Source organism: Enterococcus caccae ATCC BAA-1240 (assembly GCF_000407145.1).
GTDB classification, from domain to species: domain Bacteria; phylum Bacillota; class Bacilli; order Lactobacillales; family Enterococcaceae; genus Enterococcus_L; species Enterococcus_L caccae.
Genome location: NZ_KE136472.1, coordinates 634,383 through 865,068 on the forward strand (window position 1 = coordinate 634,383; position 230,686 = coordinate 865,068).

The 230,686-nt window shown below is 35.6% G+C and carries 205 protein-coding genes, 1 other RNA gene, 4 pseudogenes, 2 riboswitches and 2 other annotated features (1 of these 214 running past the window's edge); of the genes and pseudogenes, 170 read left to right on the forward strand and 40 right to left on the reverse strand.

Annotated elements, in window-relative coordinates; all coding sequences use genetic code 11:
* Nucleotides 1-526 precede the first annotated feature (526 nt).
* Entirely contained in the window at nucleotides 527-925 is a 399-nt protein-coding gene (locus tag I580_RS02845; RefSeq protein ID WP_010772819.1) for a VOC family protein, read from the reverse strand.
* Between the two features lie 205 nt (nucleotides 926-1,130).
* Between I580_RS02845 and I580_RS02850 the strand changes: the two genes are divergently transcribed.
* The gene (locus tag I580_RS02850; protein ID WP_010772818.1) at nucleotides 1,131-2,309 is read left to right on the forward strand and encodes a glycoside hydrolase family 3 protein; all 1,179 of its coding nucleotides are present in this window, start codon (nucleotides 1,131-1,133) and stop codon (nucleotides 2,307-2,309) included.
* Nucleotides 2,310-2,398: 89 nt separating this feature from the next.
* On the opposite strand, the gene I580_RS02855 is transcribed toward I580_RS02850, so the two are convergent.
* The 3 genes from I580_RS02855 to I580_RS02865 form a co-directional block, all read right to left on the reverse strand.
* Nucleotides 2,399-3,250, reverse strand: a complete 852-nt coding sequence (locus I580_RS02855; RefSeq protein ID WP_010772817.1) for a MurR/RpiR family transcriptional regulator — start codon at nucleotides 3,248-3,250, stop codon at nucleotides 2,399-2,401.
* A 274-nt stretch (nucleotides 3,251-3,524) separates the two neighbouring features.
* Complete coding sequence (locus I580_RS02860) at nucleotides 3,525-4,364, reverse strand: Cof-type HAD-IIB family hydrolase (RefSeq protein ID WP_010772816.1); 840 nt, start codon at nucleotides 4,362-4,364, stop codon at nucleotides 3,525-3,527.
* A gap of 27 nt (nucleotides 4,365-4,391) precedes the next feature.
* Nucleotides 4,392-4,775 carry a VOC family protein gene (locus I580_RS02865; RefSeq protein ID WP_010772815.1) on the reverse strand — a complete coding sequence of 128 codons (384 nt, stop codon included), beginning with the start codon at nucleotides 4,773-4,775 and terminating at the stop codon, nucleotides 4,392-4,394.
* A gap of 468 nt (nucleotides 4,776-5,243) precedes the next feature.
* Between I580_RS02865 and I580_RS02870 the strand changes: the two genes are divergently transcribed.
* The 15 genes from I580_RS02870 (at nucleotide 5,244) to I580_RS02940 (ending at nucleotide 22,111) form a co-directional block, all read left to right on the forward strand.
* Nucleotides 5,244-6,740, forward strand: a complete 1,497-nt coding sequence (locus I580_RS02870; RefSeq protein WP_010772814.1) for an Lsa family ABC-F type ribosomal protection protein — start codon at nucleotides 5,244-5,246, stop codon at nucleotides 6,738-6,740.
* A 525-nt stretch (nucleotides 6,741-7,265) separates the two neighbouring features.
* Nucleotides 7,266-7,967 carry a DUF969 domain-containing protein gene (locus I580_RS02875; RefSeq protein ID WP_010772813.1) on the forward strand — a complete coding sequence of 234 codons (702 nt, stop codon included), beginning with the start codon at nucleotides 7,266-7,268 and terminating at the stop codon, nucleotides 7,965-7,967.
* A complete protein-coding gene (locus tag I580_RS02880; protein WP_010772812.1) occupies nucleotides 7,964-8,908 on the forward strand; it encodes a DUF979 domain-containing protein in 945 nt (314 codons plus the stop codon). The genes I580_RS02875 and I580_RS02880 overlap by 4 nt, the downstream gene beginning before the upstream one ends.
* A 132-nt stretch (nucleotides 8,909-9,040) precedes the next feature.
* Entirely contained in the window at nucleotides 9,041-9,685 is a 645-nt protein-coding gene (pcp, locus tag I580_RS02885) for a pyroglutamyl-peptidase I (RefSeq protein ID WP_010772811.1), read from the forward strand.
* A 290-nt stretch (nucleotides 9,686-9,975) separates the two neighbouring features.
* On the forward strand, nucleotides 9,976-11,148 hold the full coding sequence (locus I580_RS02890) for a hypothetical protein (RefSeq protein WP_010772810.1): 1,173 nt from the start codon (nucleotides 9,976-9,978) through the stop codon (nucleotides 11,146-11,148).
* Nucleotides 11,145-11,762, forward strand: a complete 618-nt coding sequence (locus I580_RS02895; protein ID WP_010772809.1) for an MptD family putative ECF transporter S component — start codon at nucleotides 11,145-11,147, stop codon at nucleotides 11,760-11,762. The genes I580_RS02890 and I580_RS02895 overlap by 4 nt, the downstream gene beginning before the upstream one ends.
* Nucleotides 11,737-12,432: an energy-coupling factor transporter transmembrane component T gene (locus I580_RS02900; protein ID WP_010772808.1), complete on the forward strand. Its 696-nt coding sequence runs from the start codon at nucleotides 11,737-11,739 to the stop codon at nucleotides 12,430-12,432. The genes I580_RS02895 and I580_RS02900 overlap by 26 nt, the downstream gene beginning before the upstream one ends.
* Entirely contained in the window at nucleotides 12,432-13,862 is a 1,431-nt protein-coding gene (locus I580_RS02905; RefSeq protein ID WP_010772807.1) for an ABC transporter ATP-binding protein, read from the forward strand. Before I580_RS02900 ends, I580_RS02905 begins: the two co-directional genes overlap by 1 nt.
* 2 nt (nucleotides 13,863-13,864) lie before the next feature.
* The gene (locus I580_RS02910) at nucleotides 13,865-14,200 is read left to right on the forward strand and encodes an antibiotic biosynthesis monooxygenase (protein WP_010772806.1); all 336 of its coding nucleotides are present in this window, start codon (nucleotides 13,865-13,867) and stop codon (nucleotides 14,198-14,200) included.
* Nucleotides 14,201-14,449: 249 nt separating this feature from the next.
* Nucleotides 14,450-17,077: a glycoside hydrolase family 38 N-terminal domain-containing protein gene (locus I580_RS02915; RefSeq protein ID WP_010772805.1), complete on the forward strand. Its 2,628-nt coding sequence runs from the start codon at nucleotides 14,450-14,452 to the stop codon at nucleotides 17,075-17,077.
* Between the two features lie 21 nt (nucleotides 17,078-17,098).
* On the forward strand, nucleotides 17,099-18,421 hold the full coding sequence (locus tag I580_RS02920) for a PTS sugar transporter subunit IIC (protein WP_010772804.1): 1,323 nt from the start codon (nucleotides 17,099-17,101) through the stop codon (nucleotides 18,419-18,421).
* Between the two features lie 89 nt (nucleotides 18,422-18,510).
* A complete protein-coding gene (locus tag I580_RS02925; RefSeq protein ID WP_010772803.1) occupies nucleotides 18,511-19,308 on the forward strand; it encodes a MurR/RpiR family transcriptional regulator in 798 nt (265 codons plus the stop codon).
* 13 nt (nucleotides 19,309-19,321) lie between these two features.
* Nucleotides 19,322-20,608 (forward strand): glycoside hydrolase family 125 protein, encoded by a 1,287-nt coding sequence (locus I580_RS02930; protein ID WP_010772802.1) that lies wholly within the window; start codon nucleotides 19,322-19,324, stop codon nucleotides 20,606-20,608.
* A gap of 225 nt (nucleotides 20,609-20,833) precedes the next feature.
* A complete protein-coding gene (locus I580_RS02935; RefSeq protein WP_010772801.1) occupies nucleotides 20,834-21,196 on the forward strand; it encodes a hypothetical protein in 363 nt (120 codons plus the stop codon).
* Nucleotides 21,197-21,352: 156 nt separating this feature from the next.
* A complete protein-coding gene (locus I580_RS02940) occupies nucleotides 21,353-22,111 on the forward strand; it encodes a class I SAM-dependent methyltransferase (protein ID WP_010772800.1) in 759 nt (252 codons plus the stop codon).
* A 174-nt stretch (nucleotides 22,112-22,285) separates the two neighbouring features.
* Here I580_RS02940 and I580_RS02945 read toward each other — a convergent pair whose 3' ends face one another.
* The 3 genes from I580_RS02945 to I580_RS02955 all read right to left on the reverse strand — a co-directional run bounded on the left by I580_RS02945 (nucleotide 22,286) and on the right by I580_RS02955 (nucleotide 25,217).
* Nucleotides 22,286-22,720 carry a universal stress protein gene (locus I580_RS02945; protein ID WP_010772799.1) on the reverse strand — a complete coding sequence of 145 codons (435 nt, stop codon included), beginning with the start codon at nucleotides 22,718-22,720 and terminating at the stop codon, nucleotides 22,286-22,288.
* Between the two features lie 130 nt (nucleotides 22,721-22,850).
* On the reverse strand, nucleotides 22,851-24,197 hold the full coding sequence (locus I580_RS02950) for a murein hydrolase activator EnvC family protein (protein ID WP_248632328.1): 1,347 nt from the start codon (nucleotides 24,195-24,197) through the stop codon (nucleotides 22,851-22,853).
* Between the two features lie 201 nt (nucleotides 24,198-24,398).
* Nucleotides 24,399-25,217, reverse strand: a complete 819-nt coding sequence (locus tag I580_RS02955) for a helix-turn-helix domain-containing protein (protein ID WP_010772797.1) — start codon at nucleotides 25,215-25,217, stop codon at nucleotides 24,399-24,401.
* A 361-nt stretch (nucleotides 25,218-25,578) separates the two neighbouring features.
* On the opposite strand from I580_RS02955, the gene I580_RS02960 reads away from it, so the two are divergent.
* The 16 genes from I580_RS02960 (at nucleotide 25,579) to I580_RS03035 (ending at nucleotide 45,685) form a co-directional block, all read left to right on the forward strand.
* Nucleotides 25,579-26,142, forward strand: coding sequence for a hypothetical protein (locus I580_RS02960; RefSeq protein WP_010772796.1), 564 nt, complete (start codon nucleotides 25,579-25,581; stop codon nucleotides 26,140-26,142).
* A 210-nt stretch (nucleotides 26,143-26,352) separates the two neighbouring features.
* A complete protein-coding gene (locus I580_RS02965) occupies nucleotides 26,353-28,350 on the forward strand; it encodes a heavy metal translocating P-type ATPase (protein WP_245558670.1) in 1,998 nt (665 codons plus the stop codon).
* Nucleotides 28,351-28,423: 73 nt separating this feature from the next.
* Nucleotides 28,424-29,938: a helix-turn-helix domain-containing protein gene (locus tag I580_RS02970; protein ID WP_010772794.1), complete on the forward strand. Its 1,515-nt coding sequence runs from the start codon at nucleotides 28,424-28,426 to the stop codon at nucleotides 29,936-29,938.
* A 23-nt stretch (nucleotides 29,939-29,961) separates the two neighbouring features.
* Nucleotides 29,962-30,873 carry an aldo/keto reductase gene (locus tag I580_RS02975; RefSeq protein ID WP_010772793.1) on the forward strand — a complete coding sequence of 304 codons (912 nt, stop codon included), beginning with the start codon at nucleotides 29,962-29,964 and terminating at the stop codon, nucleotides 30,871-30,873.
* A gap of 318 nt (nucleotides 30,874-31,191) precedes the next feature.
* A complete protein-coding gene (gene polA / locus I580_RS02980) occupies nucleotides 31,192-33,837 on the forward strand; it encodes a DNA polymerase I (RefSeq protein ID WP_010772792.1) in 2,646 nt (881 codons plus the stop codon).
* Nucleotides 33,838-33,934: 97 nt separating this feature from the next.
* Nucleotides 33,935-34,771 (forward strand): DNA-formamidopyrimidine glycosylase, encoded by an 837-nt coding sequence (gene mutM / locus I580_RS02985; RefSeq protein WP_010772791.1) that lies wholly within the window; start codon nucleotides 33,935-33,937, stop codon nucleotides 34,769-34,771.
* Between the two features lie 3 nt (nucleotides 34,772-34,774).
* Nucleotides 34,775-35,371, forward strand: a complete 597-nt coding sequence (gene coaE / locus I580_RS02990; RefSeq protein ID WP_010772790.1) for a dephospho-CoA kinase — start codon at nucleotides 34,775-34,777, stop codon at nucleotides 35,369-35,371.
* A gap of 362 nt (nucleotides 35,372-35,733) precedes the next feature.
* Complete coding sequence (nrdR, locus tag I580_RS02995) at nucleotides 35,734-36,219, forward strand: transcriptional regulator NrdR (RefSeq protein ID WP_010761066.1); 486 nt, start codon at nucleotides 35,734-35,736, stop codon at nucleotides 36,217-36,219.
* 12 nt (nucleotides 36,220-36,231) lie between these two features.
* Complete coding sequence (locus I580_RS03000; protein ID WP_010772789.1) at nucleotides 36,232-37,638, forward strand: replication initiation and membrane attachment family protein; 1,407 nt, start codon at nucleotides 36,232-36,234, stop codon at nucleotides 37,636-37,638.
* Nucleotides 37,638-38,567 (forward strand): primosomal protein DnaI, encoded by a 930-nt coding sequence (gene dnaI / locus I580_RS03005; protein ID WP_010772788.1) that lies wholly within the window; start codon nucleotides 37,638-37,640, stop codon nucleotides 38,565-38,567. The genes I580_RS03000 and dnaI overlap by 1 nt, the downstream gene beginning before the upstream one ends.
* 101 nt (nucleotides 38,568-38,668) lie before the next feature.
* Nucleotides 38,669-39,139, forward strand: coding sequence for a hypothetical protein (locus I580_RS16405; protein ID WP_010772787.1), 471 nt, complete (start codon nucleotides 38,669-38,671; stop codon nucleotides 39,137-39,139).
* Nucleotides 39,140-39,315: 176 nt separating this feature from the next.
* Nucleotides 39,316-39,486, forward strand: a riboswitch (M-box (ykoK) riboswitch).
* A gap of 329 nt (nucleotides 39,487-39,815) precedes the next feature.
* A complete protein-coding gene (locus I580_RS03015; protein WP_282705421.1) occupies nucleotides 39,816-40,463 on the forward strand; it encodes an MgtC/SapB family protein in 648 nt (215 codons plus the stop codon).
* Nucleotides 40,464-40,498: 35 nt separating this feature from the next.
* Nucleotides 40,499-40,993 (forward strand): GNAT family N-acetyltransferase, encoded by a 495-nt coding sequence (locus tag I580_RS03020; RefSeq protein ID WP_143141696.1) that lies wholly within the window; start codon nucleotides 40,499-40,501, stop codon nucleotides 40,991-40,993.
* A gap of 860 nt (nucleotides 40,994-41,853) precedes the next feature.
* Complete coding sequence (clpB, locus tag I580_RS03025; protein ID WP_010772783.1) at nucleotides 41,854-44,457, forward strand: ATP-dependent chaperone ClpB; 2,604 nt, start codon at nucleotides 41,854-41,856, stop codon at nucleotides 44,455-44,457.
* Nucleotides 44,458-44,664: 207 nt separating this feature from the next.
* Nucleotides 44,665-45,105 carry a MarR family winged helix-turn-helix transcriptional regulator gene (locus I580_RS03030; protein WP_010772782.1) on the forward strand — a complete coding sequence of 147 codons (441 nt, stop codon included), beginning with the start codon at nucleotides 44,665-44,667 and terminating at the stop codon, nucleotides 45,103-45,105.
* Nucleotides 45,106-45,280: 175 nt separating this feature from the next.
* Nucleotides 45,281-45,685, forward strand: coding sequence for an organic hydroperoxide resistance protein (locus tag I580_RS03035; protein ID WP_010772781.1), 405 nt, complete (start codon nucleotides 45,281-45,283; stop codon nucleotides 45,683-45,685).
* A 42-nt stretch (nucleotides 45,686-45,727) separates the two neighbouring features.
* On the opposite strand, the gene I580_RS03040 is transcribed toward I580_RS03035, so the two are convergent.
* Genes I580_RS03040 through I580_RS03055 form a run of 4 tightly spaced genes read right to left on the reverse strand, consistent with a single transcriptional unit; the run spans nucleotide 45,728 to nucleotide 48,451 of the window.
* Nucleotides 45,728-46,405 (reverse strand): DUF2238 domain-containing protein, encoded by a 678-nt coding sequence (locus I580_RS03040; protein WP_010772780.1) that lies wholly within the window; start codon nucleotides 46,403-46,405, stop codon nucleotides 45,728-45,730.
* 42 nt (nucleotides 46,406-46,447) lie between these two features.
* Entirely contained in the window at nucleotides 46,448-46,927 is a 480-nt protein-coding gene (locus I580_RS03045; protein ID WP_010772779.1) for a nucleoside 2-deoxyribosyltransferase, read from the reverse strand.
* 10 nt (nucleotides 46,928-46,937) lie between these two features.
* Nucleotides 46,938-47,192 carry a DUF7662 domain-containing protein gene (locus I580_RS03050; RefSeq protein ID WP_010772778.1) on the reverse strand — a complete coding sequence of 85 codons (255 nt, stop codon included), beginning with the start codon at nucleotides 47,190-47,192 and terminating at the stop codon, nucleotides 46,938-46,940.
* Nucleotides 47,193-47,230: 38 nt separating this feature from the next.
* Nucleotides 47,231-48,451 carry a GNAT family N-acetyltransferase gene (locus I580_RS03055; protein ID WP_010772777.1) on the reverse strand — a complete coding sequence of 407 codons (1,221 nt, stop codon included), beginning with the start codon at nucleotides 48,449-48,451 and terminating at the stop codon, nucleotides 47,231-47,233.
* 469 nt (nucleotides 48,452-48,920) lie between these two features.
* Here I580_RS03055 and lepA point away from each other — a divergent pair, with 469 nt between their 5' ends.
* Both lepA and I580_RS03065 read left to right on the forward strand, forming a co-directional pair.
* Entirely contained in the window at nucleotides 48,921-50,756 is a 1,836-nt protein-coding gene (gene lepA, locus I580_RS03060) for a translation elongation factor 4 (protein WP_010772776.1), read from the forward strand.
* Between the two features lie 883 nt (nucleotides 50,757-51,639).
* Nucleotides 51,640-51,840 (forward strand): cold-shock protein, encoded by a 201-nt coding sequence (locus I580_RS03065; RefSeq protein WP_010772775.1) that lies wholly within the window; start codon nucleotides 51,640-51,642, stop codon nucleotides 51,838-51,840.
* Nucleotides 51,841-52,524: 684 nt separating this feature from the next.
* Here the strand turns inward: I580_RS03065 and I580_RS03070 are convergent.
* On the reverse strand, nucleotides 52,525-53,889 hold the full coding sequence (locus I580_RS03070) for a TrkH family potassium uptake protein (protein WP_010772774.1): 1,365 nt from the start codon (nucleotides 53,887-53,889) through the stop codon (nucleotides 52,525-52,527).
* 240 nt (nucleotides 53,890-54,129) lie between these two features.
* Here I580_RS03070 and treP point away from each other — a divergent pair, with 240 nt between their 5' ends.
* Both treP and I580_RS03080 read left to right on the forward strand, forming a co-directional pair.
* Nucleotides 54,130-55,596, forward strand: coding sequence for a PTS system trehalose-specific EIIBC component (gene treP / locus I580_RS03075; RefSeq protein ID WP_010772773.1), 1,467 nt, complete (start codon nucleotides 54,130-54,132; stop codon nucleotides 55,594-55,596).
* A 247-nt stretch (nucleotides 55,597-55,843) separates the two neighbouring features.
* Nucleotides 55,844-56,848, forward strand: a complete 1,005-nt coding sequence (locus tag I580_RS03080; RefSeq protein ID WP_010772772.1) for a nucleoid-associated protein — start codon at nucleotides 55,844-55,846, stop codon at nucleotides 56,846-56,848.
* A gap of 43 nt (nucleotides 56,849-56,891) precedes the next feature.
* Here the strand turns inward: I580_RS03080 and I580_RS03085 are convergent, their stop codons facing one another.
* Nucleotides 56,892-57,254, reverse strand: coding sequence for a YxeA family protein (locus I580_RS03085; RefSeq protein WP_010772771.1), 363 nt, complete (start codon nucleotides 57,252-57,254; stop codon nucleotides 56,892-56,894).
* A 181-nt stretch (nucleotides 57,255-57,435) separates the two neighbouring features.
* Here I580_RS03085 and I580_RS03090 point away from each other — a divergent pair, with 181 nt between their 5' ends.
* Both I580_RS03090 and I580_RS03095 read left to right on the forward strand, forming a co-directional pair.
* Nucleotides 57,436-58,140: a zinc metallopeptidase gene (locus I580_RS03090; protein WP_010772770.1), complete on the forward strand. Its 705-nt coding sequence runs from the start codon at nucleotides 57,436-57,438 to the stop codon at nucleotides 58,138-58,140.
* 73 nt (nucleotides 58,141-58,213) lie between these two features.
* The gene (locus I580_RS03095; RefSeq protein ID WP_010772769.1) at nucleotides 58,214-58,549 is read left to right on the forward strand and encodes a hypothetical protein; all 336 of its coding nucleotides are present in this window, start codon (nucleotides 58,214-58,216) and stop codon (nucleotides 58,547-58,549) included.
* A 91-nt stretch (nucleotides 58,550-58,640) separates the two neighbouring features.
* Here the strand turns inward: I580_RS03095 and I580_RS03100 are convergent, their stop codons facing one another.
* The gene (locus I580_RS03100) at nucleotides 58,641-59,504 is read right to left on the reverse strand and encodes a helix-turn-helix domain-containing protein (RefSeq protein WP_010772768.1); all 864 of its coding nucleotides are present in this window, start codon (nucleotides 59,502-59,504) and stop codon (nucleotides 58,641-58,643) included.
* 61 nt (nucleotides 59,505-59,565) lie between these two features.
* On the opposite strand from I580_RS03100, the gene tadA reads away from it, so the two are divergent.
* Entirely contained in the window at nucleotides 59,566-60,096 is a 531-nt protein-coding gene (gene tadA / locus I580_RS03105) for a tRNA adenosine(34) deaminase TadA (protein ID WP_034860366.1), read from the forward strand.
* Between the two features lie 40 nt (nucleotides 60,097-60,136).
* Nucleotides 60,137-60,221: signal recognition particle sRNA small type (gene ffs, locus I580_RS16655), an RNA gene on the forward strand.
* Between the two features lie 81 nt (nucleotides 60,222-60,302).
* Here ffs and I580_RS17220 read toward each other — a convergent pair.
* Nucleotides 60,303-60,689 (reverse strand): tyrosine-type recombinase/integrase, encoded by a 387-nt coding sequence (locus I580_RS17220; RefSeq protein ID WP_010772766.1) that lies wholly within the window; start codon nucleotides 60,687-60,689, stop codon nucleotides 60,303-60,305.
* A 151-nt stretch (nucleotides 60,690-60,840) separates the two neighbouring features.
* Nucleotides 60,841-61,044, reverse strand: a complete 204-nt coding sequence (locus I580_RS17225; protein ID WP_245558658.1) for a hypothetical protein — start codon at nucleotides 61,042-61,044, stop codon at nucleotides 60,841-60,843.
* A 1,733-nt stretch (nucleotides 61,045-62,777) separates the two neighbouring features.
* On the opposite strand from I580_RS17225, the gene I580_RS16410 reads away from it, so the two are divergent.
* Entirely contained in the window at nucleotides 62,778-63,227 is a 450-nt protein-coding gene (locus I580_RS16410; protein WP_010772765.1) for a hypothetical protein, read from the forward strand.
* 31 nt (nucleotides 63,228-63,258) lie between these two features.
* Here I580_RS16410 and I580_RS03125 read toward each other — a convergent pair whose 3' ends face one another.
* Nucleotides 63,259-63,756: a hypothetical protein gene (locus I580_RS03125; RefSeq protein WP_010772764.1), complete on the reverse strand. Its 498-nt coding sequence runs from the start codon at nucleotides 63,754-63,756 to the stop codon at nucleotides 63,259-63,261.
* A 202-nt stretch (nucleotides 63,757-63,958) separates the two neighbouring features.
* Between I580_RS03125 and I580_RS17420 the strand changes: the two genes are divergently transcribed.
* The 9 genes and pseudogenes from I580_RS17420 (at nucleotide 63,959) to I580_RS16420 (ending at nucleotide 68,865) form a co-directional block, all read left to right on the forward strand.
* Nucleotides 63,959-64,168: a RinA family phage transcriptional regulator gene (locus tag I580_RS17420; protein ID WP_010772763.1), complete on the forward strand. Its 210-nt coding sequence runs from the start codon at nucleotides 63,959-63,961 to the stop codon at nucleotides 64,166-64,168.
* Between the two features lie 692 nt (nucleotides 64,169-64,860).
* A complete protein-coding gene (locus I580_RS03135; protein ID WP_010772762.1) occupies nucleotides 64,861-65,970 on the forward strand; it encodes a lysozyme in 1,110 nt (369 codons plus the stop codon).
* Between the two features lie 136 nt (nucleotides 65,971-66,106).
* The gene (locus tag I580_RS17385; protein WP_010772761.1) at nucleotides 66,107-66,277 is read left to right on the forward strand and encodes a terminase small subunit; all 171 of its coding nucleotides are present in this window, start codon (nucleotides 66,107-66,109) and stop codon (nucleotides 66,275-66,277) included.
* A gap of 66 nt (nucleotides 66,278-66,343) precedes the next feature.
* A complete protein-coding gene (locus I580_RS17390; RefSeq protein WP_010772760.1) occupies nucleotides 66,344-66,547 on the forward strand; it encodes a terminase small subunit in 204 nt (67 codons plus the stop codon).
* Nucleotides 66,548-66,731: 184 nt separating this feature from the next.
* A pseudogene (locus tag I580_RS17425) lies at nucleotides 66,732-66,892 on the forward strand (phage head-tail connector protein); the annotation flags it as partial.
* Nucleotides 66,889-67,194: pseudogene (locus tag I580_RS17430) on the forward strand (hypothetical protein). The pseudogenes I580_RS17425 and I580_RS17430, both read left to right, overlap by 4 nt.
* Nucleotides 67,195-67,299: 105 nt before the next feature.
* A complete protein-coding gene (locus I580_RS17230; protein WP_245558669.1) occupies nucleotides 67,300-67,401 on the forward strand; it encodes a hypothetical protein in 102 nt (33 codons plus the stop codon).
* The gene (locus I580_RS17235) at nucleotides 67,398-67,544 is read left to right on the forward strand and encodes a hypothetical protein (protein ID WP_010772759.1); all 147 of its coding nucleotides are present in this window, start codon (nucleotides 67,398-67,400) and stop codon (nucleotides 67,542-67,544) included. Before I580_RS17230 ends, I580_RS17235 begins: the two co-directional genes overlap by 4 nt.
* A 286-nt stretch (nucleotides 67,545-67,830) precedes the next feature.
* Nucleotides 67,831-68,865, forward strand: a complete 1,035-nt coding sequence (locus I580_RS16420; RefSeq protein ID WP_010772758.1) for an acyltransferase family protein — start codon at nucleotides 67,831-67,833, stop codon at nucleotides 68,863-68,865.
* 345 nt (nucleotides 68,866-69,210) lie between these two features.
* Here I580_RS16420 and I580_RS03160 read toward each other — a convergent pair whose 3' ends face one another.
* Together I580_RS03160 and I580_RS03170 are read right to left on the reverse strand one after the other, a co-directional pair.
* Nucleotides 69,211-69,447 (reverse strand): hypothetical protein, encoded by a 237-nt coding sequence (locus I580_RS03160; RefSeq protein ID WP_010772757.1) that lies wholly within the window; start codon nucleotides 69,445-69,447, stop codon nucleotides 69,211-69,213.
* A gap of 771 nt (nucleotides 69,448-70,218) precedes the next feature.
* Nucleotides 70,219-70,764, reverse strand: a complete 546-nt coding sequence (locus tag I580_RS03170; protein ID WP_010772756.1) for a DUF5067 domain-containing protein — start codon at nucleotides 70,762-70,764, stop codon at nucleotides 70,219-70,221.
* Nucleotides 70,765-70,908: 144 nt separating this feature from the next.
* Here I580_RS03170 and I580_RS03175 point away from each other — a divergent pair, with 144 nt between their 5' ends.
* Entirely contained in the window at nucleotides 70,909-71,163 is a 255-nt protein-coding gene (locus I580_RS03175) for a DUF6506 family protein (RefSeq protein WP_010772755.1), read from the forward strand.
* A 93-nt stretch (nucleotides 71,164-71,256) separates the two neighbouring features.
* Here the strand turns inward: I580_RS03175 and I580_RS03180 are convergent, their stop codons facing one another.
* From I580_RS03180 to I580_RS03190, 3 genes are all read right to left on the reverse strand, one after another.
* Nucleotides 71,257-72,060: a TPM domain-containing protein gene (locus I580_RS03180; RefSeq protein WP_010772754.1), complete on the reverse strand. Its 804-nt coding sequence runs from the start codon at nucleotides 72,058-72,060 to the stop codon at nucleotides 71,257-71,259.
* Nucleotides 72,057-73,229 carry a TFIIB-type zinc ribbon-containing protein gene (locus I580_RS03185; protein ID WP_010772753.1) on the reverse strand — a complete coding sequence of 391 codons (1,173 nt, stop codon included), beginning with the start codon at nucleotides 73,227-73,229 and terminating at the stop codon, nucleotides 72,057-72,059. The genes I580_RS03180 and I580_RS03185 overlap by 4 nt, the downstream gene beginning before the upstream one ends.
* Nucleotides 73,230-73,336: 107 nt before the next feature.
* Nucleotides 73,337-74,569, reverse strand: coding sequence for an SPFH domain-containing protein (locus tag I580_RS03190; RefSeq protein WP_010772752.1), 1,233 nt, complete (start codon nucleotides 74,567-74,569; stop codon nucleotides 73,337-73,339).
* A 275-nt stretch (nucleotides 74,570-74,844) separates the two neighbouring features.
* Here I580_RS03190 and pbp4 point away from each other — a divergent pair, with 275 nt between their 5' ends.
* The 6 genes from pbp4 to argS all read left to right on the forward strand — a co-directional run bounded on the left by pbp4 (nucleotide 74,845) and on the right by argS (nucleotide 82,178).
* Nucleotides 74,845-76,881 (forward strand): penicillin-binding protein PBP4(5), encoded by a 2,037-nt coding sequence (gene pbp4, locus I580_RS03195; protein WP_010772751.1) that lies wholly within the window; start codon nucleotides 74,845-74,847, stop codon nucleotides 76,879-76,881.
* A 127-nt stretch (nucleotides 76,882-77,008) separates the two neighbouring features.
* Complete coding sequence (tsaB, locus tag I580_RS03200) at nucleotides 77,009-77,728, forward strand: tRNA (adenosine(37)-N6)-threonylcarbamoyltransferase complex dimerization subunit type 1 TsaB (RefSeq protein ID WP_010772750.1); 720 nt, start codon at nucleotides 77,009-77,011, stop codon at nucleotides 77,726-77,728.
* A complete protein-coding gene (gene rimI, locus I580_RS03205) occupies nucleotides 77,712-78,260 on the forward strand; it encodes a ribosomal protein S18-alanine N-acetyltransferase (protein WP_010772749.1) in 549 nt (182 codons plus the stop codon). Before tsaB ends, rimI (I580_RS03205) begins: the two co-directional genes overlap by 17 nt.
* A 4-nt stretch (nucleotides 78,261-78,264) precedes the next feature.
* Nucleotides 78,265-78,726, forward strand: coding sequence for a ribosomal protein S18-alanine N-acetyltransferase (rimI, locus tag I580_RS03210; protein WP_010772748.1), 462 nt, complete (start codon nucleotides 78,265-78,267; stop codon nucleotides 78,724-78,726).
* Entirely contained in the window at nucleotides 78,723-79,757 is a 1,035-nt protein-coding gene (tsaD, locus tag I580_RS03215; protein ID WP_010772747.1) for a tRNA (adenosine(37)-N6)-threonylcarbamoyltransferase complex transferase subunit TsaD, read from the forward strand. The genes rimI (I580_RS03210) and tsaD overlap by 4 nt, the downstream gene beginning before the upstream one ends.
* Before the next feature lie 66 nt (nucleotides 79,758-79,823).
* Nucleotides 79,824-80,030, forward strand: a binding site (T-box leader).
* Between the two features lie 456 nt (nucleotides 80,031-80,486).
* Entirely contained in the window at nucleotides 80,487-82,178 is a 1,692-nt protein-coding gene (gene argS, locus I580_RS03220; protein WP_010772746.1) for an arginine--tRNA ligase, read from the forward strand.
* Between the two features lie 186 nt (nucleotides 82,179-82,364).
* Here the strand turns inward: argS and I580_RS03225 are convergent, their stop codons facing one another.
* Nucleotides 82,365-83,318 carry a Gfo/Idh/MocA family protein gene (locus tag I580_RS03225; RefSeq protein WP_010772745.1) on the reverse strand — a complete coding sequence of 318 codons (954 nt, stop codon included), beginning with the start codon at nucleotides 83,316-83,318 and terminating at the stop codon, nucleotides 82,365-82,367.
* Nucleotides 83,319-83,637: 319 nt separating this feature from the next.
* Between I580_RS03225 and I580_RS03230 the strand changes: the two genes are divergently transcribed.
* From I580_RS03230 to purB, 9 genes are all read left to right on the forward strand, one after another.
* On the forward strand, nucleotides 83,638-84,159 hold the full coding sequence (locus I580_RS03230) for a hypothetical protein (RefSeq protein WP_010772744.1): 522 nt from the start codon (nucleotides 83,638-83,640) through the stop codon (nucleotides 84,157-84,159).
* 20 nt (nucleotides 84,160-84,179) lie between these two features.
* Complete coding sequence (locus I580_RS03235) at nucleotides 84,180-84,380, forward strand: hypothetical protein (RefSeq protein WP_010772743.1); 201 nt, start codon at nucleotides 84,180-84,182, stop codon at nucleotides 84,378-84,380.
* A 93-nt stretch (nucleotides 84,381-84,473) separates the two neighbouring features.
* On the forward strand, nucleotides 84,474-85,097 hold the full coding sequence (locus I580_RS03240) for a glycoside hydrolase family 73 protein (RefSeq protein WP_010772742.1): 624 nt from the start codon (nucleotides 84,474-84,476) through the stop codon (nucleotides 85,095-85,097).
* A gap of 28 nt (nucleotides 85,098-85,125) precedes the next feature.
* Nucleotides 85,126-85,833 carry a beta/alpha barrel domain-containing protein gene (locus I580_RS03245; RefSeq protein WP_010772741.1) on the forward strand — a complete coding sequence of 236 codons (708 nt, stop codon included), beginning with the start codon at nucleotides 85,126-85,128 and terminating at the stop codon, nucleotides 85,831-85,833.
* Between the two features lie 84 nt (nucleotides 85,834-85,917).
* A riboswitch (purine riboswitch) is annotated at nucleotides 85,918-86,015 on the forward strand.
* 83 nt (nucleotides 86,016-86,098) lie between these two features.
* Complete coding sequence (locus tag I580_RS03250; protein ID WP_010772740.1) at nucleotides 86,099-86,680, forward strand: xanthine phosphoribosyltransferase; 582 nt, start codon at nucleotides 86,099-86,101, stop codon at nucleotides 86,678-86,680.
* A gap of 2 nt (nucleotides 86,681-86,682) precedes the next feature.
* Nucleotides 86,683-88,011 carry a nucleobase:cation symporter-2 family protein gene (locus I580_RS03255; protein WP_010772739.1) on the forward strand — a complete coding sequence of 443 codons (1,329 nt, stop codon included), beginning with the start codon at nucleotides 86,683-86,685 and terminating at the stop codon, nucleotides 88,009-88,011.
* 154 nt (nucleotides 88,012-88,165) lie between these two features.
* Nucleotides 88,166-88,654 carry a 5-(carboxyamino)imidazole ribonucleotide mutase gene (gene purE / locus I580_RS03260; protein ID WP_010772738.1) on the forward strand — a complete coding sequence of 163 codons (489 nt, stop codon included), beginning with the start codon at nucleotides 88,166-88,168 and terminating at the stop codon, nucleotides 88,652-88,654.
* On the forward strand, nucleotides 88,647-89,768 hold the full coding sequence (gene purK, locus I580_RS03265) for a 5-(carboxyamino)imidazole ribonucleotide synthase (protein ID WP_174277948.1): 1,122 nt from the start codon (nucleotides 88,647-88,649) through the stop codon (nucleotides 89,766-89,768). Before purE ends, purK begins: the two co-directional genes overlap by 8 nt.
* An 18-nt stretch (nucleotides 89,769-89,786) precedes the next feature.
* Entirely contained in the window at nucleotides 89,787-91,082 is a 1,296-nt protein-coding gene (gene purB, locus I580_RS03270; RefSeq protein WP_010772736.1) for an adenylosuccinate lyase, read from the forward strand.
* A gap of 400 nt (nucleotides 91,083-91,482) precedes the next feature.
* Here the strand turns inward: purB and I580_RS03275 are convergent, their stop codons facing one another.
* Nucleotides 91,483-91,869: a hypothetical protein gene (locus tag I580_RS03275; RefSeq protein WP_010772735.1), complete on the reverse strand. Its 387-nt coding sequence runs from the start codon at nucleotides 91,867-91,869 to the stop codon at nucleotides 91,483-91,485.
* 303 nt (nucleotides 91,870-92,172) lie between these two features.
* Between I580_RS03275 and purC the strand changes: the two genes are divergently transcribed.
* The 10 genes from purC (at nucleotide 92,173) to I580_RS03325 (ending at nucleotide 102,626) form a co-directional block, all read left to right on the forward strand.
* Nucleotides 92,173-92,874, forward strand: a complete 702-nt coding sequence (purC, locus tag I580_RS03280; RefSeq protein ID WP_010772734.1) for a phosphoribosylaminoimidazolesuccinocarboxamide synthase — start codon at nucleotides 92,173-92,175, stop codon at nucleotides 92,872-92,874.
* A 22-nt stretch (nucleotides 92,875-92,896) separates the two neighbouring features.
* Nucleotides 92,897-93,145, forward strand: coding sequence for a phosphoribosylformylglycinamidine synthase subunit PurS (purS, locus tag I580_RS03285; protein ID WP_010772733.1), 249 nt, complete (start codon nucleotides 92,897-92,899; stop codon nucleotides 93,143-93,145).
* Between the two features lies 1 nt (nucleotide 93,146).
* Nucleotides 93,147-93,830: a phosphoribosylformylglycinamidine synthase subunit PurQ gene (purQ, locus tag I580_RS03290; RefSeq protein ID WP_010772732.1), complete on the forward strand. Its 684-nt coding sequence runs from the start codon at nucleotides 93,147-93,149 to the stop codon at nucleotides 93,828-93,830.
* The gene (gene purL, locus I580_RS03295; RefSeq protein WP_010772731.1) at nucleotides 93,827-96,049 is read left to right on the forward strand and encodes a phosphoribosylformylglycinamidine synthase subunit PurL; all 2,223 of its coding nucleotides are present in this window, start codon (nucleotides 93,827-93,829) and stop codon (nucleotides 96,047-96,049) included. Before purQ ends, purL begins: the two co-directional genes overlap by 4 nt.
* A complete protein-coding gene (gene purF, locus I580_RS03300) occupies nucleotides 96,034-97,482 on the forward strand; it encodes an amidophosphoribosyltransferase (protein WP_010772730.1) in 1,449 nt (482 codons plus the stop codon). The genes purL and purF overlap by 16 nt, the downstream gene beginning before the upstream one ends.
* A gap of 48 nt (nucleotides 97,483-97,530) precedes the next feature.
* Entirely contained in the window at nucleotides 97,531-98,571 is a 1,041-nt protein-coding gene (gene purM / locus I580_RS03305; RefSeq protein ID WP_010772729.1) for a phosphoribosylformylglycinamidine cyclo-ligase, read from the forward strand.
* 2 nt (nucleotides 98,572-98,573) lie between these two features.
* Nucleotides 98,574-99,158 carry a phosphoribosylglycinamide formyltransferase gene (purN, locus tag I580_RS03310; protein ID WP_010772728.1) on the forward strand — a complete coding sequence of 195 codons (585 nt, stop codon included), beginning with the start codon at nucleotides 98,574-98,576 and terminating at the stop codon, nucleotides 99,156-99,158.
* Nucleotides 99,155-100,696, forward strand: coding sequence for a bifunctional phosphoribosylaminoimidazolecarboxamide formyltransferase/IMP cyclohydrolase (purH, locus tag I580_RS03315; RefSeq protein WP_010772727.1), 1,542 nt, complete (start codon nucleotides 99,155-99,157; stop codon nucleotides 100,694-100,696). Before purN ends, purH begins: the two co-directional genes overlap by 4 nt.
* Nucleotides 100,697-100,708: 12 nt before the next feature.
* Complete coding sequence (gene purD, locus I580_RS03320) at nucleotides 100,709-101,983, forward strand: phosphoribosylamine--glycine ligase (RefSeq protein ID WP_010772726.1); 1,275 nt, start codon at nucleotides 100,709-100,711, stop codon at nucleotides 101,981-101,983.
* Between the two features lie 148 nt (nucleotides 101,984-102,131).
* Nucleotides 102,132-102,626: a hypothetical protein gene (locus I580_RS03325; RefSeq protein ID WP_010772725.1), complete on the forward strand. Its 495-nt coding sequence runs from the start codon at nucleotides 102,132-102,134 to the stop codon at nucleotides 102,624-102,626.
* Nucleotides 102,627-103,090: 464 nt separating this feature from the next.
* On the opposite strand, the gene I580_RS03330 is transcribed toward I580_RS03325, so the two are convergent.
* The gene (locus tag I580_RS03330) at nucleotides 103,091-103,903 is read right to left on the reverse strand and encodes a Cof-type HAD-IIB family hydrolase (RefSeq protein ID WP_010772724.1); all 813 of its coding nucleotides are present in this window, start codon (nucleotides 103,901-103,903) and stop codon (nucleotides 103,091-103,093) included.
* Between the two features lie 185 nt (nucleotides 103,904-104,088).
* On the opposite strand from I580_RS03330, the gene I580_RS03335 reads away from it, so the two are divergent.
* The 4 genes from I580_RS03335 (at nucleotide 104,089) to I580_RS03350 (ending at nucleotide 110,061) form a co-directional block, all read left to right on the forward strand.
* Entirely contained in the window at nucleotides 104,089-104,679 is a 591-nt protein-coding gene (locus I580_RS03335; RefSeq protein WP_034860435.1) for a DUF1361 domain-containing protein, read from the forward strand.
* Between the two features lie 83 nt (nucleotides 104,680-104,762).
* Nucleotides 104,763-107,039 carry a 5'-nucleotidase C-terminal domain-containing protein gene (locus I580_RS03340; RefSeq protein WP_010772722.1) on the forward strand — a complete coding sequence of 759 codons (2,277 nt, stop codon included), beginning with the start codon at nucleotides 104,763-104,765 and terminating at the stop codon, nucleotides 107,037-107,039.
* Nucleotides 107,040-107,321: 282 nt separating this feature from the next.
* Nucleotides 107,322-108,728: an NCS2 family permease gene (locus I580_RS03345; RefSeq protein WP_010772721.1), complete on the forward strand. Its 1,407-nt coding sequence runs from the start codon at nucleotides 107,322-107,324 to the stop codon at nucleotides 108,726-108,728.
* Between the two features lie 136 nt (nucleotides 108,729-108,864).
* Nucleotides 108,865-110,061 (forward strand): multidrug efflux MFS transporter, encoded by a 1,197-nt coding sequence (locus tag I580_RS03350; protein ID WP_010772720.1) that lies wholly within the window; start codon nucleotides 108,865-108,867, stop codon nucleotides 110,059-110,061.
* A gap of 110 nt (nucleotides 110,062-110,171) precedes the next feature.
* On the opposite strand, the gene I580_RS03355 is transcribed toward I580_RS03350, so the two are convergent.
* Nucleotides 110,172-110,363: a YjzD family protein gene (locus I580_RS03355; RefSeq protein WP_010772719.1), complete on the reverse strand. Its 192-nt coding sequence runs from the start codon at nucleotides 110,361-110,363 to the stop codon at nucleotides 110,172-110,174.
* A gap of 173 nt (nucleotides 110,364-110,536) precedes the next feature.
* Between I580_RS03355 and dnaE the strand changes: the two genes are divergently transcribed.
* From dnaE to I580_RS03425, 14 genes and pseudogenes are all read left to right on the forward strand, one after another.
* Complete coding sequence (dnaE, locus tag I580_RS03360) at nucleotides 110,537-113,869, forward strand: DNA polymerase III subunit alpha (protein ID WP_010772718.1); 3,333 nt, start codon at nucleotides 110,537-110,539, stop codon at nucleotides 113,867-113,869.
* Nucleotides 113,870-114,040: 171 nt separating this feature from the next.
* The gene (gene pfkA, locus I580_RS03365) at nucleotides 114,041-115,003 is read left to right on the forward strand and encodes a 6-phosphofructokinase (protein ID WP_010772717.1); all 963 of its coding nucleotides are present in this window, start codon (nucleotides 114,041-114,043) and stop codon (nucleotides 115,001-115,003) included.
* 96 nt (nucleotides 115,004-115,099) lie between these two features.
* Nucleotides 115,100-116,857 (forward strand): pyruvate kinase, encoded by a 1,758-nt coding sequence (gene pyk, locus I580_RS03370; protein WP_010772716.1) that lies wholly within the window; start codon nucleotides 115,100-115,102, stop codon nucleotides 116,855-116,857.
* A gap of 190 nt (nucleotides 116,858-117,047) precedes the next feature.
* The gene (adhP, locus tag I580_RS03375; protein WP_010772715.1) at nucleotides 117,048-118,067 is read left to right on the forward strand and encodes an alcohol dehydrogenase AdhP; all 1,020 of its coding nucleotides are present in this window, start codon (nucleotides 117,048-117,050) and stop codon (nucleotides 118,065-118,067) included.
* Between the two features lie 411 nt (nucleotides 118,068-118,478).
* Complete coding sequence (locus tag I580_RS17045) at nucleotides 118,479-118,634, forward strand: hypothetical protein (RefSeq protein WP_167324180.1); 156 nt, start codon at nucleotides 118,479-118,481, stop codon at nucleotides 118,632-118,634.
* Nucleotides 118,635-118,902: 268 nt separating this feature from the next.
* The gene (locus I580_RS03385; protein WP_010772713.1) at nucleotides 118,903-119,205 is read left to right on the forward strand and encodes an Fpa/YlaN family protein; all 303 of its coding nucleotides are present in this window, start codon (nucleotides 118,903-118,905) and stop codon (nucleotides 119,203-119,205) included.
* Between the two features lie 3 nt (nucleotides 119,206-119,208).
* On the forward strand, nucleotides 119,209-120,402 hold the full coding sequence (locus I580_RS03390; protein WP_010772712.1) for an FtsW/RodA/SpoVE family cell cycle protein: 1,194 nt from the start codon (nucleotides 119,209-119,211) through the stop codon (nucleotides 120,400-120,402).
* A 98-nt stretch (nucleotides 120,403-120,500) separates the two neighbouring features.
* On the forward strand, nucleotides 120,501-123,929 hold the full coding sequence (locus I580_RS03395; protein WP_010772711.1) for a pyruvate carboxylase: 3,429 nt from the start codon (nucleotides 120,501-120,503) through the stop codon (nucleotides 123,927-123,929).
* 17 nt (nucleotides 123,930-123,946) lie between these two features.
* On the forward strand, nucleotides 123,947-125,068 hold the full coding sequence (locus I580_RS03400; protein ID WP_010772710.1) for a CAP-associated domain-containing protein: 1,122 nt from the start codon (nucleotides 123,947-123,949) through the stop codon (nucleotides 125,066-125,068).
* Nucleotides 125,069-125,070: 2 nt separating this feature from the next.
* Entirely contained in the window at nucleotides 125,071-125,502 is a 432-nt protein-coding gene (locus tag I580_RS03405; RefSeq protein ID WP_010772709.1) for a YlbF/YmcA family competence regulator, read from the forward strand.
* Nucleotides 125,492-125,842 carry a YlbG family protein gene (locus I580_RS03410; RefSeq protein WP_010772708.1) on the forward strand — a complete coding sequence of 117 codons (351 nt, stop codon included), beginning with the start codon at nucleotides 125,492-125,494 and terminating at the stop codon, nucleotides 125,840-125,842. The genes I580_RS03405 and I580_RS03410 overlap by 11 nt, the downstream gene beginning before the upstream one ends.
* A gap of 105 nt (nucleotides 125,843-125,947) precedes the next feature.
* Nucleotides 125,948-126,514: pseudogene (rsmD, locus tag I580_RS03415) on the forward strand (16S rRNA (guanine(966)-N(2))-methyltransferase RsmD); the annotation flags it as partial.
* Nucleotides 126,507-127,007: a pantetheine-phosphate adenylyltransferase gene (gene coaD / locus I580_RS03420; RefSeq protein WP_010772706.1), complete on the forward strand. Its 501-nt coding sequence runs from the start codon at nucleotides 126,507-126,509 to the stop codon at nucleotides 127,005-127,007. The pseudogene rsmD and the gene coaD, both read left to right, overlap by 8 nt.
* Nucleotides 127,000-128,061 carry a SepM family pheromone-processing serine protease gene (locus I580_RS03425; protein ID WP_010772705.1) on the forward strand — a complete coding sequence of 354 codons (1,062 nt, stop codon included), beginning with the start codon at nucleotides 127,000-127,002 and terminating at the stop codon, nucleotides 128,059-128,061. Before coaD ends, I580_RS03425 begins: the two co-directional genes overlap by 8 nt.
* Nucleotides 128,062-128,145: 84 nt before the next feature.
* Here the strand turns inward: I580_RS03425 and I580_RS03430 are convergent, their stop codons facing one another.
* The gene (locus tag I580_RS03430; RefSeq protein ID WP_010772704.1) at nucleotides 128,146-128,967 is read right to left on the reverse strand and encodes a PH domain-containing protein; all 822 of its coding nucleotides are present in this window, start codon (nucleotides 128,965-128,967) and stop codon (nucleotides 128,146-128,148) included.
* A gap of 37 nt (nucleotides 128,968-129,004) precedes the next feature.
* Complete coding sequence (locus I580_RS03435) at nucleotides 129,005-129,529, reverse strand: sigma-70 family RNA polymerase sigma factor (protein WP_010772703.1); 525 nt, start codon at nucleotides 129,527-129,529, stop codon at nucleotides 129,005-129,007.
* Between the two features lie 99 nt (nucleotides 129,530-129,628).
* Here I580_RS03435 and I580_RS03440 point away from each other — a divergent pair, with 99 nt between their 5' ends.
* The 4 genes from I580_RS03440 (at nucleotide 129,629) to holA (ending at nucleotide 134,309) form a co-directional block, all read left to right on the forward strand.
* Entirely contained in the window at nucleotides 129,629-130,255 is a 627-nt protein-coding gene (locus I580_RS03440) for a helix-hairpin-helix domain-containing protein (RefSeq protein ID WP_010772702.1), read from the forward strand.
* 158 nt (nucleotides 130,256-130,413) lie between these two features.
* A complete protein-coding gene (locus I580_RS03445; protein WP_010772701.1) occupies nucleotides 130,414-130,923 on the forward strand; it encodes a ComE operon protein 2 in 510 nt (169 codons plus the stop codon).
* 25 nt (nucleotides 130,924-130,948) lie between these two features.
* Nucleotides 130,949-133,228, forward strand: a complete 2,280-nt coding sequence (locus I580_RS03450; RefSeq protein WP_051091069.1) for a DNA internalization-related competence protein ComEC/Rec2 — start codon at nucleotides 130,949-130,951, stop codon at nucleotides 133,226-133,228.
* Between the two features lie 49 nt (nucleotides 133,229-133,277).
* Nucleotides 133,278-134,309, forward strand: a complete 1,032-nt coding sequence (gene holA / locus I580_RS03455; protein ID WP_010772699.1) for a DNA polymerase III subunit delta — start codon at nucleotides 133,278-133,280, stop codon at nucleotides 134,307-134,309.
* Nucleotides 134,310-134,729: 420 nt separating this feature from the next.
* Here the strand turns inward: holA and rpsT are convergent, their stop codons facing one another.
* Complete coding sequence (gene rpsT / locus I580_RS03460) at nucleotides 134,730-134,984, reverse strand: 30S ribosomal protein S20 (RefSeq protein ID WP_010772698.1); 255 nt, start codon at nucleotides 134,982-134,984, stop codon at nucleotides 134,730-134,732.
* Between the two features lie 279 nt (nucleotides 134,985-135,263).
* Between rpsT and I580_RS03465 the strand changes: the two genes are divergently transcribed.
* The 3 genes from I580_RS03465 (at nucleotide 135,264) to I580_RS03475 (ending at nucleotide 137,627) form a co-directional block, all read left to right on the forward strand.
* Nucleotides 135,264-136,241, forward strand: coding sequence for an inorganic phosphate transporter (locus I580_RS03465; protein ID WP_143141704.1), 978 nt, complete (start codon nucleotides 135,264-135,266; stop codon nucleotides 136,239-136,241).
* 12 nt (nucleotides 136,242-136,253) lie between these two features.
* Complete coding sequence (locus I580_RS03470; RefSeq protein ID WP_010772696.1) at nucleotides 136,254-136,877, forward strand: DUF47 domain-containing protein; 624 nt, start codon at nucleotides 136,254-136,256, stop codon at nucleotides 136,875-136,877.
* Nucleotides 136,878-136,988: 111 nt separating this feature from the next.
* On the forward strand, nucleotides 136,989-137,627 hold the full coding sequence (locus I580_RS03475; RefSeq protein ID WP_010772695.1) for an HD domain-containing protein: 639 nt from the start codon (nucleotides 136,989-136,991) through the stop codon (nucleotides 137,625-137,627).
* A gap of 143 nt (nucleotides 137,628-137,770) precedes the next feature.
* Here the strand turns inward: I580_RS03475 and I580_RS03480 are convergent, their stop codons facing one another.
* Both I580_RS03480 and I580_RS03485 read right to left on the reverse strand, forming a co-directional pair.
* Nucleotides 137,771-139,741: a heavy metal translocating P-type ATPase gene (locus I580_RS03480; protein ID WP_010772694.1), complete on the reverse strand. Its 1,971-nt coding sequence runs from the start codon at nucleotides 139,739-139,741 to the stop codon at nucleotides 137,771-137,773.
* Between the two features lie 251 nt (nucleotides 139,742-139,992).
* Nucleotides 139,993-140,823, reverse strand: a complete 831-nt coding sequence (locus I580_RS03485; protein WP_010772693.1) for an undecaprenyl-diphosphate phosphatase — start codon at nucleotides 140,821-140,823, stop codon at nucleotides 139,993-139,995.
* Nucleotides 140,824-141,001: 178 nt separating this feature from the next.
* Between I580_RS03485 and I580_RS03490 the strand changes: the two genes are divergently transcribed.
* From I580_RS03490 to I580_RS03510, 5 genes are all read left to right on the forward strand, one after another.
* The gene (locus I580_RS03490; RefSeq protein WP_010772692.1) at nucleotides 141,002-141,493 is read left to right on the forward strand and encodes a PTS sugar transporter subunit IIA; all 492 of its coding nucleotides are present in this window, start codon (nucleotides 141,002-141,004) and stop codon (nucleotides 141,491-141,493) included.
* 268 nt (nucleotides 141,494-141,761) lie between these two features.
* Nucleotides 141,762-142,826: a DUF871 domain-containing protein gene (locus tag I580_RS03495; RefSeq protein ID WP_010772691.1), complete on the forward strand. Its 1,065-nt coding sequence runs from the start codon at nucleotides 141,762-141,764 to the stop codon at nucleotides 142,824-142,826.
* 1 nt (nucleotide 142,827) lies between these two features.
* Nucleotides 142,828-143,715 carry an N-acetylmuramic acid 6-phosphate etherase gene (gene murQ, locus I580_RS03500; RefSeq protein ID WP_010772690.1) on the forward strand — a complete coding sequence of 296 codons (888 nt, stop codon included), beginning with the start codon at nucleotides 142,828-142,830 and terminating at the stop codon, nucleotides 143,713-143,715.
* A gap of 20 nt (nucleotides 143,716-143,735) precedes the next feature.
* Nucleotides 143,736-145,172: a PTS transporter subunit EIIC gene (locus I580_RS03505; RefSeq protein ID WP_010772689.1), complete on the forward strand. Its 1,437-nt coding sequence runs from the start codon at nucleotides 143,736-143,738 to the stop codon at nucleotides 145,170-145,172.
* Between the two features lie 228 nt (nucleotides 145,173-145,400).
* Nucleotides 145,401-146,258, forward strand: a complete 858-nt coding sequence (locus I580_RS03510; RefSeq protein WP_010772688.1) for a MurR/RpiR family transcriptional regulator — start codon at nucleotides 145,401-145,403, stop codon at nucleotides 146,256-146,258.
* A gap of 92 nt (nucleotides 146,259-146,350) precedes the next feature.
* On the opposite strand, the gene I580_RS03515 is transcribed toward I580_RS03510, so the two are convergent.
* Together I580_RS03515 and I580_RS03520 are read right to left on the reverse strand one after the other, a co-directional pair.
* Nucleotides 146,351-147,052 (reverse strand): histidine phosphatase family protein, encoded by a 702-nt coding sequence (locus I580_RS03515; RefSeq protein ID WP_010772687.1) that lies wholly within the window; start codon nucleotides 147,050-147,052, stop codon nucleotides 146,351-146,353.
* 100 nt (nucleotides 147,053-147,152) lie between these two features.
* On the reverse strand, nucleotides 147,153-147,779 hold the full coding sequence (locus tag I580_RS03520; protein ID WP_010772686.1) for an MBL fold metallo-hydrolase: 627 nt from the start codon (nucleotides 147,777-147,779) through the stop codon (nucleotides 147,153-147,155).
* A 465-nt stretch (nucleotides 147,780-148,244) separates the two neighbouring features.
* Between I580_RS03520 and guaC the strand changes: the two genes are divergently transcribed.
* From guaC to I580_RS03540, 4 genes are all read left to right on the forward strand, one after another.
* Nucleotides 148,245-149,222 carry a GMP reductase gene (gene guaC / locus I580_RS03525; protein ID WP_010772685.1) on the forward strand — a complete coding sequence of 326 codons (978 nt, stop codon included), beginning with the start codon at nucleotides 148,245-148,247 and terminating at the stop codon, nucleotides 149,220-149,222.
* A 216-nt stretch (nucleotides 149,223-149,438) separates the two neighbouring features.
* Nucleotides 149,439-150,299, forward strand: a complete 861-nt coding sequence (locus tag I580_RS03530; protein WP_010772684.1) for a PhzF family phenazine biosynthesis protein — start codon at nucleotides 149,439-149,441, stop codon at nucleotides 150,297-150,299.
* Between the two features lie 258 nt (nucleotides 150,300-150,557).
* Nucleotides 150,558-150,887, forward strand: a complete 330-nt coding sequence (locus tag I580_RS03535) for a PadR family transcriptional regulator (RefSeq protein WP_010772683.1) — start codon at nucleotides 150,558-150,560, stop codon at nucleotides 150,885-150,887.
* Nucleotides 150,887-151,861, forward strand: coding sequence for a permease prefix domain 1-containing protein (locus tag I580_RS03540; RefSeq protein ID WP_010772682.1), 975 nt, complete (start codon nucleotides 150,887-150,889; stop codon nucleotides 151,859-151,861). Before I580_RS03535 ends, I580_RS03540 begins: the two co-directional genes overlap by 1 nt.
* Before the next feature lie 56 nt (nucleotides 151,862-151,917).
* Here I580_RS03540 and I580_RS03545 read toward each other — a convergent pair whose 3' ends face one another.
* Together I580_RS03545 and thiD are read right to left on the reverse strand one after the other, a co-directional pair.
* Nucleotides 151,918-152,466, reverse strand: coding sequence for an ECF transporter S component (locus tag I580_RS03545; RefSeq protein WP_010772681.1), 549 nt, complete (start codon nucleotides 152,464-152,466; stop codon nucleotides 151,918-151,920).
* A gap of 4 nt (nucleotides 152,467-152,470) precedes the next feature.
* Entirely contained in the window at nucleotides 152,471-153,301 is an 831-nt protein-coding gene (thiD, locus tag I580_RS03550; protein ID WP_010772680.1) for a bifunctional hydroxymethylpyrimidine kinase/phosphomethylpyrimidine kinase, read from the reverse strand.
* A gap of 311 nt (nucleotides 153,302-153,612) precedes the next feature.
* Between thiD and I580_RS03555 the strand changes: the two genes are divergently transcribed.
* From I580_RS03555 to thrB, 8 genes are all read left to right on the forward strand, one after another.
* Nucleotides 153,613-155,055, forward strand: coding sequence for an aminotransferase-like domain-containing protein (locus I580_RS03555; RefSeq protein ID WP_010772679.1), 1,443 nt, complete (start codon nucleotides 153,613-153,615; stop codon nucleotides 155,053-155,055).
* A gap of 28 nt (nucleotides 155,056-155,083) precedes the next feature.
* The gene (locus tag I580_RS03560) at nucleotides 155,084-155,809 is read left to right on the forward strand and encodes a nitroreductase family protein (protein WP_010772678.1); all 726 of its coding nucleotides are present in this window, start codon (nucleotides 155,084-155,086) and stop codon (nucleotides 155,807-155,809) included.
* A 112-nt stretch (nucleotides 155,810-155,921) separates the two neighbouring features.
* Nucleotides 155,922-157,646: a phospho-sugar mutase gene (locus I580_RS03565; protein ID WP_010772677.1), complete on the forward strand. Its 1,725-nt coding sequence runs from the start codon at nucleotides 155,922-155,924 to the stop codon at nucleotides 157,644-157,646.
* Nucleotides 157,647-157,724: 78 nt separating this feature from the next.
* On the forward strand, nucleotides 157,725-158,501 hold the full coding sequence (gene proC / locus I580_RS03570; RefSeq protein ID WP_010772676.1) for a pyrroline-5-carboxylate reductase: 777 nt from the start codon (nucleotides 157,725-157,727) through the stop codon (nucleotides 158,499-158,501).
* 140 nt (nucleotides 158,502-158,641) lie between these two features.
* Nucleotides 158,642-158,929, forward strand: coding sequence for an ArsR/SmtB family transcription factor (locus I580_RS03575; RefSeq protein WP_034860432.1), 288 nt, complete (start codon nucleotides 158,642-158,644; stop codon nucleotides 158,927-158,929).
* Nucleotides 158,930-159,062: 133 nt separating this feature from the next.
* The gene (locus I580_RS03580; RefSeq protein ID WP_010772674.1) at nucleotides 159,063-160,352 is read left to right on the forward strand and encodes a homoserine dehydrogenase; all 1,290 of its coding nucleotides are present in this window, start codon (nucleotides 159,063-159,065) and stop codon (nucleotides 160,350-160,352) included.
* Nucleotides 160,353-160,355: 3 nt separating this feature from the next.
* Nucleotides 160,356-161,414, forward strand: coding sequence for a threonine synthase (gene thrC / locus I580_RS03585; RefSeq protein WP_010772673.1), 1,059 nt, complete (start codon nucleotides 160,356-160,358; stop codon nucleotides 161,412-161,414).
* Nucleotides 161,411-162,274, forward strand: a complete 864-nt coding sequence (gene thrB / locus I580_RS03590) for a homoserine kinase (protein ID WP_010772672.1) — start codon at nucleotides 161,411-161,413, stop codon at nucleotides 162,272-162,274. Before thrC ends, thrB begins: the two co-directional genes overlap by 4 nt.
* A gap of 53 nt (nucleotides 162,275-162,327) precedes the next feature.
* On the opposite strand, the gene I580_RS03595 is transcribed toward thrB, so the two are convergent.
* A complete protein-coding gene (locus tag I580_RS03595; protein ID WP_010772671.1) occupies nucleotides 162,328-163,185 on the reverse strand; it encodes a pyruvate, water dikinase regulatory protein in 858 nt (285 codons plus the stop codon).
* Nucleotides 163,186-163,283: 98 nt separating this feature from the next.
* On the opposite strand from I580_RS03595, the gene I580_RS03600 reads away from it, so the two are divergent.
* The 17 genes from I580_RS03600 (at nucleotide 163,284) to I580_RS03680 (ending at nucleotide 181,819) form a co-directional block, all read left to right on the forward strand.
* Nucleotides 163,284-163,712: a Fur family transcriptional regulator gene (locus I580_RS03600; RefSeq protein ID WP_010772670.1), complete on the forward strand. Its 429-nt coding sequence runs from the start codon at nucleotides 163,284-163,286 to the stop codon at nucleotides 163,710-163,712.
* 207 nt (nucleotides 163,713-163,919) lie between these two features.
* Nucleotides 163,920-164,096 (forward strand): 30S ribosomal protein S21, encoded by a 177-nt coding sequence (gene rpsU, locus I580_RS03605; protein ID WP_002356740.1) that lies wholly within the window; start codon nucleotides 163,920-163,922, stop codon nucleotides 164,094-164,096.
* A gap of 25 nt (nucleotides 164,097-164,121) precedes the next feature.
* On the forward strand, nucleotides 164,122-164,574 hold the full coding sequence (locus tag I580_RS03610) for a GatB/YqeY domain-containing protein (RefSeq protein WP_010772669.1): 453 nt from the start codon (nucleotides 164,122-164,124) through the stop codon (nucleotides 164,572-164,574).
* A 168-nt stretch (nucleotides 164,575-164,742) separates the two neighbouring features.
* Complete coding sequence (locus tag I580_RS03615) at nucleotides 164,743-167,235, forward strand: hypothetical protein (RefSeq protein WP_010772668.1); 2,493 nt, start codon at nucleotides 164,743-164,745, stop codon at nucleotides 167,233-167,235.
* Nucleotides 167,236-167,598: 363 nt separating this feature from the next.
* Nucleotides 167,599-168,567 (forward strand): PhoH family protein, encoded by a 969-nt coding sequence (locus I580_RS03620; RefSeq protein ID WP_010772667.1) that lies wholly within the window; start codon nucleotides 167,599-167,601, stop codon nucleotides 168,565-168,567.
* 32 nt (nucleotides 168,568-168,599) lie between these two features.
* The gene (locus I580_RS03625; protein WP_010772666.1) at nucleotides 168,600-170,798 is read left to right on the forward strand and encodes an HD family phosphohydrolase; all 2,199 of its coding nucleotides are present in this window, start codon (nucleotides 168,600-168,602) and stop codon (nucleotides 170,796-170,798) included.
* Nucleotides 170,798-171,274 (forward strand): rRNA maturation RNase YbeY, encoded by a 477-nt coding sequence (gene ybeY / locus I580_RS03630; protein WP_010772665.1) that lies wholly within the window; start codon nucleotides 170,798-170,800, stop codon nucleotides 171,272-171,274. Before I580_RS03625 ends, ybeY begins: the two co-directional genes overlap by 1 nt.
* Entirely contained in the window at nucleotides 171,252-171,659 is a 408-nt protein-coding gene (locus tag I580_RS03635; protein ID WP_010772664.1) for a diacylglycerol kinase family protein, read from the forward strand. The genes ybeY and I580_RS03635 overlap by 23 nt, the downstream gene beginning before the upstream one ends.
* Before the next feature lie 12 nt (nucleotides 171,660-171,671).
* Nucleotides 171,672-172,574: a GTPase Era gene (gene era, locus I580_RS03640; RefSeq protein ID WP_010772663.1), complete on the forward strand. Its 903-nt coding sequence runs from the start codon at nucleotides 171,672-171,674 to the stop codon at nucleotides 172,572-172,574.
* A 93-nt stretch (nucleotides 172,575-172,667) separates the two neighbouring features.
* Nucleotides 172,668-173,489 carry a DNA repair protein RecO gene (gene recO / locus I580_RS03645; RefSeq protein WP_010772662.1) on the forward strand — a complete coding sequence of 274 codons (822 nt, stop codon included), beginning with the start codon at nucleotides 172,668-172,670 and terminating at the stop codon, nucleotides 173,487-173,489.
* Between the two features lie 227 nt (nucleotides 173,490-173,716).
* Nucleotides 173,717-173,884 (forward strand) — a binding site (T-box leader).
* Between the two features lie 88 nt (nucleotides 173,885-173,972).
* Nucleotides 173,973-174,881, forward strand: a complete 909-nt coding sequence (glyQ, locus tag I580_RS03650; RefSeq protein WP_010772661.1) for a glycine--tRNA ligase subunit alpha — start codon at nucleotides 173,973-173,975, stop codon at nucleotides 174,879-174,881.
* A gap of 1 nt (nucleotide 174,882) precedes the next feature.
* A complete protein-coding gene (gene glyS / locus I580_RS03655) occupies nucleotides 174,883-176,964 on the forward strand; it encodes a glycine--tRNA ligase subunit beta (RefSeq protein WP_010772660.1) in 2,082 nt (693 codons plus the stop codon).
* A gap of 405 nt (nucleotides 176,965-177,369) precedes the next feature.
* On the forward strand, nucleotides 177,370-177,774 hold the full coding sequence (locus tag I580_RS03660; RefSeq protein WP_010772659.1) for a DUF2177 family protein: 405 nt from the start codon (nucleotides 177,370-177,372) through the stop codon (nucleotides 177,772-177,774).
* Nucleotides 177,775-177,781: 7 nt separating this feature from the next.
* Nucleotides 177,782-179,590: a DegV family protein gene (locus I580_RS03665; protein WP_010772658.1), complete on the forward strand. Its 1,809-nt coding sequence runs from the start codon at nucleotides 177,782-177,784 to the stop codon at nucleotides 179,588-179,590.
* A 1-nt stretch (nucleotide 179,591) separates the two neighbouring features.
* The gene (locus I580_RS03670) at nucleotides 179,592-180,365 is read left to right on the forward strand and encodes a DUF1295 domain-containing protein (RefSeq protein ID WP_010772657.1); all 774 of its coding nucleotides are present in this window, start codon (nucleotides 179,592-179,594) and stop codon (nucleotides 180,363-180,365) included.
* A gap of 12 nt (nucleotides 180,366-180,377) precedes the next feature.
* A complete protein-coding gene (locus I580_RS03675; protein WP_010772656.1) occupies nucleotides 180,378-181,184 on the forward strand; it encodes a tryptophan-rich sensory protein in 807 nt (268 codons plus the stop codon).
* A gap of 62 nt (nucleotides 181,185-181,246) precedes the next feature.
* Nucleotides 181,247-181,819 carry a TetR/AcrR family transcriptional regulator gene (locus tag I580_RS03680; RefSeq protein ID WP_010772655.1) on the forward strand — a complete coding sequence of 191 codons (573 nt, stop codon included), beginning with the start codon at nucleotides 181,247-181,249 and terminating at the stop codon, nucleotides 181,817-181,819.
* A 41-nt stretch (nucleotides 181,820-181,860) separates the two neighbouring features.
* Here I580_RS03680 and yidC read toward each other — a convergent pair whose 3' ends face one another.
* Together yidC and I580_RS03690 are read right to left on the reverse strand one after the other, a co-directional pair.
* Nucleotides 181,861-182,790: a membrane protein insertase YidC gene (gene yidC / locus I580_RS03685; protein ID WP_010772654.1), complete on the reverse strand. Its 930-nt coding sequence runs from the start codon at nucleotides 182,788-182,790 to the stop codon at nucleotides 181,861-181,863.
* A 119-nt stretch (nucleotides 182,791-182,909) separates the two neighbouring features.
* Nucleotides 182,910-183,185, reverse strand: coding sequence for an acylphosphatase (locus tag I580_RS03690; RefSeq protein WP_010772653.1), 276 nt, complete (start codon nucleotides 183,183-183,185; stop codon nucleotides 182,910-182,912).
* A gap of 119 nt (nucleotides 183,186-183,304) precedes the next feature.
* Here I580_RS03690 and I580_RS03695 point away from each other — a divergent pair, with 119 nt between their 5' ends.
* From I580_RS03695 to I580_RS03810, 24 genes and pseudogenes are all read left to right on the forward strand, one after another.
* Nucleotides 183,305-184,072 carry a TrmH family RNA methyltransferase gene (locus tag I580_RS03695; RefSeq protein ID WP_010772652.1) on the forward strand — a complete coding sequence of 256 codons (768 nt, stop codon included), beginning with the start codon at nucleotides 183,305-183,307 and terminating at the stop codon, nucleotides 184,070-184,072.
* Between the two features lie 339 nt (nucleotides 184,073-184,411).
* A complete protein-coding gene (gene rpsB, locus I580_RS03700) occupies nucleotides 184,412-185,200 on the forward strand; it encodes a 30S ribosomal protein S2 (protein ID WP_010772651.1) in 789 nt (262 codons plus the stop codon).
* Nucleotides 185,201-185,551: 351 nt separating this feature from the next.
* Complete coding sequence (tsf, locus tag I580_RS03705) at nucleotides 185,552-186,433, forward strand: translation elongation factor Ts (protein ID WP_010772650.1); 882 nt, start codon at nucleotides 185,552-185,554, stop codon at nucleotides 186,431-186,433.
* 136 nt (nucleotides 186,434-186,569) lie between these two features.
* Nucleotides 186,570-187,292 (forward strand): UMP kinase, encoded by a 723-nt coding sequence (gene pyrH, locus I580_RS03710; RefSeq protein WP_010772649.1) that lies wholly within the window; start codon nucleotides 186,570-186,572, stop codon nucleotides 187,290-187,292.
* 3 nt (nucleotides 187,293-187,295) lie between these two features.
* Nucleotides 187,296-187,853: a ribosome recycling factor gene (gene frr / locus I580_RS03715; RefSeq protein ID WP_010772648.1), complete on the forward strand. Its 558-nt coding sequence runs from the start codon at nucleotides 187,296-187,298 to the stop codon at nucleotides 187,851-187,853.
* A 229-nt stretch (nucleotides 187,854-188,082) separates the two neighbouring features.
* Complete coding sequence (locus I580_RS03720) at nucleotides 188,083-189,549, forward strand: ABC transporter permease (RefSeq protein WP_010772647.1); 1,467 nt, start codon at nucleotides 188,083-188,085, stop codon at nucleotides 189,547-189,549.
* Nucleotides 189,550-189,561: 12 nt separating this feature from the next.
* Complete coding sequence (locus I580_RS03725) at nucleotides 189,562-190,236, forward strand: ABC transporter ATP-binding protein (RefSeq protein WP_010772646.1); 675 nt, start codon at nucleotides 189,562-189,564, stop codon at nucleotides 190,234-190,236.
* Nucleotides 190,229-191,791, forward strand: a complete 1,563-nt coding sequence (locus tag I580_RS03730) for a PASTA domain-containing protein (protein ID WP_010772645.1) — start codon at nucleotides 190,229-190,231, stop codon at nucleotides 191,789-191,791. The genes I580_RS03725 and I580_RS03730 overlap by 8 nt, the downstream gene beginning before the upstream one ends.
* 223 nt (nucleotides 191,792-192,014) lie before the next feature.
* Entirely contained in the window at nucleotides 192,015-192,818 is an 804-nt protein-coding gene (gene uppS / locus I580_RS03735; RefSeq protein WP_010772644.1) for an undecaprenyl pyrophosphate synthase, read from the forward strand.
* Nucleotides 192,815-193,615, forward strand: coding sequence for a phosphatidate cytidylyltransferase (locus I580_RS03740; protein ID WP_010772643.1), 801 nt, complete (start codon nucleotides 192,815-192,817; stop codon nucleotides 193,613-193,615). Before uppS ends, I580_RS03740 begins: the two co-directional genes overlap by 4 nt.
* A 58-nt stretch (nucleotides 193,616-193,673) precedes the next feature.
* On the forward strand, nucleotides 193,674-194,834 hold the full coding sequence (locus I580_RS03745; RefSeq protein WP_034860431.1) for a 1-deoxy-D-xylulose-5-phosphate reductoisomerase: 1,161 nt from the start codon (nucleotides 193,674-193,676) through the stop codon (nucleotides 194,832-194,834).
* Nucleotides 194,831-196,099, forward strand: a complete 1,269-nt coding sequence (rseP, locus tag I580_RS03750) for an RIP metalloprotease RseP (RefSeq protein ID WP_010772641.1) — start codon at nucleotides 194,831-194,833, stop codon at nucleotides 196,097-196,099. The genes I580_RS03745 and rseP overlap by 4 nt, the downstream gene beginning before the upstream one ends.
* Before the next feature lie 68 nt (nucleotides 196,100-196,167).
* Nucleotides 196,168-197,880 (forward strand): proline--tRNA ligase, encoded by a 1,713-nt coding sequence (locus I580_RS03755; RefSeq protein ID WP_010772640.1) that lies wholly within the window; start codon nucleotides 196,168-196,170, stop codon nucleotides 197,878-197,880.
* A 375-nt stretch (nucleotides 197,881-198,255) separates the two neighbouring features.
* Nucleotides 198,256-202,608, forward strand: a complete 4,353-nt coding sequence (locus I580_RS03760; protein WP_010772639.1) for a PolC-type DNA polymerase III — start codon at nucleotides 198,256-198,258, stop codon at nucleotides 202,606-202,608.
* 267 nt (nucleotides 202,609-202,875) lie between these two features.
* Nucleotides 202,876-205,890 (forward strand): hypothetical protein, encoded by a 3,015-nt coding sequence (locus tag I580_RS03765; protein WP_010772638.1) that lies wholly within the window; start codon nucleotides 202,876-202,878, stop codon nucleotides 205,888-205,890.
* Nucleotides 205,891-206,224: 334 nt separating this feature from the next.
* Nucleotides 206,225-206,668 carry a cell division protein ZapA gene (gene zapA / locus I580_RS03770; protein ID WP_010772637.1) on the forward strand — a complete coding sequence of 148 codons (444 nt, stop codon included), beginning with the start codon at nucleotides 206,225-206,227 and terminating at the stop codon, nucleotides 206,666-206,668.
* A gap of 17 nt (nucleotides 206,669-206,685) precedes the next feature.
* Nucleotides 206,686-207,234 carry a CvpA family protein gene (locus tag I580_RS03775; protein ID WP_010772636.1) on the forward strand — a complete coding sequence of 183 codons (549 nt, stop codon included), beginning with the start codon at nucleotides 206,686-206,688 and terminating at the stop codon, nucleotides 207,232-207,234.
* Between the two features lie 73 nt (nucleotides 207,235-207,307).
* Nucleotides 207,308-209,674, forward strand: coding sequence for an endonuclease MutS2 (locus I580_RS03780; RefSeq protein WP_010772635.1), 2,367 nt, complete (start codon nucleotides 207,308-207,310; stop codon nucleotides 209,672-209,674).
* Between the two features lie 90 nt (nucleotides 209,675-209,764).
* Nucleotides 209,765-210,079, forward strand: a complete 315-nt coding sequence (gene trxA, locus I580_RS03785; RefSeq protein ID WP_010772634.1) for a thioredoxin — start codon at nucleotides 209,765-209,767, stop codon at nucleotides 210,077-210,079.
* 181 nt (nucleotides 210,080-210,260) lie between these two features.
* Nucleotides 210,261-212,063 (forward strand): excinuclease ABC subunit UvrC, encoded by a 1,803-nt coding sequence (gene uvrC / locus I580_RS03790; protein WP_010772633.1) that lies wholly within the window; start codon nucleotides 210,261-210,263, stop codon nucleotides 212,061-212,063.
* Nucleotides 212,064-212,233: 170 nt separating this feature from the next.
* Nucleotides 212,234-212,470, forward strand: coding sequence for a helix-turn-helix domain-containing protein (locus I580_RS03795; protein WP_010772632.1), 237 nt, complete (start codon nucleotides 212,234-212,236; stop codon nucleotides 212,468-212,470).
* A 234-nt stretch (nucleotides 212,471-212,704) separates the two neighbouring features.
* A pseudogene (locus I580_RS17435) lies at nucleotides 212,705-213,109 on the forward strand (hypothetical protein); the annotation flags it as partial.
* A 216-nt stretch (nucleotides 213,110-213,325) separates the two neighbouring features.
* Nucleotides 213,326-214,225: an ABC transporter ATP-binding protein gene (locus I580_RS03805; RefSeq protein WP_010772630.1), complete on the forward strand. Its 900-nt coding sequence runs from the start codon at nucleotides 213,326-213,328 to the stop codon at nucleotides 214,223-214,225.
* Nucleotides 214,218-215,480, forward strand: a complete 1,263-nt coding sequence (locus I580_RS03810) for an ABC transporter permease (protein ID WP_010772629.1) — start codon at nucleotides 214,218-214,220, stop codon at nucleotides 215,478-215,480. The genes I580_RS03805 and I580_RS03810 overlap by 8 nt, the downstream gene beginning before the upstream one ends.
* Before the next feature lie 33 nt (nucleotides 215,481-215,513).
* On the opposite strand, the gene I580_RS03815 is transcribed toward I580_RS03810, so the two are convergent.
* The gene (locus tag I580_RS03815) at nucleotides 215,514-216,509 is read right to left on the reverse strand and encodes a LacI family DNA-binding transcriptional regulator (RefSeq protein WP_010772628.1); all 996 of its coding nucleotides are present in this window, start codon (nucleotides 216,507-216,509) and stop codon (nucleotides 215,514-215,516) included.
* A gap of 177 nt (nucleotides 216,510-216,686) precedes the next feature.
* Here I580_RS03815 and I580_RS03820 point away from each other — a divergent pair, with 177 nt between their 5' ends.
* A complete protein-coding gene (locus I580_RS03820; protein ID WP_010772627.1) occupies nucleotides 216,687-218,081 on the forward strand; it encodes a 6-phospho-beta-glucosidase in 1,395 nt (464 codons plus the stop codon).
* A gap of 57 nt (nucleotides 218,082-218,138) precedes the next feature.
* On the opposite strand, the gene I580_RS03825 is transcribed toward I580_RS03820, so the two are convergent.
* Nucleotides 218,139-219,611, reverse strand: coding sequence for a helix-turn-helix domain-containing protein (locus I580_RS03825; protein ID WP_010772626.1), 1,473 nt, complete (start codon nucleotides 219,609-219,611; stop codon nucleotides 218,139-218,141).
* 369 nt (nucleotides 219,612-219,980) lie between these two features.
* Between I580_RS03825 and I580_RS16425 the strand changes: the two genes are divergently transcribed.
* The 10 genes from I580_RS16425 to I580_RS03875 form a co-directional block, all read left to right on the forward strand.
* Nucleotides 219,981-220,211 (forward strand): hypothetical protein, encoded by a 231-nt coding sequence (locus tag I580_RS16425; RefSeq protein ID WP_010772625.1) that lies wholly within the window; start codon nucleotides 219,981-219,983, stop codon nucleotides 220,209-220,211.
* Nucleotides 220,212-220,621: 410 nt separating this feature from the next.
* Nucleotides 220,622-222,979, forward strand: a complete 2,358-nt coding sequence (locus I580_RS03835; protein ID WP_016249789.1) for a toxin Cry1Ac domain D-VI-related protein — start codon at nucleotides 220,622-220,624, stop codon at nucleotides 222,977-222,979.
* Between the two features lie 17 nt (nucleotides 222,980-222,996).
* Complete coding sequence (locus I580_RS03840; protein WP_016249790.1) at nucleotides 222,997-223,731, forward strand: WxL domain-containing protein; 735 nt, start codon at nucleotides 222,997-222,999, stop codon at nucleotides 223,729-223,731.
* A gap of 21 nt (nucleotides 223,732-223,752) precedes the next feature.
* Nucleotides 223,753-224,580, forward strand: a complete 828-nt coding sequence (locus tag I580_RS03845) for a WxL domain-containing protein (protein ID WP_010772621.1) — start codon at nucleotides 223,753-223,755, stop codon at nucleotides 224,578-224,580.
* Between the two features lie 64 nt (nucleotides 224,581-224,644).
* Nucleotides 224,645-225,457, forward strand: coding sequence for a WxL domain-containing protein (locus I580_RS03850; RefSeq protein WP_010772620.1), 813 nt, complete (start codon nucleotides 224,645-224,647; stop codon nucleotides 225,455-225,457).
* 215 nt (nucleotides 225,458-225,672) lie between these two features.
* Complete coding sequence (locus I580_RS03855) at nucleotides 225,673-226,113, forward strand: EF2685/EF0750 family sortase-dependent surface protein (protein ID WP_010772619.1); 441 nt, start codon at nucleotides 225,673-225,675, stop codon at nucleotides 226,111-226,113.
* Nucleotides 226,114-226,124: 11 nt separating this feature from the next.
* Entirely contained in the window at nucleotides 226,125-228,485 is a 2,361-nt protein-coding gene (locus I580_RS03860) for an Ig-like domain-containing protein (RefSeq protein ID WP_016249791.1), read from the forward strand.
* 174 nt (nucleotides 228,486-228,659) lie between these two features.
* A complete protein-coding gene (locus tag I580_RS03865) occupies nucleotides 228,660-229,487 on the forward strand; it encodes a WxL domain-containing protein (RefSeq protein ID WP_016249792.1) in 828 nt (275 codons plus the stop codon).
* Between the two features lie 339 nt (nucleotides 229,488-229,826).
* On the forward strand, nucleotides 229,827-230,237 hold the full coding sequence (locus I580_RS03870; RefSeq protein ID WP_010772616.1) for an LPXTG cell wall anchor domain-containing protein: 411 nt from the start codon (nucleotides 229,827-229,829) through the stop codon (nucleotides 230,235-230,237).
* 16 nt (nucleotides 230,238-230,253) lie between these two features.
* On the forward strand, nucleotides 230,254-230,686 hold the 5' end (the start) of the coding sequence (locus I580_RS03875; protein WP_016249793.1) for a toxin Cry1Ac domain D-VI-related protein. 1,931 nt of this gene lie beyond the right edge of the window; the window shows 433 of its 2,364 coding nt (coding positions 1-433); its start codon is at nucleotides 230,254-230,256; its stop codon lies off the right edge, out of view.

Consider the following 230,686-nt stretch of genomic DNA (forward strand, 5'->3'; position numbering starts at 1 on the left):
TGACACACAACGAGGCACGAGTTAATGTTGCCATGGCACCTACGATCCAAAAATGTGCGGTAGAAGGAAATAAAATGAATATTGAAGAACCTGTAAATAATAGTCAGTTGTAGAATAGGATTGTTTTCTTTGTTATATCAAACGGAATTTAAGAAGCATGAATTAATTCAGTATATAAAAGTATAAACGATGATAAAAATGTCAATGAATCTTTATATGGTATACCAAGAAATATAAGTGACAGCGCTAAAATAATAACTGATTTATTAGTAATAGGAAATTACAACTTTAAAGGGTCTGAAATAGTAAAAACAAGTCTGATTTTGACACTATACATCAAAATCAGACTTGTTTTCATTTTGAGAAGTAAGTGGGCATAACTATTCGAGTCATATCCCACTCATATGGAATGTGGATAAACGGAGGAAGCAATCCCCTCGAAAACAAGCTGATGTTGCACAGTACCTACTTGGTTCTCGAGATTAAACGCTTCTGTTCCATCCTGCTTCTTTAAACAATTTTTAATTTACATCTTCATCCAAGTTGGTTCCAAGGAATTTCCGTCTGGATCTTGCACTTCAAGTCCAAACATCATATCTTCAGGAATCCCCATATCAACTTTATAAAAATCGCCGCCGTTTGCTTTAGCAGTCTCAGCGAAGTTCTTTACCGCATCAGCACTTTCCATACTAAATGCAACTAAAACACCGCTAGTAGATTTCGCATCTGCAATTTTTTTATCTTTGATAAATTTGCTGTAAAAAGAATGATCTAATAACATGATCCAAAAGTTATCATCCCAAACCATTGAGCTTGATTGTTCATTTGAAAATTCTTCATTCTTTTTAAACCCCAATTTTTCGTAAAATTCGGTAGAACGTTTTACATCAGTGACTGGAAAATTTACAAACACCATTGTTGCCATAAAAATCCAACCTTCTCTCTTTTTTGTTATTTAGTACAATCAGAGCATCTCATGACGTTCTAAATTTGTCAAAAATCTAAACCGCAATCAAGGGAAAAATATTGACGGTTTTAAGTGAACCTAATTATAATAGAATTGCACTGGTAAAATTAGCGAGTGGCAAGGAGGAAGAACCATCAATAATAAAATGATGATAACGACCGCAATGACAATATTACTGTTGATTTTTGGCATTAGTTTTGGTGTTATGTGGTTGGTGAATAAAAGTAACGAATCTGTACAAACAAAGATAACGCAAGAGACGAAAAATACTAGCACGAGTGCGGTAGAAGAAAATAAAAGCAAGGAAAGGAATGAGGAAACTACATTAAAGAATCAAGATCAGTCGATCAAGGATTTAATGGCTACAATGACGATCGAAGAAAAGGTTGGACAGTTATTTTTAGCACGAATTCCTATCGATGGACAAATAGAGAGCATTCAAGACAATCATTTGGGAGGCTATCTTTTATTTGGGCGTGATGTTGAATCTGAAACACCAGATTCATTAAAGGCTAAAATTGCTTCTTATCAAGCGGCAAGCAAGCTGCCGCTTTTTATTGCGTCCGATGAAGAAGGGGGAGGCGTCACCCGACTGAGTGGGGGAAATAATTTAGTCTCGGAAGCCTTTAAATCACCAATGGACGTTTATCAAGAATCAGGTCTTAGTGGAATTCGGACAGATATTCAAAAAAAAGCTGAGATTTTGCGCTCTTATGGTATTCAAGGGGGACTATTTCCTGATGCCGATGTTGCGACGGATCCAGAAGCATTTATTTATGACCGAACATTGGGACTAGATGCTGAAAAAACGAGTGAATACGTTGAAACAAGTGTGAAAGAATTAAAAAAACAAAAAGTTGTGTCAACTTTAAAACATTTTCCAGGTTATGGTGATAATCGAGATTCCCATATAGAAATCGTGTACGATAATAGAGGGTTAGATACTCTGAGACAAATCGATTTTTTACCGTTTAAATCAGGGATTTTAGCTGGTGCGGACAGTATCATGGTTTCTCATAATATTGTGACAAGTATTGATGATACGGTGCCAGCATCGATTTCTAAACCTATTCATGAGGTATTACGAAATGAGTTAGGGTTTCAGGGAGTCATTATGACGGACGATATGGATATGGCTGGATTAGCAGATTTTATTTCTCAAGAAGAGGCAGGTTTGGCTGCGTTAATAGCTGGGAATGATTTGATTTTATCTTCCTCGTTTCAAAGTCAAATTCCATATGTAATACAAGGAATTGAGCAAGGCTCCTATACAGAAGAAGCTCTAAATCAATCCGTATATAGAGTCTTGAAAATGAAAAGTGATGTAGGCTTATTAAAATAAAAATTGGCTAAGATAAAAGTGCTTATTTCCATAGTGGATTGCTTTTATCTTAGCCTTTTTGTTGATTTTAGAAAAGAAACACAGAAAAATTAGCGTAAATCAGGATTCATTTTTTGATAGTGTTCTAATTTATACGCTAAATTTTTTTCATAATCATGATTAAAAAAAGCAAGGTACAAACAATCGAAGAGGTACATCAAAGACATTCGTGTTGAAAAAGAAGAAATTTTATTGTAATGGTTTTCCATTGAAGCAAAAAGTAAAGTACTATCGACTTCTTCAGTTAAAAGAGGACTATTTTTTGACGTAATCAATAAAATTTTACTATTATTTTTCTTTAGAATCTTCAATATTTTTTTTGCACTCGATCCTCGACCTTCGTAAGAGACTACAATTGCTAGATGATCAGGTGTACTGTTGGCTGCTGATAAATTTTGCATATAATCGTCGATCGGGACATTGATTCTTTTACCGATTTCTTGCATTTGAAATTGAAAGTTCTGAGCAAAATAGATATTAGCCGATGAAGCATAAACATCGACAAAGCTAGCTTTATTAAGAAGTGTAATAGTCGCTGCCATCATTTCAACATGGTTTGCATCAATCGTAGACTGAATCGTTTGATCGTAGACTGTTTTGAGTTTTTTAGTCAGTGCATATTGATTATCTTCTGCTGAAATTGGAAAATCAATATCGATGATTTTCTCAGCATTGTCTTCATTCAGGTAGTTTACCAGAGCCAATTTAAGAGCATTCAACCCGTCCAGATCTAATTTATTGATTAGACGATAAATTGTCGATATAGAGACAAAAGAATGTTCCGCTAATTCTTTTGGAGAAAAATAGATCACTTTTTCTGGGAAATCAAGAATATAGTCAACGAGTGCTTTTTCACTTGTGGTCAGTTTGTCTAAGTTTTTTAATTTAAGGATTAAATTCATCACATAAAACACCTTTCAGTTAGGCTTGCATACATGTATTATAACTGATTATTGTTCATATGTGGAAATAGGATGGAACAGAAGTGGTTTAATTTCGAGAAAAAAATTCGCGAAAATTGCCAAGTGTCGTAATCAACGTATAAGTGAATGGCAATGAGGAGTTCCTCAATGTTTGTCCAAGTAGGTACTGTTCTATATATACTTGCAATTTACTGTGTTTCATAGCAATTTCAGCTTATCATTGAAGGCATTTTTTTGCACCAATCGCTGAGCCTTATAGTAATTCTTCTAAAACTTTAGCAATACCATCTTCATTGTTTGATAAAGTAATTTTGTCGGCAGCATTTTTTAACTCATCTACAGCATTTCCCATAGCTACACCCAAACCAGCATACTTGATCAAAGACATATCATTGTGCCCATCACCAAATGAAATAATATGTTCTTCATGGATGCCAAGAGGTTTCAGCGTTTGTTCTAAAGCGTTGGCTTTGTCAATGCCCCGGTCTGTAAATTCAAAATACATTGGTGCAGAAAACATTCCGCTAACGCTTTGTCTAAAAGGTGCAAGAATCTTTTGCCAATTATCTTGTAAATAGTTAGGTTGAGCTGCAACCAGAATTTTATGCAATGGGAAATCTACAAACTTTGCTAAATCAACTTTTTCACAGAGTTGAAAGTTGCCACCGCGTGATTCATATTCAATAATGTTGAATAATCCTTCCGGGAAACCTAAATCTAGCATACCATCAAAGACATTATTGACATACATATAGTCATCTTTGGCGATCATTGGTTTTACATCGAACTGTTTAAGATGTTCCAAGATATTTTTGCTATTTTCAACAGAGAGTGGTTGACTGAATAATTCTTTTTGAGTGCTAACATCAAGCACATGAGCGCCGTTATATGAAACAATCATACCGCTATATTTAGCCATTTCTAATTCGTCAACATATTTCAGCATACCTGGCGTTGGTCTACCTGAAGCGAGAATAACTTTGATGCCTTTTTTTTGAGCAGTAATCAACACTTTTTTTGTTTGATCTGTTAGCTTTTTTTCATCATTCAAAAGTGTTCCATCAATATCTAACACAATAGCTTTTACGTCCATGTTTTTTTCCTCCAACTTTTCTTTGTTCTAAACGGTTAATTCTATTCGATTTCCTTCTGGATCTGCAATAACAGATTCATAGTAGCCATCACCAGTTGTACGAACGGGGCTTAGTAATTCATAACCTTCCATGATTAAAATGTTGGTGAGGTTATCAACGTTTTCTTTGCTGCCTAAGGAAAACGCTAAATGTGCAAAGCCAAGAAGCACTTTACTAGTTTCACGCTGAATGACATCTTCACGTCGCATGATCTCAAGCCTTGTGCTATCAGCAAACGTTAAAAAGTAAGAACGGAAACTGGTTTTAGGATTGTGATAAAGTTCAGAAGAGGTTGCATTAAAATACGTTTCGTAAAATATACGCATATTTTCTAAGTCTGTTACCCATAACCCGATATGTTCAATCTTCATCTCAAAATCTCCTTTTCTATAAAATACAATGATAATGTGATTGATTAATTATAGTATAAAGGAACTTTAAGCATAAAAGATTACTATCAGAAAAATTGAAAGTTTTTTTTCAAAAATCATTGCTGTTAATCGTAAAATGTGGGAATTTATGTTCAATAAAGGAGAAGGATGAAAATAAACATTCTTAGGATTTCAAGAAAGGATGATTGACAAAACTAAAATACGTATGCTATAGTAAATGCAACTAAATCGAAGTGAGGGATCCGTGCGTTGAAAAATTAAGTCAATTTGTTGAAGCTGCATTCAGACTGTAACTTGATAAGTCATCAAGGGAGCAGTGTGCAGATTTTCAGAATTGGCATTGATTTTTTCTGCGTATGGGTCTTTTTGTGTACACCAAAACGCACAGCCAGTTCTGAGAAGAACTTAAGGAATTATTCCTTCCGCTTTTCTTAACGAGGTGATAGTATGTCGAAAATTGAAATAAAAAATCTTACATTTGGGTATGATACTCAAGAGACTTTATTATTTGATCAGGCCAATTTGAATTTTGATACACAATGGAAATTAGGATTAATTGGCAGAAATGGTCGTGGCAAAACAACATTGCTTAAGCTATTACAGGATCAGCTAGCGTATACTGGTCAGATCTTGCATCAATTAGACTTTTTATATTTCCCACAACCCATCAAAGATAAAAAGCAACTAACGTTTTATGTGTTACAAGAAATCAGTGATTTTGAACAATGGGAAATTGAGAGAGAGCTAAATCTTCTCCAAGTTGATCCTGAGATTTTATGGCGGGATTTTGAGACACTGTCTGGAGGAGAGCAGACAAAAGTCCTCTTGGCGTTGTTATTTATTGATGATCATTTTTTTCCGTTGATTGATGAACCTACCAATCATTTGGATATTGTCGGACGTAAACATGTTGCAGAATATTTAAAAAAGAAACGCCAAGGATTTATCGTGGTGAGCCATGATCGTTCCTTCGTTGATGAAGTTGTGGATCATGTATTATCAATTGAAAAAAGTCAATTAGAGCTTTACCAAGGTAACTTTTCTATTTACGAAGAGCAAAAGAAAATCAAAGATGAGTTTGAACGAGCACAAAACGAAAAGCTAAAAAAAGAAGTTAGTCGTTTGAAAAAAACTGCAGCAGAAAAAGCTGAATGGTCGCGATCTAAAGAACAAGATAAATATGGCAAAGCTTCTGAAAAAGGGAGTGGTGCAATCTATGATACAGGGTTCATTGGAGCAAGAGCAGCTCGCACTATGAAGCGAGCAAAAACGATCGAGCATCGAATGGATGCACAATTGTCAGAAAAAGAGAATCTTTTAAAAGATATCGAATATATCGATCCTTTGACGATGAACTACCAACCTGGGCATTACAAAAGATTACTGACTGTAGAAAATTTAAGCTTAAGTTACCAGGACCAGAGATTGTTTCAAAGACTCTCTTTTGAGTTGAATCAAGGGCAACGAATCGCATTAACAGGACCGAATGGCTCAGGAAAATCATCAATCATTCGATTTTTACTTGATCAATTTGAAGGTGACCATCAGGGGCAATTATTAAAGCCTAAAAGTCTAAAAATTAGTTATGTTCGCCAAAATTACGAAGATAATCATGGAACCTTGCTAGATTTTTCTGAACAGCAAGGACTTAACCATCAAGAATTTCTCAATAATTTACATAAACTGGGAATGGAAAGAGATGTTTTCCATAATCGGATTGAGCAAATGAGTATGGGGCAGCGTAAAAAAGTTGAATTAGCTAAATCATTGGCTCAACCAGCGGAGCTTTATATTTGGGATGAACCTTTAAATTATCTGGATGTATTTAATCAAGAGCAACTAGAAAAGCTGATTTTATCAGTAAAACCAGCTATGCTTTTGGTGGAGCACGATCAAGCTTTCTTGGAAAAAACAGCTACTCAAGTGATAACATTAAAAAAATAAGGAATAAACCATTTGTAGAGAAAACAAGGGATTAGAAAGTAGCGTTGATGAGTCAAAAGAAAGAACATTTTCAAAATAGCTACCGTTACTATTAATTATTGCAAAAGAAAATGGTGCTACATTTAGCATTGGATCGAATTTCCAGGGACAGCTTATGTCATCCTACCAATCACAAACGATTGAAAAAAATAGAAAAATACATGAATAAAAATAAGAACTAAATAAAAAGTACAGATGATTATTTTCTTAAGATATCAGTCTGTACTTTTTTATTATGAGTTATGTTTGTGATGAGAGGATAAAAAATTTGGAACTAGAGAAGGAGAACGGAACTGAAATTTGTTGACAGTTATAAGTAGCAAAAAACTTTCTCATACATACAGTTTAAAGTAAATAAAAAATCAGATATACGATGTTATAAAGAGGGTTTATCGTAAAAATTAAAAATAAAACAAATTTTGTGTATAATGAAGAGGTCATTATTTTAGATGATTGATGAAATAAAATTGGAAAGAAGGGAATGCAATGGAAAACATTCTTAGTTTATTAGGTGTTCTGATTGTGATTGTCGGGTTTGCTATGAAATTAGACTCGATTTTGATCGTCATGATTGCCTTAGTGGTCACCGCTTTAGTGGGGGGTATTGGTTTAGAAGGGATGCTCGATATTTTAGGGACAAGTTTTGTCAGTAATAGAGGAATGGCCATTTTTATTATTATTATGCTAGCGACAGGGACTTTAGAAAGAAATGGTTTAAAAGAATCAGCGGCTTCTCTGATTCGTCGCTTTAAAAAAGTTTCAGCAGGCTTGATCATTGATATTTACGGTATTTTTAGAATGATTTTTGCAGCATTTAATGTTAGTTTTGGTGGGGTAGCTGGATTTGTTCGCCCAATTATTTTACCGATGTCGATCGGAGCTGTAGAATCGCAAAATTTAGAATTAAATAAAGAATATGAAGAAGAACTCAAAGGGATGGCTTCAGCGATGGAAAATATTTGTTGGTTTTTCGGACAAGTATTGTTTATTGGCGGCGCAGGTGGTCTTTTGGTTCAATCTACTTTAAAAGAGTTGGGGTATGAAGTAAGTTTAGTGGAATTAGCAGCCGTTGAAATTCCTGTGGCTCTTGTCGCTTTGGTTACTGCTAGTATTTATTTTTACACCAAAGATCGTCGATTGATGAAAAAATATTACGGTGATATCGAGAAGAAAGGAGACAGCGCATGAGTTATTTTATGAATCCAGATATTTTACTAGGCGAAAAATTATTAGAAGTTTTATATATATTGATGGGCTTGATTTTGATTTATACTGGTATTAAAAATTTTCTAGACAAAAGTAATCCTCACCGCTATGGAACTGGTTATTTCTGGTGTACATTGGGGTTAGTCATTGCTGGTGGACGTTTTATTCCCTCATTGATTAATGGAATCTTGATTTTTTCAATGACTATTCCAGCTATCTTGAAAAAAGTAAGTAAAGGGAAAAGTAAATTGCCTTCAAAAGAATATATGCAACAAATGTCAGATAAATTAGGGATGAAGATCTTTATTCCAGCTTTAAGTATTGGTGTTTTTGCAATTATCTTTGCCTTATTTACCAAATTAGGGGCATTAGTTGGCGTAGGTGTAGGTGTTTTAGTAGCCATTTTAATTTTGATGCTCTATTCTAAAAATAATAAACCCACAACATTTTTAGATGATGCTGCAGATATGCTTGGGACGGTTGGTCCCTTGAGTATGCTTCCAATGCTTTTGGCTTCATTAGGTGCTGTATTCACTAGTGCAGGAGTTGGTACAGTGATTTCTTCTGCAGTTGGAAAGGTTGTACCGCAAGGAAACGTAGCCGTTGGAATCATTATCTATGCTTTTGGGATGATGCTATTTACGATTATTATGGGGAACGCTTTTGCAGCGATTACTGTGATGACAGTTGGGATCGGTGCACCATTTGTATTTGCTTATGGAGCAAATCCTGCTTTGATCGGTATGTTAGCTCTGACTTGCGGATATTGTGGAACATTATTAACGCCGATGGCAGCCAACTTCAATGTCGTTCCAGTTGCTATGTTAGAAATGAAAGATAAATATGGTGTAATCAAAAATCAATGGTTTATTGCCATTTTTATGTTCGTATTCCAAGTGATTTATATGATTTTATTTAAATAATCATATAGTTCAACTATGAGTGGGATAGACTTCAGGAAAAAGGGTAGCTCTGTCTGTGACAAAAAACGTCCCGAGCCAATTTTCCTACGAGCCTAAACAATCTTACTTACTATATTTAGGAGGGAATAGATAATGAAAGTTTTAATTACAGGTTTTGATCCATTTGGTGGGGATTCAGTGAATCCAGCATATGAAGCCGTAAAATTGATTCCAAATGAAGTTGCAGGAGCACAAATTATTAAGTTAGAAATACCAACTGTATTTGAAGAAAGCGCAAGGGTTTTAGAAGCGTCAATGAAGGAACATCAGCCAAATGTCGTTATTTGTGTTGGACAAGCAGGTGGACGTAGTGCAGTTTCTTTTGAACGAGTGGCAATCAACTTAGCCGAAGCAAGAATTCCAGATAATAAAGGAAATCAGCCTATCGGAACAAAATTGGAAGAGGATGGGGAAACAGCGTATTTTACCTCATTACCAATCAAAGCAATGATGAAAAATGTTCAGGATCATGGGCTACCTGCATACATCTCTTATACAGCAGGAACATTTGTCTGCAATGATATCATGTACCGCTTATTGTACATGATCGATAAAGAATTCACAGATGTGAAGGGTGGCTTTATCCATGTACCTTTTGAACCAACTCAAGTAATTGATCGTCCAGTTGGAACACCATCAATGCCGATCCAAACAATCGCTGATTCACTGATTTATGCAGTGGAAGCGGCTGTGACAACAGAAGTTGATATTGAGGAGAATACAGGTACCACACATTAGAATAAAGCTTAATAAAATAAAGAGGAATTCACAAAAAGTTGAAGAATACCCAGTAGGTATCCACTAGCATCAGTTTGCAAACGCATTGTGATGCTTGCCATTTTCGTGAATTCCTTCTTATTGTAGTTGCACAGTACCTACACGGGTTCTTGTTGGATGGCCGTTTCTGTCTCAGCTGCTTTTTATTCGTTATTAAAAGAAATCAGATTTAAAAATGATATTTCACTGATAATGATTCTCATTATCATTTTCTTGTGATATACTGAATCAATAAGGAAAGGAGTGATTCAGTGAACGAATTAAACATAAATGGCTTTTCAATAAAGTATGATACTGAAGAAACAGAACAATGTTCATTAAAACTTTCGGATGTCTTATATATTGAAAATAAAGAGTTCCCTCGTTATCTTATTGGTGAAACAACCATGACATTTTTTGATTTCTACCAAGCTGATTGTCCAGAACTTCAAGAATCGGACTATCGATTATCAGAAAAATTTCAACAAATTATTGAAAGATTTCCTCATACAAATCAGCAAAAAATCATGGTAAACGAGAGTGGCAGTTACAGTATCAAAAAAGTCCCAGTTTATATTACAATGGAAGATTTTATTATGGCTGAAGCTAATTCAAAAATATATCCACAGTTCAGTAAAAAAAAGACGCTGATTCAATCCTTGACACCTATAAATGACGATGAGATAGCATCAATTGCTAGTTATAAAAGAAAACGGTTATTTTTAGATGGTACATATAGTTCTAGGATCTTACTTAAAAGTGGTCAGGAAAAAAAGGTTCAACCGATTCAAGAGAAGTTAGAGTATGTAAACGAGATGTATTATTTTGCACATTATAGTTATGCAGCTATGATTCAATTTTTACCGGAATATGAGATTACAACTTATGATCAATTTCATGAATCATATGGGAAATTTGTGTACAGTTTTACTATTACGAAAAACGGTCAAACAATTCCGTTGCTTTGGCCAGATTATTTGTATCATAAACCAGAAAACCATTTAGAGTTTGGTCTGCTTGCCAACACGACGGAATCTAGATATCAGTTGTTCAATCAATGGGAAAAGGATGAGCTCGTAACAGTCGAGATTTTGGCTGAAGGCTTTGAAGATGTTCAATTTGAAACATACTTGAAACAGCAAATGTGTGTTCCACCTAAACTATCAAAATCAGTATATAGTCTAGGTGAGACTATCTGTTTATCGATTGATCGAGGTGTAGTAAAAGAGTTATCAGAAGAAAAAGCGATAGTTGAACTATTTAAAACAAAGAAGACTTCTGTAAATGGCTATTCATTAGACTACCAGCTGAAAGAAGAGCAATTATTACTTCCAAGTGCACAGTTTGAAAGGCCAGGCCGTTATCAACTGAAAATTAAAAGTGACAGATACGGTCAGCTATTATTTTTAATTACTATTAAACAAGAAGGGTCAGTACAAGAATGAAAAAATTAAAAATTCAAGACTTTATTTCTATTGGCATTTATACAGCAATTTATTTTTTAGTTGTAACAATTGCTATGCTTATTTTACGTTTTACGATTCCAGCATTTAATTCTGTTCTTATACCTAGTGCTACAGCACTTTTTGCTGGTATTGTCTATTTATTAGTCATCCAGCGTATTCCACGTTTTGGAGCAATCACGATCATGGGGAGTGTAATGGGCTTATTCTTTCTAGTATCTGGACATTTTCCGTTATCATTTTTACCGAATATGTTATGTGCGGTTCTCGCTGATTGGATTCAATATCATACAAAGCTATCTGAAAAAATTCGGACGATGGTTAGTTATACTGTGTTTAGTTTTGGTTTAATGGGACCAGTATTACCATTATGGTTTATGAAAAATGCCTATATTGATTCGTTAGTAGCCCGTGGTAAAGACGCGGTTTATATTGATAAAGTTTTTGCGCCAATTACGATCACGACTTTTTATGTTTGTGTTGCTGCAGTGATTATTTGTAGTATATTAGGGATAATCATTGGACAAAAGATTTATGAGAAACATTTTGATAAGGCTAAAGGAAAACAATATGGAAAAAATATACGTAACGTTTGATCCTAGAAGTAAATTATGTACGATTCTGTTTGCCAGTTTTTTGTTGATGTTTCCGTTACCATTTAAAGCAGAAGCATTGTTTGTAACGTTATTATATAGTTTATTTATTTTAAATGGCAGTTTAAGAAAAGGGACGATTTTTTATGGTATTTTTTGGTTACTTGTTTTAGGAGACTATTTGTTATTTCCTTATATTGATAATGGATTGGCTGCTTTTTTCGATTTTTTATTTGTAGGGAATCGCCGGATGCTACCAACAATCATGGCTGCAACTTTTGCAATGAACCGGACGAAAATTAGTGAATGGATCGCAGCGTTAAAAAAATGTCATGTTCCTTTTGGATTGATTATTCCACTGACGGTTTTGTTTCGATTTTTTCCTACGCTTTTTCAAGATTTTAAAAGTATTCGTAATGCGATGAAATTTCGTGGAATCGCAGTATCTACGGTTGATTTATTTCTCCATCCATTTCAAACGATGGAATATATTATTGTTCCAATATTAATGTCAGCTGAAAATACATCATTAGATCTCTCTTCAGCAGCGCTTGTTCGAGGGTTAGCAAATCCCAAAGCGCATACCAGTGTCTATGAGATTCGTCTAAAGTTTCAGGATTATCTATTGATTAGTATTTTGATTCTAAGTGGTATTGTTGGGAGGGGGATTTAATGATCGATTTACATGATGTGACGTTTGCTTATGAAGATCAGGAGACAATCATCCAACATATAGATTTAAATGTTAAAGCTGGCGAGTTTATTGTTTTATGTGGAAAAAGCGGTTGTGGTAAATCTACTTTATTAAGAATTTTAAACGGGTTGATTCCAGAATTGTATACAGGAGAATTATCGGGAACAGGTTCCATCTTAGAACAAGAATTAGTAACAAAAGACTTTAATGAATACGTTCGCGATATTGGTGTTGTATTTCAAAATCCTAAGACGCAATTTTTTACCAGTGATGTCTATTCTGAATTAGCTTTTGCAATGGAAAATTATGGAGTACCAAGAGGGGAAATGCTTAGCCGAATTGAGGAAATAACAAGCTTGTTTTCTTTGGAACCTTTTTTAGAGCGTAGCATGTTTCATTTATCTGGGGGACAAAAACAATTGATAGCATTTGCTTCTGCAAGTATGTTGAAACATCGTTTATTTTTATTAGATGAACCTTCAAGTAATTTAGATGAAGCCACGATCGAACAATTAAAAGCATATTTACGAGTACTGAAAAATCAAGGAATGACGATTATTGTTTCTGAACATCGTTTATATTATTTGACGGATCTAGCAGATCGCTATTTGGTTATGGAAAAAGGCGAGATCACCGAAAACTATACGAGTCAAGAAATGAAAGCTAAATCCCTTACAGAGATTCAAGCGTTAGGCTTACGATCACTTAACCAAACACGAGTTATGAAATCAGATGAAAAGGCTAAAGGTAAGGATAAATTGGTGCTATCGTGTGATGGATTAGCGTTTCATTATCGCAAACAACCATCCGTATTGAAAATTCCTTCATTAACATTGACTAGCGCTGCAATTACTGGAATTATAGGTCCTAATGGAGCAGGTAAATCAACATTTTCAAAACTTGTATCTGGATTGATTAAGCCAAAAGACGGGGTTATTACGCTAAACAATCGAGTAATGCGCCCTAAAGAGTTGATCGAAGAAAGCTTTGTTGTGATGCAAGATGTCAATTTACAATTATTTTTTGAGACAGTTGAAAAAGAAATTAGCTTAAATGCAAAAAATAGCGCTGAATTTGACAAAACAATCGAGATGTTGAATTTAGCTCCCCTGTTAATGCGCCACCCCCAAACGTTATCGGGCGGTGAAAAGCAGCGTGTTGTAATTGCGAGTGCTTTGTTATCAGGGAAAAAAATTATTATTTTTGATGAGCCAACTAGTGGCTTAGATTTAGAGCATATGAAAGAAGTTAGTGACACTATTCGCTGGTTGCACCAAGAAAATATTTTAGTTTTAGTGATCACGCATGATAAGGAATTTCTCAGTCAAACTTGTGAGCGAGTTTTGCATTTTGAACAAGGAAAAATTATTGAGGATTATTTTATTGAAACAACTACAAAGGAGGAATAAAAATGTATATTGTAACCAATACGATCCAAACGGAAACAGCTCATTCTCAAAAAATCATTCAACAGTTTACAGCAGGCCATACTAAGGAAAGTATGGAGGCTGTGGAAGGATTCTTGGATTTTCAATTAATGCAGCGTATCGTACCCGAGAATCCTGACATAACGGAGTTGGTCGTTTTAAGTCGTTGGATGTCAAAAGAACATCAAAAAAATTGGGTAAATAGTCAATCTTTTAAAAAAATGCATCAGAGAAAGGGAACGGACGTAGAAGTACCTGAAAAGAAAAAACGCTCAGGTATTATTTCAAGTACGATCGCTGAATATGAGGTGTTAACCTAAGTGGATGTTAAAGGAAGAACAAGGAGTCTATGAAAATAGTTTCTTGCTAATTATGGAAAGTAGAAATTAAAAAAGCTGAGTATAAAAGTGTAAAACTTTTTATACTCAGCTTTTTTATGTCTCTTAATGGTAATATTTTCATTATAAAGATAAAAAATAGAAAACACTTGAAAATATTACCGAAATCGTTTTCTTTTAATATGATCCAGCGTATATTAAAGAAGAACAACGATGGAAGGAGAAGATGTAATGAAGAAGATACATGTTGTTGCGCATACCCATTGGGATCGTGAGTGGTACTTTAGTGATAACGAAGCATTTATCCAGTTTTCTTATCATATGGACGAGGTGATTTATGCATTAGAAAATAAAGAACTTGATTACTATTATTTAGACGGGCAATTAAGTATTATCGATGATTATCTAAAAGTTTATCCAGAAAAAGAAACAAAAATCAAAGAATTAGTAGAAGCAAATAAATTATTTATAGGTCCTTGGTATACGCAAATGGATGAATTTGTGGTAGCTGGTGAATCAGTTGTGAAGAATTTGCAAATTGGAATCGGTATGTCAAAACGATTAGGTGGTCATACCTCCTTAGGCTATCTACCAGATTCATTTGGTCAAAGTAAAGATATGCCAAAAATTTACAACGGTTTTGGTATTCAAGATGCGGTATTTTGGCGGGGAATGCCGAATGAAGTCACAAAAAGTCGAGAGTTCTATTGGAGCGCTGAAGATGGTTCAAAAGTTTTGACCATCAATATTCGCAATGGCTACTATGCTGGTGTTGCTCTTGTTGAAGGGGAACTCTATCAGAAAAAAGCTATGTTGGATATTGTGTCTGAAGATAGCGCGACTGATATTGTAACATTACCAGTTGGAGGGGACCAGCGAGCAGTTGATCGCGATTTGAAAAAAATTATTCAAGAAGTTAACGACCAATTTGATACTGAATATAAAATTGAAGAAAGCAATTATCCACATATTTTTAATTTATTGAGAGAAAAAAATGCTGAGTTGCCAACTGTTCAAGGTGAATTTATGAGTGGGAGTGTGTCAAAAATCCATCGCTCAATTTATTCATCAAGATATGACCTAAAAAAATTTAATGATACAATCGAAAATCGATTGATTTTCCAATTAGAACCTTTGATGGTAATGGCTGATGATTTAGGGATATCGTTTAAACGAGAATTATTGGATTATATTTGGAAACTATTATTGAAAAATCACGCACATGACAGTATTGGCGGATGTAATACCGATAAAACGAATGAGATGATTTTAGCGAGATATAAAGAAGCTGATCAGTTATCCTATTCCACAATCGATTACCTAGTAAGAAAAATTTCGGAATCAATTGAAGGTATTCAGAAAAATAATTTAGTGTTATTTAATACATTACCATATAGAAGAAATGATCCATATATTGTAGAAGTTAGTACCAAACAAAAGAATATCAAATTGTTTGACGAACAACAGAATGAATTGACCATACAAATTCTATCAACGGAAAAGGTATATGGAGGTGAAGTTAGAAGATCGGAACGTGAGTATGATGAAGCCAAATACTACTATATTCATAAGATAAGTTTTGTCAAAGAGACACCACCGCTGTCTTATGTGATCGTTGCTCTGGAAGAATACAGCGATTCAAGTGAATCTAGTGAAAACTCTAATCTTGAACAAACAATAATTGAAAACTCTGATTATAAAATTATTTTTTCAAAAGGACACTTTTCTGTTGTTGTAAAAGAACAGGGAACAACTTACGAAAACTGTTTGTTCATTGAAGAGTCAGGTGATGAAGGGGATACTTATGATTATTCACCTGCTTATCATGACCAAATTCACCAGTTATTATTTGATGCGTCAGATGTTCAAGTTCAAAGAGGAGCATACGTTTCAAGTATGACTTTGCAAGGCAGTTGGCATGTGCCTAAAGATTTACAAGAGCGAAAAGCGCAAGAAAAGAATGCGGTAATTGAATATGTGTTTACGCTGTCATTAAACCAAGAGTCTAAACGAATCGATATGAAATTAAAGATCAATAATCAAGCATTAGATCATCGCATGCGATTAGTTGTAAGAACACCAGTTGAAAGCCAAGTCAGCTATGCAGATACATTATTTGGAATTGTTGAAAGAGACAATCAAGATCCTCATATTCATGATTGGAGAATAGTAGGTTGGAAAGAAGAACCAACTGAAATTTATCCAATGATGCATTACTCAAACATACATGACTCAGCTACTAGCTGGACCGTAATGAGTAAAGGAATCAAAGAGTATCAAGTGATTGAAAATAATATGTATATTACACTCTTTAGAGGAGTAGGATTTTTAGGTAGACCCGAATTACTTAGAAGACCAGGAGATGCTTCAGGCAATCAATATCGATATATTCCAACCCCAGATAGTCAATTACTAGGTGATTTAGAGATGGAGCTCTCCTTAGTGATCACAGATACTTTTGATCCAGTAATGATTCAAAAAGAATATCAAACCTATTCAGTAGCAAGTCCATACTATCAAGTTCAAACGCTGAATCGATTTACAAATCCAATTCAATATTTCCAAAGCAATAAAGTAGACAAATTGAAGAGTCTAAAAGAATTCATAGATTTGGATAACTCAAATTTAGTTTTTAGTGCTTTAGAATTAAGTCAGGACAAACGGTGGGTGAATCTTCGTTTATACAATCCATCCTTAATCCATACGGTTAAAAATGAAAAAATTATTCTACCAACTGAGCATACTGTCCGATTTGTCGATTTAAAGGGAGATACGCTGAAAGGTCTAGGGAAAACGCAAGAAATTTTAATAGGTGAATGTAAGCCAGGAGAAATCAAAACAATTTCAATAGAACGATAATACAGGAAGGTCGAGTTAAACATGAAACTAACTATCGAAAAAATTCAGGACCCACTATTAAAAATTGCAAATAAAGTGGATAACAATAGTGTTTTACAAGCGATTAAAAATGCTTTTATTAGCAGTATCCCATTTACAGTAGTGGGATCATTTTCCAATTTGATCAAAATGCAGATTGATGCCTTTTTTGGAGAAACAGAGATTGGAAAAACGGTATCAGCAATCTTTGGGAATGTTTATCTAGGAACTTTGGGGATTGTAGCCTTATTGATCGTATTTTCTACGGCTTATAACTATGCCAAAGAGTTGATGAAAAAACATCCTGAAGCAAATATCAATCCATTACTAGCAACTTTACTAGCTTTTGCTGCTTATTTTGTGATGGTGCCTAATAATGTGAACTTTTCAGACAAGTCTGCTGCTATTATTCAAGGATATGCAAACAATTTCTTTAGTTATGAAGGAATGTTTACGGCATTGATTGTTGGGTTATTGGCTGTATTCTTATATTCAATTTTAGCCAAGCACAAAATTGCGATCAAACTACCTGGAAATGTCCCGCCCAATGTATTTGATTCATTCTTTGCGTTGATTCCAATTTCAATCGTTTTGTTAGTTTGTTCTATAATGAAAGTCGTGATTGAAGCGTTCGATTTCAATTCCTTTATGGATATGGTTAGTCAATTATTTGTTCAACCATTAACGTCTGTTGGTACTGGGTTGCCTGCTATTATTGTCGTTATTCTATTAGAACAAATCCTATGGTTTTTAGGATTACATGGATTCAATATTGTTTGGGGAGTTGTTTCAGCATTATGGTTACCTATTTTCTTAGAAAACGTTGCGAAATTTGCAGAAACGAAAAGCTTTGCTGATATTTCAGTTGCCCCCAATACAATGACAAATGTGTATGCAATGATTGGTGGTTCAGGTGCGACATTCGGTCTGATTTTAGCAATCTTGATATTTACACCTAAAACTTATAGTGGACGTGAAGTAGCTAAACTATCATTTATTCCTGGATTATTCGGAATTAATGAACCAATTATCTTTGGTTTTCCAATTGTACTAAATCCTTTGATGTTTATCCCGTTTGTATTTGTACCCGTATTCAATGCGATTGTGGCATACATTGTAACTAAAATCGGTTGGGTCGTTCCATTAGTAGTTTTAAATTCTGGAAATGAACCGATATTTATCAGTACTTGGATTTTAGGTGCGTTTCATTTGAGTCCAGTGATTTTAACTGCTGTTTTAGTTGTTTTAGACATCTTTATTTACGCACCATTTGTACGCATGAATATGAAATTTGATGAGAGCCAATTATTAAATACCCAAGATTAGTAAAGGCTTTTAGAGGACAAGAGACTAACTGGGCTAAACAATAGTTCAGTCTCTTGTTTTCTTTGCTATAAAGAAAGGAGTTATCAAAAATGGAAAGTTATATTGAATTAATCATTCAGGCAAATCAAAAGAAGTTTACTGATGTTGAACGTATAATTGCACAGTATTTTCTTGATGGTAATACAGAGCTAGGCATTCAAGAGTTAGCTAAAAAACTTAGTGTATCTAATTCATCGATCACCCGTTTTTGTAAAAAAATTGGCTTAGCTAATTATAAAGAACTGATCTATTTATATAAGTACTCTAGTAAAGGAACAAAGAAACAAAGCGATTCGAGTATTAGCTACGTAAATTTGAATTATTCATTGTTACTCAATGATATTATTGAAAAATTGGATAAAGAGGAAGTAAAAAAAGCTGCCCTGATGATCGATAGTGGCCGCATCATTCATTATTGGGGAACGGGTTATAATGCATTTTGCGGCGAAGATTTTCAGTTTAAGTTTTCTAGACTTGGCAAAATCGTCAACGTAATCACAGATGAGCACTCAATTGTGATGATGGCCCATGGTGTCCAACAAGGAGATCTTGTCGTTATCTCTTCAATTTCTGGTGATAATGAAGCAGTGGAGAAAGCAATAAAAATCGTTTCTGAAAAAAATGCTAAAGTCATCGTGATCACTGCAAATGAGAAAAGTCCGTATAAAGAATTTGCTAAAGCTTTTTGTTTAACAAGTTCCATGGGGAAAAAAGATATGGGCGGTATATCACCTCAAATTCCTGTGCTGACGGTCATCGACATCTTATATACAGAAATTTTAGCGATGTATCATGAAGATACGATAAAATCTTGGATCAAGTCAGAAGTCATCTTAAAAGGAAAGTAAAAGAGGGATCATTGTGAGTATAAATTATTCAAAGTCAGTAATCGAAAAAATAAAAAAAGCTGTAGCTGAACAATCTGATAATCCGAGATGGAGCGAAGTTTTTTCAAATTGTTTTGATAATACGCTAGAAACAACAGTAAAAACAACAGTTAATGATACATTTGTAATCACAGGAGATATTCCAGCAATGTGGTTACGTGACTCATCAGCTCAAATCAAACCATATTTAGCTGTCGCAAATGATGACGAAAACATTCAGCAGATGATTCGTGGTTTAGTTGATCGCCAAATAAAATATATCTTGATTGATCCTTATGCAAATGCCTTCAATGAAACTGAAAATGGTCATTGCTACCATCAAGATATCACAGAGATGAATGGATGGATATGGGAGCGTAAGTATGAAGTGGATTCTTTATGTTATCCAATTGAATTAGCTTATTTATTATGGAAAGAAACGGGCGAAACGAAGCACTTCACACGAGAGTTCAAGCAAGCAGCTGCAACGATTATTCATCTCTTTAAAACGGAACAGCACCATGAAAATTCCCCCTATCGTTTTGAACGTTTTGGTGAACGACCAGAAGATACGCTATCGAATAACGGTTTAGGGGAACCTTGTGGTTATACTGGGATGACTTGGTCAGGTTTTCGCCCAAGTGATGATAGTTGTACATATAACTATTTAATTCCAGCAAATATGTTTGCGGTTGTTATATTAGGATATTTATCGGAAATTTCTAATCAAATTTATGATGATGAGCTGATGGCAGAAAAAGCAGATAAACTGAAACAAGAAATTCATCATGGGATAACAAAGTGGGGAATCGTTGAACATCAGGGACAAAAAGTTTATGCTTATGAGGTAGATGGACTAGGAAATTATCTCTTAATGGATGATGCTAATGTACCTAGTTTATTAGCGGCTCCATATTTGGGTTATTGCTCGATCAATGATGCGATTTATCAAAATACACGGACATTGATTTTGTCTGATACAAATCCGTATTATTACGCAGGAACAAAATTAAAAGGAATTGGAAGTGAGCATACGCCAAAAGAGTTTGTATGGCCAATCGCACTGTGCATCCAAGGCTTAACAACAAATAGCCAGTTGGAAAAAGCTCAGTTATTAGATATATTAGTTCAAACTGATGCTGGCACAAATCACATGCATGAGGGCGTTAACGTAGATGATCCTCAAAAGTATACACGTGAATGGTTTTCATGGGCGAATATGATGTTTTGTGCGTTTCTTTTAGATTACTTAAAAATAGGTCAATTGGAGAGAAGCAAATGAAAAAAAGTGTCGGATCATTTTTTATGGACCGTGGCACCATCAACTTCGTAATCAGAAGGACTCAGCTCTTTAAATAGAAAACCTTTTGAAAGAAAAGGGGGATTTTGCTTCAACACTTAATGGGTTGAGTTAAGGCAAAAAGCTGGAATATAGCTGCCTATCGTCTTTTTTTGATGGTATAATAGATAAAAGAAAATACTGTATTAAGTGAAAGAAGTGATACAAATGAACAACCGTGAGCAACAAAGAAAATTTTCTGAACGAACGACTATTAGCAATAGCACATTTGATGTAATGAATACGACTCAAAGTCGTTATTCAAATGGTCAAGGGGAAAATGCTTTGCCTGTAGATAAAGAACAACTAAGAACTTCTAACTATTATGTTTCAACAGGACTTATTTATTTTACTGGTGTTATAGTCGCAATTATTTTGTTTATTTTTGTTGTTCCTTTATGTGAGTTTATAGTTACCCCGGCATTTTACAATGGTCCAGAATTTCTGTTATGCGCAATACTCTTTTGTGTGGTCATGGGGTATGTATGGATATATATTGGGGCAAAAGTTTTAAAAAAAGGTAGGAGATGATTATTATGAGGCTAAAGGTGATACTTCGAAGTAACAACTCGATACAGTTATAGTGCTGATGGAATCTGTATCGAGTAAATCTATTTCTATCAGATAATGCATAACTGTATCTACCTTACCAAACACCAATCATCAAAATGTAAGGGAGCGTTCGTTATGAAAACGATGGAGTTAAAAAAATATTGGCAGACGATTGAAAATGTAGAATTTAATGGCTGGAATTTTTCATATATGGAAAGTCGTTGGAAACAAGAAAATCTACCTTGGAGTTATTGTGATCTTGTTAGTGATTACTTGTCGAGTGACATGGATTTATTAGACATGGGGACAGGGGGAGGAGAACTATTATTGACGTTTGCCCATCCTTATGAAAAAACCTCTGTTACCGAGGGCTGGCAGCCAAATTATCAATTGTTAAAAAATGTGCTACAGCCACAAGGTGTGACAGTAACTTTCGTCGACGAAACCGATCACTTGAACTTTTTAAATAATTCATTTGATATCGTATTGAATCGTCATGAATCTTACGATCCAAAAGAAGTTGCTAGAGTATTGAAACCAGGAGGAATATTTATTACGCAGCAAGTTGGTGATAAAAATGGAAAGATACTTTCAGCAAAATTAGAAACAACTCTTCAAGATAAATCGCAAGAATGGTCGATAAAAACAGCAAAAGAAGCCTTAGCAAAAAGTCGGTTTGATATCCTATATGCGGATGAATATTTTCCATATCAAGACTTTTTTGATATGGAAGGATTGATTTATTACGTTAAACAAATTCCATGGGAGTACCCAGAGTTTTCAGTGGAGACGCATTTTCAGCAATTGCTTAATGTACGAAATGAACAAATAAACAAAGGTTACTTTCGTAATCAACAACATCGATTTGTGTTAGTTGGAAAGTTAAGGGATTAGTAAAAAATAACCCTCAAAAATTGTATTTTTCATGTACAACTTTTGAGGGCATAATAGAAGTGTAACGTAATAGTGGTTTTTGTTGCCACTGTTCATTCGGATTCACCATGTCTGGGATGTGGCTCGTAGAGTTATGTCCCAGACATGGCTGTTTTTTTAATGTAAATCCTTTGATTATTTCACAACAAGTACATTACAAGGTGCGTATTGTACGACATAGCTAGTAGTTGTACCTAATTGATTAGATTGGATCATCCCTTTACCAGTGGCACCAACAATAATCAAATCAATAGCCTGATTTGCTGGAACTATTTTGGAAATCATTTCTTTTGGGTTTCCAATCTCAACAAGAGGTATAACATCGTTTAAACCTTGTTCAGTAGCATAATAAATATTTTTTAATAGTTCCTTTTCGATTGCTTCTTTTTCTTCAGCAAGTACTTTTGAATATGCATAAGAACTATGACTGATTGCATTTTCATCAACGACGGACAATAAATAGAGGGTAGCATTTTTCTCTTTTGCAATTGCAACACCATGCTGTAAAGCTAACTCAGCATTTTTCGAACCATCGACAGCAACTAGAATGTTTGAATAGTTATTGATCATGGTAATCAGCACCTTTCTTTCTCTACTTTTATTATAGCATGTTCAGCAGTTCAGGGTAAATGAAATGAAGGAAGTAAAAAACGATAAGAAAACAGAATGAATCTGATTTTCTTATCGTTAATAGAATAATTTATAGTCCGAGGAAAGGGGCTGGATTGACAAATCCGCTCCATAATCCAGTTGAAATGCTAAAGTGTAAGTGGACTCCAGTCGAATTACCAGTAGTACCCATTCCACCTAACATTTGTCCTGCACTCACACTTTGGCCAGCTGTAACGCTTAAGCTACTCATGTGTAAATAGTAGGAATAATAACCATTATCATGTTTAATCACAACGTGATTTCCGGCCATACCACTATAATTTGCGCTAACAACTTCTCCAGCTCGCGCAGCCATGATCGGTGTACCGCTAGCACCACCAAAATCGATACCATCATGAAATGATCCAGAGATGCCAGTTGGATCTTCACGACCACCAAATCCACTAGTGATCGTCATGCTTGCTACAGGAGCAGACCAACCGCCAGATGAGGTTGGTGGAGCGGGAGTCTGATTGTTAGCAGGAACGTCATTTTGAGTATTTTCAGTATTTGTATTAGGGACGGTGTCTACTTGTTTTGTTTCTTTTGGCTGTGTTTGGGCATCGGCAGTTTGCTTTGCTTGGTCTTTCGCTAGTTTTTCAGCTGCAGCTTTTGCTTCGGCCTCTTTTTTCTTTTCTGCAGCAATTGCTTTTAATTGTGCTTCTTTCAGTTTTGCTGCTTCTTCTTTTTGTTTTACAAACTTGTCTTTTTCAGCCTTTTCAGTAGCAAGACTTGCAGCAATTTCGTTGATTTTTATATTTTGTTCAAGTTTAGCTTCGGCAAGAGCTGCTTCTTTTTCTTCTAGCTCTTCGGTTTTTTTCTCAAGCGTTTTTAAAGTTGCAGTCAAATTGACTTTTAAAATATCAAGCTCTTTTTTATCCTCTTTTTGAGCAGTTAAAATATCATTATTTGCAGTAACTAATGTATTAACAGCTAATGCTTTTGAAATAGCATCAGAGATTGAATCGGCGCTTAACAAAACAGCTAGCATAGATTCTTGTTCATGATTTGTTTGGGTAACTCTTGCTTGAGCTTGTAATTGTTCATTTCTTTTTTCGATTTTAACTTCTAGGTTAGTGATATCCGTATTTAGTTTGTTCATTTCCTTCTCATGTTTCTGTTTTTCAGAAAGAACGGTTTGATACTCGGTTTCAATTGTAGTGATTTCAGATTCTAACGTTGCTAAGTAGTCTTTAGCATCCTTTTCATTTTTAACGATATCTTCTATTTTCTTTGTTTGAGACTCTATTTTTTGATCGATATCATCAGCTAATACGCTTATTGGCGCAGCGTTCACTAATAAAATAAATGAAAGTGTAATCAGTAATTTTCTCTTCAAGTGATGTTCCTCGCTTTTATTCATCATTTTAAACGGATGACGTTCAAGAAAAGTCACCGTTTTTCTTCTTTAACAATACAAGAAAAAGTATACCATAGTCTGAGAAGAATAATCATGTTTAATGAGTAAGATTAATCTAAAATGGTGAAATTTAAAATCTGGCAATAAAGGTATCATCTAATTGTAATATATGAAACTTACTATTAATAAGAAACTACAGTTGTAACAGAGAAAAAAGATAGCTCCAAAGAATAAGTGTCATTTTTCATTGTACGTCGAGTAAAATTCATCTAAAACTTGAATCAGATTATTTTTTGTCTGTGAGTATTTTTTCTTCACAGATTTTTTAGCTAAAGGTGTTCCTTTGATACGTTGTTTAAAGAGATCGTCATAATGTATTATCTTAGCTGTAGTTTTATTTCGATAAGATATATCGTTTGTTAAAATTTCTGATATCATCGTAAAAAGCTCTGGAATCATTCTAAAATTATCGTTTGATTCAGTACGTTTCAACAAATCAAATACTAAAAATAATACAGACGCATTTATTTCCTTTTGATCAGAATCATGCAACAATTCTTCGATCATTGGCAAAAAGCCAGTTCTATAACGATTATTTTGTTCAATACTGTATCTCGTTAAATCTTCAGAAATCAAAGTAGAATGATGTCCAGAAAGCTCGAACTGATAGCTTTTTTCAAAATGGTTTGGAAACATTTCGATTGCAGTAGTCAATATTTCTAGGTCTTGAGTGTATGAGATTTTTCGCTTTGCTAGTGCTAGTGATAATTGCTCGAGTTGGTTTTGACTAAGTTCCTTTTCTAAATTTGCTTCGCTTAACAATTGTTTTACATAGTTGTCAAAATCTCCATAGCGAATCCAATCAGCAGTTTTGTTCCCAAGGATAGCTATTTTTTCCAGTCGTTCTTGTTTTGGTAAGTTATTGCCTTTTTCCCAATTATTAACAGTGCTGGCGCTAGAGTTTCCAACGAGATTAGCAAACAGAGCCATTGAATAGTTATGCTGTTTTCTTATTTCTTCGATTCTTTTCCCAGCTGCTTTTAAATCTATTTCCAAAATCATACCTCCTAGTTATAAAAAAAGTAGCGAGTTTGCATCGTTTCATTATTGTTTTATCTTATCTGAAAAGTTGGGTCAGATGAGTTGTCTCAAAATCTTTCTTCTACTATATCATTTTTTTTATCACGGGTGTACCGTTTTTTTTTCAATTTGTTCTTGCGGCATTTGATTTTAAGTGATATTATTTATTTACCGAATATTGTTCAATATCTATTTCTTTAAGTTATGTTATGCTACCTTTTAAACTTTTTAATGTGATATACGGATTCTATTTCTACTAAATTCTTATTAGGATTTGAAATTTAATTTAAAAAATAATTACCGAAATGTATTCATTTTTAGAGGAGAGGAAGATTAGATGAAAAAAATAATTAAAATTGAAGAACAAAAAAATGATCTCTTACATCAATTTTTAGCAAGGTTAAACAATGAAATTCCATACCAAGAAAACAAACTAAAAATGGAAGAACATTGTGTTATTCAATATAAGTTATTAGTAAATATGTCATTTAGTGCCAATATTTTATATAAAGGGCTAGATTACGCAAATAAAGTGTACAATCATGTGGTCAAAATAGAATATAGTCGGCTTTGTAAAATGATCATAAAACAAGAACTTGATTCAAACGTTACAGAAAAAATACTAAAAAAATTAAAAAAGGCTCAAAATGAAATGATTGTTCAATCTCCAGTAACAACGGAGTCAGGGGGGATCGATATTTTTTATGAATTTACTGGAGGTAATCGAAAGAAATATCGATCAAACCGTAAGGCGATTCAGCAAATGTATTTGGAAATAAAACAAGAGTCCCAAAAAAGCTTCTATAGATACATTAAGGATTCCTGTAAAAGAAAAGGAAAAAGAATCAAAGAAAAGAAAGAGTATACCCTTTGGTTAATCAAAAGTTACACCTGGCATTGAGATCATCCACTTAGTGTTAAGTACGCAAACAAAACTTGTTTTCATGAATGAAGGTACTTTATTTTTACCGAAAGATATGTTGTGCTATCCTTTAAATATAGGGAGTACAACATATATATTTTTTAGTAAATTGGGAAAGAAGGAATTCAAATGAACAATGATGAAGAGAAACATATCAAACATCAAAAGCACGCTTCGGAACATAGTGGAATGGACGCTGAGGGTCAAATGACTGGAATGGATCATTCTATGCATATGGGAAGTTTTAAGCAAAAATTTTGGTTTTCTCTAGTCCTTGCAATTCCAATTATTTTTCTTTCTCCGATGATGGGAGTTGATCTGCCCTTTCAGTTTACATTTCCAGGTTCTGATTGGGTAATTTTGCTCTTAGCTTCAGTTCTGTTTTTCTATGGAGGAGAACCTTTTTTGAATGGTGCTAAAATGGAATTAAAACAAAAAAGTCCTGCTATGATGACTCTGATTGCTATGGGAATTACTGTGTCGTATTTTTATAGTGTATATGCTTTTATTATGAATAAAATGATGCCGCAAAATCATGTGATGGATTTTTTCTGGGAGTTTGCAACGTTGATCGTCATTATGTTGCTAGGACATTGGATTGAAATGAATGCAATATCAAATGCTAGTGATGCATTACAAAAAATGGCTGAATTGTTACCCGATAAAGTGAAACGTCTTAAAAAAAACGGGTTGGAAGAAGAAGTACCGTTACAGCAAGTTCAACAAAATGATCATCTAGTTGTGCGAGCAGGTGATAAAGTACCAGCAGATGGTATAATTATAAAAGGAAGCACTTCTGTAGATGAATCAATGGTTACAGGTGAATCAAAAACAGTCACGAAACAAGAGAAAGATCAGGTGATCGGAGGTTCAGTCAATGGTAGTGGAACGATTGAAATAACTGTAACTGGTACTGGAGAAACTGGGTATCTTTCAAAAGTTATGGATATGGTTAAAAAGGCGCAGACAGAAAAATCAAAACTTGAAACACTTTCTGACCGAGTAGCTAAATGGTTATTCTATATCGCTCTTGGTGCTGGGCTTTTAGCATTTATTATCTGGATGATCGTTGATAGAAATATAAGTATTGCATTTGAACGGATGGTAACAGTTTTTATTATCGCTTGTCCTCATGCTTTAGGTTTGGCTATCCCTTTGGTAATCGCTCGTTCAACTTCGATTGCTGCAAAACATGGTTTATTGTTAAAAAATCGCAATGCATTAGAACAAGCGACGGATGTTCAATATGTCATGCTAGATAAAACTGGAACGTTAACCGAAGGGAAATTCACTGTCACTGGTATTGAAATGATCAGTGCTAATATAACAAAAGAAGAAGCTCTAAAAGTGATTGGCGCCTTAGAAAAAAATGCAAACCATCCTCTAGCAATAGGGATTATGAATTATTTAAAAGAAAAAAAGATTTCACCATACAATGCTGATAATCTCCAAAGTATTTCAGGGATTGGTCTTACTGGTGAGGTCAATAGAAAAAACGTGAAAATTGTAAATGAAAAAGAAGTCGAATATTTAAATCTTTGGTTTGAACCTGCTATAAAAAAACAATATCAAGAACAAGGGAATACATTAAGCTACTTAATCATAGATCAGATATTAGTCGCTATGATTGCGTTGGGAGATGTAATAAAACCAGAAGCTAAACAATTCATAGCAGATCTAAAAGAACAAGGGATCATTCCGGTAATGTTAACAGGCGATAATAATGTTGCTGCAGAATCGGTTGCTCATTATTTAGGTATTGATGATTATCACGGTGAACTATTGCCAGAAGATAAAGAAACTATCATCAAAACGTATATAAATGAAGGGAAAAAAGTGATGATGGTTGGAGATGGAATCAATGATGCACCCAGCCTAGTTAGAGCGACAATTGGTGTGGCAATTGGAGCTGGTACCGATGTTGCTATTGACTCAGCCGATGTAGTTTTAACGGACAGTGATCCTAAAGATATCCTTCGTTTTCTGGATTTAGCAAAACAAACACGACGTAAAATGATTCAAAATCTTTGGTGGGGAGCTGGCTACAACATTGTTGCGATTCCACTTGCAGCAGGTGTTCTAGCGCCGTGGGGCGTTTTGTTGAACCCAGCTCTAGGAGCAATTTTAATGTCACTAAGCACAATAATTGTTGCGGCAAACGCGCTAACACTACGAATCCGAAATTAAAAAATGAAAAGTAATGAATTATGCGTATGTTTCCTATGCATAACTCATTACTTTTTTTTGGTGGAGGTTTAGGATGGATTATAAAGAAATTCTTGATGTTGAATCAAAGAAGTTACTTGGTTTGTTTAATTTATTAAGAGCGACAGATGATGGCAAATCTCTAGAAACACTTTCAAAAGAACTGGAGCTGAACGCGAAAACAATCATACGATCAATAAAAAAACTAAAAAAGTTATTTATACATTATCAGCTAGAAAATCAGTTAGCCATTGGTTGTCATGAGAGAAATCTATTCTATTTGAAAAGGGACAACAATTTGTATTTGGAGATTTTTTTGGTTCAATATTTAAGCGATCTTCCCGAAATTATTTTTTTGAAAACAATCATTGAAGGAAATAGTGGTTCGACAGATAAGCTAATAGAAACTATGTCGATTAGTGAATCAAGTTTAAGAAGACGAGCAAACAAAATCAATAGATGGTTGAAAAAATATAACATGTCTTTAAAACGGGGATCCTGGGAGCTTTTGGGCGAAGAGGAACAGATACGTGCGTTAGTTTTAGATTTTTATTGGTTTGCGTATCAGGGACAAAAACAGAAATTAATGATACTGGCAAAAGAAAATAGTCGCCAACTATGTACGAAACTTATTTCATTTTTCAACATGCAAATCAACGACTTACAAAAGGAAATGCTATCTCGAATGATTCAAATAACTGTTTGGCGCCATCAAAGTGGCTATAAAGTTCGGATAAAGAAACATTGGAAGCAATATATTGAGAATAGTGCTGTTTTCACTAATTTTATAAGAAGTATGGAAACTGAGAGAGAGGTTACAAAATTAAATTTTGAAGAATTAACTTATATTTACTTGATGATCCAAGCTTACTTTTTAGCATACGTAGGATCAAATATGCAAGCATTTCTTATTGAAGAACATTATTTAAAGAAGACGACTTGTTATGCTATGACGTTAACCACAAGCCGTAAATTAAGACAAGTATTTTGGGGCGAAAAAATCAACCATTCTAAAAAAAGCGTAGTGGCATTTTTAGGATTTCATCTATATTATGATTTGATTTCGGGATTTTTCTTTGAAAAAGTCCAATTAAAAACAGTCTTTGAAGAAAACTATCCTATCTTTACTTGTAAATTGAATGAAGCTGTGGATGAATTGATCAAAGAAAATCTATATTATCAGTCAATACCAAAAGAGGCGTTGAACTTTCGCTATTTTATGATTTTAAGTTCACTTATCTCTCCAGTCTACAATGAAAAAAGAATATTTATCTGTTTGATGACAGATTTACCATTGGAAATGGAAGTTGACATAGGGAATAGGATCACCAATTTTTTCATGAATAAATTTAACTTAGTGGTAATTTATGCAAGAACTTCAAATTCTATTTCCTATGTTGATATCATTTTAACAACAGTTGTTTATCAAGCTATAAATTGTAAATATCCTCAACCTACCTTACTTATAGAGCCAGATATTTCTGAAATACTCCTTTTTCAGATAGAAAGTTTGATAAAAAAGGTAAGGAATGAAGCCCTTTCAAAAAAGTGTGTTAAAATAAATAAGTGAATATAATTTTAGGAGGGTCTCCAGTGAAAAAAATTCAATTTGGAACTAGTGATTTACAAGCAGCATCAGTTATTCTTGGGTGTATGAGAATGAATGGAGCTGAAAAACCAGCAGAAATTATTGAAACAGCATTTGAACATGGCATTGATTTTTTTGATCATGCAGATATTTATGGGGCTGGTGAGTGTGAAACAATTTTTGGGAAGGCTCTTAAAGAAACGTCAATCAAAAGAGAAGACATTGTCATTCAAACAAAGTGTGGGATTCGCAAAGGAATGTTTGACTTTTCAAAAGAACATATCGTTTCTTCTGTTGAAGGTAGTTTGAAACGTTTAGGTGTTGACTATGTGGATGCCTTATTACTTCATCGACCAGATACACTTGTTGAACCAGAGGAGGTTGCAGCTGCTTTTGATCAGTTGGAAGCGCAAGGAAAGGTAAAGTATTTTGGTGTCAGTAATCAAAAACCAATGCAGATCGAATTGTTGAAAAAAACTGTGAAACAACCATTACTAGCAAATCAATTACAATTTGGCATCAAACATACTGGGATGATCGATCAAGGAATCCATGTCAACATGACGGATGAAGCAAGTATTGATCATGATGGTAGTATTTTAGATTATTCTCGCTTGAACCAAATGACAATCCAAGCTTGGTCACCTTATCAGTTCGGATTTTTTGAAGGTGTCTTTATAGGAAATGAACAGTTTGCTGAGCTTAATAAGACCTTAGATAAAATTGCTGAACATCATAATTGCACAGCAACAGGTCTGGCAACAGCTTGGATTTTAAGACATCCAGCACAAATGCAAGTAATAGCAGGAACCATGAATAAAGGACGTATTATTGAAATTGCCAAAGCATCAGAGATTGTTTTAAGTAGAGAAGAATGGTATGAGATTTATCGTGTAGCTGGAAATAGTTTACCTTAGTGCGTAACAAGCCAAAAAAGCGCACGTTCTAAAAATAAAGGAAAGATGATGGTTCCTAAAAAAGTTACATTTTAGAAATCTTTCGTTCATATAAACTTCACAAATCTCTTGTACTATAAGTTTGTAGAAGAAAAACAACTGCTACAAAAATATGTTAATTTGTGTGAACTCCTAATGGACCCGCTCTGAGTGTGCAGAGCGGGTTTTCTTCTGTTTTCACTAATGCCTGGAGCACTTTAGTTCCTTCCTACTGCAAAGTTGTCAGTTTTTTGTTAGAATAGATAGGAAACCAGTTTGCTGAAGATGAGGAGAAAAAAGATGACAAAAAATAAGTTATTATTAGTTGATGGAAATAGCGTTGCTTTCCGAGCATTTTTTGCTTTGCACAATTCCCTAGAACGTTTTAAAAATAAGAATGGGCTACATACAAATGCTGTTTATGCATTTAATAATATGTTTGAAAATGTCATGACAAAAGAAAATCCAACGCACGTTTTAGTCGCATTTGATGCAGGCAAAACTACCTTTAGAACGGAATTTTATCCTGAATATAAAGCAGGTCGTTCAAAAACGCCTGGAGAATTTAAGGAGCAAATGCCATACATCCGTGAACTTTTAACTGGTTTAGGTGTGAAATATTATGAGTTGGATAATTATGAAGCTGATGATATTATCGGAACACTAGCAACGAAAGTTCCAAAAGACGAATTTGATGTTGTTGTGTTGTCTGGAGATAGAGATTTAACTCAATTAGCGACTGATTCAGTGAAAGTTGATATTACAATCAAAGGTGTTAGTGATCTAGAATCTTATACACCAGAACATGTTGCTGAAAAATATGATGGCTTGACACCAAATCAAATTATTGACATGAAAGGTCTAGCAGGAGATACTTCTGACAATATTCCTGGTGTCACAAAAATTGGTGAGAAAACCGCGATTAAGTTGTTGAAAGAATATGGTTCAGTCGAAGGCGTCTATGAAAATATAGACAGCATGAAACCGAGTAAAATGAAAGAAAACCTAATCAACGATAAAGAACAAGCCTTTATGTCGAAACGTCTAGCTACGATAAATGTCGATTCTCCAGTGAAAGTGGATATCGACGAACTGAAATATGAAGGGAAAGATTTGGAAAAACTGATTCCTTTTTACAAAGAAATGGAATTCAAACAAATGTTAAGCAAATTAAATGTAGAAGAGGAAACAATTGAGCTAGAAGATGTTCATTTTGATGTAGTGGACACATTTACTGAAGATATGTTTACCGAAGATATGGCGTTATATGTGGAAATGCTGGAAGACAATTACCATACTTCACCAATCATAGGAGTTGCTTGGGGAAGTAAGAAAAAGGTATACGTAACAAATAGCTTGGAATTATTTGAAAGCCAACCGTTTGTTGATTGGGTATTATCAGATAATTATAAGAAAACAGTGTATGATGCAAAACGTACGTATGTATCACTTAATCGGTATGTAGGAAAGCCTCAAGGGATTACGTTCGATGTACTATTGGCGGCATATTTGTTAGATACAAATGATAATAGCGCCGATATTGAAGGTGTAGCACAGCATTATGGCTATACGGATATCCATTCAGATGAGTCAGTCTATGGAAAAGGTGCAAAAAAAGGGTTACCTGAAGATGATGAAGTATTCTTTAGCCACCTTGCTCGTAAGGTGAATGCCATTCATTTCCTTTCTGAAAAATTAGACAAAGAATTAGTAGAAAAAAATCAAGCTGACTTATTTTATAAAATGGAACTACCGTTATCAAAAATTTTGGGTGATATGGAAATTACAGGAATTCGTGTAGATGCAAATCGATTAAAAGAAATGCGTATTGAATTTTCTGATCGACTGCGTGAAATTGAACAAAAAATTTATGCGGAGGCTGGGGAAGAATTCAACCTGAATTCACCAAAACAATTAGGTGTGATTCTATTTGAAAAAATGGGTCTACCAGTTATCAAAAAAACAAAAACAGGATATTCTACTGCAGTTGACGTATTAGAACAGTTGAAAGAACAAGCTCCTATCGTGGAAGATATTTTGGTTTATCGTCAGATTGCTAAAATCCAATCAACCTATGTTGAAGGATTATTAAAAGTGATTCAACCAGATGATAAAATCCACACAAGATATGTTCAAACGTTAACTCAAACTGGTCGTTTAAGCTCAGTGGATCCCAACTTACAAAATATTCCAATTCGTTTAGAAGAAGGACGGAAGATTCGTGAAGCATTTGTCCCAAGAGAAAAAGACTGGCTGATTTTTTCATCTGACTATTCTCAAATTGAATTGCGTGTGTTAGCTCATATTTCAGATGATCAGCATTTAAAGGAAGCCTTCATTGAGGGGCAAGACATACACTCAAGCACAGCGATGCGTGTATTTGGCATTGAAAAACCGGAAGACGTTACGCCTAATATGCGTCGCCAAGCAAAAGCAGTCAATTTTGGGATTGTATATGGCATCAGTGACTATGGTCTATCCCAAAATCTAGGGATTACTCGTAAACAAGCGCAAGAATATATCGATACGTATTTTGAAAAATATCCAGGTGTCAAGAAATATATGGAAAATATTGTTCGTGATGCTAAAGATAAAGGCTTTGTAGAAACTTTATATAATCGCCGTCGTTATTTACCAGATATTAATTCACGTAATTTTAATCTTCGTTCTTTTGCAGAACGAACTGCAATCAATACGCCAATACAGGGGAGTGCAGCTGATATTTTAAAAATTGCAATGATCAATATGGATCAGCGATTAAAAGAAGAAAAAATGCAAGCAACGATGCTTTTACAAGTGCATGATGAACTTGTTTTTGAGGCTCCAGAAGCTGAATTAGATAAATTAAATGAATTAGTTAAAGAAGTGATGGAAAACGCTGTTTCATTACATGTACCATTATTAACTGACAGCAGTTGGGGAAAAACTTGGTATGAAGCAAAATAACTAACTAAAAAAATAGGAAAAAGGCCGATCAAACAAAAAAGTTAGTATAACTTTGATATGTTCGCTTTGGTCTTTTTCTTCTAAGGAGAGGTGAATTATGCCTGAATTACCAGAAGTTGAAACTGTTCGAAAAGGGTTGGAAAAGTTAGTTGTTGGCAAAACAATCAACGAAGTTACGATTTTATGGTCAAGAATTATTGAGTCACCTGAGTCTGATATTTTCGCACAACAGTTGATTGGTCAAACAATCGAAAAAATGGAACGTCGAGGCAAGTTCTTGATTTTTAAGTTAACAAATTACGATATGATTTCCCATTTGAGAATGGAAGGGAAATATGAAACACATGAGCCAGAAGATGAACGAACGAAACACACCCATGTAATTTTTACTTTTACAGATGGAACTGAACTACGTTATCTTGATGTTCGAAAATTTGGGCGGATGGTTTTAGTTCCTAAAAATCAAGGAGAAAATTATAAAGGAATCTTGGCGCTTGGTCCAGAACCTGTTCCAGACCAATTTAAATTATCAGAATTTCGTTTAAAATTAAAAAAACATCATAAAGCAATCAAACCGTTATTATTAGATCAACGACTAGTGACGGGGTTGGGTAACATATATGTAGATGAAGCTTTATGGGAAGCAAAGATTCATCCAGAACAACCAGCAGATACTTTAAAACCTAAAGAAGTTGAAGCTTTGTATTACGCAATTATCGATGTCTTAGGTCGAGCAGTTGAAGCAGGCGGTACAACGATTCGTAGCTATTTGAATGCACTAGGTGAGGCAGGAACTTTTCAAATTTCACTAAATGTTTATGGACAGACTGAGAAACCATGTCCAAGATGTACTACACCAATCAAAAAAATTAAAGTAGCTCAGCGTGGTACCCACTTTTGTCCAACGTGTCAAACATTGAAAGTGAGAAATTGATCAATGAGTATGATATTAGGTTTGACTGGCGGGATTGCTACTGGTAAAAGTACAGTTGTGAAGTTGTTTAGAAATTTAGGGTTTCCAGTTGTTGATGCAGATTTGATTGCTCGTGAAATTGTTGAGGTCGGAATGCCAGCGTTAGCTAAAATAGTTGGTGCATTTGGATCAGAAATACTACGATTAGATGGTTCTTTAGATCGTAAAAAATTGGGGAAACTAGTTTTTTCGGACAAGCAGAAAAGAAGAGAACTGAATGAATTATTATCCCCCTTTTTAAAAGAAGCAATTCTATCTCAAATCAAGAAAAAAGAAGAGAAAGCAAAGCTTGTGGTTGTTGATATTCCTTTGTTATATGAAGGTGGATATGATGCATATATGGATAAAGTAGCTGTTGTCTATGTTCCAGAGAATATTCAATTAATGCGTCTAATGAAAAGAGATCAGCTAACCGAAGGGGAAGCATGGCAGCGGATAAACAGTCAATTATCAATTGAAACAAAAAAACAAAGAGCAGACATCCTATTCGATAATCAAAAAACGATACAAGAAACAGAGGAAATCGTAAAAAGTTGGTTATCAAAAAATAATTTTATATAATTTGTTCAGCCATGTTTTTGGATATTAAAAAGTGAAATAGGCTATTAAATGAAGACAAAGAGAGCGGTTAGGACAACATCTCTTTGTTTTTATTTTTTATATTGACATCTGTTCAACATAGAATTAATAGACAAAAAATTGATAAAAATAAAAAAGAACAGTCAAGAAGTTAGTTAAGTCGATTTTTTATGAAATTTCATTCGGGAAATTTGTTATTAAATAGGTGCTACATAAATGAAAAAAAATGGTTAAGAAGTAATAGTTAATGTCTGGTTTCTCAAGCATTTCATGTTATAATACAGTAAGTAAACTAAAAATTAACGTTAAAAATAGATATTATTAGATAAAATGAGGTGAATACTATGCGTTGTCCAAGATGTCATCATAATAATTCTCGTGTAATCGACAGTCGTCAAGCAGATGATGGTCGTGCGATTCGTCGTCGTAGAGAATGCGAAAATTGCAATTACCGTTTTACAACGTTTGAACGAATTGAAGCAGCTCCACTACTAGTCATCAAGAAAAATGGTGATCGAGAAGAATTTAATCGTGAGAAAATCTTACGAGGATTGATTCGTTCGGCAGAAAAACGTCCGGTTGCCATGGAACAAATGGAACAAATCGTTGATAATGTAGAAAATCGTGTCCGTAGTTTAGGTGAAAATGAAATTTCAACGACTTTAGTCGGAGAATATGTCATGGAAGATTTAGTTAATTTAGATGAAATTGCATATATCCGGTTTGCCAGTGTATATCGCCAATTTAAAGATATGAGTGTATTCTTGAAAGAATTGCAAGGCATCGTAGATAAAGCAAAATCTTCAAATTCAGATACAACCAATGAATAAGGAGGTCTTTCCTTGAAAGACAATTGGAAAGAAGTCCATCCTAAAAGTATATTTCAATCAGCAATTGCTTATCCTTTGTCTGATCAAGAACAAGCGATATTAACGCTTTTATATCAACCGATTATAGGTGCAAAAGCATTCAGTTTATATTGGACACTTTTATCAGAAGTTACAGAAACAGGTGTTAGTGAGTCCCTCTTCCATGCTGATTTAATTACGATGTTGGATATGAGCATCCAAGAAATTCAAGCTGCCAGAAGGAAATTAGAGGGGATAGGATTATTAGGGACATTTGTCAAAAATGATAACGAACTTGGTCCGCAGTTTTTATACCGTTTAAATCATCCTGAAACGGTTGAACGTTTCTTTAAAGACGAAGTTTTGTCATTGACTCTGTTAAACTGTGTTGGACAGAGAAAATTAGACAAACTGTTTGATCGATTTAAACCCAAGTACACCAATTTAACAGGGTTTGAGGATATTTCGGCTGGATTTAAAGATGTTTACCTGTTCAAAGAGGAGCAAATTATCTCTCAGAATAATCAACTAAGACAGATGGAGCAAGCTTTCAGTGACCCAAGGCCTGCTCAAAAACTCAGTGCGGTCAATGAAAGCTTTGATTGGGCATATTTTATTCAAGGTATAGAAAAACTTGGAATAAAACTGCCTGACAATAGCGTCGGTTTTAAAGAAGAGGTGTTTGTTTTCCACAATTTATTTGGGATTACAGAGTTGGATATGATTGAATTTTGTTCTAAATCATTTGATTATTATACAAGTAAGATCGATGTCAAAGACTTTGAACGAGCGGTGTATAGAACTTATGACCCTGATAAGAAACAAAAGGCAAGCCAGTTTCAAACGAACGACTCAGTGGAATTATCTGCTGAAGATCAGCAGACTTACCGTTATAATTCATTAAAACTAAATGGCTTTTCAACTCAAGATATTCAAATGATCATGGATAGCGAAAAGAATTTTCCGTTAAATTATTTGGAAGCTTTGAAAAATGAGCGAGGCGGTTATACAACGCCACAAGAACGTTCATTGGTTAAGTATCTTGTGAGTAAATCTGGATTACCTAATAGTGTGATAAATGTCTTGATTAATTACGTTTATAATATCCAAAAACAACCCACGCTAAAAGCAGACTATGTGAATCGTATTGCCAATGAATGGGCTCAAAGTGGTATTTTTTCACCTGAGAAAGCGATTGATCATGTGCGGGAAATAGCTAAAAAAGGGAAAGAACAAAAACAGTCGAGACAGCGCTATGGACAAAATAATAGACCGATTCGTCAGGAAACATTACCAGATTGGGTAGAGAATCCTGTTGAAGAACAGAAATTATCTAAAGAAGAACAAGCTCGATTAGATAAAGAAATTCAAGATTTTCTGAGTAAAGGAGGCGGTAACTAATGGAAGACGTAGGAAAAGAAATGTCAAAGATCATTCAAAACAGAGATATGAACGAACGCTATAATGAGCTAGTTGATGTTGTATTAAAAGATACGGATGTACAAGAGTTTATCCAAGAAAATCGTGACCGATTGACTGACGATGATATCCGCAAGAGCTATTCAAAGTTATATGAGTTTGTTCAAGAAAAACGCAAATATCAATTGAATGATCCATCCATGATTGCTCCTGGATATGAGCCGAAATTAACCTTGAACTTTCACTATATTGATGTAACTTACGTGCCAACAGAAGCTTTGATCGCCAAGCAAAAAGAAGATGAAATTCGTAAGCGAGTTCGTGCTATGGATATGCCTAAAGATGTACGGGAAGCTAGTTTAAGTAGATTTGATACAGCTTCTCAAGGTCGGGCTCAGGCAATGGCTGAAACAATGAGATTTTTAAATGAATATACTTCTGAGCCTAAAGAATTTCATAAAGGGCTGTATCTTCAAGGAACCTTTGGGGTTGGAAAATCGTTCTTGTTAGGCGCAATTGCGAATAGTTTGGCTGAACGTGGATTTGTGACGACGATCGTTCATTTCCCAACCTTTACAGTAGAAATGAAGCAGGCAATCGGTAAGGATATGGTTGGTCCTAAGCTAGATGCGGTCAAAAAATCACCTGTTTTAATGATTGATGACCTTGGTGCGGAATCAATGACCTCTTGGATTCGTGATGATGTCTTAAGTGTTATTTTACAGTATCGTATGCAAGAACAGTTAGTGACATTTTTTTCATCTAATCTTGATTTAAAAGATTTAGAGAAACATTTATCTGTTACGCAACGTGGCGAACAGGAACCGCTGAAGGCTCGTCGAATCATGGAACGAATTCGATATCTAGCACAAGAAATCACAATGTCTGGTAACGATCGTAGAAATGGTTAGCTGTCTATTTTTTAGGCAGCTTTTTTCTGTTAATTATCTAGATAATTGTGATGGAAGGCTGTAATAACGCATAATAAATTACACTATTGGAGGAAAAAATTATGAAAAAAATCGTAATAACTACACTAGTAGTATTCACATTGATTAGTTTAGGAGCGTGCACGAATAATAACAAAAATTTGCCAAAGGGAAGTGAAGAAACGTCAATGAGCAGTAAAAAAGATCAAGCTACCGATGAAACGTCAAATACTAAAGAACAAGCAAGATCTCAATCAATATTCACAGCGATTTTAGTTGAAGATGCTAAAAAGAATGATACAGTGGATCACTCAATTCGTTTGGTGTTAAAAGAAGTTGAAGCTGTTGAAGATCCAGAAAAAATTATTACTATGATGAAGAATGATGGTGTCATTTTGAACGTACCAAAAGAACAATTAGCAGATGGAATTACAGAAAGTGACTTGAAATCAGGAAATAAAATTCAGTTTACTTTAGTTGGTTTACCTGCGATGACAATGTCGATTCCACCTCAAGTAGCTGGAAATTCAGTCATTAAAATTGAAAAAATCTAATGATTTTGACGTTTATAACGTGATTGGGAGCAGAGGTATACCTTTCTGATTTTTCGGAATTAAACACTTCTGTTCCAGCCTCGTTGTTTTATTTTTTTAAATTGGATACTGTTTTTCATTAAAAAATATTGACAGGCAATTTATAATGATGGTATAGTTTCTCCTGTAAGACAACTGAATAGATTTGTTAGGTGAGGCTCCTATACAAACATAGGCTACTGCCCAAAAACATCGAGAGATGCCAATGGGTAGAACAGGGATTGTCGATTAGAAGGCTTTTCATAAGGTAGCTAAAAGCTCTGCTTTTTACGTTGTATAGTGCCAAAACTCAACGATTAGATCATACAGGCTTTTTTTGTGCGCTTATTTATGACCTTCCGCTGAGTTTTGGCGGAAGGTTTTTGCTGTGAATCACTACGATTGGCCAAAGGACAGAGTAGATGATGAACAGTACTTGGCGAACGAAGAGAGAGAAGTAACCTTAGTACTGAATCCCCCCACTCCGTTTCGATTGCATCAATTCCTAAAAGCTAAAGCACTAAGAACTGAAGGACAGAGTAGATGATGAACAGTACTTAGAAAACGAAGCAATTTTCGTCTAAAAAAAAGTTTCCACCTAACATCAAGTCTAAGAAAGGAGCAATACTATGTATTTTTAATCAACGTTATTGCCAGTATTTTTGCCGGAATGATTATTGGGGTAGAAAGACAATGGCGAAAAAAATTAGCTGGTATGAGAACGATGACCTTAGTAACATTTGGCTCATGTCAATTTGTTTCATTGTCTACTTTGATTCAAGATGACAACAGCCCAACACGAATAGCAGCGCAAGTAGTCAGTGGGATTGGATTTCTTGCTGGAGGGGTGATTTTAAGAGAAGGATTTAGTGTGACAGGTATCAATACAGCGGCAACCTTATGGTGCTCAGCTGCAGTTGGCAGTTTGATTGGTGCTGGATTTGTGATCGAAGGAGTAATATGTGCGGTCATTTTAATGTTAGTTAATATTTTGTTGAGAAATTTATCCTTCAAAATGGATGACTACACTGTTCAACGAGAAGAGGAAAAGACTGAATCAATCCATTATCTGTCCATTATTACAAGTAATACTTGTGAGGTCATGCTTAGAACTGAAATTATCCAATTATTAGATAAATATTGTTTAACCTTTACTAAGTTCTCTTGTACAGATCTAGCAGGAAAAAAAGTCCGATTGTTTTTAGAAATCGAAGCGACAAGAAATGGTACGCTTGCGGTAAATGCGATCATTTCAGAATTGTCTCAGTTATCAGAAGTCATCGAAATCAATCAAATCGACAATTAAAAGAACGGAGGAATTAACATGGTAAAACAGTGACGGTGAAAGTTGTAAATTGGAATAGTGAAGAATATTGGTCAGGAATAGAGTTGAGAAATAAGTTGCTAAAAACAAGTGCTGGTAAAGAGTGGATCAAAAATTTACCATTAGATGAAGAAAAGGATATCCATCTGGCTGCAATGATCGACGGGAAAGTTGTGGGAACGTTGCTTCTTTCAAAGAAGAGCCAAACAACAGCACAAATTAAACAAGTGGCCATTAGCGATAGCTATCAAGGATTTGGTCTTGGTAAAAAATTACTTAAATTTGCTGAAAAAATTGCAGAGCTTTTGGATTTTCAGTCCGTATATTTAACTGGACGTAAGCAAGCTTGGGGTTTTTATGATCATTTTGGTTATCAAAGTATCGGATACGCCTATTCAGATGGTCAAGTGATTTTAAAAAAATTTGAGAAAAAACTATACACCAATAAAGGTATAGGGAAGTTTGGAATTATTAAATATATAACACTAAGGGAGATGGAAACAAATGGATGACAGTAGTCAGTTGATTAAGGGCTTATATAAAAAAAACTTGTTGTTAAAGAAATACGGATGCTATTGTCTATTTGTTTCTAGTACAGACATGTAGTTTCCTCCGCAACACCTTCTCTTTTTTCATTAGCCTGTTCACTAAAAAAGACATTAATTTCCTGGAAATTCTAGGTATGACGTTGCGAAGACTTATTATAATAGAGGAAAAGATCGACGTTCTAATTTTAGAAACCGTAATCTTTTTTTTAGAGACCATATCATTTGCTAAAATAGTTCGTTGCGCTATCATAAAAATAGATAGAAAGATTAGTTAGAACATCCTAGCCTTTTATTTGACCTTTACTGACCAATTGAGTATAATAGTTTTATAAAGTCAATATTAATCAGACTTTAGACTTTGAAAAAAATAGTACAAAAGTCTGAATGTTTTTTTACCATAGTAACGGTACTATTTATATAGCAGAGATTTATGTTTTTTTAAGTAATGAGTCGAAAACTCAGTCAATCCTTGTGGAAATAGATTAAATTAATATTGTGACAAAAAGGATCGTACTCACATTTTCCTATTTTTCAGTCGAGGCTGATCAACCTCGTTACACGTTAATATTATATAGCTACGCGGGCGAGCTTATCGGAAAAAAGATAAATGATAATTGAGGTAAAAAGCCTTCAATCATAATTTCCTATTTTTCAGTTGAAGCTGGACGAGCCCGTTACGCTTTAATAGTATCTAGCTACACGGGCTAGTTTCTCGGAAAAAAGATAAATGATGACTGAGGCAAAAAGCACCTCATTCATAATTTCCTATTTTTCATTCGAATCTGAACGAGCCCGTTACGCTTTTAAATTTAGGAGGTAATTCTATGAACATCGAAAAAATGACAACGACATTACAAGAGGCAATCGCAGAGGCGCAACAAGTAGCAGTCACTCGTCATCATCAGGAAATCGATATTGCTCACCTATGGAAGATTTTTTTGCAGCCGAATCATTTTGGTCGTAATTTTTATACAGACGCTGGAGTTGATGTAGATGCTTTTGAGCGCGAAATCGATAAAGCAATTGATGAATATCCAAGTATTCAAGGTAGTAATATTCAATACGGTCAAAGCATGAGTCAGAATTTGTTTAACTTATTAGGTGAAGCAGACAAACTTAGAGAATCGTTTCAAGATGAATTTTTAGCAACTGAAATCGTGATTTTAGCGCTGATGAAATTGAAAAATTATCGTTTAACAAAATATTTAACAAGTCAAGGAATCACAGAAAAAGAACTACGTAAAAATATCGAAGACATGAGAGGAGGAGATCGTGTGACTTCTCAAAATCAAGAAGAACAATACAAAGCATTAGAAAAATATGGGGTAGATTTAGTCCAACAAGTTAAAAGCGGTAATCAAGATCCAATTATTGGTCGTGATGAAGAAATTCGTGACGTGATTCGGATTCTATCTCGTAAAACAAAAAATAATCCTGTTTTGATTGGTGAACCAGGGGTTGGTAAAACTGCAATCGTGGAAGGATTAGCACAACGAATCGTTCGTAAAGACGTGCCTGAAAATTTAAAAGATAAAACAATCTTTTCTTTAGATATGGGTGCGTTGATCGCCGGCGCTAAATTCCGTGGCGAATTTGAAGAACGTCTAAAAGCAGTACTAAAAGAAGTAAAGAAAAGTGAAGGCCGTATCATTTTATTCATTGATGAAATCCACAACATTGTTGGTGCAGGCAAAACAGAGGGTAGTATGGATGCTGGAAACTTATTAAAACCAATGTTGGCTCGTGGCGAATTACATTTGATCGGTGCTACAACACTAGATGAATATCGTCAGTACATGGAAAAAGATAAGGCATTAGAACGTCGTTTCCAAAAAGTCTTAGTAAAAGAACCAACGGTGGAAGATACGATTAGTATTTTACGTGGACTAAAAGAACGTTTTGAAATTCATCATAGCGTAAATATCCACGATAATGCCTTGGTAGCTGCGGCTACTTTATCAGATCGCTATATAACGGATCGATTCTTGCCGGATAAAGCTATTGATTTAGTCGATGAAGCAAGTGCGACAATTCGGGTTGAAATGAATTCAATGCCGACTGAACTCGATCAAGTAACACGTCGTTTGATGCAATTAGAGATTGAAGAAGCGGCGTTGAAAAAAGAGTCAGATGACGCTAGTAAAAAACGCTTGGGCGCATTACAAGAAGAACTAGCTGATCTTCGAGAAGAAGCCAATGCAATGAAGATGCAATGGGAAACAGAAAAAGAAGAAGTGAATGCTGTCAGCAATAAACGTGGAGAAATCGATAAAGCAAAACATGAATTAGAAGATGCTGAAAATAATTATGATCTAGAAAGAGCAGCTGTTCTTCGTCATGGTACGATTCCACAATTAGAAGAAGAATTGAAACAGCTTGAAGCTAAAAATGCTAAAGACAATGTTCGCATGGTACAAGAAGCTGTAACTGAAAATGAGATTGCGCAAGTCGTTGGTCGTTTAACAGGTATTCCTGTAACCAAACTAGTTGAAGGGGAACGTGAAAAACTAATGAAATTGAACGAAACCCTTCACAAACGTGTCATCGGGCAAGATGAAGCTGTAGATGCAGTGAGCGATGCCGTGATTCGTTCGCGTGCTGGATTACAAGATCCAAACCGTCCTTTAGGCTCCTTCCTATTCTTAGGACCAACAGGTGTTGGGAAGACAGAGCTTGCTAAGGCTTTAGCAGAAGACCTATTCGATTCAGAAGACCATATGGTTCGAATCGATATGAGTGAGTATATGGAAAAACATAGTGTTTCTCGTCTAGTCGGAGCACCTCCAGGATACATTGGTTACGAAGAAGGAGGCCAATTAACGGAAGCTGTTCGTCGTAATCCATATACGATCGTTTTACTAGATGAAATCGAAAAAGCGCATCCAGATGTTTTCAACATTTTACTTCAAGTGTTAGATGATGGTCGTTTGACGGATTCTAAAGGACGAGTGGTTGATTTTAAAAATACTGTCTTGATCATGACAAGTAACATTGGCTCTCAATTATTACTTGAAGGTGTGACGCCAGAAGGAACGATTCCAGAAGCTGTTGAAGAGCAAGTGATGACGATTTTACGCGGGAATTTCAAACCAGAATTCCTAAATCGAATTGATGACACAATTTTATTTACACCATTAAGCCTAGAAAATGTCAAAGGCATTATCGGAAAAATGACGGCTCAATTAGCGAAACGTTTAGAACATCAAGAAATCGAATTAGTGATTTCAGATGAGGCAAAAACTTGGATCGCTGAAAGTGGTTATGATCCAGCTTATGGAGCTCGTCCATTGAAACGTTTTATTACAAAAGAAGTGGAAACACCATTAGCAAAAGAAATCGTTTCAGGACGAGTGTTGCCTAAGACAAAAGTAACAATCAGTCTATTGAATGGACAACTAGTATTTGAAAATGAACCAATAGAAGAATAAGCTAGAAAGTAAAAGAGTGGGGCAAAATGCCTAGTTCTGAGAAAGAAGGAGCTACTTTTTTACAGTCGTTTATTCGGATTCTAAGTGGCTGAGACATAACGCGAAAAGTTATGTCTCAGCCACATTTTTTAAGTGTAAAAAATTGATTTTAAAAATGATATTGTGTAGAATCTAACTATTATAATAACAATTTAAAAGAGGGATCCAGTGGACAAAAAAAGCAGACGATTAGAAGAACAATTGTGTTTTTCTTTACAAACAGCTTCAAAACAATTCAATAGAATGTACGCTAAGGCATTAAAACCGTTTCAGTTAACTTATCCTCAATATTTAGTCTTGCTCGTTTTATGGGAATATTCAGATCAAAGGATCTCAGATATTGGCGAAAAACTAGCGCTTGATACAGGAACTTTGACTCCTATGTTGAAAAGGATGGAGAAAAATGGTTACATTCATCGCAATAGACTGCCTGAAGATGAACGAATCGTGATTGTTTCGCTTTCAGAAAAAGCGCTTCAATTAGAAACAGAGATCTATGATCAAGTACAAGGGTGTTTAAATCAGCTTGATTTCAATGAAAAAAAGTATTTTTCATTGATTGAACAAATCAACTCTTTAAGCAAGCAAATTAGTGAAATCAACCATTAAAATATACTACCGAAAAACTTCAAAAAGAAGGGGATGATTTAAATGCCAACTTTTTGGAGTTTTTTTAGAAGCAGAATTGAATGATATGAAGCAAATTATTGTACAGCAATAAAAATATTGTGTACAATTTAATTGTACGATACGGTTATGATAATAGGAATTGGAGGAAAGAATCATGAAAAAAATCTATTCAACAACAATCATCAATACAGGAGGAAGAGAAGGAGAAGTTTTCTCACCAGATAAATCATTTAGTTATCAAGTGACATCACCTGGTCCTCATCAAGAAAATAAAACAAATCCAGAACAACTATTTGCGGCTGCATACAGCTCTTGTTTTAACAGTGCTTTAGAACTTGTGATGGCGAAACAAAAAATTACATCAAAAAGCACAGTAAAAGCGACGGTTTCATTATTTAGTGATGAACAAACTGGTTTTCAAGTTGGGGTTGTCTTATCTGTTAAAATCGATGATGTTGATCGTGAAACAGCAGAAGAATTAGTTAAGGCAGCTCATGAAGTATGTCCATACTCAAAAGCAACAAGAGGAAATATTTCAGTTGAGTTAGAAGTAGAATAAATAAAAAACGACAACTTTAGAATGACTAAAGTTGTCGTTTTTTTATTTATTCACTTTTCTAAACGCATAAGCTTTAAAATAGTCTGGTTTGTGTCGTTGCGTGAAACTATAAACCGTTAAAATCAATGCACCGATCGTATTCGTAAATAAATCCCCCATCGTATCCATTAATGCTGCACGACCGATATAAGGCTGGCCTGCTTCTGTCATATATCGTTGTAAGTTCATATTCCCCAGTGAATCACAGAGGAATTCCCAGAACTCCCAGAAAACACCGCATAATCCAGCAAAAGCAAAGCCCATAATAATGAATAACCAAGGGCTTATTTTAGAAAAATCTGAGTCACGTAAACAATAGCCAATAATCGCATAACCCACAGCGACTAATAAAATTGGGCTGACTGCATGAAGAATTTTATCCCAAAATGGCACAATGATGATTAATCGTAAGCCAGTTCCTAGGAAAACGGCGATCCAAATGAAGAACCAATAATAAAGTCGGACCATTTTTGGAAAAACCAATCCAGTAAATTTTGTAAAAACAAATGGGACAAAAATCACAGCAATTCCTGCAATCATTTCAAACGTCAATAACACATATTGTTCCGTTGGTTGAACTACAAATGTTTTAACAATATTGACGAGTAACGTCATAACACCAAATACAAGTAAAAAATAAAAGGCACTTTTTTCTTGTTTATCCTCAAATTCCAATTTCATATAAAAGCCTCCAATATGCTTATATTATAATAAGCAAGTAAATTATTTGTTTAACTGTTCTTTGATTAAATCTAAAAATTCATGCTCAGAGCTGACGACAGTTCCATTTAATTTAACTAAACCTACAGTGTACAGGTTTAAATAGTGGAATTGATTTTCAGCCGTATCACCTAAAGCTGCAAGCTTTTTTTGATTATCAAAACCTTGTTGACGAGTATCTGTATATAAGGCAATCATTGGAATATTTTTAGCATAAGCAACACCGATTTCAGATGCTACACCAGCATCAATCGTAATACCATCTAAAATAGCTATAAGCAAATCACTTTCAAGAACTTTTTCAGTGTCAGCTAACGCAATCATTTTACTATCAGCATAGGCGGTTTTATCATTGATCGCACCATTTTCTTGCGGTAGATAAACCTCGATTGAATCATCTAATTCACGTATTTTTTTCACCATATATTCATTATAAAGTAGGTCTGCTTTTGCAAACATTGGTCCTGCAAAATAAATTTTCATTTTTTCACCTCTAAGGTAATCTTGTATTTTTTTTTTTCTGGAAAAAGACGAATTGATTAACTAAATCAACTTTATCAACTTGATAACCATAAGCAGCCCAAGCACTTGAAAAAGAATGCTCTTTTTTAGTCCACCAGGCACTATAAGTTTTAGCCAGTTCAGGTAGTACATGATTATAGGACATTTGTGCTTCTATTTCTGCAAATGATAATTGCATGTTTGGTGTTTTGGCTAGTAAGGTTGGAATAACAAGAAAATCATTCATAAAAATCATCCTTTATTAAGTAATCATTCGTACTATAATCAAAAATAATCGCTAAAGTATGCCTCTTGATCCGGTAAAATCCGTTCTAATGAATTCAATGTTTCCTTATCCGTATCCAAACGTTCGATTCGATGTAGGTAAGTCGGACGGCGATAATTCATCAAGACACAAGTCAAGGTTTGAATATCGATATGCACAGGTTGTCCTAACGGTTCATCTGTTACAGAAACTTGGTCATCTTCATCCCATAGTAAACTAAACACACCATTATTCCATTCAGCAACTGGATCGCTCACTACAAAATGAAACGGTTTTGCTGTACTAACATATGGATAAGCTAGCAGCATTTCCTTAACATCTACAATTCTGGCCATGTAATAAGGTTCGATCGTTTCCTTGATTTGGCTGTCATCTAATAAAAAGGCTAGTGGTTCATTTTTATAAATATCACCTTCAGCCCAATCAATCATTGAAAAATGGGCTGAAATAAAATTCCACAAGCCATTGCGTGCTTCTTGATTGATATAGAACATTTCTTTGATATGAAAAACATCTTCAGCTACCCAGTAAAAAAGTACACCTAACGGTTCTTGATTTGCGCCATAGTAAACAGCGGCAGTTCGTTCATCTTCATTTTCAAAACGCCAATATTCTTCCCAGTTAAATTCGCTGCGAATCAATGCACCATGATTTTGACGAGCAAATTTTGCGTAAACGGTAAACACATCTTCATGATCTACACTGACGCGTTCCACCATTCCAGGGATGGTTACTTGTTTAGGTAATTGGGTATCGCGTATCTTGAATGATAGTTTATCAGACATGATTTCCCAGCCTTTTCTACGGTAATAAGGAATACTATAGGGATAAAGGTAAGAAATCCATTGTTGATCGTCACGCATATTTTTAAGAGCAAGATGAATCAAATCCTGCATCAATCCATGATTGGCATATTCAGGATAGGTGCCAACACCGGTAATGCCGCCCATTTTGAAAATTTTTCCATGAATATTCACTTCACAAGGATAAATCGCAATTTGAGAAATCAGCTGTTCATCATGAAACCAACCAAATACTTTTGATTGTTCTAAAATAGGTTGCTTTGACTTAATCAATTCTTTTTTACTTTCGTAGCCGCTTTCTTCTAAATCTGCTTCCGTAAATTGGAAGACATAGCTCAATAATTCATTGAACTGATCCACATATTTTTCATCTACGGCTTTTAATTCTAAATTATCTCTGAACTCTTTTTGGTCCATTTTTCCATCTCCAATTAGTTTTGTATTTCCAGTATATCAAAAAAAATGGAATAAATAGAGAAATACTTACTAAGAATTGGTAAAGAAGCATTTCTAGCTGCGAATAGGAGTTGAGATGATGGAGTTAACAGAGGAAGTCAATCTGAAATATAGTGAAGAGCACTTTCTTCTTCATTATTTGTCTATCTGGTAGGAACGTGTTAAAGAGCTAAAACTCTTTTCGAGAGTATCTATTGCTAGGTATTGTGCAGACAGTCTTTTTTATTTTGGAAGCAGCGCGACATTACGGGCGAATAAAGCAACAGATTTGTAAAAGCCGTGAGTAAACACAGGAAAGTTCTTTAATTCTAGTAGAAATCTTGCTATAATGGGTAGTGCTGATTGAAAATGATCTGAGCGATGAGCGAATAAACTATTCAATGAAATCACAAGCTCATTCAGCTTTTCATAAAAGAAATGAGGACTATTAATGAATATAAATGAAATGAAGCAAAGACAAGAAAAAATTCGTAACTTTTCCATTATTGCTCATATTGACCACGGAAAATCAACACTTGCTGATCGGATTTTACAAAAAACCGAAACTGTGTCAGATCGTGAAATGCAAGATCAATTACTTGATGCGATGGATTTAGAGCGTGAACGCGGAATTACAATCAAGTTAAATGCAGTAGAATTAACATACACAGCGAAAGATGGTGAAGAGTACATCTTTCATTTGATCGATACTCCTGGACACGTGGATTTCACCTATGAAGTGTCGAGAAGTTTAGCTGCTTGTGAAGGGGCCATTCTAGTTGTTGATGCGGCTCAAGGAATTGAAGCACAAACATTAGCCAATGTTTATTTAGCTTTGGATAATGATTTGGAGATTATTCCAGTTATCAATAAAATCGATTTACCAGCAGCAGATCCTGAGCGTGTTCGTACAGAAATCGAAGATGTGATTGGGATCGATGCCAGTGATGCGGTTTTAGCAAGTGCTAAAGCGGGAATTGGGATTGAAGATATTTTGGAACAAATCGTTGATTTAGTTCCAGCACCAACTGGTGATCTTGAAGCACCATTAAAAGCACTGATTTTTGACTCAGTCTACGATAGTTATCGTGGGGTTATTTTGAATGTTCGGATCATGGATGGTGTTGTGAAACCTGGTGATAAGATCATGATGATGAATAATAATAAAACCTTTGAAGTAACTGATGTGGGAATCTTTTCACCAAAACCAATCAGTCGTGACTTTTTGATGGTTGGGGATGTTGGATATATTACAGCTGCAATTAAAACGGTTCGTGATACGCAAGTGGGGGACACTGTGACGTTAGCAAATAATCCTGCCAAAGAAGCGCTAGATGGTTATCGTAAGATGAATCCTATGGTTTATTGTGGACTGTATCCTATTGACAACTCTCGTTATGTTGAATTGCGTGAAGCTTTGGAAAAATTACAATTAAACGATGCGGCTTTGCAGTTTGAAGCAGAGTCTTCTCAAGCTTTAGGATTTGGTTATCGTTGTGGATTTCTAGGTTTACTGCATATGGATGTCATCCAAGAACGCTTGGAGCGAGAATTTAATCTTGATTTGATCACGACTGCGCCATCTGTAATTTATCATGTGACTAAAACGGACGGTACAAAAATCGTGGTTGATAATCCAGCGGAATTTCCAGATCAAAGTACTGTTGACTTTGTTGAAGAGCCATACGTTAAGGCAACAATTATGGTGCCGAATGAGTATGTTGGTGCTGTAATGGAAATTTCTCAACGCAAACGTGGTGAATTCGTGACAATGGATTATTTAGATGAATACCGAGTAAATGTTATTTACGATATGCCGTTATCGGAAATCGTGTATGATTTCTTTGATCGTTTAAAATCCGGTACAAAAGGGTATGCTTCATTAGATTATGAAATGATCGGTTATCGTAAGAGTAATCTATCTAAGATGGATATTTTACTAAACTCAGAAAAAGTCGATGCCTTAAGTTTTATTGTGCATAAAGATTTTGCTTTTGAACGTGGCAAAGTGATCGTTGAAAAGTTGAAAAAATTAATTCCTCGTCAACAGTTTGAAGTGCCGGTCCAAGCGGCTATCGGGCAAAAAATTGCGGCACGGTCAACAATCAAAGCATTGCGTAAAAACGTTTTAGCTAAGTGTTATGGTGGGGATATCTCACGGAAACGTAAACTGCTAGAAAAACAAAAAGATGGTAAAAAACGAATGAAACAAGTTGGTTCTGTTGAAGTTCCTCAAGAAGCCTTCATGGCAGTTCTGAAAATGGACGAAGACGAACCGAAGAAATAGTAACATTGAAAATTGTTTTGGAAAAGTCATTCACCCTGAACTTCTGTGGGCGGATGGCTTTTTGCATGCAGTATTTTTTGATAAAGCTCTTCAATAATTTCGGAAAATAGTATTCGTTTGTTATGTGACCAAATGATTCGTAGTATTTCCAATTCTAAACAATTAATTTTACACCAACGGATGATTAAAATATATTTGAGCGTATAGGGGAGACGAACATAATTTAATACGTAATTGACACAGCTGACAAAAAAACTTTCCCAAAACCGAAGAAGCATAGTGAGAAGAAAGTAAAAGTTTTACTAATAGTAAAAAAGGAAGTAGATGAACTTAAAAAGCTTCTAAAAATTCGGAAGCTATAGAAAAAGAAGGGTTTTCTTCAAATTCAACGATCTATATTAACAGCTTTATAGATAGAACGTCAGATTTTAAAAATACCTCAAATGTACGAGTTGTAAGTTTTTTAGAAGATCAAAGGATCACTGATTGAAGCTATGGAGGAAATACCAAATGGATATTCAAAGTTAAAGGATGTTTATAATATTTTTTGATTGCATGAATATGTATTATATAGTAAACTAAGTAGGTCTGAAAAATCAATACCTTAACAAATAACTATCCTTATCCCACCTTATATGAGGTGGGATTTTAATATTTAAGAGAAGTCGAGTCCGTGGAGGAAATGAATTAAATGAGTGTTTCCTCATAATTGGATAAAAAGGTATACTTTCAACTCATAACGTCGTATAATAACAAATGTAGTATAATTGTAATTGAAATTAATAGGTCATTTCATTCGTAAGGGTGTTTTAATTCCTCTTTTTTTTATCACAAAGGTATTGCAAAAATTAATCGTGCTAAAAGCACTAGGAGGAACACATTTATGAATACAGGTACAGTGAAATGGTTTAACGCAGACAAAGGTTTTGGTTTTATTACTCAAGATAACGGAACAGATTTATTCGCACATTTTTCAGCAATCCAAGGTGACGGATTTAAATCTTTAGACGAAGGCCAAAGCGTATCATTTGATATCGAAGAAGGTCAACGTGGACCACAAGCAACAAACATCGTAAAAAACTAATTAAAGACTTTCAGAACGATTCAATTAAATTGAATCGTTTTTTTGTGCAGTAATTATTGCTTTTTCAGAAAAAGTAATAATTGTAAAGTGTAAAAAAGTAAAAACAAATAGATATTTAAATTAAATAGTCCATTCTTTTTATTGATATTATGCATGAATAGTATTAATTTGAAATTTTCGAGGGTTATTAGTTGAAATTTTATTAATTTGACGGTATTATACTGTTATACCAACAACAACCCTTTTTATTTTTTCATTTTACTCTTTTAGAGTAAAACTCCTTTTCCCATCTTCTACTGAAGATGGGATTTTTAATTAGCCATAGACCTATTTTAAATAAGAATTTATTTTATTTAAAAATAAAAAAGAAAACGTTTTGATCTTTTTTTTGAAATAATTAAGAATGTCCAAGGGTTATTAGTTGATAATATTTAAAAAAAATAGTATTATAATTTCATACCAACAACAACCCTTTTTATTTTTTCATTTTACTCTTTAGAGTAAAACTCCTTTTCCCACCTTCAAAAGAGGTGGGATTTTTATGTACATTGAAAAATTTTTAAAACAATAAAAAGAGCGAGAAAAAATGCTTATTTCTGAAGCAACCCGTTGTCTCACTATTTATTCAATTAAAGAGAGCGGAACAAAACTGATCATTAGTTTTGTTCCGCTCTCTTTTTTATTCTATCCAATCATGACACTCTCATCTGGGTATTTAAATTTCGCTTGTTGCTTTTGCCCTTTTGTGAGTAATGAAAAACCAACAGTATAAATGCCTACCCGCCCAATGTACATCAATAACATAATGATAATTTTTCCAGCAATTGTGAGGTCTGGTGTCAAGCCCATAGTCAATCCAACAGTACCGAATGCAGAAAATACTTCAAAAGCGACATACTCTATACCAGAAGATTCTGGAATATTTTCAGTAATCGTCAAGAGCATGATTGAGAGGACACATAAGGTCAAGGTGATGAAAAATAAGGTTAAAGCACGAAATACTGTGCTGTTTCTAATCGTACGTCCTTGGAATTCTGCTCGTGTCCGACCTTTAAAAATTGAAACGATTTGAATGATCAATACAGCAAAGGTGGTTGTTTTAAGACCGCCGGCAGTAGAGCCAGATGTTCCGCCTATATACATCAAAAAGATTGTAGTGATCAAACCAGCATTTGTCATTTGCATATAATCGATCGAGTAATAACCAGCGGTTCTTGGTGTAACGGACATGAAAAATGTATTAGCTAATCGATCAATAAAACTTGTCCCTGTTGTCAAATTGCTTGCATTGTGTTCAGTAATGAAAAAAATGATGAAAGCGCCAATCAATAAAGAAGCAGTAGTAATCAATGCGATTTTTGTATGCAAAGAAAACTTCCTCTTTTCTTTAAAACGTAGTAAATCTTGCCAAACGATAAAACCAAGACCACCAGAAATAATTAAAGCGGCTATTACGAGTAAAACATAAGGTTTTGCTTGATAAGGCGTTAAACTATCCCCTAATAAATCGAATCCCGCATTACAAAAACTAGAAATAGAATGAAATAGCCCAAAGAAAAGACCTTTCTTCCAACCAAATTCAGGAACAAACTCGATAGATAGCAATATAGCTCCAGCTAATTGAATGACAGCAGCTAATTTGACGACATACATCATCAGTCGAAAGGCTCCCGACATGTCATCAAGATTCAGTGCCTCTCGCAATAATATTCGAGTACTTAATGTTATTTTTCTACGTAAGATAAAATATAGAATGACTGGCATAGTCATAAAACCTAAACCACCGATTTCAATCAAGAGCATGATAACCAATTGACCGTAAGCATTCCAGTGCAGAGCCGTATTAAGTGTCGTCAAACCAGTTACACAAACGGCAGAAACTGCTGTGAATAGGGCATCAATAAAAGGTGTGGCATTCCCACTACGAGAAAAAATAGGTAGGGATAGTAGTGTACCTCCCAAAAAAATCAGGACCATAAATCCTAGTGCTAAAACCTGAACAGCTGATAATCGCTTTTTTACTCTAATGGTAAGCTTATTTTTTTTCATTTTATCCTCTATCAAAACAGCTACGTTGGGTAGTTGTTTTATTTCTATTTGATAAATTCAAGTGTACCATTTTGTGAAATAATTTCCAGTATTTTGAAATAGTGTGTAGATCTTTGGTTTTTGGTTTAGAATAAAAAATTTATTTTTTAAAAAGAAAACGCTTGTAAAAATCTCAATAATAAAGTATTATACAAATACAATATAATTGTATATACAAGTTACCGGAGAGGAGCAAAGAAGATGGGTAAGTTTCAAGAAGATGCAAAACAACTGTTAGAAAATGTAGGGGGGAAGGAGAATATTGCTGCGGTTTCTCACTGTGCAACACGGATGCGATTTGTACTTAATGATCCAAGCAAAGCCGATACAGCTGCGATTGAGAAAATTCCATCTGTAAAAGGAACGTTTACAAATGCTGGACAGTTTCAAGTTATTATTGGGAACGAAGTACCACAATTTTATAATGAGTTTTCTTCTATTTCAGGAGTTGAAGGCGTTTCCAAAGAGCAAGGGAAAGCCGCTGCTAAACAAAATCTTAATCCAGTACAACGAGCAATTTCGGTTTTAGCAGAAATCTTTACACCGTTAATTCCAGCTTTGGTTATTGGTGGATTGATACTAGGTTTTCGTAATGTATTGGAAGGGATTCCATTCAGCTTTTTAGATGGACAGAAGATTGTAGAAGTTTCACAATTTTGGAGTGGAGTGAATTCGTTTTTATGGTTGATAGGTGAAGCGATTTTCCAATTCTTACCAGTAGGTATTACTTGGAGTATTACTAAAAAAATGGGAACAACTCAGATACTGGGGATTGTTTTAGGTATCACGTTAGTATCACCGCAATTATTAAATGCTTATTCTGTGGCAAGTACGGCAGCCGCCGACATTCCATTTTGGGATTTTGGCTTTGCTCAAGTAAATATGATTGGCTACCAAGCCCAAGTTATCCCAGCAATGTTGGCTGGATTTTTACTGGCTTACCTAGAAATATTTTTCAGAAAAGTGATACCGCAAGCAGTTTCGATGATCTTTGTTCCGCTATTTGCATTAGTACCAACTGTTATTGCAGCTCATGTAATTTTAGGGCCGATTGGTTGGACTATAGGAAGTTGGATTTCAGATATCGTAAATGCAGGATTAACCTCTTCTCTTAACTGGTTATTCGGAGCTGTGTTTGGTTTTATGTATGCTCCTTTGGTTATTACCGGTTTGCATCATATGACCAATGCTATTGATTTACAATTAATCGCCGATTTCCAATCAACAAATTTATGGCCGATGATTGCATTATCAAATATTGCACAAGGTTCAGCAGTATTAGCGGTTGTTTTTATGCATAGAGGAAATAAAGATGAAGAACAAGTTTCAATTCCAGCTATGATATCTTGTTATCTGGGTGTTACAGAGCCAGCAATGTTTGGGATTAATTTGAAATATATTTATCCGTTTGTTGCGGGGATGATTGGATCAGCATGCGCCGGTTTATTCTCTACCTTATTTGATGTAAAAGCCATCAGTATTGGTGTTGGCGGATTACCAGGTATTTTGTCGATTGTTCCGCAGTACTATTTACCATTTTTAGGAGCAATGTTGATTGCTGTCGTTGTTCCATTTAGCCTAACTTACATTTTTAGAACAAAGGGTATTTTCAATAAACTGGATCCTGTTGATGAAGCAACTGGAAAATTGTTTGTTGAAGAGACTTAAATAGAAACGTTGAATGGAAACGATTTGTGTTTGACTAAAGCAAGGCAAGAAATTGTGACCTTGCTTTTTTTGATGGAATGATTCCACATATAAATTCCTTATTTTTTAAAACTAAGCGGATTTGTTCCGCCATTTTACTGATCTGATAAAAGATGAATAAATCCATTCTGCTTTTCTAATAAAATAGTTGGCATTTTTGGTTCTTTCAGGTAGACTAAATAAGGCTTAAGAAAAGGGAGAATGACAGATGGATATTTATTTAAAGAGTGCAATATTACACATTATTGATCGTGAAACTGGGACGCCAGTATTTTCAGCGAAGGAATTAGATCTGACGACTGAATATATTCGTGTTTATTTGACGAGCAAAATCACAAAGCTTTCAACAGCTCAAACGAAAACGGGTATTTTGGCTGAAGAGAGTACCTTTGTTGATAAAATGAGGGGGATTCCTAATGACTTTGTCCAAAAAAGTCAGCAATTAGCGCAGCATTGGTATGATGTTTATTCAGGTAGTGAAGATGCACCAAGTGCGGACGTTCTTTTTATTTTATATGAATTAGATACCGTGATGCATTTAGCAATGATTAAACTAAATTATAAAGAAAGTTATACGCATTACGTTGATTACGAAGACGAAGCCGTTTACAACAAACTAATCATCAATCGAGCAATTTTACCTTCAAAATCGCAAAAACCAGATGAGGGAATGACCGTTAATCTAGACACCTTAGCATATGAGCTGTTGGAGAAACGTTATGAGTTTTCAGGTGAAAAAGTCTGGTATTTTTCAGAGAAAGTGATTGAATCTCAACCAGCACCATCTATTGAAGAAAATATGAAAGAAATCAAAAAAGCAGTAAAACGGATTGGTAAAAAATTTAACGAAGATGAATTTGAATTGATTGCCTCTGTGAAAGAAGCTGTATATGAAAGTATTGAAGAGACTGGTACAATCGATAATGAGCAAGTCGCAGAGCTAGTTTTTAAAGAGAATATTTCTGCCAGAATGGCTTATCAAGATGAAGTCAACGAATCAAAATTTGTCGATAAAACACCGCCAGTTCGTGAAGCAAGAGAAATTTCAGAGAAAAAATTTGGTAAACAAAAATTGAAAATGAGTAATGGAATTGAGTTGATCGTTCCACTGGAAGTTTATCGAAATGGGGATTTAATTGAATTTGTTAATAACCCTGATGGAACAGTATCAATCGTTTTAAAAAATATTGAAAAAATTAGTAATCAATTATAATAAAATCCCTGCATCAAAGTGAATGCAGGGATTTTATTATAATTTAATTTAAAGCTGCCAATTTTTCAAGTGCTTTTTCTGGCACTTCTTTTTCAGGAACTTCTTCCCAACTAAGAACGCCTTTTCTAGGATTTACTTTCAATTTTAAATAGGCGTTGATTCGTAAAGGTTTATTTCTGATCTCATATGTTTTTTGAACAGTCTTTTCTCCTTGTTTACTATAGGCAGTTTGCGTATAGTTATATTGCGTGTATTTGTCACCGTTATCGAATTTACCAGTTGTTACTTCAGTTGGTGTTCCGACACGGGTATAATAGTCTTTTCCGCCAAAATAATAATTGTAACCAAACCAAACACCAACCGTTAAAAGGACGAATGGTAAGAGAAACGATAAGAATTTTTTCATTTTAGTCACCTCTTACCTGTAGTATGCCTTTTTTTTAGCTAGAATGCCATTGAATTGTCTTAAAACAATGTGACAGTTTTGTTAGAAAGTCGATGTTAGAGTTCATAAATTCGTCAAGTTATAGTTACACTTTTTTTAGAAACTCATGATACAATATAGAAAAGAATAAGGAGGGGTAAAAATGATACCTTTTTACGCAGTATTTGATCCAACCTACATTTTGGTGATTGTGGGATTACTAATTTCAATGGCTGCATCAGCTTTCGTAAATAGTACCTTTAAAAAATATGATAAAATTCAAAGTAGAAATAATATCACGGGGACAAAAGCTGCACAATTTATTTTAGAAAAAGAACATATCAATAATGTAGGTGTCCAGCAAATTGCAGGAGACTTAACGGACAATTACAATTCCAACACTAAACTATTAAGTTTGTCTGAAGCAACAGCTCAGTCGACATCAGTTGCGGCAATTGGAGTTGCTGCTCATGAATGTGGGCATGCAGTACAAGATCATACTGGATATAGCCCATTAAAAATTCGTGCGGCAATCGTTCCAGTAGCGAACTTTGGTTCAGCCTTGTCATTTCCAATTATTTTGGTAGGTGTCTTGCTTAGCTGGAATCAAACATTGATCAATATTGGGATTTTGGCATTTTCACTGGCCTTACTGTTCCAACTAGTTACGTTACCAGTGGAATTTAATGCTTCACGCAGAGCATTAAAAATTTTATCTGATGGGAATATCTTGACAGAAGAAGAAGTTCCAATGGCAAGGAAAGTCTTATTTGCAGCTGCGTTGACTTATGTGGCAGCAGCTTTAGCTACGTTTTTACAATTACTTCGCTTGATTATTTTATTTGGTGGAAATAATCGACGAGATTAAAATTTTGTTTTATTACCTCAATTTTTCAGAGTATGTTATCATAAGAATAGATAGTATAAGGGAGCTGAAAAGAATGAAAACATCAACAAAAATAAGTATTGGTCTAAGTGTTGCCGCGGTAGCGGGCGTATCAGTTGCAGTGATTGCTTCTGAAAAAATCGTTAAAAAAGTTTACCATGTATCAAATCGTTTTAAAGCGAAAAAATTTGTGAATGATAAATTTGGCGGTAATGAGAAGTTACTAGGAATTGTCGATGATCTGTCTGATGATGATCTTGATTCTATGATGAATGTTTTAGGGAAAGTCAAAGATGGCAGAAAGAAAATTTCTTGTTGCGGAGAATCTTTGAAAGATAATACAGAGAATTTAAAAGATCGTTTAGTTAGCTTCGTTGAAGAAATGATGTAAAATTAGAACATGATAATAGCCATTTAGGTGTGAATAAGGACAAAAAGCACATGATGTAGAACATACATTATGTGCTTTTTGTCGAAATAGTTTATTTTTCTTGTTTGGTGATTAATAAATAACAAAAAACAAGATCGTCCATTTTTTTTAAAGAAAGCCCTGTTTGCTCATAAAATTTTTCCAATCGATAATGAAGCGTGTTTCGATGCATATATAAATCTTTGGCAGCAGAACTGATATTTCCTTGATTACGCCAAAGTGAAAGAATGATCTGTTGAAACTCATTGGTTAGAACCAGTTGTGTGCTAAACGTTTGAACGATTTTACTCTGTTTCATCGTTTCCTTAGTGAAATAATGTAATGCTACATCAGGTAAAGCAAAAGTTGTTTTTCCACGAAGGCTCTCCAATTCTTGCTTAAAAATAGACTGTTCTTCTTCAAATAACATAGGGAAATGCTCGTTTGCTGAGAAAAAATTGCCTACAAAGGCTGTCGTTGAAGAATCAAAATCAGCATCTAAAGTTAAAAATATACTTTGAAGCTCTTCCAAGGTATAGTGATTTTTAGCATATTTTTCGATTAAAGCGCCATCATTTTTGCTAGTAAAAAAAAAGTCTACTAGATTAGGAAAAATTTCAGTGATACTATTTTCCCATTCCGATTGTAAAAAGGCCTTAGGTTTTTTTATTTGAAAATGTATTACTCGAAATAAACCTTCAACATCGAGCATAACTTGATTAAACAGATAGTTGTACCAAGGATGTTTTTTTTGATCCACAAACTGATCTTTTGCGGGAAAAATTTTCTCCAGAAGTCGTATTTCTGTCTCATGTAACAACTTTTTAGGGATGACAAAATAGTTTCCGTCAATAGGTAATGAAAGAGTTTCGCTTGTCGCTTTTTTTTGTTGTATTTTTCCTGCAGGATATAATTCAATTAATTCTTCAATTGTCATAGACACACCTCACTCATTTATTGTACCATGAATAGGATAAAAAGGTTTAACGATAACGGAGATGAAAGGCGGAAATCGCTTGAACGAAAAGACAAGCAGTCTAACAATAGATGAAAAAGAAACGTTTATGCTAGAAGCAATCAAGGAAGCTAAAAAAGCGGAAGCAATTAAAGAAGTCCCAATAGGAGCAATTGTTGTATTAGATGGTCAAATAATTGGTCGTGGGCATAATCTTAGAGAAGAAAGCCAAGATGCTACAGCGCATGCCGAAATGTATGCAATCAAGCAGGCTTGTGCAACAATTGAAAATTGGCGTTTAGAACGTGCTCAGCTATTTGTGACATTAGAGCCGTGTCCGATGTGCAGTGGCGCCATGATTTTATCTAGAGTCGCTGAAGTTTACTATGGTGCAAAGGATCCAAAAGGTGGTACTGCTGGAACCTTAATGAATTTATTATCAGATGACCGATTCAATCATGTGGCATATGTGGAAACGGGCATTTTAGAGCAAGAATGTAGTGAAATACTCTCGAAGTTCTTTAAAAAACTAAGACAAGAAAAGAAATCTTTAAAAATTCAAAAGAAAGACTAGCCAAGCACTCAAAAATGCGGTATACTAAATCTTGCCGAAAGGCTAGGACAATGGTGGGCTTACGAAGCGTGTCAGATCCGGAAGGAAGCAGCACTAAGTAGGTGCCGCCATGTGTCTGAATTGAATGTAATTATACCAAGGCTGAGAAGCCTTTTTTATTTTGTTTAAATGTGAAAATGGGCAAAAAAGGGGCAAGACTGATAAGTTTAAATCTCAATAAAATCTAACTTATCAACAACGCTTGCCTTTGATTTTTTTGTCACATGAGTGTATATTTTCATGGTTGTATCAACGTCTGAGTGTCCAACTCTCTCCATGATTGTCTTAATGTTAACGTCCAGTTCCGCCAATAAAGATATATGTGAATGCCTGAAAATATGGCTAGATATATTTTTGTTGATCCATTCATTACCTAGTTTTTCATTCGCTGTTTTCAGTGCAGTGTTAAAGGAGTTCAACTGGTTTGGTTTACCAGTTTTTCCGACGAATAGGTATTTTGTTTCATTGTTAAATTTTACTTCTTGCTCTATTAAAAGCTCTGTTAATATTTTAACTACTCGGCTTGAAATCCCTATAGTACGGAAAGAAGACATAGTTTTAGGTAACTGTTTTTTTGCTTCTTTATATCCGCTTGAATAGTCTAGAGTCCCATTTATATCGATAGACTTGTTTTTTTAGGTTTATTTCATTTCTGGTAATGCTGACGGTTTCTCCAAAACGTACTTCCAGTTAAATACATTAAACTCAGCTAACCTTTAACCTTGCCATAGATGTGCTTTGGTGGGTAGAATTTAGCATATCAAGAAGCTTCTTCATTTCCTCTTTTTCTAAATATTTGTCAGAAGTACTGTCGGGTGTATCAATCGTAGTTGCAGGTTTTGGAACAGTTACTCTTTTGAGTGGGGTGATTGTTACATACTCCATGTTTAATGCATAGTCAAAAGCCATATTTAAAACACTTTTTGAACTTTTTAGAGTATTCAAAAGAATGGGGAGACTAGATATAAAAGTTTGAAAAAATTTAGTATCTGTATTTCTAATCAATGCATCAGTTTTAATATAATTAATAATCTTTTGATATGCAACGACTGAAGATGGGCGTACAGTGACTTTGTGTTGTTTCCATCACTCATCTAATAAATTATCGAGTTTTAAATTGGATTTAGTTTTATCATTTAGGGTGTTCGTTATTTTGGCATCGAGTTCCTTTTGTGCTTATTTTTCTGCTTGATTAGACTTTGAATTAAGTGTTACAGATACTCGTTTGCTCTTTTCGATATAAGGATCTATATTGCGTTATATATATTTGTGCTTTCCATTTGGCAGTTCTTCCATTCACATATTTATCACTCCTATGTATAATATGTAGTAACTAAAATTTTGTTTATCTGTTACATGTATATTTTTTGCATCCGCTCAGTCTCTGCAAGATTGAGGGGAGATGCTTTTTTATTTTATTACATTATTTCGATTTAAAAAGTTTACCACATTCTGTGTAAAAGAACTCTCTACTTTTACTATCACTTAACCCCGTGACTATTGCTGACGTTCCTGCTGGCATTATTTCCATCGCGATATTGCCTTTAGTTTTTTTTGATTTTCTTTTCTTTGTGATTGAATACAGTGAACGGCTTTAAAGGATTGATATTTAGTGAACTTGATTTCTAGGTCTTTTTAATGTTTGTATCTGTATCAACTAATTGGATTTTTGAAGACTTACAACTGGGACATTTTAACTTATCCATAATTGATTACCTATCCTCGTTTTATATTTGTTACAAATTGATTATATAATTAGGTGGATATGTTATCTATTGCATTTATTAGAATAAAATGGAATAATATGCGAAATTATTTAACGTATGTTATACATAGGGTGGTATATTATTTTCAATAACAGGATTTATTTTAAGAAATATATCTAAATTATATGCATTTTATGTATTATATTGTAGTGTATCTACATGTGCAGAATTACACACATCGTACATAGTCACACATTTACTAACATAAAGGAGTAAATCATGTTTAAGAAACAAACTAGAAAAGGAAACTTTATCAAAGAAAGACGTGATCAGCTATTGATTAGTTAGTAAAAACTTGCTGAAAAAGTGAAAAGTATGGCACTAAAAGAAATATACATTGGAAAACAATACGATAGATTGAAGATGATAGGTGTGTCCCAAGTTTGAAATTAGGTATGCTTATAGCTGAGGCGCTTGATACCAGTGTTGAACGGATATTTAAGATGAACTAGGTAGAAAAAAATACCTAGTTTTTTTTATTTTGTTTATTTCTGGAAGCTATTCTTTTTTCGTTTGTGTCAGTTATTGAGATTTCAAAAGAATCCAATTCATTGATATCGTGATATTCTATTGGAACATTACTAAAATCTATTTTGAATTCATCATATTCTATGATTGATCCTTTCGAAATAGTGTGATAGCTAATTGCTTCTAGAACAAACTCTCGAGTATACTTAAACGCTTCTGAAATACCTTTAATTGTTATTACGTCTTGCGTATGTTGATAGCACAAGGAGTTTTGGACAACAAAAAAGCCTAGAGAATAAACTCTAGGCAACCACACTTAAGAACACTAGGTCCGAGCGGTGATCGCTCAATAATTAGTGTATTAAATGTGGAGTAGGATTACAAACGTTTTTTAGAGTAGGAATTGCTATGTCAGAAAAATTCCGTTACTTTATTTGTGATGATGAAATGTCAAGAATAGAGGATATTATTTCAGAGATAAACAGTAGTGTTGCTGGCGATGATATAGAAGTTCGAGATATACTTGATTCTGGTATAGGTGAAAAATACTTTTACGCCTATATTGAGTTAGCTAGAAATATGATTATGTCGTTTGAAAAGGATGACCCTAAACCACCTTTTGCGGTCGGTAAGTATTACAGTTATAGAAACGCATATAGCACAACTATTTTTAAAGTAACGGAAATAGAAGATGCTACTTGTGTTTGGGTAAAGGAATATAACGAAAAAGAAAAAACTATTTTAACTAAGATAGAATTCGGAGTAAATACTGATAGAGCTGTACATTTAAAACCAGCAACCGCCGAACAGATAGCGGAGTTTAAACGAGCCGAAGAACTACGGGAGGTGGAAGAATAAAAAAGAGCCTTATTAAAAGCTCTTGGGGGAATTAAATCGAAGCTGAATAAAATGTTGACGTTTTTTCAATTATATTTTCGCTAGTTCCAAATCTAGAAACGGGTAGTTTATAACTATATCTGTAAGTAATTCTAACAAGTCTGTGCATTTCGTTATTGTAAAAATTTGTTACGCTTATATTTCCATCAGCATCAAGCATTTCTTCTGAGGGTACATCAATCCATTCTGAATCATTGCCATAATAAGAAGACTTTATCTGGAATGTCATATCAACTTCACTAGGATCTACAGAATTTCCGTTAGGGTCAGTCACATTGGTAATAGCTGATTTGGGATCGAATATACGGCGTTTTAGGTTAGCTGAAGAGATAATTTCTAAACTGGCTTTGTCATCTACTTGTTGCGAACCTAAGTCTATTAAGTCCTTGATGTCAATAGCGCCAGTTGCAAACGCAACTGTTGTACCAGTAAGTATAACAACCAAAGTACTAAGAACAACAACAATACCAACAAATTTCTTTTTTAACATAATTTAACCACCTTTATATTTTATAACAAAATTATATCGCAATTAGATAACAAAAGATATAAAAAATCAAACGAAAGGACCGAGTAGGGATGGATCAAGCATATGGATACACTTAAATGTGAATCAATTATATAAAAGATTACGCTAAAACAATGCGGATTACTATAAAACATATGAATATATCAAGTAGCGTGAGGACTAGTTGCGTCATTCTCACCGAGAGTCTGATCTTAACGGAGATATAAAAGGGACCAAGGCGAGTTATGACAATCAGGTTAAGTTGATGATTATGATTGAGCAGGATAAGAAATTAACTAACCTAGAACGCAACAAGCAAGTAGTCTGTAATGCAATTGATAACTCTGATAAAGAGACAAGGACAATTATTCATGAACTTTATTTAGTAAAATGACCAGTATACACGATGGACGACCAACTACAAAGCGGTAAAGTTTTTTGTAGTAAAAGTACAGCACAACGATTGCGAACTGAATTTTTTGAAGAAATAGCTAATGCTTTAAATCTCGACATATGAAGATGGCACAAAAATGGCGCCAATCTATATAGATATAATAATATATTGATATTATGAAATACTAAGATAAACCATCCGATGCAAACAATTACACAACTATCTTCCCTGTTTAAACGAAAGTGGTATTGCTTTGGTTGGCTATCGAAATACCTAGTTACAGCCTGTGAGTGTTTTACATAAAACGTAACCCCTTTAGCGCCGGATGTGTGAGGACGTTATAAAAAGTTTTCTGTGATACATTGGTAAGCTTCTGCACATGAGATTATCAATTAAAGCATTACAGAACAAACAGTTACTAGCATATTTTTTATTGGGTAGTTTTTTTAGCTAGTAGATACGTAGCAACCGAGGTTGTGGTTCGTGGGTTTGAGGTAGTTTACTCAAGCGGATGTATAGGTTGCTTAATTAGATATTACTTGTCTGGTCGCAAGTTTATATAGTCATCGCTTATGCGGTGGCATTTTATGTTGGGATATTTATGACTGAATTGTGATAGTTTTTATAGATAAATGTACCTTATACTAATGTTGTAAGATCTTACAAAAACAAAAGTTAGGAGGTAATAACATATGGCAAAAACAATCGGAGAAGTAAGGAGTTTTCTCGACAGTCTCATTGGTAAAATAACTGTCGATAAATCTGATTCTGGACTAAACGGGCAGTGCGTGAGTTTGATTAAGAATTTACTTGAATTCGTTGGAGCGCCTAATCCATACGCTGCGCGAGGAAATGCTAAAGACATTCCAAACACATATGTTTCTCAAGGGATTGCAAAAGTTGGTAGCGGTACACTCAACATAGCAGTCAATAGAAATGGTGGCGGTGGCTATGGACACGTATGGATAAAAATCGGTTCTGATAGTTGGCAAGCAAATTGGAATGGATTCGCTGTCAAGAAGAATGTCGGAGAAGTTGCTGTTACAGATATTTTAAATCTAGATCAATGGATTTCAACTAGCAACACAACAAATCCTGAAGGGAAAGCAACTACTTTAGGTACTAAAGGTGAAGCGTTAATCAAAAAATTTGAAGGATGTAGACTTACAGCGTACGATCTTGGGGATGGAATGATTACCATTGGTTGGGGACATGCAGAACCAAAAGGACAAACAAGTTTAGTCGCTGGGGTAACAACATGGTCTCAAGCTCAAGCAGATGGGCAGTTTAAGAAAGATATAGCAGGCTATGTAAATGCGGTAAATAGCTACTTTACTCGTTTTTTTAATCAAAATCAGTTCGATGCGATGGTAAGCTTTACCTATAATTGTGGTACAGGAGTCTTTGAAAGAGACAATTGGGATAAGAATGCTTCAAATAGTTATGTTACGGAGTCAATCGCTAATTACATTAATAAAGGAACGATATTTGAAGAAGGATTAAGACGCCGTCGTCAAGAAGAAATTAATTTATTTAACACTCCAGTAAATGGTAACGATGTAACGATAAAGAAGGGGGAAGAAGATATGATGTTTGTTTATACTAAAGTTTTAAAAACTGGTGGAGCAGAGGTTTGGTTCGTAAATGGAGGTACACGTATTTATTTACCAACGAACACACATGTTAGAGAAGCAAATGATTTAGTAAGACGTTATGGTGGTTCGGAAAACCTAACGACTTATAATTATGATAATTTTGGTTTAAGAATGATCGAATTGAGTACGACAGTTGTTAAGTTTTGATTCGAAAGTTTTATGTAACTTTATTTGCAAAGGAGACAGCTTAACTGCTATCTCCTTTTCTTGTACCCAAAATTTTATCCATAACAAACCGTCATTCGTGGCGGTTGTTTTAGTTTAAGAGAGGGAGGCGAACAACATGACAATGACAGATAAGCAAAGGGTTTTCGCAGATGAGTATTTAAAAGATCTCAATGGCACGAGGGCTTATAAAGTCGCATATCCAACTGTTAAGAAAGATACAAGGGTAGCAACTAACGCCGGTCGACTGCTTGGAAATGCTGAGGTAAAAACTTATATAGATGAGTAGCTCGAAATCAGGCATAACGAATGAACAACAGATGTTTAGGAAGTCCTAAAGTATTTAACGGCTGTGATGCGTGGTGAACAGACTGAGACTGTGGCGACATCAAAAGGGTTATATGATGGAGTTGAGGTTGGTACTAAAGATCGCTTGAAAGTTGCAGAGCTATTAGGTAAACGTCATGCGCTGTTCAACGATAGACAAGAGATCGATGCAACTGTTCGGACAGATAAGCTTGATAGTATTTTACAACAATTAGGTGATGAAGATGACTGAGTTGATTTTATCACCTAATTGTAAAAAAAAATTTGAAATATAATACTGATGTCAAATTTCTTGAGGGAACCACAACAGCAGGTAGAACAACAGTAGGAGCTGTTAAGGTTGTTGAATCAGATAGGAAATTGCATATCATTAGCGGTCTAGATTTGGGGACAATTGAAAAAAATATTATACAATCCGAATTGGTAGCGAAGGGATGCAGTCGTATTCCAAAGAAGGGTTATCTATGGCTTTTCTGATTCTGATTTTTCAGAGTATCAGATTACGATCTATGAGTATCGTAGGAAAGATGAGGAAGCCTTTTACAAACTAAAAAAAGGAGTGATTCGATTCGTATGAGATATGATAAATCAATTGTATTTGTATAGGAATCATCCGACTCTTACTCTGATTCAGATCTTGGTGAATGGGTAGAAGCTGAATCTAAAAGAACAGATACAACTGCAAATGTCACTGATTTGGGAACAAATAGATCAGTTACTCTATTTGGAAGCATTAAACAAGGGGCTAAACTCATTCGGATTATTCGGACACAGCCCCTTTTTTCTATTTCAAAGTGAGATTGCATCAAATATCTCGGAAAAAACGGTCAATTAGTAACGGAACGAGTTCCTCAAGAGCGCCATAGTTTAATTGTGTAAGAAGTGGTAAAAGATGGGTAAAGGATCATTCAAAATTAACGATCTTGCTGGTCACAAGTACAACATGCAAATGGTCATTATCTTGCAAAACGTGGCGAGATCTTTATATGTGGGACTCGTGTTCAAACTCTAGGTGCTGCAGAACACACAGGAATTTTTGTGGATGACAACGCTCAAATGATTCAGTGTAATGGGGAATCAGTATGAACGATCACGATACTATTTGGGGATATAACGGTCGGCAAGGTATAACAATTTACCGCTATGCTGGCGGAAATAACTCTAGTGCTGTTAAACTTAATCCGCAACCAGCTAAACGTCGTTATGGCCACAGAGTAGATGGAAGTTAAATTTATCAATTGCTTGTGGTAGATGACTACGGTCGCAACTATCGTAAGTTTAACTTTACTCAGCTTACAGGTAAGGTTTGGTTAGTAAGGGTAGCAAGCAACAGTTAGTTTATGGATAAGGAAATAGCCCTCTCAGCTTTTTAGTTTGAGACGGTGTAGATAGAACGTTTGTTTTAATAATCATTATCTATTATTGATTACAAACTATAATCATGATAAGATTAAATGATGATTTATAACAAGGATATAAATAATTGTTTTAAATATATTTTGGGGGATTTTAATTTTGAAAAGGGATGCAAGGATTGATGCACTTAGATCGTTAGCAATTATTTTAATAATGTTGGCGCATGTTATGCCTAAAGGGTTCTTTTTTCAGTTAAGAACATTCGATGTACCTTTGATGGCATTTTTAATAGGGGCATCTTACGTTAAAAGCAAACAAAAAGATTCGGTTTTAAGTTACATATGGAAAAGATTCAAAAGGTTGATAGTGCCTGCATGGATTTTTTTGAGTATTTATTTTATTATTATAACAGTGGAGTGCCTTTTATTGCGCAAAGAATTTCTGTATACTAAAGAAATTCTTTTAAAATCGTACACTCTTGAATCTGGAATAGGATATGTTTGGATCATAAGGGTATTTTTCTTGGTTTCAATCTTATTACCAGCACTTTATCTCTTATCAAAAAAAAGTGAAACAAATTTAAAAACAGCTATCTACTTCTCTGCTATGTTATTAATTCAATTTATTCTTTGCAAAATTTCAAATAATTTATTAGGGGATCCTGGAGAGCATTTCAGGAATTATATAGCTAATCCGTTCGGCTATAGTATTTTAGCTTTTATTGGAATGAAAGTTAGTGAGCAGAATGTTCAGAAAAATAATAAACTTTCAGTAATAATTTTAACTATATTTATAGTTGTTGGAATATCTGCAAGGTTCGGTCATCTGCAAACATTCAAATATCCACCAGCGCCCTATTTCTTAGCTTATGGAACTATTATGTCGATGTCATTGTATAACTTTCTTTCTCGCGAAACAAATAAACGGTTATTAAGTAAAATCAGTTTTTTGGAATGGATATCTAAGCATTCTTTAGAATTGTATTATTGGCATATTTTAGTTTTAGTAACTATTAATTTAATGGCGCCTAAAGCAGAATTTTTAGTGAAATTTGTCGCACTTGCAATAGGAACTTTTTCTTTAACGATTATTCAAATTTATATACAACCTAACCTATTATCAGGGAAATTCTCTTTCAAGTCAAAAAGTGTAATTATTGAAAAAAATACTCATATTAGAAATAAGACATTTTAATTGTATAATATATTACAATCCACCGACTAGCACATTCTTTCCAAAAGACATATGTGTTAGTTGACGGATTTTTTGTTATTGGATTTTTTCGAATACTTCTTTGTATTTGTTAAATAGGTCTTTTTCAGAATCGGTGCTAGGATATCCAAATAAAATTGAATTAATTTTTTCATTCTTACATAAATCAATATTTTCATCTTTTGAGCGTAATTCTATTGTAGAATTCAGCGCATTAGGGTTAACGAAAGGAAAAACAGATAACACCAAACCATTTTTTCAGCTTAAAAAGTCATCCTGCTTTCGTAACTTTCAAAACCGTTCGGGTCATAAGGAATGTCAATTGTTTTACATAATCAAGTTATTGTCCAAAAAATCTGATACTATTATTTTGTTTAACTCGGACTGTTCTTCTGCAAATATTTTATCTTTATTGATTTTCGAACTTTGGGTTTCTTCGCTAGAAGAACTCTCCAAATCCTTTACCCTAGATTTCAATTCTTCCACTTTACTAATAGCAGTTTTTTTATCATTTTCACAAGCTGTAAGTCCAAATACAGCAATTAATAAAACTCCATAAACCACTTTTTTTATAATAATCCTCCTAAGATAATTTTCTAAATAAGTATATCAAACAAAACGTTAAGATTAAACCGACAACTCATTTTTATGTTCCGCATCAATTGAAAATGGGCTATAGTTATACAACATTGTATAGTTTTGTTATAAACCGAATTATAAAAAACTTTATTTGCAGGCTTTTGTACTATGTTGTACAAGCTTGTTAGCACATCGTAATGACTAAGTAGCTGAATTGAATGTAATTATCCCAAGGCTGAGAAGCCTTTTTTATTTTGCTTAACGCAGTAAATTCTGCAAGCTGTTTTAGAAACAAGAAAGTGGACATTGAAATTATTTCGTGTATCATGAAGTTATGGATACTCATATAGGATTACTAACCCATATTAAGGTGTTTAAAGAAAAGCCGTATGCTATAACTGGAATGTTAATTTGGGAAAATGACGTCTGTATTAATTGTGTAATTAGAAACAGGCCATTTGCCAAGTACGTACTATCGCTACCGATGCACCATTATGAAATCGAGGTAAAAGGAAACTATAATAGTAGAGGGCAATTTGATGTAAAACATATGCGAATCGTCAACATTGATAGCTATATTGCTTTGATAGGAACACCAGAATGAAAAGAGCGAGACAAAACGAATGTTTTGTCTCGCTCTTTTAATGTGAATAGAATGTTCATCTGATTTCAATTCTAAGTACTTTAGCACTTAAAATGAAAGGCTTCGGAAATAAACACGTCCGCTTTTTTTATTTGATAGTGTACAATCAAGTTCTATTTTAAGTTGATTGTTTTTACTCCAAGTTCTTTACCAGCCATACCTTGATTTGCTTTTAAAATAACAGGCGTTTCTGTGTCGTCTAAATCGTAAGAGATGATTGCTTTTGCGGTACCGCCAGGTTTGATATCATCTAGTTGATGTTCAGTGTATTCAGCAAATTTTTCATCTTGGGGCGTCATACCGACATTTAATTTGTTGATGGTTTCTGGTCCTTCTTGCGATAAACCCATACAAGCAATCCAAACGGTAGAAGCGGAAATCAGTTCATCACTGTCGTTGGTTACTTCGTAAGTAATGGCTAGTTGAGGTTTTTCTCTAAAAAGATTTTCGTCTGCAGGTAAAACTTCTGTAGAAAGAATTTTGAGTGTAGCCATATCGATTTTCAATGTGTCATTTTTAAAATAAACAGCATCTGATTTTTTTTGAGAAGTTGAAGTGCTATCCGCTTTTTTATCATCTGCAGAATTACGATTTCCGTTACAAGCAGCTAATGTTAAGCCACATACCGTTAATATGCCTAAACTTAGTATTTTTTTCATCAGTATTTCCTCACTTTATAAAATAATGGTAATAAAAGACCCAGTCTAAATAGAAGCTAAATTGTTTTGTCAAAGTTACTTCTATCTATACTACCTTGAATCACACTAAATAACAAGGTGACATTTGGTGTTTCGTGTTATTTAATGAAGAAAATGGTCGCTTTTTATTTTTCAGCGGAATTTTCTCCAGAGAAGAATACTGTGTTTAACCGAAATGAGACGGGGATATGTATATTTATTGCTGTTGGCTTTGCCCCTAAAGACAAAGCTGGCGAGCGTATTATTGAAGTGGCGAGACAGTTGAAAGAAGAAGGGGTCCAAATAATTGAATTATGTGGTGGCTTTGGACCGATAGGGGGAATAAAAATCTGTGAAGCATTAAATTGGTTGGCAGTATAACTTATGGACCAGAGTTTCATCAGCAGTTATTAGATATTATGCATTAAAAAAACCATGTAAAGAGTGTTTCAAACTCTTTACATGGTTTTTCGTTTAAAAACTACGACCTCCGCCACCAAAGGTTCCACCGCCAGTTGAATGAGTGCTGCTTCCACCACCAGAACCGCCGTTAGAATTGTTTCGAGGGATACGACGACTCGTGACGAATGAATTGATCAATGTGTCATTTCTCCGAGTCAAGTTTAGGAGTGATTTTTCTCTAAATGGGTACTTATAGGTGCCAAATTTTAACTGATATTTTGAAATACTAAGAGCAAAGAAAATGCCGCTTAACACAATTGCCGCTACAAAAGCAAGAATAATTTCTGTTGTGGTCAAGACCTTATAACGAGTAATTTTTCCAGTTTCAGTATCAACACGATAATGTCCGCCAGGGATGCCTTGCTCGAAATAAGTATTCGTATTTTCTAGAAAACGTTGAGCTGCTTGGAAATACTGACCATTTTTCATACTTGGTGCAATAGCATCATCCAAGGTTTGATCAATCCGTTTGTCAGTGAAATAATCAATCATATTTCCAGAGGTGGAAATAATAAATTTTCGTTGATTCATGTCAATATAGAACGTAATCCCGTTTTGATTTTTCCCAATGCGGTCAAGCATATAATAATCTGCAAATCTAGTTGAGTTCATATTATTATCTGTGTTCGTTACAATAAAAACACGTGCTTTCGTTTTTGTTTCGAGTGGCGTGATCGTATTTTTCAGTTGGATAATCTCAGCTGATGTAAAAAGTGAAGCTTGGTCATCGACTGAATCATCGGCCGCCTGAGCATGGATAGAAAAACTAAATAGTAAACAAACAAAAGCAAGCAGACTAAAACAATATTTTTTCATATAAACCAACCTCCAATCAGAAAAATAGCTAAGATTGAAGCAAAAACACCAAACGTAAACACTCCTAAGCGTTTATAACTCACAGGTAAAATACCACTAACTTTTCCAGTTTGACCATTCATAGCATAATAATAAACTTTTTTTGATTGTTCATTACTGCGATAAGTCACTACCCAAATTGGTAATAACATGTAGTGATTGTCTTCGTTGTTTAACGAAATATTTGTTCGTAATTTTGTCAAAGTAGTATAACCAGAAGCAGTGTCTCGCAGTAAAGATTCTGAATAATCATTTAATTCACTTTGAACTGCTTTTTGAATCGCTTCATATTCAATATCTCGTTTCTCCGCTTGAAATCCAGCTAAATAGTGACTTTTAAACGGAACAGCGTTCTCTAGTATAAAAGGTTGAACAGCTTCCACCATTTTTTGTTGGACATTTTTAGAGAGTGCATTTTTGATTAATTCTTTAAATGAAATTTTTCCCTGTCGCTCGACATCAAATTGCTTGGTTTCCGTGTACTCAATATCACCCACACGCCATACACGAATCGTTGTTCCTAATCCGTTCATCTGTCCATCAACCTCAGCATCTACAACCCAATAAGGAAAATAGACCCCAGTCATTTTATCGATTTGCTCTTTATTAAAAAAGTCTTTTGGAATAAACCATTTTTTCTTTGTCCAGGCTAAAAACTGTTCCACAGCTTCTTCTTTTTCAATCGCAAAAGGAAGAACTTTTTCAGGTAGGAACTTGCCACTTAAACGTCCAGACAAAACGACAGGGTTGTGACAGTAATAACAATAAGTGGCAGCAGTTGTTGCTTCTGTCACGATTTGTGCACCACAGCTAGGACAATTGAATAACTCCATCGTATCTTCCAATGTGTTTTCGTCCGAATCTTGGGTACCAGTTGCTTCTTTGAATGCTACTTTTTCTTCAGGTGTCATTTCAGCTGATTGTGATTCAGCTGTATAAGAAAGTTCTGGTTCGATTGCTTGACCAGAGGTATCTTCTAAATGGGCATCCCGTTGCGTTTTTTCATAGGCGGTAACTTCATCTTCTGTGTAGATATTTAAACAGTATTCACAATGGAATTTTTGATCTTTTGGGTCAAATAGTAAAGGACCGCCGCAGTTTGGGCATTTGTGCGTAAATGTATCCGTCATGATTCATCCTTTCTTTGGAGAAGCGGGGTCAGCAAAGCTGTTTCCCAATCCTCCAGATTAGATAGCAAAAGGGCAGGACACGATCGTCAAGCCCTAATCTTTTTAACTTATAATGGAATGCCTTGGAAAGGTTTACCACAATGTGGACAGAATTTAGGAATTCCGCTAGCTAAATCAACGGTTTCACTACATTCATTGCATTTCATTTCTAATTTTGGTTTTTCATTGGTTGGTTTTGGTGTGCCACAATTAGAACAGAATTTTCCATTGTTTTCGGTGCCACATTGAGGGCAAGTCCAAATATCATCATTTCCTTGAGCGTGTTGTTGGTTTTGTTTTTCTTGCATTTGTTGTTGATTGGTTTGAGAAGCCTGAGCAAAATAATTTCCACTTGTATTCATGCCCATACCAACACCCATAAAGCCATTCAGAGCACCGCCTTCATTATTGCCAGCAGCTTCCATACCACGAGCCATGGCACCTTGAACATACCCTTCACGGACGCCAGCATCGCTAAGCATAGAACCTTGATTGCGCATATTGATCAGTTTTGTAGAATCATCCGTATAAGAAATGCTAGCGACTGCAACTGAAACGATTTCCATACCACGAAGTTCACGCCATTCATCATCTAGTGCTTGACCCATATATTTACTTAGCTCTAGACTTTTAGAAGGCACATAAGAAATACGTTCACCATCTGCTGACATTTTATTGATAGCTGATTGCAATGCAGTCAGAAATTCCGCTAAATACTGTTCATTGATATCGTTAATATCAACTTGATTTTTATTTCTAGGAATCGCGTTTGAAAAGAATAATAAAGGGTCCGTAATTTTGATCGAGTAATTACCATGTGCGCGTAAAAAGAGTTCTGCATTGTAAAAATTGTCAAAATAATTGATCGGTGAAGATGTTCCAAATTTGATCCCTTTGATTTCTTGTAAATTGATATAAAAGACTTGTTGCTTTTGTGGGGTAACACCACCGAATTTAAAACGATCGAATGTTTCTGAGATTGCTTCTTTTAAAGAACCATTGAATGCTGAAGGGGCTAAATCATTTTTAACTGTGTAGTAGCCTTCCTCAGCAGTGTAGTCAATAATTTTTCCACCATCGACTAAGATCATCATCATGTTTGGATAAACATGAATTACAGAACCATCTGTTAAAACATCTTCCGTTCCTTTGCGATTAGAGCCACGTTTATCATTTTTACGAACAAAAACTCCCTTTGTCATAACCGTTGTGTCGCCCATATTGTCGGGTTCAATAACTTCGATCCATTGATCAGCTAAGCCACCGCCAACTGCACTTGTTGCTGCTTTAATGATTCCCATCAAAAATTCCTCCTTATTTATAAAAGCTGAATGAGCTCGTTTAGACTTGAAGCTAATAATAAAAAATACTAAGTAAAAATAGTATACCATAAGAGAACATAAGATAAATACAACCAATGACTGATTTTAAATTGGAACAGGAAAATAAAAACGAATAAAAAAATGAGACTATTTTTTAAATTTTGACAAAAACTTCATTTTTCTATCATAGACTTTCTTTGATAAGGTATAATGTTTAAAAAGAGGTTAGTTGAAGGACTTGGGGGGATTGGAAAATGGAAAGAAGCAAGAAGAAAAAATCAAACAAACCAGTAATTATAGCTGTTAGTAGTGCGGTAGCCGTCGTAGCTTTAGCGGGTGGTTATTTTGCCTATAGCTCATGGGAAAAAAGACAAGAACTAAATGAAGCAGAAAAATCGGCTAAGGCTTTTTTAAGTCATCTTGCAAAACAAGAGTTTGATAAATTTCCAGAATTATTAAATGAATCTGTGGTAAAAGAAAGTGGCTATGACAATGCTAAGGTCGTAGAAAAATATCAAACAATTTTTTCTGGGATTCAAGCTGAAGGAATCAAAAGTAAAGACGTCAAAGTAGTGCATGACAAAGAGAATCAATATACATTCACTTACAAATTAGCAATGAATACACCTTTAGGAAGTTTGGAAAATTTATCGTATAAAACAACTATAAAAAAAGCAGGGGACCGCTATAAAATCAACTGGGCTCCTAATTTGATTTTTCCTGAAATGTCCGGACAAGACAAAGTAACGATGGGCATTGATCCAGCTAAACGGGGCGAAATCGTTGATCGTAAAGGGGAAGGGCTAGCAGTTAATCAACCTTTTGATCAAGTTGGGATCGTACCTGGAAAACTTGGGGAAGGTCAAGATAAAACCAATAATATCAAGGCTTTTAGTGAGCAATTTAGAGTGTCAGTAGAGGATATCGAGCAAAAATTGAAACAAGAATGGGTCAAACCAGATTCGTTTGTTCCATTGGCTATTTCATTTGATCCAGTGACGACTTTGCCGCAAGGTGCGGCTTCCCAAGATGCTATTGTCCGCTATTACCCGCTAAAAGAAGCAGCGGCTCAATTAGTTGGTTATGTCGGCAATATCACGGCAGAAGACATTGAAAAAAATCCAACGTTGAGTAGCGCGGGTGTTATTGGAAAAGTCGGTTTGGAGCAAGCGTATGATAAACAATTGCGAGGTCAAGATGGCGGTAATATAACAATTGTTGATGAACAAGGTAATTTTAGAAGTGTTTTGCAAAAAATAGACAAAAAAGATGGAGAAAAAATTCAGTTGACGATTGATAAAAATGTTCAGTCACAAGCCTATGATATATTTAACAATCGACCAGGGAGTGCCGTGGTTATGGATCCGCAACAAGGAGACTTATTAGCTGCTGCTAGTTCACCATCTTTTAATCCAAATAAAATGGCAAATGGTATTTCTCAAGCGGATTACGACGCATATGCCAATAATGAGAATTTACCATTTACAGCGCGATTTGCGACTGGATATGCACCTGGTTCTACCTTTAAAACGATTACGGGTGGAATTGGTCTAGATGCAGGTACTTTGAAGCCAGATGAAGAAATTGAAATCAGCGGATTAAAATGGCAAAAAGATGCTTCATGGGGTGACTATTTTGTTACTCGTGTGAAAGAAGCGAGTCCTGTAAACTTACGAACCGCTTTAGTTAACTCTGACAATATTTATTTCGCGCAACAAACATTGCGTATGGGAGAGGATACTTTTAGGAAAGGATTGGATAAATTTATTTTCGGCGAGAAATTAGATTTAGCTATCCCAATGAATCCAGCGCAGATTTCCAATGAAGATAAATTTAATTCAGAGATTTTACTGGCTGATACAGGATATGGTCAGGGTCAGCTTTTAGTCGCACCGATCCAACAAGCAACTATGTATACAGTATTCCAGAACGAAGGCAAACTAGTCTATCCGAAAATCGAATTAAACAAAGAAACAAAAACCAAAGAAAATGTTATTAGTTCTAATGCGGCAAATACGATTGTAACAGATTTACTCGGAAGTGTAGAAGATGAAACGGGCTATGTTCACAATATGTATAATCCGGATTTTTCATTAGCAGCAAAAACAGGAACCGCTGAAATTAAAGAAAAACAGGATACACTTGGAAAAGAAAATAGTTTTCTTTTAGCGATGGATCGAAGTCACAATAAATTTTCCGCAATGATTATGGTGGAAGATTCTAGAAAAAATGATACAGCAACGAACATCAGTAAAAACTTGATTGATTATTTAGAGGCAAATATCAAGTAATAACGAAACGGGGCGAAACGCAAAGGCGTTTTTGCCCTGATTTATTGTTGTGGCAACAGGTTTTTTTACGAAGAATCAAAAATATGCTACAATTAACAAACTACATGATGAAAGAAAGGGATTTTTTGTGCGAATTTTAGCAATAGATACCTCGAATCAGACATTGGCTGTGGCTGTTTGTGAAGAGAATAAAATAATAGGGCAATATACAATTACCGTAAAACGGAACCATAGTCTAACCTTGATGCCTACAATCACACGTTTGATGAAAGATGTTGGGTTATCTCCAACCGATATTGACCGCATTGTGGTAGCTCAAGGACCAGGCTCTTATACAGGACTGAGAATAGGCGTAACGACAGCGAAAACGTTAGCTTATACATTGAAAAAAGAGTTGGTTGGAATATCAAGTTTGAAAACTTTGGCAGCTAATTGCATCAAGAGCAAAGGGATGATTATTCCAATTTTTGATGCTCGAAGAAATAATGTATACACTGGAGCGTATAAGTACGTTGATGGTGTTTTGACGACGATTATTGCAGATCAGCATATTGGGATGGACACATGGCTGGAACAATTAAAAGAATTTGATCATGTTTATTTTGTTGGAGAAGATGTTGAAAAATTCCGTGTACAAATCGAATCGACTATACCTAAAGCTGAAATTTGTAATATTCCTCAGTGGCAAATACCAAATGCTTCAATACTTGCTGAACTTGGTAGATTAGCTGAGCCAGAATTAGATATCCATCATTTTTTGCCAAACTATTTAAAACGAGTGGAAGCAGAGGAGAATTGGTTAAAAGAACATACACCTGAGGTAGAACATTATGTTGAAAAAATTTAATCTTTTTCATAGTATTTTAGGAATCTTTTTTAAAAATCGTCCATATGACGAAAAGGAAGTAGAAATTTCAAGTGAAGCGTATTTTGTGCGTGCAATCAAGCTTGACGATATCAAAGATTTGCTTTCAATAGAGCGGGAAGTCTATGCAGGAGAACTCCCTTGGACCAAGACGGCTTTTTTGATGGAGCTCCAAGCTGCTGAACCTCATTTGTATTTGCTTATTAAAAAAGAGGAGAAAACGGTCGGGTTTATTGGTTGTCGGATTTTCGGGAAAGATGCGCATATTACAAATGTAGCTGTTTTGACTCACAATCAAGGGAAAGGCATTGGCAGCTTTTTGATCAGGGAGGTCCTTCAATTTGCGAAAAACAATGGTTGTGAGACGGTTTCTTTAGAAGTCAGGATTAGCAATAAAAACGCCCAACGTGTTTATCGACAATTGGGGTTTGTATCGAACACGATCAAACCTAACTATTATACTGAAAATAAAGAAGATGCGTTAGAAATGATTTTATACTTAAAAGAAGAGTGAAGACATGTACTATACAAAAGAATCCTTACCGAAAGAACTTGCGGTTGAACAACTTTGGTCAATCAGTGAAGCTGCATACGACCATGGCTCACCATGGTCAGTCAATCAATTTAAAAGTGACTTAGATCAAAAAACAAGCAACTATCTTGTGCTGGCTGAAGAGCAATGGATTGGATTTATCAGTTATCAGTTAGTGTTGGATGAAGCTGAACTCACCCATGTTGTCATTCATAAAAAATTCCAGCACCAGGGTTGTGGCAGTCAATTGATTGATCAGGTAATTCAACGCTTGAGAAAGCAAGGTGTTACTCAGCTCTTTTTAGAAGTGCGTGAGTCAAACGTAAGTGCTAAAAACTTATATGAAAAAAAAGGTTTCAAAATAATTAATCGGCGAAAAAATTATTATCGTCTCCCTAGTGAAGACGGGATTGTTATGTGTTTAAAATTGAAGGAAGTGAAACAATGACCCTTTTTAACAAAGAAAGAAAAATACTTTTGGCGATTGAAAGTAGTTGTGATGAAACGAGCGTTGCAGTTATCGAAGATGGTCGAAAGATTTTATCAAATATCGTGGCTTCGCAAGTGAAAAGTCATCAACGTTTTGGAGGCGTTGTACCAGAAGTTGCTAGTCGACACCATGTGGAAGAAATCACGATGTGCATTGAGGATGCTTTGGTTGAGGCAGGAATAGAACCGAATGGTCTGAGCGGTGTAGGTGTTACTTATGGACCAGGTTTAGTAGGTGCTTTATTGATTGGTATTTCTGCAGCTAAGGCTTTTGCTTGGTCTCACGATTTACCATTGATTCCAGTGAATCATATGGCTGGGCACATTTATGCTGCCAATTTTGTAGAACCATTACAGTTTCCGTTGATGGCTTTATTAGTCAGTGGAGGTCATACAGAATTAGTTTATATGAAAGAAACAGGTTCCTTTGAAATTATTGGAGAGACAAGAGATGATGCAGCTGGCGAAGCCTACGATAAAGTTGGCAGAGTTTTAGGGTTAAGTTATCCAAGTGGGAAAGAAATCGACGAGTTGGCTCATCTTGGTCAAGATACCTATCATTTTCCTCGTGCAATGCTCAAAGAAGACAATTATGATTTTAGCTTTAGTGGCTTGAAAAGTTCCTTTATCAATACAGTTCACAATGCTGAACAACGGGATGAACAATTGAGTACGAAAGATCTTGCAGCAAGTTTTCAAGCAAGTGTTATTGATGTTTTAGTAGATAAAACAATCCGAGCGTGCCAAGAATATCCAATCAAACAATTAGTGATGGCTGGAGGCGTTGCAGCGAATCGAGGACTACGTGACCGTTTAACTGAAGCAGTAAAAAAAGAACTTCCAGAAGTGACCTTCATTGTTCCGCCGCTTAGATTATGTGGAGATAATGCCGCGATGATCGGTGCTGCAGCATTTGTGGAAGCTGAAAAAGGTCATTTTGCTGATTATCATTTAAATGCAGATCCTAGTTTGAGCTTTATGACGATTTAAATATGAAAATCGACTGGCAAGACTAGGCATAGAGAAAAATATTTGCTATAATAAACCCAGTTTAATAATGATTCATTGACAAAGAAAGTACTTCATCACAAATTATCCAAGCGATTTCGGGAAGGTGAAAGCCGAAAATAATTAAATGAAGGAAGCGCACTTTTGAGAATCTGCTTAGGCAGACGGCGATCTACCGTTAATAGATTAAGTGGGTTCGTCATAATAAAAGTACGAACAATTAGAGTGGTACCGCGGGAAAATCTCGTCTCTGGTGTTTTTTAACACTAGGGACTTTTTGTTGTGAATCACTACGATTGGCTTTGCCAGAGTAGATGATGAACAATACTTGGCGACCAAAGGGAGAGAAGTTACCATACTAGTGAATCACTCCGCTTTGTCTCATCGTATTGTTGTAAATCATGAAAAGTGAAGTGATTCGATGATGCAAAATACAAGATTTCTGAAAGACATGTTTCAGCCTGTCATTTCTAAGTGATAAAGCGTTAAAAAATGAATGAGCACGATTGGCTTTACCAGAGTAAATGATGAACAATACTTGGCGACCAAGGGGATCGAAGGCGTGTTACTAGGAATTATCAAGCGGCCTATGTTCATGTAAAATAATAGTACCAATTCCTCAAAACAACGAATAACTAAGCTAGGAGACAATGAAAAATATCAACTAGCAAGTAACTATTAAATAATAAACCAATCATTAGGAGGATATTTATGAACAACAAAGAAATTGTAGCAAAAGCTATTTATGCAGTGGTAAAAGAGGATTTATCTTTAGAAACCGTTACACAATTATTGGAAAACCCTAAATCCGTCGATCATGGTGACGTTGCTTTCCCTGCGTTTTCACTTGCAAAAGTTTACCGTAAAGCACCTCAACAAATCGCTACTGATTTAGCTGAGAAAATCGCTGGAACAGACTTTGAAAAAATTGAAGTGGTTGGACCTTACTTGAACTTTTTCATGAATAAAAAAATGGTAAGTCAAGCGGTTATTGGTCAAATTGCCAAAGAAAAAGGGCACTATGGAGATAGCTCAATCGGGGAAAAAGGGAATGTACCAATTGATATGTCTTCACCTAATATTGCAAAACCCATTTCAATGGGACATCTGCGCTCAACTGTTATTGGTAATTCTATTGCTTTTATCCTTGAAAAAATTGGCTATACTCCGATTCGCATTAATCACTTAGGTGACTGGGGTACACAGTTTGGAAAGCTAATCGTAGCATACAAAAAATGGGGATCAGAAGAAGGCGTTAAAACAGCACCTATTACTGAACTATTACGCTTATATGTACAATTTCATGAAGAAGCCGAAACGCAACCAGACTTAGAAGAAGAAGCACGTGCTTGGTTTAAAAAACTAGAAGAAGGCGACGAAGAAGCAACTCAACTATGGCAATGGTTCCGTACAGAATCATTGAAAGAATTCGATAAAATCTATTCAATGCTAGAAGTTTCGTTTGATTCATATAACGGGGAAGCATTTTACAATGATAAGATGGATGAAATCGTCACAATGCTAGAAGAAAAACATCTTTTACAAGAAAATCAAGGTGCTGAAATCGTTGATTTAACAGCGTATGATTTAAATCCAGCATTGATTAAAAAATCAGATGGGGCTACACTTTACATTACACGAGATTTAGCGGCAGCTGTTTACCGCAAGCGTAACTACGACTTTGCCAAATCAATTTATGTCGTTGGGAATGAACAAAGCAATCATTTCAAACAACTGAAAGCTGTGTTAAATGAGCTTGGGTTTGACTGGTCTGATGATATGCATCATGTACCATTTGGCTTGATTACGCAAGGTGGTAAAAAATTATCAACACGTAAAGGGAAAATTGTTTTACTTGAAGAAGTGTTGAACGAAGCGGTCACTTTAGCAAACAACCAAATTATGGAGAAAAATCCTGATCTACCAAATCGTGAAGAGGTTGCTAGACAAGTTGGAATTGGTTCTGTTATTTTCCATGATTTAAAAAATGATCGTTTGAATAATTTCGATTTTGTTTTAGAAGAAGTTGTTCGTTTTGAAGGTGAAACAGGTCCGTATGTTCAGTACACTCATGCACGAGCGATGAGTATTTTAAGAAAAGCCGATTTCACCATTGATGAAACGAAAGAGTATGCCTTAGATGATAAAGATAGTTGGGAAGTGATTAAACTATTGCAAAAATTCCCAGATGTGGTGATGCAGGCAGCAGACAAATATGAACCATCCGTGATTGCAAAACATGCCATTCAAGTTGCTCAAGCATTTAATAAGTACTATGCTCATGTCAAAATTTTAACTGATGATGCTCAAAAAGAATCACGTCTAGCATTAGTATATGCAATGGCAACGATTATTAAAGAAGATTTACGTTTACTTGGTTTACATGCACCAGATGAAATGTAGTAAATAACAAACTGATATGAAGCATTGTTATAGGTTTGTTGCTTAAAAAGGAAACAGCAAAAGGCTGAGATGTAACTCGAAGAGTTATATCTCAGCCTTTTAAAATTTCAATAACGAGAAACTTATTTATCAAGGTTAGGCGTACTTGCCTAAATCTTATTGCTTATTAGATAGACATTTTAGTTTTTAATTTTTCCAAGTTTGTTGCATTTGGTCAAGAAGGTCAATCACGTCTTTCGTTAAAAACAGTGAACGATTTGATTTTTCTCCTTCGATCATTTGAATCATATTTGTGATTTCATAATTTAATGCTTGATTGCTATCACCTGATATGATTGTTTCGACTGTACCATCGTTAAAAAAGATTTTTGCTTCATCAGCTCGTGGGTACTCGTTGATCACAATGTATGCATCTTCAAAGGCAACAATTCCTTGTTTGGGCATTTTTGCTTGGAAGCTTAATGAAACGGTCGCCATTTCTTGTGTTTCATTTTGCAAAATTGTGGCTGACTGCTCATCGACTCCAGTTGAAAAAGGCTGCATGACAGATGAAACTACTTTTGGCTGGGAAGTAAAGAACCATCGAGCGAAAGAAACTGCATAAGTACCAATATCTAACAGTGCGCCACCAGCTAGCTCAGGATTAAAGAATCGATTTGATGGATCAGGTTCTTTGTAGCTTCCAAAAGGAGCTTGAATCATTTTTAATTTACCAAAGCGTTTAGCGTCAATTTGACTGCGGAGCTCCTGGTATAAAGGCATATTGAAAATAGTCATTGCTTCAGCTAATATCAAGCCTTTTTTTTCAGCGAGCTGCATAGCCTCAGATAGTTCTGCACTATTCATTGTAATTGCTTTCTCGCAAAGAACGTGTTTGCCAGCAGACAATGCTTTTAAAATATGTTCAATATGTTGTCGATTTGGAACCGCGATGTAAATGATATCAATTGTTTCATCTGCTAATAGCTCTTCAAAAGAACCGTATGCTGTAGGAATATCGTGTTCTTTAGCAAATGAGTTAGCCTTTGCCAATGTTCGAGAGGCAACTGCAGCTATGTTGCTACTTTCTTGTTGAAAACTTTCAACAAAACTAGTTGCAATCTCTCCAAGTCCAATGATGCCCCAATTATAATAATTCATAAAAAATCCTCCTTAAAATAAAAGCATAGTAAGTTTGTTTAGTACTGACAGGAAAATAAGAAAACAAGACTGAGGTATCTTCAAACCATTCAGGTTTATCTTTTTCCGAAGTGCTAGCTTGTAAAGCTTGATAATAGATCTATACAATTCTATTATACATTAGAAGTCCAAAATAATGGTTTATTTTGGACAGACAAGTTGAAGTGTCTTATTATTTATTGGAAACCGCTGAACGTTTCTTAAAAATACAGAAATAAGTGATTCAAAGAGATGCAATTTTTTGAGAATTTCAGTAAAATAGGAGAAGGAGGCGAAAGTCATGCACCAGATATATATAGATATTCTTATAGATGCAATTATTGAACAATTTGAAACAGAAGAAAAATTTTATACAGACTATCTCCAAATCTCAAAAGACAATTGGGATAATTGGAAAACAGGTAGAATTAATTTGACGAGTGAAGAAATGCAAAAAGTGAAAAATTTGTTTTCTGATTATGAATGGATGCTAACACAAAAGATATTACGTCAAACGATTTTATTCCCAGAAAAAAGAAACATTGCTGTTTCGGAATACAAACGATTGAAGACAGTGATCGCTAAAAAATGGCTGCAGTCTGGAGTCGGCATCGCTGAATTGATTCCGTCAAAGGCTAATCATGAAGAAAAAGAACAAGCTTTTATTGATTTGAAGGTGACTGTTTCATATAACGAATGGGGATTTGACGATATTGTGACATTTCGATTACCTGCCACATTGCAAGGACAACTTGAAGGGTCAAGGGTTGAGTTATTAGATTGGGTAAATGAAAATTTGATGGGTACTTACGTTGGTGAATAAGTAAGTAAGGGAGTTTTTTTGTGAAACAAATTTTAGGAATTTTATCCGTCATCATAGTATTAGGTGCTGTTATTTATGTTTTTTTTGGTCATGCAGCACCAAAAGAAAAGCCGCAAAATAGCAATGAAAATATGAAAGAAACAAATGTGAGCACGCTAACAACTACATCTGAAATACAAACGAAAACATCGACAACTATGACTACAACAGCTGTTGATTGATTGTCTGAAAAAAAACTGATATAATCAGTCAGCCATTATCCGCCTCTAAAGAAGTTTAGTGACGGAACGAATACAAAACAAAGTAGGGAATGTATGAATAGTCAAAGGTATAAGAAGAAAAAAGTAAAGAAAACGAATTTACCAGCACTTTTTGCAGGTTTGTTGATCGTTGGGGTCGCGTTTATCTTTTCAATCAATGTATTGTCAGACAACTCACATATAGAAGAAGAGACAGCTCAACAACAAGAACAAGTATCAAAAGAGCAGTTTATTGATAGGATAAGTCCTCATGCTAAAGAATTACAAGCTTCTTATGGTGTTTTACCCAGTATTATTATTGGACAAGGGATTTTAGAATCAAATTGGGGACAAAGTACCTTAGCGTCTAAGTATAATAATTTATTCGGTATCAAGGCTTATGGGGAACAAAAAAAGGTTAATCTTGAGACGAGAGAATACATTAATGAAGAGTGGATCGTTATTCAAGGTGACTTTAGAGTTTACAATACGTGGGAAGAGTCAATGGATGATCATACACGCTTATTTGTTAATGGTGTAACATGGAATCCCCGTTTATATGAGCATGTTCTGTTGGCAAAAAATTATAAGCAAGCAGCACAAGCTTTGCAAGATGCTGGCTATGCAACGGATCCGACATATGCAGATAAGGTGATTCATGTAATCGAAAGTTATGATTTAAATCAATATGATCATTAATTTTATGAGGTAAAAAGGAGTAGATCAAGTGGATGAAAAGTGGGTACCAGAAATCGTGACGCCTTTAAAGCAAGATATTGTTCGAGTGCCAAAAGTTATAGCTAAAGCGAGCGGTATTCGGATTTTTGGCAAAAAAATCAAATCAATTATTTTTACAACAGACATTGCTATTATTCGGAATACGGATGCTAATGCCGTAATCGCCGTGTATCCATTCACGCCTCATCCTGCAATTACTAAAAGTATTATTGAAGCTGCTGATATTCCTGTTTTTTCAGGTGTAGGGGGTGGCTTGACGCAAGGACAACGATGTGCGTACATGAGTTTATTTGCAGAAGCGCAGGGATCGATAGGTGTAGTGTTGAATGGTCCGACTCCTGTTGAAACAGTAGAAATGGTTTGTGAAGTAGTTGATATTCCAGTAGTTAGCACAGTAACATCTATACATACACCAATTGACGAAAAAATTGCGGCTGGTGTGACGATGGTCAATATCAGCGCTGGTAAAGATACGGCAAAGACAGTCAAGTTCTTCCGTGACAAATACCCGGAGTTGCCGATTATTGCAACAGGCGGTCCGACCGACGAGTCTATTACAGAGACTATCGAGGCTGGCGCAAATGCCATTACGTATACGCCACCAAGCAATGGAGAGCTTTTTAGTCACAAGATGGAAAAATATAGAAATTTAGAAAAAAAAATGACAGTTGAGAACAATCTAGAAAAACAGTACTGAAAAACTATCGTTTTTAATGGAAGCTCTGTAAAATTTCAATGAAAAAACTTATTTTTCATTGAAATTTTCAGAGTTTTGTACTATTGTATACTAATACAAGAAGCTTATATATGGTCATGATATGGATGACCGTCTCTACCCAACACCGTAAATGTTGGTCTATAAGCGAAAAAGAGTCTCAGACCCTTTTTTGCTTATGCAGAAAAGGTCTTTTTGTGTTTATGCGGAATGTTGTGTAGAAAAATTGGTGAAGGAGTCGGATAAAGTGGAAGAATTAGTAGAGCGAATCAAGGAAGACGGGCGAGTTTTAGGAGAAGGGGTCTTAAAAGTAGATAGTTTTGTCACCCACCAAGTAGATCCCGAGTTAATGGAAGCGATCGGTCACCGTTTTGCTGAAGTATTTGCAGATGCAGGGATTACTAAAGTTGTTACGATTGAAGCGTCAGGAATTGCTCCAGCACTTTTTGCAGCAAAAAAATTAGCAGTACCGATGATTTTTGCTCGTAAAGCTAAAAGCTTGACAATGGATGAAGAATTACTGACATCTTCTGTTTATTCGTTTACAAAACAAGTCACTAGTCAAATTTCTATTTCAAGAAAATTTCTATCAAGTGATGATAAGGTATTGATTATTGATGATTTTTTAGCCAATGGTCAGGCGGCAAAAGGATTAGTAGAGTTATGTCAACAAGCTGGCGCTCAAGTTGATGGAATTGGGATCGTGATCGAAAAATCTTTCCAAGATGGACGAGATTTACTAGAAAAAATGGGCTTACGTGTCATTTCACTAGCTCGTATTGCATCATTAAAAAATGGTGAAGTTGAATTTCTTGAGGGGGATGCGTAAGCGTGGAAAGGAACGAAACCGCAAAAGGACCAGTTGGTCAAACGGAAACTGAAAATGGAAAATCAGCAATTTTAGGATTACAGCATTTGTTGGCAATGTATGCAGGAGCTGTTGCAGTTCCTTTGCTTATTGGAACTGGTTTAAATTTCAATTCAGAACAAATGACCTATTTGATTTCAATCGATATTTTTATGTGTGGTATTGCAACGTTACTACAGTTGACTGTTAATAAATTTTTTGGTATTGGATTACCAGTGGTGCTTGGTTGTGCCATACAAGCGGTAGCGCCTCTGATTATGATCGGCAGCGATAAAGGGGTAGGAGCAATTTATGGCTCGATTATTGCTTCTGGGATTTTCGTTGTATTGGTCTCAGGTATTTTTTCAAAAATCAAAAAACTGTTTCCGCCGTTGGTAACTGGAACTGTGATTACTGTAATTGGTTTAACACTGATACCAGTTGCTGTTGAAAAAATGGGCGGTGGAGTAGCAACGGATCCAAGTTTTGGGAATGGTACAAATTTACTTTTAGCTTTTGTAACGATTGGTTTAATCATTATTATTCAAGTATGGGCAAAAGGATTTATAAAATCGATTGCAGTTTTAGTCGGATTAGTCGGGGGGACAATCCTTGCTGCTGTGCTGGGTCAAGTTGACTTAGCGCCGGTAGGTCAAGCAACATGGTTTCATTTTCCTCAACCTTTTTATTTTGGGACACCGACATTCGATATATCTTCGATTTTATTGATGATTATCATTTCGATCGTTAGTATGGTTGAATCAACGGGCGTTTACTTTGCTCTGGGGGATATTACTGGTAAACATATTGGCGAAGAAGAATTGAAAAAAGGGTATAGGGCAGAAGGTTTGGCTGTTATTTTAGGTGGTATTTTTAATACCTTTCCTTATACAGGTTTTTCTCAAAACGTGGGGCTAGTTCAACTTTCTGGGATCAAAACACGTCGACCAATTTATTATTCTGCTTTTTTCCTGGTTGCATTAGGTTTATTACCAAAGGTTGGAGCGATTGCTCAAATTATCCCTGAACCTGTCTTAGGTGGAGGGATGTTAGTGATGTTTGGCATGGTAGCTGTTCAAGGAATGAAAATGTTATCGAAAGTTGATTATAATAACGATAAAAATTTATTGATCATCGCCGTTTCAATTGGTTTTGGACTAGGCTTCAATATGATTCCGACATTATTTCAACAAATGCCAGAAACAGTGAGAATGTTTACGGGTAACGGAATTGTAATGAGTAGTTTGACAGCAATTATTTTAAATCTATTATTTAATGGCTTAAAAAGTGAAGAACAAACTGATAGGCTCTAATACTCGAAAAACCGGACATTTCTCCGGTTTTTCTTTTTATGATCGTCTAATACGAACATTAATATTAAAAAAAAATATAATATTCGATTTTGTTTTGACACGTAAGAATTCCATTGCTAAAATAAAAGAGAATAGAGAAAGAAAGGGGAATGTTATGTCTGTTGTAGTTTCGGTAGTTATGGGAAGTACGTCTGATTGGTCAACAATGAAACATGCTTGTGATTGCCTAGAAGAGTTTGATATTTCTTATGAAAAAAAAGTGGTTTCGGCTCATCGGACGCCTGACTATATGTTTGAATTTGCTGAACAAGCACGTGCTCGTGGTATTAAAGTCATTATTGCTGGAGCAGGAGGAGCAGCTCATTTACCAGGAATGATCGCAGCAAAAACAACGTTACCTGTAATCGGTGTTCCCGTTCAATCAAAGGCACTTAACGGGCTAGATTCATTACTATCAATTGTACAAATGCCTGGAGGAGTGCCAGTTGCTACCACTGCAATTGGAAAAGCTGGCGCCGTTAATAGCGGACTACTTGCAGTTCGAATGCTTTCCATGTATGATGTAGAATTAGCAGAGAAATTAGAAGAAAAACGTAGATTTCTCGAAGAGACTGTGATGGAAAGTAGTGATGAACTTGAATAGACCATTATTACCAGGACAAATGATCGGGATTATTGGTGGTGGACAATTAGGTAGAATGATGGCTTTAAGCGCACGGGAAATGGGTTTCCGTGTAGGTGTATTAGATCCAGCAGTTGATTGTCCAGCTGCTCAAGTTGCTGATTGGCATTTGTTAGCTGATTACGATGATATAGAAGCGTTAGAAGAATTGGCAAGACGAGCCCAAGTTCTAACATATGAATTTGAGAATGTAGATGTCGGAGCATTGATGCATGTTCAAGATTTGGTAAGTATTCCCCAAGGTACTGATCTTCTAGCGATCACTCAAGATCGCTTGTTAGAAAAATCATTTTTAGAAGCAAATAATATCGTAATAGCACCGTTTGCCACGATTGTTAGTCCAACTGATATCCAAGATGCGATTGATGGAATTGGTTACCCTTGTGTGTTGAAAACAACGCGTGGAGGATATGACGGTAAAGGTCAATATGTTTTATACAGCACTTCAGATTTGGCTCCTTCAATGAATGTTCTTAGAGAAGGGACGTGTGTGTTAGAGGCTTGGATTCCATATGAGAAAGAAATCTCAGTCTTGGTAAGTGGAAATGGTCGGGGTGAGATTACGGTTTTTCCAGTAGTAGAAAATATTCACAGAAATAATATTCTGCATGAAACGATAGCTCCTGCAAGAGTAAATGATGAGGTCGTTGAAGAGGCTCAGCGAATTGCACGGGTTATCGCCGAAGCTGTTGAATTGGCAGGTACGTTAGCTGTTGAGATGTTTTTGACGAGTGATGGTGGGATTTACGTAAATGAGTTGGCACCGCGACCGCATAATTCTGGACACTACTCGATTGAAGCTTGTTCATTAAGTCAATTTGATGCTCATATCCGTGGGATTTGTGGTTGGCCTTTACCAAAAGTTGAACTTTTGTCAGAAGCTGTAATGGTCAACATCTTAGGAAATGAAGTTTATGAAACAATGGATATAATTTCTGAAAAACCAGATTGGCATTTCCATTATTATGGTAAAGCAGAAGCTAAAAAAGATAGAAAAATGGGTCATATTACGATTTTGACCGAAGATATTTTTGATACATTAGAAGATATTTATCAAACCAATATTTGGGATTAAAAAGGAGCAAACAAACGAATGATCGATCGTTATACACGACCTGAAATGGGTGCTATTTGGACAGATGAAAACCGTTATAAAGCTTGGCTGGAAGTTGAAATTTTAGCGGATGAGGCATGGGCTGAATTAGGTGATATTCCTAAAGAGGATGTGCAAAAAATTCGTGAAAATGCTTCATTTAATGTAGAGCGTATTTTGGAAATCGAAGCAGAAACAAGACATGATGTAGTCGCATTTACGCGTGCGGTGTCAGAAACCTTAGGCGAAGAACGTAAATGGGTCCATTATGGTTTAACAAGTACGGATGTAGTAGATACCGCTTATGGCTATTTATTGAAGCAAGCAAATGATATTTTACGGGAAGATTTAAAGACGTTTACTGCAATCATTGGTGAAAAAGCGAAAGAACATAAAGATACTGTTATGATGGGGCGGACGCATGGAGTGCATGCTGAACCGACAACATTTGGCTTGAAACTAGCGTTATGGTATTCAGAAATGAAAAGAAATGTAGAGCGTTTTGAACATGCAGCCAAAGGCGTAGAAGCCGGGAAAATCAGTGGAGCAGTTGGAACCTTTGCAAATATTTCTCCTTTTGTTGAAGAATATGTTTGTGAGCATTTAGGGATCAGAGCACAAGAGATCTCTACTCAAGTTTTACCTCGTGATTTACATGCCGAGTATTTGTCATCTATGGCTCTGATTGCGACAAGTATTGAAAAATTTGCAACTGAAATTCGTGGTTTGCAAAAATCAGAAACGAGAGAAGTAGAAGAATTCTTTGCGAAGGGGCAAAAAGGATCCTCCGCAATGCCTCATAAGCGTAATCCAATTGGTTCTGAAAATATGACAGGTCTTGCTCGTGTGATTAGAGGTCATATGGTGACTGCTTATGAAAATGTTACATTGTGGCATGAACGAGATATTTCTCATTCTTCAGCAGAGCGGATCATTATTCCAGATACGACGATTTTATTGGATTATATGCTAAATCGTTTTTCTAACATTGTAAAGAATTTAACTGTATTTCCTGAAAATATGAAGAGAAATATGGATGCAACTTTTGGTTTGATTTATAGCCAACGTGTTTTATTAAAATTAATCGATCATGGAATGGCTCGTGAAGCTGCGTATGATTTGGTTCAACCCAAAACAGCTTATGCATGGGATCATCAGACCGCTTTTAGACCATTACTTGAAGCAGATGATAAAATTACTTCAATTTTGTCTAAAGAAGAACTGGATGATGCATTCGATTATAATTATCATTTGAAAAACGTTGATATCATTTTTAAACGTGTAGGTCTTGTTTGAAGAATATACCATAGTAGCGGGGCACAATAATGTGTTTCGCTGCTTTTTTTGAGTTAATCATCTCCGAGCGGCTTGTTAAAATAGTGAAAATTGGCTCAAATTTTTTTGAATCAATGATGTTTTAGAAATTGCGAACTATTGTTCTTTATCGTCATTGTTCTAATTGGAAATTGCTACTAGAAAGTCGACAAAACAACTTTTTTTCAGAAAATCCATTCAAAATATGCGCACCTTGTGTTTCACTATTTCCAACAATCGCATTAGGGATAGAATAGTACTAGTTGAGTGAATAGATCTTTCTATAGGAATAGTGATAACCGTTTGTTTGAATTAAAAAGGGGCTGAGATATAACTGGAAGAGTTATATCTCAGCCCCTTTTTAATAAGAGTTGTTAAAGTTTTAAACCGTAATTTCTTGGAGTTTTCGCATTGGTGCAATTACTGGTGATTTTAGCATAGAAAGTAAGTGATCAATGAAAAGATAACTACATTCTTGTGAATTGAAATAGACGTGTATACAGTATTTATTTTTAAAAAAATGCTGTTCGTGTATTTGATGTATGATTAGCTCGTTATTTAAACTGTTTATATAACGAAATGTTCGCTTACGTCGTTCTGAATGACGTTGAACTGCACGCTTTAAGTTTTTGAATGTGTAATAAGTACTATGTTGATTTAATTTGTGAACTTCCTCCAATGCCAGTAAATCATTATACAATTTTGTTCTTTCATCAGGTGATAATTCTCTCAAAAAATCCTGAGCCAAACTGTCATAATCGCTAGTCATTCTTGTGTTCCCTCCCAAAAAATCATCATTGATAACAAAAAAATAAAAGTGAATTATTCCTTTTGATTAGCATACCATTTTTGCTGTTGGTTGTAAATGCTTACAATGTTTTCTTGGATTTTTTTTAAAACGAAAACCTTAAACACGAACTATATATGTATTTATGCGCATTATTGTTAATAAAAAATTGACGATGTTTGAGAGTCTTGTTAAACTATAAATGAATAGATAGACGAATTAAATCTGACATTTGTTTAGATAATGTACGGAAAAGGATGTGTCAATTCAGTGAGGAATGAAACAATGTTATACGAAGGAAAAGCTAAGAAACTATTTAAAACAGACGATTCTAAAGTTTTGAGAGTAGAATATTTAGATCAAGCAACTGCATTAAATGGTGCTAGAAAGGATTCTATAGCAGGAAAAGGATCGTTGAATAATCAGATAACCTCTCATGTTTTTGAGCAATTTACACAAATGGGTATTCAAAATCATTTTATTGGTAAAATATCTAATCACGAACAATTGATCGAAGCTCTCGATATGATTCCATTGGAGGTTGTTGTCAGAAATGTTTCAGCAGGCAGCTTTTCGTCGCGTTTGGCAATTACAGAAGGGGAGCCACTTGCTTTTCCAGTATTGGAATTTTACTTCAAAGAAGATGACCTAGATGATCCGATTATCAATGAAGATCACATTAAAGTTTTACAGATTGCAACTGAACAAGAAATTTTAACAATCAAACAAGAAGCTCACAAGATAAACCAAGCCTTGATTACGTTGTTTCATAAAATCAATATTCGTTTAATTGATTTCAAAATCGAGTTTGGCAAAAGAGCAGACGGAACAATACTACTAGCGGATGAAATTACACCAGATACTTGCCGATTGTGGGATGAAAAAACAAATGATCATTTAGACAAAGATGTTTATCGTAGGGATTTAGGGGAGATTGTACCCGTTTATCGAGAAGTATTAGATCGTTTAGAAAAAATAATTCACTAAAAATAAAGGAGAGTTGTTTCGAATGTATAATGTTAAAGTTTATGTTACCTATAAAGATTCTGTGTTGGATCCACAAGGAGAAGCTGTCAAAGGAGCTGTTCATCGTTTAGGCTATAGCGAGATTGATGAAATCCGTATGGGAAAGTATTTTGAAATCAAAGTTAATAAAACTTCTCGTCCAATTGAGCTTGTGATCGAAGAAATTTGTGACAAATTACTTGCTAACGTAAACATGGAGATGTATCGATACGAGATCGAGGAGGAACGGTAAAATGAAGTTTGCGGTAATTGTTTTTCCAGGATCAAATTGCGATAGGGATCTACTGTGGGCAGTCAAAGATATTTTAGGTGAAGAAGCTGAATATGTGAGACATGATGCGAGTAGTTTGGCTGGTTTTGATGGCGTTTTGATTCCAGGCGGTTTTTCGTATGGAGATTATTTACGATGTGGTGCGATTGCACGTTTTTCAAAAATTATTAATGAGGTGATTCGTTTTGCAGATGAAGGGAAACCTGTTTTTGGGACTTGCAATGGGTTCCAAATCTTAACAGAAGCTGGACTCTTGCCAGGTGTTTTACTTCGAAATAACTCACTGCATTTTGTTTGCAAACCTGTTCGATTAAAAGTAGTCAACAATCACACAGATTTTACTTCGGAATATCAAGCTGATGAGGTAATTCAATTACCTGTTGCGCACGGTGAAGGCAACTATTATTGTGATAAAGAAACTCTTAGAAAACTAAAAGAAAATCAACAAATTGTTTTTACTTATGCTGATGAAAATCCTAATGGGAGTATAGAAAATATTGCAGGAATTATCAATGAAAAAGGCAATGTTTTAGGAATGATGCCTCATCCGGAGCGAGCAGTTGAAACTTTGCTAGGGTCAAAGGATGGTTTACGCTTTTTCAAATCGATTGTTAAAAACTATAGAGAGGTTAGGGCAAACGTATGATGAGAGTGAAAGAACCCTCAACACAAGAAATTAAACAGCAACGCATCTATTCCGAATGGGGGTTAACGGATGACGAATATCGCATGATCGAAGAAGATATTTTAGGACGTATGCCTAATTATACGGAAACGGGACTATTCTCTGTGATGTGGAGTGAGCATTGTTCATATAAAAATTCAAAGATAGTCTTGAGAAAATTTCCGACAAGTGGACCACACGTTTTACAAGGGCCGGGAGAGGGAGCTGGAATCGTTGATATTGGGGATGGTCAGGCAGTTGTGTTTAAAGCTGAAAGCCATAATCATCCTTCTGCGATTGAGCCGTATGAAGGAGCTGCAACAGGTGTAGGCGGCATAATCAGAGATATTTTTAGCATGGGTGCTAGACCAATTGCCATTTTAGACTCATTACGTTTTGGTGAATTAACAAATGAACGAACAAAATTTCTTTTAGAAGAAGTTGTTGCAGGTATCAGTGGTTATGGTAATTGTATCGGTATTCCGACGGTTGGCGGAGAAGTATCGTTTGACGCCTGTTACGAAGGAAATCCGTTAGTAAATGCGATGTGTGTTGGCTTAATTGACCATAAAGATATTCAAAAGGGGCAAGCGAAAGGTGTTGGAAATGCGATCATGTATGTCGGTGCGAAAACAGGACGCGACGGTATTCATGGTGCAACATTTGCTTCTGAAGAATTTGTTGAAGGGGTAGAACAACAACGTTCGGCTGTTCAAGTAGGCGATCCATTTATGGAAAAACTCTTACTCGAGGCTTGTTTGGAGTTGATCACAGAACATGCAGAAGTTCTAGTAGGAATTCAGGATATGGGCGCAGCAGGATTAGTCTCTTCTAGCGCAGAAATGGCTTCTAAAGCAGGTTCTGGTTTGATTTTAGATTTAGATGATGTCCCTCAGCGAGAAACAGGAATGACACCATATGAAATAATGTTATCTGAATCGCAAGAGCGAATGTTGATCTGCGTTGAAAAAGGGCATGAAGCAGAAGTTATCGAGCTTTTTCAAAGTTATGAATTAGATGCTGTGACAATTGGTAAAGTGACAGATGATGGACTATATCGTTTGAATCATCGAGGAAAAGAAGTAGCTAATCTGCCTGTTGATGCTTTAGCGGAAGGGGCACCAGTTTATAATAAGGAGCGTCAAAAGCCTCTAAGGATCAAAAAATTCGAAACGTTAGCTGATTTTCAACCGGTAATAATGGACGGAGCAGAAACGCTATTGCAATTACTGCAACAACCAACGATAGCCTCTAAAAAGGTGATTTATGAAACTTATGATGCACAAGTCCAAACGAATACAGTGGTTTTACCTGGAAGTGATGCAGCTGTCTTGCGTGTTCGTGGTACACAAAAAGCGTTAGCGATGACAACTGATTGCAATGCACGTTATCTGTATTTAAATCCGGAAATCGGTGGGCAAATCGCAGTAGCAGAAGCCGCTAGAAATATTGTCGCAAGTGGTGGTCAGCCATTAGCAATCACAGATTGCTTAAATTATGGTTCACCAGATAAACCAGAAGGATTTTGGGAACTTTGGACTTCAGCTGACGGTATTGCAAAAGCCTGTGAGGTTTTAAAAACACCCGTGATTTCAGGGAATGTTTCTTTATACAATGAAACGAACGGTCAAGCAATATACCCAACTCCAATGATCGGAATGGTTGGTTTGATAGAAGATTTGGCTCATATTACTACGCAAGAATTCAAACATGTGGATGATTTGATTTATGTTTTAGGCCAAACCCAAGCAGATTTCAATGGTAGTGAACTGCAAAAAATGATGCTAGGGTTAATCGAGGGGAAAGTAATGAACTTCGATTTAGTGGTGGAACAAGAAATTCAGCAATTCGTGTTAACAGCAATCAAAGCTGGTTTGATCGAAAGTGCTCATGATTGTTCTGAAGGTGGATTAGGTGTGACATTAGCAGAGTCTGCCTTTAAAAATACTTTAGGGATAGACGTTAAGTTAGCTATGCCAGCCTCATTCCTATTTTCTGAAACCCAGTCAAGATTTGTGGTATCAATTAAACCTGAAAACCAACCTATTTTTGAAAAAATGATGAAAGATAAAGCCCAGTTTGTTGGAAAAGTAACTAAACATCCAACGTTGAAAATTGAAATGGAAGATCAAACGATCGAGGTGTTGACGCAGACAGCTAAAGTGTTGTGGGAGGAAGCGATTCCATGTCTTATGAAGTAAAAAGTTTAAATGAAGAATGCGGCATTTTTGGGATTTGGGGCCATCCAGATGCTACTCGTGTTACGTATTTTGGATTGCATAGTTTACAACATAGAGGACAAGAAGGTGCGGGGATCGTGTCCAACGACAAAGGAAAACTAAATGGTTATCGTGGCTTAGGGTTGCTTTCCGAAGTATTTAAAGACGAGCGTTCCTTGGCTTCCTTAAGCGGAAATGCTGCAATTGGGCACGTACGCTATGCTACTGCAGGAAATGGCAGTGTAGATAATATTCAACCGTTTTTATTCAAGTTTTATGATGGAGCGTATGGTTTAGCGCATAATGGGAATCTAACGAATGCCAAGAGTTTGCGGACGGAATTAGAGCAAAATGGTGCGATTTTCCATTCTAATTCTGATACTGAGATTTTAATGCATTTGATCCGCCGAAGTAAACAACCAAATTTTATTGATCAGTTGAAGGAAAGTTTACAGACTATCAAAGGTGGTTTTGCTTACCTTTTAATGACTGAAACAGCGATGATTGCAGCCTTGGATCCTAATGCGTTTCGTCCGTTATCTATCGGTCAAATGAAAAACGGAGCTTATGTAATCACTAGTGAAACATGTGCGTTAGAAGTGATTGGAGCAACCTTTGTTCGTGATGTTGGACCAGGAGAGGTAATTGTTATTGATGATTCTGGTTACAGAATAGAGCGTTATACAAACGAAACCCAGTATTCGATTTGTTCGATGGAGTATATCTACTTTGCCAGACCAGATTCAAATATTGCAGGGATAAATGTGCATACAGCGCGCAAAAATATGGGGAAACGTTTAGCACAAGAAGCACCGATTGAAGCAGATATGGTGGTGGGTGTTCCAAATTCTTCTCTTTCCGCTGCTAGTGGATATGCTGAAGCGAGCGGCATTCCTTATGAAATGGGCTTAGTAAAAAATCAATATATTGCACGAACATTTATTCAGCCTACTCAAGAATTGAGAGAACAAGGGGTCAGAATGAAATTGTCAGCGGTTCGTGGTGTGGTTGAAGGGAAACGAGTAGTCATGGTAGATGATTCAATTGTGCGAGGAACCACAAGTCGTAGAATTGTGCAATTGCTTAAAGATGCTGGGGCTAAAGAGGTCCATGTCCGTATTGCATCACCACCATTGAAGTTTCCTTGCTTTTATGGAATCGATATTCAAACTAGAAAAGAGCTGATTGCTGCTAATCATTCTGTTAGGGAAATTGAACAGTTGATCAAGGCCGATTCATTAAGTTTTTTAAGTGAACAAGGGTTGATCGGTGCAATCGGATTGAATTACGACGCCCCTTATTCTGGTCTTTGTATGGCGTATTTCAATGGTGATTACCCAACGCCTCTATATGATTATGAGGAGAAATATAAGGCGTCTTTGAAGGAGAAAACCAGTTTTGTCACAGCGAATTAAAAGCGGAAAGATGAGTTACTAACCATCGATCGATAGGAGGAGCCGTAAATGGGAAATGCCTACGCAAAAGCTGGCGTTAATGTTGAAGCAGGTTATGAAGTAGTTGAAAGAATCAAAAAACACGTAAAACGAACGGAACGTATCGGTGTAATGGGAGCCCTAGGTGGTTTTGGCGGTTGTTTTGATTTAAGCACGGTGGAAGTGAAGGAGCCTGTCTTGATTTCGGGTACAGATGGTGTTGGAACCAAATTAATGATTGCGATTCAAGAAAATAAACATGATACAATCGGAATTGATTGTGTTGCGATGTGTGTGAATGATATTGTCGCTCAAGGTGCTGAACCATTGTATTTTCTAGATTATATTGCCACTGGAAAAAATCAACCGGATCGTTTAGAACAAGTCGTTGCAGGTGTGGCTGAAGGGTGTCTTCAGGCGGGCGCTGCGTTGATTGGCGGCGAGACTGCTGAAATGCCAGGGATGTATAAAGAAAATGACTATGATTTAGCCGGATTTGCTGTGGGGATCGCGGAAAAAAGTCAGCTAATTACAGGGAATGATATCCAAGAAGGAGACGTTCTTCTAGGACTATCATCTAGCGGCATTCATTCAAATGGTTACTCTCTTGTACGTAAAATTTTCTTTGAAGTTCATCAACTTACTGGGGAAAGTCTGATTCCTGAGTTAAATGAAAAGCAATTAGGCGATGTACTACTGACGCCAACTAAAATTTATGTGAAGCCATTACTGCCACTAGTAAAACAGGTATTAGTAAAGGGAATTGCGCATATTACAGGTGGCGGTTTTGTTGAAAATATCCCTAGAATGTTTTCAACAAATCTAGCGGCAGAAATACATTTGGGGAGCTGGCCGATATTGCCAATTTTTCAAACCATAGAAAAATATGGTCAGATCCCATCATTGGAAATGTATGAAATCTTCAATATGGGCATTGGGATGGTATTAGCTGTTTCACCTGAAAAAGTTGGAGATGTTCGAACGATTTTGAGCGAGCTAGGTGAACCAAGTTATGTTATTGGAAAAATCATTACAAAAACAAAGCAAACTGTTGTTTTTAAAGAGGTGTAAGAATGAAGCTAGCGATATTTGCCTCAGGAAATGGCAGTAACTTTCAAGCTATCGCTGAAGCTGTTGTTACTGGCGAAATCAATGCAGAAATAGCACTATTATTTTGTGACAAAAAAGATGCTTATGCGGTTCAACGGGCAAGGTCGATGGCGATTCCAGTTATTTCATTTTCACCGAAAGATTTCGAATCAAAAGCAATGTATGAAGCTGAGCTCCTCCACTTGCTTGAAGAAGAACAAATTGATTTAGTGGTTTTAGCAGGTTATATGAGAATTATTGGTCCGACATTATTGGAAGTATTTTCGAATCGTATCATCAATATCCATCCTTCGTTATTGCCGGATTTTCCTGGTTTACACGGAATTAAAGACGCTTTTTATGCAAATGTAGCTGAAACAGGTGTAACTATTCACTACATTGATGGAGGTGTCGATACTGGTCCGATTATAGCGCAAGAAAAAATCAAAATTGAACCTTTTGACACACTTGATTCTTTAGAGAAAAAAATCCATACTATAGAACATGAACTATTTCCAAATGTCTTGGCTAAACTTATTAAAACGCAGCAAGGAGAGAGTCATTTATGATAAAAAAAAGAGCTTTGATCAGTGTTTCAGATAAAACGGGTGTTATTCAGTTTGCTCAAGGATTAGTAGAACAAGGAATAGAAATCATCTCAACAGGAGGGACAAAGTCAGCACTTGAGCAAGCAGGGATCCCAACGATTTCTATTGAAGAAATAACTGATTTTCCGGAAATGATGGATGGTCGTGTAAAAACATTACACCCCAAAATCCACGGTGGTTTATTAGGGCGTCGCGATTTAAATAGTCATATAGAAGCGATGGAAATTCATGGAATTCGGCCAATCGATTTTGTTTGTGTCAACCTATATCCTTTTAAAGAAACAATTTTGAAAGAAGATGTATCACAAGAACAAGCAATTGAAAATATTGATATTGGTGGGCCGAGTATGTTAAGAAGTGCTGCTAAAAATCATCAATTTGTGACGGTGGTCGTTGATCCTAAAGATTACAAACAAGTTTTAATAGAGCTTTCTGAAAACGGAGAAACGACATTGGCAACGAGACAAAAATTTGCAGCAAAAGTATTTCGCCACACAGCGGCATATGATGCATTGATTGCCAACTATTTGACGGACCTTGTAGGGGAGAAAGATCCCGAAACATTGACGCTTACGTATGATTTAAAACAAGAATTACGTTACGGAGAAAATAGTCATCAGCAAGCGGCCTTCTATCAAAATGCTCTGCCTGTCTCATTTTCAATTGCTAGTGCAAAACAACTACATGGTAAAGAATTATCTTATAACAATATTAAGGATGCAGATGCGGCTATTCGTATTTCTAAAGAATTTGATCAAGCGGCTGTGGTTGCAGTCAAACATATGAACCCATGTGGCATCGGTATAGGTAAAACAATCAGCGCTGCTTATCAATCTGCTTATGAAGCAGATCCAGTTTCGATTTTTGGTGGAATTATTGTATTGAATCGTGAAGTTGATCTGGAAATAGCAGAAAAAATGCATAAACTATTTTTAGAAATTATTATTGCACCGAGTTTTTCCGAAGAAGCGTTTGCGATTTTGAGCAGTAAGAAAAATCTACGTCTGATGACACTAGATTTTTCAGAAAAAGATAAAGCGATAGAAGATGAACGTGTTTCAGTTTTAGGCGGATTACTGATTCAAAATCAAGATATTGTACAAGAAAAATCCGAAAATTGGCAAGTGGTAACGAAAAGACAACCAAGTATTGAGGAACTTAACGCATTGGCATTTGCTTGGAAAGCAGTCAAGCATGTAAAAAGCAATGCGATTGTTGTCGCAAATAGTCATCAAACTTTAGGGATTGGTGCAGGACAAATGAATCGTGTCGGATCTGTTCAAATCGCAATCGATCAAGCTGGAACCAAGATCAATGAAGCGGTTATGGCCAGTGATGCCTTTTTCCCAATGGGAGATAGTGTCGAGTATGCTGGTCAGCATGGGATAAAAGCAATAGTTCAACCAGGTGGTAGCATCAAAGATCAAGAGTCAATCGAAATGGCAGATAAATATGGAATCGCCATGGTATTTACAGATATCAGACACTTTAGACATTAAAAGGAGATTGTAATGGGCTTAACGATTTTAGTTATTGGAAGCGGTGGTAGAGAACATGTAATTGCGCAAAAGCTGATTCAAAGCCCCAAAGTGACGACAGTGTTTTGTGCTAGAGGGAATGTAGGAATGAAAAAAGATGGCATTCAGTTAATTGATATTGCGGAAGATGACCATGATGCATTGATTCGTTTTGCCAAAGAACAGAGCGTGGATTGGACATTTGTAGGACCTGAAATACCATTATTAAATGGGATCGTAGATGATTTTACAGCTGCTGGTCTGAAAGCCTTTGGTCCGCTGAAAGCTGCTGCATTGATCGAAGGCTCAAAAGATTTTGCCAAACAAATGATGAATAAATACAATATACCAACAGCAGATCATCAAACTTTTTTTGATTTTGCTAAGGCTCGGGCTTACGTAGTTGAAAAAGGAGCGCCTATCGTGATTAAAGCAGATGGACTAGCAGCGGGCAAAGGTGTCGTAGTTGCGGAAACTGTTGAGGAAGCAATTGATGCGTTAAGGGAGATGCTTGAAGAAAATAAATTTGGTTCAAGCGGTGCTAAAGTTGTGATTGAGGAATTTTTAGTAGGTGAGGAATTTTCACTGTTAGCTTTTGTTCGTGATGAAGAAGTTTATCCTATGGTGATTGCACAGGATCATAAACGTGCCTACGAAAATGATCTTGGTCCAAATACAGGTGGTATGGGCGCCTATAGTCCTGTTCCGCAAATTGCCAACGAGTTAGTCGATGAAGCAATTGAAACGATTCTAAAGCCAACAGCACAAGGAATGATAGCAGAGGGGAAAGCCTTTAGCGGGATTTTATATGCTGGTCTGATTGCTACGGAAACAGGACCTAAAGTGATTGAATTTAATGCCCGATTTGGGGATCCAGAAACACAAGTTGTTTTACAACGGTTGGAAAGTGATTTAGCTCAAGTCATCGATGATTTATTAAACGGTATGCAACCTGATATTAAGTGGAAACAAAAAGGCTATAGTTTAGGAGTCGTTGTCGCAGCTAACGGTTACCCAAATAGGTATGAAAATGACTGTTTGATTCCAGATTTTTCAAATGTAGAAAGTGAGCAAATTTATTATGCTGGAGTAAAAGAAGAGAATGGTCAACTTGTTTCAAATGGTGGACGTATTTATCTTGTTGAAGCAAGTTCAGATACATTACTACAGGCGCAAGAAGCTGTTTACACGTTGTTAAATACTGTAGAGACAAAAGGAACATTTTATCGAAAGGATATTGGATTTAGAGGAATTGAGAGAGAAAAATAAATTACTATATTTAAAGAGATGATGAAGAGTCAGTCATTATCTCTTTTTTTATTCACAATGATTCGGCCGCTTAAAAGGGCAACACCCTAAAAAAGCTCTTCACAGCGAAAATCTGTATGCTATAATCATTTGGAAGGGGAGTTGACCGATGAAAAATAAAGTGGAAAAAAACAGATCGTTCTCAATTACGGATGTGAAACAGTCTCCTATGACGATTTTCGAAACAGCAAAAGCAACGAATTCAGGTGTTTATATTTACAATAGAAAAAAAGTTGCAGGTGTGATGTTGTCCGCGGAACAATATGAAATGTTGATCAAGAAAAAAATAGTAGACCGAGGACAAGAGGTCAAAATAACAGAATTGAATCAAGAAATTCGTCAAAAAATTGCGTTTGGTTCTCTGATGTCAGCAAAAAATTTAGACGAGCATTTAGTATCATTGGGATTTATTACAAGAAAAATTGAAGTGGATGACTATAGCGAAATGATGAACGAACTCAATGAAACTGGGAAAATAGAGTATCAATTACAAAAAAAAGAAGACCGAACCAATATTTTGGCTGAAGTGATAGGGGAACAAAGTAATCAATCTCATTTATCAGATAAAATAATTTTGAAAAAAATCCATCTTAGAGTGGATTAAGTCACTCTAAAAAAGATGATGTGTACAATTGGGTACATATCTTCTTTTTTTATAAAATTCAACTATATAGCGGCGGAAATGCTGTGTATGTTCATCTTCTCGTTTTGTCATCGTAATCATTTGAAGGAACGTGCGCCAAATTTCTTGTACTTATTGAGATGCGACAGTTACTCGTGGAATTGCATTTTTTCTGTTAATAATGAAGGCAATCGAAAATACAGGTATCACAAAAGAATGAAACATTCCAATTGGCGAAATACTCCCTTTAGTTCTATAGTGCTTGTTATCGGTAACATTGCTACTTAAAAGGGAGGTTCAAGCTATAGCGTTTGTCAAAAAAGTAAAAAAAGAGGCTAGAACATAACTCTATGAGTCATATTCCAGCCAAACGAAAAATTCATCTACGTACAACTTTCAGGGCACATATCATCCTGTCCCATCATTTTTAAGTTTGTATAAAAATCTTATTGGTCCTTCAAATCTAAATATTGTTCTAAGTAAATGGCCAAACCGTCTTCATCATTTGTTTTTTCGGTAATATCATTAGCTACGGATTTGATCTTATCAGTGGCGTTTTTCATTGCAACACCCCAACCAACGTAGTCCAACATTTCCTCATCGTTATGTTCATCACCAAAAGCGATGATATCTGAACGCTTCACATCTAAGTAATTAGCGACTTGTTCTACACCTTTGGCTTTTTGGATACCTTTAGAGACAATCTCTAAAATAGGTGTCGGACCGCCCCAAGTCCTGACATCAACATATTCTCCGTATTGTTTCATCAAAGAGTCAGAGACAAGTGCTGCTTGATCTTTTGACGTCCGAACCATCATAGAAGTTGGATCAGTAACTAAATTTTTAGCAGTTAAAAGATTGCTTGCTGTTGCTTCTGATGCGAAAAAAGTTGAATCAAAGTAATCTAAACTATCAATAAAAAAGGTTTCTTTATTTTCAGCGGCAACAAAATCAAGATTCAACGCTTTCTTTTGAGCTAATATATCAAAAACCAACTCTCTTTGTATGCCGGTCTCTTTTTCATCTGCCCAGCGTTTTCCAGGCATATGAACTAGGGCACCATTAAAGTTGACCATCGGTGTTGCTAGACCTAATTGACGATAAAATTGACTACTCATTCGATAAGGACGGCCAGTGACGATGCTAACATAGTGACCGTGTTCCATAGCCTTTTTCAAAGCTTTTTCAGTTGTTGTACTAATTAGAGACTGCGCGTTTAATGTTGTACCATCTAAATCGATTGCAATTAATTTTTTCAAAGTCGTTCCTCCCGGAAAGTTTTCTTTAACTTAGTCTAGCACAAAATAGGAGAATGACAAGTTTTCAAGAAAATTTTTGAAAATAATTTCTTTATGATACACTAAGTGGAAAAAGGATGGTGAAAAGTTTGATACAAGTCTATCGTTGGTCAATTCGAATCGCTACTTTGCTTTATTGTTTATATATGATATTTTTTGCTGAGATGTATCATTTTATGGCTTTGAATGTTTTGTTAGCGTATACCCCACTCGAAATTAGTTTTCATTTAAAAAAAGTACAGAAGCGAATGTTTTATCTGTTGGGAATGTTTTGGCTTCTATTTTATCCAAATGCACCCTATTTATTTACAGATTTTTTTCATTTAGAACAATTGACGATTTATCAAGGAATGAATCAGATATTTGGACAAGCATTGTCTGATTGGGTATCTTTTAGTTTGTTGACAGTCGGAATTTGTGTGTATGGTTTTTTAGGAATGGCAACGGTCTTTACGGTCCTTAATGAAAGTATTCAAAGGAATATTTTCATTAAAAAATGGCAAGAGTTTATTTTTATTTTATTGATTAACGTATTATCTAGTTTAGCTATTTTTGTTGGGCGTTTTAATCGGTTACATAGTGTTTATGTATTTACAAAACCGATTCAAACTGTCAAAATTATTTTTTTTGACTGGTCGCTGAATAAAATGTTGTTTATTCTCTTACTAACCATTGTGCAGATTATGTTCTTGGCTGCCATTTTTGGATTAAAAGGATTGAAACTCATAGAAGATTGAGCGAAGCTGTATTGACAGCGTGTGAGGAAATTGTTACTCTTTATTTAAATATGTTTGGAAATAACGAAAGAGGAGTTATTAACATGAAAAAGTGGCAAAGTTCTTTGTTAACTATTTTATTTATTATTGGGGGAATCAGTAGCGCAACAGTTGGGGCTGTGGACGTTGCTAAGGCGCAGACAGTTGGCAGTGCTGAACGTAAAAATGTACCAGACGAACAACAGGTGCAAAATGAAAAAATTCCGTTTCAAATTCTTGGAATCAATGATTTTCATGGTGCTTTGAATACGACAGGTTCTTTCTATGATGATAATGGGAAGAAGTTTACCAATGTCGGAACAGCACCATTGTTGGCAGGCTATTTGAATCGAGCGCAAGAACAATTTGCACGAGCGAATAGTGGTGGTCAAACATTGCGCGTCCAAGCAGGAGATATGGTTGGTGCTAGTCCAGCAAGCTCTGGATTGCTTCAAGATGAACCGACGATTAAAGTGTTGAATCAGATGGACTTTTCTGTGGGAACTTTAGGAAATCATGAATTTGATGAAGGCCTTCAAGAATTTAACCGAATCATGCTTGGTAAAAAACCTCTTGATGATCCATATGGTATCTTAACAGCTTATCCAAGAGAAGCTTCTAAAACTGAGTTAGTAATTGGTAACGTTGTCAAAAAGGGAACGGAGGAAATTCCTTTTGGATGGAAACCTTATACGATTAAAGAGGTAGGAACAAAAAATAATAAAGTAAAAGTCGGTTTTATCGGTGTTGTTACGACAGAAATTCCCAATTTAGTTTTAAAAGAGCATTACGAGGCGTATGACTTTTTAGATGAAGCTGAAACCATTGCCTATTATTCAAGTCAATTAAAGAATCTTGGTGTGAATGCGATTGTTGTGTTGGCTCATATTCCCGCAACTAGCAAAGCGGATAAAGTGAATGGGGAAGCAGCTGAAATTATTAATAAAGTAAATAATATTTACCCTGAGAATAGTGTGGATGCTTTTTTTGCAGCACATAATCATCAGTATACAAACGGAGTGGTCAACAAAACAAGAGTGGTTCAATCCACTGCACAAGGAAAAGGATATATTGATTTACAAGGAACACTAGATCCTGAAACCAATGATTTTGTGGACACGCCTAATGCCAAAGTTTTACCAGTTGATCCTACAGGTGATGATGTACCGAAAATCGATGAGAAAGTTGCGGAAACGGTAAAAGATGCTGAAGAACGTGTTGCAAAAGTAACCAATAAAAAAATTGGAACAGCGAAAGAAAATGGCGCAATCAGTCGTGAAGTCAACGAGGCTAAAGAATCGCCATTAGGGAATTTGATTACAGATGGACAGGTGGCTATGGCTCAGGCGAAAGGGATTAAAGCTGATTTTGCGATGACGAACAATGGTGGTATTCGTGCTGATTTAGCGGTCGAAGAAAATCGGGACATCACATGGGGATCGGCGCAAGCGGTTCAACCTTTTGGTAATATCATGCAAGTAGTTGAGATGACGGGTGCTCAAATTGAGCAAGTGCTAAATGAGCAATATGATGAAGAAGGTCGCTATTTTTTACAAATTTCTGGTTTAACCTATTCTTTTGTGAAGACTGGCGATGAAAATCAACCGTTCAAAGTGCATGAGATGTTTAAAAAAGATGGAACGCCACTTCAATCTGATCAGACCTATATGGTTGTAATCAACGACTTTTTATTTGGCGGTGGAGATGGTTTTTCAGGATTCACAGGAGCTCGTTTAGTAAATGCGATTCAACCTGATACAGAGACTTTTATTGGTTATATTGAAAGTAAAGAAACTGTGGGTGAAACGATTTCGGCTTCTATTGAAAACCGCAAAAAGCTAGTTGATCTTACAGAAATACAGAAACCAGAGCCAGAAGACGGTGTAGATAAAATCAAAAAAGCAACGATATTCGATCCGTTATATGAAGATGATGAACTTTTGAGAGGAGTCACATTACCAAATGCAACGATCGTTCTCTACGATGGGGATATACCTCAGGAGAAGATGAACACAACTGAATTCCCGCAAGGAGATTTAGTTGGACAAGCGGATGCCCAAGGTTTGATCAAAATAAATATTACCTCCTTAAAAATCAAGGGCAAAGAGAACTTAACGGCAGTTGTAATGGATGAAGAAAAAAATGCTGTTGTTTTTCCAATAGCGATTTTACCTAAACAAGGAATTGATAGTGAACCGACCAATACGAAAGAACTTGCTAAAACTGGTACAAAAAAAGAATTACCTAAAACTGGTGAGCAATCTTCCGCTTCAGTAACTTTATTTGGAGCTTTAACTATTAGCGTTAGTTTGGGTGTGTTACTTAAAAGAAAAATTATCTAAAAAAATATGCCCTGCAGTTGCTAAGTAGAAATCGCAACTGTAAGGCTTTTTTATTTTATGACTAAAAACGAAAAACACGAACATTAAAAAGATTTTATATGATTAAAGTTAATAATTTGTTGAAATGTAGAATGTACTAACTTATACTTTAAAAGTATTCATCGGGAAACAGGAACATGCACTTATTATTGTTGAAATAAATTCATTCGTTAAGTGTCAATTTAGCGTATGAATGGATATGTCCCGATAAAATTTTGGTATAAAGAGGAGCGAAACATTTTCATGGAAAAGTTTTTCAAGTTAAAGGAAAACAAAACAACTATTTCAACTGAAATGGTAGCTGGGGTAACGACATTTTTTGCGATGAGTTATATTTTGTTCGTAAACCCATCGATTTTATCTCAAACAGGAATGCCATTTCAAGCAGTATTTTTAGCTACAATCATTGCTTCAATCATCGGAACATTGATTATGGGACTTTTTGCAAATGTTCCGTATGCACAAGCACCAGGAATGGGACTAAATGCTTTTTTCACTTTTACGGTTGTTTTTGGATTAGGCTACACATGGCAACAAGCATTGGCCATGGTGTTTATTTGTGGTTTGATCAATGTTTTGATTACTGTAACAAAAATTCGTAAACTAATCATCAATGCTATACCAGAAAGTATGCAACATGCAATTGGTGGCGGTATCGGGATTTTTGTCGCATATGTAGGCATTAAAAATGCCAAATTATTAGATTTTACCGTACAAGCAGAGCCTAAAAACGGACTTGTGAACGGGGACAGTATTGTTCCTGCCTTAGGTAATTTTAATAACCCTGAGATTATTTTAGCCATTATTGGACTAGTTCTAATGACGGTTTTAGTTGTTTTAAATGTTCGTGGTGCTATTTTGATCGGTATTGTAGTAACAACGATTATAGCGATTCCAATGGGTGTTGTAGATTTGTCTATGATCGATTGGCAAGCAAATTCTTTAGGGAATTCAATCAGTGAACTAGGCACAACTTTTGGCGCGGCATTTGGTGCTGATGGTATGCAGTCGTTGTTTAGTGATGCGTCAAAAATCCCTCAAGTCTTAATGACTGTTATTGCCTTTAGTTTATCTGATACATTCGATACGATTGGTACATTTATTGGAACAGGACGTCGTACAGGAATCTTTTCTAAAGAAGATGAACTAGCACTTGAAGACAGTAAAGGATTTTCTACAAAAATGGATAAAGCGTTGTTTGCAGACGCAATTGCAACTTCGATCGGGGCAGTATTTGGAACATCAAATACAACGACCTATGTAGAGAGTGCTGCAGGAATTGGTGCAGGTGGACGGACTGGTTTAACCTCTGTTGTGGTTGCGGCTTTATTCGCTTTAAGCAGCTTGTTTTCGCCGTTGATTGCAATCGTACCAGCGCAAGCAACCGCTCCTGCTTTAATTCTGGTTGGTGTTATGATGCTTGCTTCATTTAAAGATATTGAATGGACGAATTTAGAAGAGGCCGTTCCAGCCTTCTTTGCTTCAATCTTTATGGGATTATGTTACAGTATCTCTTATGGAATTGCAGCAGGATTCATTTTTTATGCTGTAGTGAAAGTAGCGAAAGGAAAATTTAAAGAAGTTTCACCAATTCTTTGGATTGTGAATGCGTTATTTATTTTGAACTTTGTTATCTTAGCGATTTTATAAACAATCATGAACGATAAAGCTTAGCTGTTATATAGGCAGTTAGGCTTTTTTTCTGTTGTTAAGCAGAAATATTTTTTGAGAGATTACAAAATTTGGAGTATAGTTAAGAGTGAAGAACTTGTGAGGTGTACAGTGAATGAAAATTGATTGGAAAAAGAATTTAATGGTTGCTTGGCTAGGCTGTTTTTTTACGGGCGCAAGTATCAGCCTAGTGATGCCATTTATTCCTGTTTATGTTGAACAATTAGGGACGCCCAAAAACCAAGTGGAGCTATTCTCCGGATTAGCCATAGCGGTTACAGCCTTTGCTGCTGCAATCGTGGCACCTATTTGGGGGAATTTAGCAGATAGAAAAGGTCGTAAAGTGATGATGATCAGAGCTGCTGCAGGAATGACGATAACTATGGGATCATTGGCTTTTGTACCAAACGTTTATTGGTTACTTGTTATGCGTTTTTTTAACGGTATTCTTTCTGGTTATATCCCAAATGCAACGGCGATGATCGCATCTCAAGCTCCTAAAGAAAAAAGTGGTTGGGCTTTGGGAACTCTTTCGACAGGTGCAATTGCTGGAAATTTGATTGGACCGTCTATCGGTGGCGCTTTAGCACAATGGTTTGGAATGGAAAATGTATTTATCATTACTGGGACCGTGTTATTGATCACCACTTTACTAACGATTTTTATGGTTAAAGAAGATTTTCAACCGGTGGAGAAAAAAGATTTGTTAAGTACGAAAGAAATTTTCTCGAAAATGGATCATGTGTCAATTTTGATTGGTTTATTTATTACAACATTGATTTTACAAATTGGGGTCACTAGTATTAGCCCTATTTTGACGTTATATATTCGTTCTTTGAGCCACGATACGGGGAATATTTTATTCATCAGTGGGTTGATTGTTTCAGTAGCAGGCGTTTCAGCTGTGATCTCGTCACCCATTTTAGGCAAACTAGGTGATAAGATTGGGAATCACAAAGTTTTATTAGCAGGATTGATTTTATCAATGATTTGTTATATACCAATGGCTTTCGTGAAAACACCGTTACAATTAGGCTTGTTGCGTTTCTTTTTAGGGTTTTCAACAGGCGCTTTGATGCCGTCGATCAATACGTTAATTAGCAAAATTACGCCAACAGAAGGAGTGAGTCGAGTTTATAGCTATAATCAGATGTTTAGTAATTTTGGACAAGTCTTAGGACCGATGATTGGTTCAACTGTAGCGCATGGATTTGGGTATAGTGCGGTATTTATTGTTACTGCCTGTTTTGTTTTAGGAAATATTTGCCTTTCTCTATTCAATTTTCGTAAAATTTTAAATAAAAGACTATAAACAGTTGAAAACATAAAAAAACCAGTTACAATGTTTGTAGTAACTGGTTTTTTTATAAGTTTATTTTGCTCAAGTCAAAAACTAAATGAAACTTAAACATAGTTTCTATATTATTGAGCACTTTCAGTGGTTTCTTTTTTTGGTAATGCGAATTGACCAATCAATAAGATAATCACACCAGTAATCAATGATATAATGGTTGTCAGCATAAAGTCATAAGTACCGCCATTTAAGGCACCACCAATGTAGCCGACTACTTGTCCTAGTAAAAAGGACCACAACAATACAAGAATGTAACGCATGGATTGCACCTCTTTTCTAGCTTTAGTTTAGCACAATTTTTCTAAATGTAAAGAAATTGCAGGTTGCCGTTTAAATTTTAAACAATCAGAATAAATGGTGGGATTAGAAGCAACTTTTGGCATTTTATAAGTTGATTATTTTACTCAACCTCATTTAAGTAAGGAGATGTCTTATGCCTTTTCCACAATTATATACTATTTCTTCCTATTCATTACTCTCCAGTACCATTCGCATTCAAGAATTAGTGCAACAAGCTAAGAAGTTAGGTTATACAACTATTGGAATTGCTGATATTAATGTACTTCATGGGGCGATTGAATTTTTTGAAGTTTGTAAACAAGAAGGAATCAAACCGATTATCGGTTTAACATTAGAATACACACCTCGCAAGTCCGAACAGACAGCACAGTTGTTGTTATATGCAAAAGATTTGGAAGGCTATCAAAATCTGATGCGAATCTCCACTGCAAAAATGAATAGTGAAAGAGTTTTTTATTTAGAGGAAGTCAAAGATCAGCTAAAACATCTAATCGCCGTGATGCCTTCTGATAAAGGAGAAGTTACTTTTGCCTTTAAAAGAAGTGTAAACGAAGGCGAAGAAAGTTTGACATTCTTAAGAGAGTTATTTGATCCAGCTTCTTTTTTTGCTGGAGCTTCATTCACAAGTAATGCAGAAATGGATCCCAATCTTTTTCAATTTTATGAAACAAAAGGTCAGCCTCTAGTTGCGTTACAAGAAACACGTTATTTAAACCGTGAAGATGGGTTTGCGTTAAAGGTACTGACTCATATTAATGAGGGGCAACAGATGACCCTGAACGCTGAAGAAACAGATATAGAAGGGCCTTTTTATCTAAGAAATCAGCATGATGTTGCAGAACAATTACGTATAAAAGCTGGCGAAATGGCTTTGGAAAATGCTGAGAAAATTGCGGAAACCTGCACTGTAGAAATACCTTTACATCAACGATTATTACCTCATTATCCCATTCCGGAAGGGAAAAAAGCGGGTGAATTTTTAAAAGAGCTATGTCTACAAAAGTTGCCTGAACGAATACAAAATGTCACTATAGAATATGAGGAACGATTAGCAAAAGAGTTAGATATTATCCATACGATGGGCTTTGACGATTATTTCTTAATCGTATGGGATGTAATGGCATTTGCGCATGCTGAAAAAATTGTAACAGGTGCTGGTCGTGGTTCCGCTGCAGGGTCTTTAGTGTCTTATGTTTTAGCAATCACAGATGTTGATCCAATCAAATATAATCTGTTATTTGAACGATTCTTAAATCCAGAAAGACATTCGATGCCCGATATTGATTTGGATATTCCGGATAATCGTCGTGAAGAAGTATTGCAATACGTTCGTACAAAATACGGACAGTATCATATGGCGCAGATAGCTACTTTTGGCACGATGGCAGCAAAGATGGTTTTAAGGGATGTTGCTAGAGTATTTGGATTATCTCAAAGTGAATCTAATCGTTGGTCTAGTGCTGTACCAAGTGCGTTGAAGATGACGTTGAAAACAGCATATACAGAGTCTAAAAAATTAGTAGAGTTAGTAAATTCTTCTGAAACAAATCGCCTGCTGTATGATACTGCAGTTCGATTAGAAGGATTACCGCGGCACGTATCTACTCATGCAGCAGGCGTGGTGATCAGTGATTTGGATTTGTTAGATATCGTACCTCTACAACCTGGATCAAATGACATCTTTTTAACTCAATTTACGATGAACGATGTTGAAAAAATCGGGTTATTGAAAATGGATTTCCTAGGTTTGAGAAATCTATCTATTATTGATGATACAATCAAGTCGATTAAACGAGTCTATAAAAAAGAAGTGATTCTAAACCAAATTCCGTTGGATGATGAAAAAACATTGGCGTTATTTAGGCGAGGGGAAACGAGTGGTGTTTTTCAATTCGAGTCAGCTGGTATTCGTAATGTTTTAAGAAAATTAGGACCTACAAGTATCGAAGATATTGCAGCAGTCAACGCCTTATACCGTCCAGGACCAATGCAAAATATTGACTTGTTTATTCGCAGAAAAAAAGGATTGGAGTCAATTGAATATCCTGATGCTGTTTTAGAACCGATTTTAAAAAATACTTACGGTGTTATTGTCTACCAAGAACAAATTATTCAAGTTGCGTCGACTATGGCAGGTTTTAGTTTAGGGCAGGCTGATATATTAAGACGTGCAGTGAGTAAAAAGAAAAAAGAAGTCCTAGATGAAGAACGCAAGCACTTTGTGGAAGGGGCGATGAAAGAAGGACATAGTGAAGCAGTAGCAAAAACGATTTATGATTATATTGAACGATTTGCTAACTATGGATTTAACCGCTCGCATGCGTTTGCATATTCCTTTATTGGCTTTCAAATGGCCTTTTTAAAAGTACATTTTCCAGGTGCTTTTTATGCAGCAATTCTTCATTCAGTGCGACACAATCCAACAAAAATCAAAGAATATATTGGTGAAGCGCGTAAGAATAAAATGACCATTATACAACCAGCTATCAACGCTAGTCAATATAGTTTTTATTTGAATAATAATGATCAGATCATGTTCGGTTTTAGTTCCTTGAAGGGGATACGGCGTGACTTTATTCAGAATATTTTAGATGAACGGAAAGAGCGTGGCCCGTTCAAATCCTTTGATCAATTTTTGTTGCGAATTGATCGAAAATGGCTAAAAGCTGAAAATATACAACCGTTGATTGCGATTGGTGCGTTTGATGAATTACAAGCGAATCGCCGCCAATTGGCAGTTAGTCTAGACAGTGAAATTCAAAATATTATATATAGTGGCGGCAGTATGAATCTTTTAGAAGATACGCTCAAATTAAAAGAAGTAGAAGTTGCTGATTATTCTTTAGAAGAAAAGTTGGAGCAAGAAGAACAATACTTAGGTGTCTATCTATCAGGACATCCCACTGAAGAATTCAAAAAGACTCGTCTCGCTAAACAAGTGATGTTAGTAAGTGATGTTGTTGAGAACCAAACAGCCCGTTTATTGATTTATGTGAAAGATATTCGAGTAATTCGGACAAAAAAAGGCGAGCAAATGGCGTTTGTAGAAGGTGATGATTTAACAGGATCGCTATCATTGACGCTGTTTCCTACAGTTTTCAGAACGTTGCGTCAAAACGTTGAAAAAAATCAAGTTTATTTCGTAGAGGGGAAAATAGAAAAAAGCAACTACAATCAAGAACTTCAACTATTAGTCAATCAGATCGAAAAAGCGAATGATATTGAAAATAGTATTAGTGCAACGACATGTTATTTGAAGATTGTTGCAGAAAAAGAGCAAAATAACGTGTTACAAAGTATTCGTGAAGTCATTCAAGCTCACAGAGGCAATATCCCAGTTATTATTTATTTTGAGAAAAATGGGAAGAAATTAGTCTTAGGAGAAGAGAATTGGTTAGCAGATACAGCAGATGCAAAAGAACAATTAGATCAGATTCTGGGCAGTCAAAATGTTGTTTTCAAATGATTTACGGTAAAAAATACTAATTGTTTTCATCTTTTTTCAATTATTTCTTCTTAAATCAAGACATTTTGCACTATTAATGGTAAAATGAGTGACGTAATATTTTTGAGTAATGAATAACTGTGACAAAACTTGTTGCAGCTTAAAAGTATAATATATGAGGTGAAAGAACGAATGAAACGTATCGGTATTTTAACCAGTGGGGGAGACGCCCCAGGAATGAACGCTGCAATTCGAGCAGTGGTACGTAAAGGGATTTTTGACGGAATCGAAGTTTATGGGATCAACTACGGTTTTGCAGGCTTGGTAGCTGGTGACATTCGTCGTTTAGACATTGCAGATGTTGGCGACAAAATTCAACGTGGAGGAACTTTCTTATACTCTGCTCGTTATCCAGAATTTGCAACAGAAGAAGGGCAACTAAAAGGGATCGAACAATTAAAAAAATTCGGTATCGAAGGCTTAGTTGTCATTGGTGGAGACGGTTCTTATCACGGTGCAATGGCGCTGACAAAACGTGGATTTCCAGCAGTAGGTATTCCAGGGACGATCGATAATGATATTCCAGGGACTGATTTTACTATTGGTTTTGATACAGCGATCAATACAGTGTTAGAATCGATTGACCGTATTCGTGATACTGCAACTTCGCACGTTCGTACATTCGTTATTGAAGTAATGGGGCGTGGAGCAGGTGATATCGCTCTTTGGTCAGGTGTTGCAGGTGGAGCGGATGAAATCATCATTCCAGAACATGATTTTGATATGGTAAATGTTGCACAACGCATCAGAGAAGGCCGCGACCGTGGTAAAAAACATTGTTTGATCATTTTAGCAGAAGGTGTTATGGGCGGGAATGAATTTGCGGATAAGCTTTCTGAACATGGGGACTTCCATACGCGCGTATCTATTTTAGGACATGTAGTTCGTGGTGGTTCACCAAGTGCTCGTGACCGCGTACTTGCAAGTAAATTTGGTTCATATGCTGTCGAATTATTGAAAGCTGGAAAAGGCGGACAATGTATCGGTATGCTTGATAACCAAGTAGTTTCAGCGGATATCGTTGATACTTTAGAAAACCATAAACACAAACCTGACTTATCACTTTATGATTTAAATCAAGAGATTTCTTTTTAAGAATCAGCTCAAAAATGTGAGCGAACCTGAGGATCACTTGAGGAAAATAGATATTTTCATAATGTATAAACAAAATTGGAATAGGAGCGTTTGGTAATGAAAAAAACGAAAATCGTATGTACGATCGGACCAGCTAGTGAAACTGTTGATATGCTAGTAAACTTAATGAATGCAGGAATGAACGTTTGCCGTTTGAACTTCTCACATGGTGACTTTGAAGAACATGGCAACCGTATCAAAAATATTCGTGAAGCGGCAAAAATCACAGGGAAACGTGTAGCCATCTTACTTGATACAAAAGGTCCTGAAATTCGTACGAACGAAATGGAAAATGGTGCGATCACTTTAAGAACAGGTGATTCAGTACGTCTTTCTATGACAGAAGTTTTAGGGACAAACGAAAAATTCTCAATCACTTACCCTGAGTTGATCAATGATGTAAATGTTGGTTCTCATATTCTTTTAGATGATGGACTAATTGACTTAGAAGTAACAGATATTGATCGTGCAGCAAACGAAATCGTTACTTTAGTTAAAAACGAAGGCGTATTAAAAAATAAAAAAGGCGTTAACGTACCTGGCGTATCTGTAAATCTTCCTGGTATTACGGATAAAGATGCGGCAGATATCCGCTTTGGTATTGAACAAGGTGTTGACTTTATCGCTGCAAGTTTCGTTCGTCGTGCAACTGACGTTTTAGAAATTACTAAAATTTTAGAAGAAGAAAACGCAACTCATATCCAAATTATTCCGAAAATCGAGAATCAAGAAGGAATCGACAATATTGACGAAATCCTAAAAGTTTCTGACGGTTTGATGGTTGCTCGTGGTGATATGGGTGTTGAAATTCCAACAGAAGATGTTCCTGTTGTTCAAAAAGACTTGATTAAAAAGTGTAATGCTCTAGGTAAACCAGTTATCACTGCAACTCAAATGCTTGATTCTATGCAACGTAACCCACGTCCAACTCGTGCGGAAGCAAATGACGTTGCTAATGCAATCTATGACGGAACAGATGCTGTAATGCTTTCTGGTGAAACAGCTGCTGGGGATTATCCGTTAGAAGCTGTTCAAACAATGGCTCGTATCGCAGTTCGTACTGAAGAAGCCTTGATCAACCAAGATTCATTCGCATTAAAATTATACAGCAAAACAGATATGGCAGAAGCGATCGGTCAATCAGTCGGACATACTGCACGTAACTTGGGCATCCAAACAATCGTTGCTGCGACTGAATCAGGTCACACTGCTCGTATGATTTCTAAATACCGTCCGAAATCACATATCGTTGCGATCACTTTCACAGAACAAAAAGCACGTAGCTTGTCATTATCTTGGGGCGTTTATGCAACGGTTGCTGATAAACCAGCAAGTACGGATGAAATGTTCAACTTAGCAACACACATTTCTCAAGAAGAAGGATTTGCAAGCGAAGGTGACTTGATCATCATCACTGCCGGTGTACCGGTTGGTGAAAAAGGAACAACTAACTTAATGAAGATTCAAATGATCGGATCAAAATTAGTCCAAGGTCAAGGAATCGGTGAAGAATCAGTGATTGCTAAAGCTGTTGTAGCAAATACAGCAGAAGAAGCAGTAGCAAATGCAACAGAAGGCTCAATCCTAGTTGTTAAAACAACTGACAAAGATTACATGCCTGCAATTGACAAGGCAATCGCTTTAGTCGTTGAAGAAGGTGGATTAACTTCCCATGCAGCAGTCGTTGCAATTGCGAAAGATATTCCAGTAATCGTTGGTGCAGCTGACGCTACAAACTTGATTGCAAATGATGAATTAATCACTGTTGATCCTCGTCGTGGTATTGTGTACCGTGGCGCAACAACAGCAATCTAAAAAACTTTCTATTATACACTATAAAGAATGAAGATGAATCATGCAAAGTGATTCATTTTCATTCTTTTTTATTGATAATGAACAAAGTTTCTGTCGCTTGTGAAATATTTCTCTAAAACGCTATCAAAATCATTTCGTACATGTTAAAATGTAATTGTTACCATATTATATTGAATACAGGAGTGATACAATGAAAGCAGCTGTTGTTACGAAAGAAAATAATGGAAAAGTAGAAATCAAAGAATTAGATATTAGACCGCTTGAAGCTGGAGAAGCTTTGGTGGATGTTGAATATTGTGGTGTTTGTCACACAGACTTACACGTAGCTCATGGCGATTTTGGAGAAGTTCCAGGTCGTGTGATTGGTCATGAAGGGATCGGGATTGTAAAAGAAATTGCACCTGGTGTTGAAAGCTTAAAAGTAGGAGATCGTGTAAGTATCGCTTGGTTTTTTGAGGGATGTGGTACTTGTGAGTATTGTATTACTGGCAGAGAGACTTTCTGTCGTCAAGTAAAGAACGCTGGTTTTTCAGTAGATGGCGCTATGGCAGAACAATGTATCGTTAAAGCAGACTATGCTGTCAAAGTACCAGAGGGATTGGACCCAGCTCAAGCTAGTAGTATTTCATGTGCTGGTGTTACTTGTTATAAAGCAATCAAAGTTTCAGATGTAAAACCAGGCCAATGGGTTGCTATTTACGGCATCGGAGGTTTGGGAAACTTAGCTATTCAGTACGCTAAAAATGTTTTCAATGCTAAAGTGATTGCTGTTGATATTAATGATGACAAGTTAGAGTTTGCGAAAGAATTAGGTGCAGATTTAGTGTGTAACCCGCTAACAGATGGTGATGCTGGTGCTTGGATACAAGAAAAAGTTGGTGGCGCACATGCGGCAGTCGTTACAGCTGTTTCAAAAGTTGCTTTCAATCAGGCAGTTGATTCTGTAAGAGCTGCTGGTAAAGTTGTTGCAGTTGGTTTGCCACCAGAAACAATGGATCTTGCAATTGTGAAAACAGTTTTAGATGGTATTCAAATCGTAGGTTCTTTGGTAGGAACTCGAAAAGATTTAGAAGAAGCATTCCAATTTGGTGCAGAAGGAAAAGTGGTTCCTGTTGTTGAAACTCGTTGTCTGCATGAAGTGAATGATATTTTTGAAGAGATGGAACAAGGGAAAATCAAAGGAAGAATGGTTGTTGATTTAAAAAAATAAAGCCAATCTAAATTAAAACTGGCGGAATGAAAAAGATCCTTGAAAGTATTGAATCACTAACTTTCAAAGATCTTTTTTTATAAAAAATAATGGCTCGTTTAAGTGCATTAATAGCTTCTTAAAATAGATTCTGTTACTATTGATAGTAGCATTTAGATTGGACGATAACATCATAAGCACTAAAAAAGCGCGGAAGTTGTTGGCCTGTTAAAATTCTTTGAGCTATGGGAATAGTATTGAATGCGAGGAAAGTAATTGTTTGTTTAGAATGAAAAACAGTTTGGCTAAGAAAATAAAGTGAAATGACATAGAAGGGTTTCAGGAGCAGTCTGGTATTAGAAGACATTAAAACTAAAAGTATTCCTTACATAGCATGAGGTAATGCAAATGAACTTAAAAGGAGGAATAGCGATGAAAGAAAGTGCAAAAGCGGGCATTTCATTTGGTTGCGCATTGGCGTTAGTGATTTCATATGTAAATTGGCATAGTATTATTTGGGCAATTTTTCATGGCGTATTAAGCTGGTTTTATGTAATTTATTACGTTATAGTTTATGGTTTGAACTAAGAAAAAATAGAATGGTGATCCAAAAGATAAGAAAACACTTTTGCTCTTTTTGAAGGGGATTCTCAATAGTAGGATTAAAATGACTAATCTAAAACGTTTGCTAATATGTGCTTTTTTTAGATAAACAGTGAGAATAATGAGATTTTCTTTCATTCCAATTCGATGAAAATTAAAAAAAAATTTAAACGATGGATTTTCAGAAAATTTCTGTTAATAGTGAGGTAAATTATGCTATAATTACATAATTAAGATGGGAGGTTTAGTGCAAATGGAATCCATTTCAAAAGATTTTGCCGTTCAGCTCTTAAACGATGATGCACAACGGATCATGATGTTGATCCGCAATCAAAAAAATAGCCTATGTATTTCCCAGTGTAAGGCTTTTGAGGAAGTCGTGGATACACAAATGTATGGTTTTTCTCGTCAGGTGACTTATGCCATTAGACTAGGTATTTTAAGCTCAAAACAAGGACATCAATTGCTAAGTGATTTAGAAAAAGAACTTAACCAATTATATAGTGACGTTTATGAGGAAACTCAAGAAAAAAAAGAGATTGGCAAGGAGGTTTAAACTTTGCCAAACAAGATAAAGAAGAGACATCTGTTAGATTATAGTATCTTGATCCCGTACTTAGTCCTTAGTGCCGTGGGCTTGATCATGGTTTACAGTTCAACGTCATCTTTGTTAGTATCAAAAGGCGAACCACCGACAAGTATGGTAGTGTCTCAATTACAATTTTGGATGTTAAGTTTAGTAGGAATGTTCTTTATCTATAAGATGAAAACAGCAGTTTTTCAAAATAAAGGTTTTATCATGTTTGCAATTGCTGTTATTTCTTTTCTACTCTTAGCGGTTAAATTTACTCCGTTAGGTCGCAATATCAATGGTGCCTCAGGTTGGTTATTGATCGGTTCATTTTCAATGCAGCCAGCGGAATACTTAAAAATCATGGTGATTTGGTATCTTGCCTATATCTTAGGCCGGAGACAGAAGTATATTGATAAAGAGTTTAAAAAAGCAGTTTTTCGACCAATGCTTTTAGTTGGTTTTTTAATTTTACTTGTGGCGATTCAACCCGATTTGGGAAATGGTGCGATTCTAACATTACTAGTTATTATCATGCTTTTAGCCAGCGGAGTAAATTATATGTACACGTACATTGTTGGCGGTGTGGGGATTTTAGGTAGTATCGCTGTTATACAAGCGTTGATTTTAAGTAAAGGAAGTTTTATTCCAGCTAGATATCAATATGTGTATCAACGTTTTGCGATTTTTTTAAATCCATTCAAAGACGAAAGAAATTATGGACATCAATTGGCTAATTCGTATTACGCCATCAATAATGGTGGCTGGTTTGGTAAAGGCCTGGGGAATAGCATTCAAAAGAAAGGCTTCTTACCTGAAGCGCATTCGGATTTTATTTTTGCCATTACCATCGAAGAATTAGGCTTGTTCGTTTCCTTGATTATACTAGCAATTTTGATGTTTATGATTGCACGAATCATTCTAGTGGGCGTTCGTTCTAAAAAGCCATTCAATTCGTTGATGTGTATTGGAATTGGATCAATGTTATTGCTCCAAGTTTTTATCAATTTAGGAGGAATTACAGGGGTGATTCCTTTAACAGGAATTACATTCCCTTTTCTCAGTCATGGGGGAAACAGTGTCTTGATTATTTCAATCGCTGTCGCTTTTGTACTAAATATCAGTGCGGATGAGAAAAAACAAAAAATGGACCAAGAATACCAATTACTTGGTAATGAATAAATGAATGAAGGTAAAAAAGATGGCGAAACAGAGGTAGCTCTTTATATAAGAGCAAAATACATCTGTTTCGCCCTCAATAAACGGGTAGGAGTGAAAGAATGAAAAAAGTTTTAGTAGCAAATCGTGGAGAAATTGCAATTCGAATTTTCAGAGCCTGTACAGAGATGCACATCGGGACTGTGGCAATCTATGCAGCAGAAGATGAATACTCGGTTCATCGTTTTAAGGCTGATGAAGCATATTTAGTTGGTAAAGGAAAAAAACCAATTGAAGCTTATCTAGATATGGAAGATATCATCCGAATCGCTAAAAAATCTGGTGCGGATGCTATTCATCCAGGATATGGTTTTCTTTCTGAAAACTTGGAATTTGCACGTCGTTGTGAAGAAGAAGGGCTTATTTTTGTAGGACCAACATTACATCATCTAGATATTTTTGGAGATAAAATCAAAGCGAAAGAAGCTGCAGTTGCTGCAGGAATCGCGTCAATACCTGGTTCTGATGGTCCTGTTGATACGGTTGAAAGTGTTTTAGAATTTGGTCGTACACATGGTTTTCCAATCATGATTAAAGCTGCTCTTGGTGGCGGTGGTCGTGGCATGCGAGTAGCTCATGATGAAAGAGAAGCTAGAGAAGGCTACGAGCGAGCAAAAAGTGAAGCTAAAGCAGCTTTTGGTTCTGATGAAGTCTATGTTGAAAAGTATATTTCTAATCCGAAACATATTGAAGTTCAAATTTTGGGAGATACACACGGAAATGTAATTCATCTATTTGAACGAGATTGTTCAGTTCAACGTCGCCATCAAAAAGTAGTAGAAGTAGCTCCTTGTATATCGATGAATGAAACAAAACGGAAAGAAATTTGTGAAGCAGCAGTTCAATTAATGAAACATGTTCAGTACGTAAATGCTGGAACAGTCGAATTTTTAGTTGAAGGCGACAATTTTTATTTTATTGAAGTCAATCCTCGTGTACAAGTTGAGCATACCATCACTGAGATGATCACAGACATTGATATTGTCGTATCACAATTGCAAATAGCTCAAGGGCTTGATTTACACAAAGATATGAAAATACCACGACAAGAGGAAATTACATTGAATGGCGCTGCAATTCAATGTCGAATCACAACAGAAGATCCATTGAATCACTTTATGCCAGATACGGGCAAGATTGATACGTACCGTTCGCCAGGTGGTTTTGGGGTTCGATTAGATGTAGGGAATGCTTATTCAGGTGCAGTAGTAACACCGTACTTTGATTCACTTTTAGTAAAAGTTTGTACTCATGGGTTTACTTTTGAAAAAGCAATTCAAAAAATGGAGCGTAGCTTAAGAGAGTTTAGAATTCGTGGAGTGAAAACCAATATTCCTTTTCTACACAAAGTAATCGGTCATCCTGAATTCCAATCTGGGGAAGCAAAAACAACTTTTATCGATAATACGCCACAATTGTTTGAATTTCCCAAATTAAGAGATCGTGGCAATAAAACGATGAAATATATTGGTGAAGTTACCGTCAATGGTTTCCCAGGGATTGAAAAATCAACCAAAAAGTATTTCGATGCACCTCGTATTCCAACTGATTTAGAATTACGCAGTGAGTATGTGACTGCTAAAAATATTTTGGATAAAGATGGAGCGCAAGGGGTTATCGATTGGATTAAAAAACAAGAAAATGTTTTACTAACCGATACGACGTTCCGTGATGCACATCAAAGTTTGTTAGCAACACGCGTAAGAACACAAGATTTTAAAGAAATTGCCCGTTTAACAGGCGAAGGATTGCCAGAATTGTTCTCTAGTGAAATGTGGGGAGGCGCAACATTTGATGTTGCATATCGTTTCTTAAATGAAGATCCTTGGCAAAGGCTACGTAAAATCCGTAAATTGATGCCTAATACATTATTGCAAATGTTATTTAGAGGATCGAATGCAGTTGGCTATCAAAACTATTCTGATAATGTTATTGAAGAATTTATCAAAGAGTCAGCACGACAAGGTATTGATGTTTTCCGAATTTTTGATAGCTTAAACTGGCTTCCTCAAATGGAAAAAAGTATTCAAGCCGTTAGAGATACAGGTAAAATTGCGGAAGCTGCTATTTGCTACACGGGTGACATCAATGATCCTTCTAGAGCAAAATACAATATTGAGTATTACAAAAATATGACCAAAGAGCTTGAAAAAATGGGTGCTCATATTATTGCGATTAAAGACATGGCCGGTTTACTAAAACCGCAAGCTGCTTATCGTTTAATAAGTGAACTGAAGGATACAACAGATTTACCGATTCACTTGCATACTCATGACACGAGCGGTAACGGTATTATCACTTATTCTGCTGCAACTAAAGCTGGAGTAGATATTGTGGATGTGGCGACAAGTGCAATGAGTGGGGCCACAAGTCAGCCGAGCATGAGTAGCTTATACTACGCTTTAGTTAATGGCGAGCGTACGCCAGACATCAACATTGATAATACACAAAAAATCAACCATTATTGGGAAGATGTTCGTATGTATTATCAAGCATTTGAAAATGGTCTGAATGCACCTCAAACAGAAGTTTATATGCATGAAATGCCAGGTGGTCAATATTCAAACCTACAACAGCAAGCAAAAGCAGTAGGTTTAGGACATCAATGGGATGATATCAAAAAAATGTATCATACCGTTAATTTAATGTTTGGTGATATCGTAAAAGTGACTCCTTCTTCAAAAGTTGTGGGAGATATGGCTTTGTTTATGGTTCAAAATAATTTAACAGAAGAAGATATCTATGAAAATGGAGAAGAATTAAGTTTCCCAGAATCAGTTGTTACCTTCTTCCAAGGAGACTTAGGTCAACCAGTCGGTGGATTTCCTAAAGACTTACAACGAATTATTTTGAAAGGCCGCCCAGCTTTCACAGAAAGACCTGGTAGCTTAGCTGCACCGATTAATTTTGAGAAAGTTAAAGCTGAATTAGCTGAAAAAATCGGTTATGAACCAAAATTAGAAGAAATATTGAGCTACTTAATGTATCCTCAGGTATTCTTGGATTACCGGACCTCTTATCAAAACTTTGGTGATGTGACATTGTTAGATACACCAACATTCTTCCAAGGTATTCGCCAAGGGGAGTCTGTAGAAGTGCAAATCGAAAAAGGTAAGACGTTAATCATTCGATTAGATGAAGTTGGTGACCCTGATATTGAAGGAAATCGTGTATTATTCTTTAACCTAAATGGTCAACGTCGAGAAATCGTGATTAAAGATACGTCTATCAAGTCCTCTGTTCAAGCAAAACGTAAAGCTGAACCAACGAATAAGGAGCAAATTGGTGCAACGATGTCCGGCTCTGTTCTCCAAGTCTTAGTGAACAAAGGAGATAAAGTTAAGAAAGGCGATGCATTGTTAGTAACAGAAGCTATGAAGATGGAAACAACGATCGAAGCTCGTTTCGATGGTATTGTTGAACACATTTATGTTTTTGAAGATGAACCGATCAGCTCTGGAGATTTATTGATCGAAATCAAAGAAAATTAAGAAAAGTGGGGAGAAAAATGAAACGATTTTTAGCTTTCGTAGGCGTCTTCTTTATAGTCTTGATTGCCGGCTATTTACAACCCGTTTTTTTCCCTGCTGAAAAAGTGCAGCAAGAAGCAGATCGTGGGAGCGCAACGGTCTCCCACACTGCTTTACCTTATGAAGAAATTTCAACATCTGGTTATGCTGCGTACATAGGCAAAAAAGCAACAGATTTTGTAACAGATTTTGGGGAACCTATTGAAAAACAAAAAAGTGGTACAGGATATGAGCTATGGATTTACGGGGAAAAAGATGCCGATTACTTAGAGTTGAATATTGTAAATGAGGACATAGCTGTGATCAAGGCTTTTAATAACTCCAAAGAAGTAACCCCTTTTTCAATTGGAATGAAGTTGTCGGATGTATCAGAATTAATGACTATCTATTCCAATTTTGCATTTACATATAAAGAAAATAAGTATGATATCGAATTAATGGAAGAAGATATGAATTATCGCCCACTGATTGCATTTGATAATAAGACTTTTGCAATCTTATTTTTCAATCATGGAACGGGTAGACTTTCAGCTGTGACCTATTTAAATAAGGAAACGCTGTTGACCTTAATGCCCTATCAATTACTAGAAGGTGAAGTCATTCCTTTCTCAACCATAGAACAATCAACTGGTTTTGATGCAGTAAAGAGCAACCAAGTGATTCGAACAATCAATTTACTGAAACTAAAAGAAGGATTGCCAACGTACCATGTGAATACGGAGAGTCAAAAGAATGCTCAAAAGCTTTTTGAAACGTTAACAAAAAATCAAAAAAATATTCTTTCGTCAGAGCGAGCTGAAACATGGCAGTTTAGCAAAGAACAAATGACGGCAGCTGCTATTTTTACGCTGACAAATGATGAATATCAAAAATTATTAAAAGTTGGTCAATTAGATAAAAAGAAAGCAACAGGCATGTTTACAGAACCTGTTTATGACCCAACGATTACAGTGCTTTCTTGGTTTTCTGATTCATTGTATCATTCTAGATTTGCTCATCAGGAAAATGAAAACATCGGCGTTGCGTTCTCTAAAGCAAGTGTGTTAGTCTTATTACAAGAAACTGAGAAAGAAATATCTCAAACAGAGGAAAGTGAATAAGTATGATAGTGACAGAAAAACTTTTTGAAATAGAAGATCAGACAGAAAAACTTATCCAAGCTATTCTAGCGAGTAAAAGCTTTGAATCCTATAAAATAAATCGTCAAGCAATGTATGAGTCAAATGAGGTTCAGAAAAAGCAGAAAGAATTTTTAGATGCTAAAGATTCATTTGAACGTATTGAAGCATATGGGAACCATGCTCCGGATTTTCGAACCAAACAACGAGCGGTACGTAAAGCAAAAAGAGCGTTGGATCTGAGTGAGGAAGTAGCTGAATTTCGATTTTCTGAAACAGAGATTCAAACAGTTTTGGATCTGGTAGGAATGGCAGTAGCGAAAACAATTTCAGATGATATTAAAGTAGATGCTGGAAATCCTTTCTTTGAGAAAGGAAAACATTCAGGGTGTGGAGGTAGTTGTCATGCAAGTTGATCAAGAAAAAGAATTTGTCATCCAAAAGCGACGTTGTTTAGTTGTTTGGGTTTATAGTCTGAAGCAATTAAAAACACTGAAACGTTTTGGATTAATTCACTACGTTTCTCGTCGAATGAAGTATGTTGTTCTTTATATGAATGAAGAAGCTATTGAAAGCTCAGAAACGAAAATCAATGGTTTACATTTTGTCCGTAAAGTAGAACGATCTTATCGTCCGGATGTAGAGATGAATTTTGCAGAGAAAATCGGTACAAAAGCTGCATATCAGTATGAAAAAGAAGAAGGATTTGAAGTTGAAGAATTAAGCACTCAGATTCGTTTAGCTGAAAATGTGTAAAATTGAGATGGAAAATGTGAACGACCTTCAAACATTTTTCATCTTTTTTCTGTATAATTGATGTACGATTAAAAGCGATTGAATGATTAAGTAAAGGGGCACAAACAGATGCGGGTTATTTCAGGAGAGTATGGAGGAAGACGGTTAAAAGCGTTGGATGGTGATAACACACGTCCTACAACAGATAAAGTCAAAGAATCGATTTTTAATATAATCGGTCCCTATTTTGATGGGGGAACGGCTTTAGACTTATATGCAGGCAGTGGTGGTTTAGCGATTGAAGCAGTGTCTAGAGGGATGGATTTGGCTATTTGTATCGAAAAGAACTTTGCTGCTTTGAAAATCATTAAGGAAAACATTGAAGTAACAAAGGAGCCAGAAAAGTTTGTCCTCAAAAAAATGGATGCGAACAAAGCACTGGAACTTCTACGAGAAGAGGAAATAAAAATAGATTTGGTGTTACTGGATCCGCCATATGCTAAACAGGAAATTGAAAAACAGTTGGAACGAATGCTTACTTACAAACTATTAAGTGAACAGGCAATTATTGTTTGTGAGACAGATAAATCTGTAGAGCTTCCTCAAACTATAGGAACATTAGGGAAATACCGTGAAGCAATTTATGGTATTACCCAAATCACTATTTATAAGCAGGAGGAATATGATGATTAAAATTGCTCTCTTTCCTGGAAGTTTCGATCCTTTGACGAAGGGGCATCTAAATATGATCGAGCGTGCTACTAAAATGTTTGATAAAGTAATTGTTGGCGTTTTTGTAAATACGAACAAAACTGCTCTTTTTACGTTAGATGAAAAACTTAGCCTGATTAAACAAGCTGTGGCACATTTAGAAAATGTAGAAGTAATTGTTCAAGAAAACAAACTTACTATTGAAAGCGCTGCTGAATTAGGAGCGAACTTTTTGATTAGAGGTATTAGAAATGTAAAAGACTATGAATACGAAAAAGACATCGCTGCAATGAATCACCATCTATCACCTGAATTAGAAACAGTTTTTTTGTTAGCAGATGAAACCTATGCACATGTTAGCTCAAGTCTATTAAAAGAAGTGCTAAAATTTGGTGGAGATGTTTCAGCATATCTGCCACCGGTTGTCGTTCAGGCACTAAACCAAAAGAATCGTGAGATGAAATCAAATGAATAATAAGCATGAAGAGAAAGTTTCAATTAAGTCAATGTTACCTTTTGCAGTAGTCATTTTATTGATTATTCTAATGATTTTTCCTATTCCATATTACATTGAAGGGCCAGGTACAACTGAGAATCTAAAAGAATTTGTTACAGTGGATAATAAAAAAGATTCAGAACCAGGAGCGTTTTATTTAACGACTGTTGGCGTGCGGAAAGCCACTTTGGCTTCAGCCTTAAAAGCAAAATTCTCTGATTTTCAAGAATTAGTCAGCAAAGAAGACTTGATGGGTTCTAGTTCGAGTAGTGAATATGAACGAATTCAACAATATTATATGGATTCTTCTAAAAATGCTGCAATTGAGCAAGCACTGAAACTCGCAAAAGTTTCTTATAAAATGTCGTTTAAAGGAGTCTATGTTTTAGCTGTCGAAGACAATTCTAGTTTTAAAGGAAAAATTTCAGTTGGCGATACGGTTACTGGAATTGATGGTAAAATATTTAAAAGTAGTGAAGAGTTTGTAACATATGTGAAAAAACAAAAAGTTGGACAAGTCGTTTCCGTAAACTATTTACAGGACGGAAAATCTAAAGAGGCAACAGGTAAGTTAATTGAACTATCGACAGATAAAAAGCCTGGAATTGGGATTGGCTTAACGGATCATACTGAGATCGAATCGTCGATTCCCGTTGAAATAGACGCTGGAGATATTGGTGGGCCTTCAGCAGGTTTGATGTTTACGCTTGAAACGTATGAACAATTAACTCAAAAAGGAATCCGCAAAGGACATAAAATCGCTGGTACTGGAACAATCAATACTGATGGTATTGTAGGCAGAATCGGTGGTATCGATAAAAAAGTTGTGACTGCTAGCAAAAATGGTACAGAAATTTTCTTTGCCCCTAATGATGAGATTACGAAAGAAATGAAAAAAGCAGAACCAGGAATCAAAACAAATTATGAAGAGGCAAAAGCAGCGGCTGAGAAAATAGGAACAAAAATGAAAATTGTACCTGTAAAAAATGTTCAGGATGCGTTGAATTATTTGGAAACATTAAAGGAAAAATAAAAAAATAAGGCTTGAGCAATTGATTAGAATTAAATCTGATCAAGCGCTCAAGCCTTTCTATGTTTTAGCTAAACGAATAGGTTTTTAATGCAAGAAAGTAAAAATGGTTCTATTTACGAGGATTGCTGTAGAGAGGTCAAATACATATTTTAATGGCCCAATATGTAAAAAACCTCCTAGAGCAAATAATAAAAGAATAAGGATAACGAGGACATTAAAAAAGTAATACGTAAGTCGATAAGCTAACACTGGATTATTAACGATTCTATCAAATCTGCGTTCACGGTAAATCTTTTTTGTGACTAGAATATTTTGTAGTGCTGGGATTTCCAGTAGTTGCCGTTTTAAAATATCAGCATCTCGTTGGCTGAGCAATTCTGAAAAAATATGATCTTGTGATTCAAAGTCAAAGGTATAGGTGTAAAGGGCAACTCGTTTTGGTGGGAAAGAAGTATCCCAATCAAAATAAGACATTTTGTTTTCTTTGAGTGTGATTGCTTTAATTGTTGTATATGGATAGCTAAAAAAGGTTCTTTGGTCTAAAAATTCTATAATTGTTGTAAAGATCATTCGTTGGTTCGTAAAAATCAGGATTCTATTTCCTCTAAGATCCTTGAAATTCTTCACATATGCTTTTGCTTCTTCTGTTTCAGGATGATACATTCCCAGTAAGCCAAGACCCACGACAGAAGCATTTTGACCATCCGTTGTCATTGGTAAATAAGCATAGATTTTTTCTCCAACTTCAAGATAGGGGTTCATTTTTTCTATAAAGTCTTGTAAAAAAATATACATCTTTGTTTGGTTGAACAAATTGCTTTTTTGTTGTGTATTCAATTCGCTCTTTGTGTTGTTTGTGATTTCTTTGTTGATTTGGTTAATAACCTTTTTGAATGGATTGACCATGAAAATTCCTCCTTGTTAAAAAATAATAGTCATTTGCTTACAAACTTGGATCAAACAACTCTTTGATTCTTTTCCTGCCTCGAGACAGATGATTATAAACTTGTGTAACGTCCATTTTTAATTCTTTAGCAATTTCATTAGGTGTATCTTGATAATAATAATATTTGAGAAAAATCAGCTGATCTTCTTCTGTTAAGTTTTTTAATAAATCTAAGAAGTTTTCTTTTTCAAAATAGTCATCTACCAGGGGACTTTCAGGTACTTGATTCATAGGAATAATGTTTTGTTCACGAATAATGGCTCTTTTTTTATCTAGGCAAATATTTCGTGTGATCGTTAAACTCCATGTTTTTAAACTACTCTTTTTGGCATCATAACTAGCAATGCTTTTCCAAATACGGTAAAACACCTCATTTTCTGCTTCTTTCTGATAAGTTATTTCTTCCGAATGATTTAGAATGGCTCGGATGCATTTAACAATATCAGTGCCTAAAAGATCAATAAATTTTTCTAAACCTAAAAAATCTTGCTTTTTCAACAACTCTACAATTTCCTGCTCCATCTTTTATCACCTTCTTACCCTATTATACGAAGATTTTTTTTGTTTTCTATCATGAAATAGCAAAAATAATACGTATATTTATTTTGAAGGAGGGAAAGTATGGATTATCGTGTGTTGTTAAAAAAATATAAACAATATCTGATCGGTATTATAGCTTTAGTAATCGGGATCAGTGGGGGAATTTTCTATACTATCGTTAACGCTAGAGAAAGCAAATCACCAGAAGAAGAATTAGTTATGACATCGATCAGTTCATCTGATCACTTGAAAAGTGAAACGAACTCACAGCAATTATACGTGGATATAAAGGGCGCTGTGAAGAAACCTGGAATGTATGAAGGATCTGAGGATATGCGTGTCTGGGATGCTGTGATGCTTGCTGGTGGGGTAACGGATGATGCTGATACAAAACAAGTTAATTTTTCTGAACGTATCCTGGATCAAATGGTAATCTATGTGCCACAGGTAGGAGAAGAGACCCAGTTAGACAACAGAAGCAGTGATACCAAAGAAACGCAAAACAAAGGTACGAGTAAGGTCAATCTTAATCAAGCAAATGAGACTGAATTACAAACTTTACCGAGTGTTGGTCAAAAAAAAGCACAAGAAATTATTCGCTATCGAGAAGAAAATGGTGGCTTTAAAAAAATTGAAGACCTCAAAAATATTTCTGGATTCGGTGAAAAAACGTTTGAAAAATTAAAAGATTCGATTACTGTGGCTTAGTTACCGACCCACAAAGGGTAAAACAAACTATTTTACAAATATCTTGTGTAGGTTCTTGACGAGACTTTTTCTATAATTTACTATTTGTATATCCTACTATAAAATTGAAAATCAGCAGAGATAAGGTTAAAAATAAACTAAACAAAAAGGAGCAAAATATGACATTAGAACGAATTCCTTGGGATCAATATTTTATGGCTCAAAGCGTACTGTTATCTTTAAGAAGTACTTGCACACGATTGGAAGTTGGTGCAACAATTGTCAGAGACAAGCGAATTATTGCAGGAGGTTATAATGGTTCAGTGAGTGGTGATGTTCATTGTATTGATGATGGCTGTTACATTGTAGATGGGCATTGTGTGCGAACGATTCACGCTGAAATGAATGCGGTCTTGCAATGTGCAAAATTTGGCATCCCTACAGATGGTGCTGAAATTTATGTGACTCATTTTCCTTGCTTACAGTGCACTAAGATGATTTTACAAGCAGGCATTAAAAAAATTCATTATTTAAAAGATTATCGAAATGATGAATACGCAATGGCTTTGATCAAACAAGTAGGCGCTACAGTAGATCAAGTCACCTTATCGAAAAAATATTTTGCTGAATTACAATTAGGAGAAGAAGAGCTCGCTTCAGTGGAAGAAGCACCTCAAGCGGATAAATAATTACTGGGTTTTTCCAGTATTAGTAATGATAGGAACAGTTTGTTTCGTTTTAGAACCAACGCCACTAACGGGTGTTGTGTGGATTTATCTCGTTAGTCGAGTTCTCTATACAGGAAACAAAATGATTATTAGTACTAGTTTGCTGTGTATTTTTATTATGGTGATATTATGTTGGAAAATACACAACAATGAAAGGCAGCTAAAATTTTCTGAAACAACAATCGTAACGGGAAGTCTATCTGTATTACCAGACCGGTTTAAGATCGATGGTGATCGTCTTCAGGTAGAAGGGAGATTTTCTACACTAAAAAAAGAAAATCAAAAAGTAGTAGCCTTTTATAAATTTTCATCTGAACAAGAAAAATTGAGTTGGCAAAAAATAAATCAGCCTATAAAAATAAATCTTTCAGGTGAATTTGAAAAGCCATTAGCTCAAACTAATTTAAATGGATTCAACTATCAAAAGTATTTAAAGGAAAACGGAATATATCAAACACTGAGAATTCGCGGTATTCAGACAGTGAAAAAGGAAAAGCTGCATTTTTACGAAGTTCTTTCTTGGTTGAGTGTTTTGAGAAAAAAAGCAATTGATTATTGCGATGAAACATTTTTGGCAGAAACGTCATTGCATCTAAAAACATTGATTTTCGGCTTTAAATCAAGTGAATTTTCACAAAAAGAAGGAACATTAGCAAATTTAGGTATTCTTCATCTTTTTAGCTTATCAGGAATGCATGTGACGTTTTTCATCGGAACTTTTAGGTATATATTCTTGAGAGCAGGCGTCACATTAGAACAATTATTTTGGTGGCAGCTTGTATTCTCAATTATTTATGGAGGATTAGTGGGATTTTCATTAAGTGTAGTTCGTGCGTTACTACAAAGCATGATTTCACTTAGCAATCGTGAATTCAAATGGGGACTATCAGGATTAGATTGTTGGAGTTTGTCATTGATAGTTGGATTATTTTTTCAACCCTATTTATTGTTTTCTGTTGGTGGTCAGCTTAGCTATGGATTATCATTCTTCATTTTATATGTTCAACCTATTATAGAACGAATGAACAACCACCATTTACAGAAGTATTGTTTCTCTATGTTGCTGAATATTACGATGATCCCTTTGATTGGATTAACATTTTTTGAATGGCAAGTCACAAGTAGTTTGTTTACCTTCTTATTACTGCCAGTGTTTGAATGGTTTATTTTGCCAGCTTTAACAATTAGTTTATTTTGTTCATTGATCATCAAAAGTAAACTTTTAATTACTGGGTTAGAAGTATATTTTTTGATTCAACAATCGGTGTTTGAGTGGTTAAGTCGGCATAGCACCTTTACGTTAGTAACAGGAGCATTTTCTTCTGTCTTGTTTTTAGTAATGTTAGGATTGCTTTTTTTATTACTTCATTTGTTGGACAAGCGATCTAAAAAAGCCTATTTGATAGGATTTGGGCTGTTCTTATTACTATATAATAAGAATTTTTCGCCAAAGGGGACTATTGCATTTATCGATGTTGGGCAAGGGGATAGCATTTTTATTCAAACTCCCTTTCATCAAGAAAATATTTTGATTGACACAGGTGGAAATATTGAGTTTGAACAAGAAAAATGGATAATGAGAACAAATAAAAAGACGAATGCAGAGTATTCCGTGATTCCCTATTTAAAAAGTAAGGGTGTAAAATATTTGGATAAGGTTTTGATTAGCCACGGAGATATCGATCACTGTGGTGATTTATTAGCAATCAATGAAAAAATCTCGATTCGTTCCCTTTACTTTCCAGTGGGAACAGAAAAAAAGCCCGCTTTTAAGCAGATACTTGATCGTTTGAAAGAAAGGGGAACCAAATGTTACCCAATTCTGGCAGGTGCAGCCATCAGTCAGTCTATTCCATTAAGAGTTCTTGCACCAGTCCTTGCAGGAACTGGAGAAAACAAAGATTCAATGGTAGTCTATACTAAGATTGCTGGAAAGCGTTTCTTATTTACTGGGGATTTGGAAAAAGAAGGGGAGCTTCAATTACTTAACGAATTTCCGACATTGAAAGTAGATGTTTTGAAAATAGGTCATCATGGTAGCAATACTTCATCTGATCCTTTTTTTATTCAAAGTATTGAATTAGAAGATGCCGTCATTTCTTGCGGACGTAACAATAAATTTAATCATCCTCATGAAGAAACCGTTTCAACATTAAAACAGGCGGAAATCAACGATTATCGGACAGATAAAAAAGGCATGGTTTATTATGAGTGGACGCCATTGTCAAAAATGACTGCAGCAAAAACTGTCATGGAAGAAGACTAGCATTTCTTGAATTGGCATGGTAGGATGAAACAGAGAAATGAGGGAACGTATGAACTTACAAGAGGCATTGAAACAAGTCAGACAGCAGCACTTCGCTTCTGTTTATTTAGTCCAAGGAACAGAAGGGTATTTAAGCGAATTATTCAAAACAGAATTACTAAGTCAGCTGATTAAAACAGAAGATGACCAGTTTAACTATTCAGCATTTGATATGGAAGAGGTTCCGTTATCTATAGCTATAGAAGAAGCTGAAACGATTCCTTTTTTTGGCGATTATCGATTAGTTTTTATTGAAAATCCTTATTTTTTAACGGCTGAACGGAAAACAAATGGCCCAGATCATGACATTGATAGCCTACTGAAATATTTAGAGCACCCATCTCCAACGACTATTTTAGTATTTAGTGCAAATGTTGAAAAATTAGATGAACGTAAAAAAATAACGAAAGCAGTAAAAAAACAAGCGGAAATCATTGATGTCAATCCAATGGGAGAACGTGAGGTAAGACAATATGTGGAACAAACGATTCAAAGTGAAGGATACGAGATTCGTCCTGAAGCATTTGATTTGTTATTACAGTTGACAGATTTAAACTTGTCTAAAGTGATGGGAGAATTACAGAAATTGTTTTTATTTGCTTCAGATAGCAAATTAATCTCGAAAAATGCTGTTAAAGAATTAGTGCCCAAATCGTTAGAACATAATGTTTTTGATTTAACGAACGATGTTCTATCTGGAAATGGAGAAAAAGCGATTCAATTGTATGAGGATTTGCTACTTCAAGGTGAGGAAACGATTAAATTGAATGCAATTTTATTAAATCAAATTCGTTTATTCTTACAAACAAAAATTTTAGCAAAATTAGGCTATCAACAAGCGAATATTGCCGAAACGTTAAAAATTCATCCTTATCGTGTCAAATTAGCATTGCAGCAAGTTCGTCACTTTGATTTAGACCGTTTAGAAGCGATTTATGATGAATTAGTAGAAAATGATTTTCGGATGAAAACAGGTAAGATGGAAAAAGAGCTACTATTTGAATTATTTATTCTAAAATTATCTGGACAAACGACCAGATAAAGTATCCTTTAAAAAGACGCATTCCAGAAAAAATTCAATTGGTAATGACTTTATACGTGAAAAAGTAGTTGTACGTCAAGTTTGGTCTGAAAATGAGTATGCACTGATAAGGACTTTCTAAGAACTATAATGAACATGTAAAAGAGATCTGAGAGCTATACGGACAGTTTAAATAGAACAGTTAAGAAATATTGGCTGATGGTAATCAAGTTTATGTTGTTGGAAACAGATTGAGAAAAATAGTAGAATCAATCAAAAATAATCTATAATAAATTGAGTATGGAGAGAGACTGGAGCAAAACTAAAATTTTTTTCCTTCAGTCTTTAATTACATTGACAGGGTGTTTAAGAATAGGATCGTTAGGTCTTTTCTTGACAATAAAAAAAGAAGCTAACAGAAAGGTTAGCTTCTAAAATTCATTATTTTGCTAATTTTTTACTTAGACGAGATTTGTCACGGCTTGCTTTGTTTTTATGGATTAATCCTTTTGTTTCAGCCATATCAACAGCTTTAGCAGCTTCTGTATATAACGCATCCACATTGTCAGCACCAGCAGCTACAGCATCTTCAAATTTTTTGATAGCTGTACGCATAGCATTTTTTTGAGATGAATTTTGAGCATTCTTATTAGCGTTAGTACGTACACGTTTGATTGCAGATTCAATATTTGGCATTTCTTTCACCTCCGATAAATTAAGGTCTTACACAGGAAAATCCATATGTAATTCAACACTAATCATTATACCTAATCCAAACTGGCATTGCAATAAAAGATGACAAGTTTTTTTCCTTAACAGTAAAATTATTGATTTCTTCTTGTAAAAATCAATTTGAAATGAAGAGTGATAGAAAAAATAGATACAATTTATAAAAAATATGCTATCATAACAGGGGAAAATTGAAATGGTGGTGTCGATGTGAATATTGCTTTAGTTGTAACGGTTATACTTGTAATGGGCGTTATTTTTGTTAACGGATGGACAGATGCGCCGAATGCAATTGCAACCGCTGTCTCTACTCGTGTCTTAAAGCCAAATATTGCGATTTGGATGGCAGTCATAATGAACTTTTTTGGTGCGTTAGTCATGACATATTTTAATGCACAGGTAGCAGAGACGATTAGTAACATTGTGAGTTTTGATGCACAAGGAAATGCATCGCAAGTAGCTTTGGCAGCTTCTTTATTTTCAATTGTTGTCTGGTCAGTAGCGGCATGGTATTTTGGGATTCCTACAAGTGAGAGCCATGCTTTGATAGCTGGATTGACGGGATCAGCAATGGCTTTAGGCGGGATTGGTGCAGTTAATGGTTCTGAATGGATCAAGGTGCTTGTTGGATTGGTTGTTTCCACAGTAATGGGGTTTGGTGGTGGCTACCTTGTAACGAAGCTAATTGTAATCCTTTTCAAAGATGTAGCAAGAAGGACAGCAAATAAAGTTTTCACTTATGGACAAGCGTTTGGTGCTGCAGCAAATGCTTTTTTACACGGTGCTCAAGATGGTCAAAAATTCATGGGGGTTTTCATGTTGGGATTGTATTACAATAATCTGGCAGAAAAATCAGGTTCAGGATTTATTATCCCAATTTGGGTCATGATTCTTTGCTCCGTCACAATGGGCTTTGGTACATCTGTTGGTGGCATGAGAATCATTAAATCGGTCGGGATGGATATGGTGAAATTAGAACGGTATCAAGGATTTGCTGCTGATTTAAGTACAGCTGTTTGTTTATTTGCGGCTTCTATTTTTGGTATCCCAGTTTCAACAACGCATACAAAAACGACTGCAATCATGGGTGTAGGTGCTTCAAAACGGGTTTCTAGTGTTGACTGGCGGATAGTTAAAGAAATGCTGATAGCTTGGATATTAACGTTTCCAGGTTGTGGAGTGATTGCCTTTGCTATGGCAAAATTATTTATAGCACTATTTTAAGGAGAGAATAAAATGGCTAGAAAGAAGCAATTTAATTATTTTGGCGAATTAGAACATTTGGCAAAAAATGCTCACCAAGCAGCAGAACTGTTAGAAAGAATTACTAGTGATTATTCACTTGAAAAATTAGAAAATGAAGCGGAACAAATTCATATCTTAGAACGTGAAGGCGATCGAATCGTTCAAAAAATTATGAGTGAATTATATATTTCATTTATTACACCTATTGATAGGGAAGATATTGTTGAAATAACACAACGTTTAGATGATGTTCTAGACACAATCAATAGTATTGCCTATTTACTAAGTAGCTTAGTTGTAAAGGAGCTAACTGAGAATTCTCTTGTGTTTATTGCGTATGCAGTAGAAGCCACAGCTGGAGTTTTAACAGCAACTAAAGAGTTTGCAAAATTCAAAAACTCGAAAATATTACATGCAATGATTGATGAAGTAAGTGAAATTGAAGGAAAAGCAGATAAATTATATAGTGATTCTTTAAAAGAGTTATTCACGAATGAACAAAACCCGATTGAAGTGATACGGTGGAAAAATGTATACGATCAATTAGAAGAATTATTGAATGCTAGCGAGTCAGTTGTTGATGTGATTGGTGGCTTAGTTATTAAAAATAGTTAACTAGAGTCTGAGTAAATAGAATTGTACTTTCTCTCTCATTTGGACTGTTAGAAGGTAGGGATGAACCCAGAGTTAAGTGCCAAATTCTATTCAATGATATGGAGGAGCTAGATGGATAATTTAAAAATGGAAGCAATAAAAAAATATACGCAATCAATAATGGAAAAAGATCAAACAGGACATGGTATGGATCACATAAATAGAGTGGTAAGATTAGCTAATAAAATAGCGGAATCTGAAAATTGTAATCGGTTTATTGTTATAGCAGCTGCTTATCTTCACGATACGGTGGATGATAAAATCGTCTCAAAGCCAGAGCAAGCTTATCAACAATTAAGAGAATTTTTGCAAACTATCGATCTTTCTATCAAAGAAATTGATCAAATTTTTCATATAATAAAAAATCTTTCATTTAGCCAAGAGTTAGCTGGAACTGCTGAAGAGTTGACGATTGAAGGGCAGATAGTGCAGGATGCTGATCGTTTAGATGCTATGGGAGCAATAGGGGTTACTCGAACAATTTATTACGGTGGACACAAAGGGAACAAAATCTATGATCCCAAAATCAAACCCAGATTATTACGTTCAAAAACAGAATATCGTGAAGAAAGTACGGTTATTAATCATTTTTATGAGAAAATTATTTTATTGAACGGAAAATTAAATACAGAACATGCTAAAGAAATAGGAATAAAACGACAAAAATTTTTAGAAGAGTTTTTAAACGAATTTTTAGAAGAATGGAATTGACTGATTAAAAGTAATTAAAGAGGCTAATGTAGCGTTTCAACCGAGAGAGTAGTACCTACATGGTGCATTTCAAATTTTTTGTAACCAAGTAGGTACTATGTTGCATCAGATTGCCTCTCACTGTGTTTCATAGTAATGTCAGATTATTTCCGCAGAAGTTTATTCTGATTCCTTGAAACTGGTATGTGTTTTGCAGAGCTAGCCCCCAGCTTCTTTGCTTTAGAAAAGAAGCCTGTAGTTTGCTTTTTTTCAATAGGGATGGTTTGTAACATTCTTAAGCCATTCAAGATAACAAGAATCGTGCTGCCTTCGTGACCAATAACACCAAGGGGTAAATTAATAAGTTGAAAGAAATTAGATAAGATTAGTAGGAGGATGACCCCAGCAGAAAAAATAATATTTTGGGTCACGATTCGTTTCAATTTTTTTGAAAGTAAGTGACTCATTTGAAGTTTTTCTAAGTCATTTTGCATTAAAACCATATCTGCAACATCCATTGCTATATCAGTTCCTTCGCCCATTGCAACACCGATAGCTGCATTGGCTAAAGCCGGAGCATCATTGATTCCATCACCTACCATGATGTTGACACCGTATGTTTCTTTTTGTTCTTTGATTAAAACTGTTTTGTCTTCTGGTAAGCAATTGGCATAAACCTCATCTACATCAAGCTCTGCTGCAACAGCAAGAGCTGTTTTTTTATGATCACCAGTTATCATTGTAGTCCGAATACCTGATTGTTTAAAATAATGAATCACTTCTTTTGCTTCAGGTTTTGGAACATCTAAGAGACCGAAATACGCGATGATATCGTTTTCTTTAAACAGATAAATGACTGTTTTTCCTTCATTTTGAAGATACTCAATCTCGTTTTGTAATTCTTCTCTTAGTATTGTGTGGTCGTTAAATGTACTTTTCCCGACTCGCCAAGTTATGGAATCGATTGTTGTTTCCATTCCAAAGCCAATAATATTTTTGACTTCCATTTGATTGTATTCTGAAGTAGTTTCATTCTCGAAGCGGAGTATAATAGCCTGTGCCAAAGGATGGGTTGAGTGTCTTTCCATGGCCAAAAGAATATTTAATCCTTCTTCTTTATTGGATAAAAAGATAGCATCTGTAACGATTGGCGTACCACGAGTCAAAGTTCCAGTTTTATCAAATGCGATTGCTCTCAAAGAAGCTAAATTTTCTAAGTAAACGCCACCTTTAAACAACACCCCGTTTTTTGCACCGTTGGAAATAGCAGCTAATGTCGCTGGTGTGGCCGAAGCGACTAGTGCACACGGGGAGGCTACAACTAACAAGACCATTCCTCTATAAAAACTTTCTGACCAAGACCAACCTAAAAATAAGTAAGGAATCAAAATCATCATAGGAATAGCAATCAAAATGATTTTGACATAGGTATTTTCTAATGTTTCAATAAAACTTGCTGTTTGTGACGGTGTGTTTTGTGCTTCATCAACTAGACGGATAATTTTAGCAAATAGAGTATTGTCACTTGTTTTACTAACGGACATTGTAATTGCGTCACCCAAATTAATCGTTCCGCCAAATAACGGTGCATCAATTCCTTTTTCAACTGGAATTGACTCACCAGTGATTGCAGCTTCATCAATAGTTGATGAGCCTTTTACTAAGGTCCCATCAATTGGAATACGTGCTCCTTTAGGAACCAAAAGAAGATCGCCAATCTGTAATTGAGTAACAGCTACTTCTGTCGTTTTACCGGAATCATGAAGTAAAAATGCTGTTTCAGGTTGCATGTTCATCAAACTAGATATCTCTTTTTTACTTTTATTTGTTGTGTACTCTTCTAAAGCTCCACTGAGACAAAAAATGAACGTTAACATTGCACCTTCAAACCAGTTTCCGATAAGACAAGCGCCAATTGCTGCCAAGGCCATCAACAAATCAACATTCAAGTGTCTGTTTTCGATGGTATCAAAAAGTCCTTCCTTTGTTTGTTTGAATCCGCCAAGAAAGATAGCTGCAGCAAAACTGATTGGATAGAATCTTACATTTAATTTTTCCAAAACGAAACCAATAATGATAAGTAATAAACATAGAATTGTAGAGAGAATTGCTTTTTGTTCTTCTGAAAGTTTCATTATGATCACTCCTTATAAAGAGCATAACATAAATGGTATCTAATTGATAATGAAATTCCCTAATTGAGAACGATAGTGATTATCAATTAGGTTATCGTTGTTTTATAAGCGTTTGTGTATTTTATAAAAAGGAATTGTTCTAATTAATAGTGATAATCATTATCATTGGAAGTGGAAAAATGAATTCTGTCATTCTTAATTATCTAATGACTGAGCCAAAAAAAAGAACCGATTTAATCGGTTCTTTTTTACTATGAAAATAACCAATAACTAATAAGTAGAACACCTAATACAATTCGATACCAACCAAAGGCTGTAAAATCGTTGCGTTTTAGGTAGTTCAATAAGAACTTGATAACAATTATTGAAACAACAAATGCTACGATTGAACCAACTAATAAAATGAATGTTTCAGTAAATCCAAATGAATTTCCTTTCATTACAAACTTTACAATTTTCAAAAAGCTTGCTCCAAACATGACTGGAATACCAAGGAAAAAAGAAAACTCTGTTGCAACAAAACGAGATGCACCAATAAGAATAGCACCAAGGATCGTTGCTCCTGAACGTGAAGTACCTGGAATGAGTGATAACACTTGAAAGAAGCCAACGACAGCGGCAGCCTTATAGGTAAAGTCTCTTAAATCCGTACATTTGGGTTTGCGATCCCTATTTCTTTTTTCTATTACAACAAATGCAATACCATAAACGATCAGCATTAATGCAACTGTAAAGAAATTATGGAATTTTGCTTCCAACCAATCGTCTAGAGGTATTCCAATAATCGCCGCTGGTGCACAGGCAACAACAACTTTCGACCATAAAATCCATGTATCTTGCTTTTCTACCTCATTTTTTTGAGGAGAGAAGGGGTTTAACTTATGGAAGTAAAGAACAACAACAGCCATAATTGCGCCAAGTTGGATTACGACGTTAAACATTTCCATAAAGTCTTTGCTGAGGTTCATTTTAATAAATTCATCTACCAAGATCAAATGTCCGGTACTACTGATGGGAAGCCATTCAGTTACTCCTTCTATAATACCAAGAATAATTGCTTTCCATAAATTTGATAAAAGCATAGGTTCAATCCTTTCCAGCGTAAAATGATAAATCATTAATAGTATACCTTTTACTCCCAGAAAAACCAACTAACTTTTGATGAGTAATAGAAAAAGTTAGATTCTAGTCAGTTCAGTGTTGTAATTATTTAAAGAGTTTTCTATACTATTACTATTCATGAAAATTGGAGGAAAAAATATGTTTGGATTTTTGAAAAAGAAAGAACCAGCTCAATTGAATGAGACATTATATGCAGTAGCTACAGGAAAGTTGATCCCAATAAGTGAAGTAAATGATCCTGTTTTTTCACAGAAAATGATGGGAGACGGTTTTGCAGTTCTTCCTGAAACAGGCGATATTTATTCACCGATTGAAGGCGAAGTATTGAGCGTTTTTCAAACCAAACATGCTGTTGGCATGAAAATGGCAAATGGTCTTGAAATTTTATTACACATGGGAATTGATACAGTTGAGCTTAACGGAGAACCTTTTAATATCAAAGTTAGTGAAGGGTCAAAAGTATCTCAAGGAACATTGATTGCCAAAGTTGATTTAGAGTCAATTACATCAGCGGGTAAGGCAATCGATATGGTTGTTGTGATTACGAATATGGATATGGTAAAAAGTTTTAAACTCAATAAAACAGGACAGGTTACTGCAGGGGATGAAGTTGGAATTAGCCAAAGTTAATTGAAAAAGGTGGTTCTAATAGAAATAGTTCACTTGCAATCGTATCAACGAGCAATCGAAAACGTTTTAACATAATCAAACAAACGCACGAAATAAAAATATAGTTCGGATTTATATGGCTGAGTATGACTCTTGGAGTACTGCTTCAGCTATTTTTTTACCTAGTTATGAAAAATAATTTTATTATTATGCCGATTTGGTCAAAAAATGTTGAAATAAAATTTCATTTCGTTTATAATGAAAGCGTATTAGGAGGGAGAGGCTAAAAATGTATGGCATTTCAATATTTTTAGGCGAGGAGATCACTAATGAAACTCGGAACTATATTCAAAAAATGAGTGAAATCGGATTTAAAGGAATTTTTACTTCGTTACACATACCAGAAGATGATGCTACCCTTTATTCACAAAGATTAAGAGAACTTGGATTACTAGCTCAAAAATCAAACATGAAATTAATGGTTGATATTTCAGGTGAAGCATTGACACGCGCTGGTTATTCTTTTGAACGTCTGGAAGAAATCGTGGCTATAGGAGTGACTGGATTACGGATGGATTATGCTATTTCAAATAAAGAAATTGCTGAAGCCTCTCATTACTTAAATATCGGTTTGAACGCTAGCACAATCACTACAAAAGATGTAGAAGAATTACGGTCCTTCAAAGCAGACTTTACAAAATTTGAAGCTTGGCATAATTATTATCCCAGACCTGAAACAGGATTATCCAGTGAGTTTTTCAAGGATAAAAATCGTTGGTTACAAGAATCAGGATTTCAAGTATTTGCTTTTGTTCCCGGTAACAAGCAATTAAGAGCTCCTTTATATGAAGGGCTTCCTACCCTTGAAAAACATCGCTACGAAAATCCATTTTCAGCAGCAATTGAGTTGAAAGAAAATTATCAAGTAGCTGGTGTTTACCTAGGAGATCCTGGAATAGCTGAACGAACAATGAATCAATTTGATGCATACAATCATGATCAACTAATGCAATTAGAAGTCGAATCTTCGGGGAGCAGTTACTATTCTCTAATTTTAGGGACGCATGTCAATCGTCAAGATGAAGCCCGTGACGTGGTCCGAAGTGCAGCAGCTCGATTTAAAGAGATAGAGGAGATTAAACCTGAAGCATTAATAGAGCGAAAAATAGGTAGTATTACGATTGATAACCTTAAATATGGAAGATATATGGGAGAAATACAAATCGCAAAGAAAAAATTGCCAGCAAATGAAAAAATCAATGTTGTAGCACAGGTTGTGTCGGAAGACTGTTCATTGCTGAAATTGATTCGCGGTGGTAAAGCATTTACTTTAATCGAGAAGGGGTCATTATAAAATGAATTTAGAAAAATTAACAACCGAGCGTAGAAACCAGGAAACGATGAACTTAGACGAACTAAGCATAAAAGAAGCTTTAGAGAAAATGAATCAAGAAGATCAAAAAGTAGCATTGGCTGTAGAAGAAGTACTTCCACAAATAGAGCCAGTTATACAATCGATTATTGAGGCTTTTAATCATGGGGGTAGGTTGATCTATATGGGAGCAGGAACGAGCGGGCGTTTAGGTGTACTGGATGCAGCTGAATGCGTACCGACTTTTGGTGTCTCACCTCAAATGGTTCAAGGATTGATTGCTGGTGGTCAAGAGGCGATGACTGTTGCTGTTGAAGGCGCAGAAGATTCCAAGGAGTTAGGACAAAAAGATTTAGTAGAATTGGCATTAACGAATAAAGATGTTGTGATTGGAATTGCTGCAAGCGGACGTACACCTTATGTGATTGGCGGATTGGTTTATGCAGATTCAGTTGGAGCGATTACAGGTTCTATTTCTTGTAACAAAGACGCTGAAATTAGTAAATATGCTCAGTTTCCAATTGAGGTTGATGCGGGGCCAGAATTTTTGACGGGTTCTACACGCTTGAAGTCAGGGACAACACAAAAATTGATTTTGAATATGTTATCAACGATTTCAATGATCGGAATTGGCAAAGTATACAATAATTTGATGGTAGATGTAAAACCAACAAATGAAAAATTAGTTGAACGATCAAAACGAATCATTATGGAGGCAACAAGTTGTGATTATGAAACTGCAGCAGCCTATTTTGTTAAAGCCGATGAAAATGTAAAATTAGCAATTGTCATGTTATTGACGAATTCTTCAAAAGAAGTAGCAGAAGAGAAATTAGTACAAGGGAATAATTTTATTAAAAATACACTTTAAAAAATAAGGGAGGAATAAAAATGACAGAGGATAAAATCAAACGTTTAGCTAGGGAAATTTATGAAGAAGTAGGCGGTCAAGATAATGTCTTAAAGTTACGTCATTGTATGACTCGTGTTCGTATGGATATTCTTGATTATGATAAAGTAAAATTAGACAGGCTTAAAAAAATTGACGGTGTAATGGGTGTGGTCGAGGATGACACATTGCAGGTTGTAATCGGACCAGGGACGGTGAATAAAGTCGCGCAAGAAATGGTCGATATGGCCGGCGTGAAATTAGGCGATCCATTTCCCAAAAAGCCAATAGAGCAGTCAGGTAAACAATTAGTTGAAGAAAAAGCGGCTCAAGTTAAAGCAGCTCAAAAAGAAAAGAACAAAGGAAACGCTGGATTTAAAGCTATTTTGAAATCGATTTCGAATATTTTCGTCCCGTTGATTCCAGCATTTGTTGGGGCAGGAATTATCGGTGGGATTGCAGCAGTTATGTCCAATCTATTGGTTGCTGGAACAATCGGTGATTCTTGGCAGCAGTATATCGATGTATTGAATATTATAAAAAATGGTATTTTTGCTTACTTAGCATTGTACACTGGGATCAATAGTGCGAGTGAGTTTGGTGCAACGCCAGCACTAGGAGGTGTAATCGGTGCTGTAACAATGTTAACTGGAATGAACCCAGAAACACCGCTTCCTAATATCTTAAATGGTGGTACATTATCAGCAGGACAGGGAGGAATTATTGGCGTTATTTTTGCTGTCTGGTTGCTTTCATTGGTTGAAAAACAATTGCATAAGGTGATTCCAGATTCTATTGATATCATCGTTACACCGACTGTTTCTTTGTTAGTAATTGGTTTGATCACGATTTTTCTAATCATGCCTGTGGCGGGATTGATTTCAAACAGCTTAGTAGGCGTGATTAATGTTGTTTTAGAAAAAGGAGGTATGTTGGCTGGATTCACTTTAGGCGCAACATTCTTGCCAATGGTTATGTTTGGACTACATCAAATATTAACACCTATCCATATTGAAATGATCGCACAAACAGGAATGACATTATTACTTCCAATCCTTGCAATGGCTGGTGCAGGTCAAGTAGGCGCAGCTTTAGCGTTATGGATTCGTTGTAAATCTGATACAAAACTTGTTGAGATGATTAAAGGGGCGCTACCAGTAGGGATTTTAGGGATCGGAGAACCGTTAATTTATGGTGTAACATTACCTTTAGGACGTCCTTTTATTACGGCATGTATCGGCGGTGGTATTGGCGGAGCGGTGATTGGCGCTTTTGGAAATGTTGGTTCAATTGCAATTGGCCCTAGTGGTGTAGCATTAATTCCATTGATTGCGAATAATCAATGGTTAGCGTATGTTTTAGGCTTGTTAGCAGCATATGCTGGCGGATTTGTTGCAACATTTTTCTTTGGGATTCCAAAAGATTTACAAGCAAAATAAGGAATCTTTTTTTACTCTTATTTATTGACAAAACCAACTACTCTCTCTGCTCACAGCACTTTGCCAGCTGAACACAAAGAGAGTAGTTGTTTTTTTGTAAAAACTCTCTTCAGTTTGATAAATGAATTCCTTTTCTGTTTTTTTTTAGCTATAATAAAGGGGTAGAGTGCTGAATATTTTTCTGCTAAAAGAGGCTGGATTTCAGCACAAAAGAAGGATGTGTAAACCATGCAGCAAAATATAATTTTAACAATACAAGATCATTTCGATCATTTGCCTGGTTCTGAACAAAAAGTGGCCGAATATATCTTGAAGCACACAAATGAAGTTATCAATTTAAGTGCCCAAGAGTTGGCAAAAAAAGCTGGTTCAAGCCCAGCTGCGATAATTCGTTTTTGCCGATCGATTGAAGTTAGCGGTTTTACTGATTTGAAATTATTACTTTCAGCTAATATAGGATCAGTCGATACCCAAATGTATACGGAAGTCGAAAATGGTGAGACAACAGCTGCAATAAAAGAAAAACTTCAGCACCGATTGATTCATGTATTGGAGCGTACCAATGAACATTTAGATGATCAAGCTATCGATCAAGCAGTCAGGGATTTGGAAGTAGCGGATATAATTTTTGTGTACGGCTTAGGTGCGTCATCTTTAGTAGCACAGGATATTTATCAAAAATTTACTCGTCTGGGCTTAAGTGTTTTTTTTACAATGGACCATCATTTGTTTGCATCTGCAATCGGAACAAATCGATTGAAAGGGATTTTTATAGGGATCTCAAATTCTGGATCGAATCAAGAAACAAATGCACTTGCTGATCTCGCTATAAAAAAAGGATGGACAGTAATTGGTTTAACAGCGAATGCAGATTCTGAGTTGGCGCAAAAAAGTACACTATTGTTACTAACACCAGTTGGAGGAGAAGCGCCTTTAAGAAGTGCTGCAACTGTTTCGTTAACTGCTCAGCTTTATGTAGTTGATGTTTTATTTTTTGCTTATGCGGCTAAAAACTATGATGAAACATTAGAAAAAATCAAACATTCTAGAGGAGCCGTTGAGATCGTAAAAAAAGAATTGAAATGAGAAAGTAGCATAAAAGTTTGATTTAGCAGATAAACTACAAAAAGAAAGTCTGGAACTATTGCTAATCATTTTCCAGTCTTTCTTTTAGTTGTTTAATGTTTGGCAAAAATTGTGCGTCCTTCACCAATATAGTGAGTATCATTGACTGACTTGATAGTAAATTTACCATTTTCATAGATAAGTTTTGTGACACTGCCATTCTCTAGCCCAATCTGCATAGGCAAACTTTCATCGATTAATGACATCAAAAATGAAATCGTTAACCCGTGGGAGACGATCATAACGTTGCCACCGCCATTTTTTTCTCGATGATGAGCAATATCTTCAAAACCACTCCAAACTCGTTCACGGATTTTTTCGTAAGGTTCTGCCCAATTCGCGGTATCTGCAGCAATAATCGCATCAGCTAACTCTTTATAACTAATTCTGTTTGTCATCATGTCTTCATAGTTTTTAAAAGCTAAAATTCTAGGAACAACGCCCCAAAGTTCACCATCATAGCCACCATCTAAGGAGCCGAAACACCACTCGCGGATACGGCTGTCTGTAGTATATGGGATCGCTTGACCATTCAAGTGCTCTTGTAAAATAATCCGAGCAGTTTGCATCGCACGTCCGCTGTCACTGGAATACGCTTCTTTAAATTCAGTATTACGCAATCCAAGACCTAAATAGCGGATTACTTGTTCCCCCTCTTTTGTCAAAGGTGTATCTGACCAGCCTTGGGTTCTACCAATCGTATTAAACATTGTTTTGCCATGACGAATAATATATAACGTTGTGGGTTCATTCATATCAAATTGCCTCCTTAGTTTTAAAGTATATGAGTCCATCTGAACATAGTTAGAGTAACAGACTAAAGTGAATAAACGATGCTAAAGGTTGTTTAGTAGTTTAATTGAAAAAAGGATTTGTTTTCTTTTCGTGTTCAATCGTTGTCGCATCACCGTGTCCAGGGTATGCGGGAAATTCATCCGGTAACGTAAAAAGATAAGTGTTAATACTGTGAAGCAGTTGTTGCATGTCTCCAGTATGTAAATCGGTTCTACCAATACTACCCCTGAATAAAGCATCCCCAGTGACGACAAAATCATCAAAAACCAAGCTTACACTTCCAATTGAATGTCCAGGAGTTGGCAAAACAGAAAATTTGATACCACCTAAATCATACTCGGTCAATTCAAATTCCACTTCTGCTGGTTGGACGATGATGTCCGCAATATCATTATGCCGACCTAGTCCTGATAAGTTGAAGACGGGATTTGAAAGCCATTCTTGTTCAAGCGGACTTACATATACTGGAATGGTATATAGATGACGTAGATCTTCCACTGCACCAATGTGATCATAATGTGTATGAGTTAACAAGATAGCAATAGGTTTTTTCCCAGTTTTTTTAATAAATGCAGCTATTTTATCTGCTTCAGCACCTGGATCAATAATCAAAAGGTTTGTTTCATTATAAATTAAGTAACAATTTTCTTGAATAACACCTGTTTGGATTCTTTCGATTTTTAACATAGTAAGTTGCCTCCTAATAAATAAGATTCTTCTTCAAGTATAACGCAATTTAGGCTAGAATCAAAAGGCAGAGCTATTTTTGGTCTGATATTTAGATAAATGGCTAAAATATTGTCAGCTTACTTTTATTTTACTATCACTCACAATAATGAGAGTGATTTATCCGTTATTTACAAAAAAGGAACCTATTGCTGCAACTTGGTGAGTTGTTTCTTACCTGAGGAAAAAATAAGAATAAATAATTGAGAGTAAGAAGATGAATAGAGTTTAAGTAAAGCACAAAACAAAGCTTATCCCAAAAACACGAACAATAGCAATTTATTCTGTGCATTTTTCGGTATTCACCTTTGACTTTTACAAATGAATAGTGTAAATTAACATAGGTGTTTGAAAATGCGAACTATTGCTTGTTTAATGTTCGTGTTTTTGCGTGTTTTATTAGAACCTATTAGGAGGCAATAAAGTATGAAAGTTTTTGATTACGAAGATGTCCAGTTGATTCCCAACAAATGTATTGTGAACAGTCGTTCAGAATGTGATACAGTTGTAAAGTTAGGTAAACATACCTTTAAAATGCCAGTGGTGCCTGCAAATATGCAGACCATCATTGATGATAAAATTGCAGAGTTTTTAGCTGAAAACAATTATTTTTATATTATGCATCGCTTTGATGAAAATGCTCGAATTCCATTTATTGAAAAGATGAATACCAAAGGGCTGATTACATCTATCAGTGTAGGGGTAAAAGAAGCTGAATATGCATTTGTGGAAGAATTAGCTGAGCGGAATTTAGGTCCGGATTATGTGACGATCGATATTGCGCACGGACATTCAAATGCCGTGATCAATATGATTCAACACTTAAAAAAACATTTACCAGATACATTTGTTATCGCTGGTAATGTAGGGACTCCTGAAGCGGTACGTGAATTGGAAAATGCCGGAGCTGATGCAACAAAAGTTGGTATCGGACCTGGAAAAGTATGTATAACAAAGATCAAAACAGGGTTTGGGACTGGCGGCTGGCAATTAGCAGCATTACGCTGGTGTGCTAAAGCTGCAAGAAAACCAATAATTGCTGATGGCGGCATTCGGACGCCAGGAGATGTAGCAAAATCAGTTCGTTTTGGTGCAACGATGGTAATGATTGGTTCGTTATTTGCTGGTCATGAAGAATCACCAGGCGAAACAAAAGTGGAAAACGGCGTTGTTTATAAAGAATATTTTGGTAGTGCTTCTGAATTCCAAAAAGGTGAAAAGAAAAATGTTGAAGGGAAGAAAATCTGGATTCAACACAAAGGCAGCTTAGCAGATACGTTAGTAGAGATGCAACAAGATTTACAATCTTCAATTTCTTATGCTGGTGGTCGTGATCTTGAAGCTATTCGTAAAGTAGATTATGTGATTGTGAAAAACTCTATTTTTAATGGAGATACGATTTAAATTATTGTGAAAAAAGGGTTACTCTTTATACCGATTTTACGTAATTAGAAGGGGTCTATGAAATTGGCCCTATTCACTTCTACTTGTAGACAAACTATTTTTGAGACATCTGATGCTTAAAAATAGTTTGTCTTTTGTTTTATAGAGAATACGTTCAGGAAGCGCTATACGAGTGTTTTTTATGCTATAATTTACGATAAATGAGGTAGGTGCTATATGAAAATATCTGTGTATGTTGTAAGTGCATTTAGTAAAGATAATAAAGGTGGAAATAAGGCAGGAGTGGTATTCATTAGGCATGAATTGACCACTACTCAAAAAATGGCAATAGCTAAACAATTGGGATATGCGGAAACCGCATTTATATCAGATTCTGAAATTGCTGATTATAAATTTGAATATTTTACACCAAAAGAAGAAGTAGATTTATGTGGGCATGCTACAATTGGTTCTTTTGCGATACTGATGCATTTAAATAAACTGTTTAAAAATCATTATACGATTGAAACGAATAGCGGTGTTCTTACTATCACTATAAAAGACGACCTTATATTCATGGAACAAAAAAAGCCGGAATTCTACGATAGAATATCTCCAAATGAGTTTGTCGATTGTTTTGATATTGCCGCTATAGACGCTAAATGTCCAATTCAAATTGTCTCTACCGGCTTAAAAGATATTTTAATTCCGATAAAAAGTGAAACTGAATTACATGAACTACAACTTAACTTTGAGGAAATTAAAAAAATTAGTAGGCATTATAATGTCGTTGGCTTGCATCTGTATACGTTTAGTGATGATCGAATTATATGTAGAAATTTTGCCCCGCTGTATGATATCGATGAAGAAGCGGCGACTGGAACTTCAAATGGTGCTTTAGCTAGCTATCTTTATAAAAATCAGTATTTACAAAAAGAAGTCTATTCATTTGAACAAGGATATTCTTTACACTCACCTTCTGAGATTGTAGTGAAATTATCAACCGATAGCACGGGTGAAATAGAAAAAGTTTATGTTGGTGGAAAAGGCTACTATTGCGAAACGAAGTATTTTGATGAAAAAATAAAAATTGTTTAAACTAGTTAGAAAAATAATTTTTTCATTCTCAGATAGTTGTAATGAAGGTGAGACTGAAGTGTTTAACTCCGAGAAATAATCTGGAGTTTTTATGCTCTCATCATTTATTCGAATTCATTGTGGATGGGTTGTGACTCATAGAGTTATAGTCCATCCACTTTATTTTGATTATTTTTACTTTACCTGTCGTAGTAATCGTGGTATGATAATTACAACGACAGACGTAGTACGTTGGATGGAGTAATTGGAGGTGGTTCAATGATTGGCAGCGATGCAATTAGAGGGTATAACGATACATTTATTTTATCTGTCTTGCAGGAGGGTGATTCTTATGGCTATGCGATTTCGAAAAGAATCACGGAAATTTCTGAAAACAACTATTCAATTAAAGAGACGACATTGTATTCAGCATTTAACCGATTGGAAAAAAATGGTTTTATTGAATCATTTCCTGGACAAATCACACATGGCAAAAAGAGAACGTATTATAAAATCACGCCATCTGGACAACTATATTTGGAAGAAAAAATCAATGAATGGCTACTTACAAAAAAAGTCGTTGAACGTTTTATCAAGGAGGAAAAATAATGAAAACCATCAAAGATTATATTGAAAGTTTGTTTTTAGGGATAGCAGAAACGAGCCAAACAAAACAACTGAAACAAGATCTATTAGCCAGTGCTGAAGATCGGTATGAAGATCTAAAAAGTCAAGGGAAATCAGAAAACGAAGCAATTGGTGGCGTAATTGCAGAGTTTGGGTCAATCGATGAATTGTTAGAAGAAATGAATATCAAGCAAGAGTTTATCGATGAACAGGGGTATGAGTTAGATGAAATTACTCTTAATGAATCAAGTGATTTTCTAAAAGTTCATCACAGAGCTGCTACATTGATTGGTTTGGGCGTAATGATTATTATGATGGGTGTTGCGGCTTTTTTTGCTAGTATGGCGCTATATGGTGAAGGAGTTGCAGAAGGATTCGGGTTGCTATTTGTGTTTCTAGGTGCTGCTACTGGCGTTCCTTTATTTATTATTGCCGGAACAAGTATAGCGAATACAAACAAAAAATTGGATGATCGATTTATTCCGATTCAAGTGAAAAATGAAATAAAAAAGAAGAAAGAGACATTTCAACGTTCTTTCATTTTTTGTATGGTTGCAGGAGTCGTGTTGTGTATTTTATCTGTCATACCTGTAGTCTTTTTTGGAGCGGTGTATGATGCTGAAATATTCGGCATTGCTTTCCTATTGCTGATAGCATCTTTTGGTGTTTTCTTCTTTATTTTCGGTGGAGTAATCATGGGGAGTTTCACAAAAATGCTTGAACAAAACTACTTTATTTCTGATGAAGGTGAATTGGGGCCGCGTGCTAAAGCAGAGAGAGACGATAAAAAACCAATGTGGTTTCAAACACTGGAAAAAGTTTATTGGCCGATCGTAGTTGCACTCTTTTTATTGCAGGGCTTTCTTTTAGGGAATTGGGGATCAAACTGGACTATTTTCCCAGTAGCTGGTATTGCTTTTTGGATACTTGAAAGTATTTTTAGTAAAAACGGTTAAAAAAACTCTGCTTATTTTTGGGGAAATCCAAGATAAGCGGAGTTTTTTATGAACTATTAAAATGATTGCTTTGTAAAAATCACATCCATTGCTTTTTTTAACGGAAAATAAACAAGTGTTACGATAACAATGGTTGTAGCTACATTGATAAAGGTTGCAGGTAATTTTGATAAGGCACTTGCAAAAGAAACATTAAAATCAGCACCTGCAAGAAGACCCATAATCGTATTTTTTAGTTGGGTCATAATGACTTTGGCAATCCCAGTGACGGTAGCGACTACAATGATTTTCCAAATAGCATCGATATTTTGATGGAAAAAGAAAATCATGAGCGCAGCAGCTCCACCAACAATAAAGCTTTCTAAAATAAAATAAGGTGCTTCAGCGGCAAAGCCATTTAAGATGTCAAAGATAGCAAAGCCCAATCCACCAGCTAAGGCTCCTTTTTTATAGCCTATGAGAAGGACAGCTAGCAATAAAACTGAATTACCTAAATGAGCAAAGGCTCCAGTTGGCATAGGGATTTTGATCATTGTACCTAGAACAGTCAGCGCTGCAAACAAGCCAACAAGTACAATAGAAGTGGTTGAGCTTTGTTTATTCATTCTATCACTCCTTAATTTCTGTCATTCGATTTTCAGCATGATTATAAGCGCCGTGCCATACATGTCCAAGAAAAGGATTGATTTTTTGACCATTTTCAATAGCTGCAGCTACGAATTTTTTAGCTAAAGCTACGGCATCAGCAACTGAATATCCCTTTGCAAGACCTGCAGTTACAGATGCTGCGAATGTACATCCTGCCCCGTGATTATAATCAGTTGGAAATAATTGACTTTCAAAGATCGTAAAATCAGTGCCATCGTAAAAAAGATCGATGGCTTGGTCAGTTTTCAACCGATGACCACCTTTAATCACAACATTTTTTGGTCCCAAGTCGATGATTTTTTTCGCAGCTTCCTTCATTTGATCAACAGAAGTCAACTCGCCCATTCCAGATAAAATCCCCGCTTCAACTAAATTTGGTGTTGTAATAGTTGCTTTAGGTAAAAGTAAACGAGTCATGGCTGCTACATTTTCAGGTTGCAGCAGTTCACTGGTACCTTTACAGGCCATCACAGGATCGATCACAATATTGTTCATTGAAAATTTATCAATATAGGTGCGAGTGATTTCGATAGATTCGATAGTCCCTAACATCCCTGTTTTCATAGCATCAAGTGCACCGCCAGCGAAAATCGTTTTTAATTGTTTTTCCACGAGCTCAGGTTCAATTGGTGTGACCAAATGACTCCAGCCTTCATCAGGATCCATCGTTACAATACTAGTTAAAGCCGAAAACCCAAATGTACCATACTCCTCAAATGTTTTTAAATCCGCTTGAATTCCCGCGCCACCGCTAGAATCAGAACCAGCAACTGTTAAAACTTTTTTGATCATAATCTAACCTCAATTCAGAAATATTTTAATATATAGATTATAAAACAAACATCAGTTGACAAAAACAGCCAATTGGGTTATTTTCAGGTCATCCAATTGCTGCGAAACACAACGAACGAAGAGAGTTGATGTTGAGCAGTACAAGACGACCAAAGGGAGAGTTGTTCCTTTGTTTGAAACACAACGAACGAAGAGAGTTGATGTTGAGCCAATGAATTCACTGAGAGAGTGGATTCTTACATTTACTTCTCATCAAATTTCACAAATCTATAAAGTAAACTGTATTAAAACTAAAAAAAGGAGTTAAAAGCATGTGGTCACTCAAAAAGGAAAAAGGAGTCCCAATATACGTTAGCATCATCGAGTTGGTACTATCTTACATAAAAAATGGAGACCTCCTTCCAGGGGAACGTTTACCTTCAGAGAGAAAATTAGCTGTATATTTGCAAGTCAATCGTTCAACTGTCGTCCATGCATTAGATGAACTTGTTGCTCTGGGATGGGTCGTCAGAAAACAAGGCAGTGGAACAATTGTTAACGAAGGAAAGTGGGGAATTAGTACAACCCCTAGAACGGATTGGCATCGCTATCTAGAACAAAATGTTTTTGCGAAAGTCGATCCTTACGTAGAGCAAATCGAGAGATTGATCAAGCAGTCAGGTAATGATATTTTAGATTTATACACAGGTGAGTTACCTTTAGATTTAATTCCAAGTTTTTCGTTTCCGCCACTGACATGGAAGCATTTTTTGGAAGAAGAACAACAAGACGATCTAGGGTACTATCCACTACGGCAAGCAATCAGTCATGAGACAGAGAAAGAATACGGTTTTTCACTTTCTCCTGAAAGTCTTTTGATCACTTCTGGCGCGCAACAGGCGTTATTCTTAATCTTACAAGTATTATTACAATCCGGCGACAGCGTTGCGATTGAAGACCCGTCCTTTCTGTATGCACTTCCAATTTTTCAAGCAGCAGGTATCCGTCTTTACGGTGTAGAAATGGATCAAGAGGGTATTGATCTGATAGCACTTGAAAAAGTTATCCGTCAGCATAGAGTCAAGATGGTCATGGTTAATCCATCATTTCAAAATCCAACGGGGAAAACAATGTCGATGAAACGCAGGAAAGCACTTATTGAACTGTGTCAGAAATACCAAATACCGATTATTGAAGATGATGTTTTTGCTAAATTAAATTTTGTTCCCTCAGATAAAGTTCAGCCGTTAAAAAAATTAGATCCTGAAAATGTGCTCTATATTGGTTCACTCTCAAAACTTCTCGGTTCTACAACTAAAATCGGTTGGCTAAGTGCGCCGACTTCTGTAAATCAACAATTGGCGGAAGCTAGAAAGATGATGGATTTTTCGTTAAGTATTTTCCCGCAAGTATTAGCAAATTTAGCGCTGACCGATGAAAACTTTCCAGCAAAGGTTGCTATTTTGAAGCAAAATTTAGAGCAAAGAGGAAAAGCTGTGTTTGAGTTATTGGATGAGCTACCAGAATGGCAAGTCAGTATGCCAGAAGGCGGTTTTTATATTTGGGCAAAATGGAGACGTGGAAAACTTCAGCCAAAAGACTGGGCTATTTTTTTGCAAGAAGGACTATTGATCGCACCAAGTTTCTTTTTTAGTGAAAATCAAGATAGTATTCGTATCAATTTTTCTAGAGTGGATGAAGTCAATTTTTCGTTATTTAAAACAAAATTACTAGAGGTTACCAAAAAAATAATAATGGATACAAACGCATTATGATAAAATGAAAGAGAAGGAGGGATTCAAAATGAACAAAACAATTGAGTTGTTAAGTAACCGGCGCAGTTATCGTGATTTTGACGAGAATCATGTTCTATCTCAAGAAAGCTTGCAAGCAATATTGGATGCAGCACGACAGGCACCGAGTTGGATGAATGGTCAATTTTACACGATTATCGTGATTCGAAATAGGGAAATCCGTGAACAATTAGTTGAATGGAATCCAGGAAATGCCCATATGAAGAAAAGCTCAGTCTTTTTACTTTTTGTTGGAGATCTTCATCGTACAAAGCTGGTCAGTGAAACGTATGGCAGTTCTTACCAAATTGATGACAGCATTGAACCAATCATCTTAGCAACGACGGATGCAGCCTTAGCTCTTGAAAATGCTGTTGTTGCTACAGAAAGCTTAGGACTAGGTTCGGTCGTTGTTGGGAGTATTCGTAAACATGGAAAAGAAATAGGTGAACTACTAGAATTACCTGAGCACATGTTTCCATTATTTGGACTAAGTATTGGAAGACCGATCGTCGAGATGAAGGTCAAACCGCGCCTACCTGAGGCTGCAGTTATCCACTATGATACGTATCACCCGTATTCCTATAGCCTGATTGAACAATATGATCAAACAATGGAACTATTTGGTGAAGCAAGAGAAACGAAGCGTTGGAGTCAAAAATTTTCCGATTATTTTGGAGCGGAATCTCAAACCCTGACGGACCAACTATTAAAAATGCAAGGCTTATTGAAGTAATTACCTAGATTAATTGAATAACTAGTTCTTTTCAGGCATTACTTTCCTCAAAAGCGTTGGAATGATATACTTACTAGTGGATAAGAAAACAAATGATAAAAGAGGTGCTGATATGTCTTGGGAACAAGTCTATGAACAGTGGATAAATGAAGAAAATATACCAGAAAATTTAAAAAATGAATTGAAAGATTTAAAAGAAGATCCTGAAAAATGTGAAGATGCTTTTTATGCACCATTAGAGTTTGGTACTGCAGGTATGCGCGGTATTTTAGGTGCTGGCATCAATCGGATGAATATTTTTACAATCCGTCAAGCAACTGAAGGTTTAGCACGTTTTATGGATGCTGAAGGGGCTGAAACTAAGAAACGAGGAGTGGCGATTGCTTACGATTCTCGTCATATGTCACCAGAATTTGCAATGGAAGCAGCCAAAACATTAGCTAATCATGGTATTCCTGCCTATGTTTTTGAAAGCTTACGTCCAACGCCTGAGTTGTCTTTTGCTGTTCGCCATCTTAATGCATTTTCAGGAATTATGATTACGGCATCTCACAATCCAGCAGCTTATAATGGATACAAAGTTTATGGTGCTGATGGAGGTCAAATGCCGCCAGCAGATGCAGATGCTTTAACAAAATATGTTCGTGAAGTTGAAAACCCGTTAAAAGTAGCTGTTTTGGCGGATGATCAGGCAAAGGAAAGTGATTTGATCACAATTATCGGTGAAGAAGTTGATGCGGCTTACTTGAAAGAAATCAAGACTGTAACTATCAATCAAGAACTGATTAATGAAATGGGTAAAGAATTGAAACTTGTTTATACACCTTTACATGGTACAGGGAAAATGCTTGGAGAAAAAGCGTTAAGGCAAGCTGGCTTTGAGAAATTTGTATTGGTTCCAGAACAAGCCATCGCTGATCCGGATTTTACGACTGTTAAATCGCCTAATCCAGAAGAACATTCGGCCTTTGAATATGCGATTCGTTTAGGTGAAAAAGAAGATGCTGATTTATTGATTGCAACAGATCCTGATGCCGATCGTTTAGGTGCGGCAGTACGTTTGCCTAACGGTGAATACCAAGTGTTAACGGGGAATCAATTAGGTTCGATCATGATCCAATACATTTTAGAAGCACACAAACAAGCAGGAACATTACCAGAAAATGCAGTTGTATTAAAATCAATCGTATCTAGTGAATTAGCTACGGCAATTACAGAGAAGTACAATACAAAAATGGTCGACGTTTTAACAGGATTTAAATTTATTGCAGAAAAAATCGAGCAATATGAAGAAGACAAATCCCAAACGTTCATGTTTGGATTTGAAGAAAGCTATGGATATTTAGTAAAATCATTTGTTCGTGATAAAGACGCGATCCAAGCACTGGTTTTATTAGCCGAAGTTGCAGCTTTTTATAAAAAGCAAGGAAAAACTCTTTATGATGGGCTACAAGATATTTTCAAAGAATACGGTTATTACGAAGAAAAAACAATTTCAGTGACTTTAAGCGGTATCGAAGGCAGTGAAAAAATAAAGGCTTTAATGAAAAAATTCCGTGAAGAAGCACCAACTTCATTTGCTGATACCAAGGTAACGCAAACGGAAGATTTCAAAGAATTAACTAGAACCTCTGCTGAAGGGAAAGTCGAAGTATTAACAACTCCACCATCAGATGTGCTAAAATATTTCTTAGAAGATGGTAGTTGGATTGCGATTCGTCCGTCTGGAACTGAGCCTAAAATTAAATTTTATTTGGCGACAAAAGCTGCTTCTCAAACAGAAGCGAATCAAAAAATCAATAATTTTGAACAAGCAGTTAATGCGTTAACAAAATAAAGTGATTAGGACTGAAAAAAACTGTATGGATAGTTGATTTCAGTCCTTTCATTTGTAAAAGTAGAAGGAGAGATAGAAATGAATATTGGCTTTATCGGAGCAGGGCATATGGGAAGTGCAATGATTGAAGGGCTTTTAAAAGCAAAAACAGTTGATCCTGAGAATTTATTCGTAAAAGGTGGATCAAGTGGCACAGCTGAAGCACTCCAAAAAAAGTTAGGCTTTCAATTGATCAAAGATTATGAGCCTTTTAAAACATGCCAGATTATTTTTATTGCGACAGGGGCTAAAATCGTTTTAGAAATTTTAAAACAAGCAGCACCATATATGTCAAAAAACACCATTCTTATTTCAGTTGCGACGGGGCATACTATAGAAGAAGCTCAAGCTGTTTTAGACAAAGACATTCATGTTGTCCACGCTATCCCTAACACGCCCGTTAGTGTCAATGCTGGGATGATCGGAGCTGCTTTTGCTAAAAATATGCCAAATGATACAAAATCTCAAGCAATTCATGTGCTGGAATCCTTAGGGAAAGTAGAGGAAGTTAGTGAGAATATTTTAGGAACATTTGGGACAGTTGCTGGATGTAGTCCGGCATTTGTTGATATTTTTATGGAAGCATTGGCTGATGGTGCTGTGTTAGAAGGAATACCACGTGCGCTTTCTTATGAAATTACTGCTCAAATGATGTTAGGCTCAGCTAAGCTAGCGCTTGAAAGTAAAAAACATCCTGGAGAGTTAAAAGATGGTGTAACATCACCTGGAGGTAGTACGATCAAAGGTGTGATGGCTTTAGAAAAAAATGGATTTAGATACGCTGTGATGGATGCTGTTAAACAAGCAAACAGTTAAAATAACATGAAATACAAGACAAGTAAGACTTTATTCTAAGTTGCACTTGTCTTTTACTAGTTGTGTAAGAAAAAATCTATCCGTTTTTGCCTAATATTTGCTATAATAAGCAAGAGGAAATCATGAAAGGAAGCTCAGCGATGAAAGAAATAGATGAAATTCAAAAAGTAAGTCAGTTGTATAAAGTGTTGAGTGATCCCACGAGATTGCGAATTTTACTATTGCTAAAACAAGGAGAATTAAATGTAACAGCGATAGGTGAACGTCTTTTAATGGAACAATCCGCAGTTTCCCATCAATTAAAGCTATTACGAGACAGCCATGTGGTAAGATCTAGACGCGAAGGGAAAATAATCTATTATACATTAGATGACCATCATGTTATCGATATTTTAAATCAAACATTTGAACATATCAAACACCAATAACTCACCTTTTCTAGGTTTCCTTTTGGGAAATTCAAAGAAAAGGGTAGTTTTTTTTACGTCAGTTGGGTATACTAGAAACATGTTTTATTAGAGAAAAATGAAATGTTTCTAATTTATAGTTGGAGGAAGAAGAATGAAGGAAAAATTGAAGATTGGGTTACTTGGACTTGGGACAGTAGGGTCTGGTGTTCCAACAATTTTACAAGAACATCAAGAGAAGATTTCACAAGTGACAGGGATGGAAATCACTATCTCAAAAGCCTTAGTGCGTGACGAAGAGGAAAAAAGACGTCTAGCTGAGAAATTTGATATTCAACTCACAACAACGATTGAGGATATTATCAACGATGATGAGATCAAGATAATTGTAGAATTAATTGGAAAAGTAGAACCAGCAAAAACCTTCATTACCAAAGCACTAGAAAATGGTAAACATATCGTAACTGCAAATAAAGACCTGTTAGCTCAGCATGGTAGTGAACTTGTGGCTTTAGCACAAAAAAATCACTGTGATCTTTATTATGAAGCAAGCGTTGCTGGCGGTATTCCTATTTTGCGGACGATTGCAAATAGTTTGGCTGCCGATAACATCCAAAAAGTATTAGGAATTGTAAATGGCACAACTAATTATATGTTGACGCAAATGGTGTCTGAGAAAAAATCATATGATCTAGCATTAAAAGAAGCACAAGAATTAGGGTTTGCTGAATCTGATCCAACGAATGATGTGGATGGTATTGATGCAGCGTATAAAATGGTAATTTTAAGTCAGTTTGCCTTTGGGATGAATATTCGATTAGATCAAGTTGATACGCGTGGCATTCGAGGTTTATCTTTAGACGACGTTGAAATGGCAGCTCAATTAGGGTATGAAGTAAAATTGATTGGTTCTTCCGAAAATCAAGAAGGTAGTATCGCAGTTGAGGTCGGACCGATGCTTGTAGCAAAATCGCACCCAATCGCATCAGTTCGTAATGAATTTAATGCAGTATTTATTGAAAGCTCTGGTGTTGGTGAATCGATGTATTATGGACCAGGAGCAGGAGCCAAACCAACTGCGACAAGTGTAGTTAGTGATATTATTACGATTGCTAAAAATATCCGATTAGGCACAACAGGGCACATGTTTAATGCTTATCAACACGATACTAAATTGGCAGAAGATGCTACGATTTCAGGAAAATATTATTTCTCAATCGAAGTACCAGACCGTCGCGGCCAAATTTTAAGATTAACACAGATAATGACTGAAGCAAATGTTAGCTTTGATCAATTAGTTCAACAAAAATCCGACGGAACGAGAGCAAGAATTGTTGCAATCACCCATACAATTACAAAAGAACAACTAAAACGAGTAATCAAAGAAATCGAAGCAACGGATGAATTTGAATTATTAAATACATTTAAAGTATTGGAGGACTAAAAGATGTACGAAGGATTATTAAAGCAATATAAAGATTATCTACCTATCACAGATCAAACACCCATGATTTCATTAGCAGAAGGAAATACACCATTAATTCCGTTGCATAGTTTGTCAAAAGAACTAGGAATCACTTTATATGGAAAATATGAAGGTCTAAATCCAACTGGGTCATTTAAAGACCGTGGAATGGTTATGGCAGTTGCTAAAGCCGTTGAAGAAGGAGCCAAGGCAATTGTATGTGCTTCTACAGGTAATACAAGTGCAGCGGCGGCAGCTTATGCTACAAGAGCTGGTGTAAAAGCATACGTTGTTATTCCTGACGGCAAAATTGCGATGGGCAAACTAGCCCAAGCAATCATTTATGGTGCAGATATCATCTCGATTCCAGGGAATTTCGATGAAGCATTAAAGGCTGTACGTGATATTGCTAAAACAGAAGCTGTTGCTCTTGTGAATTCAGTTAATCCTTATCGTTTGGAAGGTCAAAAAACAGCGGCTTTTGAAGTCTGTGAACAACTGGGACAAGCGCCAGATGTTTTAGCGATTCCAGTCGGGAATGCTGGGAATATTTCTGCTTATTGGAAAGGATTTAAAGAATGGCATGATAAAAAAGGAACCCTTCTACCAAGAATGCATGGATTTGAAGCAGAAGGCGCTGCTGCGATCGTAAAAGGTGAAGTGATCGAGCAACCTGAAACGATTGCCACAGCAATTCGAATCGGAAATCCAGCAAGCTGGAAATTGGCTGAAGCTGCACGTGATGAATCCAAAGGACATATCGATTCTGTTACAGACGAAGAAATTTTAAACGCTTATCGTAAAGTTGCGGCTCAAGACGGTGTATTTGTAGAACCAGGATCAGCTGCTTCTTTAGCTGGTGTAATTCAACATGTGAAAAGTGGGAAAATCAAACAAGGTGAAACCGTTGTAGCTGTTTTCACTGGAAATGGATTGAAAGATCCTGATACAGCAATCAATGCAACTGAAGTAAAAATCTCTAAAATGAGTGATTTAGAAGAAATGCGGATGCATTTACGTAATGGAGTGTCAGAACTATGAAAATAAGAATTCCCGCAACCAGTGCAAATCTAGGTCCGGGTTTTGACTCATGTGGTATTGCTTTGTCACAATATCTGAATATAGAAGTGTTAGAAGAGGCAAAAGAATGGAAAATCGTGCATACATTAGGTTCTGATATTCCAAGTGATTCGACTAATTTATTGATTCAAACAGCATTAAAATTAGCTCCTGATTTGTCACCGAAAGTTTTGAAAATGACGTCTGATATTCCCTTAGCTAGAGGATTAGGTAGTAGCTCTAGCGTGATTGTGGGCGGCATTGAACTAGCGAATCGCTTAGGCAATTTGAATTTATCTCAAAAAGAGAAAGTACAGATAGCGACTGAAATGGAAGGACATCCAGATAATGTGGCTCCTGCTATATGTGGAGATTTTGTCGTGGCCAGTTATGTTGATGGTCAAGTATATTCTGTAAAACATCACTTTCCACTGTGTGATGTAATCGCCTATATTCCTGATGTTCATTTATTGACATCTGAAAGTCGAAGTGTGTTGCCAGCTTCCATTCCTTATAAAGAAGCGGTACAAGCAAGTTCGATAGCAAATGTAATGATAGCTGCGATTTTAAATGGCAACTTACCTTTGGCTGGACTTATGATGGAAAAAGATCGCTGGCATGAAGCTTATCGTAAAAAATTAGTTCCACATCTAGATCAGATCCGAAATCTTAGTCAGAAAATCGGAGCTTACGGAGCATTTTTAAGTGGAGCAGGTCCAACAGTTCTAATTTTAACTCCAGAAGAAAAAACGGATCAAATGGTTCAAGAATTGGAAAAATTACCAATTTCGGCAGCAATCAATGTTATGTCGATTGATCAAGAAGGAATTCAAGTGTTTTAAAAAACTAAGTGCCTTGTAGAGAATATCTCACGGCACTTAGTTTTTTACTATAATTAAGCTTCAGGTGATTCGGTCGCATAATAACTATGATCTTCTAAATTCAACGCATTTAAAATCATTGAAGCTGTTTCCTCAATGGATAAAGAAGCGACGTTGATCACAACACAACCAAGTTTTTCATATAAATCATTAGCGAAAGCCAATTCTTTTCTGATTTTTTCAATATCTGAATAGGAAGTGTCAGCTGGTAGTCCGTATGTTCTCATCCGTTCCTTTCGAATACCATTCAAGATATCGGGATCATTCGTCAATCCCACGATTTTTTTTGGATTCGTTTCCCATAATTGTTTTGGTAAGTGAGCTTCAGGAATCAATGGCAAATTTGCCACTTTTAAATTTTTATTGGCTAAAAACAAACTAAGAGGCGTTTTTGAGGTTCTAGAAACCCCTAATAACAACACATCTGCTTCCAAGAATCCCCTTGGATCTTTCCCGTCATCATATTTTACAGCAAATTCCATTGCTTCGATCCGTTTAAAATAATTTTCATTCAAATGATGCAGCGCTCCAGGTTCTCTTGTGGGAGCAACGCCAGTAAGTCGTTCGATTTCAGCAACTGGTGGCGTTAGTATATCAAAGTGATACATATCATGCTTTTCAAAAAAATCGTTTGCAATCTTTACCAAACGATCATTGACGATCGTATGTAAAACCATGGCATTTTCACGTTTGGCATCTTCAAGTGCTTTTCTTAATTTATCTTCTTCTTTAGCAAATGTTCGTCTAAATAAAGAAAAGTCTACAGTAGGGTATTGAGCCATAGAAGCTGCTGCTAATTTTGAAGCTGTTTCACCAGCAGAGTCAGAAATAACAAAAATCGTTACACATTTTTTGGGTTCATTTGTCGTCATAGTTTGATTCCTCTCTTGCTTTTTTTATAAATTTATTATACCATACCTTCATAAATCTTATTCGTAATGGTTCTGATTTAAGTATTGGAGGTAATCAAATGACAAAAGGGAATTCCCAAGTAGAGCAGTCGCTAGCTGTGATGAAAAAACATGGCTTAAAATATACAAAAAAAAGAGAGGCCATGATTACATATCTTATTAGAAGAAATCGTTATATTTCTGCTAGAGAAGTCTATGAATTTATGAACGAAGAATATCAAGGTGTCAGTTACGATACTATTTATCGGAATTTACATGATTTCCAAACATTGGATTTATTAGAGACAACTGATTTAAATGGCGAGAAAAAATTTCGATTTCATTGTTGTCAAGAAGTAGGACATCATCATCATTTTATTTGTACGGTTTGTGGAAAGACAAAAGAAATTCATATGTGCCCGATGGATTTTTTTAAAGAACAATTGAGTGGGTGTGAAATCGAAGGACATCGATTTGAGATTTTTGGTCGTTGCGAGGACTGCAGATAACCATTTTTTTCAGAAAAAATCATGAATATTGCATATGTGTGTAAAACTTTACTCATTTTGGCACTTTTTTATGCATTTTTTCAATACAAAGGTTGACGTTAAAATAACCATTCGATATAATGTAAAAAGAACGGTATTTTATTTATGTGTAACAATTCATAAATATAAAAAACGGTTACTTTTTAAGCTCGGAGGGAGGGAATTAACATGTCAAAAACTGTCGTTCGTAAAAACGAATCTCTTGACGATGCTCTTCGTCGCTTCAAACGTTCCGTTTCAAAAGCGGGTACTTTACAAGAATCTCGTAAACGTGAATTCTACGAAAAACCAAGTGTAAAGCGTAAGAAAAAATCTGAAGCAGCTAGAAAACGTAAAAAATTCTAGTTTTCGATGAATTGGAGTTGGTTGTATGTCATTACTAACAACATTGAATGATGATATCAAAACAGCTATGAAGTCAAAAGATAAAGATACTTTATCTGTTCTTCGTATGTTGAAAGCAGCCATTCAGAATGAGCAGATTAAAACGAACCGTGATTTGGACGGGGAAGAAGAGCTATCAGTTTTATCTCGTGAGATGAAACAACGTAGAGACTCTTTATCAGAGTTTGAAAAAGCGGGACGTGACGATCTTGCTGACAAAGTAAAAATCGAAATCACAATTGTTGAAAAATATATGCCTAAGCAACTGTCTGATGAAGAGATTCGTCAGATTGTTCAAAGGGTAATTGATCAGACCGGAGCGACTTCATCGAAGGAATTTGGTAAAGTCATGGCTGCTGTGATGCCTCAACTGAAAGGTAAAGCAGACGGAAATCAGGTTAACACAATTGTAAAAGAGTTATTACAAGAGAGAGAATAAGGCAACCAGCAGATATTTATCTGCTGGTTTTCTTATTCTCTTTCTTGTTGAAGTGTCGTCTAATGTGATCTTCAGAAGATGGAATTAAATAATAATAAAAAATAAATGGTATTTTTATGAAATAAATGTTATAATTATTTCGTTAATTTTTTTTATTTGGAGGAAAAAATGAGAAGAAAAATATTTGTTAAGTTTTTTGTAGTGTTTGGCATGTTTTTAATATTCGGTATGATTTTGAATAGGACAATCACAAGAATAGCAGCATCAGGATCTGATAATCAGGAGACAACTGTTTCAGAAAAGAATACTCAATACATAAGGGATTCTAAACAAAAAAAAAATCAAAACATAGACAGTAGGAATACAACAGAAAATGAGATTGCAATAACGTTAACTGAAACAGACAATTATGGAAAACCTTTGGAAGATGTTGGGGTTATATTGCAAAGCAAGATGAATAACGGGACATGGACAACTTTTAATAACGAAAGTACTATGAAAACAGATTCGAATGGTCAAATTGTATTGCCGGAAACATTAGTAAAACTAATTAAGGAAAAAGGTGGAAAAGAGGATAATTTAGCCTTTCGTTTTAGAGTGGTTTCTGTGCCAGCAGGTTATGTTGAACCACCAGCTTATAGTGGGATAGACAAGGAGACGACAGCTAATACAGGGGAACTATTGCATGGGTTCATATCTGATGTGATGACTATCACTTCTGAAACGAAATTGGATTATAATGCGAGAATGTACAGTAATCTGAGCTCTAGTAAAATTTTACTGAATAACCCTTACTTTTATTATGGCAATAATACGACGAATATTCCAGGATGGTATATGTTTATTGGTACTTGGGGGTTTCAGTTAGGAGCAAGTCCTATTGGTCCAGCACCTCAGGCTTCTGATACCACGCAAAAATGGGAGGCTATACCCTTAGAGCTGAATAATAATATTAACGAATGGGATTTTAAAAATGTGTTAAAAAAAAAATATACTGTCAATAATCCTACCCATAATGATAATTTAGGGGAATTAACTAGTCCAAAGTATGATGAAAATAACAAAACTTTATATTTTGATTATAATACAGAAAATGCAATGAATAAAAGTGATCTAGGCGTTGTACTCGCGCAAAATGTAGTAGTAGAACCGAAGACATTTTTAAGATTTGGTATGTCTTATCGTTTGCCTGGAAATGGAGCTAATGCTGAAGAAGTTGAAGCTCGAATACACAACTGGAAATATTTCTCTGGAAATGGTGGGAATGTCCAAAAGGGTATATCAGATAACCAAAAATGGAAAGATATTTATGTTGAAAGGGAGATTGGAGGTACAACTGGATTAGCTACTGTTAGTTTGCGGTTAAAATTACCTAAAGAAAAAGTTGGTTGGGCAGAAATAAAATCTCTATGGGTGGAAACAGGACCAATTGCTAGTAGTGGATTAAGTACTGAGAACACTGGAGAACCCAAACCAGTAACCGTAGAGTATTATAAAGATCAGACAAAAGATGAGTCATTTGATATTTCGGCTACTAGTTTAGGTCGTTCTTGGTCTACCCAACTAAAATCATACTCAGATGGTTATGTTTTAGATTACGCTACCTTAGATGGAACAAAAATTACGACGACTCCAATTGATGGGGTTTTTAAAACCTCTGCTCAAACAGTTAAATATTATTACAGAAAACCTAAATATAAATTAGTTGCTGAAGATGTTACTTGGGAGAATCAGCCAGTAAATACAGTAGCACCATCAGCTAAGCTATTTGACAATAAGGTTTATGTCTATGATGAGGATACAAAGTTAGAAGCCATCGACTCAAGCAAGTTTGATACGACTATAGAGGATTATGATAGTAGTACCTCCGGATCAAAGTCTTTTAAAGTGAAATTTAAATCAAAGTCTGAGCTTAACACGAAGTATCCAGGATTAGGTGATAATGACACTGCTTATGGGAAACTGAATACTACATTTTATTCAGTATTAAGTGCAACAGCTATTAATCAAACTAATTATTTAGGTGATAATCAGCCAACTGCTGAGAAGATAAAAAAATGGGTGAAAGATGTTCAGATTGATGGAAAAGATGTAAAAGATATTTATACCGTTGAATTGTTAGATGCTTGGGATAGTACTAAACTTGAGGAAAAGAGTTATAAAATCAAAGTCTCCAGCGGAAGTTTATCTGAAACACTCTCAGTCAAAGTAAACTATATACCTAGCGGGAATTTATCTCTCACTATTCCCAATTTGTTAGAATTTGAAAATGTACCGAAACAGTCAAAGAAAAAACAAATAATTGCTAGAAGAAATAATCAATGGAAAGTAACAGTCGAAGATCAAAGAAATAATACTGTTCGATCAGACTGGCAACTTTCAATGCGAATTAAAGATGATTTTTCTTTTGAAGAAAATGGTCAAAAGCGTGTATTAAAAGATATTCTAATTTTTAAAGATACGACTACAAGTGAGCCGGTTATTATAAATAGTGAAAATTATCCTATTTTAAAGAGTACCAATGATTTACCAAATGAAACAACAAAGAGTTGGTCAGCGGACACGGGGATGTTATTAGAATTGAATCAATCGAAATTAGCGATTGCCCGAAATGGTGACTATCAAGCGACATTAGAATTTACCCTTGAAAACGCGCCATAAAGATAAAGAATTAAGAAGATATTAAGAACCTTACTAGATCGATGATAAAGCAAGAAACTGATTCAGACGTATTCTAGTCTCTAGAGATAAGCCGGCATTCACGAAATTGTTCTTCAATTTTTTGTGAATGCCGGCTTATTTCGCAATAGAATGACTCTACGGACTCCATTTATTCGAGAATAATGTGTTGAACAGAGTTGAAACAGGATTTTACATGAGTCTTTGAATCAGACCGAAGACTAATAGTGTAACCATAGCGAATACATCCTTCGCAAAGTTTTTTATCTTGACCTACTTCTTTTTAATCAATAAATAATATGGTATGATTGTAAAGAATGAAAAAATAAAGGAGATGGGCGTTTTTTGACAGAAAATCAGTCAATATCTTTGGAATTAAAGCTAAATGATTCTGATGATGTGAGTATGCTTTTAGGAACCCATGATAAACATATAAAATATTTAGAAGAAAATACAACCGTAACGATCAACACACGGGGAGAAATGATTCAATTGTTAGGGGAGGAATCAGAAGTACAATTGGTTGCTTCTGTTCTAAGAACTTTGCAAGTTTTGATTCAACGTGGGATTAAAATCAGCACGCCAGATGTTGTTTCTGCTTTGAAAATGGCGAAGAGCGGGGAATTAGATACATTTGTTGCAATGTATGAAGAAGAGATTTTAAAGGATCACCATGGTAGAGCAATTAGGATCAAAAATAGGGGTCAAAAAAAATATATAGATGCAGTAAGAAAACGTGATATTATTTTCGGGGTCGGTCCTGCTGGAACAGGTAAGACGTTTTTAGCAGTTGTTATGGCTGTGTCAGCATTAAAAAAAGGTGAGGTCCAAAAAATTATATTAACGCGCCCTGCTGTTGAAGCGGGTGAAAGCTTGGGTTTTTTACCTGGTGATTTAAAAGAAAAAGTTGATCCGTACCTTCGTCCAGTTTACGATGCCTTATACCAAGTGTTTGGAATGGATCATACGAATCGATTAATGGAACGCGGTGTGATCGAAATTGCGCCATTAGCATACATGAGAGGTCGAACATTAGATGATGCTTTTGTCATTTTGGATGAAGCACAAAATACGACCGTTGCTCAAATGAAAATGTTTTTGACAAGACTTGGTTTTAACTCACGAATGATTGTCAATGGCGATACAAGTCAAATCGATTTGCCTAAGGGTGTTGTGAGTGGATTGATTCATGCGGAAAAAACCTTACAATCAATCGATAAGATTGCGTTTGTTCATTTTGATGCTGGAGATGTTGTAAGACATCCGGTAGTTGCTCAGATTATTCGAGCCTATGAAAATGAAAGTCAAAAATAGTTCTACACTTGCGGAAAGGAGTGAAAATTCCGTTGAAATACTCGTTATTAAAATTGCGTGATAAATTAGGCAAAGCTTATATTCCAATACTTTTGCTAATATTTTCCTGTTTTTTATTTATTATTATGTTCGGAAGTGTCCATCAAAAGAAAGTAGAAATAAAAGAAGGACAACTTGCTGAAAATACTATTAGGGCGAATAAAAACGTTGAGAATACGTATGAAACGGCCCAAAAGAAAAAGCTAGCCGCGGAAGCTGTTACACCAGAGTACATTTATCAAGAAGAAACAGCTGATGTTCAACATAAGCGAATTGAGAAGCTCTTTAAATTGATTATTACGGCAAATGAAAAAATTGACAAAGAATATCAAGAAAAAGTTGCGAAGTCAAAAAAAGACGAAACAATTCCAAAACCGACGATTGAAGAAAGAGTTGCGAGCTTAAAAGCGCAATTTGAATCGCTGGATCAAGACGAAGTTGCGTTTTATCAAAAATTTCCAAATGTATTTTATCAAAATATATTTTCATTAGACGCAAGTCAGATTCAACAAGTGAAAATTGAAAGTCTAAAGATTATAGATGAAAAAATGAAAGATCATGTTCGTGAAGCGGATGTGGATACGATTCGTCAAAGTGCTATTGAGAAAATTCAATTTCTTGATGTGACGGGCGTGATGCAGCAGGAAATTCGCTATATTGTGAATGAAGGTATCGTAGCAAATGACTTTGCCAACGATAAAAAAACGAAAGAAATGCGTCAAAATGCTATGGATGCTGTGCCGCCTTCGATGATTTATCAAGGTGAAATCATTGTTCGTGAAGGTACTCAAATTGATAGTAAGGCGATGGAGAAACTTGAGCTTTTAGGTATGACGAATCAAAGTACTTCACTATTTCCGATGGCCGCTCTAGCACTAGCAATTATATTGCAAGTTTTTGTTTTATTGTTTTTCACTAAACAAGTGACAGAAGAGGGCAGACGGAGACATTTTGTTTTATTTTATGTTGGTGCAATGTCTTTGAGTGTTGTATTGATGAAGTTTTTCCAGATTTTCCAAACAGAGCAGATGACGTATATCTCGTTGTTCTTCCCCGCGGCATTTACACCGCTAGTATTAAATTATTTTGTAAGTAGACGAGCAGGCGTTTTAGCTGCTGTTTTTCAAGTGATTTTTTCATTGTTCGTGTTTTATAACGCCATAGGTACAAATACACTGACTGTTATTCTCGTTAGTTACATGTTTTCTGGTCTTTTGGCGACAGTGGTTAAACGAACACGCATAAGTGAGCAAGGATTGGTTGCTGTATTTTGGGTAATCATTTTCCCAGTTTGTTTGGATTTTGTTTTAATGGTGTATCAAGGAATGAGCTTTTTTGATGGTAAATCATGGACGATGATGATTTGTGCTTTAGCTGGAACTGTGTTGGCTTTTCTTGCTACGATGGGTCTCCATCCCTATATTGAATTATTAGTAACGGACGATAGTGTGATTGTTTTAAATGAGCTGAGCAATCCAAATCATCCATTATTAAAACAGTTACTTGAAGAAGCACCTGGTACTTATCATCATAGCATGATGGTAGCTAGTTTGAGTGCAAATGCAGTTGCTGAAATTGGCGGGCGTTCATTATTGACTCGAGTAGCTTGTTATTATCATGATATTGGTAAAATCAAACACGCGAATTTCTTTGTCGAAAATTTACCGGCAGGAGCAGAAAATCCGCATAATTTCTTGTTACCGGAAGATAGCAAACAAATTATCTTTGGTCATGTCATTGATGGAGCTAAAATATTGGAAGATTATCATATGCCAGAAATGGTTATTGATATTTGTCGTCAGCATCACGGAACAACCTTGATGAAATTTTTCTATGTTAAAGCCAAAGAGCGTAACTCAGAGATATCTGAAGCAGATTTTCGTTATCCTGGTCCTAAACCTCAAACAAGAGAGGCTGGGATTGTTAGTATCGCTGATACATGTGAGGCTGCTGTTCGTGCAATGGACCATCCGACGAATGAAAAAATCCAAGCGTTTGTTCATAATGTTATCCAAGATCGAATTTCTGATGGTCAATTAGATGATTGTGGATTAACTATGAAGGAGATTAGGATTGTTGAAAAGTCATTAGTTAGTGGTTTATGTAGTACATTCCATTCGAGAATCAAATATCCAAAAATGAAATCAGAAGCAGAAGAAATGAAAGACGAACAAGAAAAGAGAGATGACTAATGGACATTTCATTCATTGATGAAACAAATAATCTATCAAAAGAAAATATAGAAGAAGTAGAAAATCTGTTGCAGTTTGCGGCTGATGTTCTAAAAATAACCAAAGATACAGAAATGTCTGTTACGTTTTTGGACAATGCTGGTATTCAAGTAATCAATAGAGAGTATCGTGGTAAAGATACACCGACAGATGTAATTAGTTTTGCATTGGAAGATGAAGGCGAAGACGAGTTACCGATTATATTTGATGATGAAACGGAAGCTTTTCCTAGAAATCTTGGTGATATTATGATATCGACTGAACGAGCTGTAGAACAAGCAGCAGAATATGGGCATTCGTTTGAACGTGAATTAGGCTTTTTGGCAGTACATGGCTTTTTACACTTAAATGGCTATGATCATATGGAACCTGAAGATGAAAAAGAGATGTTTGGCTTACAGAAAGAGATTTTAGATGCCTATGGACTCAAAAGATAAACGGACAGCGAAGAATAAACACTTTATTACATCGTTAGAGTTTGCCATGCAAGGGATTAAGACAGTGTTTGAAGAAGAACGCAATATGCGGACACATGTCTGTATGGGAATTGTAGCGATTATAATTGGTTTTATTTTCCGCTTAGCTGTCTCAGAGTGGTTGTGGCTTCTGTTAGCTATTTTCCTAGTACTTGTGACTGAAATTATTAACACCGTATTTGAAAATGTCGTTGATATGGTTACTGACTGTCATTTTCATCCAATAGGAAAAAAAGTCAAAGATATGGCTGCAGGCGCAGTTCTCTTGACGACAGGTTTTGCGATAATCGTTGGAATGCTGTTGTTTGTCCCAAAAATTTGGCAACTACTACAAGATTATTTATAGAGGAGAGAAACAATGACTGAAGCACATAAATCCGGATTTGTGGCGATTGTAGGTAGACCTAACGTTGGTAAATCTACTTTATTGAATCGAATTGTCGGACAAAAAATTGCGATTATGAGTGATAAAGCTCAAACAACTAGAAATAAAATCCAAGGGATTTATACTGTTCCTGAAGCCCAAATTGTTTTCATTGATACGCCAGGAATTCACAAACCAAAACATCGTTTAGGTGATTTTATGGTAGAAACGGCTTATAGCGCGCTTCGTGAAGTGGATGCAACACTATTTATGATTAGTGCGGATCAAAAAAGAGGTAAAGGGGATGACTTTATCATCGAACGCCTTAAAGCAATGACCAGCCCTGTTTATCTTGTGATCAATAAAATCGATACAGTTCATCCAGATCAACTTTTAGGTATTATTGAAGATTATGCAAGCCAAATGGAATTTGCGGAAGTTGTTCCGATTTCTGCGACTGAAGGAAATAACGTTGATCGTTTGATGGATGTTTTAGTGGATCAAATGCCAGAAGGGCCACAGTATTTCCCTGACGATCAAGTGACAGATCACCCAGAGTATTTTATTGTTTCTGAATTAGTACGTGAAAAGGTATTATTACTTACAAGAGATGAAATCCCTCATTCTGTTGCAGTTGTTGTCGACTCAATGAAACGTGACGAAAATGATAAAGTCCGTATTCAAGCAACCATTATCGTTGAACGTGATAGCCAAAAAGGAATCATCATTGGCAAGGGTGGTAAGATGCTGAAACAAATCGGCACCAAAGCTCGACAAGATATTGAACATTTGCTTGACGATAAAGTATACTTAGAACTTTGGGTAAAAGTCCAAAAAGACTGGCGCGATAAAAAAGTTCATTTACAAGATTTCGGTTACCGCAAAGACGATTATTAATGAGAAACGAAGGAACAATTCTGTGCTATTGCAGGATTGTTCTTTTACTTGTATCTCTGCTAAAATAGACTAGAAGATAATGGAGGCGAGAACATGACCTTAGGAGAAACCAAAGGAATTATTTTATTTACCAAGGATTATAAAGAAAAGGATAAATTGGTCAAGATATTTACGGAATCCTTTGGTAAAATGATGTTTTTTGTTAAAGGAGCGCATCGCAAAAATAATCCGATCGGTCCTGCTATTTTGCCTTTTACGGAAGCTGTTTATATTGGCGATTTTAGAGAAGACGGGCTATCTTTTTTAAATGGAAGTAAAGAAGCACATCCGCTTCGAATGATTCAAGAAGATATTTTTATCAATGCTTATGCGACGTATATTTTGAATTTAGTTGATGCAGCTATTGAAGATCGGACTTATGATCCTAACTTATATCATTTTGTCCAACAAGCATTAGGTTTGTTGAATGAAAAAAAAGATGCAGAAATCATTACGAATATTTTTGAAATTCAACTGTTGAATCGTTTTGGTATTTCACCAGAATGGACACATTGTGTGGTATGCGAGGAAAGGCAAGGGAAGTTTGATTATTCTTCAAAATACAGTGGTGTTTTGTGTGAACGACATTGGCATCTTGACAATCATCGTTACCATGCGGATCCTAGAGCAATCCATTTTATTCGCCTTTTTTCTGGAATTTCATATGACAAAGTTCAGGATATCAATGTAAAATCGGAGACAAAAACTGCGATTCGACAAACAATCGATGAATTATATGATGAATATGTTGGAATTCATTTGAAAAGTAAGAAATTTATCGATCAAATGAAAAATTGGGAAGATACATTGAAGTTGTCGAAGCGAGAGAAAAAGGATGACGTGGAAGACCAGACAGACCCTATCTTAAAGGAGTAAAGTACGATATATCACTGACTTCAACACCATTACTTATTCAAGAGGAGAATCCAGTGACTAATCGTATTTTTTTCACAAGCTAGATTTTACGAATTTGTAGAAACAAAAAGGCATCAAAAATGAACCATGATTTTTGAATGAAAAGAACAATTTTTCCAAAAGATATTTGAAACTAAAAAAATTATTTGACTTCTTATTAAACTACGCTTATCATAAAGAGTAATTAAATAAATACGTTGAAAAAGAAGAGTAGAAAGAACTGCTGTTACAGCGAATCTGGGAAAGTGGGAGCCAGATACACGCAACTTTTGAAGGGCACTTTTGAGTATGTTTAAACGAAGCTGCCGATTGTTTATATCGGAAGTAGGGTGGAACCGCGATTATTCGTCCCTATGTCTCTTGGAGGCATAGGGACTTTTTGTTTGCTGATTTCTGGTTAAGTTGATTAGGGTTGGCACGTTTTTAAATTTAAGGAGGAACATAATGGACAAGAAACTTACTGTACAAGAAATGATTTTAACGTTGCAAAAATTCTGGTCGTCAAATGGGTGTATGCTAATGCAAGCCTACGACACAGAAAAAGGGGCAGGAACAATGAGTCCGTATACTTTTTTACGCGCAATCGGACCGGAACCTTGGAATGCCGCTTATGTAGAACCATCAAGAAGACCCGCAGATGGACGGTATGGAGAGAATCCGAACCGTCTATATCAACATCATCAATTTCAAGTTGTGATGAAACCATCTCCTGAAAATATTCAAGAATTATATTTAGAGAGTTTGGAATTGTTAGGAATCGATCCTTTAGCGCATGATATTCGTTTTGTTGAAGATAACTGGGAGAATCCTTCAATGGGGTGTGCTGGTTTAGGCTGGGAAGTTTGGCTTGATGGTATGGAAATTACTCAATTCACGTATTTCCAGCAAGTAGGAGGTTTGGCTTGTCATCCAGTTACGTCTGAAATCACTTACGGAATCGAACGACTGGCGTCTTATATTCAAGAAGTAGAGAGTGTTTACGATTTAGAATGGACACAAGGGGTTAAATATGGCGAAATTTTCAATCAGCCTGAATATGAGCATTCAAAATATTCATTTGAAGTGAGCAATCAAGAAATGCTATTAGAAAACTTTGATAAATTTGAAAAAGAAGCAAAACGTTGTATTGATGAAAGCTTGGTACATCCAGCGTATGATTATATTTTAAAATGCAGCCATACGTTCAACTTGTTAGATGCTCGTGGCGCAGTCTCTGTAACAGAGCGTGCTGGGTATTTAGCTCGTATCAGAAATATGGCAAAAGCTGTAGCGAAAATTTTTGTTGCAGAACGTGAAAAACTAGGATTCCCACTTTTAAACAAAGAGAATCAAACTACTAAGGAGGCGAAATAACATGGCAAAAGACTTATTACTTGAAATTGGCTTAGAAGAAATGCCTGCTCATATTGTCAGCCCGAGTCGTTTACAATTAGAAAATAAAATAGTAAAATTCTTAGAAGAAAATAATTTGTCTTATGAAACAGTTCAAAGCTTTTCAACGCCTCGTCGCTTGGCTGTTCGTGTCACACAATTGCCGGAGCAACAAGAAGATACACAGGAAGAAGTCAAAGGACCTGCTAAAAAAATCGCTCAAGACGCTGAAGGAAATTGGAGTAAGGCCGCTGAAGGATTTGTCAGAGGACAAGGTTTGACTACTGATGCGATTACATTTAAAGCATTAAACGGTGTAGAATATGTCTATGTCACAAAACATAATCAAGGACAAAAAACGAGCGATGTATTAGCAGGATTAAAAGATGTTATTACAAGTTTGACTTTTCCTGTTACTATGCATTGGGCGGATTATGATTTTGAGTATATTCGTCCGATTCATTGGATCGTGGCATTATTGGACGATGAAGTGATCCCATTTTCAGTCTTAGATGTGACAACCGGGAATAGTTCTCGTGGTCATCGATTCTTGGGTGATGACGTGACATTTAACCATTCCAATGAATACGAGGAAAAAATGAAAGAACAATTTGTGATCGTTGATCCTAATGAAAGAAAAACGATGATCATCGATCAAGCAAATCAACTAGCTGATAAAAATAATTGGAAACTTGATTTAGATGAGAAGTTGTTGGAAGAAGTCAATAATTTAGTTGAATATCCTACGGCATTTGTAGGAGGGTTCGATGAAAAATATCTTTCAGTACCAGATGAAGTTTTAGTTACTTCAATGAAAGAACATCAACGTTATTTTGATGTCCGTAATGATCAAGGATTATTATTGCCGCATTTTATTTCTGTACGAAATGGAGATAGTGTCCATATTGAGAATGTGATCAAAGGAAATGAAAAAGTCTTGATTGCACGTTTAGAAGATGCTGAATTTTTCTATAGTGAAGACAAAAAGCTATCAATCGAAGAGTGTGTCAATAGATTGAAAAATGTGACGTTCCATGAAAAAATTGGAACGATTTATGAAAAAATGCAGCGCGTAGGTATTATTGGACAAATTATCGGAAAAGAAGTTGGTTTATCTGAGACTGAACTAGCTGACTTAAAACGGGCTTCTGAAATTTATAAATTTGATTTAGTAACCAATATGGTGGGGGAATTCCCAGAATTGCAAGGAATAATGGGTGAAAAATATGCATTACTTCAAGGTGAAAAAACAGAGGTAGCTCAAGCAATACGAGAGCATTATTTGCCAACATCAAGTGAGGGAGCATTGCCAGAATCATCTATTGGAGCAGTGTTGGCATTGGCTGACAAGCTAGATAGTGTTTTCGCGTTCTTTGCAGTGGGTATGATTCCTAGTGGTTCAAATGATCCGTATGCCTTACGTCGACAAACATATGGTGTGATACGTATTGTTGAAGCTAAAGGCTGGCAGTTCCCGTTAGTTCAATTACAAATGGATATTGATGCAGCTGTTAATGCAGACAGTCAAAAATACGGAATTCAATTAACGAGTGGACAAGAAGAAGTGATTGAATTTGTAAAAGCTCGTTTGCGTCAATTGTTGATGGCAAAAGATGTTCGTCATGATGTGATTGATGCAGTGATTTCATCTGAGCAAAAAGATTTAGCAAAACTATTTTCGTCAGCAACAATTTTGAAAAAACATTTGTTAGATGAAGATTTCAAACCTTCGATGGAAGCTTTGACACGAGTGATCAATTTAGCTAAAAAAGGTCGCGAGTTATTGAATCAAGAAAGCAAGATCGATGCTACATTATTTGAAAATGATGCTGAAAAAGCGTTGCATCAGGCTGTTAATAACATAGAAGAGCAGTTTGCTGAAAGTACAATGTCTGAAAATTATCAAGCATTAATAGAGTTGCGTCCGTTGATTGAACAATATTTCGAAGAAACAATGGTCATGGTGGACAACGAACAAGTGAAGATGAATCGTTTGAAAGAACTTAATCGGATTGCTAAAATGTCCTTATCATTGGCAAGTTTAGATTTATTGATCGTAAAATAAATAAATCAAGTAGGTTGCTACTTCTCTAGCTGTTTATTAGATTTTAGAGGATGGGGCAGAAGTGTTTAATCCCGAGAACCAAGTGGGGACTGTGCAACAATGTTTATCTGCGACGGGCCATTAGCGAGAAAGCATCAACTCGTTCCTCGTTGTGTTTTACAGCAATTTCAGCTTATTTCCGAAGGGATTGTTTCTGATTCCATCGTTTATTGTATTTAGAGTGAGAAACAAAAGTAGATGTTACTTTTGTTTCTCACTCTTTTTATTTTTAAAATGCCGATTTTGATAATTCGTGGTATTAAGAATGACTCTTTGAGCAAAATTTTTTCATAATTATTTTCAACGTGGTAGGATAAACTTATCGAATGATAAGGTGTTCGTGATGTTTTTCTAGGAGGAGAGAGAATGAATTATTTTTTAAGAATATTTACCACTGCTGCTTTGACATTTTTGGTGCTGGATTTTACTTGGCTACTTTTGATCGCTAGGAAAATTTATCAAGATCAGTTAGGTAGTTTACTAGGTACTACAAAAATCATTCCAGCAGCAATTTTTTATAGTGTTTATCTAATGGGAATGCTCTTTTTCGTAGTTTATCCTGCGCTTGAAAAAAATAGTTTAATGTATGCTCTTTTAGCAGGGGCTTTTCTGGGGTTATTATGTTATGCCACATATGATTTGACAAACTTGGCTACCATTAAAAATTGGCCCGCTTTTGTGACAATCATCGATTTAATATGGGGAGCAGCAGTCACTGCAACCACTTGTGGTTTTACAGTTTTTGTAGCTCAGTACTTTAAGTGGAGGTAATTAGAATATGGATGATCAAGCAATTGATTATAAAAAGTTGTTGAATGCCTTTCAACAAGGCGCTACCCAAGTAATCAAGGAGAAACAAGAATTAAATCAAATTAACGTATTTCCTGTATCAGACGGAGATACAGGAAGTAATTTGGCTTCATTGATGCAAGCGATTTTAGAGGAAACCAATAAGGAAGCAACATCTGTTTTAGAGGTGTTTGAAAGAGTTGCGGAAGCATCTTTATTAGGAGCTAGAGGAAATTCAGGAATTATTTTTGCTCAATATTTTAATGGTATCTATAATAATTTATTGATTCAAGAAGAAAAAAATTCTGTTGCAAGTTTTGTAAAAAGTGTGAAATCAGCAATTGCAGAAGCGTATCAAGCAATCAGTAATCCTGTTGAAGGGACGATTATTACGGTTATTCGATCATGGGCAGAAGCACTTAGTGAAAATGATCAAGTACAAGGGTTAGAAAAACTTCTACCAAAAGCCTTAGCTGAAGCCGAACAAGCGTTAAACAACACGACAAAGCAATTAAAGGTGTTGCAAAGAAATCAAGTGGTCGACGCAGGAGCAAAAGGTTTTTACATATTTATAACAGGATTTACGCATGCTTTTGTAAATAAAGAAACCACCGTTAAATCAAGGACCTATTCTGATGATTCACCCAAAATAGAGATATCTGACACCAAACATTTGAATACTTCCGAACCAAAATATAGATATTGTACTGAAATTTTATTAGATCATGTAACAAAGCCAAAAGCCGAAATTCAAATGAAATTAGCTCCATATGGAGATTCACTCATTGTCGCTGTAAATCGCAACAAAGCTAGAATTCATATTCATTCTAATCAACCAGATGAGGTATTAAGCTATTTAAGTACGATTGGTCAACCTTTGCAACAAAAGGCAGATGATATGTTGTTACAATACCAAGTAAATCAACACAAAAAGGCGTCGATTGCATTAGTAACGGATTCAATTGCTGATGTTCCTGCTGAGTATATATTAAATAATCAAATTCATGTTCTGCCGATGAACATATTGATTGGAAATACTAGTTATATTGATAAAATAACGATTCAAAGTAAACAATTTTTTAAAATGAATAAAAATCGATCTGAGCGGGCAACTAGTTCGCAGCCGACACTAAAAACGGTTGAAAATCTTTTTTCCTTTTTGGAAACGAGATACGAAGCAATTATTGTTATCACAGTTGCTGACAAACTAAGTGGGACATTTCATACAGTAAAAGAAGCTGCAAAGAAAATGACAGCATCAACTACTAGGATCGAAGTCATTGATTCTAAACAAAATTCTGCTGCTCAAGGATTACTAATAATGAATGCAGCTGAATTGATTCATTCTGGACTGACTTTTGATGAAATTGTGGAACAAATTAAAAAGAAGCGTAGTCAACTTAAAATACTCGTTAGCGTAGACGATTTAGATCCTATGATCGATTCTGGCAGAATACCACAATTTGCCGGGAAAATAGCAAAAAAAATCAACGTAAAACCGATTGTCAGTTTGAACGAGAAAGGGGAAGGGCAACTAAGTGATTTTGCATTTAGCTTGAAAGGAAACGAACGAAAGATTATTCATCAATTAAAAAAAATCCATACTAAAAATAAAATAAGACGTTATGCGATCATCCATGCAAACGCAGAGCAAAGAGCGCAACATTGGAAAAATAAATTGAGTGAAGCAGTAGGTTTTCAGCCAAGTTATATAATGGATATTTCAACAGTAATTGCAATGAGTGCAGGTCAAGGAAGTATCGCTGTGGCGGTTGAAATTGAAGAAAGAGGGGATTAGTATGACTATTTGGATTATTAGTAGTGTCATTTTTATTTATTTTACGTTGTTATTCTTTTTAGCGCAGTATCTTCATAACAACTCTATTGTTGATTTAGCTTGGGGGATCGGTTTTGTACTTGTTGCGATTACCGGATATATAGCGATGCCGGAAAAAACGACAGTTAGTACGACTGTTCTTATATTAGTAACGATTTGGGGGCTACGCTTGTTTTTCCATTTAGCTAAACGTAATATTGGCAAACCAGAAGATTATCGCTATGTAAATATGAGAAAACGATGGGGAAATCATTTCGCAAAACTAAAAGCTTATCTAAATGTCTTTGTTCTTCAAGGTGTCCTTTTGCTAGTTGTTTCACTGCCGATTCTTTTTGTTATGACAAGTTCAGTTGATCTGTTTTATTGGTGGAATGGAGTAGGTGTTATAGTTTGGCTTTTAGGATTTGCTTATGAAACGATTGGAGATGCTCAGTTAACAAAATTTAAAAAAAAGGGTAACAATCATGGGAAACTGTTGACAACAGGATTATGGGCGACAACAAGGCACCCTAATTATTTTGGTGAGGCACTAAGTTGGTGGGGGATTTTTCTTATAAGTTTGAATGATACACGAAATGTTTGGGGAATTATTGGACCTGTAACGATTACTTTGTTGCTTTTATTTGTTTCAGGAGTTCCTTTATTAGAAAAAAAATACAAAGATCGACCAGATTTTATTGCGTATGCAAATAAAACACCAAAATTTGTTCCGTTTATTGGAAAAAAAGGGTTATAAGGAGGAATTATCATGACTAAAAATGAGTCTTTAAGAACAAAGTGGTTTGTAACGGTCGTTTATTTCGTAATGATTGCTGTAAACGCAGCTGCGGTATTACTGCCTTTAAATGGCATGACGACACAGGAAGTTTCAGATACATATCCGAATTTATTTGCTCCAGCAGGTTTGACGTTTGCAATTTGGTCAGTGATTTATCTATTACTAGCAGGATTTGTTGTCTATCAATGGGTTAAACCAGTAGATCAATCTATATTAAGTCATCATCAACTTGGCAAAAAGCTTAGTGTGTTATTTATTATTTCTTCAATTTTAAATAGTATTTGGCTATTAGCATGGCAATATTTGCAAATTGATTTATCTGTCGTGATTATGTTGGCTTTGTTGATTGTGTTGATTTATATGAATCGTATTCTGACTAAAGCTAAGCTAACTAAAAATGATTATATATTTGTGCGATTACCTTTTAGCATTTATTTTGGTTGGATCACGATTGCGACGATTGCCAACATCACGGCATTTTTAGTTGATAAAAACATCGCTTTTCTTCAAAATAATCAAGTCATGTGGACGATTATTGTATTGATCGTGGGTCTAGTAATCATTGCTACAACTATTATTCGCAATCGTGATATTGCATACGGTTTAGCCGCATTGTGGGCATATTATGGAATCTTACTTAAGCATCAAGCAGCGGATGGGTGGAATGGAGCTTATCCAGCGATTATGACCACAGTAGGAATCTGCTTAGTCATTTTAGCAATTTTATGTATTTATGAATTTGTTTTACTCTTAAAACAAAAAAAGAATGTTATCTAGTATAGGTTTCTTTGTCTACTTCTGTTAAAATAGGAATCAAATCAACTATAGGTGGCTAAGTGATGGATAAAGAAATGAAAAATACTAGATCTAAAATTATTCAAGTGGCGACACGTTTATTTATGGATAACGGCTACCAAAGTACTTCAACTAGACAAATTGCGCAGTTAGCAGAAGTGACACAGCCTAATTTATATCATCATTTTAGAAATAAAGAGGAAGTTTATGTTGGGGTTATTGAGAGTCTGTTAGGGGATGTAAATGAAGAATTAGTGAACATTGTTGAGGACCAAAATCTTGATACTATTAATAAGTTACAAAAATTTGCAGAATGTCTTAAAACAAAGCATCCATTTGATTTTGATTTGATGATGCATGATTTTAGAACGAAGTTAACAAAAGAGACACAGCTTAAATTATTTACATTATGGAATCAGTCATACAAAAAGCCGTTGCTGGATCTCTTTAAAAAGAGTGATTTTAGTATTCGTAAAGGATTGTCACCTGAAGTTGCAACGACCCACTTTTTGAACACGTTATCTCCATATATCAAAACAGAGCAAAGTAATTCAACATTAAGTATTGAACAAGTAGTTGATTTGTTTGTGTTTGGAGTTTCAGCGAATAAAAACTAAAACAAGAGCCAACGTAATCAATACGTTGGCTCTTGTTTTTTTTAGTTTCTATTTTGTTTTCCAGCATTTCTACCTTTTTTAGAAGGACTATTTTGAGAGGCTGTTTTCGGTCCTTTATTTTCTTGAGTAGGGGTCACATCTTTACGTGGTGTGATTACCTGTTTAGGCGGATTTTGTTTTAATTCCTCTGCCACTTGGGCTTTGATTCTTGGCTTTAAGAATTGGTTAGTGATTAATGTTTGGATGCTACTAAAAATCCCTCCGACTACCCAATATAATGTTACACCAGCTGGAGAGCTGATTGACATGAATACAATCATTAATGGGGATACGATCAACATTGATTTCATCGTTTTCTTTTGTTCTTCAGGAATACCAATAGTAGAAAGGTAACCTTGAAGTAAGTAGGCAACACCTGCTAAAACGACAAAAATCATACTTGGTTGACCGAGGTTGACACCAAAAAATGATGCATCGCTAATTCCTTTTGTATAACGAGCAGCGAAAAATAAGGCAGAGAAGATCGGCATTTGAATCAACAGCGGTAAACAGCCGATCCCACCCATCATGCTCATGTTATTTTCTTTGTATACTTGTTGCATTTCAGCTTGAGCTTGCATTTGCTCTTCTCGAGTAGTTGCTTCTTTGACTTTTGCTTGAGCTGCATCGATTTGCGGTTTGATAGCTTGCATTTTTTCCGTTTGGATCATACTTTTTTTCGATTGATTCAAGCCTAATGGCAAGATGATCAGTCGAACAATGATCGTGATGAAAATGATTGCCCAGCCATAATTCCAATCGAAATTATCAACAAGGTATGTAATGGCACTGCTCATTGGTTTCACTAAAAAGTTATAGATGATTCCTTCGCCAGTTGGTTGACCATCAGAACCTGTTTTTACACATCCTGATAAAAATAACACTAAGGTGAATAGGCCGGAACCGAGGAGCCACTTATTTAATTTTCTCATTTTATTCTGTCCTTTTCTAAAAAATTTGCACAAGATTAACTATACTTGAAAAAGCGTTTTTTTTCAATAAAAATCAAAAGAATCCGCCTCAAGACTGAGAAAGATTCTTTCTAATTCAATCAATTTGTAACGTTGAAGCTGGTGTAGTCTTCCATAAATGGATCATCTTGGATGTCAACATATGTGACACGACCAGCGGGGCTTGGAGAAGCCTTCACTTTTTGAATAAATAAATCAATCGTATCATTGGGACCTAAAGCTTCAATAGCAACTGAACCATCGTCTTCATTTCGGACAGTTCCGCGTATGTTTAATTCATCCGCAACCATTTTAGTCATGTAACGAAAACCAACGCCTTGAACTCTACCTTGTACATTCATGCGTACTTTTCTCATTATTTCACACCTCGCTTTTAATTAAATCAATGATAGCGATTTTTTAACAATCTGGCAAGTGAAATAGTGACTGTTTGATTGGGGGGAATCGTGGTATAATAGCTAAGCGAGGTGTAAATATGAAAGAAATTTTATCGACAAAAAATACAACGATTAAAGAATTTAAAAAATTACATAAAAAGAAGTATAGAGAAGAGAAACAACAGTACATAATTGAAGGATTTCATTTAATTGAAGAAGCTGTTAGAGCAGGGGCTAAAATAGAGTGGATTCTTTTCAATCAGCGTGGGCAGTCAGAATGGTCTGTTTGGCTTGATCAACAGCCTGATGAATTGCTGATTTATGTCTCTGAGGAAGTACTTCTATCATTATCAGAATTGCCAACACCACAAGGAATGGTAGCAATCGTTAACATGCCTGATGACGAAAAAAATATCGAGTTTTCAGGCGGTTGGTTGCTTCTAGATAATGTACAAGATCCAGGCAACGTCGGAACGATGATCCGTACAGCGGATGCTGCAGGTCTTGCTGGTGTGATACTGGGTGAAGGAACCTCTGATATTTATAGCACTAAAGTATTACGAGCGATGCAAGGAAGTAATTACCATTTACCTGTTATAAGAAAGCCATTAGCAGATATTATTGATAGCTTTAAAAGAGAGCAGATTCCCGTTTTTGGAACAGAACTGAATGCTGAAGCTGTATCTTATCAGAAAATTGGTCATAATAGAGATTATGCTTTGATAATGGGAAATGAAGGTCAAGGTGTTGCGGCAGAATTTTTAGAAAAGACAGATCAGAATATATATATTCCTATTAAAGGAACTGCTGAATCTTTGAATGTTGCAATTGCGGCAGGTATTTTAATGTACCATTTGGAACAATAAGTGCATATCAGGTGTTACTATTATTATTTAAGTTCATTAGCAATAACCAAAAATCAACGACAAAAATTCCAAGGATTGTATGATCATAATACTAGAAATGTTCAATTGCTAAGGAATCAGGTTGTTTCTCAACAGGCTGAATAAGCAAATTAAAGATAACAAAAAAAGTAATTAATTATGTTGAAATTTTTTTAATAATATTGTATACTAGACAACGGTGTGAAAACACTAAATCCACATCCAGATTTGATTTGTAAGGCGGTGCTACTTTTAGTAGTTCCTTATAAATAGGAGAACTGGAGAGGGAACAAATAAAAACCAAATTGGAGGAAACAAAAAATGGCAGTAATTTCTATGAAACAATTACTAGAAGCCGGCGTACACTTTGGACACCAAACTCGTCGCTGGAACCCAAAAATGAAGAAGTACATCTTCACAGAAAGAAACGGAATCTACATCATTGACTTACAAAAAACAGTTAAATTAGTAGATGCTGCTTACGATTACATGAAAAATGTTGCTGAAGACGGCGGCGTTGCATTATTCGTAGGAACTAAAAAACAAGCACAAGAAGCGATCAAAGACGAAGCAATTCGTTCAGGACAATACTTTGTAAACCACCGTTGGTTAGGTGGAACTTTAACTAACTGGGATACTATCCAAAAACGTATCAAACGTTTGAAAGATATCAATAAAATGGAAGAAGATGGAACATTCGAAGTTCTTCCTAAAAAAGAAGTTGTTGGTTTAAACAAACAACGTGAACGTCTTGAAAAATTCTTAGGTGGTATCGCTGATATGCCTAGAATTCCAGATGTAATGTATATCGTTGACCCTCGTAAAGAGCGTATTGCTGTTCAAGAAGCGCAAAAATTGAACATTCCAATCGTTGCGATGGTTGATACTAACTGTGATCCAGATGAAATCGACGTAGTAATTCCATCAAATGACGATGCAATTCGTGCGGTTAAATTGATTACTGCTAAAATGGCGGATGCTTTCATCGAAGGAAACCAAGGTGAAGATCAAGCTGTAGAAGAAATCTTTGTTGAAGAAGCACCAGAAGCTGCAACTTCAATCGAAGAAATCGTTGATGTTGTTGAAGGCAGCAACGATTCAGCAGAATAATTTAAAAAAACGGAGCTGTCTCGAAGGCTAGGCGAAAAAAAGCCTGATTCTCCTTTGAGATAGCTTTTTTTAAACGAATTTTAGGATTAATTATCCAGCTTCGCAGGCTAGTTCTTCGGAAAAAAGATAAAATATAAATGAGGCAAAAAGTACCTCAGTTACATTTTCCTATTTTTCTGTCAGAGCTAACGAGCCTGCTACGCTTTTAAAATTATCTAGCTTCATGAGCTAGACTCTCAGAAAAAAGATGAAATCTGTCTGCGACCAAAAAGCATCGCGTTCATATTTCCCTATTTTTCAGTCGAGTTTAATCGAGCTCATTCAGCTTTTAAAACTTAGGAGGAACAAAAAATGGCAGATATTTCAGCAAAATTAGTTAAAGAATTACGCGACATGACAGGTGTCGGTATGATGGATGCAAAAAGAGCATTAGTAGAAGTAGAAGGTAACATGGAAGCAGCTGTTGATTACCTACGTGAAAAAGGTATGGCAAAAGCTGCTAAGAAAAATGACCGTGTTGCAGCTGAAGGATTAGCAAACGTTGCTTCAAATGGAAACTTTGCAGCAATCGTTGAAGTAAACTCTGAAACTGACTTCGTTTCTAAAAATGAAATGTTCCAAGATTTAGTTAAAAAAATCGCAACTGAAATTGCTACTAACAAACCTGCAAACATGGAAGAAGCCTTAGCGCTTAAGACAGATAAAGGAACGTTAGAAACTGAATTGATCGAAGCTACTACTGTTATCGGTGAAAAAATCAGCTTCCGTCGTTTTGAATTAGTTGAAAAAGATGACAATGCTGCATTTGGTGCTTATTTACACATGGGTGGACGTATTGCAGTGTTAACTGTATTAGAAGGAACAACGGACGAAGAAGTTGCGAAAGATGTTGCGATGCACGTAGCAGCTATCAACCCTCGTTATGTAAATGAATCTCAAATTCCTCAAGAAGAATTAGATCACGAAAAAGCAATTCTATCTGAGCAAGCATTAAATGAAGGTAAACCAGCGAATATCGTTGAAAAAATGGTTATCGGTCGTTTGAACAAATTTAAAGCAGAGATTTCACTAACAGATCAACCATTTGTTAAAGATCCTGATATGACAGTTGAAAAATATGTAGCTTCTAAAGGTGCTACTGTTAAATCATTTACTCGTTTTGAAGTTGGCGAAGGAATTGAAAAACGTGAAGATAACTTTGCAGACGAAGTAATGAGCCAAATCAAAAAATAAATCTGTTACGTATGTAACAGTTGGGAACGCATTGAGATGCGCTCCCTTTTTTTAGGCAAATCAAAAGAAATAAACTGGCAGAATGGCTAGAGTATGTTAAAATGTTCATAGACAAATGGTGGAGGGAAAAACAAAAATGGTAAAACCTAAATATCAACGTGTTGTATTAAAGTTAAGTGGCGAAGCTTTGGCCGGAGAAGAAGGGTTTGGAATTAAGCCTCCAACAATCAAAGAGATTGTAGAAGAAATCAAAGAAGTTCATGAATTAGGAATCGAAATGGCCATCGTGGTTGGCGGCGGAAATATCTGGCGTGGACAAATTGGTGCGCAAATGGGCATGGAACGTGCACAAGCAGATTATATGGGAATGTTAGCAACTGTAATGAACGCTTTAGCGTTACAAGATACTTTAGAAAATCTAGGGGTTCCAACACGCGTCCAAACATCTATTGAGATGCGTCAAATTGCAGAACCATATATTCGTCGACGTGCAGAGCGTCACTTAGAAAAAGGTCGTATCGTGATTTTTGCAGGTGGAACTGGAAATCCATATTTTTCAACTGATACAACAGCAGCTTTAAGAGCAGCTGAAATCGATGCCGATGTGATTTTAATGGCTAAGAACAATGTGGATGGCGTCTATTCAGCTGATCCTAAAGTGGATGCAAATGCAGTCAAATTTGAAGAATTAACCCATTTAGATGTTATTTCTAAAGGATTACAAGTAATGGACTCAACAGCAAGTTCACTAAGCATGGATAATGATATTCCATTAGTTGTCTTTAACTTAAATGAAACTGGGAACATTCGCCGTGCCTGTCTTGGCGAGAATATTGGAACAACCGTAAGGGGGAAATAAAAAATGAGTGGAACTGTATTAGCGACAGCAAAAGAAAAAATGAGTAAAGCAGAACAAAGTTTACAGCGTGAACTTGGACAAATCCGTGCAGGACGTGCCAACGCAAGTCTTTTAGATCGAATTCAAGTGGATTACTATGGTGCATTGACTCCAGTTAATCAACTTGCTGGAATCAATATTCCAGAAGCGCGTGTTTTAATGATTACACCATTTGACAAAAATTCACTTGAAGATATCGAAAAAGCAATTCAAGCTAGCGATATCGGAATTAGTCCAACTAATGATGGTACAGTGATTCGTTTAGTGATTCCGCAACTGACTGAAGAACGTCGTAAAGAATTAGCGAAAGACGTAAAAAAAGCTGCTGAAAATGCTAAAATTGCTGTACGAAACATTCGTCGTGATGCAATCGATGAATTAAAAAAACAACAAAAAAGTAACGATATTACTGAAGATGAATTGCGCACTTTGGAAAAAGAAGCTCAAAAATTGACAGATGATAGTGTTAAAAATATTGACGCCATTACTTCTGAAAAAGAAAAAGAGCTTCTAGAAGTTTAATAAGATTTATATAAAAACAACAAGAATTACACTTTATATAGTGTAATTCTCGTTGTTTTTTAATTTGTTGAAAATAGTTGTTATTTTAATAGTATAAAATATATAATCATAAAATTATAATCTATTGAAATTGTAATAATGAGTAGCGTTACTAAAAAACATCTTGTTAAAGATGAAGTGTTATGGAATAATGATAGTGTCTATATTTTTCTTAAAGGGGGATGAGAAAGTGGGATTTGTTAAACGAGCATTATGCAGTGTTACAAGAAAAAAAGGGAAGTCATTGATTTTATTTTTAGTGATATTTGTATTGGGAAATGTTATTGCAGGATCGATTGCAATTCAGCAATCTACACAAAATGTTGAGAAAAATGTCAAAAAACAGTTAGGTGGTACGGCTACCATTCAACTTGATTACGAGAACAATCAAGAGGAGTTTGCAAAGGAAGATTTTAAAATCGATCAACTTAAAGTGGACTTGATGAAAAAAATAGGGAAATCTCCTTATGTAAAATACTATGATTATAATGCTGTATCTGGAACCCAGACAAAAGAGTTAAAAAGTGCATCAATAGAATCAGAGCAATCTGGCGTAATGATGGAAGGATTTACTTTGAAAGGTTCCAATTATCATAAGATCTTAGATGTTGAAGAAAAAAATATAAAATTAGTAGATGGCAAAGTGTTTACTCAAGAAGATATTGACAACGGAAAAAATGTTGGCTTGATTTCTTCGAAAATTGCAGAAGAAAATGGACTTTCCGTTGGAGATCAAATGGTGATGGATTCTCGAGGTTACGATTATGCCGAAAATGGCGAAGAAAAAGAATTATTTAAGATAGATATTCCAATCCAAATTATTGGGATTTTTGAGCCTACGACAGTAGAAATGAAGGATAAAGAAAATAAAAAAAATGAAGAACAAAATATGAATAAGCAATATATGTCATTACAACAACTGAATACTGTTTATTTACCAAACAAAGCAGTAGTAGAAATCAATAAAGACTACACAGAAAAACTAAAAAAAGTTGCACCAGATAGTGCGTTTATTCCAGAAGACGATCAAGAAGAATATTACACACCAGTCTATGTTTTAAAAAGTCCAGATGATGTAGAAGCTTTTAAAGAGGAGACACAACCTCTGTTGCCTAAACTATATGCGGTGAAAGCTTCAACAGATCAATATGAACAAATTGGTGGAAGCATGAAGAAAATGTCTCAAATTTCAGGCTATGTGGTTGTGATTGCGGTGCTCGCAACATTATTGATTATTTCTCTTGTTGTTTTATTATTTATGCGCGATCGTAAATACGAATTAGGAATTTATCTATCATTAGGTGATAAGCGTAGTCATGTTATGGGACAAATTATCATTGAAATGTTGGTAATTAGTGGCATTGCATTGATTCTTTCACTGATTACAGGTAATTTCTTAGGCAAAATGGTTTCAGAATCTTTATTGAATAGTGATCTATTAAGCAACTCAAGTGATCAAATGAATATGTTCATGGGATTTGATGGATTAAGTTCAAACGAGCTGACAGCAGATGATATCATGAACGCATATGAAGTGAAATTTTCATTAGGTTATATTGTCACTTATTTAGTTGTAGGATTAGGGACAGTACTCTTAGCGGCAATTTTACCATTGCTTTATATTGTTCGATTGAATCCGAAAAAAATCATGATGTAGGAGGTAAGGGAAATGGCGGTTTTAGAAACAAAGAATCTCAGTTATTTTTATCAAGATGGCGATCAACGTCGTTTTATTTTAAAAAATACTAATGTTTCTTTTGAACGAGGAAAATTTTATACGATCTTGGGACAATCTGGTTCTGGCAAAACAACTTTTCTTTCATTAATAAGCGCTTTAGATACACCCAAAGAGGGGCAAGTGTTATTAAACGGAAAAGATATCAAAACAATTGGCTATGAAAAGTACCGTCGTGACGACATAAGTATTATTTTTCAAAGCTATAATCTGGTACCTTACCTGACAGCATTAGAAAATGTATTAGTTGCGATGTCGATTACAGATAACGATTTACCACCTAATCAAAAAGAAGTAGCGTACAACCTATTAGATTATATTGGTATCACGAGCGAAAAAGCAGACCGTCTTGTCAATCAGCTGTCTGGTGGCGAACAACAACGTGTGGCGATTGCTCGGGCTTTAGCGACTAATGTTGACATCATTTTGGCAGATGAACCTACGGGGAATCTAGATGAAGGGATGGAACAAGAGATTGTTGACATCTTTCAAAACCTGGCTAAGATTCATAATAAGTGTGTTATCGTTGTAACGCATTCTAATGATATCGCTGATCAGTCTGATGAAACCTATTACCTGAAAAAAGGTGTGTTAAAAAAATATGAGTGATTTTTTGTCAAATTTCAGTGGGGAAAATTATGAAAAAACTCGTCAAGCAAAACAGGAGCAAAAACAGGCAGCTAAAAAAATAAAATCAGTAAAAAAATCAATAAATCCAGAACAAGTTTCAAAATCCAGTGAAAGCCAGTCGAATCAGTTTTTCGGGCCAAAAAATAGCCCGGACAACCTGACAAAATCGGATGAAAAAAAACAGAAAATAGCTTTGAAAGAAACCGCAGATCCACAAGACCTGATTTATACAAAAAAACGAACAAAAAAGAAAAAATATGAACTGAAAAAGAACCCCCCTCACGAAAGTGAACCAGTTAGTGTAATGACGAATCAATCGAAGAATTTAGAAGAGGTAATTGAAACAGATCCCACCTACAAAAGGCGAAAGATTCGAAAATTTATTTTTATTGGTTTAGGTAGCGTGCTTGCAGTTGTGTTGTTGTATTTTGGCTATTATCAAATGACACATGTGAAAGTGCCAAATTTTGAAGACAAAGAATTATCCGAAGTGCGCGCGTGGACTACTGAAAATGGTGTGAAACTGCAAGTAGAACAAAAATATAATTTTGCTAAAGAAGCAAATGTGATTATCCATCAATCGGTGAAAAATAAAAAAATCAAAAAAGGGCAAGAATTAGTTGTTGAGGCAAGTTTAGGAGCAGATCCAGAAGAACTTGTATCAATTCCAGATTTTAAAGAGATGAAATTAAATGATGCTAAAACATGGATCAGTGAACAGAAAGCAGAAAACCTTGCAATCATCGAAGAATACAACGATAAGGTGCCAGCAGGGAATTATCTAAAATTTGAAATCACAAATAAAGATATCAAAACCGAAAATTATAAACGAAAAGACAAAGCAAAAGTTTATTTCTCTAAAGGCAAAGAAGTCTTCGAAAAAAATATTTCTATGCCTGATTTTGCAGGAAAAGCGAAAGAAGAAGTGGTTGACTGGGCGAAGAAAAATGAGATCACGCTCAAAATTGATGAAGCTGATTCAGAAAAGGTTGAAAGTGGTAAAGTCATTTCGCAAAGCGTTGGGAAAGAGACGAAAGTTGCGAAGAAGGAATCGATGACTGTCACTGTTTCAACGGGAAAAGCGTTAGTTGTTCCAGATTTTTCACAATTTACAGCAGAAGAAGCAGAATCAAAGGCAAATGGATTACAGGTACAAGTGAAACAGTTGTTTAATGATCAAGTTCCCTATGGTCAGTTTATTAGTCAATCCGTAGAAATTGGAAAAAAATATACAGAAAAAGATGAAAAACCAGTGATACAAGTAGTTTATTCATTTGGAAAACCGTATATTAAAGATTTACGTGATAATACTTTAGAAGGAGACCTGCAAAAAATCTTTTATGATGAATATCAATCTAAAGGTGCAAATATCACGTATCAGGTTTATTATGTTGATTCTACAGTAACAAAAGGAACCGTTGTTAAAATGAGTCAATACAATGAATTTATCCCAATCAATTCTGTGGTTCAAATCGGAATCAGCAAAGGAAACTTAAAACCAGAAGAAAGTAAACCTTCCGATAAAGCAGAGTGACCGTTTAGTTGGATTTAGAGTATGAGATAAAACTAATCTTGTTTTGTCTTATACTCTCTGTTTTTTTGGGGTTTGAAGTGTTAAAAAATGATTTTTCAGTATAACTTAAAGAAAATCAGCAAGAAAATGATTAAATAATATCGAAATTTTTTCATTTGCATAGGCATTTCTGAAAGATATTGCTATAATAGTCTAGACAGATTTTTGGAATGGAGGGAAAAATATGTTACGTTTTTTTCCACAAAAGAATAAATACATACAAGAAGAAAGCACATTTACGTTCAATAGTGAGGGGCCTATCCCGAAACATGTAGCAGTTATTATGGATGGAAATGGACGGTGGGCACAAAATCGTCGCTTGCCACGAATCGCTGGACATAAAGAAGGGATGAACACGGTAAAAAAAATCACGAAGCATGCCAGTAAATTAGGGATCAAAGTTCTAACACTGTATGCATTTTCTACAGAAAACTGGAAGCGACCAACAGACGAAGTTCGTTTTTTGATGCAACTGCCAGTTGATTTTTTTGATACATTTGTCCCTGAACTGATCAAAGAAAACGTCAAAGTTCATGTAATGGGTTATAAAGAATACTTGCCTGAGCATACTCAAGATGCAGTTGAACGAGCAATCGAGCAAACTAAGAACAACACTGGAATGGTTTTGAATTTTGCTCTAAATTATGGATCAAGAGCTGAAATTGTTACTGCGGTTAAGGAAATTGCTCGAAAATCTGAACAAAATAAAATTTCTGTCGATGAAATTACAGAGACAACAATCGCAGATCATTTAATGACTGGTTTTTTAAATGATGATTTAAGAGATCCAGAATTATTAATCCGTACTAGTGGTGAAGAGAGAATCAGTAATTTTTTACTTTGGCAAATTGCCTATAGTGAGTTGTTTTTTACAGATGCTTTGTGGCCAGATTTTAATGATAAATTGTTAGAAACTGCCCTTGCATCATTTCAAAATAGAAACCGTCGCTTTGGCGGTTTAAAGGAAATTGAGGAGGAAGATAAATGAGACAGCGCGTTATTACAGCGGTCGTAGCATTAGTTGTTTTTATACCTATTATTTGGTATGGTGGTTTCGTGATCGAACTGGCAGCGGCATTGTTAGCAGTTGTTGGAGTATATGAGCTTTTTAGAATGAAAGGGTTGGAAATTGCTAGCTTCGAAGGTGTACTTTCAGCTTTAGGAGCAGTATTTTTAGTATTACCAAAAGATCGCTGGTTTTTCTTTTTACCTGAAAAAGCAGATAATTTTATTTTATTTTATCTAACCGTCATGATTTTATTGGGTGGTTTAGTTGCGTCGAAAAATATGTACACAATCTCGCAAGCAGGATTTCCTGTTATTACAAGTCTGTATGTTGGAGTTGGTTTTCAAAACTTTGTGAGTGCTAGAAGTACAGGATTTGTTGTTTTATTATATGCATTATTTGTTGTGTGGGCAACGGATATTGGTGCGTATTTTATCGGAAAACGTTTTGGACAAAGAAAGTTATGGCCAGAAGTTTCTCCCAATAAAACAGTTGAAGGGTCACTAGGTGGGATTTTATCTGCTGTTTTGGTCGCCTTGTTATTCTTGATTTTTACACCAAATAAAGAGTTATTTACTTATAGTTTACCTATTATGTTGCTGATTACAGTAGTTTTTTCAATTGTCGGTCAGTTTGGCGACTTAGTTGAATCATCTATTAAACGTCACTATGATGTGAAAGATTCTGGAACGATCTTACCAGGACACGGTGGTATATTAGATCGTTTTGACAGTTTACTTTTTGTTTTTCCAATCATGCATTTATTCGGACTATTTTAATTTCTAAACAAGAAGGGAAGGTGAAAAACTCTGAATGTTCAGGGTTTTTCTTTTTACTATGAAAAAAATCGCATTATTAGGGGCAACAGGTTCTATAGGAACAAGTACGGTGGAGGTTGTCAAGGCATATCCAGAGCTATTCCAGATCGTTTCGCTGACTTTTCATTCAAATGTCGAAAAAGGTGTAGCATTAATTGAACAACTGAGACCACGATATGTTGGTGTCGGGTCAGAAAAGTTGAGAGTAGAATTAACCCATCGTTTTCCAGATATTGAATTTGGTGTAGGCGAAGTTGGGTTAATCAAAGCAGCAATACTTGAGGAAATAGATGTCGTATTAACGGCAGTTACAGGGAGCATTGGTTTGCAACCAACCATGGCCGCTATAAAGGCGGGTAAAGATATTGCTTTGGCCAATAAAGAGACATTGGTCATGGCTGGGAAGTGGGTCATGAAAGCAGCTAGAGAGAACAATGTCACGATCTTGCCTGTAGACAGCGAGCACTCAGCAATTTTTCAATGCTTGAACGGTCAAAAATCTGATAATCTGAAAGAGTTAGTCATTACAGCTTCTGGTGGCAGTTTCAGAGATTTGACACGAGATGAGTTAAAATCAGTGACTTTGGAACAAGCATTGAAGCATCCAAATTGGTCAATGGGTAAAAAAATTACGATAGATTCTTCTACAATGATGAATAAAGGGTTAGAAGTTATCGAAGCCCATTGGTTATTTGGGACAGATTATGATAAAATAAAAGTTGTTTTACATAAGGAAAGTATTGTTCATTCAATGGTTGTCTTAAAAGATGGTGCTTATTTGGCTCAATTGGGACCGAGCGATATGCGGGAACCAATTCAATATGCCTTGACCTATCCCAATCGATTGCCAATCAAAAATGAATTACCATTCGATTTAACACAAATTGGTCAGTTGAATTTTGCACCGATGGATTTTGAACGTTTTCCTATGTTGAAGCTAGCTTTTACAGTTGGAAAAAAAGGCGGTGCATATCCTACCGTTTATAATGCGGCAAATGAAATTGCAGCAACGTCCTTTATAGATGGAAAGATTTCGTATTTACAAATCGAGCAACTTGTTCAGCGAGCAGTTGAGCATTACAATGAAACTACCGAAGTCACTTTAGAAGAAGTGATCGAAATCGATAAACAAACAAGAACTATCGTAGAAAGATGGATAAAGGAAGAAGGTCAGCTATGAAAACAATCATTACATTTATTATTGTCTTTGGGATTCTTGTCTTAGTACATGAATTTGGACATTTTTTCTTCGCAAAGCGATCAGGTATTTTGGTACGTGAATTTGCGATTGGGATGGGTCCAAAGATTTTTGCCCATCAAGGCAAAGACGGAACGGCGTACACAATTCGGATATTACCGATTGGCGGTTATGTGCGTATGGCTGGCATGGGAGAAGATGAGACAGAGTTAGCTCCTGGAATGCCACTTTCTGTTGAGTTAAATGAACAAGAAGAAGTAGTAAAAATCAATACCAGTAAAAAAGTTCAATTGACTAATAGCATTCCAATGGAAATGTTGGAAGCTGATTTAGAAAAAGAGCTATTTATCAAAGGCTATGTCAATGGTGATGAATCTGAAGAAATTACGTATAAAGTGAATCATGACGCAACGATCATTGAACAAGATGGAACAGAAGTCAGAATTGCGCCGATAGATGTACAGTTTCAATCAGCTAAACTTTGGCAGCGGATGTTGACTAATTTTGCTGGTCCAATGAACAATTTTATTCTTGCTTTAGTATTGTTTACAGTTTATGTCTTTATGCAAGGCGGTGTAGCATATACAAACACCAATTTGATTGGTGGTATCCAACCAGACAGTCCTGCTGAAAAAGCCAGCTTAAAAGCAGATGATCGCATCGTCTCGATTGATGGAAAGGCAGTTTCTGATTGGAACGATTTTACAAAAATTATTCAGGATAGTCCGGATAAAGAATTAAATCTGATGGTAGAATCGTCTGGGAAAACGAGAGAAGTTGATATCACACCTAAGAGTCAAAAGTCTGGAAAACAAGAAATTGGTGTGATTGGAATCTTACCTCCTAAGAAAACGGGGCTAGTAGATAAGCTAGTAGGTGGTGTTCAAACAACTTTAAGTAGCTCTATGCAGATTTTTAAAGCACTTAAATCATTATTTACTGGATTTAGTTTAGATAAATTGGGTGGTCCAGTAATGATGTTCCAGATGTCTTCAGAAGCCTCAAAAGCCGGTTTAAGCACAGTCATTTTGTTAATGGCTATGTTGTCAGTCAATCTTGGAATCATTAATCTTTTACCAATCCCAGCGTTAGATGGTGGTAAAATCGTCTTGAACATTTTAGAAGGACTTAGAGGGAAGCCTTTAAGTCAAGAAAAAGAAGGCCTGCTAACACTGATTGGTTTTGGTTTCATCATGCTATTGATGGTGTTAGTAACTTGGAATGATATTCAACGTTTTTTCTTTTAATTAATTTGATTTTATAACGAATTACTTGAGGAGTTACCATACATTCGTTTAAACAAAGGAGAGTTCTAATGAAACAGTCAAAAATGCTAATCCCAACTTTACGTGAGGTGCCTAATGATGCAGAGGTTTTAAGTCATCAAATGCTTTTGAGAGCTGGCTATATTCGCCAAGTCTCAGCGGGTATTTATTCTTATTTACCTTTAGCAAATCGAGTACTTGGAAAATTAAAAAAAATCATGCGGGAAGAGTTTGATAAAATTGACGCTATTGAAATGTTGATGCCAGCTTTGCTTCCAGCAGAACTATGGAAAGAATCTGGGCGTTACGAAACATATGGTCCGAACCTATATCGTTTAAAAGATCGTAATGAACGCGATTATATCCTTGGCCCAACTCATGAAGAAACGTTTACAGAATTGATTCGAAATGAAGTGAATTCATATAAACGTTTACCGTTGAACCTTTATCAAATTCAAACAAAGTACCGTGATGAAAAACGTCCGCGTTTTGGTCTGTTAAGAGGTCGGGAGTTTATCATGAAAGATGGCTATTCTTTCCATGCAGACGAAGAAAGTTTAGATCAATCTTATCGTGATTATGAAAAAGCTTACTCTGCTATTTTTGAGCGCTGTGGTTTGAATTTCCGAGCAATCATCGGTGATGGTGGCGCTATGGGTGGGAAAGATTCTAAAGAGTTTATGGCGATTTCTGAAATTGGCGAAGATACGATCTGTTTTTCAACGGATGGTGATTATGCTGCTAACTTAGAGATGGCAACTAGCTTGTATACGCCAAAAAAATCACATGAAACGCAATTAGACATCGAAAAAATTGCAACTCCTGACGTTAGCTCAATTGAGCAAGTTGCAGCATTTTTCAACGTGGAACCACAACGCATTATCAAGTCTGTTTTATTTATGGCTGACGACGAACCTGTATTAGTACTAGTTCGTGGTGACCATGAAGTGAATGACGTGAAATTGAAAAACTTCCTAGGAGTTGATTTCCTAGAAGAAGCGACGGATGAAGATGCGCGTAAGTATTTAGGTGCTGATTTTGGATCAGTTGGTCCCGTTGAATTGTCAGAAGAAGTGAAATTATTTGCAGACCTTCATGTTCAAGATTTAGCGAACGCGATTGCTGGTGCTAATGAAACAGGCTTCCATTTGAGCAATGTTAACCCAGGACGTGATTTTACACCAATTAGTTACGAAGATTTACGCTTTGTTCAAGAAGGTGATCCTTCACCAGATGGTAACGGCGTTTTAGAATTTACTAAAGGAATCGAGATCGGTCATATCTTTAAACTTGGCACTCGTTATAGTGAAGCGATGGGCGCAACTGTATTAGATGAAAATGGTAGAGAAAAACATGTGATCATGGGCTGTTATGGTATTGGGGTCAGTCGTTTATTATCTGCAATTGTTGAACAAAATATTGATGAGAATGGTATCAATTGGCCAGCAGGTATTTCACCATTTGATTTACATGTTGTGCAAATGAACGTTAAGGACGAATACCAAACAAATCTTGCTCACGAAGTAGAAGACATGATGTCTGCTGCTGGCTACGAAGTCTTGGTCGATGACCGAAACGAAAGAGCAGGCGTGAAATTTGCTGATGCTGATTTAATTGGTTGTCCAATTCGTATCACTGTAGGGAAAAAAGCAGTAGATGGTGTTGTAGAAGTTAAAATCAAACGAACTGGTGAAATGGTTGAAGTTCGTAAAGAAGAGCTAGAAAGTACATTATCTATTTTATTAAACGCAGACAAAGAGTAAGGAACAAAGTCTATAAAACCAATCATTGATTCGGTTTTATAGACTTTTTCTTTCAGCTGTTACTCAGGTTAAAAGTGATTTGAAAAGAGTGCAGAATTTTCTCTTTACATTGTATTTACGCAAAAAAAATAGTATACTTAATTGTGGCAAGGCACTTGGCAGAAATGTCTAAGGGCCTTTTTCTTATCAAGATATCCAGCTTAAAGTTAGTATTTTTTGAATACAGTTTGATTTATAAAAGAAAAACTTGGCGGGGGTTGTTTCGCGGTTGAAATGGTATAGAAAGATAGCAATACGCGTTTCAGTTATTGTTTCCTATTTTTCAATCAAGATGTGACGAGCCCACTCCGCTTTTAAATTAAGGAGGTTCATTTAATGGCAGAAAACGCACAAGAATTATTTGCAAAATTGATTGATCAAATTCAATTAAATGAACAAGAGCGGCAACATCCGCTTATTCAACAGGGGAGAATCGATAAAGTAGTTGTTCATCAACAAAGTCGCTTATGGGAATTCCATTTGGGATTCGCTGAGATTTTACCAGTAATGGTGTATCAATCGTTCATGCAACAATTAGAACTGGCTTTTCAGCAAATTGCTGGTGTGAGTGTAAAAATTTCAGCGGATAAAAGTGAATTTACAGAAGAACAATTGACGGATTATTGGCAATTAGCGTTACTGAATAATCAATGCGATACGCCTTTAGTTCAGCGCGTAATCAAGACGCAAACGCCTATTATTGAAGATAAAAAAATCATATTACCAGTAGATAATGACGCCGTTATTCCGTATCTCAAACAACAATATCTACCAATCATTGAAGACTTATTTGTAGCTTATGGATTTCAAAAGTTTCATATTGAGCCAAAAATGGATGAACAGCAAGCAAAACGTGTCCTAGCACTATTTGAAGAACGCAAACAAGAGCAAGATGCAGCATTCCAACAACAAGCAGCAGAATCGATCGTCAAACATGAACAAAAGAAAAAACAACAGCAACAACAAGGCCCAGTTCTTGAAGGGCCAATTCGTCTCGGAAGAAATATTCCAAATGATGAACCAATCATGCCGATGGGGAATATCCTAGAAGAAGAACGACGAGTGACAATAGAAGGTTTTGTTTTCGATGTGGAAGTACGTGAATTGCGTTCCAAACGAAAAATCTTGATTCTAAAGATTACGGATTATACTTCTTCATTTATTGTTAAGAAATTCTCGAATGGCGAGAAAGATGAACAAATTTTTGATGCAATCCAAAAACATAGCTGGGTAAGAGTTCGCGGAAGTATACAAGAAGATACTTTTATGCGCGATTTGGTTATGAACTGTCAAGATTTGATGGAAGTAAAACATGCGCCACGTAAAGATTATGCTCCAGAAGGAGACAAACGTGTCGAACTTCATTTGCATAGCAACATGAGCACGATGGATGCAACAAATAATGTTGCTGATTATGTTGCTCAAGCTGGGAAATGGGGGCATAAAGCTATTGCAGTGACTGATCATGGTGGTGCCCAAGCTTTTCCTGATGCACATAGTGCAGGGAAAAAGGCGGGGGTAAAAATATTATACGGTGTAGAAGCTAATGTTGTAGATGATGGTGTTCCTATTGCGTATAACGAAGCTCATATTGAATTAACAGATGCTACTTATGTAGTATTTGACGTAGAGACGACTGGATTATCCGCTGTCTATGACACAATTATTGAGTTAGCCGCGGTTAAAATGCACAAAGGAAATATTATCGATACGTTTGAACAATTTATCGATCCAGGTCATCCATTGTCACAAACGACTATTAATTTGACCGGTATCACAGATGAAATGGTCCGTGGGTCTAAATCAGAAGAAGAAGTTCTGCGCTTATTTAGAGAATTCTCAGAGGATACGATTTTAGTTGCCCACAATGCATCATTTGACATGGGATTCTTAAATACAAGTTACGGGAAATATGATATCCCTGAGGCAGAAAATCCAGTTATTGATACATTAGAATTGTCTCGTTATTTGAATCCTACTTTTAAGAGCCATCGTCTAAATACATTATCTAAAAAGTTCGGCGTTAATTTAGAACAACATCACCGTGCGATTTATGATTCTGAGTCAACTGGGCATTTATGTTGGATCTTTCTGAAAGATGCTAAAGAAAATCATAATATGAATTATCATGACGAACTGAATATGCATATTGGAGAAGGCGATTCTTATAAACGTGCCAGACCATTTCATGCAACGATTTTAGCGACAACCCAAGCAGGGTTAAAAAATCTCTTTAAACTAATTTCTATGTCTAACATCGATTACTTTTTTAGAATACCAAGAATTCCTCGTTCACAATTAAGTAAACTACGAGAAGGTTTGATCATTGGATCTGCCTGCTCAAGTGGTGAAATTTTTGAAGCAATGATGCAAAAAGGTGTCGAAGAAGCAAAGAATCGAGCGAAGTTTTACGATTATATCGAGGTGATGCCAAAAGCAGTCTATGCTCCTTTACTTGAACAAGAATTGGTGAAAAGTGAGGCCGACCTAGAAGAAATTATTGAAAACCTAGTAAAAATTGGTGATGAACTGGACAAACCTGTTGTTGCAACTGGAAATGTTCATTACTTAAATGAGGAAGACAGTATTTATCGTAAAATATTAGTTGGATCAATGGGAGGGGCGAATCCGCTCAATCGTCATAGTTTACCAGATGTTCATTTTAGAACGACAGACGAGATGCTGACAGCTTTTCAATTTTTAGGCGAAGAGACTGCACATCGAATCGTTGTAGAAAATCCTAATCTTATTGCGGACATGTGTGACGAAATCACTCCTGTCAAAGATGATTTATATACACCAAAAATTCCAGGTTCGGAAGATGAAATCAGAAACTTAAGTTATACTAGAGCAAAAGAACTATACGGAGATCCGTTACCAGATATTGTTGAAAAACGTTTGAAAAAAGAATTGGATAGTATTATCGGAAATGGATTTTCAGTTATCTACTTAATTTCACAAAAATTAGTGCATAAAAGTATGGAGGATGGCTATCTAGTTGGTTCCCGTGGATCTGTGGGATCTAGTTTTGTAGCGACGATGACAGGTATCACAGAGGTCAATCCTTTGGCACCACATTATCATTGTATCAACTGTAAGCATTCTGAATTTTTCGATGACGGATCTTATGGTTCGGGTTTTGATATGCCAGAGAAAAATTGCCCCAACTGTGGTCAACGATTGTTTAAAGATGGTCATGATATTCCGTTTGAAACCTTCCTAGGTTTCCATGGAGATAAGGTACCCGATATTGATTTGAACTTCTCTGGAGATTATCAAGCAGAAGCTCATAACTATACGAAAGTGTTGTTTGGTGAGGAATATGTATATCGAGCTGGAACGATCGGTACTGTGGCGGATAAAACAGCTTACGGATTTGTAAAAGGCTATGAACGAGACCACAATCTTCACTTTAGAGGAGCTGAAGTAGATCGGTTAGCCAAAGGATCTACTGGTGTGAAACGAACAACTGGACAGCATCCAGGAGGGATTATTGTTATCCCAGATTATATGGATGTCTATGATTTTACCCCAATCCAATATCCAGCGGACGACCAAAATTCTGAATGGAAAACAACTCACTTTGACTTCCACTCGATCCATGATAATATTTTGAAACTCGATATTTTAGGACATGATGATCCTACTGTTATTCGGATGTTGCAGGATTTATCTGGAATCGATCCCAAAACGATTCCAACAGATGATCCTGAAATGATGCGGATCTTTGCTGGTCCGGAAGTATTGGGTGTGACGTCAGAGCAGATCTATTCTAAAACAGGTACTTTGGGAATTCCTGAATTTGGGACTCGTTTTGTACGTGGGATGTTAGAGGAAACGCATCCATCAACATTTGCGGAGTTGCTGCAAATATCCGGATTGTCACATGGAACGGACGTTTGGCTGGGAAATGCTGAAGAACTGATTCGTCGTGGCGAAGCAAATCTAGCAGAAGTAATCGGTTGTCGTGATGATATCATGGTTTACTTGATTCATGCTGGTTTAGATAGTGGGATGGCCTTTAAAATCATGGAAACTGTGCGTAAAGGATTATGGAACAAAATTCCTGATGAATTAAGAGATGAGTATTTAACAGCTATGAAAGAGAACAATGTCCCAGATTGGTATATTGATTCTTGTTCTAAAATTAAATATATGTTTCCAAAAGCCCATGCGGCAGCATATGTTTTAATGGCGTTACGTGTTGCGTACTTTAAAGTATATTTTCCAATTCTTTACTACTGTGCTTATTTCTCAGTGCGTGCAGACGATTTTGATCTTGTTGCTATGTCACAAGGAAAAGAAGCGGTAAAAGCACGGATGAAAGAAATCCAAGATAAAGGTTTGGAAGCATCTACAAAAGAAAAAAATCTATTAACGGTTTTAGAACTTGCCAACGAAATGATTGAGCGCGGCTTTAAATTCGGTATGATCGATTTATATAAATCAGACGCTGAGAATTTTGTGATTGATGGGGATACATTGATTGCGCCATTTAGAGCTGTCCCCAGCTTAGGACTTAACGTAGCCAAATCAATCGTTGAAGCAAGAGAACAACCATTCTTGTCTAAGGAAGATCTTGCAAGTCGAGGGAAAGTTTCTAAAACATTGATTGAATATATGACTGAAAATGGGGTCTTAAAAGATTTACCAGATGAAAATCAATTATCATTATTTGATATGTTATAAAAAGACAGAGCAAGGTGTGAATACTTAGCTCTAAAATAAACAGGAAATGCCATAAAATTATTTTGATAATTTTATGACATTTCCTTTTTTTTGATGAATAGATTCCCCTATAACAATGTTATTAAATCAATCCTTGCTAGTAAAAATTAGATAAAATGTTAGTTTGTTTTGAGCACTAAATGATTCAGGTTTGGCGAGTGGAAAATGTGGATTATTTGTTATAATAATCTAAATGCAATAAGTTAATAGATGGGAGTTTTTAATATAATGATAAAAAGGTATTTTAGTTATGCAGTAATGTTTATAGGATTGGTAGTGTATGCAAACACAATGCTTTCAAGTGTTGCTGAAGCGGCTGAAGTTTGGTTACCAGAATCTACCTATTGGCTAGATTCAATGAAAAATGAAATACCAAAAGAAAATACGTTTGCCCCGATGTGGTCAAGTAAAAGTGAAATAATAGATCATTCAGATGGAGTATTTGTAGATAAAGAGGGACAAGGGAAGTATTTCCCCAGAGAAGGAAAGATTCCATTTGCAACAAAAAAGGAAGAATGGATAAAGGTGTCCAACATTGGGTATTATAATAATTCTAACATAAATATGAAAATGACATTCAAGACTTCTAAGCCAGCTCAGGATGATTCTGGACAATCTATAGACGATCAGCTGGTAAATATAGTAGGTATAAAAAATTATTTAGGAACAATTTATATCCATAAAAGTGCTGAATCAGCAAAACTCACATTTGAATTTTTTGATGATCAAGATAAACCAATCAACGTCTCTGGATATTGGTCATTTAAAAATCTAATTAGGGGGACTAGATTTCAAATTAATAAAAATTGGGTAGATAAAATCTATAGTGTTAGTCGCTCGTTCGTTGAAGATGGTGCCATTCGACCAGTTATTATCAAAGTTGAGGAAAATAACGAATATTTGTTGATACGTAGTACTGAAAAAAGACAAGATCTAGTTAATGGAATAGAGTCTCTTCAAAGCCAAGCAGTAATGACATATACTAACCAAAATAAAATAGAGTTTACTGTAAAAACTGAATCAGATACCCCTTATATCGATTTTGGTTATAGTTATACGAATAAAATCCTTCCCAAAATAGAGTATCCGGCACCAGTGGGGAAAGAACAAACCGTAAAGTCCATTACAAAAGACAGTGTAATTAATCAGGAGTTTAGCCAATATCTTCCGTATCAATCCGTAAAAAATAGAACAAAAGAGATAGGTTGGGAAATTGATGCCCAAACAGTTGATTCATTGGTACCAGGAGATTGGAAAGTAACGAATGAAACTGGTACGGACAGTATAGCCTTGTTTTCTATCACGACTACTAATGGAAAAACAACGATTAAAGCTAAGGATAAATCACAAAATGAGTTATATGGTCATTATTTCTATTTTGAAAGAAAAATTGATTTTTCAAAAATCCCAATTGACGAAACTTTGTTAAAAGATCAAGAAGGTGGGAAATACCTTGATACTACTGGCACAGTCGTTCTGAATACCGGTGATGACTCTAGATTAAAAACAACCTTTAAAACTAGTATTAATTTTTTAGCCAAGGTTAATTATCACTATTTAGATCAAGAAACAACTAAACCGATTCCCAATTTACCAGATACCGTAAAAACTGAGATGTCAGGTTTAATTACACATTCATATCCGTCACTAAATGAAGAGATAATTCCAGAATATACTTATTTATCCACAACGCCAACAAATAGTGCAGATCAATTGATTCAGTATACTCAGGAAGATGTTTCATTTCTTTATGGGAAATTGAGCATAAAGTCAAAAAAAATATCGGTACCTTTAGGTATGGATACAACTAAATTTAGTCAAAATCAATTAAAAGACGCTGTTGAATCTATTAAATTAGGAGAAAATGAAATTACTAATTATGAAATAAGTATCCTAAAAGCAGCCGACACATCTATGATTACAAATGATAAACGGTCTTCAAAAATGACGCTTAAGATTAAGTCAACCTTGGAAGGGAAACTTATAGAGACCTATTTCGATGTTTTAGTAGAGGTAAACTGGGGAAATTCAGTTGTACTAGGAGGCAGTGGGACAAATGTCAATCAAAACATAGGCGAATCAACATTCGCTTTGACACTCCATGAGGACAGTAATCAGAAACCTTATTTAACTGGAAGCTACGGAAATATGACAGTGGATAAAGATACGCCTTTAGATAAAAATAATGAAGGGGATAGCCCTTATTACCAAGTCACTTATTTAGACATGAATAAAAAGGCTTCTGGTGTTGAGAATGCTACTGAAGTGTATAGTCAACCACTAGCTTCTACCGATGTATTTCTTAATGCATCAAATCAATCAACTCCATTTGAAATGTTAGAGCAATTTAAGCAAAAAGTAACGGAATCAAATGGTCAATTATCTGTTAATTATGACGATGTTATTGGTATATACGTCACACCAAAACTGCAACAGGCAATGTATACGAACGATCAAGGTCCGCTACAACCTTTAAAAGACTTGCCTAATCAACAAACAGTATTTTATAAAATTACAAAATCTGGATTTGTTCCGTTGAATTTAGATCATTTAGCAAGCAAAAATGTTTCAATTGTATCAAAAGAAACAGAATCAAAAGCAAACTATGATGCTCATTATACTAAAGCTGGAATTGAAGAATATTTCAACATTCCTACAAATAATGCGGAGTATAAAAAAATAATTGGACAGGGGTTCAAAACCTATCCTAAATTAAATTTAGCAGTTAACGAAGAATCAACAGGACATATTTATATAGCCGAGCAGCTAAGTGAAACCAATGATAAATATCTGAAATATTCTTATGAAGTAGTATTTAGAGGAATTGGACCTGATATCCAATTTGAAAAAATTGAAGCATTAAATTTTGGAACGCCAGAAATTAAATCACAACAACAAGAAATACATCAAAAAAATACGGAGTGGCAACTAAATATTCGAGATAATCGTTTAAATAAAACAGCTTGGGAAATTCAAGCGCGTATAACCCAGCCATTCCAAGCCAAGGTTGGAGATACAATTAACGAGCTCAAAGGAGCTATGTTAAAGTTGAAAGATAATAGCAAGACAATTTTCTTGAATCAAAAAATGCAAAAAATTTATGTGAAAGACAGTCCTGAAACAAGCAACATTATTCAGTGGAAGGGTTCAGACGGTATGTATCTAAGTGTTCCACCAGGGAAAATCAAAAAGGACCTATCATATCAAACAGAAGTAGAATTTTTATTGAGTGTAGGACCATAGTTTAACAAAAATAAGTTGTTGGAGTTACAGGAATTGACTCTTATTTAAATACCAAAAAATCGATTTAGACCTATTTTTCTTGTTATGTTAGCTGAGAAGAAAGGAGATAAATCGATTTTTTTATATAGTAGAAAAAACATATTTCTTTTTTTGAATAAAAATAGTAAGAATCGCGCACTGATAGTAAATGTTTATAAAAACAGTAATAATAACACTAGACCTTTAATTTTTTTGTTTAGTAGCATATAATAGGAAAGGGTTAATTGAAAGCACACAATGATACTTTTCATGGTACAATAGCATGGAACGAATCACTACAGGAGGGACCACTATCATGGTGAAAGAAAAAACAAGATATAAAGCTGTGATTGCCGATCATACATATACGATCATCGGGCAAGAAAGCAAACAACATATGGATTTAGTAACGAAATTAGTCAATGAACAATTAGCAGAAATCAAGCACATCTCGCCTCAAACCAATGATGAACAAGCATCAGTTTTGTTAGCGATAAATGCAATTTCAGATCAAGTTAAAAAACAAGAAAAAGTTCTTAATTTAGAAAAAGAAGTAGCAGAGCTGAAAAAACGCACCATTCGTTTGGCAGAATTAGAAAATCGTATTAAACGAATCGAAACGATTGAAGAAGAAGCAAGAGATGTTCTCAAAAAGAACGGTCAAGAGGATGTAGAGATCCATAACCATATGGAAGCTCAGCAAATTTTAAATGAAAATCGTAAACAACAAATTCAAAGTAAAAGCACTCAAGACCAATAATCTGAGAGGATGACAGGATGTTAACATTACTTATTTTACTACTATTAGCCATTGGTTTTTATACAGGTGCTAGACGTGGGTTGATTCTGCAAGTTTTATATACCTTTGGTTATCTTGTTTCATATTTTATAGCTAAATCGTATTATAAGAGTTTGGCTTCGCATTTGGAATTGTTCATCCCGTATCCTTCACCAACAGCTGATACTAAATTAGTCTTTTTCAATCAAGAAATCACGCTTGATTTGGATCAAGCTTTTTATGGAGCGGTCGCCTTTTTATTGATAGTAGTTGCAGGGTGGCTAGTTGTACGCTTTTTGGCCATTTTTGCCCACGGATTGGTTTTTATTCCGGTATTAAAGCAAGCAAATTGGTTGGCGGGCGGATTGATAAGCTTGGTAGTAATTTATGTTGGTATATTCTTGGTATTGAGTATGTTATCAATGGTGCCAGTTGATGCAGTTCAAAACCAATTTAAAAACAGTGGGTTAGCAAGCTACATTGTTAAATATACACCTATTTTTTCTAAACAAATCTATCATTTGTGGATTGAGCAAATGATTAAATAAACAATAATCTTATGAGCAGTTACTGAAAAGGAAGTTGTTCATCATTAGTCTTACAAGAACAGAAGGTGAAAAAATGAATACACGAATTTTAACGACATTAGGTTTTGATAAAGTGAAACAGTTGATTTCTCAATCTATTGTGACAGCTCAAGGGATAGACGAAGTCGAGCAGTTATCTCCTGTCAATGATAGAACGAGCATACAAGCTTGGCTTGAAGAGACCGAAGATGGAATGAAAGTCCAACGCTTGCGTGGTGGAATTCCCATTCCAAAATTAGAAAATATTCGTCCTCACATGAAACGGATCGAAATAGGTGCCGATTTGAATGGTATCGAGTTAGCTCAAGTTGGACGTGTGTTATCAACGACTTCAGAAATTATTCGCTTTTTTGATGACTTAAAAGATAGTGAGATTGAATTACTAAGACTCTATTCATGGATTGATCAACTAATTGTGTTACCTGAATTGAGCCGTAGGTTAAAAGAAGCGATCGATGAAGATGGTCGAGTGACGGATGATGCTTCGCCAGAATTAAAAATGATTCGTAGCAATATTCGTAAAAGTGAACAGACGATTCGTGAGCAATTAGATGGTATTGTTCGAGGGAAAAATGCTAAATATTTAAGTGATGCAATCGTCACGATGAGAAATGAGCGCTATGTTATCCCAGTGAAGCAAGAATATAAGAGTGTATTCGGTGGTGTAATCCACGATCAAAGTGCTTCTGGACAAACTTTATTTGTTGAACCTAAACAAATCGTTGAGTTGAATAATCGCTTACGTCAACATCAAATTGCGGAGCGCAACGAAATCGAACGGATTTTAGCTGAGCTCTCTGCAACGTTGGTTCCTCATCGAAATGATATCCTGCACAATGCATATGTTATCGGTAAATTAGATTTCATAAATGCAAAAGCTCGTTTTGGCAAGGAATTAAAGGCGATTGTTCCGCAAATCAGTGAAGAAAATCATATTGTTTTTAAGCAAGCAAGACATCCACTTTTAGATCAGGAAAAAGCTGTTCCAAATGATATTATGATTGGACAGGATTATCAGGCTATTGTGATCACAGGTCCAAATACAGGTGGTAAGACAATTACATTGAAAACATTGGGACTCCTTCAATTGATGGGACAATCTGGTTTACCTATTCCAGCAGCTGAAGAAAGTTGTATGGGAATCTTTGATGAAATTTTCGCAGACATAGGGGACGAACAATCGATTGAGCAAAGTTTAAGTACATTTTCTTCTCATATGACGAATATCGTTGATGTTTTGAAAAAAGTGGACAATCATAGTTTAGTATTATTTGATGAGTTAGGCGCGGGTACTGATCCTCAAGAAGGGGCAGCATTAGCGATTTCGATCTTAGATGCATTAGGTAGTAAAAGTGCCTATGTAATGGCCACGACTCATTATCCTGAGCTAAAAGTGTACGGCTATAACCGTGCAGGTACAATCAATGCTAGTATGGAATTTGATGTAGATACACTAAGCCCAACTTATCGCTTGTTAATCGGTGTACCAGGGCGCAGTAATGCATTCGAAATTTCAAAACGTCTTGGTTTAGAAAGTACAATCATCGATGAAGCCAAACATATCATGGATGGTGAAAGCCAAGATTTAAATGAAATGATCGCAGATTTAGAAAATCGTCGCAAAATGGCAGAAACTGAATATTTAGAAGTTCGTCACTACGTCGATGAAGCGGAGCGATTGCATAGAGAACTAAAGGAAGCGTATAGTTACTTTTTCGATGAACGTGAAAAAGAAATGGCGAAAGCACGTCAAAAAGCGAATGAATTGGTTTCTCAAGCGGAAGCACAAGCGAGCGATATCATATCTGATATTCGTAAGATGCAGTTGTCAGGTGGAAATCAAGGTGGTATAAAAGAGCACCAACTGATTGATGCAAAGTCAAAATTATCTCAACTTCATCAAGAAGAAAACCATTTAGAAAAAAATAAAGTATTGAAAAAAGCCAAGGAACAAAAGAAATTAAAATCAGGTGATGAAGTTATCGTTAATACCTATGGTCAACGTGGCACGTTAATCCGCAAGTCCGGAGATGCTGAATGGCAAGTACAATTGGGGATTTTAAAAATGTCGGTTAATGAAAGTGACATGACACCAGTTGCGCCAGAGAAAGAACCAACACAAAGAGTAACAGCCGTGCGCTCAAGTGAAAGTAGTCATGTAGCAAATCAACTAGATTTACGCGGGAAACGTTATGAAGAAGCATTATCTGAAGTTGATCAATATCTAGACGCTGCGATTTTAGCAGGTTATCCTCAAGTTACGATTGTTCATGGTAAAGGAACTGGTGCTTTGAGAACTGGGATAACGGAGTATCTTAAAAATCATCGGTCTGTTAGTAGTTTCGAGTTTGCTCCAGGCAATCAAGGCGGTAATGGTGCAACAATCGTAAAATTTAACTAATATGCTTACCTTTAGTAAGCAATAAACTAGTCGAATGGTTGAACGAGTGCTATAATTGATTTAGACGTAAAAAAGTAGGAGGTCTATAATATGACACAAGTAATTACAGATAAAGATTTTTCAGCAGAAACAGATAGTGGTCTTGTTTTAATTGATTTTTGGGCAACTTGGTGTGGTCCTTGTCGTATGCAATCACCAATTTTAGAACAATTAAGTGAAGAGTATGACGAAAGTGAAGTTAAAATCACGAAGATGGATGTTGATGAAAATCCTGAAACACCAGCGTCATTTGGAATCATGAGTATTCCAACATTATTATTGAAAAAAGACGGAGAAGTTGTAGAAAAAGCAGTAGGTGTTCATTCAAAAGAACAACTACGTGCATTGATCGACAAGTATCTGTAATATTTAATGTTAAAGTTAATAGAGAGGCTTATTTTGCTTAAGCTTTTCTTCACTTAAAATTTAATTGAATTTTTATGTGGTTGGGATTTGGCTCTCTGAGTTAGTTCCTAGCCACTTTTTTATGCTTAACTTTAAACAAAATGGTATAATATAGTTTATCAAGAAAAAGAAAGGAAGTATTATGAACGAAAGAATCAAAAATAAATTAGCCTTACTTCCTGACCAACCAGGTTGTTACTTGATGAAAGATAAAAATGGTACAATCATTTACGTTGGGAAAGCAAAGGTACTAAAAAACCGCGTACGCTCTTATTTTACAGGTAGCCATGATACAAAAACAGAACGGCTAGTCAGTGAAATAGAAGATTTTGAATATATTGTAACAGAATCAAATATTGAAGCCTTACTATTAGAAATAAATTTGATCCATAAAAATGATCCTAAATATAACATTATGTTGAAAGATGATAAAAGTTATCCTTTCATTAAGATTACAAATGAGGATTACCCACGATTGCTGATTACTAGAAAAGTGTCAAAAGATAAAGCCTTGTATTTTGGTCCATATCCCGATGTCGGTGCAGCCAATGAAACAAAACGCTTGCTGGATCGCCTGTTTCCTTTAAGAAAATGTCGAGTACTCCCGAAAGAAGTGTGTCTTTATTATCATATGGGACAATGTTTGGCTCCTTGTGTTTTTGATATCCCTAAATCAACCTATACGAAGATGGTGGCAGAAATCAAAAGCTTTTTAAATGGAGGACATCCTGTTATTCAAGAAGAAATTCAAAGAAAAATGGCTGAAGCAGCAGAAAATATGGAGTTTGAAAAAGCTGCAGAATACCGTGATCAGATAAAAGCAATTGAAACAGTGATGACTCGTCAGAAAATGACAAATGCTGATTTAGTTGATCGTGATGTTTTCGGTTATGCAGTTGATAAAGGCTGGATGTGTGTTCAAGTATTCTTTATTCGCCAAGGGAAATTAATTGAACGAGATGTGTCCATTTTTCCGTTTTATAACGAAGAAGAGGAAGATTTTTTAACCTTCATTGGACAGTTTTATCAAGAGAATGAGCATTTTATTCCAAGAGAAGTGCTAATTCCAGATAATATCGATATCGCAAGTGTGGAAGCAATGTTGTCTACTAAAGTCCTACAACCACAACGCGGCGAAAAAAAGAAATTAGTCAAGTTAGCGGGGAAAAATGCTACAGTCGCTTTACAAGAAAAATTTGACTTGATTGTGCGTAAACAAGAACGTACCATTGGTGCAGTTGAAAAATTAGGAAATGCTATGAATATTCCAGCTCCAATCAGAATTGAAGCCTTTGATAACTCGAACATTATGGGGACTGATCCTGTTTCAGCAATGGTCGTTTTTATTGATGGTCGTCCAGATAAAAAGGAATACCGTAAATATAAAATAAAAACAGTTAAAGGTCCTGATGATTACGCCTCAATGCGTGAAGTGATTTATCGTCGATACTCAAGAGTTCTAAAAGAGAATTTGCCTTTCCCAGATTTAATTGTGATCGATGGAGGGAAAGGACAAGTCGATGCTGCGAAGGAAGTATTGGATAATCAATTAGGCTTAGATATTCCTATCGCTGGACTGGCTAAAAATGATAAACATAAAACGAGTGAACTGTTGTTTGGTTCTGATTTAGAAATTGTGCCTTTAGAACGAAATTCTCAAGAATTCTTTTTGCTGCAACGAATACAAGATGAAGTCCATCGATTCGCAATTACTTTTCATCGGCAATTACGAAGTAAAAATAGCTTTTCTTCACGTTTAGATGATATTGAAGGATTAGGGCCTAAACGAAAGAAAGAGTTGCTAAAAAAATTCAAATCATTAAAAAATATTACCGAAGCTTCAGTTGAGGAATTAAATGCATCCGGTTTGCCGAAAAATGTCGCGAATAATGTCTATGCTCATTTACATCAAGTAAAAGTAGAGACTGAAGAAGATAATCAATAGAGTAACAATAGAAAGGGCTAAAATTATTTCGATGATTTTAGCCCTTTCTATTGTTACAACACACTGTTTTATTGTTTATCAAGAAAATAATTTTATCTTTAAAGAAACGTTTGACAGCATAATTGAAGTTCGTTACTATATCAATAGGTGATATAAAGGGGCAAGATATCATGGAAGATACACTGACGGACGCCACTTATTTGATTATGTTAGCATTACTAAAACCGCAACATGGCTATGCTATCATGAAAGAAGTGAATAATTTAACAAATGGGCAGGTAAGTATTGGTCCGGTAAGTATGTATACAATTAAAAAAAGTTACAAAAAAACGAGTTTATTACATTGGAAGAAAGTAATGAACGGAAAAAAACATATTTCATTACTGATAAAGGACTTGAGAGTTTAAAAAAGGATATTGAGCGCCGTAAACTTCTTTATCAAGCTGGAGACCGTCTGATGGCTGGAAAAGGAAGAAATGAATGAAAATGTTTAAGGGAAAGAGATACCTTTTTCTAGTAGGATTGCATTTTACCCCAAGAAGGTAATACAACTTTAAAAAAAAATCAAAAAAGGTTGGCACTTTAAAAAAATGAACAAAGTTGGGTTTCTTGTTTTTGAATAAGGTGTCCCTGAGGAAAAAGAGTGTTCAGTAGATTTTTTTACTGGTTTACCAGAAAAATTGTCAGAATATTTAGTAATCTATAAGAAAGCTAGTTGGGAAAACTTTGCGAATTATAGAGGGAACTATTCTTATTTTAAAACTAGTTACGCTACACTAATAATTTATTCGGATACTGAAAGTTATTGGGCTCGTATGAAGAATGAGTGGATATGGTTATTAGTGCATACTCTGATATATTTGCCTGTAGGAATGAGCTTACTTTTATTCATCTTATCAGCAAAAAATTCTCAAAATACTATGGGAACAATTATAGCGCTTCGTGAAGTGCTACTCTTTTTAGTCATGCTAGATATCATATTACCAATTGGTGTAGATATCAGTGTAGCCTTTTCATTCAATTTTTATAGAGATCAAACAAAATAGTCTAACCAGCCAGAACGATTTGTCAAAAGGCAAAAATTCCTAGAGACTTTGTGATTTTAGCAATGGTTAGTTTTATTATTGGTTTATTGTTCAGTATCTTATTAAAGGATTCTTTTTAAAAAATAGTATCACGTGGTAAAATTTGGTAAAGATTAAAATAGGTAGTTCACTTTTTCACTAAAGTGTTGATCTAAATTGAGTATAGGAGGATGAGAAATGTTAGAAGTAAAAAATTTGGTTAAAACATTTGGGGATTATACAGCTGTAGACAATATATCTTTTGAAATTCCAGATGGAAAAATACTGGGGTTGATTGGACAAAATGGTGCAGGTAAAACAACGACATTTCGTTTGATTTTAGACTTTTTAACTCAAGACAGCGGAGTTGTACTATGGAATGGACACCAATTAAGTGGGAAAGATTATAATGACATTGGCTACTTACCAGAGGAACGTGGATTATATCCAAAGGTCTCAATTCAGGAGCAACTAATTTATTTTGCAGAGCTACGAGGGAAGTCGAAAAAAGAAATCGAACCAAAAATAGACGAATGGATGGAAAAATTCAAAGTTAAAGGAAAAAAAACAGATAAAGTAAAGTCACTTTCTAAAGGGAACCAGCAAAAAGTACAGTTGATTGCCACGTTGATCCATGAACCAAAATTGGTTATTTTGGATGAACCTTTCAGTGGATTAGATCCAGTCAATGCAGAACTTTTAAAAGATGGGATTATTGCATTAAAAGAAAAAGGCTCATGTGTCATTTTTTCCAGTCATAATATGGATAATGTTGAAAAAATTTGTGATCATCTTGTCATGTTAAGAAGTGGAAAAATGGTGCTAAATGGTAAAGTCCATGAAATTCGTGAAAGCTTTGGGCGTACGAAAGTCTTTTTGGAATCACCATTAAGTCCAGAAGATGTTCTAGCAATCGATGGTGTGGAAAAAGCAGTAAAACGAGGAGATGGCATTGTCGAAGTAACACTAACTGATCCCAAAGCTGGGCAAGAAATTTTTGCACGGGCAACACAATTTGGTTATATTCCAATGTTTAATCAGCAACCGCCGACCTTAGAAGAGATATTCAAGATGAAAGCAGGTGAGCCAAATGAGTAAATTTTGGATTATAGCAAGTGATGTTTATAAAAAGAACGTTAAATCAGCATCTTTTGTAATTATGATCTTGGTGCCATTTATTGTTATGGGAATTATTTATGCAGCTGGTTCATTAGCAGGTGGATTTTCTGAAGAGACAAAAGTTGGACTAGTTTCTGATAATCAAGAATTGGCGTCGCAGTTGGCAAAATCAAAAACAGAAGATTATACGTTTAAAATAGTATCATCTCAAAAAGAGGCAGAAAAGCAATTGAAAGAGAAGGATATTGAAGCTTTTCTTGTCTTAAATACTGAAAGTGAGCAAGTTCAAGGAAAATTATATGCTGAATCATCATTAGGCACAATGACTGAAATGATGATGAGTCAAATGCTTAACGGATTGCAATCTTCTTTGAGTGCAAGTAAATTGAACTTGACAGCAGATCAATTGGCGAGTTTGAGCCAACCTGCAAACTTTGAAAAGACAAAAGTTAGTTTTGATGATAAAGGGAAAATGATGACAGGTGAAGATAATACAGGGATTCAATCTGCTATGTCATTTGTTATAACGATCATTCTCTGGGTAATCATCATCACATATGCATCTATTATTGCACAAGAAATCGCTTCTGAAAAAGGAACGCGAATCATGGAAGTAATTCTATCAAGCACTAAAGCCCAAACTCATTTTTATGGAAAATTAACTGGAGTTATTTTAGTAGCCTTGACCCAAATTGTTATTTATGCAGCAGCATTTGGAATTGGTTACTCACAGTTAAAAAATTTAGATATGGTAAAAGGCTTGTTGGAAGGACTTTCTTCTACAAATATATTGGGAAGTTTCTTATACTTCACTTTGATATTCTTTGTTTTAGGTGTATTAGTTTATTCTGTCTTAGCAGCACTATGTGGCTCATTAGTTTCTAAGCCAGAAGATACGGCCAAAGCGGTTCAGCCAATCATCTATATTGCGATGATTGGGTACTTCATCGGGATTTCATTAGGAACGACTGATCCGCAAAATATTGTCATCAAAGTATCTTCCTATATTCCATTGATTTCATCATTCATAATGCCAATTCGTTTAGCAAGTGAAACGGTGACAAATACAGGGGCAATGATTTCAGTGTTAATTCTTGCAGTATTTTGTGTTTTATTGACAATGTTTTCAGCAAAACTCTATAAATCAAATGTTTTGGTTTATAGCGAAGGTGGCGTGATGAAGTCATTGAAACAATCAATCTCAATTTTAAGAAACGAACGAAAAAAACAGTAAGATAAACAAAAAAGAGCAATGAAGAAAAAAACTTCATTGTTCTTTTTTTTGTTTTCGTAAAGGAACAGTCTGTCTTTCAATAAGTTGGACACGCATTTCTTGTTCGGGAATTGTTTCTTTATTTAATTGATTGTGAATATAAATGAATGAATTTTCAGCTTGAAGCTTGATGGAATAATCTACAGTGGTAATATGCATCAACCGACTAATTTCACTATTATCAAATCCGATTACGGCAACATCTTCTGGAATCGAGTATCCTAAAGTTTGAAGCTCAGAGATAAAACCAGCGGCGACAGAATCAGTATAAAAGGCCATTGCATCTGTTTTATTGTTCATTTCATGCCATAAATGTGCAATATTACGCCCATTATCAATTCTCGATTTATCTTGAAAAATCCATTCGTCGTTTATCAGCATCTTTTTTTCTTGATGAAAATCATCAATCGCTTTTAAACGCGCTTTTGTGTTTAAATTTTCAAAATTCCCTAAAACGTGTCCAATTGAACGATAGCCTCTCTGATAAAGATAATCTAATGATCGAAGATATCCTGAATAATGATCGATGTAAGAAGAATAGATTCTTTCAGAATCAATACGATGCCAAGTGGCAATAGGGCCATAAAGACTGTAGGGTTCAATAACTTCCCACTTATTTGCTCGAGTTAAAATAAAGACACCATCTAGTTGTTTATACTTCAATTGATTTAAGGCATCGATTTCTTTTTTCTTATCCCCATCTGTAAAATATAAGGTCACATAGTAGTTATAACGCTTTGCGATTGAAATAAAACTTTGAAGAAAAACGCCCAGCGGATCAATAAAGCCTTGTGCAAGAAAACCAATCGTTTTTGTTTCACCACTTTGAAGATTACGTGCAATTAAGTTAGGAGAATACGATAACGCTTCCATTGCTTCTAGCACTTTTTTTCGACTTTCTTGACTAACATAACCATTTCCGGAAATAACCCTAGAAACAGTTGATTTTGATACTTGAGCTTTTTTGGCAACATCAATAATTGTGGTCATTTTAACACCTCGCTAATCAATCTAGTGTAATCTAACTAAATAAAAAGGCTTTTCCTTTTTAAGTATAACATAAAAAGAATAAAAAAAGAGCTTGACATGGGAACATTCCCACAGATTATGATAAGAATGTAAACGATGTCAGAACATATTCTGAACAAAAAATCAGGAGGGAAACATATGACAAGAAATGCATTGAAAATCGCAACAATTGGTGGAGGATCAAGCTACACACCAGAATTAATTGAAGGCTACATTAAAAGAAAAGATGAATTACCAATCAAAGAAATTTGGTTAGTTGATATTGAAGCAGGAAAAGAAAAATTAGAAACAGTTGGAGCTATGGCCAAACGTATGGTCAAAGCTGCTGGTTTGGACTGGGAAGTTCATCTGACATTAGATCGCCGAGCTGCGTTAAAAGATGCAGATTTTGTCTCGACACAATTTCGTGTAGGTTTACTTGATGCGCGAATCAAAGATGAACGTATTCCGTTGTCACATGGTGTGCTTGGCCAAGAAACGAATGGGGCAGGAGGCATGTTTAAAGCGTTCCGTACGATACCAGTAATCCTTGGAATTATCGAAGATATGAAAGAATTATGTCCAGACGCATGGCTTGTCAATTTTACAAATCCTGCGGGGATGGTTACAGAAGCAGCTATAAAGCACGGTGGTTGGAAAAAAACAGCTGGTTTATGTAATGTACCAATTGGTCACAGAAAGCAAGCAGCTGAAAAATTAGGAATTCCCGAAGAGGATTTATTCTTTAAATTTGCAGGTATTAATCACTTCCACTGGCATCGGGTTTGGGATAAACAAGGAAATGAACGGACGCAAGAATTGATTGACTTGATTTATGGTCCTCAAGAAGATTCTGAAAGTCATTTGAAAAATATTCATAACGCGCCATTCCATTATGAACAAATTAAAGACTTAGGTATGTTGCCATGTGGTTACCATCGTTATTATTATATCGAAGATGAAATGTTAAAACATTCGATTGAAGAATTTGAAAAAGGCGAAACAAGAGCACAAGTTGTAAAAGAAACTGAAGCTCGTTTGTTCGAACTTTATAAAGATCCAAACTTAGATTATAAACCAAAGGAACTAGAACAGCGTGGTGGAACACACTATAGTGATGCTGCATGTGAATTGATTGCGTCCATTCATAATGACAAACGTACTGATATGGTCGTGTCAACTGAAAATAATGGTACGATTACAGACTTACCTTATGATTGCGTAGTTGAAGTTTCCGGACCTGTGACAGCTCATGGTCATGAACCATACAATTGGGGCGCATTCCCGCCAGCTGCTCGTGGCATTATTCAAGTTATGAAGGGAATGGAGGAGACAGTGATTCGGGCTGCGATTGATGGTGATTATGGGGCAGCATTACATGCATTTACGATTAATCCCTTAGTACCAGGCGGATCGATGGCTAAAACGTTGCTAGATGAGTTATTGATTGCGCATAAAGATCATCTACCAAACTTTGCTGACGCTATCACTAAGATTGAAACAGAACAACCCGACACAGTAGCATACGTTACTGAATTAATGAAAAGTAATTAGACAATAAAAAAGAACAAAATCAAACGAACATGTTTGATTTTGTTCTTTTTTATTGCATCATTCATGCTTCAGTAACCTTTGTTGAATGACAGTATTGAGCTCAAGCCACATCCGTTCATCAAGAAAACTATTAACAAAGAAAAATGTTTGATTTTCTTTTTCTTTGTGCTTTTCAAAATTATCTACAATAGCAATATCCGCTTCATCTATGTCTTTCGTAAAGTTTATAGATTTAGGATTAAAAATCGTTAAAAGCTTATTTTTAATAAAAATCGAACCAAAATTATTGCTGCTATATTGGATATAAATGTTAATCTGAGAATTTAAAAACATATCCGTCAAGATGCTTAATAACATACATAGTCCAAAGTTAAATGAAGAATCAAGAGTAAATACAGGATGATTTTTTCTGAATTTTTTATAAAAACGATAAATTTTTGGATGTTTTTTTAAATATTTTTTGAAAAATTCTGTGTTGCCTTGTTCACTAATCATGATTTGTCTGAAGAAATACATTGGATTGATTTCGAAAAATGTACAATAAACGAGCCCGATAAGTAAGTAATAGAAAATACTGGTTTTTTCTTTAGTGGTCATAAGAGTAATGGGAAAAAATTCTTTTTCATATTCGTTAATAAGTAGTTCGCTAGAGAGAACTAAAGAAGATGATCGTGGAAATTTATCAAAAAGCATGATCTTTTCTTTGGGTGAATCGATATCTGAGATGAAACTACGAAGCATTAAATTAAAGAATAAATGTTCGTCTTCTGATATAAAGTATCTTTTTACGAGTTTAGAAATTTCTGTTGTCTTTTCAAAAGGCTTTAATATATTTTTTATTTCTACAGGTAAATAGATTGGATAGTTATGCTGTCTCATGATTGTAATACCCAACATCAATTTTATCCGTTTGATGACAGATGCGGAATAGCGTTTCTCCAAACTTTCTATCAAATCTGGGCATGTAAATACACAGCTAAGTTCAGATTCAAAAGGAACGATGATCCCTCTATAGGCATTCCAATAAAAATAGAAACAAAACATTCTTAAATGTTTTTCTTCACCACATAAATTTTCATTTGAGTGAAATACTAATTTTATATGAAAGCTTTCAAGCTGTATGTTTAAAGCATTTATTTGTTTGTAAAGGTAAGGGATACTTACAAACAAATCATCTGCTAATTCATCAGCGGTTAAGTAGCTTTTAGAAAGAATAGTGGATATGATCTTGAACTGTAAAGAATCATTCAAATAATGGAGCCTTAGTGTGACAACTAAGTAATCAAGTTTGAAATCTGAATGATTGTTTAGCTGCACTCCCCCTGAATATTTTTCAAAAACAATCATTTTTAGCTTTTCATTTTTTTTAATATCTGCTTCTAATTCATTAAAATATCGTTTTAAAGTGCTTAAGGAAATGTCTAAAAAACGTTGGAGATCCGTGAATGAAACCTTTTCACCATCGTTAAAAATCAATTCTTTAAAAAGTTCTAATTTCTTCTTACTTTTATCATTTAAAAAAAATTCCATTCATATACGTCCTTTATTAGTAGTTTTCCGTGGAATTATAGAGTAGAAAAAAAACAAAGTCAATGAATTCTGACTTTTATTGAATTTTATTTGTTTTTAATTTGTTATTTTTTGTATTGTAAAAGCTTCATAATAATAATATCAATATGTTTTTTTAGTTATTTTATCTAAAAAAGGTCTGAAATGTGTTCAGTTTTGGATTTTCAAAAAAAAACCTTATGTTTTATGATAATAAAGTAACACGAAAAAGAAAATAATTTAATCAAATATACCGGAAACTCATTTAATATATTTAAATAATATTTGTTAAATCTGAAAATAATATTTTTTTGATGGATAAAATGAGAACTGGGGCAAAAAGGGGGTACTATGAAATATAAAAACTTTATTTTCTTTAGTATAGTTTTTGTCGCTATATCATTGTTTCAGTTTCCTAAAATGATTGAAGCGGTAAATGACAATACTGAAATCGGGTTGAACTTTAATAATGATGTATCTACTGGAAGTGGTTCGACTTCAAGTGATTCGATCTCAAGTTCAACAATTGAAAGTAGTACAAGTGAAACATCGCAGACTAGTACCTATGAATCAAATAACTAAAAAGGAATTTGTAGAATCGAAGACAAAAAAATAACAAAGTCTTGTCTTGATAGGCTTTTACCTGATATTGGAACGCTACGGAATCTTCTATACGTAATTTAGGGCTGTCTAGTTTTAATACTTGTTTTCGTGTTTGTTGATTTCAAACTCTATAAGGTGTTCAAAAATAATGCTCTAAATAGGGGATGAACAGATGAAAAATAAAAAGTAGTATTTGTTATCAATCTCAGCAATTTCGTTGAGTGCATGTACTCTAAATTATTTCTCTAAAGACCGAAGTAGACAAAGTGGTAAAAGTAGATGCTTGAAAATGGGTCATAATGAAAAGGGGGGGATAGATGAAAAAAAACGAGCAGTTTTAATTCCTATAATGCAGTTAAGCGATGGCGCGTGAAGTAGGAGGAAAGAAGATGAATAAAAAGAAATGGTGTCTTACCTCAGTACTGATTATTGAGTGTACTACTTTTATGATTCTATTTTATCCAAAGAACGAAGTCAAAACAGTTTTGAAAGCAAAAGAGAGCGAGAAAATTGTCAATTTCCAAATGAAAACAGAAGAGGCTCCACCAGCAGTAACCGACCAAACAGTTCTTTCGAAGTACAATTTGATAAAAAAATTCGAAGGGTATTCTAGGTATATGGCTAAACCATGGAGTCTTACTAGTGCATGGGATGGATCAACTTCTCAGAGTCTTTTAACTAGCGGCGTGTGGGCAAACGCAAATGTTCGGAAGATTTCGTTTAGCATTAACGGAGATATTAGTAGTGCTGGTCTTGTAAAAACTACAATCCGTACAATACCTAATCACTATTATCAATTTTCGACCCAAATAACTGCAAGTGCTTATTCTGGTAGTGAAGCAAGATATGCCTTTGATTGGTTATCGAATTCAGATGTGAATAGTCCAGTCTCTATTTATTCAGACTACAGGGAATTAAAAAATCGTGGTTTCGGACCTACAGATGTTTCAAAAATTGTTCAAGCAAAGACAGAAGAAATGACGCTTGATTTTAGCATTGCTGCGTTATGGGGAGCTTATTCATACGTATATTTTTCTAACCTCTCCATTGTTGATTTAAACCAAGGAACTGAAGAATCCCGATCTAGTATTAATGCGTTGTTCACAGATAGTACACACACAGAATTAAAACTGTCGGCGACGCAAACAGAAATTGATAAGGCAAAAAAATCAATTGAAACAATCGTCAATCAAACGACGAAAACAGAATTAACAAAGGAACTAGCCAAAGCTCAAGCTTTGCTGGACAAAATTACGATGAGCTTGGCGATTCCAACAGAATTGGTCAATGATTCGAAAAATGAACTAAGTCATACCATCAAAGGGAAAACCTATCCAAATTCCTTTCTTCAATTTTCAGGAAGTAGTGCCTTTCCAGTGGGAACCTTAAGCTCAGAAGTGGCGGAGGATTCAAAAAAATACCAGATTCGCGCAGATGCAGAAGGGAACTTTAGCTACTCACTACCAGAAGGAAAGTATTTTAAGTGGAATGAAAAAATCACCGTGACGAGCATGTTGAGAGGAAAAACGACTTCTGAAACACGGCAAGTCAAGGATAACACCCCACCAGAGAAACCGACATTAAATGCAATCAAAGACCAAACTGGAACCATTTCAGGCCAGGCGGAAGCGGGAGCCACGGTCACGATGTATGATAAATCGGATGCAACTGTGTTTTTAACAGGAACAGCTGGGACGGATGGTCAATATTCATTGGTTGTACCAGAAGCTAAAAAACCGTTAGTTCCTTATAAAACGTATTATGTTATTGCAACAGATGCCGCAGGGAATGTCAGCGTTGCTTCTGTTTCTCAGATTGTCGCCGATACCACACCACCAAAAGCTGCAGCGGTGAAACAAGAGTTAACCCTAGGTGATAAGCTGCCATCCATCGATAAAATGCTTGCGAATGTTTCAGATAACGCTGGGACGGCTGGTTTAACCATTAAACAAACCAGAACACCAGATATTTCTAAAACAGGGTATAAAACGGCTGACATCACATTGACTGATAAAGCAGGAAATACTCTCGTTGTTGTTGTACCAATCATCGTAAAAGATTCTTTGACATCAATGGATAGTAAAAACCTACTGAAAGCCGATGATTTCTCAGCTTTAGCCATTGATTTACCGGAAACAGCGGCAGAGCAAAAGGCCTTTATTTTAAAACACGGAGCAGTTGAGGCGTGGGACTTAGATAAAGGGCAGTTGATCAATGACAAACTTGTCTATAATCAAGGAAGCTTAAAAAAAGAACCTGGGGAGTACTCAATTACGGTAACTATCGGTAATTTGTCACGAGTATTTAAGGTGAAGCTATTAGATGGAAGTTTGTCTTTTGAAAAAAAGGTAGACAACTTAGCGTTTGGAACCCGAACAATTGCATCGAAAGAGCAGTTTGTACTTTCAGAAAATAAGTTAAGTATTTCTGTAAATGATACTCGGTTTAAAGTAAATAAATGGCGTTTATTAGCAAAGGTCGATCATCCACTGAAAACCAAAGACGGGTTGACTTCAGCGAGTAGTTTAGTCTATCGCTCGTACGAATCAGGTAAGGTTGTAGATACAAAACTAACCGAATTAAATACTCCGATGTATGAACCAAGTAAATTAAACAACGGTGTTATTCAAGTGGACTTTACGAAAGAAAAAGACAAAGAAGTGGTGTTGGATGTCCTACCTGGAAGTGTTCGCTCAGGTAAAGAATATTCCACTCAAATAATATGGACACTTGAAAATGGACCATAGTGAGAGAGGAGGAAAAAATGAAAAAGATGAGAAGAACGTTTATGGTGTTAATTTTTATATTGCTAGGTGGGGTCAGTGTTGAAACGACATCTGTTTTGGCTGATAGCAGTATAGGGAATAAATCGGAAGCAGAAATTTTTTACACTGAAAACACGGATGTCACCCCTCCGATAGATCCCGAAAAGCCAGATGAATCAACAGAAATTGTTTCACCAATTCCTGTTCAACCAGGAACATCTGGACCGTTAAGCGTTGATTTTGCTCCTCATGTTATTTTTGGGGAACATGATGGGTCAAAAGAAAATGATATTTATTATGCAAAATTAACAAAGATTAAAAAAAAGGACGACGGTTCAGAACAAGAGGTCCCAAATTTTCTTCAATTGACCGATAATCGAGGGAAAAAAGCTGGATGGCGATTAACAATTAAGCAAAATGGACAACTCAGAAATGGCACACATGTATTAAAAGGTGCGGAGATATCTTTAAATAATATTACGTTATTTTCTCCACACTCTGGACGAGAACCAATTGCTATAGACAGTGTTCGATTAGACCCTGACAGCATGGAGCCAACAGAAGTATCTCGTTCGACTGAAACCACGGGGAAGGGAACTTGGATGATTATGTTTGGTAAAGATAAAGAAGAAAGTAAAAAAAGCATACAAGTCAAAGTTCCTGGGTCGGTCGAAAAAAAGAAAGGTAACTATACAACTTCCTTAACTTGGGAGTTGATTGATACACCTATATAAAAACTCAAAGGAGAAAAAAACATGATATCGAAAAAGAATGCAGTATTCACTACTACAGGGGTCGTAACATTTGCTAGCTTATTACTAGGAACAGCCTCTGCTTTTGCAGAAACAGAGACTGGAGGAAACGAGGTTAAACCGCCAATAACGATCCAATCTCCAGTGCACTCCGAAGCAGAAATTTCATTTGAACAAAATGAGACAGAGGTAACACCTCCTGTTGGGCCAGGTGGTGAAGAAATTGAAAAACCAGGCGAGGGTGAAACTGGCGGTGAAACTGGGATGGTAGGTCCCTTAACGATTGATTATATCACGAAACTTAATTTTGGCGCTGTAAAAGTATCTGGTAATACAACGACTTATCATGCAAAATTAGCAGAACTTAAATTAAAAGATATTGTAGAGCCAAAAAAAGTACCAAACTATGTTCAAGTTACAGATAATCGTGGTACGAATGCAGGTTGGCAGTTACAACTTAAGCAAGATTCGCAATTCCAAGCAAAAGACAAGGATAATAAAGTTACTGAACTTACAGGTGCAGAACTTTCACTCAACAATCCTGTACTGAAGTCAGTACAAAAAGGATCAGAATTTGCACCACTAGGGATTAGTCAAAAGCTTATTCCAGGTGCTGCCGCTGTAACGGTTGTTGATGCTGCTGCTGGTAAAGGAATGGGAACTTGGCACTATTCATTAGGAGATACTAATGAACAAGCGGCTAAGAGTGTTTCATTAACTATTCCAGGCGATACTGCAAAATTAGCAAATGTAGCGTATAAAACGGTATTAACATGGACATTAGTAGATGCGCCAGAAAAATCAGAAGTTTCACCAGAGGTTACACCATAAAAGAAACATCAATAGGGGATAAACTAGTAATTTAAACATTTAAAAAGGAAAGAGGAAGTTTATTATGAAAAAAACAACAATCGCTTCTGCGTTATTAATCAGTACATTTATTTTAGGAGCAGCGTCACCAGCTTTTGCTGATCAAGTTGCAGCGCCTACAACTGATGCAACCGTTAAATTCAAATCAGAACCTCAAGATGCTGATAATGACGGGAATACGATCGATCCACTGGATCCTGATGGTAATGGCGTTAAACCAGAGACTGGGGAAGGTTCAGTTGGAACTAAAGGACCTCTAAGAGTTGATTTTGCACCGAACTTTAAGTTTGGAACAGTTACAATGTCAGGTAATGCAGCAGAGTATCATCCACTATACATGAAAGTTAATTTATTAGATGAAACGGGTAAAGTGGCAGAGCCTTTACAATCGAAATATGTTCCTCACTATGTGCAAGTTACAGATAATAGAGGAACGAATGATGGATGGGAATTAACAGTTGCAGCCACTCCATTCAAAGGAACTGTAGTAGATAAAAATGCAGATTTAAAAGCTACGTTAACATTGGGACATTCACAATTTACATCTCCAGTAAAACCAGTTGACGGAAAAGATTTTAAGCCAGCTACATTAAATACAAATGTAACACTGACTCCAGAAGCTAAGCCACTTATTGTAGCAAAAGCGGATCAAGGAATGGGTTCATGGGCAGCAGTATTCAGCAAGGATACAACAGCTACTTTAACAGATACCGATAGAAATCCTAACGTTACACTTAGCGTTCCAGCTGATTCTAAGAAAGATGCTAATGAAGAATATAAATCTACAATAACTTGGACGTTATCAACAACACCAACAACGCCTCCTACAGGCAACTAAACAGATTAAGGTAATTGATTATTGCAGTAGTAGTGAAAACCTGCTACTGCAATAATCAATTCTTACATAAAGCAAAATGCATAACCTGTAATTATATAAGATATGGAAGTCGATATTCGTGTAACATGGTCACTAAAAAGCCAGCACTACTTGGACTGAGCGAAGTAAGAGTCCATATTTTATATGTTTACAGGTTAAAACCAAGGAGAGTGACTATGAGAATGAGAAAAAAATATTTTATTTTGCTAAGCATGATATTTATAACACTATCATTGTTTCAGCTTTCTAAAGTAGCAGAAGCAATAAACTATGATACTGAAATTGGCTTGACTTTTAATAGTGATGTATCGGTTGGCGGTGATTCTAGTTCGAGTACAACTTTACCAAGTAGTACAACAAATACATCAGAATCAAAAAGTACGACAAACACATCCGAGGGGAATCGGACTAATACAGATACATCAAGTAAAGTGGAAGAATCGTCAAAAATGAATAGAAATACAACAGCCAAGTCTGGTCTAACTGGTGTGTTACCTAGCACAGGAACCAAAAGCAATGTTTTGCTAATGGGATTAGGTATGCTAGTCTTAATACTTGTTTTCGCGTTTCTCATCTTTAAATTTTATAAGGTAGTTATTAAAAATACCGATAAATAGGACGTGGAAAAATGAAAAATAAAAAGTATTTTCTCTTGATAGTGGCTGTGACACTAAGTTGTTTGGCACTCTTGATTTATTTAAAAGTAGGAACAAAAATAGTTATGAAGGCTGAAGAAAATCCGAGAGAAATCAATAGTCAAATTAGAGAAGAGACAACGCCGCCTGAAATAACAGATGAAACAATTCTTTCGAAATATAATTTGCTATACAAGGGTAAGTGGAAATTCTTACTCAAAACTATTTTTACTCCTAATCAGTGGAAAGCGCTAAAGGAGTGGAATGGGGGGGGGAAAATTGAGTATGAAACAGAACTCGTAAAATCCGTTGTTGATTCTTCGTCTGTCGAATTAACGAGATTTGGTATTCAATTTAATGTTCAGGATATACAAATAAGGAGTACGTTTCCAACAATTCCAGGACATTATTATCAACTTTCTACAGAAATGCAGGGTAATTATGCTGATGCAAAATACGCATTAGATTGGGTATCAAACACAGATGTAGATAACCCCGTTTCTGTTTTTCCAACTTATAGGAACCTAGAAATCCGCTCAACTAATATTATTCAGGTTAAAAAAATCGTTAAAGCAACAACAACTGAAATGGCAGTTAGTTTTTCTGTGGCTCAAACTTCGCAGAATAATCGTGCCAATTATCGGAAGTTATCGGTTGTAGATCTGACTCAAGGGATTACAGAATCAAGCGAAGAACTTGAAGCTTTATTCACAGATAGTACACACACAGAATTAAAACTTTCGGCGACGCAAACAAAAATTGATAACGCAAAAAAATCGATTGAAACAATCGTCAATCAAACGACGAAAGCAGAACTAACAAAGGAACTAGCCAAAGCTCAAGCTTTGCTGGACAAAATTACAATGAGCTTGGCGATTCCAACAGAATTGGTCAATGATCCGAAAAATGAACTAAGTCATACCATCAAAGGGGAAACCTATCCAAATTCCTTTCTTCAATTTTCAGGAAGTAGTGCCTTTCCAGAGGGAACCTTAAGCTCAGAAGTGGCGGAGGATTCAAAAAAATACCAGATTCGCGCAGATGCAGAAGGGAACTTTAGCTACTCACTGCCAGAAGGAAAGTATTTTAAGTGGAATGAAAAAATCACCGTGACGAGCATGTTGAGAGGAAAAACGACTTCTGAAACACGGCAAGTCAAGGATAACACCCCACCAGAGAAACCGACATTAAATGCAATCAAAGACCAAACTGGAACCATTTCAGGTCAGGCGGAAGCGGGAGCAACGGTCACGATGTATGATAAATCGGATGCAACTGTGTTTTTAACAGGAACAGCTGGGACGGATGGTCAATATTCATTGGTTGTACCAGAAGCTAAAAAACCGTTAGTTCCTTATAAAACGTATTATGTTACTGCAACAGATGCCGCAGGGAATGTCAGCGTTGCTTCTGATTCTCAGGTTGTCGCCGATACCACACCACCAAAAGCTGAAGCGGTAAAACAAGAGTTAACCCTAGGCGATAAGCTGCCATCCATCGATAAAATGCTTGCGAATGTTTCAGATAATGCTGGAACAGCAGATTTAACTATTAAAATGACGAAAACACCAGATGTTTCTAAAACAGGGTATAAAACGGCTGACATCACATTGACTGATAAAGCAGGAAATGCTCTCGTTGTTGTTGTACCAATCATCGTAAAAGATGCTTTGACATCAATGGATAGTAAAAACCTACTGAAAGCCGATGATTTCTCAGCCTTAGCCATTGATTTACCAGAAACAGCGGCTGAGCAAAAGGCGTTTATTTTAAAACACGGAGCAGTTGAGGCGTGGGACTTAGATAAAGGGCAGTTGATCAATGACAAACTTGTCTATAGTCAAGGAAGCCTAAAAAAAGAACCAGGAGTATATTCGATCACGGTTACGCTTGGAAGTTTGACAAGAGTATTTAAAGTAACACTCCTAGAGGGAAGTTTGTCTTTTGATAAAACGATAGACAAACTCACATTTGGAACCCAAACAATTGCATCGAAAGAACAGTTTGTGCTTTCAGAAAATAAGTTAAGCCTGTCTATAAATGACACTCGATTTAAAATGAATAAATGGCGTTTGTTAGCAAAAATGGATCATCCACTGAAAACCAAAGACGGGTTGACTTCAGCGAGTAGTTTAGTCTATCGTTCGTACGAATCAGGTAAGGTTGTGGATAAAAAACTGACCGAATTAAATACACTGATGTATGAACCAAGTAAATTAAACAACGGTGTTATTCAAGTGGACTTTACGAAAGAGACAGACAAAGAAGTGGTGTTGAATGTCCTGCCTGGAAGTGTTCAGTCAGATAAAGAATATTCCACTCAAATAATATGGACACTTGAAAATGGACCATAGTGAGAGGGAAGGGAATTTGGATGATTATGTTTGGTAAAGATAAAGAAGAAAGTAAAAAAAGCATACAACTCAAAGTTCCTGGCTCGGTCGAAAAAAAAGAAAGGTAACTATACAACTTCCTTAACTTGGGAGTTGATTGATACACCTATATAAAAACTCAAAGGAGAAAAAAACATGATATTGAAAAAGAATGCAGTATTCACTACTACAGGGGTCATAACATTTGCTAGCTTATTACTAGGAACAGCCTCTGCTTTTGCAGAAACAGAGACTGGAGGAAACGAGGTTAAACCGCCAATAACGATCCAATCTCCAGTGCACTCCGAAGCAGAAATTTCATTTGAACAAAATGAGACAGAGGTAACACCTCCTGTTGGGCCAGGTGGTGAAGAAATTGAAAAACCAGGCGAGGGTGAAACTGGCGGTGAAACTGGGATGGTAGGTCCCTTAACGATTGATTATATCACGAAACTTAATTTTGGCGCTGTAAAAGTATCTGGTAATACAACGACTTATCATGCAAAATTAGCAGAACTTAAATTAAAAGATATTGTAGAGCCAAAAAAAGTACCAAACTATGTTCAAGTTACAGATAATCGTGGTACGAATGCAGGTTGGCAGTTGCAACTTAAGCAAGATTCGCAATTCCAAGCAAAAGACAAGGATAATAAAGTTACTGAACTTACAGGTGCAGAACTTTCACTCAACAATCCTATACTGAAGTCAGTACAAAAAGGATCAGAATTTGCGCCACTAGGGATTAGTCAAAAGCTTATTCCAGGGGCTGCCGCTGTAACGGTTGTTGATGCTGCTGCTGGTAAAGGAATGGGAACTTGGCACTATTCATTAGGAGATACTAATGAACAAGCGGCCAAGAGTGTTTCATTAACTATTCCAGGTGATACTGCAAAATTAGCAAATGTAGCGTATAAAACGGTATTAACATGGACATTAGTAGATGCGCCAGAAAAATCAGAAGTTTCACCAGAGGTTACACCATAAAAGAAACATTAATAAAAGAATAAATGAGCAGTATTCAGAAAGGATACAACAGCTATTTTAACAGATACTGACAGAAATCCTAATGAAGAATATAAAGCTACAATAACTTGGCCGTTGTCAACAACACCAACAACACTTCCAGCAAGAGACTGAACAATTTGGTGTAATCGATTGTTGATTTTTACATAAAATCAACAGTTAAACTACATAACCTGTAATTATACAAACAATGGAAGTAGCCGTTTATAAAGCTTGATAGACAAATAGAATTTCAGCTTAAACAAAACGAAGGAAGTAATCATAGTTGATTTGTTTACAGATAAGCTAAGGAGAAGAACTATGAAAAAAAAATATTTTATTTTGCTAAGCATTATATTTATAACACTGCCATTACTTCAGCTCTCTACAGTAGCAGAAGCGGTAAACTATGATACTGAAATTGGTTTAACTTTTAATAGTGATGTGTCTGTTAGCGGTGATTCTAGTTCGAGTACAACAGTACCCAGTGGCACAGATAAAACATCAGAAAGTAGCCAGACGAAAACCAGTACGTCAACTAGTGGTACGTCAAATAAAATGAAGGAATTGCCAGAAACGAATCGAAAAAAAAACGCTAAGTCTGGTTTGCTACCTAGTACGGGCACCAAAAGTAATACTCTAGTAATAAAGTTGGGTATACTACTGTTAATGACTGTTTTCGTGTTACTCATCTTTAAACTTTATAAGGTAGTCACTAAAAAATATCGATAAAGAGGTGATGAAGTAAATGAAAAAGAAAAAACATTCTTTCCTTATGGTAACAGTCTTACTAAGTAGTCTTGTTATTTTTGTTACTCTTAAAATAGAAACGAAGTCTGTTTTGAAAGCAGAAGAAAGTCCTAGAAAAATCAATCGTCAAGCTCGAGTAGAGACAACTCCCCCTAAAATAACAGATCAAGAAATTCTCTCAAAGTACAATTTGATAAAAGATTTTGAAGGATATACTAAATATAGATATGATGATTGGATTCCATACAGTACTTGGAATGGAACAACTTATGTGAGATTTACTGATGCGAATAACGATAATGTGACTGGAACTATAATTGGTCGTGAGCTTTCACTTAAAAGTGTCCCGAATATAAGTCTTTATGCTCTTGTAAAAACCACAATCCGTACGATACCTGATCACTATTATCAATTTTCGACTGTAATGAGTG

Bases quoted from the DNA above. Each gene is read 5' to 3' on its own strand.
- I580_RS02845 (WP_010772819.1), bottom strand. From the start codon at position 925: ATGGCAACAATGGTGTTTGTAAATTTTCCAGTCACTGATGTAAAACGT.
- I580_RS02850 (WP_010772818.1), top strand. From the start codon at position 1,131: ATGACAATATTACTGTTGATTTTTGGCATTAGTTTTGGTGTTATGTGG.
- I580_RS02855 (WP_010772817.1), bottom strand. From the start codon at position 3,250: ATGAATTTAATCCTTAAATTAAAAAACTTAGACAAACTGACCACAAGT.
- I580_RS02860 (WP_010772816.1), bottom strand. From the start codon at position 4,364: ATGGACGTAAAAGCTATTGTGTTAGATATTGATGGAACACTTTTGAAT.
- I580_RS02865 (WP_010772815.1), bottom strand. From the start codon at position 4,775: ATGAAGATTGAACATATCGGGTTATGGGTAACAGACTTAGAAAATATG.
- I580_RS02870 (WP_010772814.1), top strand. From the start codon at position 5,244: ATGTCGAAAATTGAAATAAAAAATCTTACATTTGGGTATGATACTCAA.
- I580_RS02875 (WP_010772813.1), top strand. From the start codon at position 7,266: ATGGAAAACATTCTTAGTTTATTAGGTGTTCTGATTGTGATTGTCGGG.
- I580_RS02880 (WP_010772812.1), top strand. From the start codon at position 7,964: ATGAGTTATTTTATGAATCCAGATATTTTACTAGGCGAAAAATTATTA.
- pcp (WP_010772811.1), top strand. From the start codon at position 9,041: ATGAAAGTTTTAATTACAGGTTTTGATCCATTTGGTGGGGATTCAGTG.
- I580_RS02895 (WP_010772809.1), top strand. From the start codon at position 11,145: ATGAAAAAATTAAAAATTCAAGACTTTATTTCTATTGGCATTTATACA.
- I580_RS02900 (WP_010772808.1), top strand. From the start codon at position 11,737: ATGGAAAAAATATACGTAACGTTTGATCCTAGAAGTAAATTATGTACG.
- I580_RS02905 (WP_010772807.1), top strand. From the start codon at position 12,432: ATGATCGATTTACATGATGTGACGTTTGCTTATGAAGATCAGGAGACA.
- I580_RS02910 (WP_010772806.1), top strand. From the start codon at position 13,865: ATGTATATTGTAACCAATACGATCCAAACGGAAACAGCTCATTCTCAA.
- I580_RS02915 (WP_010772805.1), top strand. From the start codon at position 14,450: ATGAAGAAGATACATGTTGTTGCGCATACCCATTGGGATCGTGAGTGG.
- I580_RS02920 (WP_010772804.1), top strand. From the start codon at position 17,099: ATGAAACTAACTATCGAAAAAATTCAGGACCCACTATTAAAAATTGCA.
- I580_RS02925 (WP_010772803.1), top strand. From the start codon at position 18,511: ATGGAAAGTTATATTGAATTAATCATTCAGGCAAATCAAAAGAAGTTT.
- I580_RS02935 (WP_010772801.1), top strand. From the start codon at position 20,834: ATGAACAACCGTGAGCAACAAAGAAAATTTTCTGAACGAACGACTATT.
- I580_RS02940 (WP_010772800.1), top strand. From the start codon at position 21,353: ATGAAAACGATGGAGTTAAAAAAATATTGGCAGACGATTGAAAATGTA.
- I580_RS02945 (WP_010772799.1), bottom strand. From the start codon at position 22,720: ATGATCAATAACTATTCAAACATTCTAGTTGCTGTCGATGGTTCGAAA.
- I580_RS02960 (WP_010772796.1), top strand. From the start codon at position 25,579: ATGAAAAAAATAATTAAAATTGAAGAACAAAAAAATGATCTCTTACAT.
- I580_RS02965 (WP_245558670.1), top strand. From the start codon at position 26,353: ATGGACGCTGAGGGTCAAATGACTGGAATGGATCATTCTATGCATATG.
- I580_RS02970 (WP_010772794.1), top strand. From the start codon at position 28,424: ATGGATTATAAAGAAATTCTTGATGTTGAATCAAAGAAGTTACTTGGT.
- polA (WP_010772792.1), top strand. From the start codon at position 31,192: ATGACAAAAAATAAGTTATTATTAGTTGATGGAAATAGCGTTGCTTTC.
- mutM (WP_010772791.1), top strand. From the start codon at position 33,935: ATGCCTGAATTACCAGAAGTTGAAACTGTTCGAAAAGGGTTGGAAAAG.
- coaE (WP_010772790.1), top strand. From the start codon at position 34,775: ATGAGTATGATATTAGGTTTGACTGGCGGGATTGCTACTGGTAAAAGT.
- nrdR (WP_010761066.1), top strand. From the start codon at position 35,734: ATGCGTTGTCCAAGATGTCATCATAATAATTCTCGTGTAATCGACAGT.
- dnaI (WP_010772788.1), top strand. From the start codon at position 37,638: ATGGAAGACGTAGGAAAAGAAATGTCAAAGATCATTCAAAACAGAGAT.
- I580_RS16405 (WP_010772787.1), top strand. From the start codon at position 38,669: ATGAAAAAAATCGTAATAACTACACTAGTAGTATTCACATTGATTAGT.
- clpB (WP_010772783.1), top strand. From the start codon at position 41,854: ATGAACATCGAAAAAATGACAACGACATTACAAGAGGCAATCGCAGAG.
- I580_RS03035 (WP_010772781.1), top strand. From the start codon at position 45,281: ATGAAAAAAATCTATTCAACAACAATCATCAATACAGGAGGAAGAGAA.
- I580_RS03040 (WP_010772780.1), bottom strand. From the start codon at position 46,405: ATGAAATTGGAATTTGAGGATAAACAAGAAAAAAGTGCCTTTTATTTT.
- I580_RS03045 (WP_010772779.1), bottom strand. From the start codon at position 46,927: ATGAAAATTTATTTTGCAGGACCAATGTTTGCAAAAGCAGACCTACTT.
- I580_RS03050 (WP_010772778.1), bottom strand. From the start codon at position 47,192: ATGAATGATTTTCTTGTTATTCCAACCTTACTAGCCAAAACACCAAAC.
- I580_RS03055 (WP_010772777.1), bottom strand. From the start codon at position 48,451: ATGGACCAAAAAGAGTTCAGAGATAATTTAGAATTAAAAGCCGTAGAT.
- lepA (WP_010772776.1), top strand. From the start codon at position 48,921: ATGAATATAAATGAAATGAAGCAAAGACAAGAAAAAATTCGTAACTTT.
- I580_RS03065 (WP_010772775.1), top strand. From the start codon at position 51,640: ATGAATACAGGTACAGTGAAATGGTTTAACGCAGACAAAGGTTTTGGT.
- I580_RS03070 (WP_010772774.1), bottom strand. From the start codon at position 53,889: ATGAAAAAAAATAAGCTTACCATTAGAGTAAAAAAGCGATTATCAGCT.
- treP (WP_010772773.1), top strand. From the start codon at position 54,130: ATGGGTAAGTTTCAAGAAGATGCAAAACAACTGTTAGAAAATGTAGGG.
- I580_RS03080 (WP_010772772.1), top strand. From the start codon at position 55,844: ATGGATATTTATTTAAAGAGTGCAATATTACACATTATTGATCGTGAA.
- I580_RS03085 (WP_010772771.1), bottom strand. From the start codon at position 57,254: ATGAAAAAATTCTTATCGTTTCTCTTACCATTCGTCCTTTTAACGGTT.
- I580_RS03090 (WP_010772770.1), top strand. From the start codon at position 57,436: ATGATACCTTTTTACGCAGTATTTGATCCAACCTACATTTTGGTGATT.
- I580_RS03095 (WP_010772769.1), top strand. From the start codon at position 58,214: ATGAAAACATCAACAAAAATAAGTATTGGTCTAAGTGTTGCCGCGGTA.
- I580_RS03100 (WP_010772768.1), bottom strand. From the start codon at position 59,504: ATGACAATTGAAGAATTAATTGAATTATATCCTGCAGGAAAAATACAA.
- tadA (WP_034860366.1), top strand. From the start codon at position 59,566: ATGAAAGGCGGAAATCGCTTGAACGAAAAGACAAGCAGTCTAACAATA.
- I580_RS17220 (WP_010772766.1), bottom strand. From the start codon at position 60,689: ATGTCTTCTTTCCGTACTATAGGGATTTCAAGCCGAGTAGTTAAAATA.
- I580_RS17225 (WP_245558658.1), bottom strand. From the start codon at position 61,044: ATGGCTTTTGACTATGCATTAAACATGGAGTATGTAACAATCACCCCA.
- I580_RS16410 (WP_010772765.1), top strand. From the start codon at position 62,778: ATGTCAGAAAAATTCCGTTACTTTATTTGTGATGATGAAATGTCAAGA.
- I580_RS03125 (WP_010772764.1), bottom strand. From the start codon at position 63,756: ATGTTAAAAAAGAAATTTGTTGGTATTGTTGTTGTTCTTAGTACTTTG.
- I580_RS03135 (WP_010772762.1), top strand. From the start codon at position 64,861: ATGGCAAAAACAATCGGAGAAGTAAGGAGTTTTCTCGACAGTCTCATT.
- I580_RS17385 (WP_010772761.1), top strand. From the start codon at position 66,107: ATGACAATGACAGATAAGCAAAGGGTTTTCGCAGATGAGTATTTAAAA.
- I580_RS17390 (WP_010772760.1), top strand. From the start codon at position 66,344: ATGCGTGGTGAACAGACTGAGACTGTGGCGACATCAAAAGGGTTATAT.
- I580_RS17235 (WP_010772759.1), top strand. From the start codon at position 67,398: ATGAACGATCACGATACTATTTGGGGATATAACGGTCGGCAAGGTATA.
- I580_RS03170 (WP_010772756.1), bottom strand. From the start codon at position 70,764: ATGAAAAAAATACTAAGTTTAGGCATATTAACGGTATGTGGCTTAACA.
- I580_RS03175 (WP_010772755.1), top strand. From the start codon at position 70,909: ATGAAGAAAATGGTCGCTTTTTATTTTTCAGCGGAATTTTCTCCAGAG.
- I580_RS03180 (WP_010772754.1), bottom strand. From the start codon at position 72,060: ATGAAAAAATATTGTTTTAGTCTGCTTGCTTTTGTTTGTTTACTATTT.
- I580_RS03185 (WP_010772753.1), bottom strand. From the start codon at position 73,229: ATGACGGATACATTTACGCACAAATGCCCAAACTGCGGCGGTCCTTTA.
- I580_RS03190 (WP_010772752.1), bottom strand. From the start codon at position 74,569: ATGGGAATCATTAAAGCAGCAACAAGTGCAGTTGGCGGTGGCTTAGCT.
- pbp4 (WP_010772751.1), top strand. From the start codon at position 74,845: ATGGAAAGAAGCAAGAAGAAAAAATCAAACAAACCAGTAATTATAGCT.
- rimI (WP_010772749.1), top strand. From the start codon at position 77,712: ATGTTGAAAAAATTTAATCTTTTTCATAGTATTTTAGGAATCTTTTTT.
- rimI (WP_010772748.1), top strand. From the start codon at position 78,265: ATGTACTATACAAAAGAATCCTTACCGAAAGAACTTGCGGTTGAACAA.
- tsaD (WP_010772747.1), top strand. From the start codon at position 78,723: ATGACCCTTTTTAACAAAGAAAGAAAAATACTTTTGGCGATTGAAAGT.
- argS (WP_010772746.1), top strand. From the start codon at position 80,487: ATGAACAACAAAGAAATTGTAGCAAAAGCTATTTATGCAGTGGTAAAA.
- I580_RS03225 (WP_010772745.1), bottom strand. From the start codon at position 83,318: ATGAATTATTATAATTGGGGCATCATTGGACTTGGAGAGATTGCAACT.
- I580_RS03230 (WP_010772744.1), top strand. From the start codon at position 83,638: ATGCACCAGATATATATAGATATTCTTATAGATGCAATTATTGAACAA.
- I580_RS03240 (WP_010772742.1), top strand. From the start codon at position 84,474: ATGAATAGTCAAAGGTATAAGAAGAAAAAAGTAAAGAAAACGAATTTA.
- purE (WP_010772738.1), top strand. From the start codon at position 88,166: ATGTCTGTTGTAGTTTCGGTAGTTATGGGAAGTACGTCTGATTGGTCA.
- purB (WP_010772736.1), top strand. From the start codon at position 89,787: ATGATCGATCGTTATACACGACCTGAAATGGGTGCTATTTGGACAGAT.
- I580_RS03275 (WP_010772735.1), bottom strand. From the start codon at position 91,869: ATGACTAGCGATTATGACAGTTTGGCTCAGGATTTTTTGAGAGAATTA.
- purC (WP_010772734.1), top strand. From the start codon at position 92,173: ATGTTATACGAAGGAAAAGCTAAGAAACTATTTAAAACAGACGATTCT.
- purS (WP_010772733.1), top strand. From the start codon at position 92,897: ATGTATAATGTTAAAGTTTATGTTACCTATAAAGATTCTGTGTTGGAT.
- purQ (WP_010772732.1), top strand. From the start codon at position 93,147: ATGAAGTTTGCGGTAATTGTTTTTCCAGGATCAAATTGCGATAGGGAT.
- purL (WP_010772731.1), top strand. From the start codon at position 93,827: ATGATGAGAGTGAAAGAACCCTCAACACAAGAAATTAAACAGCAACGC.
- purF (WP_010772730.1), top strand. From the start codon at position 96,034: ATGTCTTATGAAGTAAAAAGTTTAAATGAAGAATGCGGCATTTTTGGG.
- purM (WP_010772729.1), top strand. From the start codon at position 97,531: ATGGGAAATGCCTACGCAAAAGCTGGCGTTAATGTTGAAGCAGGTTAT.
- purN (WP_010772728.1), top strand. From the start codon at position 98,574: ATGAAGCTAGCGATATTTGCCTCAGGAAATGGCAGTAACTTTCAAGCT.
- purH (WP_010772727.1), top strand. From the start codon at position 99,155: ATGATAAAAAAAAGAGCTTTGATCAGTGTTTCAGATAAAACGGGTGTT.
- purD (WP_010772726.1), top strand. From the start codon at position 100,709: ATGGGCTTAACGATTTTAGTTATTGGAAGCGGTGGTAGAGAACATGTA.
- I580_RS03325 (WP_010772725.1), top strand. From the start codon at position 102,132: ATGAAAAATAAAGTGGAAAAAAACAGATCGTTCTCAATTACGGATGTG.
- I580_RS03335 (WP_034860435.1), top strand. From the start codon at position 104,089: ATGATATTTTTTGCTGAGATGTATCATTTTATGGCTTTGAATGTTTTG.
- I580_RS03340 (WP_010772722.1), top strand. From the start codon at position 104,763: ATGAAAAAGTGGCAAAGTTCTTTGTTAACTATTTTATTTATTATTGGG.
- I580_RS03345 (WP_010772721.1), top strand. From the start codon at position 107,322: ATGGAAAAGTTTTTCAAGTTAAAGGAAAACAAAACAACTATTTCAACT.
- I580_RS03350 (WP_010772720.1), top strand. From the start codon at position 108,865: ATGAAAATTGATTGGAAAAAGAATTTAATGGTTGCTTGGCTAGGCTGT.
- I580_RS03355 (WP_010772719.1), bottom strand. From the start codon at position 110,363: ATGCGTTACATTCTTGTATTGTTGTGGTCCTTTTTACTAGGACAAGTA.
- dnaE (WP_010772718.1), top strand. From the start codon at position 110,537: ATGCCTTTTCCACAATTATATACTATTTCTTCCTATTCATTACTCTCC.
- pfkA (WP_010772717.1), top strand. From the start codon at position 114,041: ATGAAACGTATCGGTATTTTAACCAGTGGGGGAGACGCCCCAGGAATG.
- pyk (WP_010772716.1), top strand. From the start codon at position 115,100: ATGAAAAAAACGAAAATCGTATGTACGATCGGACCAGCTAGTGAAACT.
- adhP (WP_010772715.1), top strand. From the start codon at position 117,048: ATGAAAGCAGCTGTTGTTACGAAAGAAAATAATGGAAAAGTAGAAATC.
- I580_RS17045 (WP_167324180.1), top strand. From the start codon at position 118,479: ATGAAAGAAAGTGCAAAAGCGGGCATTTCATTTGGTTGCGCATTGGCG.
- I580_RS03385 (WP_010772713.1), top strand. From the start codon at position 118,903: ATGGAATCCATTTCAAAAGATTTTGCCGTTCAGCTCTTAAACGATGAT.
- I580_RS03395 (WP_010772711.1), top strand. From the start codon at position 120,501: ATGAAAAAAGTTTTAGTAGCAAATCGTGGAGAAATTGCAATTCGAATT.
- I580_RS03400 (WP_010772710.1), top strand. From the start codon at position 123,947: ATGAAACGATTTTTAGCTTTCGTAGGCGTCTTCTTTATAGTCTTGATT.
- I580_RS03405 (WP_010772709.1), top strand. From the start codon at position 125,071: ATGATAGTGACAGAAAAACTTTTTGAAATAGAAGATCAGACAGAAAAA.
- I580_RS03410 (WP_010772708.1), top strand. From the start codon at position 125,492: ATGCAAGTTGATCAAGAAAAAGAATTTGTCATCCAAAAGCGACGTTGT.
- coaD (WP_010772706.1), top strand. From the start codon at position 126,507: ATGATTAAAATTGCTCTCTTTCCTGGAAGTTTCGATCCTTTGACGAAG.
- I580_RS03425 (WP_010772705.1), top strand. From the start codon at position 127,000: ATGAATAATAAGCATGAAGAGAAAGTTTCAATTAAGTCAATGTTACCT.
- I580_RS03430 (WP_010772704.1), bottom strand. From the start codon at position 128,967: ATGGTCAATCCATTCAAAAAGGTTATTAACCAAATCAACAAAGAAATC.
- I580_RS03435 (WP_010772703.1), bottom strand. From the start codon at position 129,529: ATGGAGCAGGAAATTGTAGAGTTGTTGAAAAAGCAAGATTTTTTAGGT.
- I580_RS03440 (WP_010772702.1), top strand. From the start codon at position 129,629: ATGGATTATCGTGTGTTGTTAAAAAAATATAAACAATATCTGATCGGT.
- I580_RS03445 (WP_010772701.1), top strand. From the start codon at position 130,414: ATGACATTAGAACGAATTCCTTGGGATCAATATTTTATGGCTCAAAGC.
- I580_RS03450 (WP_051091069.1), top strand. From the start codon at position 130,949: ATGATAGGAACAGTTTGTTTCGTTTTAGAACCAACGCCACTAACGGGT.
- holA (WP_010772699.1), top strand. From the start codon at position 133,278: ATGAACTTACAAGAGGCATTGAAACAAGTCAGACAGCAGCACTTCGCT.
- rpsT (WP_010772698.1), bottom strand. From the start codon at position 134,984: ATGCCAAATATTGAATCTGCAATCAAACGTGTACGTACTAACGCTAAT.
- I580_RS03465 (WP_143141704.1), top strand. From the start codon at position 135,264: ATGGGCGTTATTTTTGTTAACGGATGGACAGATGCGCCGAATGCAATT.
- I580_RS03470 (WP_010772696.1), top strand. From the start codon at position 136,254: ATGGCTAGAAAGAAGCAATTTAATTATTTTGGCGAATTAGAACATTTG.
- I580_RS03475 (WP_010772695.1), top strand. From the start codon at position 136,989: ATGGATAATTTAAAAATGGAAGCAATAAAAAAATATACGCAATCAATA.
- I580_RS03480 (WP_010772694.1), bottom strand. From the start codon at position 139,741: ATGAAACTTTCAGAAGAACAAAAAGCAATTCTCTCTACAATTCTATGT.
- I580_RS03485 (WP_010772693.1), bottom strand. From the start codon at position 140,823: ATGCTTTTATCAAATTTATGGAAAGCAATTATTCTTGGTATTATAGAA.
- I580_RS03490 (WP_010772692.1), top strand. From the start codon at position 141,002: ATGTTTGGATTTTTGAAAAAGAAAGAACCAGCTCAATTGAATGAGACA.
- I580_RS03495 (WP_010772691.1), top strand. From the start codon at position 141,762: ATGTATGGCATTTCAATATTTTTAGGCGAGGAGATCACTAATGAAACT.
- murQ (WP_010772690.1), top strand. From the start codon at position 142,828: ATGAATTTAGAAAAATTAACAACCGAGCGTAGAAACCAGGAAACGATG.
- I580_RS03505 (WP_010772689.1), top strand. From the start codon at position 143,736: ATGACAGAGGATAAAATCAAACGTTTAGCTAGGGAAATTTATGAAGAA.
- I580_RS03510 (WP_010772688.1), top strand. From the start codon at position 145,401: ATGCAGCAAAATATAATTTTAACAATACAAGATCATTTCGATCATTTG.
- I580_RS03515 (WP_010772687.1), bottom strand. From the start codon at position 147,052: ATGAATGAACCCACAACGTTATATATTATTCGTCATGGCAAAACAATG.
- I580_RS03520 (WP_010772686.1), bottom strand. From the start codon at position 147,779: ATGTTAAAAATCGAAAGAATCCAAACAGGTGTTATTCAAGAAAATTGT.
- guaC (WP_010772685.1), top strand. From the start codon at position 148,245: ATGAAAGTTTTTGATTACGAAGATGTCCAGTTGATTCCCAACAAATGT.
- I580_RS03530 (WP_010772684.1), top strand. From the start codon at position 149,439: ATGAAAATATCTGTGTATGTTGTAAGTGCATTTAGTAAAGATAATAAA.
- I580_RS03535 (WP_010772683.1), top strand. From the start codon at position 150,558: ATGATTGGCAGCGATGCAATTAGAGGGTATAACGATACATTTATTTTA.
- I580_RS03540 (WP_010772682.1), top strand. From the start codon at position 150,887: ATGAAAACCATCAAAGATTATATTGAAAGTTTGTTTTTAGGGATAGCA.
- I580_RS03545 (WP_010772681.1), bottom strand. From the start codon at position 152,466: ATGAATAAACAAAGCTCAACCACTTCTATTGTACTTGTTGGCTTGTTT.
- thiD (WP_010772680.1), bottom strand. From the start codon at position 153,301: ATGATCAAAAAAGTTTTAACAGTTGCTGGTTCTGATTCTAGCGGTGGC.
- I580_RS03555 (WP_010772679.1), top strand. From the start codon at position 153,613: ATGTGGTCACTCAAAAAGGAAAAAGGAGTCCCAATATACGTTAGCATC.
- I580_RS03560 (WP_010772678.1), top strand. From the start codon at position 155,084: ATGAACAAAACAATTGAGTTGTTAAGTAACCGGCGCAGTTATCGTGAT.
- I580_RS03565 (WP_010772677.1), top strand. From the start codon at position 155,922: ATGTCTTGGGAACAAGTCTATGAACAGTGGATAAATGAAGAAAATATA.
- proC (WP_010772676.1), top strand. From the start codon at position 157,725: ATGAATATTGGCTTTATCGGAGCAGGGCATATGGGAAGTGCAATGATT.
- I580_RS03575 (WP_034860432.1), top strand. From the start codon at position 158,642: ATGAAAGAAATAGATGAAATTCAAAAAGTAAGTCAGTTGTATAAAGTG.
- I580_RS03580 (WP_010772674.1), top strand. From the start codon at position 159,063: ATGAAGGAAAAATTGAAGATTGGGTTACTTGGACTTGGGACAGTAGGG.
- thrC (WP_010772673.1), top strand. From the start codon at position 160,356: ATGTACGAAGGATTATTAAAGCAATATAAAGATTATCTACCTATCACA.
- thrB (WP_010772672.1), top strand. From the start codon at position 161,411: ATGAAAATAAGAATTCCCGCAACCAGTGCAAATCTAGGTCCGGGTTTT.
- I580_RS03595 (WP_010772671.1), bottom strand. From the start codon at position 163,185: ATGACGACAAATGAACCCAAAAAATGTGTAACGATTTTTGTTATTTCT.
- I580_RS03600 (WP_010772670.1), top strand. From the start codon at position 163,284: ATGACAAAAGGGAATTCCCAAGTAGAGCAGTCGCTAGCTGTGATGAAA.
- rpsU (WP_002356740.1), top strand. From the start codon at position 163,920: ATGTCAAAAACTGTCGTTCGTAAAAACGAATCTCTTGACGATGCTCTT.
- I580_RS03610 (WP_010772669.1), top strand. From the start codon at position 164,122: ATGTCATTACTAACAACATTGAATGATGATATCAAAACAGCTATGAAG.
- I580_RS03615 (WP_010772668.1), top strand. From the start codon at position 164,743: ATGAGAAGAAAAATATTTGTTAAGTTTTTTGTAGTGTTTGGCATGTTT.
- ybeY (WP_010772665.1), top strand. From the start codon at position 170,798: ATGGACATTTCATTCATTGATGAAACAAATAATCTATCAAAAGAAAAT.
- I580_RS03635 (WP_010772664.1), top strand. From the start codon at position 171,252: ATGCCTATGGACTCAAAAGATAAACGGACAGCGAAGAATAAACACTTT.
- era (WP_010772663.1), top strand. From the start codon at position 171,672: ATGACTGAAGCACATAAATCCGGATTTGTGGCGATTGTAGGTAGACCT.
- recO (WP_010772662.1), top strand. From the start codon at position 172,668: ATGACCTTAGGAGAAACCAAAGGAATTATTTTATTTACCAAGGATTAT.
- glyQ (WP_010772661.1), top strand. From the start codon at position 173,973: ATGGACAAGAAACTTACTGTACAAGAAATGATTTTAACGTTGCAAAAA.
- glyS (WP_010772660.1), top strand. From the start codon at position 174,883: ATGGCAAAAGACTTATTACTTGAAATTGGCTTAGAAGAAATGCCTGCT.
- I580_RS03660 (WP_010772659.1), top strand. From the start codon at position 177,370: ATGAATTATTTTTTAAGAATATTTACCACTGCTGCTTTGACATTTTTG.
- I580_RS03665 (WP_010772658.1), top strand. From the start codon at position 177,782: ATGGATGATCAAGCAATTGATTATAAAAAGTTGTTGAATGCCTTTCAA.
- I580_RS03670 (WP_010772657.1), top strand. From the start codon at position 179,592: ATGACTATTTGGATTATTAGTAGTGTCATTTTTATTTATTTTACGTTG.
- I580_RS03675 (WP_010772656.1), top strand. From the start codon at position 180,378: ATGACTAAAAATGAGTCTTTAAGAACAAAGTGGTTTGTAACGGTCGTT.
- I580_RS03680 (WP_010772655.1), top strand. From the start codon at position 181,247: ATGGATAAAGAAATGAAAAATACTAGATCTAAAATTATTCAAGTGGCG.
- yidC (WP_010772654.1), bottom strand. From the start codon at position 182,790: ATGAGAAAATTAAATAAGTGGCTCCTCGGTTCCGGCCTATTCACCTTA.
- I580_RS03690 (WP_010772653.1), bottom strand. From the start codon at position 183,185: ATGAGAAAAGTACGCATGAATGTACAAGGTAGAGTTCAAGGCGTTGGT.
- I580_RS03695 (WP_010772652.1), top strand. From the start codon at position 183,305: ATGAAAGAAATTTTATCGACAAAAAATACAACGATTAAAGAATTTAAA.
- rpsB (WP_010772651.1), top strand. From the start codon at position 184,412: ATGGCAGTAATTTCTATGAAACAATTACTAGAAGCCGGCGTACACTTT.
- tsf (WP_010772650.1), top strand. From the start codon at position 185,552: ATGGCAGATATTTCAGCAAAATTAGTTAAAGAATTACGCGACATGACA.
- pyrH (WP_010772649.1), top strand. From the start codon at position 186,570: ATGGTAAAACCTAAATATCAACGTGTTGTATTAAAGTTAAGTGGCGAA.
- frr (WP_010772648.1), top strand. From the start codon at position 187,296: ATGAGTGGAACTGTATTAGCGACAGCAAAAGAAAAAATGAGTAAAGCA.
- I580_RS03725 (WP_010772646.1), top strand. From the start codon at position 189,562: ATGGCGGTTTTAGAAACAAAGAATCTCAGTTATTTTTATCAAGATGGC.
- I580_RS03730 (WP_010772645.1), top strand. From the start codon at position 190,229: ATGAGTGATTTTTTGTCAAATTTCAGTGGGGAAAATTATGAAAAAACT.
- uppS (WP_010772644.1), top strand. From the start codon at position 192,015: ATGTTACGTTTTTTTCCACAAAAGAATAAATACATACAAGAAGAAAGC.
- I580_RS03740 (WP_010772643.1), top strand. From the start codon at position 192,815: ATGAGACAGCGCGTTATTACAGCGGTCGTAGCATTAGTTGTTTTTATA.
- I580_RS03745 (WP_034860431.1), top strand. From the start codon at position 193,674: ATGAAAAAAATCGCATTATTAGGGGCAACAGGTTCTATAGGAACAAGT.
- rseP (WP_010772641.1), top strand. From the start codon at position 194,831: ATGAAAACAATCATTACATTTATTATTGTCTTTGGGATTCTTGTCTTA.
- I580_RS03755 (WP_010772640.1), top strand. From the start codon at position 196,168: ATGAAACAGTCAAAAATGCTAATCCCAACTTTACGTGAGGTGCCTAAT.
- I580_RS03760 (WP_010772639.1), top strand. From the start codon at position 198,256: ATGGCAGAAAACGCACAAGAATTATTTGCAAAATTGATTGATCAAATT.
- I580_RS03765 (WP_010772638.1), top strand. From the start codon at position 202,876: ATGATAAAAAGGTATTTTAGTTATGCAGTAATGTTTATAGGATTGGTA.
- zapA (WP_010772637.1), top strand. From the start codon at position 206,225: ATGGTGAAAGAAAAAACAAGATATAAAGCTGTGATTGCCGATCATACA.
- I580_RS03775 (WP_010772636.1), top strand. From the start codon at position 206,686: ATGTTAACATTACTTATTTTACTACTATTAGCCATTGGTTTTTATACA.
- I580_RS03780 (WP_010772635.1), top strand. From the start codon at position 207,308: ATGAATACACGAATTTTAACGACATTAGGTTTTGATAAAGTGAAACAG.
- trxA (WP_010772634.1), top strand. From the start codon at position 209,765: ATGACACAAGTAATTACAGATAAAGATTTTTCAGCAGAAACAGATAGT.
- uvrC (WP_010772633.1), top strand. From the start codon at position 210,261: ATGAACGAAAGAATCAAAAATAAATTAGCCTTACTTCCTGACCAACCA.
- I580_RS03795 (WP_010772632.1), top strand. From the start codon at position 212,234: ATGGAAGATACACTGACGGACGCCACTTATTTGATTATGTTAGCATTA.
- I580_RS03805 (WP_010772630.1), top strand. From the start codon at position 213,326: ATGTTAGAAGTAAAAAATTTGGTTAAAACATTTGGGGATTATACAGCT.
- I580_RS03810 (WP_010772629.1), top strand. From the start codon at position 214,218: ATGAGTAAATTTTGGATTATAGCAAGTGATGTTTATAAAAAGAACGTT.
- I580_RS03815 (WP_010772628.1), bottom strand. From the start codon at position 216,509: ATGACCACAATTATTGATGTTGCCAAAAAAGCTCAAGTATCAAAATCA.
- I580_RS03820 (WP_010772627.1), top strand. From the start codon at position 216,687: ATGACAAGAAATGCATTGAAAATCGCAACAATTGGTGGAGGATCAAGC.
- I580_RS03825 (WP_010772626.1), bottom strand. From the start codon at position 219,611: ATGGAATTTTTTTTAAATGATAAAAGTAAGAAGAAATTAGAACTTTTT.
- I580_RS16425 (WP_010772625.1), top strand. From the start codon at position 219,981: ATGAAATATAAAAACTTTATTTTCTTTAGTATAGTTTTTGTCGCTATA.
- I580_RS03835 (WP_016249789.1), top strand. From the start codon at position 220,622: ATGAATAAAAAGAAATGGTGTCTTACCTCAGTACTGATTATTGAGTGT.
- I580_RS03840 (WP_016249790.1), top strand. From the start codon at position 222,997: ATGAAAAAGATGAGAAGAACGTTTATGGTGTTAATTTTTATATTGCTA.
- I580_RS03845 (WP_010772621.1), top strand. From the start codon at position 223,753: ATGATATCGAAAAAGAATGCAGTATTCACTACTACAGGGGTCGTAACA.
- I580_RS03850 (WP_010772620.1), top strand. From the start codon at position 224,645: ATGAAAAAAACAACAATCGCTTCTGCGTTATTAATCAGTACATTTATT.
- I580_RS03855 (WP_010772619.1), top strand. From the start codon at position 225,673: ATGAGAATGAGAAAAAAATATTTTATTTTGCTAAGCATGATATTTATA.
- I580_RS03860 (WP_016249791.1), top strand. From the start codon at position 226,125: ATGAAAAATAAAAAGTATTTTCTCTTGATAGTGGCTGTGACACTAAGT.
- I580_RS03865 (WP_016249792.1), top strand. From the start codon at position 228,660: ATGATATTGAAAAAGAATGCAGTATTCACTACTACAGGGGTCATAACA.
- I580_RS03870 (WP_010772616.1), top strand. From the start codon at position 229,827: ATGAAAAAAAAATATTTTATTTTGCTAAGCATTATATTTATAACACTG.